General features: G+C 57.4%; 210 protein-coding genes and 2 pseudogenes (2 of these 212 running past the window's edge). 104 read left to right on the forward strand and 108 right to left on the reverse strand.

Features of this window, described 5'->3' with window-relative positions; translation table 11 throughout:
• A protein-coding gene (rhtA, locus tag CFBP5473_RS16820; RefSeq protein ID WP_037170901.1) for a TonB-dependent siderophore receptor RhtA crosses the window boundary here: on the reverse strand, positions 1–1,411 show its 5' portion. 821 nt of this gene lie to the left of the window's left edge; the window shows 1,411 of its 2,232 coding nt (coding positions 1–1,411); the start codon lies at positions 1,409–1,411; its stop codon lies beyond the left edge, outside the window.
• Positions 1,412–1,478: 67 nt separating this feature from the next.
• Between rhtA and rhrA the strand changes: the two genes are divergently transcribed.
• Entirely contained in the window at positions 1,479–2,513 is a 1,035-nt protein-coding gene (rhrA, locus tag CFBP5473_RS16825; protein ID WP_272949274.1) for a rhizobactin biosynthesis transcriptional regulator RhrA, read from the forward strand.
• Between the two features lie 59 nt (positions 2,514–2,572).
• On the opposite strand, the gene CFBP5473_RS16830 is transcribed toward rhrA, so the two are convergent.
• The 11 genes from CFBP5473_RS16830 to CFBP5473_RS16880 form a co-directional block, all read right to left on the reverse strand.
• Positions 2,573–4,378 carry an IucA/IucC family protein gene (locus tag CFBP5473_RS16830; RefSeq protein ID WP_027675103.1) on the reverse strand — a complete coding sequence of 602 codons (1,806 nt, stop codon included), beginning with the start codon at positions 4,376–4,378 and terminating at the stop codon, positions 2,573–2,575.
• A complete protein-coding gene (gene rhbE / locus CFBP5473_RS16835; protein ID WP_027675102.1) occupies positions 4,362–5,720 on the reverse strand; it encodes a rhizobactin siderophore biosynthesis protein RhbE in 1,359 nt (452 codons plus the stop codon). The genes CFBP5473_RS16830 and rhbE overlap by 17 nt, the downstream gene beginning before the upstream one ends.
• Positions 5,721–5,722: 2 nt before the next feature.
• On the reverse strand, positions 5,723–6,313 hold the full coding sequence (gene rhbD / locus CFBP5473_RS16840) for a rhizobactin siderophore biosynthesis protein RhbD (RefSeq protein WP_027675101.1): 591 nt from the start codon (positions 6,311–6,313) through the stop codon (positions 5,723–5,725).
• The gene (locus CFBP5473_RS16845; RefSeq protein ID WP_027675100.1) at positions 6,306–8,060 is read right to left on the reverse strand and encodes an IucA/IucC family protein; all 1,755 of its coding nucleotides are present in this window, start codon (positions 8,058–8,060) and stop codon (positions 6,306–6,308) included. The genes rhbD and CFBP5473_RS16845 overlap by 8 nt, the downstream gene beginning before the upstream one ends.
• A complete protein-coding gene (locus CFBP5473_RS16850; RefSeq protein WP_027675099.1) occupies positions 8,047–9,528 on the reverse strand; it encodes a pyridoxal phosphate-dependent decarboxylase family protein in 1,482 nt (493 codons plus the stop codon). Before CFBP5473_RS16850 ends, CFBP5473_RS16845 begins: the two co-directional genes overlap by 14 nt.
• Positions 9,525–10,931: a diaminobutyrate--2-oxoglutarate transaminase gene (gene rhbA / locus CFBP5473_RS16855; RefSeq protein WP_272949275.1), complete on the reverse strand. Its 1,407-nt coding sequence runs from the start codon at positions 10,929–10,931 to the stop codon at positions 9,525–9,527. The genes CFBP5473_RS16850 and rhbA overlap by 4 nt, the downstream gene beginning before the upstream one ends.
• 6 nt (positions 10,932–10,937) lie before the next feature.
• Positions 10,938–12,191, reverse strand: a complete 1,254-nt coding sequence (locus tag CFBP5473_RS16860) for a RhtX/FptX family siderophore transporter (protein WP_084631613.1) — start codon at positions 12,189–12,191, stop codon at positions 10,938–10,940.
• Positions 12,192–12,423: 232 nt separating this feature from the next.
• Positions 12,424–13,743, reverse strand: a complete 1,320-nt coding sequence (locus CFBP5473_RS16865) for a solute carrier family 23 protein (protein WP_027675096.1) — start codon at positions 13,741–13,743, stop codon at positions 12,424–12,426.
• Between the two features lie 198 nt (positions 13,744–13,941).
• Positions 13,942–14,598 carry an HAD-IA family hydrolase gene (locus CFBP5473_RS16870; RefSeq protein ID WP_027675095.1) on the reverse strand — a complete coding sequence of 219 codons (657 nt, stop codon included), beginning with the start codon at positions 14,596–14,598 and terminating at the stop codon, positions 13,942–13,944.
• Positions 14,599–14,734: 136 nt separating this feature from the next.
• On the reverse strand, positions 14,735–16,141 hold the full coding sequence (locus tag CFBP5473_RS16875) for a sensor domain-containing diguanylate cyclase (protein WP_051441250.1): 1,407 nt from the start codon (positions 16,139–16,141) through the stop codon (positions 14,735–14,737).
• A 169-nt stretch (positions 16,142–16,310) separates the two neighbouring features.
• Complete coding sequence (locus CFBP5473_RS16880) at positions 16,311–18,401, reverse strand: carboxy terminal-processing peptidase (RefSeq protein WP_027675093.1); 2,091 nt, start codon at positions 18,399–18,401, stop codon at positions 16,311–16,313.
• Between the two features lie 229 nt (positions 18,402–18,630).
• Here CFBP5473_RS16880 and CFBP5473_RS16885 point away from each other — a divergent pair, with 229 nt between their 5' ends.
• Complete coding sequence (locus CFBP5473_RS16885) at positions 18,631–18,822, forward strand: hypothetical protein (RefSeq protein ID WP_027675092.1); 192 nt, start codon at positions 18,631–18,633, stop codon at positions 18,820–18,822.
• Here CFBP5473_RS16885 and CFBP5473_RS16890 read toward each other — a convergent pair whose 3' ends face one another.
• From CFBP5473_RS16890 to CFBP5473_RS16900, 3 genes are read right to left on the reverse strand one after another with little or no spacing between them, the layout of a single operon-like run.
• Positions 18,823–19,347 (reverse strand): flavin reductase family protein, encoded by a 525-nt coding sequence (locus CFBP5473_RS16890; RefSeq protein ID WP_037170899.1) that lies wholly within the window; start codon positions 19,345–19,347, stop codon positions 18,823–18,825. It abuts the gene before it with no gap.
• Positions 19,347–20,237, reverse strand: a complete 891-nt coding sequence (locus CFBP5473_RS16895; protein WP_027675090.1) for an aldo/keto reductase — start codon at positions 20,235–20,237, stop codon at positions 19,347–19,349. The genes CFBP5473_RS16890 and CFBP5473_RS16895 overlap by 1 nt, the downstream gene beginning before the upstream one ends.
• The gene (locus tag CFBP5473_RS16900) at positions 20,237–21,394 is read right to left on the reverse strand and encodes an LLM class flavin-dependent oxidoreductase (RefSeq protein WP_027675089.1); all 1,158 of its coding nucleotides are present in this window, start codon (positions 21,392–21,394) and stop codon (positions 20,237–20,239) included. The genes CFBP5473_RS16895 and CFBP5473_RS16900 overlap by 1 nt, the downstream gene beginning before the upstream one ends.
• A 103-nt stretch (positions 21,395–21,497) precedes the next feature.
• Here CFBP5473_RS16900 and CFBP5473_RS16905 point away from each other — a divergent pair, with 103 nt between their 5' ends.
• From CFBP5473_RS16905 to CFBP5473_RS16930, 6 genes are all read left to right on the forward strand, one after another.
• Positions 21,498–22,202, forward strand: coding sequence for a GntR family transcriptional regulator (locus CFBP5473_RS16905; RefSeq protein ID WP_027675088.1), 705 nt, complete (start codon positions 21,498–21,500; stop codon positions 22,200–22,202).
• Between the two features lie 188 nt (positions 22,203–22,390).
• Positions 22,391–23,467 carry an ABC transporter ATP-binding protein gene (locus CFBP5473_RS16910; protein WP_027675087.1) on the forward strand — a complete coding sequence of 359 codons (1,077 nt, stop codon included), beginning with the start codon at positions 22,391–22,393 and terminating at the stop codon, positions 23,465–23,467.
• 53 nt (positions 23,468–23,520) lie between these two features.
• On the forward strand, positions 23,521–24,747 hold the full coding sequence (locus CFBP5473_RS16915; RefSeq protein ID WP_027675086.1) for an ABC transporter substrate-binding protein: 1,227 nt from the start codon (positions 23,521–23,523) through the stop codon (positions 24,745–24,747).
• A 78-nt stretch (positions 24,748–24,825) separates the two neighbouring features.
• Positions 24,826–25,755 (forward strand): carbohydrate ABC transporter permease, encoded by a 930-nt coding sequence (locus tag CFBP5473_RS16920; RefSeq protein WP_027675085.1) that lies wholly within the window; start codon positions 24,826–24,828, stop codon positions 25,753–25,755.
• Positions 25,756–25,758: 3 nt separating this feature from the next.
• Complete coding sequence (locus CFBP5473_RS16925; protein ID WP_027675084.1) at positions 25,759–26,613, forward strand: carbohydrate ABC transporter permease; 855 nt, start codon at positions 25,759–25,761, stop codon at positions 26,611–26,613.
• Positions 26,614–26,641: 28 nt separating this feature from the next.
• Entirely contained in the window at positions 26,642–28,633 is a 1,992-nt protein-coding gene (locus CFBP5473_RS16930; protein WP_027675083.1) for an alpha-glucosidase, read from the forward strand.
• 386 nt (positions 28,634–29,019) lie between these two features.
• Here CFBP5473_RS16930 and CFBP5473_RS16935 read toward each other — a convergent pair whose 3' ends face one another.
• The 5 genes from CFBP5473_RS16935 to CFBP5473_RS16955 form a co-directional block, all read right to left on the reverse strand.
• Positions 29,020–29,745, reverse strand: a complete 726-nt coding sequence (locus CFBP5473_RS16935; protein ID WP_027675082.1) for an amino acid ABC transporter ATP-binding protein — start codon at positions 29,743–29,745, stop codon at positions 29,020–29,022.
• Positions 29,723–30,382 (reverse strand): amino acid ABC transporter permease, encoded by a 660-nt coding sequence (locus tag CFBP5473_RS16940; protein WP_027675081.1) that lies wholly within the window; start codon positions 30,380–30,382, stop codon positions 29,723–29,725. The genes CFBP5473_RS16935 and CFBP5473_RS16940 overlap by 23 nt, the downstream gene beginning before the upstream one ends.
• Positions 30,379–31,050: an amino acid ABC transporter permease gene (locus CFBP5473_RS16945; protein ID WP_027675080.1), complete on the reverse strand. Its 672-nt coding sequence runs from the start codon at positions 31,048–31,050 to the stop codon at positions 30,379–30,381. The genes CFBP5473_RS16940 and CFBP5473_RS16945 overlap by 4 nt, the downstream gene beginning before the upstream one ends.
• A 72-nt stretch (positions 31,051–31,122) precedes the next feature.
• On the reverse strand, positions 31,123–31,908 hold the full coding sequence (locus tag CFBP5473_RS16950) for a transporter substrate-binding domain-containing protein (RefSeq protein WP_027675079.1): 786 nt from the start codon (positions 31,906–31,908) through the stop codon (positions 31,123–31,125).
• A gap of 12 nt (positions 31,909–31,920) precedes the next feature.
• On the reverse strand, positions 31,921–32,622 hold the full coding sequence (locus CFBP5473_RS16955; RefSeq protein WP_027675078.1) for a GntR family transcriptional regulator: 702 nt from the start codon (positions 32,620–32,622) through the stop codon (positions 31,921–31,923).
• 251 nt (positions 32,623–32,873) lie between these two features.
• On the opposite strand from CFBP5473_RS16955, the gene CFBP5473_RS16960 reads away from it, so the two are divergent.
• A complete protein-coding gene (locus CFBP5473_RS16960; RefSeq protein WP_027675077.1) occupies positions 32,874–33,164 on the forward strand; it encodes a hypothetical protein in 291 nt (96 codons plus the stop codon).
• A 243-nt stretch (positions 33,165–33,407) separates the two neighbouring features.
• Here the strand turns inward: CFBP5473_RS16960 and CFBP5473_RS16970 are convergent, their stop codons facing one another.
• The gene (locus CFBP5473_RS16970; protein WP_084631607.1) at positions 33,408–33,557 is read right to left on the reverse strand and encodes a DUF1127 domain-containing protein; all 150 of its coding nucleotides are present in this window, start codon (positions 33,555–33,557) and stop codon (positions 33,408–33,410) included.
• A 274-nt stretch (positions 33,558–33,831) separates the two neighbouring features.
• Between CFBP5473_RS16970 and CFBP5473_RS16975 the strand changes: the two genes are divergently transcribed.
• The 10 genes from CFBP5473_RS16975 to CFBP5473_RS17020 all read left to right on the forward strand — a co-directional run bounded on the left by CFBP5473_RS16975 (position 33,832) and on the right by CFBP5473_RS17020 (position 43,344).
• On the forward strand, positions 33,832–34,236 hold the full coding sequence (locus CFBP5473_RS16975) for an RNase H family protein (protein ID WP_106389375.1): 405 nt from the start codon (positions 33,832–33,834) through the stop codon (positions 34,234–34,236).
• Between the two features lie 175 nt (positions 34,237–34,411).
• Positions 34,412–34,918, forward strand: coding sequence for an RNA polymerase sigma factor (locus CFBP5473_RS16980; protein WP_027675076.1), 507 nt, complete (start codon positions 34,412–34,414; stop codon positions 34,916–34,918).
• 80 nt (positions 34,919–34,998) lie between these two features.
• Entirely contained in the window at positions 34,999–35,949 is a 951-nt protein-coding gene (locus tag CFBP5473_RS16985; RefSeq protein ID WP_136954393.1) for a FecR family protein, read from the forward strand.
• Between the two features lie 31 nt (positions 35,950–35,980).
• The gene (locus tag CFBP5473_RS16990) at positions 35,981–38,425 is read left to right on the forward strand and encodes a TonB-dependent siderophore receptor (RefSeq protein WP_234881845.1); all 2,445 of its coding nucleotides are present in this window, start codon (positions 35,981–35,983) and stop codon (positions 38,423–38,425) included.
• Positions 38,425–39,651 (forward strand): MFS transporter, encoded by a 1,227-nt coding sequence (locus CFBP5473_RS16995; RefSeq protein ID WP_027675073.1) that lies wholly within the window; start codon positions 38,425–38,427, stop codon positions 39,649–39,651. The genes CFBP5473_RS16990 and CFBP5473_RS16995 overlap by 1 nt, the downstream gene beginning before the upstream one ends.
• Before the next feature lie 80 nt (positions 39,652–39,731).
• Positions 39,732–40,598 (forward strand): SDR family oxidoreductase, encoded by an 867-nt coding sequence (locus tag CFBP5473_RS17000; RefSeq protein WP_027675072.1) that lies wholly within the window; start codon positions 39,732–39,734, stop codon positions 40,596–40,598.
• A gap of 78 nt (positions 40,599–40,676) precedes the next feature.
• Positions 40,677–41,039 carry a hypothetical protein gene (locus CFBP5473_RS17005; protein WP_106389374.1) on the forward strand — a complete coding sequence of 121 codons (363 nt, stop codon included), beginning with the start codon at positions 40,677–40,679 and terminating at the stop codon, positions 41,037–41,039.
• 90 nt (positions 41,040–41,129) lie between these two features.
• Positions 41,130–41,585 carry a hypothetical protein gene (locus CFBP5473_RS17010; RefSeq protein WP_027675071.1) on the forward strand — a complete coding sequence of 152 codons (456 nt, stop codon included), beginning with the start codon at positions 41,130–41,132 and terminating at the stop codon, positions 41,583–41,585.
• A gap of 83 nt (positions 41,586–41,668) precedes the next feature.
• Positions 41,669–42,808: a ceramide glucosyltransferase gene (locus tag CFBP5473_RS17015; protein WP_027675070.1), complete on the forward strand. Its 1,140-nt coding sequence runs from the start codon at positions 41,669–41,671 to the stop codon at positions 42,806–42,808.
• Positions 42,809–42,924: 116 nt separating this feature from the next.
• Positions 42,925–43,344, forward strand: coding sequence for a DUF4174 domain-containing protein (locus CFBP5473_RS17020; protein ID WP_051441249.1), 420 nt, complete (start codon positions 42,925–42,927; stop codon positions 43,342–43,344).
• A 3-nt stretch (positions 43,345–43,347) separates the two neighbouring features.
• Here the strand turns inward: CFBP5473_RS17020 and CFBP5473_RS17025 are convergent, their stop codons facing one another.
• On the reverse strand, positions 43,348–43,599 hold the full coding sequence (locus CFBP5473_RS17025) for a hypothetical protein (protein ID WP_136954394.1): 252 nt from the start codon (positions 43,597–43,599) through the stop codon (positions 43,348–43,350).
• Positions 43,600–43,745: 146 nt separating this feature from the next.
• Between CFBP5473_RS17025 and CFBP5473_RS17030 the strand changes: the two genes are divergently transcribed.
• Positions 43,746–43,934 (forward strand): hypothetical protein, encoded by a 189-nt coding sequence (locus tag CFBP5473_RS17030; protein ID WP_027675067.1) that lies wholly within the window; start codon positions 43,746–43,748, stop codon positions 43,932–43,934.
• Positions 43,935–43,958: 24 nt separating this feature from the next.
• Here the strand turns inward: CFBP5473_RS17030 and CFBP5473_RS17035 are convergent, their stop codons facing one another.
• The gene (locus tag CFBP5473_RS17035) at positions 43,959–45,179 is read right to left on the reverse strand and encodes a glycosyltransferase family 4 protein (RefSeq protein WP_234881847.1); all 1,221 of its coding nucleotides are present in this window, start codon (positions 45,177–45,179) and stop codon (positions 43,959–43,961) included.
• A 77-nt stretch (positions 45,180–45,256) separates the two neighbouring features.
• Complete coding sequence (locus CFBP5473_RS17040; protein ID WP_051441248.1) at positions 45,257–46,411, reverse strand: acyltransferase family protein; 1,155 nt, start codon at positions 46,409–46,411, stop codon at positions 45,257–45,259.
• Positions 46,412–46,595: 184 nt separating this feature from the next.
• Between CFBP5473_RS17040 and CFBP5473_RS17045 the strand changes: the two genes are divergently transcribed.
• Positions 46,596–47,474 carry a class I SAM-dependent methyltransferase gene (locus tag CFBP5473_RS17045; RefSeq protein ID WP_027675065.1) on the forward strand — a complete coding sequence of 293 codons (879 nt, stop codon included), beginning with the start codon at positions 46,596–46,598 and terminating at the stop codon, positions 47,472–47,474.
• Positions 47,475–47,478: 4 nt separating this feature from the next.
• On the opposite strand, the gene CFBP5473_RS17050 is transcribed toward CFBP5473_RS17045, so the two are convergent.
• From CFBP5473_RS17050 to CFBP5473_RS17065, 4 genes are read right to left on the reverse strand one after another with little or no spacing between them, the layout of a single operon-like run.
• Positions 47,479–48,717: a glycosyltransferase family 4 protein gene (locus tag CFBP5473_RS17050; RefSeq protein WP_027675064.1), complete on the reverse strand. Its 1,239-nt coding sequence runs from the start codon at positions 48,715–48,717 to the stop codon at positions 47,479–47,481.
• Between the two features lie 9 nt (positions 48,718–48,726).
• The gene (locus CFBP5473_RS17055; RefSeq protein ID WP_051441247.1) at positions 48,727–49,497 is read right to left on the reverse strand and encodes a polysaccharide deacetylase family protein; all 771 of its coding nucleotides are present in this window, start codon (positions 49,495–49,497) and stop codon (positions 48,727–48,729) included.
• A complete protein-coding gene (locus CFBP5473_RS17060; protein WP_027675062.1) occupies positions 49,481–50,818 on the reverse strand; it encodes an O-antigen ligase family protein in 1,338 nt (445 codons plus the stop codon). Before CFBP5473_RS17060 ends, CFBP5473_RS17055 begins: the two co-directional genes overlap by 17 nt.
• Complete coding sequence (locus CFBP5473_RS17065) at positions 50,818–52,269, reverse strand: GumC family protein (RefSeq protein WP_051441246.1); 1,452 nt, start codon at positions 52,267–52,269, stop codon at positions 50,818–50,820. The genes CFBP5473_RS17060 and CFBP5473_RS17065 overlap by 1 nt, the downstream gene beginning before the upstream one ends.
• A 151-nt stretch (positions 52,270–52,420) precedes the next feature.
• Here CFBP5473_RS17065 and CFBP5473_RS17070 point away from each other — a divergent pair, with 151 nt between their 5' ends.
• Positions 52,421–53,710: a lipopolysaccharide biosynthesis protein gene (locus tag CFBP5473_RS17070; protein ID WP_157835797.1), complete on the forward strand. Its 1,290-nt coding sequence runs from the start codon at positions 52,421–52,423 to the stop codon at positions 53,708–53,710.
• On the forward strand, positions 53,707–54,792 hold the full coding sequence (locus CFBP5473_RS17075) for a hypothetical protein (protein ID WP_027675061.1): 1,086 nt from the start codon (positions 53,707–53,709) through the stop codon (positions 54,790–54,792). The genes CFBP5473_RS17070 and CFBP5473_RS17075 overlap by 4 nt, the downstream gene beginning before the upstream one ends.
• On the opposite strand, the gene CFBP5473_RS17080 is transcribed toward CFBP5473_RS17075, so the two are convergent.
• The 8 genes and pseudogenes from CFBP5473_RS17080 to CFBP5473_RS17115 form a co-directional block, all read right to left on the reverse strand.
• Complete coding sequence (locus tag CFBP5473_RS17080; RefSeq protein ID WP_037170897.1) at positions 54,786–56,951, reverse strand: glycoside hydrolase; 2,166 nt, start codon at positions 56,949–56,951, stop codon at positions 54,786–54,788. The genes CFBP5473_RS17075 and CFBP5473_RS17080 overlap by 7 nt on opposite strands.
• On the reverse strand, positions 56,951–57,943 hold the full coding sequence (locus tag CFBP5473_RS17085) for a glycosyltransferase family 2 protein (protein ID WP_027675059.1): 993 nt from the start codon (positions 57,941–57,943) through the stop codon (positions 56,951–56,953). Before CFBP5473_RS17085 ends, CFBP5473_RS17080 begins: the two co-directional genes overlap by 1 nt.
• A gap of 135 nt (positions 57,944–58,078) precedes the next feature.
• Positions 58,079–58,657, reverse strand: a complete 579-nt coding sequence (locus CFBP5473_RS17090) for a nucleotidyltransferase family protein (RefSeq protein ID WP_051441245.1) — start codon at positions 58,655–58,657, stop codon at positions 58,079–58,081.
• Complete coding sequence (locus CFBP5473_RS17095) at positions 58,647–59,564, reverse strand: XdhC family protein (protein ID WP_027675058.1); 918 nt, start codon at positions 59,562–59,564, stop codon at positions 58,647–58,649. Before CFBP5473_RS17095 ends, CFBP5473_RS17090 begins: the two co-directional genes overlap by 11 nt.
• 16 nt (positions 59,565–59,580) lie before the next feature.
• Entirely contained in the window at positions 59,581–61,785 is a 2,205-nt protein-coding gene (paoC, locus tag CFBP5473_RS17100) for an aldehyde oxidoreductase molybdenum-binding subunit PaoC (protein WP_027675057.1), read from the reverse strand.
• Positions 61,782–62,741 (reverse strand): FAD binding domain-containing protein, encoded by a 960-nt coding sequence (locus CFBP5473_RS17105; protein ID WP_027675056.1) that lies wholly within the window; start codon positions 62,739–62,741, stop codon positions 61,782–61,784. The genes paoC and CFBP5473_RS17105 overlap by 4 nt, the downstream gene beginning before the upstream one ends.
• A pseudogene (gene paoA / locus CFBP5473_RS17110) lies at positions 62,738–63,277 on the reverse strand (aldehyde dehydrogenase iron-sulfur subunit PaoA); the annotation flags it as partial. The pseudogene paoA and the gene CFBP5473_RS17105, both read right to left, overlap by 4 nt.
• A 124-nt stretch (positions 63,278–63,401) precedes the next feature.
• A complete protein-coding gene (locus CFBP5473_RS17115) occupies positions 63,402–64,073 on the reverse strand; it encodes a GntR family transcriptional regulator (protein ID WP_027675055.1) in 672 nt (223 codons plus the stop codon).
• 358 nt (positions 64,074–64,431) lie between these two features.
• Here CFBP5473_RS17115 and CFBP5473_RS17120 point away from each other — a divergent pair, with 358 nt between their 5' ends.
• From CFBP5473_RS17120 to CFBP5473_RS17145, 6 genes are all read left to right on the forward strand, one after another.
• A complete protein-coding gene (locus tag CFBP5473_RS17120; RefSeq protein WP_027675054.1) occupies positions 64,432–65,262 on the forward strand; it encodes a transporter substrate-binding domain-containing protein in 831 nt (276 codons plus the stop codon).
• Between the two features lie 101 nt (positions 65,263–65,363).
• A complete protein-coding gene (aroQ, locus tag CFBP5473_RS17125; protein WP_027675053.1) occupies positions 65,364–65,834 on the forward strand; it encodes a type II 3-dehydroquinate dehydratase in 471 nt (156 codons plus the stop codon).
• Positions 65,831–66,499, forward strand: a complete 669-nt coding sequence (locus CFBP5473_RS17130; RefSeq protein WP_027675052.1) for an amino acid ABC transporter permease — start codon at positions 65,831–65,833, stop codon at positions 66,497–66,499. Before aroQ ends, CFBP5473_RS17130 begins: the two co-directional genes overlap by 4 nt.
• A gap of 9 nt (positions 66,500–66,508) precedes the next feature.
• Complete coding sequence (locus CFBP5473_RS17135; protein WP_027675051.1) at positions 66,509–67,150, forward strand: amino acid ABC transporter permease; 642 nt, start codon at positions 66,509–66,511, stop codon at positions 67,148–67,150.
• 90 nt (positions 67,151–67,240) lie between these two features.
• Positions 67,241–67,969, forward strand: a complete 729-nt coding sequence (locus CFBP5473_RS17140) for an amino acid ABC transporter ATP-binding protein (RefSeq protein ID WP_169696906.1) — start codon at positions 67,241–67,243, stop codon at positions 67,967–67,969.
• Between the two features lie 37 nt (positions 67,970–68,006).
• Positions 68,007–68,837 (forward strand): shikimate dehydrogenase family protein, encoded by an 831-nt coding sequence (locus CFBP5473_RS17145; protein ID WP_027675049.1) that lies wholly within the window; start codon positions 68,007–68,009, stop codon positions 68,835–68,837.
• A 49-nt stretch (positions 68,838–68,886) separates the two neighbouring features.
• On the opposite strand, the gene CFBP5473_RS17150 is transcribed toward CFBP5473_RS17145, so the two are convergent.
• From CFBP5473_RS17150 to CFBP5473_RS17165, 4 genes are all read right to left on the reverse strand, one after another.
• On the reverse strand, positions 68,887–69,168 hold the full coding sequence (locus tag CFBP5473_RS17150; RefSeq protein ID WP_027675048.1) for a hypothetical protein: 282 nt from the start codon (positions 69,166–69,168) through the stop codon (positions 68,887–68,889).
• A gap of 155 nt (positions 69,169–69,323) precedes the next feature.
• Complete coding sequence (locus CFBP5473_RS17155) at positions 69,324–70,013, reverse strand: SDR family NAD(P)-dependent oxidoreductase (RefSeq protein WP_027675047.1); 690 nt, start codon at positions 70,011–70,013, stop codon at positions 69,324–69,326.
• Positions 70,014–70,037: 24 nt separating this feature from the next.
• Positions 70,038–71,588, reverse strand: coding sequence for a cryptochrome/photolyase family protein (locus CFBP5473_RS17160; RefSeq protein ID WP_027675046.1), 1,551 nt, complete (start codon positions 71,586–71,588; stop codon positions 70,038–70,040).
• Positions 71,589–71,665: 77 nt separating this feature from the next.
• Complete coding sequence (locus tag CFBP5473_RS17165; RefSeq protein ID WP_027675045.1) at positions 71,666–71,896, reverse strand: DUF378 domain-containing protein; 231 nt, start codon at positions 71,894–71,896, stop codon at positions 71,666–71,668.
• Between the two features lie 238 nt (positions 71,897–72,134).
• Between CFBP5473_RS17165 and CFBP5473_RS17170 the strand changes: the two genes are divergently transcribed.
• Together CFBP5473_RS17170 and CFBP5473_RS17175 are read left to right on the forward strand one after the other, a co-directional pair.
• Entirely contained in the window at positions 72,135–73,586 is a 1,452-nt protein-coding gene (locus tag CFBP5473_RS17170; protein ID WP_027675044.1) for an aldehyde dehydrogenase, read from the forward strand.
• A gap of 263 nt (positions 73,587–73,849) precedes the next feature.
• The gene (locus CFBP5473_RS17175) at positions 73,850–74,164 is read left to right on the forward strand and encodes a BA14K family protein (RefSeq protein WP_027675043.1); all 315 of its coding nucleotides are present in this window, start codon (positions 73,850–73,852) and stop codon (positions 74,162–74,164) included.
• Positions 74,165–74,224: 60 nt separating this feature from the next.
• Here CFBP5473_RS17175 and CFBP5473_RS17180 read toward each other — a convergent pair whose 3' ends face one another.
• Entirely contained in the window at positions 74,225–74,857 is a 633-nt protein-coding gene (locus CFBP5473_RS17180; RefSeq protein WP_234881849.1) for an outer membrane protein, read from the reverse strand.
• 299 nt (positions 74,858–75,156) lie between these two features.
• Here CFBP5473_RS17180 and CFBP5473_RS17185 point away from each other — a divergent pair, with 299 nt between their 5' ends.
• Positions 75,157–75,354 carry a hypothetical protein gene (locus CFBP5473_RS17185; protein ID WP_027675041.1) on the forward strand — a complete coding sequence of 66 codons (198 nt, stop codon included), beginning with the start codon at positions 75,157–75,159 and terminating at the stop codon, positions 75,352–75,354.
• A 68-nt stretch (positions 75,355–75,422) separates the two neighbouring features.
• Here CFBP5473_RS17185 and CFBP5473_RS17190 read toward each other — a convergent pair whose 3' ends face one another.
• On the reverse strand, positions 75,423–76,610 hold the full coding sequence (locus CFBP5473_RS17190; RefSeq protein WP_027675040.1) for a Gfo/Idh/MocA family protein: 1,188 nt from the start codon (positions 76,608–76,610) through the stop codon (positions 75,423–75,425).
• 23 nt (positions 76,611–76,633) lie between these two features.
• The gene (locus CFBP5473_RS17195; RefSeq protein WP_027675039.1) at positions 76,634–77,686 is read right to left on the reverse strand and encodes a sugar phosphate isomerase/epimerase family protein; all 1,053 of its coding nucleotides are present in this window, start codon (positions 77,684–77,686) and stop codon (positions 76,634–76,636) included.
• Between the two features lie 280 nt (positions 77,687–77,966).
• Here CFBP5473_RS17195 and CFBP5473_RS17200 point away from each other — a divergent pair, with 280 nt between their 5' ends.
• The 6 genes from CFBP5473_RS17200 (at position 77,967) to CFBP5473_RS17225 (ending at position 84,425) form a co-directional block, all read left to right on the forward strand.
• Positions 77,967–78,659 carry a superoxide dismutase gene (locus CFBP5473_RS17200; protein WP_027675038.1) on the forward strand — a complete coding sequence of 231 codons (693 nt, stop codon included), beginning with the start codon at positions 77,967–77,969 and terminating at the stop codon, positions 78,657–78,659.
• A 315-nt stretch (positions 78,660–78,974) separates the two neighbouring features.
• Entirely contained in the window at positions 78,975–80,576 is a 1,602-nt protein-coding gene (locus CFBP5473_RS17205; RefSeq protein WP_027675037.1) for an ABC transporter substrate-binding protein, read from the forward strand.
• A gap of 195 nt (positions 80,577–80,771) precedes the next feature.
• Positions 80,772–81,776, forward strand: coding sequence for an ABC transporter permease subunit (locus tag CFBP5473_RS17210; RefSeq protein ID WP_027675036.1), 1,005 nt, complete (start codon positions 80,772–80,774; stop codon positions 81,774–81,776).
• 15 nt (positions 81,777–81,791) lie between these two features.
• Positions 81,792–82,709, forward strand: coding sequence for an ABC transporter permease subunit (locus CFBP5473_RS17215; RefSeq protein ID WP_027675035.1), 918 nt, complete (start codon positions 81,792–81,794; stop codon positions 82,707–82,709).
• A gap of 1 nt (position 82,710) precedes the next feature.
• Positions 82,711–83,583, forward strand: a complete 873-nt coding sequence (locus CFBP5473_RS17220; protein ID WP_084631601.1) for an ABC transporter ATP-binding protein — start codon at positions 82,711–82,713, stop codon at positions 83,581–83,583.
• Positions 83,580–84,425: a dipeptide ABC transporter ATP-binding protein gene (locus CFBP5473_RS17225; RefSeq protein WP_027675034.1), complete on the forward strand. Its 846-nt coding sequence runs from the start codon at positions 83,580–83,582 to the stop codon at positions 84,423–84,425. Before CFBP5473_RS17220 ends, CFBP5473_RS17225 begins: the two co-directional genes overlap by 4 nt.
• Positions 84,426–84,557: 132 nt before the next feature.
• Here CFBP5473_RS17225 and CFBP5473_RS17230 read toward each other — a convergent pair whose 3' ends face one another.
• The 14 genes from CFBP5473_RS17230 to CFBP5473_RS17295 all read right to left on the reverse strand — a co-directional run bounded on the left by CFBP5473_RS17230 (position 84,558) and on the right by CFBP5473_RS17295 (position 99,245).
• Entirely contained in the window at positions 84,558–85,250 is a 693-nt protein-coding gene (locus CFBP5473_RS17230) for an SDR family NAD(P)-dependent oxidoreductase (RefSeq protein WP_027675033.1), read from the reverse strand.
• Positions 85,251–85,285: 35 nt separating this feature from the next.
• On the reverse strand, positions 85,286–86,224 hold the full coding sequence (locus CFBP5473_RS17235) for a LysR family transcriptional regulator (RefSeq protein ID WP_037170895.1): 939 nt from the start codon (positions 86,222–86,224) through the stop codon (positions 85,286–85,288).
• Positions 86,205–87,338, reverse strand: coding sequence for a PLP-dependent cysteine synthase family protein (locus CFBP5473_RS17240; RefSeq protein ID WP_051441243.1), 1,134 nt, complete (start codon positions 87,336–87,338; stop codon positions 86,205–86,207). Before CFBP5473_RS17240 ends, CFBP5473_RS17235 begins: the two co-directional genes overlap by 20 nt.
• 104 nt (positions 87,339–87,442) lie before the next feature.
• Positions 87,443–88,933 carry a carboxylesterase/lipase family protein gene (locus CFBP5473_RS17245; RefSeq protein ID WP_037170894.1) on the reverse strand — a complete coding sequence of 497 codons (1,491 nt, stop codon included), beginning with the start codon at positions 88,931–88,933 and terminating at the stop codon, positions 87,443–87,445.
• Positions 88,933–89,727, reverse strand: coding sequence for an ABC transporter permease (locus CFBP5473_RS17250; protein WP_027675031.1), 795 nt, complete (start codon positions 89,725–89,727; stop codon positions 88,933–88,935). The genes CFBP5473_RS17245 and CFBP5473_RS17250 overlap by 1 nt, the downstream gene beginning before the upstream one ends.
• A 7-nt stretch (positions 89,728–89,734) precedes the next feature.
• The gene (locus CFBP5473_RS17255) at positions 89,735–90,622 is read right to left on the reverse strand and encodes an ABC transporter permease (RefSeq protein WP_027675030.1); all 888 of its coding nucleotides are present in this window, start codon (positions 90,620–90,622) and stop codon (positions 89,735–89,737) included.
• Positions 90,622–91,683 carry an ABC transporter ATP-binding protein gene (locus CFBP5473_RS17260; RefSeq protein ID WP_027675029.1) on the reverse strand — a complete coding sequence of 354 codons (1,062 nt, stop codon included), beginning with the start codon at positions 91,681–91,683 and terminating at the stop codon, positions 90,622–90,624. Before CFBP5473_RS17260 ends, CFBP5473_RS17255 begins: the two co-directional genes overlap by 1 nt.
• Positions 91,684–91,704: 21 nt before the next feature.
• Positions 91,705–92,787 carry an ABC transporter substrate-binding protein gene (locus tag CFBP5473_RS17265; RefSeq protein WP_027675028.1) on the reverse strand — a complete coding sequence of 361 codons (1,083 nt, stop codon included), beginning with the start codon at positions 92,785–92,787 and terminating at the stop codon, positions 91,705–91,707.
• Between the two features lie 22 nt (positions 92,788–92,809).
• Positions 92,810–93,811: a dipeptidase gene (locus CFBP5473_RS17270; protein ID WP_027675027.1), complete on the reverse strand. Its 1,002-nt coding sequence runs from the start codon at positions 93,809–93,811 to the stop codon at positions 92,810–92,812.
• Positions 93,808–94,452 carry a 2-hydroxychromene-2-carboxylate isomerase gene (locus CFBP5473_RS17275; protein ID WP_027675026.1) on the reverse strand — a complete coding sequence of 215 codons (645 nt, stop codon included), beginning with the start codon at positions 94,450–94,452 and terminating at the stop codon, positions 93,808–93,810. The genes CFBP5473_RS17270 and CFBP5473_RS17275 overlap by 4 nt, the downstream gene beginning before the upstream one ends.
• Entirely contained in the window at positions 94,439–95,920 is a 1,482-nt protein-coding gene (locus tag CFBP5473_RS17280; RefSeq protein WP_027675025.1) for an NAD(P)-binding domain-containing protein, read from the reverse strand. Before CFBP5473_RS17280 ends, CFBP5473_RS17275 begins: the two co-directional genes overlap by 14 nt.
• A 225-nt stretch (positions 95,921–96,145) precedes the next feature.
• Entirely contained in the window at positions 96,146–96,898 is a 753-nt protein-coding gene (locus CFBP5473_RS17285; RefSeq protein WP_027675024.1) for an ABC transporter ATP-binding protein, read from the reverse strand.
• Positions 96,892–97,959, reverse strand: a complete 1,068-nt coding sequence (locus tag CFBP5473_RS17290; RefSeq protein WP_027675023.1) for a FecCD family ABC transporter permease — start codon at positions 97,957–97,959, stop codon at positions 96,892–96,894. The genes CFBP5473_RS17285 and CFBP5473_RS17290 overlap by 7 nt, the downstream gene beginning before the upstream one ends.
• 152 nt (positions 97,960–98,111) lie before the next feature.
• Entirely contained in the window at positions 98,112–99,245 is a 1,134-nt protein-coding gene (locus CFBP5473_RS17295; protein ID WP_027675022.1) for an ABC transporter substrate-binding protein, read from the reverse strand.
• A gap of 108 nt (positions 99,246–99,353) precedes the next feature.
• On the opposite strand from CFBP5473_RS17295, the gene CFBP5473_RS17300 reads away from it, so the two are divergent.
• Positions 99,354–100,163, forward strand: a complete 810-nt coding sequence (locus CFBP5473_RS17300) for a class I SAM-dependent methyltransferase (RefSeq protein ID WP_027675021.1) — start codon at positions 99,354–99,356, stop codon at positions 100,161–100,163.
• A gap of 114 nt (positions 100,164–100,277) precedes the next feature.
• Here the strand turns inward: CFBP5473_RS17300 and CFBP5473_RS17305 are convergent, their stop codons facing one another.
• Genes CFBP5473_RS17305 through CFBP5473_RS17330 form a run of 6 tightly spaced genes read right to left on the reverse strand, consistent with a single transcriptional unit; the run spans position 100,278 to position 106,586 of the window.
• Positions 100,278–101,354, reverse strand: coding sequence for an ABC transporter ATP-binding protein (locus CFBP5473_RS17305; RefSeq protein WP_027675020.1), 1,077 nt, complete (start codon positions 101,352–101,354; stop codon positions 100,278–100,280).
• A 21-nt stretch (positions 101,355–101,375) separates the two neighbouring features.
• The gene (locus tag CFBP5473_RS17310) at positions 101,376–102,443 is read right to left on the reverse strand and encodes a Gfo/Idh/MocA family protein (RefSeq protein ID WP_027675019.1); all 1,068 of its coding nucleotides are present in this window, start codon (positions 102,441–102,443) and stop codon (positions 101,376–101,378) included.
• Positions 102,436–103,449 (reverse strand): Gfo/Idh/MocA family protein, encoded by a 1,014-nt coding sequence (locus CFBP5473_RS17315; protein WP_027675018.1) that lies wholly within the window; start codon positions 103,447–103,449, stop codon positions 102,436–102,438. The genes CFBP5473_RS17310 and CFBP5473_RS17315 overlap by 8 nt, the downstream gene beginning before the upstream one ends.
• Before the next feature lie 19 nt (positions 103,450–103,468).
• Positions 103,469–104,344, reverse strand: coding sequence for a carbohydrate ABC transporter permease (locus CFBP5473_RS17320; protein WP_027675017.1), 876 nt, complete (start codon positions 104,342–104,344; stop codon positions 103,469–103,471).
• Positions 104,337–105,290: a carbohydrate ABC transporter permease gene (locus CFBP5473_RS17325; RefSeq protein ID WP_027675016.1), complete on the reverse strand. Its 954-nt coding sequence runs from the start codon at positions 105,288–105,290 to the stop codon at positions 104,337–104,339. Before CFBP5473_RS17325 ends, CFBP5473_RS17320 begins: the two co-directional genes overlap by 8 nt.
• 6 nt (positions 105,291–105,296) lie before the next feature.
• On the reverse strand, positions 105,297–106,586 hold the full coding sequence (locus CFBP5473_RS17330) for an ABC transporter substrate-binding protein (protein WP_027675015.1): 1,290 nt from the start codon (positions 106,584–106,586) through the stop codon (positions 105,297–105,299).
• A 120-nt stretch (positions 106,587–106,706) separates the two neighbouring features.
• Here CFBP5473_RS17330 and CFBP5473_RS17335 point away from each other — a divergent pair, with 120 nt between their 5' ends.
• From CFBP5473_RS17335 to CFBP5473_RS17355, 5 genes are all read left to right on the forward strand, one after another.
• A complete protein-coding gene (locus CFBP5473_RS17335) occupies positions 106,707–107,411 on the forward strand; it encodes a TetR/AcrR family transcriptional regulator (protein ID WP_027675014.1) in 705 nt (234 codons plus the stop codon).
• 248 nt (positions 107,412–107,659) lie between these two features.
• Complete coding sequence (locus CFBP5473_RS17340) at positions 107,660–108,802, forward strand: Gfo/Idh/MocA family protein (RefSeq protein ID WP_027675013.1); 1,143 nt, start codon at positions 107,660–107,662, stop codon at positions 108,800–108,802.
• An 11-nt stretch (positions 108,803–108,813) separates the two neighbouring features.
• Positions 108,814–109,977: a dihydrodipicolinate synthase family protein gene (locus tag CFBP5473_RS17345; protein WP_027675012.1), complete on the forward strand. Its 1,164-nt coding sequence runs from the start codon at positions 108,814–108,816 to the stop codon at positions 109,975–109,977.
• Between the two features lies 1 nt (position 109,978).
• The gene (locus tag CFBP5473_RS17350; protein ID WP_027675011.1) at positions 109,979–111,400 is read left to right on the forward strand and encodes an enolase C-terminal domain-like protein; all 1,422 of its coding nucleotides are present in this window, start codon (positions 109,979–109,981) and stop codon (positions 111,398–111,400) included.
• Positions 111,401–111,403: 3 nt separating this feature from the next.
• Positions 111,404–112,225 carry a sugar phosphate isomerase/epimerase family protein gene (locus tag CFBP5473_RS17355; protein ID WP_027675010.1) on the forward strand — a complete coding sequence of 274 codons (822 nt, stop codon included), beginning with the start codon at positions 111,404–111,406 and terminating at the stop codon, positions 112,223–112,225.
• On the opposite strand, the gene CFBP5473_RS17360 is transcribed toward CFBP5473_RS17355, so the two are convergent.
• Complete coding sequence (locus CFBP5473_RS17360; RefSeq protein ID WP_027675009.1) at positions 112,226–113,407, reverse strand: low temperature requirement protein A; 1,182 nt, start codon at positions 113,405–113,407, stop codon at positions 112,226–112,228.
• A 266-nt stretch (positions 113,408–113,673) separates the two neighbouring features.
• Between CFBP5473_RS17360 and CFBP5473_RS17365 the strand changes: the two genes are divergently transcribed.
• The 3 genes from CFBP5473_RS17365 to CFBP5473_RS17375 are packed head-to-tail and all read left to right on the forward strand — an operon-like array spanning position 113,674 to position 116,598.
• Positions 113,674–115,128, forward strand: coding sequence for a sensor histidine kinase (locus CFBP5473_RS17365; protein ID WP_027675008.1), 1,455 nt, complete (start codon positions 113,674–113,676; stop codon positions 115,126–115,128).
• Entirely contained in the window at positions 115,125–115,562 is a 438-nt protein-coding gene (locus CFBP5473_RS17370; protein ID WP_027675007.1) for a response regulator, read from the forward strand. The genes CFBP5473_RS17365 and CFBP5473_RS17370 overlap by 4 nt, the downstream gene beginning before the upstream one ends.
• Positions 115,563–115,569: 7 nt before the next feature.
• Entirely contained in the window at positions 115,570–116,598 is a 1,029-nt protein-coding gene (locus CFBP5473_RS17375) for a histidine kinase dimerization/phosphoacceptor domain -containing protein (protein WP_106389373.1), read from the forward strand.
• A gap of 25 nt (positions 116,599–116,623) precedes the next feature.
• Here the strand turns inward: CFBP5473_RS17375 and CFBP5473_RS17380 are convergent, their stop codons facing one another.
• The 3 genes from CFBP5473_RS17380 to CFBP5473_RS17390 form a co-directional block, all read right to left on the reverse strand.
• Positions 116,624–117,346 (reverse strand): L,D-transpeptidase, encoded by a 723-nt coding sequence (locus tag CFBP5473_RS17380; protein ID WP_413228985.1) that lies wholly within the window; start codon positions 117,344–117,346, stop codon positions 116,624–116,626.
• A gap of 22 nt (positions 117,347–117,368) precedes the next feature.
• Positions 117,369–118,373 carry a L,D-transpeptidase family protein gene (locus CFBP5473_RS17385; protein WP_234881879.1) on the reverse strand — a complete coding sequence of 335 codons (1,005 nt, stop codon included), beginning with the start codon at positions 118,371–118,373 and terminating at the stop codon, positions 117,369–117,371.
• A gap of 209 nt (positions 118,374–118,582) precedes the next feature.
• Complete coding sequence (locus CFBP5473_RS17390) at positions 118,583–119,362, reverse strand: SDR family oxidoreductase (RefSeq protein WP_027675003.1); 780 nt, start codon at positions 119,360–119,362, stop codon at positions 118,583–118,585.
• A 97-nt stretch (positions 119,363–119,459) separates the two neighbouring features.
• On the opposite strand from CFBP5473_RS17390, the gene CFBP5473_RS17395 reads away from it, so the two are divergent.
• The gene (locus CFBP5473_RS17395) at positions 119,460–120,005 is read left to right on the forward strand and encodes a DNA-3-methyladenine glycosylase (protein ID WP_027675002.1); all 546 of its coding nucleotides are present in this window, start codon (positions 119,460–119,462) and stop codon (positions 120,003–120,005) included.
• Positions 120,006–120,009: 4 nt separating this feature from the next.
• Here CFBP5473_RS17395 and CFBP5473_RS25100 read toward each other — a convergent pair whose 3' ends face one another.
• The 5 genes from CFBP5473_RS25100 to queC form a co-directional block, all read right to left on the reverse strand.
• Complete coding sequence (locus CFBP5473_RS25100) at positions 120,010–120,165, reverse strand: hypothetical protein (protein WP_169696897.1); 156 nt, start codon at positions 120,163–120,165, stop codon at positions 120,010–120,012.
• 167 nt (positions 120,166–120,332) lie between these two features.
• The gene (locus CFBP5473_RS17400; protein ID WP_027675001.1) at positions 120,333–120,527 is read right to left on the reverse strand and encodes a hypothetical protein; all 195 of its coding nucleotides are present in this window, start codon (positions 120,525–120,527) and stop codon (positions 120,333–120,335) included.
• Between the two features lie 152 nt (positions 120,528–120,679).
• On the reverse strand, positions 120,680–121,417 hold the full coding sequence (gene queE / locus CFBP5473_RS17405; RefSeq protein WP_027675000.1) for a 7-carboxy-7-deazaguanine synthase QueE: 738 nt from the start codon (positions 121,415–121,417) through the stop codon (positions 120,680–120,682).
• Entirely contained in the window at positions 121,414–121,782 is a 369-nt protein-coding gene (gene queD / locus CFBP5473_RS17410) for a 6-carboxytetrahydropterin synthase QueD (protein ID WP_027674999.1), read from the reverse strand. Before queD ends, queE begins: the two co-directional genes overlap by 4 nt.
• Positions 121,782–122,492 (reverse strand): 7-cyano-7-deazaguanine synthase QueC, encoded by a 711-nt coding sequence (queC, locus tag CFBP5473_RS17415; protein ID WP_027674998.1) that lies wholly within the window; start codon positions 122,490–122,492, stop codon positions 121,782–121,784. The genes queD and queC overlap by 1 nt, the downstream gene beginning before the upstream one ends.
• Before the next feature lie 311 nt (positions 122,493–122,803).
• On the opposite strand from queC, the gene CFBP5473_RS25105 reads away from it, so the two are divergent.
• Positions 122,804–122,950: a hypothetical protein gene (locus tag CFBP5473_RS25105; protein ID WP_169696898.1), complete on the forward strand. Its 147-nt coding sequence runs from the start codon at positions 122,804–122,806 to the stop codon at positions 122,948–122,950.
• A gap of 91 nt (positions 122,951–123,041) precedes the next feature.
• Here CFBP5473_RS25105 and CFBP5473_RS17420 read toward each other — a convergent pair whose 3' ends face one another.
• The 6 genes from CFBP5473_RS17420 to CFBP5473_RS17445 form a co-directional block, all read right to left on the reverse strand.
• On the reverse strand, positions 123,042–124,175 hold the full coding sequence (locus tag CFBP5473_RS17420; RefSeq protein WP_027674997.1) for a Gfo/Idh/MocA family protein: 1,134 nt from the start codon (positions 124,173–124,175) through the stop codon (positions 123,042–123,044).
• A 25-nt stretch (positions 124,176–124,200) separates the two neighbouring features.
• The gene (locus CFBP5473_RS17425; RefSeq protein ID WP_027674996.1) at positions 124,201–124,962 is read right to left on the reverse strand and encodes a sugar phosphate isomerase/epimerase family protein; all 762 of its coding nucleotides are present in this window, start codon (positions 124,960–124,962) and stop codon (positions 124,201–124,203) included.
• Between the two features lie 43 nt (positions 124,963–125,005).
• On the reverse strand, positions 125,006–126,094 hold the full coding sequence (locus tag CFBP5473_RS17430; protein ID WP_027674995.1) for an ABC transporter ATP-binding protein: 1,089 nt from the start codon (positions 126,092–126,094) through the stop codon (positions 125,006–125,008).
• A gap of 6 nt (positions 126,095–126,100) precedes the next feature.
• Positions 126,101–127,042: a carbohydrate ABC transporter permease gene (locus CFBP5473_RS17435; RefSeq protein WP_027674994.1), complete on the reverse strand. Its 942-nt coding sequence runs from the start codon at positions 127,040–127,042 to the stop codon at positions 126,101–126,103.
• Complete coding sequence (locus CFBP5473_RS17440) at positions 127,035–127,937, reverse strand: carbohydrate ABC transporter permease (RefSeq protein WP_027674993.1); 903 nt, start codon at positions 127,935–127,937, stop codon at positions 127,035–127,037. The genes CFBP5473_RS17435 and CFBP5473_RS17440 overlap by 8 nt, the downstream gene beginning before the upstream one ends.
• A gap of 129 nt (positions 127,938–128,066) precedes the next feature.
• A complete protein-coding gene (locus tag CFBP5473_RS17445; RefSeq protein WP_027674992.1) occupies positions 128,067–129,302 on the reverse strand; it encodes an ABC transporter substrate-binding protein in 1,236 nt (411 codons plus the stop codon).
• A 667-nt stretch (positions 129,303–129,969) separates the two neighbouring features.
• Here CFBP5473_RS17445 and CFBP5473_RS17450 point away from each other — a divergent pair.
• The 13 genes and pseudogenes from CFBP5473_RS17450 to CFBP5473_RS17510 all read left to right on the forward strand — a co-directional run bounded on the left by CFBP5473_RS17450 (position 129,970) and on the right by CFBP5473_RS17510 (position 145,489).
• Positions 129,970–131,103 (forward strand): HD domain-containing phosphohydrolase, encoded by a 1,134-nt coding sequence (locus CFBP5473_RS17450; protein WP_169696899.1) that lies wholly within the window; start codon positions 129,970–129,972, stop codon positions 131,101–131,103.
• Positions 131,100–131,414, forward strand: coding sequence for an STAS domain-containing protein (locus CFBP5473_RS17455; RefSeq protein WP_027674991.1), 315 nt, complete (start codon positions 131,100–131,102; stop codon positions 131,412–131,414). Before CFBP5473_RS17450 ends, CFBP5473_RS17455 begins: the two co-directional genes overlap by 4 nt.
• Positions 131,411–131,779 (forward strand): response regulator, encoded by a 369-nt coding sequence (locus tag CFBP5473_RS17460; protein ID WP_027674990.1) that lies wholly within the window; start codon positions 131,411–131,413, stop codon positions 131,777–131,779. Before CFBP5473_RS17455 ends, CFBP5473_RS17460 begins: the two co-directional genes overlap by 4 nt.
• Positions 131,776–133,761, forward strand: a complete 1,986-nt coding sequence (locus tag CFBP5473_RS17465; protein WP_027674989.1) for a chemotaxis protein CheA — start codon at positions 131,776–131,778, stop codon at positions 133,759–133,761. Before CFBP5473_RS17460 ends, CFBP5473_RS17465 begins: the two co-directional genes overlap by 4 nt.
• Positions 133,758–134,252, forward strand: coding sequence for a chemotaxis protein CheW (locus tag CFBP5473_RS17470; protein ID WP_027674988.1), 495 nt, complete (start codon positions 133,758–133,760; stop codon positions 134,250–134,252). Before CFBP5473_RS17465 ends, CFBP5473_RS17470 begins: the two co-directional genes overlap by 4 nt.
• Positions 134,253–134,303: 51 nt before the next feature.
• Entirely contained in the window at positions 134,304–136,121 is a 1,818-nt protein-coding gene (locus CFBP5473_RS17475; RefSeq protein WP_027674987.1) for a methyl-accepting chemotaxis protein, read from the forward strand.
• 83 nt (positions 136,122–136,204) lie between these two features.
• Positions 136,205–138,283, forward strand: coding sequence for a HAMP domain-containing methyl-accepting chemotaxis protein (locus CFBP5473_RS17480; RefSeq protein ID WP_051441241.1), 2,079 nt, complete (start codon positions 136,205–136,207; stop codon positions 138,281–138,283).
• A gap of 136 nt (positions 138,284–138,419) precedes the next feature.
• Positions 138,420–140,030 (forward strand): annotated as a pseudogene (locus tag CFBP5473_RS17485) (methyl-accepting chemotaxis protein); the annotation flags it as partial.
• A 397-nt stretch (positions 140,031–140,427) separates the two neighbouring features.
• A complete protein-coding gene (locus CFBP5473_RS17490; RefSeq protein WP_027674984.1) occupies positions 140,428–142,119 on the forward strand; it encodes a methyl-accepting chemotaxis protein in 1,692 nt (563 codons plus the stop codon).
• Between the two features lie 104 nt (positions 142,120–142,223).
• Positions 142,224–142,718 (forward strand): chemotaxis protein CheW, encoded by a 495-nt coding sequence (locus CFBP5473_RS17495; RefSeq protein WP_027674983.1) that lies wholly within the window; start codon positions 142,224–142,226, stop codon positions 142,716–142,718.
• Between the two features lie 14 nt (positions 142,719–142,732).
• Positions 142,733–143,581, forward strand: coding sequence for a CheR family methyltransferase (locus tag CFBP5473_RS17500; protein WP_027674982.1), 849 nt, complete (start codon positions 142,733–142,735; stop codon positions 143,579–143,581).
• 7 nt (positions 143,582–143,588) lie between these two features.
• Positions 143,589–144,677, forward strand: coding sequence for a protein-glutamate methylesterase/protein-glutamine glutaminase (locus CFBP5473_RS17505; protein WP_027674981.1), 1,089 nt, complete (start codon positions 143,589–143,591; stop codon positions 144,675–144,677).
• A gap of 119 nt (positions 144,678–144,796) precedes the next feature.
• Positions 144,797–145,489 carry a ParA family protein gene (locus CFBP5473_RS17510; RefSeq protein ID WP_027674980.1) on the forward strand — a complete coding sequence of 231 codons (693 nt, stop codon included), beginning with the start codon at positions 144,797–144,799 and terminating at the stop codon, positions 145,487–145,489.
• 16 nt (positions 145,490–145,505) lie between these two features.
• On the opposite strand, the gene CFBP5473_RS17515 is transcribed toward CFBP5473_RS17510, so the two are convergent.
• Entirely contained in the window at positions 145,506–146,936 is a 1,431-nt protein-coding gene (locus CFBP5473_RS17515) for a mannose-1-phosphate guanylyltransferase/mannose-6-phosphate isomerase (RefSeq protein WP_027674979.1), read from the reverse strand.
• A gap of 314 nt (positions 146,937–147,250) precedes the next feature.
• On the opposite strand from CFBP5473_RS17515, the gene CFBP5473_RS17520 reads away from it, so the two are divergent.
• The 3 genes from CFBP5473_RS17520 (at position 147,251) to CFBP5473_RS17530 (ending at position 152,693) form a co-directional block, all read left to right on the forward strand.
• Positions 147,251–149,539, forward strand: a complete 2,289-nt coding sequence (locus tag CFBP5473_RS17520) for an NADP-dependent malic enzyme (RefSeq protein ID WP_027674978.1) — start codon at positions 147,251–147,253, stop codon at positions 149,537–149,539.
• A 233-nt stretch (positions 149,540–149,772) separates the two neighbouring features.
• Complete coding sequence (locus CFBP5473_RS17525; RefSeq protein ID WP_157835796.1) at positions 149,773–151,356, forward strand: glycosyltransferase family 39 protein; 1,584 nt, start codon at positions 149,773–149,775, stop codon at positions 151,354–151,356.
• A 74-nt stretch (positions 151,357–151,430) separates the two neighbouring features.
• Positions 151,431–152,693 (forward strand): NAD(P)/FAD-dependent oxidoreductase, encoded by a 1,263-nt coding sequence (locus tag CFBP5473_RS17530; protein WP_027674977.1) that lies wholly within the window; start codon positions 151,431–151,433, stop codon positions 152,691–152,693.
• A gap of 51 nt (positions 152,694–152,744) precedes the next feature.
• Here CFBP5473_RS17530 and CFBP5473_RS17535 read toward each other — a convergent pair whose 3' ends face one another.
• The 3 genes from CFBP5473_RS17535 to CFBP5473_RS17545 form a co-directional block, all read right to left on the reverse strand.
• A complete protein-coding gene (locus CFBP5473_RS17535) occupies positions 152,745–153,692 on the reverse strand; it encodes a substrate-binding domain-containing protein (RefSeq protein ID WP_027674976.1) in 948 nt (315 codons plus the stop codon).
• Positions 153,693–153,859: 167 nt separating this feature from the next.
• Positions 153,860–154,873, reverse strand: coding sequence for an ABC transporter permease (locus tag CFBP5473_RS17540; protein ID WP_027674975.1), 1,014 nt, complete (start codon positions 154,871–154,873; stop codon positions 153,860–153,862).
• Positions 154,874–154,927: 54 nt separating this feature from the next.
• On the reverse strand, positions 154,928–156,454 hold the full coding sequence (locus CFBP5473_RS17545) for a sugar ABC transporter ATP-binding protein (RefSeq protein WP_027674974.1): 1,527 nt from the start codon (positions 156,452–156,454) through the stop codon (positions 154,928–154,930).
• Between the two features lie 155 nt (positions 156,455–156,609).
• Here CFBP5473_RS17545 and CFBP5473_RS17550 point away from each other — a divergent pair, with 155 nt between their 5' ends.
• Positions 156,610–157,635 carry a LacI family DNA-binding transcriptional regulator gene (locus CFBP5473_RS17550; RefSeq protein ID WP_027674973.1) on the forward strand — a complete coding sequence of 342 codons (1,026 nt, stop codon included), beginning with the start codon at positions 156,610–156,612 and terminating at the stop codon, positions 157,633–157,635.
• Positions 157,636–157,641: 6 nt separating this feature from the next.
• On the opposite strand, the gene CFBP5473_RS17555 is transcribed toward CFBP5473_RS17550, so the two are convergent.
• Complete coding sequence (locus tag CFBP5473_RS17555) at positions 157,642–157,911, reverse strand: DUF6074 family protein (RefSeq protein WP_027674972.1); 270 nt, start codon at positions 157,909–157,911, stop codon at positions 157,642–157,644.
• A 303-nt stretch (positions 157,912–158,214) separates the two neighbouring features.
• Between CFBP5473_RS17555 and CFBP5473_RS25605 the strand changes: the two genes are divergently transcribed.
• Complete coding sequence (locus tag CFBP5473_RS25605; RefSeq protein WP_272949276.1) at positions 158,215–158,556, forward strand: exopolysaccharide production repressor protein; 342 nt, start codon at positions 158,215–158,217, stop codon at positions 158,554–158,556.
• Between the two features lie 113 nt (positions 158,557–158,669).
• Positions 158,670–159,665, forward strand: coding sequence for a glycosyltransferase family 2 protein (locus CFBP5473_RS17565; protein WP_027674970.1), 996 nt, complete (start codon positions 158,670–158,672; stop codon positions 159,663–159,665).
• Between the two features lie 22 nt (positions 159,666–159,687).
• Here the strand turns inward: CFBP5473_RS17565 and CFBP5473_RS17570 are convergent, their stop codons facing one another.
• Together CFBP5473_RS17570 and CFBP5473_RS17575 are read right to left on the reverse strand one after the other, a co-directional pair.
• The gene (locus CFBP5473_RS17570) at positions 159,688–160,644 is read right to left on the reverse strand and encodes a polysaccharide pyruvyl transferase family protein (protein ID WP_027674969.1); all 957 of its coding nucleotides are present in this window, start codon (positions 160,642–160,644) and stop codon (positions 159,688–159,690) included.
• A gap of 36 nt (positions 160,645–160,680) precedes the next feature.
• Positions 160,681–161,646 carry a glycosyltransferase gene (locus tag CFBP5473_RS17575; RefSeq protein WP_027674968.1) on the reverse strand — a complete coding sequence of 322 codons (966 nt, stop codon included), beginning with the start codon at positions 161,644–161,646 and terminating at the stop codon, positions 160,681–160,683.
• Between the two features lie 120 nt (positions 161,647–161,766).
• On the opposite strand from CFBP5473_RS17575, the gene CFBP5473_RS17580 reads away from it, so the two are divergent.
• The 10 genes from CFBP5473_RS17580 (at position 161,767) to CFBP5473_RS17625 (ending at position 174,149) form a co-directional block, all read left to right on the forward strand.
• Positions 161,767–163,251, forward strand: a complete 1,485-nt coding sequence (locus CFBP5473_RS17580) for a lipopolysaccharide biosynthesis protein (protein WP_027674967.1) — start codon at positions 161,767–161,769, stop codon at positions 163,249–163,251.
• A gap of 362 nt (positions 163,252–163,613) precedes the next feature.
• Complete coding sequence (locus tag CFBP5473_RS17585) at positions 163,614–164,762, forward strand: acyltransferase family protein (RefSeq protein WP_106389372.1); 1,149 nt, start codon at positions 163,614–163,616, stop codon at positions 164,760–164,762.
• Positions 164,763–164,766: 4 nt separating this feature from the next.
• The gene (gene exoK / locus CFBP5473_RS17590) at positions 164,767–165,543 is read left to right on the forward strand and encodes an endo-1,3-1,4-beta-glycanase ExoK (protein ID WP_027674965.1); all 777 of its coding nucleotides are present in this window, start codon (positions 164,767–164,769) and stop codon (positions 165,541–165,543) included.
• A gap of 41 nt (positions 165,544–165,584) precedes the next feature.
• Complete coding sequence (locus CFBP5473_RS17595; protein ID WP_136954395.1) at positions 165,585–166,766, forward strand: glycosyltransferase family protein; 1,182 nt, start codon at positions 165,585–165,587, stop codon at positions 166,764–166,766.
• Between the two features lie 14 nt (positions 166,767–166,780).
• Positions 166,781–167,797 carry a glycosyltransferase family 2 protein gene (locus CFBP5473_RS17600; protein WP_136954396.1) on the forward strand — a complete coding sequence of 339 codons (1,017 nt, stop codon included), beginning with the start codon at positions 166,781–166,783 and terminating at the stop codon, positions 167,795–167,797.
• Positions 167,794–168,726, forward strand: coding sequence for a glycosyltransferase family 2 protein (locus CFBP5473_RS17605; protein ID WP_136954397.1), 933 nt, complete (start codon positions 167,794–167,796; stop codon positions 168,724–168,726). Before CFBP5473_RS17600 ends, CFBP5473_RS17605 begins: the two co-directional genes overlap by 4 nt.
• A complete protein-coding gene (locus tag CFBP5473_RS17610) occupies positions 168,723–169,718 on the forward strand; it encodes a glycosyltransferase family 2 protein (protein ID WP_136954398.1) in 996 nt (331 codons plus the stop codon). The genes CFBP5473_RS17605 and CFBP5473_RS17610 overlap by 4 nt, the downstream gene beginning before the upstream one ends.
• A gap of 45 nt (positions 169,719–169,763) precedes the next feature.
• Positions 169,764–170,669, forward strand: a complete 906-nt coding sequence (locus CFBP5473_RS17615; RefSeq protein WP_027674165.1) for a UTP--glucose-1-phosphate uridylyltransferase — start codon at positions 169,764–169,766, stop codon at positions 170,667–170,669.
• A gap of 76 nt (positions 170,670–170,745) precedes the next feature.
• On the forward strand, positions 170,746–173,094 hold the full coding sequence (locus CFBP5473_RS17620; protein WP_027674164.1) for a polysaccharide biosynthesis tyrosine autokinase: 2,349 nt from the start codon (positions 170,746–170,748) through the stop codon (positions 173,092–173,094).
• Positions 173,095–173,204: 110 nt separating this feature from the next.
• Positions 173,205–174,149 (forward strand): 2-hydroxyacid dehydrogenase, encoded by a 945-nt coding sequence (locus CFBP5473_RS17625; RefSeq protein WP_027674163.1) that lies wholly within the window; start codon positions 173,205–173,207, stop codon positions 174,147–174,149.
• Between the two features lie 440 nt (positions 174,150–174,589).
• Here the strand turns inward: CFBP5473_RS17625 and CFBP5473_RS17630 are convergent, their stop codons facing one another.
• Together CFBP5473_RS17630 and CFBP5473_RS17635 are read right to left on the reverse strand one after the other, a co-directional pair.
• Complete coding sequence (locus tag CFBP5473_RS17630) at positions 174,590–177,544, reverse strand: hybrid sensor histidine kinase/response regulator (RefSeq protein WP_027674162.1); 2,955 nt, start codon at positions 177,542–177,544, stop codon at positions 174,590–174,592.
• 136 nt (positions 177,545–177,680) lie between these two features.
• Positions 177,681–178,898: a TIGR03862 family flavoprotein gene (locus tag CFBP5473_RS17635; protein ID WP_027674161.1), complete on the reverse strand. Its 1,218-nt coding sequence runs from the start codon at positions 178,896–178,898 to the stop codon at positions 177,681–177,683.
• A gap of 77 nt (positions 178,899–178,975) precedes the next feature.
• On the opposite strand from CFBP5473_RS17635, the gene CFBP5473_RS17640 reads away from it, so the two are divergent.
• From CFBP5473_RS17640 to CFBP5473_RS17650, 3 genes are read left to right on the forward strand one after another with little or no spacing between them, the layout of a single operon-like run.
• Positions 178,976–179,563 (forward strand): IMPACT family protein, encoded by a 588-nt coding sequence (locus tag CFBP5473_RS17640; protein WP_027674160.1) that lies wholly within the window; start codon positions 178,976–178,978, stop codon positions 179,561–179,563.
• A 48-nt stretch (positions 179,564–179,611) separates the two neighbouring features.
• Positions 179,612–180,280 (forward strand): pseudouridine synthase, encoded by a 669-nt coding sequence (locus CFBP5473_RS17645; RefSeq protein WP_027674159.1) that lies wholly within the window; start codon positions 179,612–179,614, stop codon positions 180,278–180,280.
• Between the two features lie 7 nt (positions 180,281–180,287).
• Positions 180,288–180,917 (forward strand): class I SAM-dependent methyltransferase, encoded by a 630-nt coding sequence (locus CFBP5473_RS17650; protein ID WP_027674158.1) that lies wholly within the window; start codon positions 180,288–180,290, stop codon positions 180,915–180,917.
• Here the strand turns inward: CFBP5473_RS17650 and CFBP5473_RS17655 are convergent.
• Positions 180,914–181,099, reverse strand: coding sequence for a hypothetical protein (locus tag CFBP5473_RS17655; protein WP_027674157.1), 186 nt, complete (start codon positions 181,097–181,099; stop codon positions 180,914–180,916). The genes CFBP5473_RS17650 and CFBP5473_RS17655 overlap by 4 nt on opposite strands.
• A gap of 183 nt (positions 181,100–181,282) precedes the next feature.
• Here CFBP5473_RS17655 and CFBP5473_RS17660 point away from each other — a divergent pair, with 183 nt between their 5' ends.
• On the forward strand, positions 181,283–182,506 hold the full coding sequence (locus CFBP5473_RS17660; protein WP_027674156.1) for a PQQ-dependent sugar dehydrogenase: 1,224 nt from the start codon (positions 181,283–181,285) through the stop codon (positions 182,504–182,506).
• Between the two features lie 100 nt (positions 182,507–182,606).
• Entirely contained in the window at positions 182,607–183,623 is a 1,017-nt protein-coding gene (locus CFBP5473_RS17665) for a DNA topoisomerase IB (protein WP_027674155.1), read from the forward strand.
• Positions 183,624–183,625: 2 nt separating this feature from the next.
• Here CFBP5473_RS17665 and CFBP5473_RS17670 read toward each other — a convergent pair whose 3' ends face one another.
• A complete protein-coding gene (locus CFBP5473_RS17670; protein ID WP_027674154.1) occupies positions 183,626–184,222 on the reverse strand; it encodes a hypothetical protein in 597 nt (198 codons plus the stop codon).
• A 327-nt stretch (positions 184,223–184,549) separates the two neighbouring features.
• Here CFBP5473_RS17670 and CFBP5473_RS17675 point away from each other — a divergent pair, with 327 nt between their 5' ends.
• From CFBP5473_RS17675 to CFBP5473_RS17685, 3 genes are all read left to right on the forward strand, one after another.
• Positions 184,550–186,205 (forward strand): phosphoethanolamine transferase, encoded by a 1,656-nt coding sequence (locus CFBP5473_RS17675; RefSeq protein WP_051441165.1) that lies wholly within the window; start codon positions 184,550–184,552, stop codon positions 186,203–186,205.
• A 66-nt stretch (positions 186,206–186,271) separates the two neighbouring features.
• Positions 186,272–186,925 (forward strand): response regulator transcription factor, encoded by a 654-nt coding sequence (locus CFBP5473_RS17680; protein WP_027674152.1) that lies wholly within the window; start codon positions 186,272–186,274, stop codon positions 186,923–186,925.
• Positions 186,926–186,947: 22 nt separating this feature from the next.
• On the forward strand, positions 186,948–188,255 hold the full coding sequence (locus CFBP5473_RS17685; RefSeq protein WP_027674151.1) for a sensor histidine kinase: 1,308 nt from the start codon (positions 186,948–186,950) through the stop codon (positions 188,253–188,255).
• Between the two features lie 6 nt (positions 188,256–188,261).
• On the opposite strand, the gene CFBP5473_RS17690 is transcribed toward CFBP5473_RS17685, so the two are convergent.
• A complete protein-coding gene (locus tag CFBP5473_RS17690; protein ID WP_037170725.1) occupies positions 188,262–189,593 on the reverse strand; it encodes an MFS transporter in 1,332 nt (443 codons plus the stop codon).
• 210 nt (positions 189,594–189,803) lie between these two features.
• Between CFBP5473_RS17690 and CFBP5473_RS17695 the strand changes: the two genes are divergently transcribed.
• Positions 189,804–190,904, forward strand: a complete 1,101-nt coding sequence (locus tag CFBP5473_RS17695) for an RHE_PE00001 family protein (RefSeq protein ID WP_027674149.1) — start codon at positions 189,804–189,806, stop codon at positions 190,902–190,904.
• Between the two features lie 12 nt (positions 190,905–190,916).
• On the opposite strand, the gene CFBP5473_RS17700 is transcribed toward CFBP5473_RS17695, so the two are convergent.
• Positions 190,917–193,073: a methyl-accepting chemotaxis protein gene (locus CFBP5473_RS17700; RefSeq protein ID WP_234881853.1), complete on the reverse strand. Its 2,157-nt coding sequence runs from the start codon at positions 193,071–193,073 to the stop codon at positions 190,917–190,919.
• A 311-nt stretch (positions 193,074–193,384) separates the two neighbouring features.
• Between CFBP5473_RS17700 and CFBP5473_RS17705 the strand changes: the two genes are divergently transcribed.
• Positions 193,385–194,281, forward strand: coding sequence for a helix-turn-helix domain-containing protein (locus CFBP5473_RS17705; protein ID WP_027674147.1), 897 nt, complete (start codon positions 193,385–193,387; stop codon positions 194,279–194,281).
• A 38-nt stretch (positions 194,282–194,319) separates the two neighbouring features.
• On the opposite strand, the gene CFBP5473_RS17710 is transcribed toward CFBP5473_RS17705, so the two are convergent.
• Positions 194,320–196,476: a TonB-dependent siderophore receptor gene (locus tag CFBP5473_RS17710; protein WP_027674146.1), complete on the reverse strand. Its 2,157-nt coding sequence runs from the start codon at positions 196,474–196,476 to the stop codon at positions 194,320–194,322.
• Between the two features lie 310 nt (positions 196,477–196,786).
• On the opposite strand from CFBP5473_RS17710, the gene CFBP5473_RS17715 reads away from it, so the two are divergent.
• The 5 genes from CFBP5473_RS17715 (at position 196,787) to CFBP5473_RS17735 (ending at position 201,898) form a co-directional block, all read left to right on the forward strand.
• Complete coding sequence (locus CFBP5473_RS17715) at positions 196,787–197,788, forward strand: iron-siderophore ABC transporter substrate-binding protein (protein ID WP_027674145.1); 1,002 nt, start codon at positions 196,787–196,789, stop codon at positions 197,786–197,788.
• The gene (locus CFBP5473_RS17720; RefSeq protein WP_051441164.1) at positions 197,788–198,831 is read left to right on the forward strand and encodes a FecCD family ABC transporter permease; all 1,044 of its coding nucleotides are present in this window, start codon (positions 197,788–197,790) and stop codon (positions 198,829–198,831) included. Before CFBP5473_RS17715 ends, CFBP5473_RS17720 begins: the two co-directional genes overlap by 1 nt.
• Position 198,832: 1 nt before the next feature.
• Positions 198,833–199,870, forward strand: a complete 1,038-nt coding sequence (locus CFBP5473_RS17725) for a FecCD family ABC transporter permease (protein WP_027674143.1) — start codon at positions 198,833–198,835, stop codon at positions 199,868–199,870.
• Positions 199,867–200,670, forward strand: a complete 804-nt coding sequence (locus tag CFBP5473_RS17730) for an ABC transporter ATP-binding protein (protein ID WP_027674142.1) — start codon at positions 199,867–199,869, stop codon at positions 200,668–200,670. The genes CFBP5473_RS17725 and CFBP5473_RS17730 overlap by 4 nt, the downstream gene beginning before the upstream one ends.
• A gap of 391 nt (positions 200,671–201,061) precedes the next feature.
• Positions 201,062–201,898, forward strand: coding sequence for an alpha/beta fold hydrolase (locus tag CFBP5473_RS17735; protein ID WP_027674141.1), 837 nt, complete (start codon positions 201,062–201,064; stop codon positions 201,896–201,898).
• A gap of 71 nt (positions 201,899–201,969) precedes the next feature.
• Here the strand turns inward: CFBP5473_RS17735 and CFBP5473_RS17740 are convergent, their stop codons facing one another.
• The 5 genes from CFBP5473_RS17740 to minC form a co-directional block, all read right to left on the reverse strand.
• Positions 201,970–202,905: a dihydrodipicolinate synthase family protein gene (locus CFBP5473_RS17740; protein ID WP_027674140.1), complete on the reverse strand. Its 936-nt coding sequence runs from the start codon at positions 202,903–202,905 to the stop codon at positions 201,970–201,972.
• A 131-nt stretch (positions 202,906–203,036) separates the two neighbouring features.
• Positions 203,037–203,756 carry a GntR family transcriptional regulator gene (locus CFBP5473_RS17745; protein ID WP_027674139.1) on the reverse strand — a complete coding sequence of 240 codons (720 nt, stop codon included), beginning with the start codon at positions 203,754–203,756 and terminating at the stop codon, positions 203,037–203,039.
• 115 nt (positions 203,757–203,871) lie between these two features.
• A complete protein-coding gene (gene minE, locus CFBP5473_RS17750; protein WP_027674138.1) occupies positions 203,872–204,132 on the reverse strand; it encodes a cell division topological specificity factor MinE in 261 nt (86 codons plus the stop codon).
• Positions 204,129–204,941 (reverse strand): septum site-determining protein MinD, encoded by an 813-nt coding sequence (gene minD / locus CFBP5473_RS17755; RefSeq protein ID WP_027674137.1) that lies wholly within the window; start codon positions 204,939–204,941, stop codon positions 204,129–204,131. The genes minE and minD overlap by 4 nt, the downstream gene beginning before the upstream one ends.
• A gap of 30 nt (positions 204,942–204,971) precedes the next feature.
• The gene (minC, locus tag CFBP5473_RS17760; protein WP_027674136.1) at positions 204,972–205,706 is read right to left on the reverse strand and encodes a septum site-determining protein MinC; all 735 of its coding nucleotides are present in this window, start codon (positions 205,704–205,706) and stop codon (positions 204,972–204,974) included.
• 206 nt (positions 205,707–205,912) lie between these two features.
• Between minC and CFBP5473_RS17765 the strand changes: the two genes are divergently transcribed.
• Positions 205,913–206,761 (forward strand): TIGR02587 family membrane protein, encoded by an 849-nt coding sequence (locus CFBP5473_RS17765; protein ID WP_027674135.1) that lies wholly within the window; start codon positions 205,913–205,915, stop codon positions 206,759–206,761.
• 7 nt (positions 206,762–206,768) lie between these two features.
• A complete protein-coding gene (locus CFBP5473_RS17770; protein WP_027674134.1) occupies positions 206,769–207,179 on the forward strand; it encodes a TIGR02588 family protein in 411 nt (136 codons plus the stop codon).
• A 56-nt stretch (positions 207,180–207,235) separates the two neighbouring features.
• On the opposite strand, the gene CFBP5473_RS17775 is transcribed toward CFBP5473_RS17770, so the two are convergent.
• The 5 genes from CFBP5473_RS17775 to CFBP5473_RS17795 all read right to left on the reverse strand — a co-directional run bounded on the left by CFBP5473_RS17775 (position 207,236) and on the right by CFBP5473_RS17795 (position 213,441).
• Complete coding sequence (locus CFBP5473_RS17775) at positions 207,236–209,242, reverse strand: aldo/keto reductase (protein WP_027674133.1); 2,007 nt, start codon at positions 209,240–209,242, stop codon at positions 207,236–207,238.
• A 39-nt stretch (positions 209,243–209,281) separates the two neighbouring features.
• Positions 209,282–210,367 (reverse strand): ABC transporter ATP-binding protein, encoded by a 1,086-nt coding sequence (locus tag CFBP5473_RS17780; RefSeq protein ID WP_027674132.1) that lies wholly within the window; start codon positions 210,365–210,367, stop codon positions 209,282–209,284.
• A gap of 15 nt (positions 210,368–210,382) precedes the next feature.
• Entirely contained in the window at positions 210,383–211,219 is an 837-nt protein-coding gene (locus tag CFBP5473_RS17785; protein WP_027674131.1) for a carbohydrate ABC transporter permease, read from the reverse strand.
• The gene (locus CFBP5473_RS17790) at positions 211,216–212,076 is read right to left on the reverse strand and encodes a carbohydrate ABC transporter permease (protein WP_027674130.1); all 861 of its coding nucleotides are present in this window, start codon (positions 212,074–212,076) and stop codon (positions 211,216–211,218) included. The genes CFBP5473_RS17785 and CFBP5473_RS17790 overlap by 4 nt, the downstream gene beginning before the upstream one ends.
• 90 nt (positions 212,077–212,166) lie before the next feature.
• Positions 212,167–213,441, reverse strand: coding sequence for an ABC transporter substrate-binding protein (locus tag CFBP5473_RS17795; protein ID WP_027674129.1), 1,275 nt, complete (start codon positions 213,439–213,441; stop codon positions 212,167–212,169).
• Between the two features lie 86 nt (positions 213,442–213,527).
• On the opposite strand from CFBP5473_RS17795, the gene CFBP5473_RS17800 reads away from it, so the two are divergent.
• From CFBP5473_RS17800 to CFBP5473_RS17810, 3 genes are all read left to right on the forward strand, one after another.
• Positions 213,528–214,421 (forward strand): helix-turn-helix domain-containing protein, encoded by an 894-nt coding sequence (locus tag CFBP5473_RS17800; RefSeq protein ID WP_169696900.1) that lies wholly within the window; start codon positions 213,528–213,530, stop codon positions 214,419–214,421.
• Between the two features lie 224 nt (positions 214,422–214,645).
• A complete protein-coding gene (locus CFBP5473_RS17805) occupies positions 214,646–214,876 on the forward strand; it encodes a helix-turn-helix domain-containing protein (RefSeq protein ID WP_027674127.1) in 231 nt (76 codons plus the stop codon).
• A gap of 202 nt (positions 214,877–215,078) precedes the next feature.
• Positions 215,079–216,308: an adenylate/guanylate cyclase domain-containing protein gene (locus CFBP5473_RS17810; protein WP_037170723.1), complete on the forward strand. Its 1,230-nt coding sequence runs from the start codon at positions 215,079–215,081 to the stop codon at positions 216,306–216,308.
• 67 nt (positions 216,309–216,375) lie between these two features.
• Here the strand turns inward: CFBP5473_RS17810 and CFBP5473_RS17815 are convergent, their stop codons facing one another.
• Both CFBP5473_RS17815 and CFBP5473_RS17820 read right to left on the reverse strand, forming a co-directional pair.
• Positions 216,376–218,859, reverse strand: coding sequence for a beta-glucosidase (locus CFBP5473_RS17815; protein ID WP_413228983.1), 2,484 nt, complete (start codon positions 218,857–218,859; stop codon positions 216,376–216,378).
• 60 nt (positions 218,860–218,919) lie between these two features.
• Entirely contained in the window at positions 218,920–220,206 is a 1,287-nt protein-coding gene (locus tag CFBP5473_RS17820; RefSeq protein ID WP_027674125.1) for an MFS transporter, read from the reverse strand.
• Positions 220,207–220,388: 182 nt separating this feature from the next.
• Here CFBP5473_RS17820 and CFBP5473_RS17825 point away from each other — a divergent pair, with 182 nt between their 5' ends.
• The gene (locus CFBP5473_RS17825; RefSeq protein WP_027674124.1) at positions 220,389–221,033 is read left to right on the forward strand and encodes a TetR/AcrR family transcriptional regulator; all 645 of its coding nucleotides are present in this window, start codon (positions 220,389–220,391) and stop codon (positions 221,031–221,033) included.
• A gap of 1 nt (position 221,034) precedes the next feature.
• Positions 221,035–221,580 carry a recombination regulator RecX gene (recX, locus tag CFBP5473_RS17830; RefSeq protein ID WP_027674123.1) on the forward strand — a complete coding sequence of 182 codons (546 nt, stop codon included), beginning with the start codon at positions 221,035–221,037 and terminating at the stop codon, positions 221,578–221,580.
• 2 nt (positions 221,581–221,582) lie between these two features.
• Here recX and CFBP5473_RS17835 read toward each other — a convergent pair whose 3' ends face one another.
• From CFBP5473_RS17835 to cls, 4 genes are all read right to left on the reverse strand, one after another.
• Positions 221,583–221,969 (reverse strand): c-type cytochrome, encoded by a 387-nt coding sequence (locus CFBP5473_RS17835; RefSeq protein ID WP_027674122.1) that lies wholly within the window; start codon positions 221,967–221,969, stop codon positions 221,583–221,585.
• A gap of 101 nt (positions 221,970–222,070) precedes the next feature.
• The gene (locus tag CFBP5473_RS17840) at positions 222,071–222,604 is read right to left on the reverse strand and encodes a DUF992 domain-containing protein (RefSeq protein ID WP_027674121.1); all 534 of its coding nucleotides are present in this window, start codon (positions 222,602–222,604) and stop codon (positions 222,071–222,073) included.
• 213 nt (positions 222,605–222,817) lie between these two features.
• Positions 222,818–223,633: an endonuclease/exonuclease/phosphatase family protein gene (locus CFBP5473_RS17845; protein ID WP_051441163.1), complete on the reverse strand. Its 816-nt coding sequence runs from the start codon at positions 223,631–223,633 to the stop codon at positions 222,818–222,820.
• 51 nt (positions 223,634–223,684) lie between these two features.
• Positions 223,685–225,145 (reverse strand): cardiolipin synthase, encoded by a 1,461-nt coding sequence (gene cls, locus CFBP5473_RS17850; RefSeq protein ID WP_027674119.1) that lies wholly within the window; start codon positions 225,143–225,145, stop codon positions 223,685–223,687.
• 124 nt (positions 225,146–225,269) lie between these two features.
• On the opposite strand from cls, the gene CFBP5473_RS17855 reads away from it, so the two are divergent.
• From CFBP5473_RS17855 to CFBP5473_RS17870, 4 genes are all read left to right on the forward strand, one after another.
• The gene (locus CFBP5473_RS17855; protein WP_027674118.1) at positions 225,270–226,592 is read left to right on the forward strand and encodes a L,D-transpeptidase family protein; all 1,323 of its coding nucleotides are present in this window, start codon (positions 225,270–225,272) and stop codon (positions 226,590–226,592) included.
• On the forward strand, positions 226,589–226,822 hold the full coding sequence (locus tag CFBP5473_RS17860) for a sulfurtransferase TusA family protein (RefSeq protein WP_413228976.1): 234 nt from the start codon (positions 226,589–226,591) through the stop codon (positions 226,820–226,822). The genes CFBP5473_RS17855 and CFBP5473_RS17860 overlap by 4 nt, the downstream gene beginning before the upstream one ends.
• A 110-nt stretch (positions 226,823–226,932) precedes the next feature.
• Positions 226,933–227,751 carry an N-formylglutamate amidohydrolase gene (locus tag CFBP5473_RS17865; protein WP_037170722.1) on the forward strand — a complete coding sequence of 273 codons (819 nt, stop codon included), beginning with the start codon at positions 226,933–226,935 and terminating at the stop codon, positions 227,749–227,751.
• Positions 227,748–228,434, forward strand: partial view of a flavohemoglobin expression-modulating QEGLA motif protein gene (locus CFBP5473_RS17870; RefSeq protein ID WP_027674116.1) — the beginning only. 1,188 nt of this gene lie beyond the right edge of the window; only the first 687 of its 1,875 coding nucleotides appear in the window; it begins with the start codon at positions 227,748–227,750; its stop codon lies beyond the right edge, outside the window. Before CFBP5473_RS17865 ends, CFBP5473_RS17870 begins: the two co-directional genes overlap by 4 nt.

Below are 228,434 nucleotides of genomic sequence, written 5' to 3' on the forward strand. Positions count from 1 at the left end.
CAGCTGAAGTCAGCGTGCCATTCAAAATCGCGACCTGCTGCGCTGTCCCAACATAGTCAGACACCTCTGTATGAACAAACTGATATCGCAGCCCTCCGTTTAGCGTCAGCCTGTCTGTCGCCTCATAGGAAGCTTCGGCAAAACCGGCTACAGTCGTCACGTCAATGTCGGGGTATAGACCTGTTATACCAACCGTATCGAAATTCAGACCACCGGAAGACAGCGCTCGGCTGAAATCAAAAATATTCTGGTGAGAGGAGAACGAGTCGTGATCGGCATCGATACCGTAGGTAATTTTGAGCGCGTCGGTCGGCTCTGCAACCAAAGCTGCTTTGAAGGTATAGTAATTCGTGTCCTGAGAACTCGCCCAGAAATATGTCGAAGCAGGGAAAGGATTAAATTGAATCTCCTCACGACGCACGGCTGCCTGGATGAGCAGTTCCTGATTCAAGAAGTCCTCGTCCTTATACGCGATGTCGAACATCGCGCGCTGGGTTCTAGGATTGAAATCCGAGCTGTATCCACTCCGCGGCTCCAGCAAGCTCGGATTTCCAAGCCCAGCAAGGTTTACACCATAGAACAGTCCATAGTCTGGATTCTGCTTGCTGTCATATAATTGGGCCGAAACCTCAAGACGACGAGTATCGTCGATTTGAAAACCGACCGATCCCATGACATCCAACCTCTTATTGAATGCATTGGAAGACTGCACGATGTCCGGCATGACCATCTCGCCACTACCATCATAGAGCGCACCGCTGCGATTACCTGCTATGGAAAGACGGGCGTCCCAATTCTCCGCATTATAGGTCACTGCAGCTTTCGCATTGCGGTCAAAATCCTGGCTGCCGGAAAATCCGCTTTCGGCTCCTACAGTGACCTCGCTGTGCATGCCAAGCTCAGCGTCCTTACCTTTTTTAGTGATGATATTGATGATACCGCCTGTCGCATTACCGCCGTAAATGGCGGTCGCACCGGAAAGAACTTCGACCCGAGCGATATTGAAGGGATCGATTGAATCGAACTGGCGGCTCAGTCCGCGGGCAGAGTTCATGGATATGCCATCAATCAGCACCAGTGCTGTTCTTCCGCGCAGGTTCTGGCCGTAAGAGGTTCTTGCACCGACGCTAACAGGATCGAAGCTTGGAATGGTATCTCCCAAAATCTGCTGCAGGGATTTCCCGGCGCTTGCCTGCTGCTGAATTTCTTCCGCTTCAACGACATAGATCGTCTTGGCAGTATCGGAAATCTGCTGCGGAGAGCGTCCACCCGTCACGACAATGGTCTCCAGCACTGTGGAACCATTTTCAGACGGTGCGTTCTGCGCGGTATCCTGCGCTCTTGCATCGTTCACGCCCATTGCGACGGCGAGAGCCAAAAAGCTGACGCCGAAATTCCACCTGCCGTTCATATTGCCCCCAGAAGCATGAAAATATCCGCAGCCGTCCCGCCGCGCTAAATAGAAGACTATTTTCATCATGTTTTATGAGGTATGGAATGGTGGGGCTTGGATGGGAACGAACCCGACTTGGATAAACGCGAACCTCAACAGAAAAGGTATTCGTTTCATGGAAGTGATACGCCCGTTGAAATTCGGAGCCCTTTCGCAACCGGATGCAGAAAGCAGGCTGGTCTGCAGAACAATCCTGTTCGACATGCTGGGTGAAGCGACAATTGCGGTTGAAGAGGGCGATCTTTCGGGTGTTACCGGACTTTTGTGGAAACACGTCGATATGTCGCTCGCTACGCTCTATCTGCCGAAAGCGCCTTTACGCCTGACCGCAAGAGGCGTGGAAACGCCGGATGTGGTAATATTGCGCGCGACCGATGGCCCAATGGTCATACATCACCGCCAACGCGTCTTCGAACTCAAGCCTCGCGAGGTCATCCTGCTTCCTGCCGATACATTCTCGGAAATAAGCATGCCGAGTGGAGGACGGCTGGATTTTGCCCACCTCCCTCACCCGGCAATTTCGCGATTGAAAAGATCGATAGACAGTGTGCTGCTTCAGATTTTTCCTGAGGACTGCCTGCCGTTGCAACTTCTGACGAATTATGCGGGCTATCTTTTACGTCAAGAACATCAGGACAAGCAGCACGCAAGCATGATGGTCGATCACTTTTACGGTCTGATCCCGGTGTTGGCACAGCACGTCACGCAGACCGTGCCGGCTGGGTTACCCTTGAACCGGATGGAGTCCATTAAAGCTCTGATCGAGAACAGCCTCGCCGATAGCAGTTTTTCCATCGCTGACGTGGCGAAGGCCGAAGGCGTTACTCCTCGAGCGATTCAGAAACTCTTCAGCCGGTCGGGAACAACGTTTTCCCGATATGTCCTGGACCGGCGGCTGGTTCTTGCAAAGAGCCTGATACTCGCCAGTACAATGACTAAACCCATAAGCCAGATAGTTTATAGTGTAGGCTTCAACGATCTTTCCTATTTCAATCGCACGTTCCGTAGTCGCTACGGTATTCGTCCGACGGATTTGCGCCGGATGACTGCGCAAAATTAGGCCAGTTACATCGATGCCGTGGAGCATTCTCCACGGCATCGATATCAAAAAATCACCCTTCAGGCTGCGCTTTGCTTCCTATTGAAGTGAACCAGAGGGTTGTCGACCGTACCTTGGAAATCCGGAACCGGGCGTTCGTCATCATCAGCATAACCGTGAGTAAACAGCCGCACCCGGTTCAGGCAAAGTCGTGGGTACTCGTCACCGAATAGATCGAAGGTGGTGAAACGATCTGTCATATCAGGGAATTTGGCCTGATAGCGCTGGACGGCTTCTGTTGCCAGCTTCCAGAATACGTCCTCCGAAAGGCCTGATCGCTTGTTGAGAAGAACCGACATGTAACGGAAAACGCAGATGAACAATGTCGTCTGGATGAAGTGGATCAGGAAATCCGGTGGAAGGCGCAAGAGAACGTCCTGGACTTCTTTCGGAAGACTGTCGGTTTCTGGGAAATTCAGATCGCAGACGATCACGTCATCGATAAAGTCGCGTAAAGCGAGACGCTCCGGCATGCCGTTTTTCAAGATAAGCGTAGCGTTTTGTCCATGTGCAGAAAAGGCAAGCCCGTGCCGTGCAAGCAGGTGGTAAACGGGCGGAATGACCACGTCGAAGAACCGCGCCATCCAGTTTTCGACACTGACGCCAGCCTTCTCCGTCAAGGCTTGAACGACCGGTTTCCCATCGCTGCCGTAATGCATGAATGCGGCCAATGGCAGGCCGATTTCATCCTGCGTGAGATGTCCGGCAAGGCTATCCCGCCAGAGGCACCCCAGCATTTCGTTGAACTGATAGGGCGCACCGGCAACCTTCGAAAATTGTGGGTGTGCATAATGCATGCCTGCACGCTCTCCCAACAAAACGAGGCCGCAATCCTTGGAGAGAAACTGATCCCGCTCCAGAAGCTTATCCAGCCAAGTTGTGAAGGGTGCGGCGGTAAGCGCCCTTTTGCCGGGAATGCCGCGGTAGACAGCCGTATTGAGGATTGTCATGCACAGCTTCAGTGTGGACTTCTCCGGTTGGCTGACATTCGACATCGTCCGCACTGATTGCTGAGGCAGATAATGATCCTCACCCTCACCTAGAAAGATGATGTTTCCGGACGCAATATCGCCAGCAAAATGGGTGATGATCATATGATCCCATTGCCAGGGATGAACGGGCATCATGTGATGACTGTCCTGAGAAGCTCCTGCCTTCTCCAGCTTGGAAACGAATAATGCGTACTGGTCTTTTCCAAGGGCCTCGGTAGCAAGACTTTCGTTCGTTAGTCCTTCCTCAGAAACAAAAGAAGCACGGTCCCGGCTTACGGCGATCCAGACGATTTTGGTGGCTGCGCGATTTTCGGGAGTGAAAGCCAGATAATCAGAATATCCAAGCCCAATCCGTCCCTTGCTCACCGTTACCCAAGGATGGCCAGTCGTCTCGCCTTCCATGCGGATGTCATCGAGTTCAGCAAGCTCGGCCCCGGTCTTGGTCGCTCTCGCAGCGATGTGGGCATCTGCGACGAGAGTGTTGCCGAGTTCGCGGATGAAGTGCGCGACGGTCATCGGCTTTACACCGATCTCCGGTAATATTTCTGCGCAGAATGCAAGCGGATCATGAACGGGGCTGCTGATACCTTCCGCGTGCTTGACTATGCTGCCGGGTTCGACCGAAAGATTATCGAAAACGTATCGCCTCGCCTTGAAGCTATAGGATGCATCAGCAAACTCGATACGATAATGTCCCTGTGTTTCCTGCTTTACCGGAAAAACGCGCTCATAAGCGAACTCTTCGATAACCTTTGCTAGCAGACGACGAGATGTTTCCTTCCAGAGAGCCGGATCGAAGGCGGGCTGAAAAAGTGTTTCAGATGGCACGCGCATAGATATCTCCTGTCAGTTTTGCAGATGAGTCGCTTGGAACACCGAAATTCTGGAACGCAGACGGCGAATTGACCCGATAATGTTGTCGTCCAAGTAGTTGGTTGATGATGGATGCGTTGCGATAAGCGCCCAAGCCGAGATCTGGCGCCCCCACACCATGCTGGAATGTTTCGGCGTTTTGGACAAAGACGGCTCCATCGCCACCATCGCAGCGACGGGCGCGGAAATCGCCTTCAACGATGAGGTCGCCCTTTTCACAGGTTTCAAGAACCTGGCCCTTCAGGCTCTCGATCCATTCCGGCCAGGCATGACGATAGCCGGTAGCAGCGACAATCGCGTCTGCCTCGACGAGGCTTTCTTCACCGGAAAGATTATGGCGCAGAGCAACCTTGAAGCTGCCACCAAAGCCGGCAGCTTTGACGTCCTTGACTTCGCAATTTGGTGACAACGAGAGACCGGGGTCTCTACCGCCAATTGAGCGTTCGTATAGAAGATCGTAAATATCCGCGATGGTTGAGAAGCTGATGCCCTTATAGAGAAGGCCCTGATCAGCGACCGTCTGGCGGCGCGTGGAACGTGGCAGCTTGTGAAACTCACGCATGTAGTCTGGGGTGAAATACTCGAGCCCGAGCTTCGAATACTCCATGGGAAAAAATCCTGCGGACCTAGTGATCCAGCGAATGGAGGCGCCAGCGGCAACTTTTTCCGGTGTCAATTCGCTGAACAAGGCTAGCACGCATTCTGCAGCGCTTTGACCCGAGCCGACAACCGTCACACGCCGCGCCTTCATAAGCTCCGCCTTGCGCTTGGCAAATTCGGCGGAGTGATAGATTGATCCATTGCTTTGCAAGGCAGTCCATTTCGGCAAGTAGGGCGATGTTCCTATGCCAACGACGATGTTTTTGCTGCGATAAATGCGAGAGGCGCCCGCAGACGAGCGGCTTTCGGTGATAAATGCTTCGTCACTACGATCAAAACGTACATCCACGACGCTTTCACCAAAGCGGCAGGACGACAACTGCTGGGACGCCCAGCGGCAATAATCATCGTATTCCTGACGAGGAATAAGAAAGTTTTCGTAGAAGTAGAATTTGTAAAGCCTGTCGTGTGCAGCCAGATAATTGAGAAAACTCAATTTGTTGGTCGGGTCTGCCATGGAAACGAGATCCGCAAGAAATGGCACCTGCAAGGTCGTTCCGGGTAAAATCAATCCCTCATGCCAACGGAAACCAGGCTTACGCTCCAGAAAGGTTGCACACACCTCAGGATGAGAAGAAAGAAGGGATGCGAGCCCCAGATTGAATGGCCCGATGCCGATGCCGGCAAGGTCGAGTGTGGTCATGGTCACAATCCAAATTGTTCGATGAAGCGCTGTCGGTGGCAGAACATGAGCTTTGCCCGCTTATCCGGTAGATCGATCTCACCCTGCTCTTCGAAAGCGCAGACAGGTGCATATCGAAGCAGCCGTTTCGCCTCGACGCTCGGCTCCCCAACCACCTTTTCAGTGGCGAGATCGTCGAGAAAAAGGAAACGTGTGAAAGCGCGGATCACTGCAGGAGCAATACCTCGTCCAAAAAACGAAGGCTCGCCCACTAGCATGTGCCAGCCACGATCCTTGTCCGCCGCAGAGTAATGCCGACCGAGTATATCGTCCTTCGCCCAATAAGCTTCCCAATAACTCATCGGCGTTCCATCGATAAAACCGATATACGGATCCTGATGCGGGTCTGTAAGATTCGTATCGATATATGCGGCAATGTGCTCTTTCGGCTTAGCCATCTTCCATTGCGGGACGACATGAGGCTCATTCATCCATCGCCACAGAAGATCGAGATCGCTCTCCTTCTCAAGCAGCCGGAAGCTGATCGTTTTGCCGATATCCGGGTCATATCTGGAATAAGCAAAACGAGCGTGGGTCAGGAGTTGATCAGCCATGTGCCCGCGCCTGCACCTGTTGAAACAGAGGGTTGTCGATTTCCAGATAGACGGACTGCGTTTCGAGTGGCCCAACCAGCTCGTCCATCTGCGCCAGCCGTGTTCTCAAGTTCGCCTTGCACTGCAACGTCGGCGCCAGCGTTTTTCCGACAAGCACGGATTGCCCACCTTCCCTCGCATCTAGGCTGATCAAGGCATCGCGCAAGATCGAGATCAACGTTTCTTCACTAACAAAACCCTCTCGGCCGAGAGCGCCGATCATGCCCAGAGTGGAGTTGATGAACGCGTAGTAAAGAACCCGCTCATCGACGGCTTCCTCACCGAAAACGGATTCGCTTCGCTCGCCGATCCCAGGAATGGCTGCATGTAGGGCGGCGTGAGCCCGTTCATGATGAAAGAAGCCCTGATTATCGCGGTAGAAAGCAGAGACCGGATAACCATCCTCGATCTCCAGCAACACGTTTTGCTGGTGCGCCTCTGTTGCGATGCCATGCCGCAGATAAAGCGCGAATACGGGTTTCACGAAAACTTCGAGAAACCGCTCAAACCAGTCGATTGCCACAGCACCGACGTCCCTGTTTTCAATACGCGCGTGTTTACGAATTAACGCTCCAACCCGGCTACCTCGCTCCGGCAGATGCTCGCAGAGAGCAGCCAACAAGGTCACGTTTCGATTGAAATGCGCGCCATGAAACGGATTTTCGCGCATCGAAACTGAAAGCCCGTCGATGACGTCGCCATTTGGTGCAACGCCGATATAGGCCGGGTCGGGCATCAGGTTGAATCCTGGATAATCCTTCGTCAGTTCCTGCCCCAGTTTATTGCTTCGGAAGCGATACATGTCGTCGCCGCGCAGAAGTTCCCGAGCCAAATTGATCCGCACCGAGTTGGTGATACCAATACCGAGTGAAAGCTTCAGCATGAAGGGTGCATCGGAGCGATAAAGCGTGCGCACCGAAGACGTTGGAAACCAGGGAGCACCCGCCTCACCGCAATCCACTATTTTGCCAGAGGCAACAAGCGACGCGACTTCTACGCCTTTGAGCATCGCGTCTGCCTGCCATGGGTGAACAGGAAGGAAGGCAAAGTCGCCGTTTGGCAGATTGGCGCGCAAGGCCGACAGTGCTTCACCTTCTACTGCCTCCAACCAATCTTCGGACGAGGGTGACCCTTCGGAATGCCCAGAGTGATAGATATCTCTCGCCACCGCGAACCAACGCAACCGGAAGCTCGCTGCGAATTCGGGAGAATAGCGTCGCCCCTCTTCTTCGGTCATTCCCTCACGGCTTTTTGGGCAAGGGTGGATACCATGTCCCGCGATCAAACCCTGTTCGGCCGCGATGAAGGACACATGATCATCGATGAGTGCCTCCAGATCGCTCTCGCGGTTCGCCAGAGCGGCTTCGATCAGCAAGCAACTGGAATGCGCCCGCTTTAGAAGATCTTCGCGGCCTTCATCTGAGCTATTGGCCTCAATTCTTTCAATGATGACACTGATGGCATCTTCGGCACTGACGGTGTTGGTTCCGCTATCATCGTTCAACACGACAGGTTCGGCAAAAAGATTGTGCCCTGTGATCGACCGATAGACGACCGGCACCTTCAAGCTACCGCCGTTGTTTGGGAAGTTCAGCGTCAGTTTTTGTTTCGCTGCCTCCTGGCTCCATACGCTACGATCCGCATATTCGCGAACCACGCAGTTCAGAAGGGAGCGGAGGGCGAGTGTTGCAGCCTTATGTGCGTGCATGATCGTTCTCCATTTCGCGCGCCATGTCTTGAACCGCGTCCAAAACACGGCCAATGACTTCGGGGGTTGAATTCGGGTTGAGAAGTGTGAGCTTGAAATGAACTCTGCCGTTGAGGACGGTCGTCGCTAGTGCGGCAATTCCTTTACGGAAGAGTTCTGCGCGTACCCGCAATGTAATTTCGTCTGAACGCTTCTCCCCTTGCGGCGAGAGATATCTGAACAGGACGGTGGAGAGTGAGGGTTCTGCCGCCAACTTCAAATTCGCTCGAACACGAATATCCGCAGCAGCCGCGACAGTATTATCCAGCGTCCTGCAGATCAGTGCGTCCAGATTATCCGCCCCAACGGACCGAAACGTCATCAAGACCTTGAGGGCATCGGCTCGTCTCGTCGTCTGCATGGACGACTCCACGAAATTTGGAACATCGCCAAAAATCGACACCTCCGGGTTCAGATAATCCGCCTTCATTGCCAAAGGCGAAAAGTCAGCGGCGTTGCGGACCAGAAGCACTCCGCAGCTGATTGGCTGAAACAGCATCTTGTGGAAATCGAGCGTGATTGAGTCCGCCCGTTCTATTCCCGCCAGGCGCTGTCTGTGCCGGGAAAATAGCAGGCCTCCGCCATAGGCAGCGTCTACGTGGAGCCATATTCCATATGAGGCTGCAAGATCGGCAATTTCCTGCAAAGGATCCGTCGCGCCGAGATCTGTCGTGCCCGCCGTTGCAGCAATGACGAATGGCGATCGGCCTTGCGCGAGTGCGGATTCTATCGCATTTTTCAACGCTGCTTGGGACATTCGTCCATCAGCGTCAGTAGAGACAGTGACCACTGCGTCCTCTGGAAAACCAAGAATAGAGGCGCTTTTCCGGATACTGAAGTGCGACTGTTCCGACGTAAAGATGACCACTTTTCGGTCCGCCGGAGCTCCTTGCCGCTCAGCCGCCAGATAAAGAGCCGTCATATTGGACTGGCTGCCGCCGCTGGTAAAACTGCCGCCTGCGCTCTCGGGCAAGCCTGCAAAATCCGTCAGCCAGGAGAGCACCCTCTCCTCCACAAGCGTTGCGAAAGGCGACTGATCCCAGGAATCCAGAGACTGGTTTGTCGCAGAAAGCAGAACTTCCGCCGCCAAGGCCGGAATTGCAACAGGGCAATGAAGATGCGCCACTGTCGCGGGATTGCCTACGTTCAGTGCATGGCGAACGGCGAGAAAACCAACCTCATCAAAAGCCGACAACGTGCCGGTTCCATTGTCTGGAAGCACATCCATGCCGTTGAGCAGTGCTCGCATCTGCTCTACATCCGCGCCGTGGTGGATGCTGTCTTTGGATGTGTTATCCGAAATCAACGCAACCGCTGCTGCCATCGCTTGACGGTAGGATGCCTGAGCGTCAGCATCAGGTCCAAGGATGAAGGAAGACATATTCGACGCCGCAGGCGTTTCCCTGGTGTTCAATAGCGTCACATTCATGCCGCGTGGCGTCCCAGGCGCAGAAAGGCGTCCGACAGAATATTCGACGCGTCATCGATCTCGGCGTCGGAAATGATCAATGGCGGCAATAACCGCAGGACACCGCCCCCTCGGCCGCCCGTCTCCAAAATCAGGCCTGCCCGAAACGCGTCAGCCTGTAGCATTTTCGCGATGTGTCCACCAAAAGGCGGATGACCTGAGCCCTCTGGCTTACCCATTGGATCGACAACTTCGATGCCGAGCATGAGGCCTTCGCCACGTATTTCGCCGATATAGCGCGTGTGGTTTTGAATGCGTTCAAGGTTTGCACGCAGCCTGCGCCCTGCTATAGCCGTGCGCTCCACGAGACCATCACGTTTGATGATCTCTAACGTCTTCGAACCTGCGGCCATGGCAAGCTGATTGCCGCGAAACGTCCCGGCATGGGCGCCCGGCTTCCAGACATCCAAATTGTCACGGTAAATCATGACTGCCATAGGCAGACCACCGCCGATCGCCTTTGAAAGAACAATGATATCTGGAGATATACCGGCCTTCTGGAACGCGTAAAAAGTTCCTGTCCGACCCACGCCACTCTGCACTTCATCCAGAATGAGAGGGATACCAAGCTCACTTGTAACGGCGCGGATTTTACGCAGCCATTCCACGGGGGCCGGAATGACACCGCCCTCGCCCTGAACAGCTTCGAGTATGACTGCCGCAGGGAGATTGACGCCGCCTTCGGGATCGCGAAATGCTTTTTCGAAATAATCCGCCGCTAGTGTGGCGGTCTCTTCGCCGCCGCGTCCGAATGGGCAGCGGAACGAATAGGGATAAGGAAAGAAGTGCGTGCCTGGCACAAGTTGGCCAACATCAGCCTTCGGCCCCAATGATCCCATCAGAGACAGGGAGCCTTGCGACATCCCGTGATAAGCGCCACGAAAAGCAATGACATCGGTTCGCCCGGTCGCAGTCTTGGCAAGCTTGATTGCAGCTTCTACTGCGTCCGTTCCACTGGGAGAGCAGAACTGGATTTTGGCGACATCGCGCAAGTCTGCTGGCAACGTCTCGTAAATATCGGAGACGAACTTATCCTTCACAGGCGTTACGAGATCCAGTGTATGCAAAGGCAGACCGGATGTAAGCACGTTTTGCAGGCTGTCGATCACCTCAGGATGGTTATGTCCAAGTGCGAGGGTTCCGGCACCAGCAAGGCAATCCAGATAGGTCCTGCCTTCGACATCCGTTACCGTGCAGCCCGATGCTGATTTCAATGCCAGAGGGAAGCGTCGAGGATAGCTGCGCGCATTGGACTCGCGGCGCGCCTGCCGCTTGAGATAATAATCATTGTCGCACCGTGGGAACGTGTCCATGAGATCAACTCCAGTGGAATTATTCTTGGAATTCGCGTTCGTATCAGGCACCTGCCGCTATACAGGTGCCCTCGAACAGTGCTCGATCCTTCGGAGAAACCAAATGGATAGCGCCGCTCCGGCCAGAGAGATTATGGTTGCGATGGAGAAAAGTGCGGAATAGCCAAGCTTGTCTGCAACGAAGCCTGCAACTGAAGCGCCGATCATGTAGACAATCAGCTCTGCACAGGTGAGGATCGTGAAATCCGTTCCGGGCTGGTCGCTCGATGACGACTTCATGAAGAATGAGTAGATTGCCACCAACTCCATGTATCGGATCAGGGTTTGGAACGCCGAGGCAGACATGGCGACCCAGATGCCTGGCCAAACGCCGAACGCGTTGAGAGAGAAGGCAAGAAAGCAGACGCTTCTAAGTCCTCCCAGAAGAATGAGCGTTGCGGTCAGGCCGACCTTGCGGATGATGAACGCGGCTATGATGACACCGATCAAGCCCGCCGTCGCTGCGGCGCCTCCGGAAAGATAGCCGATCCAGTCGGTAGGGACCTTGTTGTCCACCAGATAGGTGCCTTCCATGCCGCGCACCAGACCTTCACTTGCACGATAGGTCAAAGCAAAGCCAAGGACGAGCCAGGCTTGAGGCATTCTGAAGAACCCTGACAGGCTCGCGCGCTTTCGCGTGCCTCCAACCACATTGGTTTCCGGGCCCATATAGAATGCTGCGATCACCGGCAAAAGCGAGAGTGCGGCGACGAGCAGAATCATCGTCTGCCAGCCTACGTAGTGGAAAACGACCAATGCTGCGGTTCCACCGATGATCACGCCAAGCGCAACGGCGCCAGCCTGCACAGCATTGCCCATGGAACGTGTTCTGTCCGTCAGATGTCGAACTGCGTAGCCGTCGGTCGCTATATCCTGAACCGAGGAGACAATCGTTATGCACAGGCAGATCGCGAATAAAGTTGTGGCATCGCCTGGCCCGATCAACGCCAGCGACGCAATACCGAAGCTGACAAGAAATTGTGTCGGTATGATCCAACCACGCCTATGCCCGAGCCTAGGCGCTGGAGACCAGCGATCCACCAGCGGCGCGACGAGAAACTTAAGAATGAGCGGCAGCATTAAAAGTGAGAAGAGGCCGATCGCAGTCCTGGAGGCCCCGCTTTCGCGCATGATAGGCGGTAAAGCGACCAGAAGCAGATAGGTTGGAATGCCTTGCGCCAGATAAAGACCGCCCAGGACGGAATAGAGCCTACGAGCTGAAGCAGATGTAGCAGACAATGCAGTCGATTGTGTATCGCTCGCGCTCAGCATTTCCGGCACCCACCTGTCAGGATTGTAATTTTCGGGTCGCGTTTGCGACCTCACCAAAAGACGACTTTTAAACTCATATATTCAGTCGTCAGCGGCGACGCTTGGTCAAGTGCGAACCTAGATAGGAAAATTGCGAACGCCGGTTTCAGTCCACGTGTAGGGAAGAAGCAAATTTGAAAATGCAAAAAGGGCACCGTTAAGTGCCCTCTCATGCTTACAATCTGGCCGAAGGTCAGCCAGCGCTTCTCTTCCCCAACCCCAATAGATGATAGAAAACGATTGCCCCGATGGTTGCTGTTCCGATGCCATCAAGGGTGAAGCCGCCGACTTCGAGTTTGAAGTTTCCGGCGCCCAGAACGAGAGCGATGCCGACGGTGATCAGGTTGCGCGGATCTGAAAAATCCACCTTGTTCTCTACCCAGATGCGGCCAGCGGTGGCGGCGATGAGGCCGAAGACGACGATGGAGAGGCCGCCGATGACGGGGCCGGGGATCGTCTGGATCAGCGCTCCGAATTTAGGCGAGAAGCCGAGTAGGATGGCGACAGCAGCGGCAACGACGAAGACCAGCGTGGAGAAGATGCGGGTAATGGCCATGACGCCCATGTTTTCCGCATAAGTGGTCATGCCCGTTCCGCCGAAGGCACCGGAAATCATCGTGGCGAGACCATCGCCAATGAAGGCGCGGCCGAGATACGGATCGAGCGAACGACCGGTCATCGCGCCGATGGCTTTGATGTGGCCGAGGTTTTCCGCGACCAGAATGACGACCACGGGCGCGATGAGGGCAACCGACGATGCGGAGAAGACCGGCGCAGTGAACTTGGGCAGGCCGAACCAGGCGGCGGCGGACACGCTTGAGAAATCAACCGCCGCACCCATACCCATGCCGTTTGCGAGCAAGAGATAGACCAGATAGGCAATTGCACCGCCGATGAGGATAGGCAGGCGGCGCACCATTCCCGGCGCGTAAACGGCCACAGCGCCGACGGATATTACCGTCAGCAAAGCAATCCATCGCGATAGCTGGCTGCCATCCGGATTATTAGGCCCAGTGCCGGAAGCGCTGGCGATTGCCACCGGCGCAAGAACAAGACCGATGGCTGCAACGATTGCACCCGTCAAAACCGGCGGCATCAGGCGTTCGATCCAGCGATGACCGGCAAACATGACGATGCAGCCGACAAGCGCGTAAAGAGCACCGGCGGCGATGATGCCACCGAGCGCGAGACCGATATTGGGGCTGGTAGCACCTGCCGCCGCACCCGTCGCAACCAGAACCGGGCCGATGAAGGCGAAGGAGGAGCCGAGATAGCTGGGAACGCGCCCGCCGACAGCGATGAAGAAAATCAGCGTGGAGATGCCGGAAAACAGGATCGATACATTGGGGTCGAAACCCATGATGATGGGCGCAAGCACGGTTGAACCGAACATTGCCACCACATGCTGAAAACCGAGAACGACCGTTTGCCCGGTAGGCAGGCGCTCATCGGGCATGATCTGCCCATGCGTTTTCAGTTTCCAGCGTGGAAAATAGCTTCTTGCATCGCTCATCGTGATCTCCGTCCCCACGATCCGGCTGGCGCGAACCGAAATGGTCCCACCGATAAGTCGCGCATGCCAGACAGGATTTCTTGTTGTCGAAACGGCTGATACTCGACTCATCAGCCCCTATCATTTTCGATAACGCGAATGTTAGAGCCTGTCATTCACCCGCCGTGAGTTTCCCACAGAGCTTTGCAAGCGCGCAAATTATTGCGCTACCTTACTGCCGATGACGAGCCTGTCGCCCTCGATCCGGACGGAAAGCGCGCGGTAATCGCCAACACTTGCGCGGCCCTGAAGCGTTGCACCTCCCGTGTGGCTGATGACAAGAACGGAAGCGCCCGCAGCTTCGCCCGCGCGAATGCCAGCATCGGCATCCTCAAAGACCAGACAATTGGCGGGATCGACCGAAAGAAGGCGAGCACCAGCCAGAAACGGATCGGGCAGCGGCTTGCCGCCTTTCACATCTTCCGCAGCAATGATGATCGGCGGGACGGAAATCCCCGCTGCCTGCATGCGCCTTATGGCGAGCTCCCGAGGAGCGGAGGTGACGACCGTCCATTTGTGGGCAGGGAGTGTTTTCAGAAACTCCGGCGCGCCCGGAATTGCCACCACGCCATCAAGATCATCAAGTTCGCGCTGCTTGATCTGCTCGGCGCCTTTTTCGATGTCGATGCCGAAGGCTGTCAAATCTGCAATCGTGTCTTCCACGCGCCTGCCGTGATAAGGCGGCGTCGGAATGCCGTTTTCTTTTGCCCACCCACCCCAGACGCGCTCGGAAGCAGCGCTGGAATCAAGGATCGTGCCATCCATGTCGAAAAGGAAAGCATCGAAAGAGCGGGTTTTAAGCGGGTCCAGTGACAAAAGTCTTCCTTTCGGCAGTTCATTTCCGCCGGAGCAAATCGACTCGGCGTGGCAATTCTTTGCCACGGTGGTCAACGACTGGCGGTTTTAAGTCAAGCCGCCTGTTCGAAACAACGGACTTCGCGCGCGATTTGTCTCAGGCCGTGCGGCGTAGTGGTTCTGCGGGGGTTGGCGTTTCAGTGGGCGCAACGCGGCTTGCATTCTTTGCCTGATAGAGCGCTTCGTCGGCGCGCCTGAAGGCGATGGTCGAATCCGTTTCGCTTGGAAGAACTTCGCTGACACCGAAGGATGCGCCCACGCTTACAACAGCGTTGCCAATGCGATAAGGACGGGAAAGATGCGTTACTAGCTTGCGGCAGCACGCTTCCGCGGCCTGTCTGGAGATGAGCGGCATCAATATGGCGAACTCATCGCCGCCAAGCCGGAATACCACATCCTGCTCGGAGCAGCTTGAGAGGAGCCGGTTTGCCACCTGCTTCAACAACTCGTCGCCATCGGCATGGCCGTAACGGTCGTTGATGGCTTTGAAGCCGTCGAGATCGAGGCAGGCGACGGTCACACCGCCCTCCCGGGTCATGCGGGCAAATTCGGTTGCGACAAGAGAACGATTGGCAAGGCCGGTAAGAAAATCATGAGAAGCAGCATGGCGCATGCGTTTTTCTGCCTCAACGAGGGCGGCCAAAGCCCGGCGGGAGATGCCCACTGCGAATATCGCGCCCGCGATGAAGACGACGGCCAGCGCTGCGGCCAACGGAAGCGATTGGCGCAGCAAATCCCGCGCAGGCGTATTCGGACGCCAGGACAGGCTCTGGGACTTGCCATTTTCACCGACAGCGATTTCGACGCTCGCGCGGTCAGGTCTCACATTGCTCGTGGGACCAACCACGGCATCATCGAGAAGGAAGCGATTTCCGAGGAATTCCTGAAGACTTCCGGCAATCGGGACCGCGGTGATGAGAATGGGGGCGCGTTTTCCTTTGAGTTTCGCAGTGCCAAAGTCAGGCTGAAAAAGGCTTGCCGTCAACAAAACGGCATCATCCCCAATGACCTCGATCTTGCTGAATGCCAACGGGTCGGGAATGCCCGGCTTCTTTACCCTGTCCTCCGATGCACGCACCAGACCGAACAGTGAATGCGCCTCCTGCACAATCTCTGCGGCGCCTCTTTTAAAGAAAGGGCGTTTAGCCACCTCATCTGAGATTTTAGAATAGATCAGCAGATCTTCGCCATCGATAATCGCCGCAAAGCGCGTGCGCGATGTTCCGATCAGCGAACTGCCCATGTTCCGGTCGACCCACTCATAGTCGAAATTATTTTCGACTTTGGAGATGGCTTCATCCCAAACGGTCCAGGATGTGAGCGCGAATTCAACGTCTGAAATCCAGACGGAGATGTTGCGCTTGACCAGCGTTTCCTGACGCTCGCGTACCCCGGCATCGAGTTTTTCCACGCCGAAATAGGGAATGGCGGCCAGCCCTACCAGCAGGATTGCTATCAGCACTGCCGCAGGCCCGACCAGCCTTAAATGGGTAAAGCGCACCATCTTGGTATGTTCCGATTGTCTTGTTCGGAGCTTTCTACCGTAACGGAAGTTTCAACCGGGTTACTGTCGGAACAAATCGAACCAACCGGTTAATATTTCGATGATGAAGACAGGGAGACGACGGGGACGAAAAAAAGGCCGGGATGCGTTTCCCGGCCTTTTTGTTCAGTTATTGCGCGGCAGAGGCGCCTTTGGTCAAGTCCATGACGTCCGCGACGATTGCCGCGGATTCCGTTTGAAGAACATCTTTTACGTTCTTGCGCGCGTTCTCGATTGCCAGATTGGCGCTAAGGCTGCGCTCATTGGCCTGAAGGCCGTCATCCTGTGATTGCAGAATCCCGCTTCCATCGTCCTGACGAGCTTTCAAACGCGCGGTCAGTGCCGCCATTTCCTTGCGACGCTCGGCCTCGTTGAGAGAGATCGTCTTCTTTTCCCGCTCGGTTTTCAGCTCTGCCACATCTTCTACGAAGCGCTGGAAATCCTTGTCGTTCTTCACGCGCTCTTCATGGCGCTTTTCAAGCTGCGGCACTTCTGCAGCAACATCACCAAGCTTCTTGTAGCGCGCGGGCTTGATCTTCGTCCAAGGCAGGGCGTTATCATAGCTGGATTCACCCAGCGTCTTGGGGTCCGAGATGCCCGGCAAAGCGAGGTCCGGTGTCACGCCCTTCAACTGGGTGGTGCCGCCATCGACGCGGAAGAACTGCGCGATGGTGAGCTTCAGCTGGCCAAGTTCCGGCTTCTGGTTGCCCGCAACCCGGTCAAGATCGACCACCGTCTGCACGGTGCCCTTGCCGAAGCTGGGCTCGCCAACAATGACGCCGCGCCCATAATCCTGAATTGCCGCAGCAAAAATCTCGGAAGCCGAGGCCGAACCGCGATTGATCAGAACGCCGAGAGGGCCGTCCCAAACGGGTGCGGAAATGTCGTCATTTTCGACTTCAACCTTACCGGCCGCGTTACGCTGCTGAACGACCGGGCCCTTGCCGATGAAGAGGCCCGTCAGGTCGATGGCTTCGCTCAACGAGCCACCGCCATTGTCGCGGAGATCGATCAGGACACCATCGACCTTCTCGTCTTTCAACTCGCCCAGAAGTTTTTCCACATCGCGGCTGGCGCTTCGGTAATCCTTGTCGCCTTTGCGGCGAGCGTCGAAATCCTCATAGAAGGTCGGAAGCGTAATGACGCCGATCTTGGACGTGGCATCGCCGTTCTTGACCGATAGGACAGACTTCTTGGCCGCCTGCTTTTCAAGGCTCACCTTGTCACGCACGAGGTCTATGATGCGGTGACCGCCGGTACCACCAGCGTCTGCCGGAAGAATATCGAGGCGGACAACGGAGCCCTCCTCGCCGCGAATCATCTGGACGACTTCATCCAGCCGCGTACCAACGACTTCCTTGATGGGGCCTTCCTTGCCCTGCCCCACGCCGATGATGCGGTCTCCGACCACCAGCTTGCCGGAAAGCTGGGCCGGGCCGCCGGCAACGAGCTCGCGGATCGTCGTATAGCCGTCGCGCTCCTGCAGAACGGCACCAATACCGACCAGAGAAAGCTTCATCGAAATATCGAATTCGGCAGACGTCTGCGCGCTGAAGTAATCCGTATGCGGATCGACAGCCGTGGTGAATGCGGCCATGAACGACTGGAAAACGTCGTCGCTCTTATAGGTGTAAACGCGGTCGAGAATGTTCTTGTAACGCTTGTCCAGCGTATCGCGAATTTTCGCGTCGTCCTGATCGGCAAGCTTCAATCGCAGCCAGTCGCTCTTAACGCGCTTGCGCCACAGTTCGTTGGCCTGTTCTTCTGTTTGCGCCCATGGAGCGTCTTCCCGCGAGATCGGGTAGTCTTCCTTCGCGGTAAAATCGAAGCCGTTTTTCAAGAGCGCGCGAGCATAGGTCATGCGCTCAACGACGCGTCTCGTATAGGTGTTGAACATCGAGAACGGAATTTCGATGTCCTTGTCGAGAATCTGATTGTCGATCTTCTTGCTGTCGATGGCAAAGCCATCGATGTCCGATTGCATGAACAGCATGCGGTCCGGGTCCATCGACTTGATGAACTTGTTCATGATCTTCACGGAAAGCGCATCATCCAGCGGGATCGGCTTGTAGGCGTAGCGTTCCAGAAACTGTGCGCTGAGATTTGCAGCCTGCTCCTGGCTTGCGGATGGCGCAAGCACTGGCGGCGGGGTCGGTTCCTGCGCCTGCGCAGACGCTGCCGATATGAGAACCAGGCCAAAGAAAAGGTGCTTCAAGCGCATCCGAAGATCTTCCTCATTATTCAATCAATGCGTCTTACTCTATCTTGAAGAGAAATTGCGATATTTTAAAAGCCGCGCGCGATTTATTGATCGACTTTCTGAACAACCATCGCATAACGCAGGTTGCCGCCAATCGATCCACACCACGAGCGCGGATTTTGCCTCCGCCTGTGATCCTGAACAGCATTGTGATAGTATATTGAGCATTGAACGATGCGGAGGAAACGGCATGTACCTTGATCTGCAAGGCTATTACCGGCGGCAACCCGAACCGCCACGCAAGCCGCAATATCGGCAGCTTTCCAGACGCGAGCAGAAGGTTTTGATCTGGGTCTTGGGCTTGAATCTTTTTCTGGCCCTGATCGCGCCAATCGGTGGCGCGACCGTGATCAGCGGCCTGTTATCGCTGTTGCATCACTGATCAGGCGCTTACGGTAAAGCGCCCGAACGCGCCGCGCGCGAAGCATAGGGGCTCGCCTTCGCGATGCGCGGCGCGGATGACGCGACCGATGATGATCGAATGATCACCAGCATCGTGAACGGAAGATTGCGCGCATTCGAAGCGGCTAAGAGTGCCCGGAATGATCGGAACGCCTTCCGAATTCGGCTCCCAATCCAGCTCATCGAAACCGCGTCCACCTCGTGTGAAGCGAGAGCAAAGTGCATCCTGCTCCGCATCCAGAACGTGGATGGCGAAATTCGTGGCCCCGACAAAAAAGTCGTGGCGCGTAGACGTCTTGGCCGGAGACCAGAGGACGAGCGGTGGGTCGAGCGAAACGGAGGAGAAGCTGTTGACCGTCATGCCAAGCGGGCCGCTCGGTGTATCGGCGGTCACCACCGTTACGCCCGTTGGAAAGTTGCCGAGCGCGTTGCGAAAGCTGCGCGCCGTCGTCGCGTCAGGCACGAAACGATGTTCATTATGCGTGTTCAAACTGCTCAGGGACATCAGGGTACCTCACGACCGTTTGCAAGCGTGTAAAGCTCAAACCATGTCTGGCGATCCATCTTGACCTCATTGGCCTTGGAGATGGTGGCGATGCGGGCCAGATTATTCGTACCCATGACCGGCAGGATTTTTGCCGGATGGGCGAGAAGCCATGCGACGGCAACCGCTGCCGTATCGACATTGTTTTCCCGGGCGATACGTTCCAGCGCATCGGCCAGCGGACCTTCTTTGCCCATCAGCGAGCCGCCACCGAGCGGAGACCAGGCCATGATCGGCAGATCACGCTCCTGCAAATATGCCAGATCGCCATTGGTGAAGGGCGATGTTTCCGCAAGGCTGATTTCGATCTGATTCGTAACCAGCTCTTCCGTCATGTTGGATTGCAGCAGCGAGAAATCCCACGGGCGGAAATTCGAAACGCCGACGCTTTTCACCTTGCCCGATGTCACAAGCGCATCCAGCGCTTCACCGGTCTCTTCCGGGTCCAGCATAGGGTCCGGGCGATGGATCAACAGAAGATCGATGCGATCCGTGTTCATGTCGCGAAGCGAGGCTTCTACGGATTCGTTGATGTGCTTTGCAGACGTGTCGTAATGTTTTACGCGGGCAGCAGAGTGGCGGCCAGCGGGCGCAACGATGCCGCACTTGGTCACGATCTCTATTTTGTCACGCAGCGATGGCGCTTCACGAAGGCCGCCGCCGAGAATGGCTTCTGCGGTGTAGCCACCATAAATATCGGCCTGATCCATGGTCGTGATGCCCTGCTCAAGGCACGCCTCGATCTTTGCCTGCACATGGCGCGGCGAGGTGTCGGCATCGTCACCGATGCGCCACATGCCGTAAACGATGCGGCTGAAGGAAAGACCGGAAGTGATATCGATGCGTTGCATTAGTGGCGCTCTCCATTGCCAAGAGGTGTTGCAGGTGTTTCTGCCGGAACGCGACCTCGCGCATGCGGAAGCGAGCAGGTCTTCATTTGCGGCAGCACCTTTTTGCCGAAATGTTCGGCCTCATCAAGATGCGGATAGCCGGAGAAGATGAAGGCGCGTATGCCCATCTTCTGGTATTCTTCCAGCTTGCTCAAAACCTGATCGGTGGAGCCGACGAGCGCCGCACCGCAGCCGGAACGGGCACGGCCAACACCGGTCCATAGATGCGGCTCGGTATAACCGAACTGATCCGCCTGCTCGCGCGCCTTGGCCTGATGCGCAACGCCGAGCGAAATGCTGTCATGGGCGCGGGCGCGGATCTGGCGGCCATACTCGTCATCCAGTTTCGAGACGAGGTGTTCGGCATATTCATGCGCTTCCGCTTCCGTATCGCGGACGATCATATGAACGCGCAGACCGTAATCCAGCGTGCGGCCATGGGCCTCGGCGCGAGCATGCACGGCGCGCATGCGCTCTGCCAACTGCTCCTTCACTTCCGGCCACATCAGGTAAACGTCGCACTGCGCGCCGCAGAGTTCCAGCGCATCAGGCGAATAACCGCCGAAATAAAGCAGCGGGCCGCCATTCTGCTGGTAAGGCCGTGCCGGTTCAGTCGAGACGTTCTTGAACTGGTAGATTTCACCTTCATGGTTGATTTCATCGCGAGTCCAGGCCTGACGAAGAATCTCGACCACCTCGTGGCTGCGCTTGTAGCGATAGGCGCTATCGGCCACCTCGCCCGGAAAATCCGAACTGATGACGTTCAGCGTAAGACGGCCCTTAAGCATATGATCGAGCGTCGCGACGGTACGCGCCAGCATGATCGGCTGCATTTCTCCGCAACGAATGGCGGCCAGAAAATTGATGTCTTGCGTAATCGGCGCGCAACCCGCAACGAAGCTCAACGTGTCCTGCCCAACCTGATAGGAAGATGGGCACAATATATTGCGAAACTTGAGTTCTTCCGCTTTTCTGACGATGGAGGAGCAATGATCCCAGCTGGAGCGCAGGCGGCCATCCGGCACGCCCAAAAACTCGTAGTCATCGGAGCAAAGAGCCGAAAACCAGGACACCTCGGCAGCATCGAGGTCAGCTGAGGTTACGGGCACAACGGTCATAAAAATCCTCCCAAAACGTCCAATGCCTATTTCAATATCATCCACCTTGATGTAAATCAATGATGTATCAATTTTTTATGCCGGGGGAGTAAAGGCGTTGAAAATGAAGAGTTCCAGGGGAAGCCTGCCCATGTATCTCCAGATTGCGGAGACCTTGGTGCGCGATATTGCGGCGGGCACGCTGATCGACGGAGAGAAGCTGCCGCCGGAACGGGATATGGCCAGAGACTTGGGCATCGCCGTGGGAACGCTGCGCAAGACCCTTGCCGAACTGGAAAGCCGCGGCCTGCTCGAGCGCATTCAGGGCTCGGGCAACTACATCCGCGCGGTCAACGATCCGCAGAGCGTCTACGCCATGTTCCGGCTGGAGCTGATAGAGGGCGGCGGTCTGCCGACGGCGGAGATTCTAAGCGTGAGCCGCGAGGTGAAAGACAGAGGCTTGCCGACATTCGGCACGTCATCGGAAGGCCACCGCATTCGCAGATTGCGCAGAATCGGCGGCAAGATTGCAGCAATCGAGGAAATCTGGCTCGACGGCTCGTATGTCGATTCCATCGCGCCGGAAGACCTCTCCGAGTCGCTTTATCTTTATTATCGCACGCGGCTGAACCTTTGGATTGCCAAAGCGGAGGACTATATCGATCTCGGTCGCGTGCCGGATTGGGCGCCCTCCTTCTTCCGTCCTGCGCGCGGCGATCTGCTGCCCCATGTGCTGCGCATCAGCCACTCGCATGAGGGTGACAAGGCGGAGGTTTCCCACACATGGTACGACCATACCATAGCGCGATATGTCAGCAGGCTTCGCTAATATGGCGACTATAAAGACCGATACGTCTAATATCGGCAGCAGCCTTGGAAATTATGACGTGAATTCAAAGAAAAAGCGGACGAAAAAACGCCGCAGGAATAAAATTGATACACTATTGATTTCTTTTTTTTCGTGGTTATGATTTTTGTCAAGGAACTCGTCGGTAATGACGAGCTTGGGAGGAATGGATGGCTTCTGTAAGCCTGCGTAAACTGGAAAAGAGCTACGGCGCATTGCGCATCGTGAAGGGCATCGATCTCGAAATCGCAGATGGCGAGTTCGTAGTGTTCGTTGGCCCTTCCGGCTGTGGCAAGTCCACCACGCTCCGCATGGTGGCGGGACTTGAGAGCATCACCGGCGGCGAAATCCGCATCGGCAACACCGTGGTCAACACCCTGCCCCCGCGTGGCCGGGATATCGCCATGGTCTTCCAGGATTACGCGCTTTATCCGCACAAGACCGTTCGCGAAAACATGGGTTTCAGCCTCAAAGTTCGCGGCGTTGCGCAGAACGAGGCAAACCAGCGGATCAATGAAGCTGCCGAGATGCTCGGCATCGGCCACCTTCTCGAGCGCCGCCCCGGACAGCTTTCCGGTGGCCAGCGCCAGCGCGTGGCCATGGGCCGCGCCATCGTGCGCAGACCGCAGGTCTTTCTTTTCGATGAGCCCTTGTCCAACCTCGATGCCAAGCTTCGCGGGCAGGTCCGCACCGAAATCAAGCGCCTGCACCAGCAGATCGGCACGACGATCATCTACGTCACCCACGATCAGGTGGAAGCGATGACGCTTGCGGATCGCATCGTCATTCTCAAGAATGGCGAGATCGAGCAGGTTGGCACGCCGGATGAGGTTTACAACAAGCCGCAAAGCGTGTTCGTCGGCGGCTTCGTCGGTTCACCTGCCATGAACTTTGCGCGTGGGCGCATGTCTGGCGGCAAAATAGTTTTCGGCAATGGCGACAGCCTTGCGTCAGACGTTCTTCGACTCGGCAAGTCCGGCGCGCTCGATGGGCGCGAAATGCTTGTCGGCATCCGCCCAGAGCATTTCGGCGATGTGGTGGATGACGCCGCAGTCGTATCGGCTAAGGTTCAGGTCGTGGAGCCGCTGGGCTCCGATACGCTGGTGCACTTCAACATCGGCGGCGATATGCTGACGGCACGTATGGCGCCGGATGCGAGACCAACGGTAGGCGAAACGATCCGCATCGGCGTCGATCCATCGCGCATTCATCTGTTCGATGCGGAAAGCCAGCGCGTCATCAATTAATAGCAGTTCGCGAAAAAGCACTGCAAACTTTAGGGTTCAATGGGAGGATGGAAATGAAATTCAAAATTATGACGGGCGCCCTGCTCGCGCTCAGCCTGACGACATCGCTGGCATCTGCCGCCGATCTGAAGGTGTATATCTCCAGCCAGCATCAGCCGCAGGTCTGGCGTCAGGTGCTGGACAAGTTCGAGGCAGCAAATCCCGGCACCAAGGTCGCCATCGAGACCGGCGGCAACACGTCGGAAGCGCAGGCGCAATATCTCAATACCATCATGTCCGCGAAGGATCCGTCTCTCGACGTCCTCATTCTCGACGTCATCCGCCCGGCACAATTTGCCGCCGCTGGCTGGACCGTACCTTTCGAAGGCAAGGACATGTCCTCCTATCTCCCGGCCTATGCCGAGGCCAACACGGTCGACGGTAAGGTCGTTGCGCTGCCAGCCTTTGCCGACTCCATGTTCCTTTATTACCGCAAGGACCTGCTGGACAAATACGGCATCGCCCCGCCAAAAACCTGGGATGAGCTGACCGCTGCGGCAAAGAAGATCACCGAAGGCGAGAAAAATCCGGACCTTCAGGGCCTGTCCTTCCAAGGCAAAGCAATCGAAGGCGCGGTCTGCACCTTCCTCCTGCCATATTGGAGCCAGGGCAAGAACCTTGTCGAAAACGGCAAGCTGACCTTCGACAAGACGGCTGCCGTCAACTCGCTCAAGCTCTGGAAGAGCTTCGTCGATCAGGGCGTGGCCAAGAAGAACATTGCCGAAGTTGCAACGGATGACACCCGCAAGGAATTCCAGGCCGGTAACGTCGTCTTCGCGGTCAACTGGTCCTATGCATGGGCGCAGTCTCAGGGCAAGGAATCGGCTGTCGTCGGCAAGGTCGGCGTTGCCCGCCTGCCCGCCGTTGCCGGTGGCGAACAGGCAACCTGCCTCGGTGGCTGGGAATGGGGCGTTTCCGCCTATTCCAACCATAAGGATGAATCGAAGAAGCTGGTCGAATATCTCTCCAGTCAGGATACATCCAAGTTCATGGCCACCAACGGCTCGCTGCTGCCAACCTATCCGGCTGCCTATAAGGACGAAGCCGTATTGAAGGCAGCACCGTGGTTTGCCGATGCGCTGCAGGTTGTCGAAACCGCAAAGCCGCGCCCGGTAACGCCGCGCTATAACGAGGTCAGCGAAGTGATCCGCACCACGGTCAATGCCGTGCTTGCAGGTGTTACGACACCGGAAGACGGCGCAGCGCAAATCGAAACGCGTCTGAAGCGGATCATCCGCTAATTTACAAGGGAGTGCCGTGGTCGGACCCGGCACTCCAACCCTCCTCAATTCGAAATTCCTTTGGGAGATGCGACGGTGATGACCTCGTCTCTGCACGCCACGCACGGTGCGGAAAAACCTGCCCCGCGCTGGACGAACTGGCTCGATCTCGGAGACCGGGCGCTGGCCGTGCTGCTGCTGGCTCCCGCAGGCATTCTGCTGGCGCTCATTATCGTCTATCCCGTGCTGAAACTCGGCTATACCAGCCTTTTCAGCCTGTCTCTGACTTCTGGTCTGCCCGCAGAATTCGTCGGCCTCGATAATTACCGCCTGATGCTTGAGGACCCGGTATTCTGGGAAACCACCTGGAATACGGTGCTGATAACGCTGATCACCGTTCCCGGTGCGCTTTTGATGGGCCTCGCTCTGGCGCTGCTCGCCAACCTGCCCTTCCGCACGCAATGGCCAGTGCGTCTTTCGCTCCTCATTCCCTGGGCGCTGCCGCTTTCCTTCGCGGGCCTTATCTTCGCGTGGTTTTTCCATTCGGAATATGGTGTCGTCAACGACGTGCTCAACCGCTTCGGTTTCGAAGGCATCATCTGGTTCAACTCGCCGCACTGGGCATTCGCTGCCATCTGCCTGACGATCATCTGGAAGACGTCATCTTTCATGGCGCTGATCATCCTCGCCGGTCTCCAGACCATTCCGCGCTCGCTTTACGAGGCAGCCGACGTGGATGGCGCGGGCAGAATTCGCCAGTTCTTCGAAATCACCCTGCCTCTGCTGAAGCCCGCAATCGTGGTGGCGCTGATCTTCAGAACCATTACCGCGCTCCAGACCTTCGATATTCCCTATATGATGACCGGCGGTGGCCCCGGCACCTCCACTGCAACGCTTGCCATGTATATCCACCAGAACACCGTGTCCTTCCTCGATCTCGGTTACGGATCGGCGCTGGCAGTGGTTATGTTTGCGCTTTCCATGGTCGTGACCGTCATCTATCTGCGCGCCATCAGAACGAAGGATTAAGCCATGAGCACCGTCACCTCTCCCGGCCTTTCCTCCATGCTCTCCGGTCGCCCGCTTCGCCTCTTCGCAGCCGCCGCACTTCTGATCAACGGCATGTTCCCAGCGCTTTGGATTTTGTTCACCTCGCTGAAAAACGAGGCCGAACTGACGGCGAAGCCGATTACATGGCTGCCGCACGCCCCGACACTGGCAAACTACATGCAGGCCTTTTCGGATCAGCCGCTGCATATCTTCCTGTTCAACAGTTTCATGGTGGCGCTGCTTTCCACCTGCCTGACGCTGTTCGTCTCGGTTCTGGCAGCCTATGCGCTGGCGCGGCTGAACCTGCGTTATCGCGGCCTCATCCTTTCCGCCATCATCGCCGTCTCCACCTTTCCGCTGGTCACGCTGCTGGTGCCGCTGTTTGAAATAATGCGCACGCTGAACCTGTTGAACACGTGGATTGCGCTGGTTCTGCCCTACACGGTTCTATCGCTGCCGGTCTGCACGCTGATGCTGGTGTCCTTCTTCGAAGGTATTCCGCGCGATCTGGAAAACGCCGCGATGATCGATGGCTGCACGCGTATCGGTGCACTGTTCAAGATCGTCGTTCCGCTCTGCGCACCGGGCGTATTCACTGCTGGCATTCTGGCTTTCGTCAATGCTTGGGATGAATTCCTGCTGGCACTGTCCTTCAACTCCAATCCTTCGCTGCGCACGCTGCCGGTCGGCATCCAGCTTTATCAGGGTGAGTTCGCCTTCCCATGGCCGGTCATTTCCGCAGCACTCGTCGTCGGCATCGTACCGGTCGCGATCCTGATCGTGATTTTCCAGGAGCGCGTGGTATCCGGCCTGACTGCTGGCGGCATCAAGGGCTAAGAACCCTCCATCATCGAGAGACTTTGTCATGCATTTCCAAAAGACAGCCGACGGCTTTGAACTGGCCATCAACGGAACCACCGTCCTTCGCCATTCAGCCGGGAGCACTTGCATCTTCGTCGGCAAAGGCGAAGAGCGCATGGACATGTATCGCGGCAATTTCGATATCGAGGATTACGTCGTGGAGCGTCTGGCACTCCGCCACGCGGAAGTCGAAGGCGACAGCGTCACGCTTTCTGATGCGCAAGGCCAGCAGCCAAGGCTTCGCCTGAGCATCAGCGACAACAGCGTCAAGGTCGATGCGCTCGATCCCTCCGTCAATCGCTTCTGGCTTCGCATGGTGGCCGAAAAGGACGAATGCGTTTGGGGCGGCGGCGAGCAGATGTCCTATTTCAACATGCGCGGACGCAAGTTCCCGCTCTGGACATCGGAACCCGGCGTCGGTCGCGACAAGACGACTGAACTCACCTTCAAAGCCGATGTGTCCAGCAAGGCGGGCGGTGATTACTACCATACCAATTACCCGCAGCCGACCTACGTTTCGTCGCGCCACTACGCTTTGCACGTTGAAACCACGGCTTATTCCGTCTTCGATTTCCGTCGTGATGGCTTCCACGAAATCGAGGTCTGGGCCGTCCCCGACCGTCTGGAATTCTTCGCAGCAGACACATTCACAGCACTTGTCGGCCAACTCTCGCTGCGCTTCGGTCGCCAGCCGGAACTGCCGGAATGGGTCTATAACGGCGCAATCATTGGCTTGAAGGATGGCGAGCAGTCCTTTGCACGGCTGGAGAAAATCCGTGCCGCGGGCGTCAAGGTTTCCGGCCTCTGGTGCGAGGATTGGGTCGGCTTGCGCCACACCACATTCGGCGCGCGCCTTTTCTGGGACTGGAAGGCGAATGAAGAGCGCTACCCTGCACTTCGCCAAAAGATTGCCGAACTTGCCGATAACGACATCCGCTTTCTTGGCTATGTGAACCCCTATCTCTGCATCGACGGCTCCTTTTTCCCGGAAGCGGAAGCCAAAGGCTATTTCGCCAAAAACGACACGGGCGAAACCGCGCTTGTCGACTTCGGTGAGTTCGATTGCGGCGTGGTGGATTTCACCAACCCCGAAGCTATGGACTGGTTTGCGGAAACCATCATCGGTCAAAATATGCTGGACTTCGGCCTCTCCGGCTGGATGGCGGATTTCGGCGAATATCTCCCTATCGACATTCATCTTGCCAACGGCGTGGATGCCAAGCTGATGCACAACGCCTGGCCCACCATCTGGGCGGAGGTCAATGCAAAGGCGGTCGCAAGCCGCGGTAAGACGGGCGAAACGCTGTTCTTCATGCGCGCAGGCTTCAGCGGTGTTCAGGCCCATTGCCCGCTTCTATGGGGCGGAGACCAGTCGGTGGATTTCACCCGTCACGATGGCCTTGTCACGGTCATGTCCGGTGCGCTGTCTTCCGGCCTGCTTGGAAACGCCTATCACCACTCGGATATTGGCGGCTACACCAGCCTCTTCGGCAATGTCCGCACCGCAGAGCTTCTGATGCGCTGGGCCGAGATGGGCGCCTTCACCCCCGTCATGCGCACCCATGAAGGCAACCGCCCGCGAGACAATCTGCAGATCGATCAGGACGAAACCGTGCTCGCACACTTCGCCCGCATGACCGCCATTTACGTTCACCTTGCCCCTTACCTCAAGGCTTTGTCTACGGAAGCGACCCAAACCGGCCTCCCCGTGCAACGCCCCCTCTTCCTGCACCACGAGGGAGACCGCCAGACCTACGAGATTCAGGACGCCTATCTCTATGGCACCGAACTTCTGGTCGCGCCTATATGGCAGGCAGGGCAAAGCGAGCGCACCGTCTATCTCCCGCAGAGTACAGAATGGGTACATATTTGGAGCGGCTCGGTGCATGAAGGCGGTCAGGAAGTGACGATAGCTGCACCTTTAGGCCAACCGCCTGTGTTCTATCGCAAGGACGCCAAAAACGCCGAGCTTTTTGCCGGCATTCGAAATATTTGATCTACAGTTCTGGAAGAGGCGTTTGACCTCCACCGAACTATGAAGAGCGGCACTCCTACTTCCGTCATCCCGGACTTGATCCGGGATCCAGCCAGACCAAGTCCTTGGTCTGAAAGACTTTTTCGACACGCAGACGCGCGTCTGCTGGACCCCGCATCAAGTGCGGGGTGACGGGTGGGGGAGCTGTTTTCGCCCCAAGCACCTACTCAGTTTAAACCGGACAGCGGTGGGTCAAGCCCGAGGATGACGGCAGTGGGTATTTTTTTACCATATTGTCCCAATTGCCAGTGACAGGAGCACGGCACACAGTTACCCGGACAACCGTGGCCTTAAGCCGGGGTATAGCCGACGCGCATCCGCGTGGTGAACAGGTCCCCTCAGCCCAATCAATGCACCCCAAGAAACTGCCGCAACTCCGGCGTCTGCGGATTTGCAAACACGCTTTCCGGCGGGCCGATCTCATGCACGCGTCCTTCATGCATGAAGACGACGCGGGAGCAGACGTCGCGCGCGAACTTCATCTCGTGAGTCACCATGAGAAGTGTCATGCCTTCTGCCGCCAGTTCACGCACAACCGCCAGAACTTCGGACACCAGTTCGGGGTCGAGTGCTGAGGTGATCTCGTCGCAGAGAAGCGCAATCGGCTGCATCGCAAGGGCACGCGCAATCGCCACGCGCTGTTGCTGTCCGCCGGAAAGCTCGTCCGGATAGGCATCGAACTTATGCGCCAGCCCGACGCGCTCCAGCATCTTGCGCGCCATGGCTTCGGCTTGTGATTTCGGCGTTTTCTTGACCACCGTCTGAGACACCATGACGTTGCCACCCACGGTGAGATGCGGGAACAGATTGAACTGCTGGAAGATCATGCCGACTTTCAGGCGCAACGCCTTCAGGTGAAGGTCGTCATCCAGCAATTGCGCGCCTGCCACGGAAATGCTGCCCTGAGAAATCGTCTCCAGCCCGTTGATGCATCGAAGTAGCGTCGATTTGCCGGAACCGCTCTTGCCGATGATGGCGATGACTTCACCCGGCTCGACATCGAGATTAATGCCTTTCAGCACTTCATTGGTGCCGTAGCTCTTCCGAACTTCAGTGATTTCGATGAGCGACATTAAGCTTCCTTTCGAGAATTTGGCTGCTTTTCGACAGAGGCCAGCACAGCGCGAAATATATCAGCGCGACGAGGCCATAGACGAGAAATGGTTGGAAAGTTGCGTTGGTGACGACGGTTCCGGCTTTCGACAATTCGACAAAGCCGATGATGGAAGTGACTGCCGTGCCCTTGATGACCTGAACGGAAAATCCCACGGTAGGTGGAACGGCAATTCGCATGGCCTGCGGGAGGATGATGTGGCGCATCTGCTGAAAGCGGCCCATGCCGAGGCTGGAGGATGCCTCCCACTGACCTTTCGCCACCGCATCCACGCATCCGCGCCAGATTTCCACGAGAAACGCCGCCGCCCAGAGGATCAGCGTCGCGCCCGCTGCAAACCAGGCTGGCACGTCGATGCCGAACAAACCAAGGCCGAAAAATACGATGAACAGCTGCATCAGAAGCGGCGTGCCCTGAAAAAGCTCCACATAGTATTTGACCAGCACCCGCAGCGATTTCTTTTTTGAAATACGCATGAAGAGAAGGCCGAGCGCAATCAGCGCGCCGCCGGTAAACGACACCAGCGACAAAAGCACTGTCCAGCGCGCGGCCAGCAGCAGGTTTCTCAGAATATCCCAGGTGGTGAATTCGATCATCGGGCCGTTCTCCTTGGGAAGATGGCATTGCCGATTTGCGTCAACACGAAGCGCAAAAGCACCGCAAGAACCAGATAGATTACGGTCGAGACCATATAGGCCTCAAAGGCGCGGAAGGTGCGGGACTGGATGTAGTTGGCGGCGAAGGTCAGATCTTCGGCTGCAATTTGCGACACCACGGAAGAACCCAGCATCACGATGACGACCTGCGACGACAAGGCAGGCCAGATGCGCTGAAGCGAGGGCACCAGCACCACGTGACAAAAGGTCTCGAAGCGTGTCATGGCAAGACTGGCTCCCGCCTCGAACTGTCCTTTGGGCGTTGCCTGAATTCCGGCGCGAATGATCTCGCAGCTATAGGCACCGAGATTGATGATCATCGCCAGATTGGCCGCGGTCAGCTCCGACATTTGCAGCCCAAGCGAGGGCAGTCCGAAAAAGATGAAAAAAAGCTGGATCAGAAACGGCGTGTTGCGGATCATCTCGACATAGGTCGCCACAATCGGCTTCAGCCATTTTGGCCCCAGCGCACGCACCCATGCGCAGGCAATGCCCAGCGCAATGCCAAGCACGCCACCAATGGCGATGAGCTGGACCGTGATCGCCACGCCTTTGGCGATCTGGGGATAATATTCGGCAAGCCAACCGAATTCGAAAGTATAGTTCAAGGCTGGTCACTCCTGAGGAGGGGTTGCGCCCCGCTCATTACGCGGGACGCTCGCGCATCATGATGCGCAGTCTCAAAGGTCCTTCGGAAGATCGGTCTTCAGCCACTTGGTGGCGATGGCGTTCAGCGAACCATCCGCCTTCGCGGCGGCGATGATGCCATTCACCTTTTCCAGCAGGGCTGGCTCATCTTTGTTGAGACCGATGTAGCAGGGTGAGTTCTTGATGAGGAACTTCATTTCCGGGCGCTTCGGCGGATTACGCTCGAGAATGGCGGCGGCAACGACGTTGCCCGTGGCGACCGCCTGAACCTGACCGGAAAGGAAAGCGGAGATCGTTCCGTTATTGTCCTCATACCGCTTGATGGTGGCATCGCTAGGGGCGATCTTCGTCAACTCCAGATCTTCCACAGCACCGCGCGTGACACCCACAGTCTTGCCGGAAAGATCCTCAACCTTGGCGACTGCCAGATCGGCAGGAGCGAAGACGCCGTTGAAGAAAGGCGCATAAGCGGTGGTGAAATCGATGACCTTTTCACGATCCGGGTTCTTGCCGAGGCTGGAAATCACCAGATCGACCTTGTGCGTTTGCAGATACGGGACGCGGTTGGCGCTCGTCACCGGCACCAGCTCCACCTTTACGCCCATCTTCTCGCCGATCAGTTTGGCGACGTCGATGTCGTAACCCTGTGGCGTCATGTCGGCGCTGACGCTACCAAAGGGCGGGAAATCCTGCGGCACGGCAACGCGCAGCGTGCCGCGGCTGGCAATATCCGAAAGCGCATCGGCAAATGATGGCGCAGAAAGGCCGATGCTGGCTGAGAGCGTGGCAATGGCGAGAAACAAACGTCTGTTCAACATGTCATTTTCCTTTTAGGTGACAGGAGCTGCGGGGAGAGAAAGGGAGCTGCGCAGGTCTGCGAGCGGATCGAGCCTGCGCGAGAGATCGAGGCCGGTTTCAACCTCATCGAGATGCTGGATGGCGTATTCGGCAGCACCGGAAAAATCGCCTTCGCACATCGCCTCATAAATGCGGCAATGGCCCTCATGCGATTGCGCCGCATGGAAATCCGATTGGTAGAGCATGGAAATCAGGACCGTGCGTGCCGTAAGGTCACGTAGCATCTCAACGATGATGTCGTTTCCGGCAATTTCCGCGATACGAATATGGAAATCGCCCATCAGCACCGTCAGGCGCTGCCGATTGCCCTCTGCCATCGCGCTTTTCTCCTGCGCGAGATGACCGTCAAGTATCCGGCGCCCCTCGGCGCTCAGCACAGTCATGTTTCGCAGAAGTCCGAATTCAATGACACGCCGTGCCGAATAGACCTTCATCGCATCTTCGGCGGAAGGGTGGATCACATACCAGCCGCGCCTAGGCTTGACGGTGACGATGCCCCGGCTTTGCAGCCGCATCATCGCTTCGCGGATCAGCGTGCGCGATACACCGAAAAGCGACGCAAGTTCGCTTTCTCCCAGTCGCGCGCCCGGCTTTATCCGCGCGGATAAAATCCCCGAGATAACCGAAGCTTCGATAGAATGATGAGTGGTGTCTTGTCCCGTGCTGTCTTGCATACAAGCAAGAAATGCAACGAGCGTGCCAATTGAAATTTCGTAATGAAAATAGAGTGCCGGCGCCTCTTTCGATTAAAATTTAATCATCCATCGAAACAAGCTGCGCGTTGCGCTCCAAAAATGCGCTCTGAAGTTCTCCGGGCCATCTCGGCGTTACGGTAAATTATGTACCACTCATCCTTGGGTTACTCCGGCCTTGCCTCGCCAGCATGCAGCACGTAGACAGGCTTCGTAACTTGCAGGAGTAAAACATGTCTAAAATCAAAAGCTTGGGTGCCGCAGTCATTGTGGGCGTTGCAGTGGGCGCAGCATTTATGATGCTCGACAAATCTCGCGGCGCGGAATGGGTCGTTTCGCCCCAGCAGATTGAGCAGGCGAAGGCAGAAGGCAAAGTCGGTTACGAGTCGTCCCCCGGCACCGTAACGGTTCTGCCGATCCGCAGCGAAACAGCCGATGTGCTACCGTTCAAATGGACGATGTATGGGCTGGTTGCCGGTGTCGTGACCTTCGTCACGCTGCGCAGGAAAGAAAAGAAGGCCTAAAAACGAAAAAGCCTGCCGCGGGAGGAGGTGCGGCAGGCTTTTCGAAAAGAACCGAACAGCAGCTGGGAGGAGGAGTGCTGCTGTTCCACCAAATGCCCTTTGGGAGGAGGATAAGGACATTTGAAACTCGAAGCTCTGCGGGAGGAGGTGCATCGCTTCGATGGTTAGAAGTTAACTTGGTTTACTCGCACAATAAATACGCTTTATCGCAGGAGAGGCATGCAAATTCGCATACCTTGGAAATTAGAGGCCAGCGACCGATGCGCGGGCAACGCTGCGGATATCGGCGCGGTTGATGCCGAGGTCCTGCAATTCGCGTGTGCTCATGCGGCCGAGTTCGTTGACGGTCTGACGATACTTGCGCCAGTTGTTCAAAGAGCGTGCTACGTTCATGATGATCCCCTTTCGTGAGGTCCTTGACGCCAGCAACCAGTTCTTAGTTCCAACGTCGTTTCGATGATTGGAATATAGTCTTTCCGGGACTTTACGATAAGTCACAGCTTATCAAGTCCGCCATGCGGCAGATGCATGGGTCTGGACAAATGCTGCGCATTTCTGCCAAGAAGAGCCTTAAGACCTTCAAACTGAGCGATATATTGAACACTCCATCCCTTCAGCTTTATGTCGACGGCTCCTTCGATCCTGCCCTTAAACGCGGGGATGGGGATTGGTGGTCCTGAGGGACAATGTAGAAATCGCATCTCTTTCAGGTGGCGCAAACATATTCGATAACAGCGCCATGGAACTGGAAGCCCTTCTTGCGGGCATGTTCTGGCTAGAGCAAAACGCTCCGACCGAGGCTGCAATCATCTGGTCCGACGCGGTTTATGCGGTGAGGGGCTGCAACGAATGGCGACATATGTGGAAATCCAACGGCTGGAAGCGCCGCACTGCAAATGGTCAAGGCCGCAGCCGCGCTATTCCAAACGCTGAGCTATGGAAGAAAATCGACCTCCATCTCACGCAAAACCCGCTGACGATCGTATCATGGTGCAAGGGCCATGCTGGGCATGGCTGGAACGAGAAGGCGGACGCGTTGGCGCAACAGGGCAGGCTTTCACTGCGTACCTGACGTGCAATTTCGCAACAGAGTGGTTCTAAACGCCCAATCAACGGTTGATCATTGCATATCGCGTTCCGTAGACCTTGAGCTTTCCAAAAACATGATGCTATTAGTCATGTTATTAACGTGACCCTGGGCCCGCGTGCCGAAGGTTACGACAGAGCGATTTAGACCAGGTCGATTGATGAGTAGAGCCTTATTACAGCTTCTCGATACGCAGGAAGAAAGCCGCTTGATGCGCTTCTTCAGGCGTCAGCTACGAGATCGCGAAGATGCGGCAGATGCATTGCAGGAAACGGCATTGCGCGCCTTGCAGGTATCTCCTTTCACCGCAATCGAAAACCCCCAGGCTTACCTTTTCCAGATCGCAAAATCCGTCGCTCGCCTGTCCATTATCCGGCAATCGCGCGAGAGGCCCCTTCTTGTGCCGCTTGAAGATGGGCTGGGCGTCGCCTGCGACGGCCCCTCACAGGAGCAGATCGTTGCCGGTCGCCAGCAACTCGCGGCAATGGCGCGTGAAATCGAAGCCCTGCCGAAGCGATGCCAGCAGGTTTTTGTCCTAAGCCGTCTGCATGGGTTACCGAATGGCGAGATCGCGGTGAAGCTTGGCATATCCCGCAACATGGTGGAAAAGCACATTATCAAGGCACTGCTTCACTGCCGCGCAGCGCGTGCGAAAATAAATTCCTGATACGACGTCAGGCGCTCGTTTCTTTTGCACTCATTATATATGGATGCAACTGAACAGAAGACGAAGACGGCGCCCTGCCCATGCACGAACCTGCGAACGACCTGAATGACGACGGCCTCGCCGAAGAGGCTGCGCTTTGGGTTGCACGAATGCAGTCCGCTGACGCCACGCAGGCAGACCAGCGCGACTTCGAGGATTGGCTGAACGCTAGCGCCGCGCACGGCCAAGCCTATGAGGAGATGCAAAGTCTCTGGGGTTCAATGCGTGGCATCGATCTTGAACTCCCAAAGCAACGCAAGCGCATTTCCGGCAAGGCAGCGACTGCAACACTCGCTTTACTCTGTCTCATCGGCCTATCATTGTTTTTCGCACGACAGAGCGGCGTTGTCGAACGCCTTCAGGCAGACTACTATACCTCCGTCGGCGAAACCAAAGTCGTGACACTGGATGACGGAACACAGATCAGCCTCAACACGGACTCGGCTGTTCAGACCCGTTACACGCCCAGTGAACGAAGGGTCGTTCTGCTGCGCGGCGAGGCCTTCTTCGATGTCGCAAAGAACCCCCAGCGGCCATTCATCGTCGAGAGCGGAACGCTCACCGCTCAGGCGCTCGGCACGCATTATGCCGTTCGCTCGGCAAGCAACCTGCTTGCGCAGGAAGAGCAGGTTGAAGAAGGTGAAGTGCGGGTTGACGCTGCAGGCGAAACGACGAGGCTCGTTGCTGGAGATGCGGTGACGCTGGATGATGGCGGCAAATTTATCCGCACAAAACAAGATGTGGCCAACAATACGGCCTGGCGGGACGGAAAGCTTGTCTTTTCCGGCCAGTCGCTGGGAGAAGTCCTCAAGGTTCTGGAGCGATACCGTCACGGACGTATCGTCGTTCTTGATGATCGAGCGGCAAAGTTAAGCGTTTCCGGCATTTTCGATCTCAGGCAGACCGATCAGGCGCTTCATATTCTCGAGACCAATCTTCCGGTCACCGTCACCCACATGTCGAGCCTGATGGTTTTCGTTCGGTCCCGATAATTTTTTTCTCAAACCACGTCAGGATGCCGGGGTGTCCCTCACTCTAGGTAAAGCAGACGCGCTGCGTATTGGGCAGCGTCTTGCTGATCAGGCGTGGAAAGGGAATGAAATGGCATTTGGGAAGCGGGCGGGAAGAAGAACATGGCTGACGACGACAGCCATCTTGAGCATGACCTTGGCAACCGCAGCAGGAACGCAGACCGTGCTGGCGCAAGGTGCAGCGGTCTCTTCTTCAACGGTTAATCTGTCGATACCCGCTGGCCCTCTGGAAAGTGCGCTTCTGACGCTCGGTCGTCAGGCGAACCTCAAAATGCTCTACCCATCCTCCATCACGACTGGCAAAACGACCGCGGGCGTTCGCGGCACAGTCGGCGTGTCCTCCGCCGTCACCCAGCTCCTCGCGGGTTCAGGCCTGAGCTTCACCATAAGCGGCAACAACACGGTCCGCATATTCGACCCCAACGCAAACGGCTCCCAGGCGGCTGCCGCGAGCGATGGCTCGACCGTGCTGGAAACGATCGTCGTTCAGGGAAGCGGCTCCGACGGCGTACCGGGCGTGGTGCAGACGGACGGCTATGTTGCCAAATCCGGACGCACGGCAACGAAGACCGACACGCCGGTAGCCGAGACTGCCCAGTCCGTTTCGGTGGTCAGCCGTAAACAGCTGGATGACCGGCAGCCACAGAATTTGAAGGAGGCGATTGATTACACGCCAAGCGTTCGTACTGGTGAATTCGGTACCGAGCCGCGTTTCGACGTGTTCAAACTGCGAGGCATCGAGCTGAGTTACACCGGCGTATTCCGTGACGGTCTGCGTCAGATCAGCAGCCCTAATGGTCTGTTTCGACTGGAGCCTTACGGCATCGAGGCTCTGACAATTCTAAGAGGCCCAGCAGCATCGATCTACGGTGCGAGCAGTGCAGGCGGAATAGTCGATATCATTTCGAAGCGCCCTACAGAAGAACAGATTCGCGAGGTGGAGCTGCAATATGGTTCTTACGGGAGAACCCAAGCCGCGTTCGATCTATCCGGTCCTGTGACAGAAGACGGGTCGGTTCTTTACCGCCTCACGGGCATTGGCAGAGACGCAAGAAATGAGATTGCCGCGATCAAGGACGACCGCGTCATGATCGCCCCCGCAGTCACATGGAAACCAGACGAGGGCACCAAATTCACCGTACTCGGTGAATACATGGACTCAACGACGGGCGGCACCTGGGGTTACGTCCAGAAGCCGGGCGGCGGTGCCACCGGAACTTATGTTGGGGATGCAGATTTCAACGACTTCAAGCAAAAACAATGGCGAATTGGTTATGAGCTTGAACACGAGCTTACCGATAATCTGACATTGCACCACAAGCTGCGTTACTCAAAGCTGTGGACCCATGAGGAATGGGTTGCCGATCCCTATCTCGGCATAGTTTACGAAGACAATAAGGGGCTTTCTTCAGATACCTATCTGGAAGGTGACTTCCAAACTGGCACTGCTCAGCACAAACTTATTGCTGGTGTAGATTACAGTTTCATGGAGTACGAAACCCGAGAGGGATATGGCTCGACGCCGTTTACTCAAATTCCAGACGTGACTTCGATTAAAAGCCAGAAGCAAAACTCCGTCGGTGTCTACATTCAAGACCAAATCGAAATGGATGCCTGGCGTATTGGTCTAGGCCTTCGCCACGACTGGCATGACAGCAAGTACGATGTGAATGGAGATGCTGGCTCAAGACGTGACAGCGTTACGACTGGTCGCGCGTCAGTTGGTTATGTGACCCCGTGGAACATCATGCCGTACATAAGTTACGGAACATCATATGTAGCTAATACCGGCGTTATTATAGACGGCACCACACGGCAAGCGGATCCTACCCGCGGCAAACAATATGAGATAGGTATAAAGTACGATCTTCCTGATCAAAACATGCTCCTCTCTGCCGCGTATTTCGATATCGAGCAGAAGAACGCGTCTTTATATGACACGACCGCCGCCCCCGCTGTTTTGCGTCAGCTCGATTTACATACGCGCGGTATCGAACTTGAGGCGACAGCATCGCTACAAAACGGACTCAGCCTGGTAGCAGGGTACTCCTACAACGACGTAGAAATCACCAAGCAAAGTCCCACTACACTTGGAAATCAGTTGGGCTCGACGCCGTATCACATGTTCTCGCTATGGGCTGATTATGAGATACAAAGCGGACCGCTAGAAGGTCTCGGGCTTGGTGCTGGCATAAGGTATGTTGGCTCAAGCTTCGGCGATGATGCTCACACGCCCGTATACGACAATAAGGCGCGTACCTTCGTGGATGCCAGCCTGCGCTACGACCTTGGTAAGTTAAACGCCGCAATGGAAGGTGTAAAACTACAAGTCAACGCCACCAATCTGCTGGATGAAGTCAATCAAGTCTGCTCGAAAGGCTATTGCCTTTACGACGAAGGCCGCAAGGTCGTTGCCAGCGTCAAGTATCGGTTCTGATGCTGGATCGTCAAAGCTCATCTGAAAGACCGTCGCCAGTCTCCGTTTTTCTGGCTGTCGGCGGTCTTTATGTCGGACAAAGCGTAATCGGTGGATTGACCTTTCTCGGGCTTCCAGCGGTGTTGAGAACCGCTGGTTTGCCGCTGGATCAGATCGGGCTTCTTTATCTTGTCGTGCTGCCGTGGGCGCTGAAGTTTATTTGGTCACCCTATGTCGAGCGGTATCGTTTGCCGCCTATAGGGAAGAGTCGGACACGCCACATCATTGCAATCGGAATAACGATCTGTGCGCTTGGCCTGCTTGTGCTTGCACACACCGGCCCTTCTCCCGTCAGCACCGCAATTGCAGTCCTTTTCATTATCGCCGTCATCACGGCCACGGTTGATATTGCTTGCGATGGCTTTGCAGTGGAAACGCTGGCCGAAAAGCATCACGGCTGGGCGAATGCCGCTCAGGTGGGTGGCTCCTATCTGGGCTCTGCTATAGGTGCTGGCCTGTTTCTGGTTCTCGTGGATCACTACGGCTGGAAGAGCGCGACGATCGCTATGGCGGCTCTCATTATCCTGTTGGCGTTGCCCTTCATTTTCGGCCCGGCATCCAAAACGAGAGCTGAGAGCAGAGAACAGCGCCCTTCTATTCTGCATGCACTCAAACGGCCTGAAGTCAGGCGCGGCTTGATGATAGCGGCTGTCTATGTCGCTGCCCAGAAATGGGGCTTGGCCATGCTCGGACCGTTTCTGATCGATTACGAGTTCGATCTCGCAACAATCGGCGCCTTGAACGGCGTTGGCAGCATGATTGTCGGCTTCGGTGGCGCGCTTCTCGGCGGCTTTCTGGTGCGGAACTTCGGTTCATCGCGCGTATTAATTCTATCGATCATTGTGCAAACTTTACTGCTTTGCGCCTTCGCAGCGTTCAGCCTTTATCGAGGAACCGAGCACTGGATTGTTATGACCGTCGCTATCGTCAGTTCGTCGGGCGTGATGTCCATTGGTTTCGTCGCCCTTTACGCCTGCTTCATGGGCTGGTCGGATCCTCGACAAGCGGGGGTGGATTTCACCTTGTTCCAATGCATGGATGGGATAGTCAGCATGGCGGGAGGCTTAGGTGCGGGCGCGATAGCCGAGCGCTTCGGATATGTCGCCGCCTTCACAATTGCGGCCATTGTTTCCCTGATTGCGGCTCCGCTGATCCTTGTTCTCCTCAGGCAGCCGCAGAACCCGTAGACTAAGAGACACTTCAAGAAAGTTGGAACTGCCCTGCACAAAATATGTTTGGCTCCTATCAACAACATTGGAGCACTGACATGACCGCTGACGTTCACCGCCCGGCACCGCCCTATTCTGACCAGCAGCAGACGCCGCCCGGCTCGACCAATCAGATGCAGCCGGTGCCGGATCATGGGGAGAAATCCTATAAAGGTAGCGGCCTGCTGGAAGGTAAGGTTGCGCTTATCACCGGCGCGGATTCCGGCATCGGCAGGGCTGTGGCCATTGCTTTCGCGCGTGAAGGGGCCGATCTCGTCATTTCCTATCTGAACGAAGAGGAAGATGCCCGCGATACCGTGAAATGGGTTGAGGAGGCTGGCCGCAGGGTTGTGGCAATTCCAGGCGACATCAAATCGGAAGAGCATTGCAAGTCGCTGATCCAACGCACTGTCGATGAATTCGGCAAGATCGATATTCTCGTCAACAATGCCGCCTTCCAGCGGACATATGCGGATATTGGCGATATCGAGGCCGCAGAATGGGACGAGACATTCCGCACCAATATCTACGCACCGTTCTTCCTTTCGAAAGCCGCCGTTCCACATCTGAAGCCCGGAAGCTCCATCATCAACACGGCCTCCATCCAGTCCAAGCAGCCATCCCCGCAGCTTCTGGCCTATGCCTCCACCAAGGGTGCCATCCTCAACTTCACCGCCGGTTTGGCGGGCATGGTTGCGGAAAAGGGCATCCGGGTGAATGCCGTAGCACCCGGACCGATCTGGACACCGCTCATCCCCTCCACGATGCCTGCAGAAAAGACGCAGAAATTCGGTGAGCAGACGCTGATTGGCCGCGCCGGGCAGCCCGCCGAACTTGCCGGAGCCTATGTGCTTCTGGCATCCGAGCGCGGCAGCTACATCACCGGTGCCGTCATCCCTGTGACCGGCGGCGAAGTCATGATCTGATATCATCCTCTTTCGAAGACCTTTTGGAACCGCCCGGCCATCTGGCGGTTCGATTGTGTCGAGACGCAGGAGTTCCATATGTCGTATTCGTCACAATCTGAAATTCCCTCCACCAACAGTGTTGAAGTGCTGAACGTGTACCGGCTGGTGCCGATAGCCGAGGAAAATGATCCGCGTTGGGTAAAGGATGCGCCTCAAGGCGTCGTCCTCGTCGCCGCAAGAACCGCCGGTGATGCTCGCATCGTGGCCTCGGAAAGCCAGCCCGATTTCCCCTCCGCCAATGCCCTGCCTGCGGAAGATGTGACGACGCGCTTTGCCAGCGCCTTTCGCGACGATAAACTCTATACGGTTATCGAAGTCGAAACTGGCCGTACCGATCTCACCCGGGGCGTGATCTCGCTGCAGACATCGCCGGAACCTATCAAGCCTCAGGCGGTCTGACCGCGCCATCAAACTTATCGCAGGCCAGAAGGAACCTCACCAGCGCGTGAGATGTTGAAATGGCAGTCATTGAACATGGGAGCAGATGCTATGTCCGATCCAAATTCCCCAGCCGTCGCCTCGCTTCATGAAGAGCAGGCCCGTCAGCGTTCCGGTGAAAGCAACCTTCAGGAAGGGCTGGAGGAAACCTTTCCGGCCTCAGATCCGGTGTCCCACACCAGCACCACCACGGCCACAAGTTCGGGTGCCGCCGACGCAGCGGAAGATGAAACCGAAACGCCCAAGGTCGATGAGGCATTGGCGGCGGTGAAGGCGCGCTATGACCAGTCGTCTTCGGATTTTGCTACGGATGAATTGCGAGCATTGAGCGCTGAACTAGATCTTATCGCGGAATCTGCGCAAGGCATGGCCAGCGCATCGGGCCGCATCGCCAGGAGCGAAGTTCATTCCCTAAGGCGTACCATTGTCCGGCAGGTCCGAAAGAACCCGGTACAGTCGCTAGGTCTGGCAGCACTTGTTGGTTATGTCTGGGGCATGATGCGCTGACATGCAGCTGTCATGTAGGCGTTATAATTGCTTTATCGACATGAAGTCGAAGCGATGAGTCGTAAGCGCGGAGCTGGTTACGCATGGAAACTGCCCTTGCCATTTGTGCGCTTGCTCTCATATTCACGCATATGCTGAGCATTGCGCTTGCGGCTTTCCGGGTGAAAACCAGCTCCCCTGCAAGTACAGTGTCAGCGCACGACACTCCGGTTTCCATCGTCATCCCCCTGCGCGGCATCGAGAACTTTACACCGCTGACGGTTTCCCGTGCCTTCCAGCTGGATTGGCCGGATTATGAGTTGATCTTCTGCGTTGCCGATGGCAACGATCCCGTTATTGCCGAGGTCAAATCCAAGATCGCCGCTTACCCACAGATCAGGGCGCGCATATTGATTGGTGATGACCGGATAAGCGCCAATCCCAAGCTTAACAATTGCGTCAAAGGCTGGCGCGCCGCCACGAGCGATTGGGTCATTCTGGCCGACTCCAACGTGTTGATGCCGGGCGACTATATTTCGACATTGATGTCAGCCTGGCGGCGCGATAGCGGCCTCGTCTGCTCCCCGCCCATCGGCTCGCGCCCTGCGGATATCTGGGCAGAGCTGGAATGCACCTTCCTCAATACCTTTCAGGGCCGCTATCAATATGCCTCGGAAGCAACCGGCAACGGTTTTGCTCAGGGTAAAACCATGCTCTGGAACAAGCCCTTGCTCAACTCGCTCGGCGGCATAGAGGCTCTCGGCGCTGAAATTGCGGAGGATGCTGCCGCAACGAAACTCGTGCGTGGTAGCGGACGCAAGGTCCATCTCGTCTCATCTCCATTCGAGCAGCCGCTTGGCACCCGCACTTTCGCGGAAATATGGGCGCGTCAGGCACGCTGGGCGCGCCTCCGCCGCGTTACCTTCCCGCAATTCTTCGCCCCGGAAATTCTGGTCGGCGCTCTTCCGCCTCTGCTCTTTGCAATGGCCGCTACTCTGGCCGCAGATGCCGAATTCAAGACAGTGGCTGGCGTTGCACTTGGCGTCACCGCCATCATGTATCTACCTGAGCTCGCCCTTGCGAAACTAAAAGGTTGGCACCTTTCCTGGCGCAGCCTGCCTGCCATGATGCTGCGCGACGGGTTGTTGCCGCTCATCTGGGCCAAAAGCTGGCTCGGCTCCTCCGTCTCCTGGCGCGGCAATATGATGACAGTCGGAACGCAGGAAAGTACGCTCAGCAGCTAGAATGTTTCCTTGTTAAGTGGAAACGCTCTAAGAGCCTCACCCACGCAGATGTGAAGCGTGGAAGTAAACCAATATCTCTCCCGGATGTTTTATCAGCGCAACGCAGGATGCCTGAGATGAAACACCTGATTATTGCAGCAGCACTGATGCTGCTCGCACCAACGCCGGGGGTGAGCATGGAAAGCCTTTCGCAATTCGAATGGAAGAACCGCGTCCTTGTTGTTTTCGGCGACAGTGGCGACCCGAAAATCCGCAGCCAGCTAGAAGCCATATCGACCCAAAAAGCAGAGCTGGCAGATCGTGATATGGTAGTGCTCCATGTCGATGGCGGTGATGTCAGAGCCTTTTTCGGGGAGGCTGGCAAGCTTAACGCTCGCGAAATTGTCGCGGAAGCGAGTGCGCCCGGAGATCGGTTCGAAGCAATCTTGGTCGGCAAGGATGGTGGGATAAAGCTGCGCAGTGAAGACGTGGTTTCGGCGGTGGAGCTGTTCGATCTGGTGGACAGAATGCCGATGCGGCAATCGGAACAGCGCTGACTGTCAGCTATGGGTCGTCTTATACTGGGCGATGAGCTTCTCCAGCTCCTCGCCCTCGATAAGAACATCGTGACCGCCACGATGGACATGCAGTTCTACATGGGTCGGGGCGGAACGATCATTCCGAATGAAGGCGATTGCGTCTTCCAACGTATCGAACATTTCCCGATGCGAAACATCGAACCGCTTCCACAACACCGCTGTCGTGTGGCTGGCTCCAAACCGCATTAGTGCCTCGTTGGCATCGAAAACCACTCACGCGCTCCTCAACTTTACGTTTTGAAAGCAACGCTTCAGGCTCGCAATCGTTCAAAAAGAATGCGGCGTCATGAAATGCGCCCATTTTGCTTGCGCACTGCGCAAAGCGTAAATGTTCCAGAAGGACGACCAAGGGGTATGAGATGAAAAACGATCCATCGGCACGATTCGAAATCCGCGCAAACAACGAAGACGCCTTCTGGTCCGTTTACGAGACCGATAGTGGCGATGTCGTGCGGGTAAGCGACGAGAAGCTCGATGCGTTGAAGATGGATGAGGCCGAGGATGTGGTCAGCCTGCTCAACACGGGTTTTGTGGTAGATCAAGCATAAAGCCACCGTGCATATTTCGGGCCGCTAACTGTAGCGACCCCGCCTCCGGCGTGCGACGGAGAGATAAATCTCTGCCGTCTTCAGGCCAATTGACCGCCAGTTATATTTAGACATGATCCGGTTTCCGCTCTGGCGCGCTTGCCGCAGACCATTGGCGTTTTCCATCTTGCTGTGCAGCGAGGCCGAAAGTTCCTCGATATTCCCCAGCGGGAAGTAGGAACCCTCATCCAGCCCAAGCGCAAGATTTGCCTCTATATCGCTGGCCAGCACCGGCAGCCCGTAAGCCATCGCTTCTAGCAGCGCAATCGGCATGCCTTCATGGCTTGAAGGAAGAACGAACAGTCCGGCATTGGCAAACAGGCTGGCAAGACGGCGGCCCTGCTGCGGCCCGGTCAGCACCACCTGCGCGTTGGCTTTGGCCCGTTCGTGAAGATCGTCGGCATAGGTGCTATCCGCATCTCCACCGCCCACAAGCACGAGCTTGGTGTTGCCAAGACCTGCGCGCGAAAACGCCTCGATAAGGTCTGTCTGCCGCTTTTCCGCAACGAGACGCGCCACCAGCAGAACATAACGGCCTTTCGTCAGGCCGAATTCGTTCAGCACGTCATCATCGAGGCTCTTCGTATCGACCTTCACGCCGTTGGGAATGAAATGCACCGTCTTGCTGAAATCATCCTGCATACGGTCGGCGATGTGCTTGGCAATGGCGATGCGCGCATGGGAAAACCGCATTCCCGCCCATTCCCCCAGCCGCAAAATCCGTTTTTCAACCGAACCCCACTTCTCGCGGTCATAGTCGTAACCGTGATGGGTAACGACCACTTTCAACCGCAGAACCCGCGCCAGCGGAGCAACGAGCGATGGGCCGACCGCGTGGATATGAACGATATCCGGATGTAGAAAGCGCGCCTTCACCAGCGCCAGCGCGGTATGAAGAATTGCCTCGAGACGAGTGTTACGCGGCGCCCACAGCGGATGGACGGTTATGCCGCGCCACACGTAAGGCTCTTTCTCCGCAACATAATTTCTGCGTGCAAAAACATGGACATCGGCGCCAAGATCGACCAGATTGGACACCAGCTGTTCCACATGTTTTTCAACTCCGCCCTGCACATCTGGTATGCCGCGCAGACCGATCATGCAAACACGAAGCGAGCGCAGACTGGGCGTCTCGGCAACAGGTCTATCATAGCTTTCTTCTACATCTGTCGATGGCAGAAGTTCTTCCGTTCGATAGTCATCCATCTCGCGCTCCCAAGGTACATTCGTACATTAGAATATAATAAATTAAAACAGCGTGAAGGCTAGTGGGTTTCGAGCCCCTAGATGGTTGCCTTCGATTCAGATTTAATATTCTGTTTAATAAACTTATACCCGAGGTTGATCATTGGCTTCTCCAAACACTCATAGACGAAGAGTGAGAGTGCCAGCGTCAGCAGCAGGCAAACGAGCGCAATCGGCCCGTCGGTCCATTCACCGGTCAGCGGAAACATCTCGAATATGACGAGCGCCGCGATACCGTGGAACAGATAGATCGAGTAACTGAGCGCCCCGAGCCATGACAGAAACGGTATTTGAGGCTTTCCCGTTTTCACCGAAAACAGGAACACGCAGAGTGCTGCCACGTAGCTGATCAGGATCGGCGTCGTGCCCACGAGGAAGAAACCGTCCTGCCGCGACAGCGAAAACGTGCCGATGCTGAGCAGCACCACTGCCTGCACCAGAAGCACGAGAAGCGCTCCAGCCGTCGCGCCCGCCAGCCGGTCAACCAGCGCCATGCGCAACAGAAGGCCCAGATACAGAAACGATACGTGCAGACTAATATATTGTATCGGCGCGGAAATTCCGGCGAAGCGCAGAAAGATCGGACCGGCTGTCGCCACTGCGAGCAGAATAGCAAAAGCCGTGATGACCGCCGGTCGGTACAGTGCACCGAAGGCAAAGAGACCTGCGGAGAGCAGGTAGAACACGATCTCTATGGTCAGCGTCCAGTAAGCACCGGACATCCAGGGCTGCCCGAAAACAGATGGCAGCATCGTCATATTGGCAATAACGGTTTTGCCGCCCAAGGGCTGGCCGTGAATGAAGGCGAAGAAGGCCAGACACAGGAGAGCCAGCCACATTGCCGGGTAAAGACGAAAGAAACGCGAGATCGCAAACCGTCGCAACGGGTTTACACCGCGAATGCTGAATGGCACCACGAAGCCGCTGATGAGAAAGAACAATACAACGCCGAAGCGTCCAGCATCGAAATATGTTACGCTGGTTGAAGCGAGCTGATAGGAAACTCCCTCATGGTTCGTACCCTCCCGCAGGATATCGCCGAAGAAGTGCTGAACCACGACTGCAAGCGCCGCAATGGCGCGCAACGCATCGATGTTTTCATATCGCTGCTTGGGCTTGGGCAGAACTTTTGGAGCCTCCGTTTCTGAAACAGAGACTGCGGACGACCGTTCCATCACGTCGCCTGTCTGCATCGAAAGCGCCCCTCACCGACTGCCTGAACCACACGATCAAGTGGTACAATAGATCTAGCTACTGTAGTTTATTCTAAAATAACAAATTTCCTCTTACGATTGCAAGATGGTAGGCTCGCTTTTTACGCAGACTGCTCGGGCTAAATTCCGGCCACACATTTGGCTGTCATATCGTGGGAAACAAATGCCAGTTGCTCTTCGAAACCTGCTCTTCAAAATCACCGGCGCATTCATTCTCTTGGCCGTCTGGGCCAAACACCGGCTGACGGGTTACCGCAAGCCGAACACGGTCTCGGAAGATGATCGCAATGCCCGCATCGGCTATGTTCATGATGTCGTGCAATCATGGCTGCGCTTTATGCCGCCGGATGTTTCGGTCAGCGGGCGGTCGGTTCTTGAACTCGGCCCCGGCTCGTCGCTCGCAACAGGCTCGCTTCTACTCGCCCACGGCGCGGCCTCTTACACGGCGGTTGATGCCTTCCGGTTGGCGGGAGAAGAGACCGCGGATTTCCGACACGATGCTGTCCGTCGCTTCGACGGCGCTTTGCTGGAAGAGGATGTTCGCGCTGCAGAAGCAGTCATGAACGGCAGCTCTGATGCATTTCGTTACCACGTCGATCCGGCCTTCGATATCCCTGCCCTATGCGGCGATCAGACGTTCGACCTCATTCTCAGCTGCGCCGCCTTCGAACATTTCGACGCCATCGAGACCACCATTGACGGCCTGACGAAAGTTGCCAGAAGCGGCTGCGTCAGCCTGCACATCGTCGATCTCCAGACCCACACCAATGCCATTCGCGAGCGCGATCCGAACAATATTTACCGCTTCTCGCCCGGCTTCTATTCACTCCTCGCTTTCCCCGGCCAACCGAACCGCAAACGCCCTATCGATTACGTGAAGGCATTCGAGAAAAATGGCTGGAGGGATATTCAGGTGATCGCGGCTAAATCCATACCGCCGGAGAATAGAAAGCTGCTGACCTCCGGGCTTGCTGCGCGGTTCGACATGCCGGAGATGGAGATGCACATTCTCGATCTTGTGATCATCAGCCGCTATCCCTAAGCGCTTAAGCGACTTTCACGCCTAGCTCGCGGTACAGCTTCATCGTGCGCTCCAGAAAGGCCTTCTGCGAAAATTCCTTCTGCACCCAGTATCGCCCGCGCTGCCCCATCTCGCGCCGCTGGTTTCGCGAAAGCTGGTCCATGGCGGTCAGCGCGCGTGCCAGATCGTCCGGGTCACCCGGCGCGGCAATCAGGCCGGTTTCCCCATGCTGGATCAATTCCGGTATGCCGCCAATATTGGTGCCGATAACCGGACGCCCAAGGGAATAGGCTTCCAAAAGGCTGACGGGCGCGTTCTCATACCATTCTGAAGGCAAAACGAGCGCCTTCGCACCCGCAATCATCTGATGCAGCGGGGAACCGGTCAGATAGCCGAGGAACTCCACATCCGCGCCCTCCCTCTCAGCCAGCGCACGCAAGGCGGCATCATCGGGGCCTGTTCCGGCAATGCGAAGCCGGAGCTTTGCCCGCGCGGCAGCTTCAATCAGCGTGGCGACGCCCTTTTCCGGCGCAAGACGGCCAGCGAAGAGAAAATAGTCGCCTTCCTCCGCAGTCACCGGGTTTTCGCTAATGGCCTGCTCTACGAAATTGGGAATGTGAACCAGCTTCTCACGCGGCCAGCCCCATTCCACCAGTTTCTGCTCATAGAAACGGCTTGGTACGACAAGCTTGTCGATGTAGTTGCGGTACAGCCCAAGCGCCCGGTGCACAGCCGTCTCCACCATAACGAGACCACTGAGCGCCACGGATTCCTTCATGCAGCGGTGCAGCAGAACATTGTAGATGCGCCCGCCTTTGCACCTCTCGCACAGGCCATCCGGCGCCAGCATCTTGTAGGAGGGACAGGCGAGTTTAAGATCATGCACCGTCATTACGGTCGGAATTCCCTTCTGCTTCAGCAGCGGAAAGATTGACGGCGAGATGTGGTGATAAACATTGTGGGCATGGGCCACATCGGGCCTCGCCGCATCGATGAGCCGCGTCAGGCTGGCCTTTGCCTTGCGCGAATAGATGACCTCGATGGCGTGCTGGATCTTCTGACCAATCCCACCCTGACGCCCAAACTCTATTTCCGGCACGAAGTAGGATGACCAGTCCGTTGCTAGGTTGTTTGGATGCTGCATGGAAAACGGCACCGCCTGCCACCCGGCACGCTCGAACATATCCATCTGATCGAGAAAAATGGCCTCCGCACCGCCACGCCGATAATAGTAGTTGTTGATTGCAAGCAGCGTTCCAGCCATCACGCGCTCCTATCGCTCGATCTGATCGAGAGCATCCCGCACCGGCAGCACAAGACAGCCCTTGGAAACCGCGTAATGAACCAGCGTCGCAAAGGTGGATGGCGTGCAGCCATAGGGCGTCGGCGTCTCGCTGATATCATGAGTGAAGAAAACCAGCCAACCGGGCTCTGCCACCACTGCATCGATCTGGTTGACCAGCGCCAGTGCATCGCTTTCCGGCTGGCGAATTTCCATGCCCCAGAGATAGGACCGGTTCACCTCGCCGCGATTGATCCGGTCGCCGCCGCCACGCGCGGTGTCGTATCGCTCGGCAAAGAGACGCCGGTGCCGCAGCGAGCCCTGATTATAGGGATAGGCAAAATTCCGCCGCCCCGCCCCTGCCTTAAAACCATCCAGCAGTTCGTCGTTCTGTTCCAGATCGTCGCGAAGCTCTTCGCTGGAAAGCGAATGTACGGCCTTATGCGCAAAGGTATGGCAACCGATTTCGTGACCGGCCTCGGCAAGCTGCTTGCAGCCCTGCGCCGAAATCAAGGTCCGGTCCGGCTCGATCCTGCCTAGCAAATCCCCGGCGATATAGAAGGTGCCTCTAACACCGTTTTCCTCGAGTATCCTTGCCCCCGCCGTCAGCGCGGTGTCGGGCACATCGTCAAAGGTGAAGGAAACGACGGGCCGGGTGCAGGCAACGTTCAGCGTGGCAGCGGGAAAAGCCCTCACCGCCCGCTCCGCCACCCGCTCGCGCAGATGCCTGAACTTGCCCTCGACACTAGACAGCAACGGCATGCTTACCCTCCCAACCCGGCGATGGCTCGTTGACGAGGTTCATTCGCGATTGCATTTCCAGCCCGAAAATCGAGACGAGGAAGAAGAAGAAAATCGGGCTGCCGCTTTGAAAGAAAATGACTTCCAAGCACCCTGCATAAAGCACGTAGAGCCAAACCCGCATGAACAGCCGTGTCAGCGCAGGACTGTTGGCAGGCGCCGAATCCAGCCGACCGATGGCGCGTAGAGGCACGAAAATGACGAGCGCGATGGACAGGAGAAAGCCCGGCAGTCCGGTCGTCAGAAACGCATCGACATAGGCATTGTGCCCATTGAACGCCTTAACCGCCCACGTCTCCAGCCCGGCAGAACTCTGGGTAATATCGGCGGTCTGCCAAAATCCCTGAAAGCCATAACCAAGGATCGGAGATTCGGCGATGGCATCGAAAGCCACCTTCCAGATATCGGTTCTGTTGGTGAAAGTGGGGTCCACGCCGAGCGACGCCACGACATCGCGAAACTCCTTGGAGAGCGAAGCACCGAGCGCGAGAAGATTGAACGCGGCAATCCCGCCCACCGCAATGGGCCACCGGGTCCAGCGAAATTTCTCGAATATCCATTGCAGAATAAGGATCATCGGCAACATGGCGGTGGAGGATTTACCGCCGGTATGGATCAGGAAGAAAACCGACAGCGCGATGACCGCAATCCCGCTTTTCTTCCAACCGACACTATGGAAATAAAGCCCGAAAAACGCCGACATCAGCATCACGGCGGCGGCAAGGTTCTTGTGTGAATATTGCCCGCGCCAGAAACCCGCATTCATCGGCTCCACCAATTCATTGGCCTGGTGGATGGCGAGTGTCGGTAAAAACATCACGCCGAAATAGGCAAAGCCCAGCGTTATCGCCGTGCCATAAACCATCAGCCGCGAAAACTGCTCCTCGGATCGCGGCAGAAGCAGAAACATCCCAGCATTGGCGCAGGTCAAAAACGCGAGGATCAGACGTTTTATCGCATCCATCGGATAGTTGGACAGCGCTGAGGAAATGAAGAACCAGGTAAAGAGCGCGATCACCAATATTCGCGGCTGACAGATTTGCGCCCTTAGCGGATGCGTCAGCGCCGCATAAATCGTCAACAACGTCAGGCACAGAAAAATAAGCTGGTTCAGCAGGTTGGAACCACCCGTCGCGTCCGAACCGCTCGCCTCCACCTTCACCAGATCGACATAAGGATTGGTGGTAATCCAGAAGAACAGGAACAACCCCATGAAGATCAGCACCCTGATCTTGCCATGGTGGCCATTATCCTCTTCTCTCGATAACCGCTCCGTCTGCATCAGATGATCCGTTCGAAACGCCAGTTGTTTGCGCGAAGCACGATGATGATGCGGGTCGCGATCACCATGACGATGCCCAGAAGAAGCCCGCCGATCACCCCGCCGATTGCCAGCATGGCAGTGGAAGGCGGCCAGCTGCGCTTTTCCGGCGGCACCGGCTCCGTCACGATCCTGAGGTTAGAAACGCTGATCTGCTGCTGCTCGGTCGTTTCACCCACGCGCTTGAGGAAGGTGTCGTAAAGCGCGGCCTTCGCCTCGCTGTTGCGCTGAAGTTCCTGCAATTGCACCTGCGCGGCATCGTCGGTGGAAACACGTCCACGCGCTGCCTCCAGCTGCTGGCGAACCGAATCCATCGTAGCCTGCGCCTGATCCATCTCGATCTTCACCGCTGCCAGAGATCGCTCCGTTTCCCGAGCAAGTGCCGTGCGCAGTGTGGCAAGCTGTGCCTGAGCGCTCATCAGCTTCGGGTAGCGCGATCCATAGGTCAGCGCCAGATCGTCATATTGCTGTTTCGTCTGGATATATTGCGACCTGAGCGCCGCCAGCATCGGGGAATCGAGCGTGTCGGAAGGCGCCATCACCGTATCGGATGCGGGCTGGCTCAGCCTGTTGTAGCGCGCTTTCGCCTCCGCCAGCTTGGTGGAAGCTTCATTCATCAGCGTGTTAAGTTGCGAAAGGCTCTGGACATTGACGGAGCCGGAGCCACCAAGATCGAGAAGATTATTCCTTTGCCGGAACTGCAGAACGGCATTCGCCGCTTCCGTCGCCTGAAGTCGTAATTCCTCCAGCCGCCCGGCCAGTGCCTGGCTGGCATTGCGGGCAAGGTCGGTCTGCGTTGCCTCAAGCTCTTCGCGGAAAGCCCGTGCAAGCGTGGAAACCACGCTTACGGATTTCTGCGGGTCGCGGGTCCAGAGGCTGATATTGACGAGATAGGTGCCGCCTTCGCGGGCAACGGTAATGCGCTGCGCAAGCGTCCGCATCGCGTTCACGGTGCCATCATCCTCTGCCGGTCGCGGCGTCGTGGGCTTCAGCCAGCTTAGCAGGCCGCCCTCCTCGCTCTCCACGGCAGCGTTGAATTCCGGAAGTTGCTGCAAATTCTCCCGCTCCACCGTGCGCCGCAACACGTTGCCGGATTTGATCAGGAGCAGCTTGCTGGAAATATCCAGAATCTGTGCGTCGCTCTGAATATTCGGCGTCGTCAACTCGTTCGGCACCACCTGTCCCGTGGGCGGCGGCAGCAGCACGTCGAGGGTCGAGGTGTAACGCGGCTTCACCGCAACGCCGAAGGCCACACCCAAAGCACCACCAAGAAGTGCAAATAAAACAACGAACGGAATGCCACGGCGCAGCCAGATCACCAGTTTTTCAGGCGTAATGATCGCGCTTGAAGGCGTCGAAACCTCTGGATCAACTGCGGCGCGTGGCGCGGAACGCTCAAATCTCCGCTCCATCCGCTTCTCAGTTGGGTACTCGTACATAAGCGACGGACCTCTATGTCAATCAAAACGAAACATTTTCACTATATACGATTTTACTAAATCACATAGACCGCTGAGAAATGGTTTACAGCAACGATCTTTTTGCGGCATGGAGATGAATTATATGACGAAGGACGCAAAAAAGAACAAGTCAGGGTTGCTCGGCATGCTGCTGTCCTACAGCGCGTCCTCGGCCAGCCTGTTGATTGCCAATGCGGCACAGCTCATAACCTTTGCCATATTGGCCCGTTCCTTCGGCGCAGAAGAATTTGGCCGCTATGTTTCCTTCATCGCCATCACCAGCATTGCCGTCCACCTTTGCGGGCTTGGCGCATCGGAATGCCTTGTGCGCCGCGTGCCGCAGGATCCGGCCTGCTTCCCTCGCATCTTCGGCCATAACCTCATTCTCACCTTTGTCAGTGGCGCGGTTCTGGTGACACTGGGAACCGTGGTCCTGCCGGAATTCATCAGCTTCGGTGAGGCGACAGGCCAGAGTGTCTGGGTTACATTCCAGCTGCTCTTGACCAATGTCGTCCTCGTTCGCCTGATCATGCTGAGCGAAAGCATTTTCCTCGCCCATTCCAGATATGGCGCGGCCAATGCTTCGGTCGTCGGCTTCGCCTTCATCCGCACCATCGCGGCGGCGCTCGCCTGTTTCGTATTCCATGTCGGCACCGTGGAGGCCTGGGCCACATGGCAGCTTGCCGCGCATCTCCTCATCCTCGTGCTTTATGCCGTCTTCGCCTTTCGCATCGGCCGCCCGAAATATGCGGTGGATAGAGATGAGATCCGGCTCGGGCTGCTCTTCGCCACGCCCTTCATTTTCCGCGCAGTGCGCCAGAATGTGGACCTTCTGGTGCTGGGTTTCGTGGCAGGTGCGGAAGTGGTCGGCAGTTATGGCGTTGCCCGGCGGATCACGGATAGCAGCTATATGGCAATCGATGCGCTGAACCGCCTCGTCTATCCGCGTCTCGCGGTCGCCAGCATGCAGGGCATCCACCACGCCTTCCGCCTGACGATCCGTATTCTTGGCGTAGCACTTGCGCTTGGCCTCGTGGCGGCAATCGTCATTTTCGCTTCCGCCTCCTTCATGCCGTTGATCTTCGGGCCGGAATATGTGTCGCTGCCGCATTTCCTCAAGATCATGGCTTGGCTGATCGTTCTCATCGCCGTCTGGTCCATCGCGGTCGATCTGCTTGGCGCCGCTGGCCGCCATTCTTCGCGCGCCTGGGTTCTCAACCTGTCCAACGGCATCGGCGCGCTGTTGATCGGCGTGGCCGCATGGGCGTGGCCGCCCTACGGCATCTTCATCGCAGCCTACATCATAGAATTCAGCATCGTTGTGGCGGCGTGGCTCGTCGTTCGTACCCATGTCACCCGTTCTTTGAGGAAAAGCCTGGAGGTTCAACAATGACGGCAGAGCAGACGAAACTGAGGCCAGCGGCCCCATCGGATATTCCGCAGATCCGCGAAATGTTCATCTCCGTTTTCCGGCCTCACTCCAGCCCGGATAAGGACGATCTGGACGCCAGCCTGTCTCAGATGCTGTTCAGCCATCCCAACTATACCGGCGAAAATGGCAGCATGGTTTCAGCGGATGACAATGGCACCGTCAAAAGCGCCATGACCATCGTTCCCCTCAGCTATCGTGTGGGTGAAGATATGGTCACGGGGCGAATGGCCTGCACCTTCATGGCAACCGATGATGCCAGCCCCCGCAGCATCGCAGCTTTGATCTTCCAGTTGCGCCCACGCGGCACCGAACTCATCTTTTCAGATAGCGCCGCCCCCGTCAGCCTCTCTCATCTCAGAGCCATCGGCGCCGTCGAATTGCCGGTTCAAGGCCTGCGCTGGTACAAGCTGTTCCGGCCCCTGCCAGCGACAGCAGGCTATGTGCGGCGCAGGCTTTTTGCCCGGGCGCCACGCTTCATCAAGCCCGGAAAACTTCCCGAATACGCACTGGCCGCAGGCGCGAAAACACCCGCAGGCTACAGCGTTTTCGAGGCAACGACCGAATCCTTTGCCGAAAATGCCAACCGCTTTCTCTCCCGCTATGTCGTAGCCCCGGTCTATACGCCAGCCAATGTGGAATGGGCCATTGCCGCATCGGACAGGCCGGGCGGGCGCAGCAAGCTTGGCCTTGCACAGGTGCATAATGAAAACGGGGAGATTTGCGGGGTTTTTTCCTTCGCTGGCGTGCTCGGCAGCGAAGCGCAGATCCTCGATCTTCTTTATGCGGATGGCGAGCTTGATAATGTTCTCGATGCCACGCTGGCAGCGCTTGATGCCTCCGGCTTTGCCTTTGCCTCAGCGCCCTTGAGGCCGGAAACCATCCCCTCCCTCACCCGCTATAACCACATCTGGTATCGTCACATTACCGGCGTTGCCGGAGCATCTCGCTCACCAGGGTTCAAGGACGCGATGAGAAGCGGGCAGGCCTATATTGGCGGTATAGCAGGCGAAAGCTGGAGCCGTCTGGTGCGCGATTTTTACTGAGCCGCATCACGCTCGACAAGAAAATACGTCGTCGGCCCGTCAGGCGTGTCATTCGTCAGCCGGATCGCATCGCGTCCACGCGCGGTGGTCACTGGTGAATGAACGTGCCCATCCAGCCCCACAGGCGAAATTCTGAAATTACCTTCGTCTTCAAAGCGCAGGCCAATTTCCATGCGCCGCACCATCACCGGCAAATCACCGAAATCCTCGATCACCCGCTGATCATTATCGCGAAATCTCATGCCGGAATTGTGCGCGTCGGAGGCCAAGATCAGAAGCTGCCTCTTGCTCTCAGCCAACGGCAATCCGTCGAGCGAAGACAGGCCAAAAAGGCCGCGCCCATCTGCGGATTGAAGACTGACCGCCCCAAGCTGGATATCCGCGTCGATGCGTTCAAACGCCACCGCCTGCGTCAGAGGCGATCTCAGCGCCAGCATTTTCTTCGGCGCATCCAGTTCCAGTTCACCACTCTGGCTGACGACCTCACCACGATCCAGATCAGCCGGACTCGCCGGGTCAAGCTGCCCCGTCTCCTTCAGCTTCGCCAAAACGGCCATGGCCGACTGCCCCTCGCGCACGGGCGCGACGCTTACCGTATCTGCATCTGCCTCTTGCGAAGCCTGAAGCCCAATCTTTCCAACCAGACCAAGCCGCGTCAGCAGTTCCGGCTCCATATCGTTGATCCCATCAGGCAAACCCGCCTGCCCATCGACGAGAAGCGGAATTTCCAGCGAAGCGGCCCTGGCATCCCCGCGGCGAAAGATGAGAGCGGCCAGAGTCTCCCCCGCCCGCGCCACCGGGTCGAGCGCAATCGCGTAAGGAAGCATCTGCTTCTTATGCGGAAAATCCTCACCATAGGACAGGATGATTGGACCGTGCGCATGGCGGCACAGCACATCCCAATCCTGAAGTGCGGCAAAGGCGGGTGCTGCAAGCCCCGCCTCGTATCGATAGGGGCTCCAGAACAAGTGATCATATTCCGTAATGAAGAAAGGGCGCTCCAGCCACCGAGCGGCACCGATGGTGCGCAGATAAAGCAGCCCGTCTTCCAGCGAGCTCTTGCCCTGAATGCTGGTGCCCGGCGCGTAAGAATCCACCCAATCCTGATAGGTATTCATCGCCACGGCGTGCTGAATGCTGCGGGTGATCCCCGTCTGGATCGTCGGCCAGTTATTGTAGGGCAGCACGATGCCCATGAAACCCAGATCTCGCAGCGCCGCTGTAAAGCGCCCGGTTGCGCGTTGCTCCACATCGATGAAAAAGGATTGCAGATCGCGCATCCGCTCGCTGCGCTCGTATCGGTTGGTCGGCAGCGCTATGGAACGATCATCCAGATTGCCCTCCTTCGCCCACCAGCCCCATTTTTCGGTCAGCGCCGCATCGGAACCGTATTTCTTCGCCAGCCAATCGTTGAAAAGCGGCTTGAGGCGCGGCGAGAACGTGGCTCCCCGCACGCCCTCCTGCATCATGGAATCGAATTCCAGCCCATTCTCGTTGAAGGACACGATGGCAACCAGCGCCGGATCGCGTATCGGCGCAATGCCCGTATAGGGATTGACCTTCGCCAAAAACAGCTGCTGAAATTTCAGCCAGTGGCTGAACTCCGCGTCATCGATCTGCGCACCAAGCTTCAGTTCGCCCTTCACCTCCCAGCGATCCTCGTACCCGCCATAGGCCCCGCGCGAAGAACTCAGCCCGTCGACAATCCAGTAAATGCCGTTCCGCTTCAGCGCAGCCATCAGATAATGAACGCGGTCGAGAACCTCCGGATTGAAATCGAAGTCCTCCGCCCGCCCTACCATGAGCGCCGCATCCACATAGTGAAAACGGGCAATGTTGTAGCCGTGCATTTTCAGCTGTGCTGCATAACGATCCGCCGTCTCATGATCCGGGAACCCGCCAGAGGCGGGGCTCCAGGCCAGAGATGCGCAAAGAAAGCGCTGCGCACTTCCATTAACCGGCGCAAGCTTCCCCTTTCCATTGATTGCTATGCGTTGCGCCTCATCAATGGGCTGGTTTGGAAGAATTTGTGAAAAATCGAGCGGGCTTCCCGGCTGCACTTCCAGCGATTGCTCCCGCACCGCAAGCCACTCTTCCGCTGTGGCTGGTTGCCAGAAGGCGACAATGGCAAGAAGGCAGGAGGCGAAAGCTATTCTCATCAGCTTTTCAGCAGCTTGCTCTCGATCCAGTCATCCGGCTTCTTGCGCGACGAGAAGAAACCAAGCGGTAGCGCCGCCGCATGGAAGCACCACGCGACAACCGCATAGAGGCCCAGCGAAAGGCTCTTCTGCTTTACGCTCATCAGCAAAACCGGCACCAGAAGCAAGATCAGCAAAGCCGCAAAGCCGAGCGGATTGAAGAACCCGTAGATGAAGCAAAGCAAAAGAACCGCCCACCAGACATAGACGCCGACCCATAGCCGAACCTCTGGAAGCTCATCGGTCAAGGCCTTCATCCGCTGCTGCTCGGACCCCGCCCGCAAAAGCTCGCCCACGCCGCGCAGATATTTTGAAGACCAGCGCCGAGTCAGAAGCAGGTAGGAATTGATGCTGTGGCCGAAGTGGTCGACAAAGCGGCGGTCCATCCGAAACAGCGTCCAGCCTCGCATGCGAAGCCGCTGACCAAGGTCGAATTCCTCGTAGCCATGCAGGTTGCGGTCGGAAAAATACCCCGCTTCTTCGATTGCCGCCCGTCGGTAGAGACCGCCGCCATTCAGGCGGTCAAGCACGCCATGCCGGTTCTCCGGCGCGTTCCGCTGCACGCGCCTCGTGAACTCCAAATTGTCGAGATTGACCTCGTTCACATGCCCGCTCACACCCGCGACACGCGGATTTTTCTCCAGATAATCCAGCGCTGCGGGTAAGAATTCCGGATCGAGCAGCATGTCCCCATCCATCAGGCAGATGAATTCACCCTTGCTGTACTGAAACCCCAGTTGCGGCCCGATGCCGCAACTGGCTTTGGCCGGGGCCTCGATCTGCGCAACGAGAACGGGGTATCGTGAGGCGATCTCGACCGTCCTGTCACGCGATCCGCTATCGGCAACAATGATCTCCCCCTCGATCCCCGAAAGGGCGGCGATAACGCTTTCGATGGCAGCGCCGATGCGCTTTTCCTCGTTAAGCGTTTTGAGAATGACCGATATCTTCAAATCCGCATCCGCAATCTGACAGAGATGACATCAAGGATACACGTTCCAGCACGAACGTATATACATATTTGCTTAAATGCTTAACGCATGACGCGTTATTTAAGCAATTGCGCCACCGGCTTGCAACCTCGCCGTTCAGTCCGAAGACAGCGATTTCAGGTCTTCGACAGTATCGATATCGCGCAAAAGACTGCTGTCGCAATCCACAAACACGGCATCCTTCAACAGGCCCCGCGCGCCACCCTCACCCGTCTTCGGCAAGCTCCGCAACAAATGGGTAGCAAACACCGCCGGAGGACCGCGATAGTCACCTGACCGGGATGCGACCGCAGCACTTTCCGCTTCTCCTGCTTTCGCGAGCAAAGCAGCAATGATGCCACTTTCGATCAACGGCATATCCGCCAAACATATCATCGCGCGCGGCAGGTCTCCCGCAGCCTCTGAACCGAGATGGAGTGAGGACAGCATGCCCTGCGCCCGCTCTTCATTCTCCACCAACTCGAAACCATGCTCGGCAAACAGACCGCTCCATCGCGGCCTGCCGTGATGCACCAGAACCTTCTTGCCCCAATTGAACGGCGCGACCGCCGCAAGAACATGATGCGCGACCGGCTTGCCCTTATAGTCCGCCCCAAGCTTGTCACCCCCGGCAAAGCGGCTTCCCAGCCCTGCTCCGAGCACAATCAAAGCGACCTGAGACGCATCAGCCTCCATGCTTTTCCAGCCTTGCTGCGGAAATATCGGCGAGCACGGATATCGCCAGAGAAACGGAATCCCGTGTCGGCCCGAAAATACCGATTGGCGCGCGAATGCGGTCCGAAAGTTCAGGCGCGACACCGTGCTCCCGAAGCCGGTCAACGCGCCGTCTGTGCGTGCGCGTACTTCCCAGAGCCCCAATATAAAAAGCTTTTGTGCGGAGCGCCGCTTCAAGCACCCGCTCCTCGGCATCGATGTCATGGTGCAGCAGCACGACCGCCGTAAAGGCATCGACAACCCCGTTCAGCGCCGCCTCTGCCCGCAAATCCACCACATCATAGCCCGCAGATTCTGCCAGCCGCGCCAGCGCTTCCGCTTCACCGGCCTGCCCGGAAAAAGCAAGCCGCGTTCGGGGACGATAGACGATTGTCAAAGTCCCTTCGGTATGTGCGACTCGGGCCGGAACGTTCCGTGCCACTCGAAGTTCGCCTGCTTCGATGTCATATTCCAGCCCGGTAACCTCACGCTTTTCCAGCTTTTCCAGAACGTGAAACAGCACACCTGCATCACGCAGAAGATGGATGGCGATGGTAATACCACCGCCGCAAGGCAGCACGATATCGAAGAATGGCGACCCGTCTCCATAGGTTACGATCTGGTCGCGCCCTTCCTCGATTGCCTTCACCGCCTCCGAAGCAAGCGCAGCCTCTACGCATCCGCCGGAAACATAGCCACAAAATCGCCCGTCTGCGGCAACTGCAACATGGGCGCCGAGTGAACGGGCGCCACCGCCTCGAATATCGATGAGCGTACACAGAGCGACGCCACCCCGTGTGGCCTCCTCCGCGGCAAAGCGGAGGATTTTAGCGGGATCGTCGGTCGTGCTGATGCGCTCGGGGACGATGTCGACGGTTTGCAGCTGCATGCCAGTCATCCTCCCATCAAGCGACTGCTGGCAGGCCCGCAATCAGCTTGTCCAACGTCATCGGATAATGCCTGATGCGAACGCCGCTGGCATTATAAATTGCATTGGCGATTGCTGCCGAAACACCGCAGAGGCCAAGCTCGCCAACACCCTTCGCTTTCATCGGCGATGCATATGGATCCGCCTCATCCATGAAGATAACCTCCTGATGAGGGATATCCGCATGCACCGGCACTTCATAACCCGCCAGATCGTGATTGACGAAGAAGCCGCGACGCGTATCCACCGCCAGTTCTTCCGAAAGCGCACCACCGGCACCCATCGTCATCGCACCGATAACCTGGCTGCGCGCCGTGATAGGGTTCAGAATACGCCCTGCGGCACAAACGGCCAGCATCCTGCGAATGCGGGTCTCGCCGGTAAACGCATCAACCCCGACCTCCACGAAGTGCGCGCCGAATGTGGATTGCTGTTTCTCTTCCGAGAGATCGCCCCATTCCATCGTGTCTTCAGCGGAAAGACCCTCGGCACCCGCTGCCTCCGCAAGTTCGACCGAGCGGCCGCCCGAGCGAACCTGACCATCTTCGAACACCACGTCATGTGAGTTCAGGCCAAGCTTTGTGGTGATTGCTTCGCGCAGCTTCGTACAGGCGGCGTAAACGCCTGAGGTGGAACAATTGGCACCGAACTGGCCGCCCGAACCGGCAGAAACCGGAAAGCTGGAATCGCCGAGCTTAACCACCACCTTGTCAACTGGAAGCCCCAGCATTTCTGCAGCGGTCTGCGCAATGATCGTATAGCTGCCTGTACCGATATCGGTCATATCGGTTTCGACGGTCAGAACGCCCTGATTATCCAGCTTCACCCGTGCACCCGAAGGAACGAGAAGATTGTTTCTGAAGGCAGCAGCCACGCCCAGCCCGATCAGCCATTTGCCCTCGCGCCGCGCTGTCGGAGCCTTCCGCTCTGCCCAGCCGAAACGGTCTGCGCCAAGCTTCAGACAGCCAACCAGATCGCGCTGGGTAAATGGTCGCTTCGGATTTTCCGGGTCTACCTGCGTATCGTTGATGATGCGGAATTCCACCGGATCGATGCCGACCTTTTCGGCCATCTCATCTATTGCGATTTCCAGCGCCATCAGGCCCGGCGCTTCGCCGGGCGCGCGCATCGCATTTCCTTCGGGCAGGTCCAGCACCGCAAGCCGCGTCGCCGTCATGCGGTTCTCACCCGCATAAAGCAGCCGCGTCTGCATCACAGCCGTTTCCGGGTTGCCATCCGGCAAATCGCCGGACCAGCCTTCATGGCCAATCGCTGTGATCTTACCATCGCGCCCGGCACCGATGCGAATACGCTGGATCGTGGCTGGACGATGCGTCGTATTGTTCATCATCAAAGGTCGCGGCAAAGCCACCTTCACCGCACGACCGACTGCCTTCGCACCGAGCGCTGCCAACACCGCATCCACCCGCAGAAACAGCTTTCCACCAAAACCGCCGCCAATATAGGGTGACTTCAAATGAACCTTTTCCTTGTCTACGCCAAGCGTCTTCGCAAGGTCTGAACGCCACCAGTCGATCATCTGGCTCGATGTCCAGACGGTGACTTCGTCATCTTTCCATAGCGCAATCGAAGCGTGAGGCTCCATCATCGCATGGGATTGATCGGGCGTCGTATAATTAGCGTCGAACTGAACTTCGGCAGCGGCAAAAGCGCTTTCAAAGTTCCCTACCGCCGTATCGGGCTCGGCACCACCAGCGTCTTCAGGCTTTTCGGCCTTGTGCTTGACGGCCTCAAGCGAGAACGCGCCGTCCTCCTCCACATATTCCGCCTTCACCAATCCAGCAGCAGCGCGCGCCTGCTCGAAGGTCTCGGCAATAACGACCGCGATTGCCTGATGATAATGCTGAATCTTATCGCCGCCAAAGAGCGTCGCCGTGTTGTAATCGCCCTTTTCACCTACTTTCGCCGAAAGCGTCGTCACCACACCGAGAACGCCCGGAGCCTGCTCCGCAGCGCTGGTGTCTATCGAGGTTACACGCCCTTTCGCGATTGGGGAAACGACCGGATAACCATAAGCGTATTGAATATTCGGATCATGCCATTCATAGGCATAACGCGCCTGTCCGGAGGTCTTCAACTCGCCGTCGATGCGGTGGACCGGCTGGCCGACGACCTTGAGCCTGTCGATGGGGTTGGTTGTGGCTGGCTGATCGAATTTCATGCGCTCAACTCCCTTGCATCTTCAACCGCGGAGGCAAGAATGCGCTCGACGAGATCGATCTTGTAACGGTTTTGCTCCGTTGGCCGTGCGCCGGTCAGTGCCGCCGCGGAAGCCCTCTTCGCCCCCTCGGCAAGCGCCGCATCGGCCTCTTCCACTCGCCAAGGCTTATGAGCGATACCGCCAATCGCAAAGCGCCCGCTGCCATCGGGCTGGATGATAGTTGCGACAGAAACCAGCGCAAAGGCATAGGATGCGCGGTCTCGCACCTTCCGATAGGCCTGTTCGCCACCGACCGGCGGCGGCAGGATAACGGCAGTGATGAACTCACCGGGTTCCAGCGATGTTTCGATATGCGGCGTCTCGCCCGGCAGGCGATGGAAGTCGGCAATCGGGATAGACCGCTTCTCACCGCTTCCATTCACCGTTTCCACGACAGCATCCAGCGCTCGCAACGCCACAGCCATATCGCCGGGATAGGTAGCGATGCATTCATCGCTGGAACCGATCACTGCGTGCTGACGGGAAAACCCGCCAATGGCGGAGCAGCCGCTGCCCGGTTGGCGCTTGTTGCACGGCTGGTTCACGTCATAAAAATAGGGACAGCGCGTCCGCTGCAGCAGATTGCCCGCTGTTGTCGCGCGGTTACGCAATTGGCCGGACGCACCTGCGAGGATTGCGCGGGAGAGAACTCCATAATCCCGCCGCACGGTCTCATTCGCCGCCAGATCGGTGTTGCGCACCAGCGCCCCAATCCTCAAGCCACCCTCTTCGGTCGCCTCCACGGCGTCGAGACCAAGCCCGTTGACGTCGATCAGGTGATTGGGCGTCTCGATTTCGAGCTTCATCAGATCGAGGAGATTGGTGCCGCCCGCAATGAACTTGGCATTTTTATTGGAAATCGCGGCGCGCGCGGCCTCTTCCACGGAAGCTGCTTTCTCGTAAGTAAAGGCTCTCATAGACGCGCTCCCGTCACTTCGGAAATCGCATCCATGATGTTGGAATACGCCCCGCACCGACAGATATTCCCGCTCATCCGTTCGCGCACTTCCTTTGGCGAAAGTGCGACTTCCGCCGTCAAATCGTCGGTGGCGTGGCTGGGGATATTAGCCTTGATTTCTTCCAGCACTGCCACGGAGGAACAAATTTGTCCCGGCGTACAATATCCGCACTGGAACCCGTCATGCTTTATGAAAGCAGCCTGCATCGGGTGAAGATTTCCCGGCTGGCCAAGGCCCTCAATCGTGGTGACCTCGTCGCCATCATGCATCAGGGCCAGCGAAAGACAGGAATTGATCCGTCGCCCGTTGACGATAACCGTGCAGGCACCGCATTGCCCATGGTCGCAGCCCTTTTTTGTGCCCGTCAGATGCATATGCTCGCGCAGCGCATCCAGCAGCGTCGTTCTGTTATCGATATCCAGTTCACGGATGTCTCCGTTCACCTTCAATGAGACCGTAGCTTGGTGTGACATATCATCTCCCGCAGGCATCGCTTATCCTCCCGCAACTGAATTTGCAGAAAGGCTCATGCCGATAAACCGAAGAGTGTATGTCTTGTTCCCGCAAATAATCACCGGAAAAGCAGAAGAAATCCAGACCAAATGACTCCAGATTTGGTCAGGCCTTGAGCTTGCCCTGCGCCAAGGCATGCTCCACGCCGCCCTGAATATGGTCCGTCAGAATGGCCTTCGCCGTCTTGAAATCCCGTTTCAGCGCCGTGTCCAGCAGTTGCTGATGTTCCCGAGACGCCACATCGCCGCGATAGGATAGCGCCACCATCTGGTAGCGCAGATACTTATCGAAAACCGCCGCATGCGTCTCCATCAAAAGCCGGGAGCCGCAGGCGGAAATCAGCGCCTGATGGAACTCCCAGTCATAACGCTTCCAGTCTTCCGTCCGGCTGATATCGCCGGTGGACATGATGCGTTCCATGCTGGAAAGCTTGTAATGCGCCGAGACGAGCCCCGCTTCCCACTCCATGTCGCCATTGGTGAAGGATTGTTCGAGCGCATGCGTCTCAAGCAGCAAGCGCAGCGCCGCCACTTCCCTCAGATCGGAAATGGAAACCGGAGCCACCTCAAACCCCCGCTGCCCTTCCGCCGTCACCAGCCCGTCTGACGCAAGGCGGCTCAGAATTTCGCGCAAGGTGCTCACGCTGGTGCCATAAGCGTTCTTGAGACTCTCCAACTTCAGCTTCTGCCCCGGCGCCAGCCGACCGAAGATGATATCCGCCCTTATGCGGCGATAACCGACCTCGGCAACGGTTTCTGGTGGAACTTCGTGAAGCATGGCACGCTCTCAATCATTAGGCGGATCGCATGACATTATGCATATCAGCGGAGATTAAGAAATACATGCCAAGTCACATATGATCGGAAAAATGTCGGATATTTTATTTCGCTAATAATACCCTTGGTGACGAGCGCGCATGAAATCGAAAATTCCTATATATTACAATATCATAATAACTTATTGCCACCTGGCATTGTCGCGTCAGCACGTTGAAATGAGCTAAAATAAAGAGCATTTGAAATCAAAATCATCATAGATTTTTAAAAAACTATGTTGATCAGATAGGGAATCTCTGACAATGATCAAGTGTGGTCGGAGGAGGCTGACTGCACAGCTGAGTTCAGGAGGAGGAACCATGTTCAAGAAAACCATCGCACGCCGTACCTTGATGATGGCTGGCGCTGCGCTTATCGCAGCTGCAAGCTTCGGTCAGCAGGCTTCGGCTGTCACCCCAGATGAAATCAAGGCGCGCGGCAAGCTCATCGTCGGCATTCAGGGCGATAACCCGCCGTGGGGCTTCGTTACCAGCGCTGGCAAGCAGGATGGTCTCGATGCCGATATCGCCACGCTTTTTGCCAAGGAACTTGGCGTCGAAGTCGAATTCGTACCGCTTGAAGTCAACAACCGCATTCCTGCGCTGACCACCGGTCGCGTGGATGTTCTCTTCGCCACCATGGCCATGCTGCCGGATCGCGCAAAGGCCGTCCAGTTCAGCAAGCCCTATGTCGCAAACGCTATCGTCCTGATCGGCCCGAAGAAGGCCGAAATCAAGACCAATGCCGATATGGCCAAGTTCTCCGTCGGCGTGGCGAAGGGTGCGGCACAGGATACGCAGGTCACCAAGAACGCGCCGGAAGGCACCACCATTCGCCGTTACGATGGCGATGCGGCCAGCGTTCAGGCTCTCGCCTCCGGCCAGGTCGATACGCTTGGCGGCAACATTTTCTACATGGACCGCGTCGAAAAGGCTCGCCCCGGCGAGTTCGAAAACAAGCTTGAATTCCAGAAGCTCTATAACGGCGCCTGCACGCGTCTGGGCGAAAAGGAAATCAATGCGGCCCTCAACCAGTTCATCGACAAGATCAAGACCAATGGCGAGCTGAAAAAGGTCTACGACAAGTGGATGAAGGTGCCGGTTCCGGAATTCCCGGAAAAGCTGGAAGGCATCAACTTCACCGCGGGATAAGCGGGGCACTTCAGAACCTGTAGGCGCAGGCGGCATCGCAACGATTGCCGCCAACGCCACCCCTTTGCCTTCGAATTGACAGCCCTTGCGAAAGTGTGACGATGAGCAATCTGATTTACGTGCTCAATGGCCCCAACCTCAATCTTCTCGGCCAGCGCGAACCGTCCATCTACGGCTCCACCACGCTGGAGGAAATCAAGGGCAGATGTATCGCCGAGGCAGCGAAACTGGGCTTCGATGTTGATTTTCGCCAGACGAATTTCGAGGGTGAACTTGTTGAAAGCGTTCATGACGCCCGCAACAAGGCCTGCGGCATCGTCATCAATCCCGCGGCCTATACCTTCACCTCAATCGCTCTTCTCGATGCGCTGAAAACCTTCGATCCGCCGAAAATAGAGCTGCACATTTCCAATGTGCATGCCCGCGAAAGCATCTATCACAATTCGCTGGTCTCGCGCGTCGCGACATCGATCATGATCGGGCTTGGTGCGGATGGATATGAGCTGGCCATCCAGGCCATGGCCCGGCTTTCCGCACGCTATCAGGCTTCAACCGCGAAGGTGACGGCATGAATTATCAACTGGATTTCACCCCCGTCATAGATGGCCTACCCAGCCTGCTGATGGCCTGTCTCGGCACATTTCTGCTCGCCATTTCCGGCATGTTGCTCGCCGTGGTCATCGGCATCGGCGGCGTCATCCTGCGTGATTCACCCTTCAAGCCGTTTCGCTGGCTGGTCATCGCCTTCGTGGAATTGATCCGTAACACGCCGTTTCTGGTGCAGATCTTCTTCATCTATTTCGCCCTGCCGCTCGCAGGCCTTCGCCTCGATCCGACGCCCACGGCCATCATCGCGCTCGGCATCAATGGCGGCGCTTACGCCATCGAAATCATCCGTGGCGGCGTCCAGTCCATTTCCAAGGGGCAGATCGAAGCGGGTCTTGCGCTTGGGCTGCACAAGGCGCAGGTCTTCCGCTTCATCATTCTGAAACCGGCCCTGCGCGCCATCTATCCGTCGCTCACCAGCCAGTTCGTGCTGCTCACGCTCACCACCAGCATTGCATCGGCAATCTCGGCCTATGAGCTGACCTCGGTGTCGCAGCTGATTGAATCGGAAAGCTTCAGAAGCTTCGAAGTCTATTTCACCGTCACGCTTTTCTATCTCGTGATTTCCTGGGTCATGATGCGCATCTTCGGGTTCTTCTCGGCGCACTACTTCAACTATCCGGTCAAGTAGGAGGCTACCATGGGTCGCGATGAATTCGTTTTTCTACTGATCGGTCTGAAATGGACAGTCGTTCTCTCTGCAGTCGGCTTTGTCTGCGGCTGCCTTGCCGGGCTTTGCATTGCGCTTTTGCGCACCTGCGGAAACCGCGCGGTAGAGCGCATCACGGCGGGCTATATCGCCGTCTTTCAGGGCACGCCGCTCCTCATGCAGCTCTTCGTGGTCTATTACGGCCTAGCCCTGATTGGCCTCAGGCTCGATGCATGGGTCGCCGTTGCCATCGGCCTCACGCTGCATGCCAGCGCCTATCTCGGCGAAATCTGGCGCGGTTCAATCGAGGCTGTGCCGCGTGGGCAGACGGAAGCCGCCATGGCGCTCAGCATCAAATACGCCTCGCGCATGAAGGATATCGTGCTGCCTCAGGCATTGCGTATCTCGCTTCCCGCCACCATTGGCTTTCTCGTACAGCTTATCAAGGGCACGTCCCTCGCGGCCATCGTCGGCTTTACCGAGCTGACCCGCGCCGGAAACATCATCTCGAACCAGACCTTCCAGCCGCTTCTCGTCTTCGGCATCGTCGGCGCGCTTTATTTCGTCATGTGCTGCCCGCTCACCATCATCGGCGCGCGCATCGAGCGACGCTTCGCGATGTCGGCCCGGTAGTCTGGAATTCAACCATCGATGCCCCTCAGCATACCTGATTTTACGGAGTGGACAATGATCAACGGCCAGCCTTCCCCGTCAGCCGAACCCATGATCAAGATGCAGGACGTTGCCAAATGGTATGGCTCGTTCCAGGCATTGCACGATATCAATATGTCGGTAACGCAGGGCGAACGCATAGTTCTATGCGGCCCCTCCGGCAGCGGCAAATCCACGCTGATCCGCTGCATCAACCATCTGGAAGCCTACCAGAAGGGCGAAATCCGCGTCGGCGGCATCCTGCTTGGCCATCAGGCCAAGGCCATCGATGCCATCCGCCGCGAAGTCGGCATGGTGTTCCAGCAGTTCAATCTCTTCCCGCACCTCACCGTACTGCAAAACTGCATGCTCGCGCCCATGCGCGTCCTTGGTTTAAGCAAGGCGGAAGCACAGGAACGCGCCCGCCAGCTTCTGGATCGCGTAAAGATTCTGGAGCAGGCGGATAAATATCCCGCCCAGCTTTCCGGCGGCCAGCAGCAGCGTGTGGCCATTGCCAGAGCGCTCTGCATGCGTCCCAAAATCATGCTTTTCGACGAGCCGACCTCTGCGCTCGATCCGGAAATGGTCAAGGAAGTGCTCGACACCATGATCAGCCTTGCCGAAGAAGGCATGACGATGATCTGCGTCACCCATGAAATGGGCTTCGCCCGCCAAGTCGCCAATCGCGTCATCTTCATGGCCAGCGGCGCAATCGTGGAAGAGTCTCACCCATCCGAATTCTTCACCAATCCCAAGCACGAACGCACCCGAAAATTCCTCGGTGAAATTCTCAGGCACTAGAGCTGTTGAATTGGCGCATCGCTGAAAGACCTTTGCCATGATTTCAGGCACCACCAAACTCATCGCGCATATCGGTTACCCCACCGAAACCTTCAAAGCACCGCTGATCTACAATCCCTATTTCGAAAAGATCGGTGTCGATGCCGTCGTGGTGCCGATGGGCTGCAAGCCGGAAGATTTTCCAGAATTCCTGAAGCTCACCTTCCGCCTTTCGAATATTCACGGCGCGCTCATCACCATGCCTCACAAGGTCACGACAATGGGCCTGCTGGATGAGCTTTCCACCAGCGCCAAAATTGCAGGCTCCTGCAATGCCGTGCGCCTTTCAGAAGACGGACGCCTGATCGGCGATATGTTCGATGGGGAAGGTTTCGTGCGCGGCGTCATCCGCAAGGGGCGCGAGGTTAAAGGCGCCAAGGTTCTCGTCGTCGGTTCCGGCGGCGTCGGCTCGGCCATCGCCGCCTCGTTCGCCAAGTCAGGCGTTCAGGAACTTGCGATTTACGATGCGAATACCGTCAGCATGGAAGGCCTTATGGGCCGGCTGCGGCTGCACTATCCAAACACCGTCATCTCGGCGGGCTCACCAAATCCATCGGGCTTCGACATCGTGGTCAATGCCACGCCACTCGGCATGAAACCGGGCGATCCGCTGCCCATCGATGTATCGAAACTAGCCCCAGAAACCTTCGCAGGCGAAGTGGTGATGAAACAGGAAATCACGCCATTTCTGGAAGCCGCCCGCGCAAAAGGCTGCCAGTACCAGATCGGCACCGATATGCTGTTCGAGCAAATCCCCGCCTATCTGGAATTCTTCGGCTTTCCCACGACAAGCGTCGAAGAAATCCGCGCCGTCGCGCGGCTGAAGTAGAAATTGCCGCGCGTATTTTAAAATAATAAATGCAAGGACTTGAAGTTAGCTAATGCAGAAGCCTGTCCCGCTCCGGGCGCTCCATATAAAGGTGCAGCAGGCTAAGCGCATGGCGCAACATGAGCTCGACCGGCTTCAGATCGCTGGAGGAAAGATCGTCGCTCCCACCTTCCAGCATCGCCGCCATGGCCTTGAAATTCTGCATCAACTGAACTTCGCCCTCATTGGAAGCATGCTCCGCCGCATCCGCCAGCGCCTGCGTCACGGTATCCATCATGGCGAGCCTTTCGCCCATGTCCATTTCTGGAAGAGATTTGGCAGTCGTTTCCATAGTCCACCTCCGCACGCACCCATCCAGACCGCCCTTGGGCAGCGATCAGCCAATGCGCATTTGTTTGCTTGATTGTTGCCCAAAACATAAGAACGCCAACCGGAACAAACAAGTCACGGCAGGAATGAGGCTGGCGCATGGCGGGTTCAACCACGCTACCACTCCACCCTCTCGCCATCATAAGCGAAGAACTCTCCGGTCTGTCCCGGCTGCAGGCCGTCCAGCACATCAAGCATCATTCGCGCGCTCGTCTCCGGCTGCAATCGCTCCCGGCCAGCGGAATAATCTTCAGTCAAACCCGTCGCGACAGTGCCGGGATGCAGGGCGGCGACAACCGATTGGGGATGAGTGCGCGCGAGTTCGATTGCGGCAGTGCGGGTGATCTGGTTCAGGGCGGCTTTGGAGGAGCGGTAGGAAATCCACCCGCCGAGGTGGTTGTCGCCGATGGAGCCGACGCGGGCGGAAAGAAAGGCGGTCAGGCTGCGTTCTTTCCGCGCAAGTTTGGGCGCGAAATGCTTGAGTAAAAGTGCGGGGCCGAGAGCATTCAATGCAAACTGCCGCATCATCGCATCCGGCAAAAGCTGCCTCAGCGCCTTCTCCGGTCCCACGCCATCGATGGTCAAGGCGCCGGTGGCGCAGAACAGCAGATGATACTCGCCATCCACCCCAGCGGCGGCAGCCGCCACGCTTTCTTCATTGGTCACATCGAGGCCGGTGCCGGAGCGGGAAAGGCCGGTCACTTCGCTGCATCGCGTGTCCTCTTGGAGCGCCTTCACGATTGCCGAGCCAATCCCTCCGCTGGCACCGATCACCAGGGCGCGAAAGCCATCGGGCAGGGATGTCATCGTCATTTGCCAATCTCCCTTTGCTTACACAGCCTCGCCGTCATCGAGTTTATTCAGAAAACCCCGCGCTGCGTTCTTATAGGCCTGCCGCTGCTCGTCCTTCATCCTCTGCCATGTGGCATAAGGCTGAGCGAGCCGCCGGTTGCCGGATAGTTTCTTTCGATTTCGGTCGAGAAAATCCCAGTAGAGCGCATTAAAGGGGCAAGCTCCCTCCTCCGTCTTCTTGCGTACGTCATATTGGCAGTTTTCACAGTAATCGGACATGCGGGAGATATAGGCGCCGCTCGCCGCATAGGGCTTGGAGCCGAGCAGCCCGCCATCGGCAAACTGGCTCATGCCGATCACGTTCGGCAGCTCCACCCACTCGAACGCGTCCGCATAAACCTCCAGATACCATTCATGCACGCCGCGCGGATCGAGCCCTGCCAGAAGCGAGAAATTTCCCGTTATCATCAGCCGTTGAATGTGGTGGGCGTAAGCGTTGTCGATGGTTTCCCCGATCACTGTCGAAAGACAGTTCATCTTTGTTTTGCCGTCCCAGAAGAAGGATGGCAGCGGACGGTGGGTTTCGAAGAAATTGCGTTCGCCATATTCCGGCATGAAGTGCCAGTAAACGCCGCGCACATATTCCCGCCAGCCGATGATCTGGCGAATGAAGCCTTCCACCGCATTGATCGGCGCATCGCCTTCCAGATAAGCACGCTCCGCCCTGCGGCAGATATCGAGCGGATCCAGAAGGCCGAGATTGATATAGAACGACAGAAGCGAATGGTTGAGAAACGGATCGCCTGACAGCATCGCATCCTGCGTATCACCGAAGCCCGGTAGAAACTGCTCGATGAAACTATCGGCAGCATGTTCGGCATCCTTGCGTGTCACGGCAAAGCAGAACCCCTTGGCCTCGCCCATATGCTCGGTGAAACGCTTATCGATCAGCGCCATCACCTCAACCGTCGTTGCGTCAGGTGTGAACCGCATGTGGGAGGGACGAAAAAGATCGGGCTTGGCAGGCTTGCGGTTTTCGCTATCGAAGTTCCAGCGCCCGCCGGCAGGTTTTTCACCCTCCATCAGAATCCCCGTCTTTCGCCGCATCTCGCGGTAGAAGAACTCCATGGTCAGTTCACGCCTGCCCTCGGCCCACTCACGAAATTCATCGCGGGAACAGATGAAACGCTTGTCCGCCCTTATTTCCACTGGAACGCCGACAGCCTTCTCCCAACCGGACATCGCCTCCAGAACGCGGTATTCCCCCGGCTCGGTCACGATGATGTGCTGTGGCTTTGTCTCAGACACCGCGCGTCCCAACTCCTTGGAAAAGCTGCCGCTATTGTCGGCATCGTCCAGTTTCACGTAGCGAACGGTAAAACCCTTTTCGCGAAGCTCCTCGGCAAAATGGCGCATGGCGGAGAGGATGAGGACGATCTTCTTTCGGTGGTGGCGCACATAGGTCGTCTCCTCCGCCACCTCGCACATCAAAATGATGTCCTGCGCAGGGTCTGCGCCCTCAAGGCTGCTTATGGTGTGCGAAAGCTGGTCGCCCAGAATGAAGATGAGGTTTCGGCAATGTGAGGTCATCGCCGCAGAACGATGAGGTGCCGCCTCCCGTTCCAGCCGGGAGACGGCGAAGATCGATTTCTTTATGAGCTGTCAGATCAACGGCGCGACGCTTCCGCAGCCGTCTCACCCACAGACATTGCGCGGGCAAATGGCATCAACTGATAAAGCGCGGAGAGGCCGACGAGGATATAAACGATCTTGGCGAGCGTCGCCTGCTGGCCGCCGAAAAGCGCCGCGACAAGATCGAAATCAGCGATGCCGACAAGCAGCCAATTGATGCCGCCGACGATGATGAGAAAGAGGGTGATGAGGTTTAACACGCGCATGGAATTCTCCTGATTGGGCTTGTGATGGGACCTGCCGAACCGGCCATGCACTTCGTTGTTCCGATCAAATGAACACATGGGCGTGATACGTCGTGAGATGAGAAAATCCTTTGCGCAGAACATCTTGCGCAGATGGTTCGGATCGATAGTGTGTGCGCAGGGGGAACCGCAACAGGAGGCAGGCTGCGGTTTTTTCAACACTCGTAATGACACATTTTCACGCGGAGGAGATTTGAGAATGCAATCGATAGAGCTTTTTATCGGCGGAGATCAGCGCGCCGCATCGGGCGGCAAGCGCTTTGAGCGCAAGAACCCGATCAGCGGCGAAACCGCAACGAGCGCCGCCGCCGCTTCGGTAGATGACGCACGCGCTGCGGCAGATGCGGCAGCAGCGGCCTTTGCGGAATGGTCGAAAACCACGCCGGGTCAGCGCCGCCAGTTGCTTCTGGCTGCGGCGGAAGCTCTGCATGAGGCTGCGCCCGCAATCGTTACCGCAATGAAGGAAGAAATCGGTTCTACCGATGCATGGGCTGGCTTCAACGTGCATCTGGCGCGCGATATGCTGATCGAGGCGGCAAGTCTGACGACACAGATCAAAGGCGAGATCATACCCTCCAACCGCCCCGGTACAACAGCTATGGCGCTGCGCAAGCCGGCAGGCGTCGTCCTGTCCATGGCGCCGTGGAATGCGCCCGTCATTCTCGGCGTCCGGTCGCTTGCCACCCCGCTTGCCTGCGGCAATACGGTGGTGATGAAGACGTCCGAGCTTTGCCCGCGCACCCATGCTCTGGTGGTAGAGGCCATTGCCTCGGCAGGTTTTCCAAAGGGCGTGCTGAACGCCATTTCCAACGCGCCGGAAGATGCGGCAGCGGTGGTGGAAGCCCTGATTGCCCACCCCGCCGTCAAGCGAGTCAACTTCACCGGCTCCACCCGCGTCGGCAAGGTGATTGCGGAAACATCAGGACGTTATCTCAAACCCGCCCTTCTGGAACTTGGCGGCAAGGCGCCCTTCATCGTACTGGATGATGCGGATATCGAAGCCGCCGTGGCCGCTGCTGCCTTCGGCGCCTTCATGAATCAGGGTCAGATCTGCATGTCCACGGAACGGATCATCGTCGTGGACGCCATCGCAGACCAGTTCGTGGAAGCTTTTGCGCGCAAAGTCGATACATTGAAGGCGGGCAATCCCAGCGAAGGCAAAGCGCCTCTCGGCTCGCTCGTCAGCGCAGAAGCCGCGTCGCGCATCAAGACGCTGGTAGAAGACGCGGTTGCCAATGGCGCGAAACTGGTGGCAGGCGGCGGCGGTTCGCAAACCCTGCTGGATGCCACCGCCGTCGATCACGTCACGCCGCAAATGCGGCTTTACACCGAGGAAAGTTTCGGCCCGGTCGTCTCGATCATCCGCACCCGCGATACGGATGACGCGATCAGGATCGCCAACGAAACCGAATTCGGCCTCTCCGCTGCGGTGTTCGGCAAAGATCAGGCGCGCGCGATGGCCGTGGCGGAACGGATTGAAAGTGGCATCTGCCACATCAACGGCCCAACCGTGCATGATGAGGCCCAGATGCCCTTCGGCGGTGTGAAGGCATCCGGCTATGGCAGATTCGGCGGCACCGCCGGTATCGCAGAATTTACCGAACTTCGCTGGGTCACGGTACAAAATGGACCGCTACATTATCCGATCTGAATATCGATAAAAAACACTGAACGAAGCCACGATTCAAGAGCCGCTTGAGAAGGACGGGCGGCTCTTTTCTTTTGAATTCATAAGGAAATTACTGAAACAATACTTAGGCCGGATAAGAGCTTTGGTTCAAGCGAGCGCCTTCGAATCAACAGCTGAGACACCCTTCATCACAGACACGTTTGTTTTGACACTTCGTTAACGCGGGAACCAAAATCGGTTCACCCACGTTGCTTTTCCGAACCTACGGAAGAGGAAGTGCAAAAATGTCAAGTATGGGAAACGGAAAATCCGTACTTTTTTTGGCGGCAGCTTTGTCTTTTGCGGCAGCTACGCCGTCCTTCGCCCTCAGCGTCATCAACCCCGCCTATGCTGGCCAGGCAGGCGCTGACGAAGCGTCCAACACATCGGTTTCCGCTTTCAGCAACGGCGGGGCAACCACAGGCACCGGAAGCATTGTTCTGACGGCGGATGAAATCCAGCATATTCGCTGGTGCGCGGAGCGCTACACGTCCTACCACGCATCTGACAACACCTATGCGAGCCCTGCCGGTGCCCGCGTAGAATGCCGGTCGAAGTGAGCGGGCGCAAAGCACCCGCTCACTGATGCGTGTCGATAGCGGCCAAGGGCAGCAATCGAATTAGAAGTGGTAGTTCAGACCGCCCTTGACGACATTGTCGCTGATATCGGTGTGGTGTGTATTGCCGTTAGAGAATGTGCGAACATCATCCGTCGCAACATAGTTATACTCTACGCGACCGGAAATCTGCTGGTTAAAGCGGTGCTCCACACCGGCACCAACCAGATAACCTTCCTTCATACCATCTGGACCAACAACGCCGGAGCCGTCACGCAGGCTCGTAACGGTCAGACCAGCCGTGCCGTAAACCAGCGTATCGTCCAGCTTCATGCCTGCCTTGGCCTTTGCGGCCACGCGCCAGCGCTCACGCAGGTTGCCATCGGGAACGCCAACCTTGGTATCGCCCAGATGCGAAGCTTCCAGTTCGCCGCCGACGACGACGGAGCCCATATCGTAATTGTAGCCGCCTTGAACGCCGAGCGCGAGGCCCTTGCCGTCACGGAACGGGTTTGCATGCGGCATGGCCGCGCCGACGTGTCCACCTGCATAGGCACCCGTCCAGGACGAGCTTGGCGCTTCGCTATAGGAAGGAGGCGCTTCATAGCTGCCGCTCAGGTCTGCAGCAAAAACCGGGGTTACCGCCATGGATGCCAGTGCGGCAACAACGAGCATTTTGAAATTCTTGGACATCATCTACTCCGTACCAAAGTCCACCCGCTCACGAATGACCGGGATTGCGCATTCAAGGCAACCAGATGCGTTACCCGTCTGATTGCCGTTATGGTCAACATAAGCGCCAAGATATGGCAAAAAAGGAAACTTGGTTAGAATTTAGCTAAAACTTTAACGGCATGGATAACAAAGAGTTAACGCCAAAAATTACCGCCTCGCAGCCGGATGCAAGCGCATCGATACGCTCTGGCGCCATGTCATTGGAACCTTAAGCCTGCCGACCTTGTTTACTAAGTGAACGCTAATCAAGGAGGCACACCATGCCAAACCGTGATCCACTGGACGACACGAATATCGAAAGCCCGCGCGGCCCGACATCCACGCCCGGCATCCCGGATAGGGTACAGGAAAAGCCGCCAGTTCCGCCGGTAAAGGATCCCGGCGATAGCAAAAATCCGAACGATCCGACGCTTAATCCGGCCTTGTTGCCAATCGGCGATCCCGCCGGAGCAGCATAAGGGTTAAAATGTAAATTCCAAAAAGCCGCCGCGCGAGCCGATCGCACGGTGGCTTTTCTATTGCATGATTAAAGCTTCATCCAGTTGCCATTATCTTTTGAAGAACGGATACACGCTTCCACAAACGCAACGCCCTTCACGCCATCATCCACCGTTGGATAGATGACGGCCTTGTCGAGTTCGCTGCCATTGCGCCGCGCATCGATGGCGTTGGCCGCTTCGGTATAGATCGTGGCAAAGGCTTCGAGATAGCCTTCGGGATGGCCGGAGGGGATGCGCGTCACACGCGCAGCCGCATCACCTGCACCCGCGCCGCCGCGGGTGATCAGCTGCTTCGGTTCGCCAAGCTTGGTGAACCACAGATAGTTCGGGTCCGCCTGCGTCCACTCGATCCCGGCCTTGGTGCCGTAAACGCGCACCTTCAGCCCGTTTTCATGCCCAACCGCAACCTGGCTGCACCACAAGAGACCCTTCGCCGCTTGGGCGGAGCCCTTTGCCTTGAAGCGCAACATCACATGGGCATTGTCATCAAGACGACGCCCTTCCACGAAGGTATGCACATCAGCCGCAAGCTCGTCCGCCTCAAGCCCGGAGATGAAGCAGCCGAGATTATAGGCATGCGTGCCGATATCGCCCGTGGAACCGCCCGCGCCGGACTGAGCCGGATCGGTGCGCCACACAGCCTGCTTCGCACCCGTCTGCTCTATTGGCTCTGCCAGCCAGTCCTGCGGATATTCCATCTGCACCAGACGAATGTCACCCAGAACACCGGACTCCACCAGTTCGCGCGCATGGCGCACCATGGGGTAGCCGGTGTAATTATGCGTCAGTACAAATAGAGCATCCGCCTTGTCGGCAACGTCCTTCAGCTTTTTGGCATCTTCCAGATTGGAGGTCAGCGGCTTGTCGCAGATGACATGGATGCCACGTTCCAGAAAGGCTTTCGCCGCCGGGTAGTGGACATGGTTCGGCGTTACGATTGCAACGGCATCGATACCGTCTTCGCGCGCCGCTTCCTTTTCCGCCATTTCCTCGAACGAGCCATAGCAGCGGTCTTCATCGAGGCCCAGTTCCAGGCCGGATGCCCTGGATTTTTCCGGTGTGGAAGACAACGCACCCGCCACCAGTTCGAACCGGTTATCCAGCCGCGCCGCCATGCGGTGAACGCCGCCAATAAACGCACCGCTGCCGCCGCCAACCATGCCCAGGCGAATGCGCTTAGCTGCCTTGTCGGTCGTCTTTCCTTCAATTGCCATGTTATCTCCTCGGTATTACCTGCTTAAAGGCCAAGCATGCGGCGATTGGCAGCATCGTCCGTTCCGCTCGAAGCGAAATCGTCGAAGGCCTTTTCCGTCACGCGAATAATGTGCGCCTTGACGAATTCGGAGCCTTCGGCTGCGCCATCTTCCGGGTGCTTCAGGGCGCATTCCCACTCAACCACTGCCCAGCCTTCGAAATCATTGGCCGCCATCTTGGAGAATACGGCACCGAAATCCACCTGCCCGTCGCCAAGCGAACGGAAGCGTCCGGCACGGTTTACCCAGCCCTGATAACCGCCATATACGCCTTGGCGTCCTGTCGGGTTGAACTCGGCATCCTTGACGTGGAACATCTTGATCCGGTCTTTGTAGATGTCGATATTATCGAGGTAATCCAGGCACTGCAGCACGTAGTGCGAAGGGTCGTAGAGCATGTTGGCGCGCTTATGGTTCTTTACCCGCTCCAGGAACATCTCGAAGGTCACGCCGTCATGCAGGTCTTCGCCGGGGTGAATCTCGTAGCAGATGTCCACACCCTGCTCATCGGCGAAATCAAGGATCGGCGTCCAGCGTCGCGCCAACTCATCGAATGCCGTTTCCACCAGACCGGCGGGGCGCTGCGGCCATGGGTAGATAAAGGGCCATGCCAGCGCGCCGGAGAAAGTGGCGTGGGCATTGATGCCGAGATTACGCGATGCCTTCAGCGCAAGCTTCACCTGCTCGACAGCCCATTCCTGGCGGGCCTTGGGATTGCCACGCACTTCGGGAGCCGCAAAGCCATCGAAGGCTTCGTCATAAGCGGGATGCACGGCCACCAACTGGCCTTGCAGATGGGTTGAAAGTTCGGTGACTTCGACGCCGTTCTGGCGCGCAACGCCCGCAAACTCGTCGCAATAATCCTTGGATTCGGCAGCCTTTTTCAGGTCGATCAGCTGGCCCGCCCATGTGGGCACCTGCACGCCGAGGTAGCCTTTTTCAGCGGCCCATTTGGTGATCCCGTCCCAGCTATTGAAAGGTGCCGCGTCGCCCGCAAACTGACCCAGAAACAAACCGGGACCTTTGATCGTCTTCATATGTCTCTTCCTCCTGTATCGATACAGTTGATCGGATCCAGCCTCCACCGGTCAACGGCGAGTAAGCTAACCACTCCTGAATTTCGTGCAACCCTCAATGACGCTCGCAACATTATTAATTGCGAAGATAGCTGCCCAAGCACCCTGAAGCGGGTCATCTCTTTCCCGTCGCCGCGATAACAACTTCGGGAGCAGACGCCTGATCGCGGGGAAGGAAGAAACTTTTGCGGCCCGGAAGGGTTAGCCGGTTTCACCCCGTGACGATCAGGAGCCCTGACCCATGATAATGACCAGACGCGCAGTCCTAGCCGCCGGTGCCGCTTCCGCAGCCGCAACGCTTCTTTCCACGCCGTCCATTGGCCGGGCCGCGGCCCCTTTCAGCCAACCCGCTCTGCCCTTCAAGGAAGATGCGCTTGCCCCGCACATCTCCGCCAAAACCGTCGGCCTGCATTATGGCAAGCACCACAAGGCCTATTTCGATAAGCTCAACACCCTGTCCAAGGGCACGCCCTATGCTGACATGGAACTGGAACAGATCGTCACCGCATCCTACGGCAAGGAAGCGGACAAGAAGATTTTCAATAACGCCGCACAGGCCTGGAACCATGTCGTTTATTGGGATCAGTTCGTTCCCGGTGGCCCGAAGAGGCCAGAGGGCAAGGCAGCGGAAGAAATCAACGCGGCCTTCGGCGATTATACCAAGTTCATCGAAAAGGCCGTCGCCACATCGGATGAAGTTTTCGGTACGGGCTGGGTCTGGCTGACACGAGACGATGCGGGCAAGATTGCTCTCGTCGGTTATGAGGACGGCAACAACCCCGTCGCCGTCGGTCGCCCGGCTTTCCTCGGCATCGATATCTGGGAGCACGCCTATTATGTCGATTACGAGAACCGCAAGCCGGAACACATCAGGGCCGTTCTGGAAAACCTCGTGAACTGGCGTGTGGTCGGAGACAAGATTTCCGCCGCCTGACGTCGCCGTCGTAGCGCTCCAAAACCGGGCAAGCGCAACCAAAGTTTTAGCGCCTCGTCATGTGACGGGGCGTTCTTCGTATTACAAAAGTAAAGATGAATAGAACGAATTGTCCGACTTATTAGATCGGACAATCATAACATTCTAAAGACAACGCCTAAAATAGTATCAAATCGCATAAAGTTGATTATTTGATCAAAAATCATATGAATCGCTTCAGATGCCCGCTTGAGTATGTAAAGACTTTCTTATAACCACGTTTCATCGGCATTCGCGGGATAAGCGGGCCGGTTACAAAAAATTGGGAGCTCACTTATGAGATACAAACTTGGCCTCATCGCCGCGGCGCTGCTTTCGGCAACATGCTTTGCGCCTGCTGCCGCAAGCGCAAAAACCTTCGTTTATTGCTCTGAAGGTTCGCCGGAAGGTTTCGATCCGGGCCTTTACACCGCCGGCACCACCTTCGACGCTGCTGCGCACACCGTTTACAACCGCCTGCTGGAATTCGAAAAGGGCACCACCAAGCCCATTCCGGGTCTCGCCGAAAGCTGGGAAGTTTCTCAGGACGGCACGGTTTACACCTTCAAGCTGCGCAAGGGTGTAAAGTTCCAGACCACAGAGTTCTTCACGCCGACCCGCGAACTGAACGCCGATGACGTTGTTTTCTCCATCGAGCGCCAGATCAAGACCGACAATCCATGGCACCAGTATGTTCCGGGCACGTCCTGGGAATATGCAGCGGGCATGGGCTTCCCTGAACTGATCAAGTCCGTCGAAAAGGTCGATGACATGACGGTCAAGTTCACGCTGAACCGCCCGGAAGCTCCTTTCCTCGCCAACCTCGCAATGCCTTTCGCTTCGATCATGTCGAAGGAATACACCGACAAGCTCGCCGCTGAAGGCAAGCAGGCTCAGCTGAACCAGATGCCGGTCGGCACCGGTCCGTTCGCCTTCGTCGGTTACCAGCAGGATGCCGTCATCCGCTACAAGGCCAACAAGGACTATTGGGGTGGCGCACCGAAGATCGACGATCTCGTCTTCGCAATCACTACCGACGCTGCCGTTCGTTACCAGAAGCTCAAGGCTGGCGAATGCCACCTGATGCCTTACCCGAACGCAGCTGACGTTCAGTCCATGAAGTCCGACTCCAACCTCAAGGTTCTGGAGCAGGAAGGTCTCAACGTCGCTTACCTCGCCTACAACACCACGCAGGCTCCGTTCGACAAGGTCGAAGTCCGCAAGGCGCTGAACAAGGCCATCAACAAGAAGGCCATCATCGACGCAGTGTTCCAGGGCATGGCAACGCCTGCCAAGAACCCGCTGCCGCCGACCATGTGGTCTTACAACGACAAGATCGAAGACGATACCTACGATCTCGAAGCCGCCAAGAAGATGCTTGCAGATGCAGGCGTGAAGGACCTTTCCATGAAGGTCTGGGCAATGCCGGTTTCGCGTCCATACATGCTCAACGCCCGCCGCGCTGCTGAAATCATCCAGGATGACTTCGCAAAGATCGGCGTGAAGGTTGAAATCGTATCCTACGAGTGGGCCGAATATCTCGACCGCTCCAAGGCGAAGGACCGTGACGGCGCCGTCTTCCTAGGCTGGACCGGCGATAATGGCGATCCGGACAACTTCCTCGACACCCTGCTCGGCTGCGAAGCCGTCGGCGGCAACAACCGTGCGCAGTGGTGCAACAAGGAATTCAATGATCTGGTGAAGAAGGCCAAGGTCACGACCGACCAGGCCGAGCGCACCAAGCTCTACGAAGAAGCTCAGGTTGTCTTCAAGAAGCAGGCTCCTTGGGCCACCATCGACCACTCCCTCTCCATCGTTCCGATGCGCAAGGAAGTGACCGGCTTCGTTCAGAGCCCGCTGGGTGACTTCACGTTCGAAAACGTGGACATCACCGAGTAATAGTCCGACGAATAAAAAGATGCCGCGTGCCTTGTCTCAAGGCGCGCGGCACTTTCGTTCTGAAGCATGCATTCTCCACCTTAGCGCGTCGTCACCCTCGAACGCACACGGCCCGCTAGAACAACAAGAAGCAGACCGAAAAGGTCGCTACTGCCAGCGCATAGGTTCCTCGAAGGAACAGATCGAAGGTTTTTCATGATTGGCTTTCTTGTGCGGCGCATTGCCGTGCTTATCCCGACATTCATCGGGGTTTCCATTATCGCGTTCCTGTTCATCCGGCTTCTGCCGGGAGATCCGGTCGCGCTTCTTTCAGGCGAACGCGTCATGTCGCCAGAGCGCCATGCGCAGATCAGCGCCGCGCTCGGCATGGACCGTCCGCTGGTCATCCAGTATTTCGATTACCTGAAGGGCGTGCTGAGCGGCGATTTCGGCACCTCCATCGTGTCGAAGACCCCCATTCTCAAGCAGTTCATGGCACTATTCCCGGCAACGGTCGAACTGTCCTTCTGCGCGATCATTCTTGCCGTCTTCATCGGCATTCCCGCAGGCGTCATCGCCGCCATCAAGCGCGGATCGATCTTCGATCAGGGCCTGATGGGTGTCGCGCTCGTCGGCTATTCCATGCCGATCTTCTGGTGGGGCCTGCTGCTGATCATCCTGTTTTCCGGCATCCTGCAATGGACGCCGGTTTCGGGCCGCATTTCGCTGATGTTCTTCTTCCCGCCAGTCACCGGCTTCATGCTGATCGACTCGCTGCTATCGGGCCAGAAGGGCGCTTTCTCGTCCGCGCTCAGCCATCTGGCGCTGCCCTCCATCGTGCTGGCCACCATTCCGCTCGCCGTCATTGCGCGCCAGACGCGCTCGGCCATGCTGGAAGTGCTGTCGGAAGATTACGTCCGCACCGCCCGCGCCAAAGGCCTCTCACCTTTCAGAGTGATCGGCATCCACGCGCTGCGCAACGCCATGATCCCGGTCATCACCACCATCGGCCTTCAGGTCGGCGTCATGCTGGCCGGTGCCATCCTCACCGAAACGATCTTCTCCTGGCCGGGCATCGGCAAGTGGATGGTCGATTCCGTCTTCCGTCGCGATTACCCGGTCATTCAGGGTGGTCTGTTGTTGATTGCGGGCATCATCATGGTCGTCAACCTCATCGTTGACCTCCTGTATGGCCTGATCAATCCGCGCATCCGGCACTAAAGGGAGACCCGTTTCATGGCCGATACCGCCATTACCAAAACCGCCGCTCCGGTTTCCTCTTCCGCCATGCGCAAGCAGATGCTGAAGGAATTCTGGTTCTATTTCTCCGAAAACAAGGGCGCCGTCATCGGCCTCTATGTCTTCATCGCACTGGTCATCGTCGCGGTCTTCGCGTCTTTCATCGCCCCGCATTCGCCGTTCCAGCAATATCGTGACGCAGTTCTTCTGCCTCCGGCTTGGATACAGGGCGGAAATATGACGCACATTCTGGGCACGGACCCGGTTGGCCGCGATATCCTCTCGCGCCTGATTTATGGTGCGCAATATTCGCTGTTCATCGGCGTCTTCGTCACCACCCTGTCGCTCACGACAGGCGTCGTCATCGGCGTTATCGCGGGCTATTACCGTGGCTGGCTCGATACGGCGATCATGCGTCTGATGGACATCATCCTCGCCTTCCCGTCGCTGCTTCTGGCGCTCGTTCTCGTCGCCATTCTGGGCCCCGGCCTCACCAACGGCATGATCGCGATTGCGCTGGTTCTCCAGCCGCATTTTGTGCGCCTCACCCGCGCTGCCGTTATGGCGGAGAAGACGAAGGATTACGTGACAGCCTCGCGCCTGGCCGGCGCCGGTCCGCTGCGCCTGATGTTCCGCACCATCCTGCCGAACTGCACCGCACCGCTCATCGTGCAGGCCACGCTGTCCTTCTCCAACGCCATTCTCGATGCGGCGGCGCTGGGCTTCCTCGGCATGGGCGCGCAGCCGCCCGCTCCCGAATGGGGCACCATGCTTGCCGAAGCGCGCGAATTCATTCTGCGCGCATGGTGGGTCGTTACATTCCCCGGTCTTGCCATCCTCATCACCGTTCTCGCCATCAACCTGATGGGCGACGGTCTGCGTGATGCGCTCGACCCGAAACTGAAGAGGTCCTGATATGGCACTTCTGCAAATCGATAATCTCACCGTCGAATTCGAAACCGCAAACGGCTGGTTCCGCGCCGTTGATGGCGTGTCGCTCTCGGTCGATCCGGGTGAAGTTCTCGCCATCGTCGGCGAATCTGGCTCCGGCAAGTCCGTTTCCATGCTGGCCGTTATGGGCCTGCTGCCATGGACGGCTAAGATAACAGCCGACCGTATGCTGTTTCAGGGCAAGGACATCCAGAAGCTCAGCGCGGCAGAGCGCCGCAAGCTGATCGGCAAGGATGTCGCCATGATCTTTCAGGAGCCGATTGCAAGCCTCAACCCTTGCTTCACCGTCGGCTTCCAGATCGAGGAAGTCCTGCGCATCCACATGGGTCTCGATAAAAAGGCCCGCCGCGCCCGCGCCATCGAGCTGTTCAAGCTCGTCGGCCTGCCAGACCCCGAAGAGCGCCTGAAGCACTTCCCGCACCAGATGTCTGGTGGCCAGTGCCAGCGCGTCATGATCGCGATTGCCATTGCCTGCAATCCGAAGCTCCTGATTGCCGACGAGCCGACCACCGCGCTAGACGTGACGATCCAGAAGCAAATCCTCGATCTCATCATGCGCCTTCAGGCCGAAAACGGCATGGGCCTCATCATGATCACCCATGACATGGGCGTGGTTGCGGAAACGGCGGACCGTGTCGTGGTGCAGTACAAGGGGCGCAAGATGGAGGAGGCCGACGTGCTGACCCTCTTCGAAAACCCCAAGAGCAACTATACGAAGGCGCTTCTGGCAGCGCTGCCGGAAAACGCGACGGGTGATCGCCTGACCACCGTTTCGCAGTTCTTCGACGGTACGCCAACCCCTGCCTTGGGCGCCGCGCCTACGGGAGAAACGGCATGACCGACAACAAAACCATGCTCGAAATCCGCAACATGAAGCGGGATTATCACATCCCCGGCGGGTTCATGAAGAAGAGCAAGACGGTTCACGCCGTCAAGGGCGTGTCCTTCAAGCTCGAAACCGGCAAGACGCTGGCCATCGTTGGCGAAAGCGGCTGCGGCAAGTCCACCCTTGCCCGCATGCTCACTTTCATTGATGAGCCGACCTCCGGCGAACTCTTCATCGATGGAGAGAAGATGGACACACGCCCCGGCCACCTGACGCCGGAAATGCGCCAGAAGGTGCAGATCGTGTTCCAGAACCCATACGGCTCGCTCAACCCGCGCCAGAAGATCGGCGATGTGCTGGGTGAATCGCTTCTCATCAACACCAAAATGTCCGCCGCCGAACGCCGTGAAAAGGCAACCGACATGCTGGTGCGCGTCGGCCTCGGCCCGGAACATTATAACCGCTACCCACACATGTTCTCAGGCGGCCAGCGCCAGCGTATCGCCATTGCGCGCGCGCTGATGCTGAACCCCAAGCTGCTGGTGCTGGACGAGCCTGTCTCCGCACTCGACCTTTCGGTGCAGGCGCAGGTGCTGAACCTGCTTGCAGACCTTCAGGACGAATTCGGCCTCACCTACGTCTTCATCAGCCACGACCTCTCGGTCGTCAAATACATCGCCGATGAAGTCATGGTGATGTATTTCGGCGAAGCGGTGGAATACGGCACCCGAGAGGAAGTCTTCTCCAACCCGCAGCACAGCTACACCCGCACCCTCTTCGCCGCGACCCCCAAAGCCGACGTGGAATCCATCCGCGCCCGCATGGCCGCCAAGGCGATGGCGAAAGTTGGTTGATAAGACCAAGCCCCGGAGCGATCCGGGGCTTTTTTCTTGAATGCTTAAGCAGAAAAAGGACGGCTTATTCCTCTAAGCCGCCCCTCGCCCAGGCAACCCACTCTTTGTGCGTCCATGCAACGACGCGCGCCTCTAAAGCGAAGCCCCGCCGCAAACCAAAATCTCCTGTCCGGTTATCGAAGCCGCGTCGTCCGAAAGCAGAAATGCCGCCAGTGCCGCCACTTCCTGTGGTTTCACCAATCGTCCGATAGGCGGCATCTTGGGTGCGACATTGCTGCGTTTCGGGTCTTTCAGCATTGGCGTGTCGGTCGCGCCGGGCGAAACGACGTTGACGGTCACGCCACGCGGGGCAAGTTCTATTGCGCAGGAGCGGGCGAGGCCGACCATGGCTGCCTTGCTGGCGGCATATTGCGCGCGGGATGCGGAACCGCGTGCAGTTCGGCTTCCAATGAGGACGATCCTTCCACCATCTTTCAGACGCGGGACGAGCCTGTCGATCAACTGCGTCGATGCCTCCACATGCAGCCGCCACATGGCTTGGCCGTCATCCAGATCAAGCGAACCGACAGAGCCGACACGCAAAATTCCTGCCGCATGAACCAGCGCATCCAGCGTGCCGATGCTGCCTAACGCCTCTTCCAGTGCGGCGCGGTCCGAGAGGTCTACGGCAATGAAGGAGAACCGGGCGTGGCTGATCTCCGGCCTGGACCGGCTCATGCCGATCACATTCCAGCCAGCATCCAGCAATTTGAGAGCGGTTTCCGCTCCAATCCCGGAGCTTGCGCCCGTCACCAGCGCAAATTTCTCTTCGTTTCTCTCCGTCATGCACCTCACTCCCTATGCCATGCGTCGTGTCGTCATTAGTAGATGGTCGGCAAACCCTCATGCTTCTTGAACTGCGGCAGTTCGAAAGCCCTGTGCTCGATAGCGTCGATCAGCTTCTGCACTGTGGTTGGCAGTGGCAGGCCCGTTGCGGTGATCACGCCCCAATAGAAAGGAATGTGGAAGTCCAGCGGCAGCACGGTCAGGCCATCGATTGGCAGCCCGACCATCGTTGTGGATTCGACCACAGCAACACCAAGGCCGTTTCGCGCCAGCGAAAGCGAAACATAGGTCGCGTTGCTGTCGATAACGCCAGCAGGCGCAACACCGCGATCCTTCAATGCCTTATCGATGCGCATCCGCAGGCGGTACGGATTGGCCGAGGCGAGAAGCCGACGGTCTGACAGGTCCGAAGCCTTGATAATGTCCTTCTGCGCAAGTGGATCGCCCGATGCAACCACCGCCACGCACGGAACTTCGCCGATCCAATGCACATCCACACCGGGATTGTCGAGCGGCAGGCTGGCGATGCCGACATCCGCCGTGCGCGCAACAACGGCCTGAACCACGTTTTCTGATGCCGTACTTTGCAAATGCACATGCTGTGGAAAGGTATCGGCAGGAAGATCGCGCAGCGCCAGCGGCACCACGCTTGCCGCAAGTGCAGGAATTGCAGCAAGCTCGATTGCACCGGCCTGCGTCTGCTCGATTTCCCGCGCCTTTTCGCTGATCGTGCGCAAGCCGCCGAGAAACAGTTCTGCCTGCGCAAAGAACGTCACGCCTTTTTCGGTCGGCGCTATGCGCGGGCCGTTGCGGTGCAGCACCGCAAAGCCGAGTTCCTGTTCCAGTTCCTGAATAAGCCTTGTTACGACGGGCTGGGATTTGCCAAGCGCCTTGGCCGCCCCCGTCATGCTACCGATGGACATGACGGCCACGAAGGCCTCCAGTTGGCGTGTATCAAGGTAATCCGGTGGCATCGAAACTCCTGAAGTCGCCGCTGTCGATGAATGTCTCCACCATCGTCTTATACGGTCTTATATCGATCCCGTTTTTAGAGAGCCATTCCGGATTATAATAGGTAGCCGCATAGCGATCTCCGCTGTCGCAGATGAGAGACACCAGCGAGCCCTCCCGGCCTTCTTTCAGCATTGCCGCCGCAATCCAGCACAGGCCGAAGAAGTTGGTGCCCGTGGAGCCGCCGACACGGCGGAACAGCCGCTCCGAAAGCACATGCATGGCGGCAATGGAGGCGGCATCCGGTATCTTGATCATGTGATCGATCACGCCCGGAATGAAAGACGGTTCCACCCGTGGGCGACCGACGCCTTCGATGCGAGAGGGCGTCGGGCAGGTCACGTTCCGGTCGCCTGACATGTAGGAGGCGTAGAAGGCGGAATGCTCCACATCCACCACGCAGAGCCGCGTGGAAAGATTGCGATAGCGAATGTAGCGGCCAATCGTTGCGGATGTGCCGCCGGTTCCGGCATTCATCACCACCCATTCCGGTTCCGGGTGCTCCTCGCTCTTCATCTGGTCGAAGATGGATTCGGCAATATTGTTGTTGCCGCGCCAGTCGGTGGCCCGCTCAGCATATGTGAACTGGTCGAGATAATGGCCGTCCGCCTCCGCAGCCAGCCGCTCCGCCACCGTGTACACTTCGGCAGGGCTATCGACGAAATGGCAGCGCCCGCCAAAGCGCTCGATGGCCTCCACCTTCTGCTTGCTGGTGGAATGCGGCATGACGGCTATGAATGGCAGATCGAGAAGATGCGCGAAATAGGCTTCGCTGACGGCGGTGGAGCCGGATGAGGCTTCTACCAGCGTCGTTCCCTGCCGGATTTTGCCGTTGCAGATGCCATAGAGGAACAGCGAGCGCGCAAGGCGGTGCTTGAGGCTGCCTGTCGGATGCGTGGATTCATCCTTCAGGTAGATCGATATGCCGCGCAGCCCCTTGAACACCGGCTTTACCAGATGCGTGTCGGCAGATCGCCGCCCATCGCCCTGAAGAATGCCGATGGCGCGGCGCGCCCATTCCCGGTCTTCGCAGGCGGGCAGCGGTGTGATTGGTGGCGTGGATAGGCACTCATGCATGATGCTCGACCCCCGTTATTTCGGCAGGCCTTAATCCAATTGCGCACCTATTTCGAATTTGCGCATAATTGCCATTTTCCATAAAAATATGCTCCACGAAGAACCTATCTTGGAACTTTGTTCCACAGATTTGTCCTATCGTAGAAAACGTCATTTGCAAAGTGGGTACCTTCTTCACTCAGGCGAAGAACGACCGGATTTTCCGCTTCGAACCTGCTCCACTCGCCCGCCGGTGTCATTGGCGGATCGTCGCGAATGAAGGATGTCCAGACATTATGGACCATCTTCGCATAGTCCGGATCGGCAGGTCGCTGCCGCTCCGGCAAGTGGCTTAAATCCATTCCTTGTCGATACCAGACGTGGCCGACTTCCGCGCCGTGGGGCGCACCCAGTTCGTCCGCCTCCAGTTCTCCGAAGAGATATTTATAGACCGGCTGGTGGCGGGCGTGCAGCGCGGCGAAACGGGTGGTTGGATTCTGGAAAACGAGATCGCCAGCGACCGCGCGCCAGATGCCGATGGGCGTGTGGTCTGGCAGCGCCTGACGGTAGCGATCCACGATTTCTGAACCGCTAAGTCCCAGCGGTCGGACCCGTTCATGCAGCAGGCGGGCCGCGTCCTCGAAGCTCATATCTTTCGGCTGTGCAGTCGCATGCGTTACATATTCTCCTGTCGTGCAGCCGATCATCATCGGCACCTGCGCAACCGCACCCTTTGCGGCCAGATTTTCCGGGTGATCAGGCAGGGAGGTACCATCGATGACCGGTACGAAGGGCACGCCGAGCATCGATGGGGAGCCGTCCCGCTCGAAATCATGCTGCTCATAGGATTCGTTGCAGAGATCGCGCTGCGCGATCAGCAGAGTTTCAAGCGACAGGTCGATCAGTTCCGAAGTCGTAACCTGCAAGCGTTCGAGCAGACGGTGCGTCAGCTTGCGGGCATCATCCGAGGTTGAAAGTCCGGTGCTGGCACCGCTCTGCGGCATCGCCTTGGCAAAAAGGCCTTTTGCCTGCGGCATCGCCATCACTGCTGCAATCGAAAATCCGCCTGCGGAGCGCCCGGCAAAGGTAACGCGGTTCGGGTCACCACCGAATGCGGCAATATTGTCCCGCACCCATTCCAGTGCGGCTATCTGGTCCAGCAAGCCCCGGTTATCCGGGAAGCCATCGAGATGCAGAAAGCCCAGCGCTCCGAGGCGGTAATTGACGGTCACTTCCACGATGCCGCTTGCCGCGAATGCACCACTTTGCAGCACAGGCTCGTTGGCCGAACCAACTGCGTAACCACCGCCATGAATCCAGACCAGAACTGGCGCCTTGCCTTGCAAGGAAGGTGTGCGGATGTTGACTGTGAGAAAGTCCGTTCCAAACTCCAGATTGGAGGCGGCGGCTCTTCCCACCGGTCCATAGGTCGGGATTTGCGGGCAGACAGGGCTTAATTCCCGTGCCGGGCGAATGCCTTTCCATGATGCGACGGGCTGCGGAGCCATAAACCGCCGCTCGGGAATGATCGGCGCGGCATAGGGCACGCCGAGAAAGGCGAGGCATCCATTTTCTTCAAAGCCGACCACCCGTCCAGCGCTGGTTTCCACAATCATCAGAATGCCCTGCGCAGGCCGATGAGCTTTTCGACCAGAACGACCACAACGATGGAGATCAGAATGAGGATAACCGAAAGTGCCGCGATCTGCGGATCGGTGGAATATTCCAGATAATGATAGATTTCCGTCGGCAGCGTCGAGGATTTGACCGAGACGATGAAGAGCGAAATCGTCGCCTCATCGAAGGAAATCAGGAAGGCGATGACTGCGCCCGCAATCAAGCCGGGCCGCACAAGAGGCAGTGTAATGCGCCAGAACACCATTGCGGGCGAAGCGCCATGCACCAAAGCCGCTTCCTCCACACGCGTATCCACCGCCATCAGGCTCATGGTAATGGTACGCACCGTGTAAGGAATGGTGATTCCGAGGTGCGCCAGAACGATGCCGGGGTAACTATCCAGCAGCCCAAGCGGCGCGATGACCAGCATGATGCCCACGGCCAGAACGATGTGCGGAACCAGAAAAGGCGCGAGGATCAGGAAGTTGACGGCGTCCTTGCCGCGGAATTTGTAGCGGACCAGCGAAAAAGACAGCAACATACCCGACACCACCGCCGCAAAGCCGACGATAAGGCCGATGAACAGGCTGCGCCAGAATGCCGAAATGAACTTGGCGTTTGCGAACACCTTGGCATAGGAGCCGAAGGAAAAGCTTTCCGGCGGGAAGGCAAGATATTGCCGTGTGTCGAAGGAGATGATGAACACGACGATGATCGGCGCCAGCAGGAAAAGATAGAGCAGTACGATCAGCGTTTTCCAGGCGATTTGACCGAGTAGATTTCTGTTCTGCATGGCCGCCTCACGCCTCCAGAGAGCGCAGGGCGCGCTGGTAGATGACGATGATGCTGCTGAACAGAAGCAGAAGCAAAACGGAAAGTGCCGCTGCCAGCGGCCAGTTCAGCGTTACAGTAGCCTCGTTGAATACCTCCGTGCCCAGCACGAACACGCGTCCACCGCCCATCAGGCGCGGCGTTACGAAGGCGGAGATCGCCAGCACGAAGACCAGCAGCGCCGCCGTCAATACGCCGGGCAGGCTGAGGGGCAGAATGATGCGCGTAAAGACCTTGAGGCGGTTTGCGCCCAGCATGGCGGCAGCCTCTTCAAGCTGCGCATTCAGCCGCCCGAAACCGCTGAGCATAGCAAGAATGGCGTAAGGCATCAGAATTTCGACGAGCGCGACGGTCGCGCCGAAGCTGTTATTCGTCAGCCGGATGACGCTATCGGTGATCGATAGCGATTGAAGCGTGCTGTTGATCACGCCCTTGTCGCCCAGAATGACCATCCAGCCATAGGTGCGAACAACGGATGATGTCAGCAGCGGCGCAACGGCAAGTGCCGTCAGAACGCCACGCCATCTGCTCTGTGTGCGCACGAGAAACAGCGCAATCGGATAGGAGAGGATGACGGAAAAGATCGCCACGTTGAAGCCAAGAACGAGCGTGTTCCAGGCGACGCGCCAGTAGAACGGATCGAAGATGACGGTGCTGTAGGAAGTCAGCGTCCAGTCACCGCCGCTGAACGCACCGATGGTGGAAGAGGCAAACGAAGCGCGAAACAGCCAGATCAGCGGCAGTACGAAAGTCACGACAAGTGCCGCAAGCCCCGGCAAAAGCAACAGCAGCAACACGCTGCGCGGTGCGCCGGATGTCTGACTGCCAGCATGCGCCGGTGCGGTAGCCGCGCCCATCAGGCCGCTCCCACGACGGTTACGTCTTGTGGGGAAACGGCGAGCGCGATCTCATCGCCCTTTTGTGGAAGGGCACCGGCATGGGTCGGCAGGTCCGCCCGCAAAAGCTTTTCCCCGCAGCGAACGCTCAGGCTCAAAAGCTGGCCGCGATAAACGATGTGCTCGACAATGCCCTTGAAATTATTGGTGCTATCGGATTGCTCCGCTACCCGCAGGCGGTGCGGGCGTATCATCAGCTTCACCCGGCTGCCCACCGGCACATCGCCAATGAAGCGCAATGTCTGGAGGTCCTCCACCATGGCAAGCCCGGTCTCCACCACCTTGCCCTCGAAGAAGGTGCCCGCGCCGATGAAGGATGCGACGAATTCCGTCTGCGGACGGTCGAATATCTCGCGCGGCGTGCCGATCTGCTCCAGCCGCCCGGCAGACATCACCGCCAGACGGTCGGCCATGGAAAGCGCTTCGTCCTGATCATGCGTCACAAAGATTGCCGTGACGCCGGTGCGTGCCTGAATTTCGCGGATTTCATCGCGCATTTCGTCGCGCAATTTCGCATCGAGATTGGAGAGCGGCTCATCCAGCAAAAGCAGCTTCGGCTCGATCACCAGTGAGCGCGCAATGGCGGCGCGCTGTTGCTGCCCGCCAGAAAGCTGCGCCACCTTGCGGTCGCCAAGCCCTGTTAGCTTGACCAGATCGAGCGCCCTGTTGACGCGCTCTTCCCGCTCCGCGCGGCCAATCTTGCGCATCTCCAGCCCGAAGGAGATGTTCTGCGCCACTGTCATATGCGGAAACAGGGCATAGGCCTGAAAGACCATGCCCATGTTGCGCTTATAGACCGGAACGGACGATACATCGCGCCCGTCCACTGTGATTGTACCCGATGTCGGATCGATCAGGCCTGCGATCATGCGCAGGATCGTGGTCTTGCCGCAGCCGGAAGGCCCCAGCAGCGCCAGCATCTCGCCGCGTGGAAGCGAGAAGCTGACATGATCCACAGAGGGTTTCTGGGCACCCGGATAGGTCTTTACCAGATTGTCGATGATGACGTGATGGTCGGCCATGGGTGCCCGGAACTCCTGCGATCAGTTGAGAGCGATGACTTCGCGGTTGATACGCTGGATCCAGTTGGAATATTTCTCCGCCACGAAATTCCAGTCGAGCGACATTTGCGCAGCCTGCGCTTCCTTGGAGCCATAAATGCGTGCCGCAACGGCATCCGGCAGGCTGACCTTGGTGTTGACCGGGCCGTAGAAGCTCTTCTCGGCAAAGGTCGACTGGGCTTCGGCGCTCAGCGCATAATTGACGAAAAGCTGCGCTGCTTCCGCATTCTTGGAGCCCTCCACAAGACCGATCGTGTTGGTCTGGCCGATGGAACCTTCCTTCGGTGCCGCAACGCCAATCTTGCCGCCCTGCGTATCGTGCAGATATTGCGCACGACCGTTCCAGCAGATGGAAAGATCCACTTCGCCGCTCTGTACCACGGCGTAGCAATCCGGTGCCGGTTCCCAGGTGGAGACATTCGGCGCGATTTCCTTCAGCTTCTCGATTGCCGGATCGACGGTCTGCTTATAATCCGCGCCCTGCAACTTATCGAGAATCGGCAGAAGAATGACGCCACGCGTATCACCGAGTTTCGCTGCGATCTTGCCCTTGTATTTCGGGTCGGTCAGATCGTTCCAGCTGGTCGGCGGTTCCTTCACTGCATCGGTGTTGTAGAGAATGGCAAGATTGTCCTGCGAAAACGCAATCGCCTTGTCGCCCTCGATGCGCGCCCAATCCGGCGCCTGCGCAACATTCGGCACCTTGGCCGGATCTAGCTTGGTAAAGATGCCTTCCTTGCCCGCCTTGATACCGACGGAAACGTCGATCAGGGCAACGTCGACCTTCGGGTCCGCGCGCTGAAGCGTTAGAAGTGCCAGCGTTTCCGCCGAGTTCTTGCTCTGCTGATAATTCACCTCGATGCCCGGATATTTCTCCTTGAAGGCGCTGATGATGAATTTCTGGTAGTTATCAGCAAACACGCCGGAGAAGCCGACGATGTTGACGGTACCCTTGGTGGACGCATCCTGCGCGGATGCGGTGCCGATCATGGCGGCGAAAACTGCGGCCAGCGTTCCTGCACGGAGGAACGTCTTGGAAATTCTCTTTTGCATCTCAGTCATCATTTCCTCTCTCCGTTTTTGCTTTTCAGGTCGTTGGCGTCCAGGCCGCATCCAGCACGCGCAGCCAGTTCTTGCCCAGCAGTTTCTGCACCAATTCTTCACTCCAGCCGCGCGCCAGCATGCGAGCGGTCAGGTTCGGCATGTCGGTCATCCGCTCTATGCCCTTCGGCTTGTTGATCTTGACGTTGCCGAATTCCGTCAGCTTGCGGGCCGTGCCCTTGTCCTTGTTGGCCCAAAGCAGCCATGGGCCGGGGCGGGGGCGATCCAGCGAGAAATCGGTGCCGATGCCGACATGGTCTTCACCGACGAGATCAATGATATAGGCCATCGCATCAAGATAATCCTCGACAGTCGCATCATTGCCTGCGGCGAGACCCGGCGCGAACAGGCTGACGCCGATGAGGCCGCCTTTTTCCGCGCAGGCCGTAAACAGCTCATCCGGCTTGTTGCGCTTCACATCCCGAAGCGCGCGCGGCAGGATGTGGGAAATACAGACCGGCGATTTGGAGTGCGCAATGACATCGGCAGACGTCTTGTCGCCCACATGGCTGAGATCGCAGAGAACGCCGACGCGGTTCATCTCGGCCAGCACTTCCTTGCCGAAGCCCGTCAACCCGCTATCCACTTCTTCCAGATATCCGGCGCCGGAATAGTTCTGCGTGTTGTAGGTCAGCTGCATGATGCCGACGCCGAGATCCTTGAAAATCTCGACGTAATCCAGCTTGTCTTCCAGCGGAGAGGTGTTTTGCCAGCCGATGATGATGCCGGTCTTGCCTTCCGCCTTGGCGGCGTGAATGTCTGCCACACTGCGCACCGGGCGCAAAATGTCATCGTTTTCACGCAGAAAACGCTTCCATTCGGAAACATAGGCAATGCCTTCGCGGAAGTTTTCCCACAGCAGCGAAGACACGTTGACTGCAGTCAGTCCGCCAGCGCGCATTTCTTCGAAAATCTCGCGGCTCCACTGGCAGGTCTGCAAACCGTCAACGATAATCGCATCTTCGTGCAGTTTCTGAGCATCGCTCATGCGGCAGTCTCCTTCATGCTCTCGCATTTTTCCTTGGCTGCTTTCAGCGCCCGGCCCACGAAATCCAGTCGGTCCTGACCCCAGAAAAGCTCCTTACCAATGACGTAAGTCGGGGTTCCGAAGATGCCTCGCCCTTCCGCTTCTGCAAGGTTGCCATGCCACTCTTCGATGATATTAGCGGGTTGGTCTTCAACGACAAGTTTTGCCGCCGCGTCTCCCACAGTAATCTTGGCGATTTCCTTGAGTGTGTCGATATCGGCGATATCGCGGTTCTCCGCCCACAGCGCCCGCTGAACCGCAAAGGAAAAAGCGGGCGCATCGTAACCCGCCTTTTGAAGGGCGATCACCGCTTGCGCGGCCAGTTCAATCGTTCGGCATGGGTAAAATGTCGGCTTGAGGTTCAGCGGAATTCCCAGATATTCCCGCCAGCGGCGCAACTCCACCTCATGATAGGCCTGCCTCGCATCGGGGCGTTGGCGAAGCGGAATGCCGCCATTTGCCTCGATGATCCTGATGGGTCGCAGCTTCAGCGATACGCCGTTTTCCTGCGCAATGGCAGCCGCCCTTCGCGCTCCGAAATAGGCCCATGGAGAGGAGATGCCATAGAAGATTTGCAGTGTGAGATTGTCAGCCTTTGGCACGGCTTGCCTCCTCGAAAGCGTCTGCGTCGCTCCACTCGTCGCCAAACAATTCCGGCGTATCGAAGTTCATGAAGCGATCAAGGTGATAGGCGCGGTCTTCCACGAACAGCGACCGGGCGATGCCCGTTGTAAGGCGCACCGCACCATCGCTGATAGAGGGAATGCCGCTGGTAATTTTCCCGTGCGTCGGTACCGCCGGATAGGCAAAACAGTGGATGTGCGAGATGACGCTTTTCGTTGCCTCGTCCAGATCGGGCTTCGCCCTAAACTCGAAACCCGGTCCGAGATAGGGCATAGAGCCCATGGCCGCATGCTGCCACTCCGGCGGCGGCGTGTAGGCATCTCGCCACAGCAAAATCTTGTCGGCGATGTCGGCAAATTCCGGTCGCTTATGGAAATCGACGGAGAAGCCGGTCGTGAAGATCACCAGGTCCGTAAGATATCGACCTTTCGGCGTGACCACTTCAACCGCATCGCCCGTAACGGCCAGATCATTGATCGGGCTACCGAGATGGAAGAATGCGTTGGGGTGTCTGGATACGCGCAGCACACTGTGGCGCGGTGGCGGTATCTGCGCCCGCTCCCCGGCCACCATGTAGACCCACTTGTCCTCATCCGGCAGGCCGAGATAGCCCTGCGTCATGCCCTGGCTGCCGACGCCGGTAAATTTGTCGATGCGGGGAATATCGGCCCGCCGCACGAAAATATCGACGCGCGCAGCACCCGCTTCCAGCGCCGCCGCTGCATTGTCCATGGCAGACGCTCCAGCGCCTACGACCGAAACTCGCTTGCCTTTCAGCGCTGCCATATCGATGGCATCTGCGCCGTGGCGGATGAATTTTTGCGGTGCGCGCGCTGCGACATCCGGCATGGTCGGCGCGCCGAGGCCATCGAGACCCGTCGCCAGCACGACCCTGCGCGCCAGTATTGTGTCGGCCTTTCCGCCGGAGCGGAGCGAGAGAGACAGCAATCCATCGTCGCGAAGATTGATCTGTTCAAGCGCCGTATCGTTCACCACATTCAGCGCCAGCACCTTTCGGTACCAGACCAGATACTCCATCCACATTGTGCGTGGTATCAAGCCCATCTCGGAATAGGCCTGCGCGCCGTGCTGAGCCTCGAACCACGCCCGGAATGTCAACGAAGGAATGCCCAGCGCCGGGCCAGCCGCTTCCTTGCGGGTGCGCAGCGTTTCCATGCGGGCAAAGGTTACCCATGGTCCTTCCAGACCAGCAGGGGCGCGGTCAAACGCACGGGCGTTTTCGATGCCGACTTTTTTCAGGGCAGCCAGCGTCACCAAGCCACAGAGGCCAGCGCCGATCACGGCAACATCGAGAACAGGCTGGCCATCCTTTTCCAGCGCAGGTGTCCACGTCTTCACAGGCTGGTTCAGCCAAAGAAGGTCGAGCCGGAGACGATCCTCCAGCTCCCGGAGTGAGTGCGGACGCTGCGCATCAAGGTTTTCCACCTTGAACCCTCATTATTCTAATTTTGAATTATCAGCATCGTATGATGGCGATTTAGGAATGTAAATAAATCTCGCCGAAAAAATAGGACAGCAAAATATTTGCGCAATTTGTGGTCAGATTAGATAATTATACCTCGGTTATGTGGTGGCGAAAATCGCCTCATGAATTTCTGTGAGCATTATGCCGCAAAACTAAAAAGGCGGCTGGTGAGCCGCCTTTGATCTTCAAGCTGTCCCGTCCACAAGGACGAAGGGCTGTCCTCGCGAACAGGTCTCTATTCGGGCATCCACCCGGTAGATATCGCGCAGCATGTCGGGCGTGATCACATCCCCGGTCGCGCCGCTGACGGCCATCTCCCCACCGGCAATGACGATTGTGTTTTCGCAGTAGCGCAGAGCATGGTTCAGGTCGTGCAGAGCGATCAGAACGATCATGCCTTCGCGGCGTGCAAGGGCGGAGATGAAGTCCAGCACTTCAACCTGTCGGTGGAGATCGAGCGCCGATGTCGGTTCGTCCATCAGCAGAACTTCCGGCTTGCGCACCAGCGCCTGCGCCAGCGAGACAAGCTGGCGCTGACCGCCCGATAGCTCACCAAGGCCGCGAAAGGCCAGATTGTCGATGTTCAACGCCTTCAAAATCGCATCGATATCGGCAAGCTCATCGTCATGAACTTTCCAGCCGCTGCCCTGTTTGGCAGAGAGCAGGATCGATTCATAGACCGTCAGCACAGCATTCGCGCCCGTATCCTGCGGCATATAGCAGATGGTTTTCGGGCCTTGTTCCGTTTGCGACAGCGTCACCACGCCGGGGCCGGAAATCAGCCCCGCGATGCGCTTGAACAGGGTGGATTTGCCAGCGGCGTTTGGGCCGATGACGGCGGTTACGCTTCCGGCTTGCAGCATATCCATGCTGACATTGGAAAGGACGGTTGTGCGGCCATATTTCGCGCCGACATCCTGAAGAGCCAAGGCTACCATGCGCGTCTCCTGTTGGAAAAGATCAGCACGAAGAAGAACGGAACGCCGACCAGTGCCGTGATGACGCCGATAGGCAGAACGGCACCGGGGATCAGCATCTTGCTGACGACGGACGTGACGGACAGCAGAAGCGCGCCGCAGATGATCGAGCCGGGCAGAAAGAAACGCTGGTCTTCGCCCACCACCATGCGCGCAATATGCGGGCCGACGAGACCGACGAAGCCGATGGTGCCGACGAAGGACACCGGAATTGCGGCCAGCAGGCTTACCGTCAGCATCGTCTGAAGGCGCAGGCGACGTACATTGACACCCATGCTGGCGGCCTTGTCATCGCCAAGGCGAAGCGCGGTCAGAGCCCATGCATTCTTCATGAAAAGCGGAACAGTCAGAACGAGTATGGCTGCCGTTATATAGACCTTTGCCCAGGTGGCCTTGGTCAGGCTTCCCATGGTCCAGAACACCACGGCGGCAAGCGCCTGTTCGGATGCAAGATATTCGAGAAGCGAAAGTGCGGCATTGAAGGTGAAGACCAGTGCGATGCCGAGCAGAACGATCGTCTCGACCGACACGGCGCGCATCGTGGAGGCGTAATGGATGAAGAGCGCCGCCAGCATTGCCATCAGGAAGGCGTTGATCGGCACCATATATTCGACCGCACCCGGAAAAATGGCAATGCCACCGACCAAGGCCAGCGCCGCACCGAAGCTTGCCGCGGCAGAAATGCCCAGCGTAAAAGGGCTGGCAAGCGGGTTGGAAAGGATGGTCTGCATCTGCGCGCCTGCCACCGAAAGCGAAGCACCGACCGTGACGGCCATCAGCGCAATCGGCATGCGGATATCCCAGATGACCACGCGCAGCTGATTGGCGACGGCTGCGGGATCGAAGATCGCGCTGATCACTTCGGAAAGCGTATAACGCGCCGGGCCAAGCGCCATGTCCGTGGCAACGCTGATGCAGAGCGCCAGCACCAGCCCGATCAGGATCATGATACGGCGGCCTGCAAGGGCGCGGTACTGATGCCCCGCTGTCGTCTCGACCTGTGTTTCCGCTAAGGATACCATTTGGTTTCGAACCTTTTTTTGATTGCTACGCAATATCGGCTTCTCGCTGACGGATAGGAACCATCGGCTCATTCGCCGATCCTCAATGCGTTTGGCGAAGCCGCGATCACGGCTCCGCCTCTTGTTTTCACAGCGCTTTCAGGCCGCTCTTCTTACTTGTCGTCCTTCAGGGAGACGAAGTAGCCGGGCTTGTAATCCAGAGGCAGGAAGCGGGCGTGCAGTTCCTTGAAGGTTGCTTCAGGATCGAGATCCTTGAAGAGATCAGGATGCAGCCACTTGGCAATTTCCTGAATGGCGACGAACTGGTACGGGTTGTTGTAGAACTGGTGCCAGATGGCATGGACGTTGCCATCCTGAACAGCCTTGACGCCGGTGAAGGCGGGGCGCTTCGTTAGGTCTTCCAGCTTGCGGCGTGCTTCCTTCAGGTCCGCGCCATAGCCAACGCCGACCCACTTGCCGCCGGGAACGTAAGCGTCCCACTTGCCGCCCGTAATGATGATCTGATCCGGGTTGGAGGCGATGACCTGCTCAGGATTGACGGTGCCGAAAGTGCCCGGAATGATATCCTTCGCCATGTTGATGCCACCGGCGATCTCGACCATCTTGCCGAAGTTCTCATTGCCGAAGGACATGCAGCAATCGTCGGAGTAGCCGCCTGCACGCTCAACGAACACGACCGGCTTCTTCGGATTTTCCTTGGCGAGAACGTCCGTTACGCGCTTGATGCTGTCGGAGCGGAACTTGATGAAGTCTTCCGCGACGGTTTCCTTGCCCATCAGCTTGCCCATCAGGCGCATGCTCGGCTCGGTGTTTTCCATCGGCTTTTCACGGAAGTCGACATAGACCAGCGGAATGCCGACCTTGCCCAGCTTTTCGATGTAACCGGCTTCTTCGGTCGCGGTCCTGGCATCGATGTTCATCAGAATGACATCGGGCTTCAGGGCAACGGCCTGTTCGATATCGAATGTGCCGTCCTTCATGCCGCCGAAGGTCGGCAGCTTGGCGATATCCGGGTACTTCGCCAGATAGGCCTGATAGGATTCAGGGTCTGCCTTCGGCAGATCATCGCGCCAGCCGACGACGTGCTCGAACGGATTGCTCTTGTCCAGCGCGGCCAGAAAATAGATCTGGCGGCCTTCGCCCAGAATGACGTGCTTCACAGGCACGTTGACCTCGACATCACGTCCCGTGACGTCTTTGACCGTAACTTTTTCTGCAAAAGCAGGCCAAACGGTGGATACCAGAAGGCCCATTGCAAGAACGGCGGATTTGCCTGTAATGCGCATTGAAATAGTTCTCCAACAAAACTTCGGGCGCTTTAAGATTTTATGATTGCGTTCGTCAAGTTTTATCTTTTAGAGACATTCTCAACTACAGTTGCGAGGTTGGTCGGCATGGAAAGTGCAAATAGTTTTGGAAGCAACTTCGGGCTGAAAGACGAGATCAAGGCCTATTGGTCTGCCCGCGCGGCAACCTTTGATCTTTCGCCCGGCCACGAAATCTTCTCGGAGGAGGAGCGCGCCGCCTGGCACCGGCTGGTGCTGAAGCATCTGGGCAAGGGCGAGGGTAGACAGGCGCTCGATCTTGCAAGCGGCACCGGCGTCGTGTCTCACCTGATGGACGACCTCGGCTTCCGCGTGACCGGTCTCGACTGGGCCGAACCGATGCTGGAACGCGCCAAGGCCAAGGCAAAAAGCCGCAACCGCACTATCACGTTCCGCATGGGCGACGCGGAAAACACCATGGAGCCGGATGACACCTATGACGCGGTGATCAACCGCCATCTGGTCTGGACTTTGGTCGATCCGAAAGCCGCTTTCATAGAGTGGCAGCGCGTTCTCAAACCAGGCGGCAGGCTACTGATCGTCGACGGCGACTTCGTCAATGTCAGCTTCACCGAAAAGCTGTTGAAGGACCTTGCCAACTGGCTGCAGAAACGCGGCCTATTGAAGGCCGATCCGCTGCATGCGCCTGCCGAAATGATGGCAACGCATAACAGCATCCTCTCCCGCGTCTATTTCTCAAACGGCGCCCGCGCCGATGCCGTGGCGGCACTTCTGCGCGAAGTCGGCTTCGAAGACGTCACCATCGATACCGATCTGCGCGAGGTTCACAAAAGCCAGGCAAAAAACTGGAATTTCCTCAAGGCAGCAGCGCGGGGGATACAGCACCGTTACGCGATCTGTGCGCGCAAGGCTGGGTGAGATACCACTCGCCTCTCTTGCCGAGCGGTGTGCTCTATTCCTACGCTGAGTTTGCTTAGCATAGGCGTGATGAAGCTTGCTCTAAATTTGAATTGCTGCCTGTATCCGCCCCCCTCAAACCCGCCGTCCATCCTCCCCGAATACATGGGCATTGGCGAGATCGAACGCGAGTGGGACTGTTTCGCCGATGCGTAGCGGCTTTTGCCCTTCGAGCAGCACCGTCACAGGCTGACCATCGCTGGTGCTAGTATAGATGACGGTTGAGCCGCCGAGGTGTTCGACCAGTTGGATGGTGCCTTCGCCGAGGTTGGCGGATTGGGACTGGGGTTGAATGTGTTCCGGGCGGATGCCGAAGGTGAGTTTTTCACCGCTCTTCGCATCCAGCGGACGGTCTAGGACGATCTGGCGTCCGGCGACGTCTATCGTTCGGCGGGAACTGTCCGAGGCTGAGAGGCTGGCCTGAAGGAAGTTCATCTTGGGTGAGCCGATGAAACCCGCCACGAACTGGTTGGCGGGGTTGTTGTAGAGATCGAGCGGGCGCCCCACCTGCATGATGCGACCGTCTCTCAAGACGACGATCTTGTCGGCCATGGTCATGGCTTCCACCTGATCGTGAGTGACATAGATCATCGTGCTGCCCAGCGTCTGATGCAGCTTGGCGATTTCGACGCGCATCTGCACGCGCAACTCGGCGTCGAGGTTCGACAGGGGCTCATCGAACAGGAAGATTTTCGGTTCGCGGACGATTGCGCGACCGATGGCCACGCGCTGGCGCTGACCGCCCGAAAGGGCTTTCGGCTTGCGTTGCAAAAGCGGGCCGATCTGCAGGATATCCGCCGCCTTTTGAACGCGCTCTTCGATTTCCGGTTTCTTGTAACCGGCGGTTTCCAGACCGAAAGCGAGGTTCTTGTAGACGCTCATATGCGGGTAGAGCGCGTAGGACTGGAACACCATGGCGATGCCGCGCTTGGAGGCGGCGGTATCGTTGACGCGCGTGCCATCGATCCTGAGCTCACCGCCGGAGATTTCTTCCAGACCCGCAATCATCCGCAAAAGCGTGGATTTACCGCAGCCGGAAGGGCCGACGAAGACCGTGAATTCGCCGGGTTCGATCTGTAAATCGATGCCGTGAATGACCGGCAGGGCTCCATAGCGCTTGACGATATTTTCCAGGGTAATGCTGCTTGCCATGCTGTTCCTCCCGTCCCGCGCTTAAGGCCGCCAGGTCATGTATTTTGGATGACCCTTCGTAATGGGAAGGGCAACATCCGAATTCGTATCGTTGGAATGGTAGATCGCTGCCAGCAATTCCAAAGAGCGGTGCGCATCCGCACTGGTCACGGGCGGCTTCTCGCCTTTTTCCAGCGCGTGGTAGAAGGCTTCCATCTGCCCGTTGAAGCGACGGCCAATCGGCGGCATGTCCTTTAGAAGTTCATCGATCTGCCTGCCGATCTCTTCATTGGCGGGAAGAATGCGCCACGGACCATCACCCGGCGAATAGGCTGAATGATTGCTCTCGAAGGTGACGTTTTCGAAGGCCAGATGCAGCCTGCTGATCTCCTCCTGCGCGCCGAGCGTAGCCGTTGCGGAAACCACCGCGCCGCTTTTCAGCAACAGGCTGGCAGAGACGCAATCTTCCACTTCGATGGCGTTCACCCGCGTCGTCGCACGGGCAAAAACGCGGTCGGTAGGGCCCATCAGATAGTTCAGCATATCGTGCAGGTGAATGGCGTGCGTCATGAGAACGCCGCCCAGTTCCGTTGCCCAGCGTCCTCGCCATGGGTTGTCGTAGTAATCCGCGCCGCGCTTCCAGAAGGTTTCGGCAGTGCCTGCGTAGGGCTTCCCGGCAATGCCGCTTTCGATGATGCGGCGCGCGCGCTCCACGCCATCGCCGTAACGATACTGGAAAATGGGCATCAGCACGCCCTTGGCGGATTTCTCCGCTTCCATCACCTCGTCCACTTCGGCGAGCGAACCGGTGAGTGGTTTTTCGCAGACGACGTGTTTGCCTGCGGCCAGTGCCTGAAGAATGAGCTTGGTGTGAATGGCAGGCGGGGTGCAGATATCGATGATGTCGATATCCTCCATCGCCATCAGCTCATCCGACGACGTGATACGCCCTTTGATGCCGAACTCATCCGCAACGGCGTTCAGACGCTCTTCATTGAGATCGCAGAGAACCGCGACCTCGAACTTGTCGCCATGCGGCACATAGCCCTCTTCGAGATGGGACTTGCCGATGCCGCAACCGATGATGCCAACCCTGTAACGCTTAGCCATTTTGCTTGCTCTCTGCCAGTTTCTGCGCGTTCAACGCCAGTTCCATTGCCGCAAAGCACCGCGCCTGCGGCATGGCCGTTTCGGTGCGGTTGCGAATATCGTCCAGCAACTGCGGGCCGTAGGGCAGCGCCACGCTCGAGCAATCGATATGCTGCATGCCCTTTTTATCGGTGAGGAAAAGGTGCTCGCCGCCCGGTCGCCCGGCAACATCGACATATTTGCGGAGTTCTATCGTGCCTTCCGTGCCCGTGATGAACAGGCGTCCGTCGCCCCATGTCGGCAGGCCATCCGGCGTGAACCAGTCCACGCGAATGTAACCATCGGCGTCCTTTGTCGATAGGTTGATGTCGCCGCTATCCTGCAGGCCGGGCCATTGGGGATGGGCGCGATTGGCGACGGTGGCCGAACGGACCGTTGCTTCTTGTGCGCCGGTGAAGAACAGAAACTGTTCGCATTGATGAGAAGCGATATCGGTGAGGATGCCGCCGAAGCGCTCGCGCTTGAAGAACCAGTCAGCGCGTGTGGACGCACGCAGGCGGTGCGGGCCGAGACCCACGGTGGAGACGACCTTGCCAATCGCGCCAGCGGCGACGAGCTCTCCCGCCTTGACGGTGGAGCGGGTTTCGAAATGCTCCGAATACATGATCGAATAGATACGACCGGTTTCAGCCTGAACCTTTTTGACTTCGGCGAGCTGCTCAAGGGTAATCATGCCCGGCTTGTCGGTCATGACATCCTTTCCGGCACGCATCGCCTCGATGGCGATGGCGGAGCGGTCTCCGGGTATTGCAGCCGTGACGATGAGATCGATGCTGTCGTCTTCCAGAAAGCGGCGCTTGTCATCCACACGCGGGGCGGAGGAGAATTTTTCGCCATAGGCTTTGGATAGATCGTCCTCCACCGCGTAGAAGCCGGCGAATTCCGCACCTGCATTCAGTAGGCAGTTGGTTTGACCGTAAATATGGTCGTGATTGATACCGATAGTCGCAAATCGAATGGGTTTCATATCATGTGCCTTGGGCGGTTCAGCGTTTCATGCCGGTGGTGGCGATGCCTTCGATGAGAAGACGCTGGAAGAAGAGGAAGAACAGGAAGACCGGCACCAGCGAGAGGTTGGACATGGCAAATAGCGAGGTCCAATCGGAACTGCCGGTGGAGTCCACGAAGGAACGAAGGCCTAGCTGCACCGTGTAGGTGTTGATGTCGTTCAGGTAGATCAGCGGACCGAAGAAATCGTCCCATGTCCAGATGAATGAGAAGATGGCAGCCGTTGCCAGAACCGGCATGGAAAGCGGCAGCATGATCTTCCAGTAGATGCGGAACGGGCTGCACCCATCCATCACCGCCGCCTCATCGAGTTCACGCGGAATACCGCGGAAGAACTGCACCATGAGGAAGATGAAGAAGGCGTCGGTCGCGAGATATTTCGGCACGATCAGCGGCAGCGAGGTGTTCACCCAGCCCATTTCCAGAAACAGGATATATTGCGGGATGAGCACGACGTGATAGGGCAGCATCAACGTGCCGAGCATCAGCGCGAACCAGAAGTTTCGCCCGCCGAACCGAAGCCGGGCAAAGGCAAAGGCCGCAAGCGAACAGCCGACCACGTTGCCGATGGTTGCCAGAATGGCGATGAAGAAGGAATTCCAGAAGAATTTGCCGAACGAGACCTGAAGTCCGGTCCAGCCGCGAACATAGCCGCCGAAATCGAAGGCAGACGGGATGAGCGAGGATGAGCCGAAAAGCTCATCCTGCGGGCGGAACGAGCCCGAGATCATCCAGAGGATAGGATACATCATCGCAAAGGATGCGGCGATGAGGACAGTGTGCAGCGCGATGGATTTCCATAGAGGGCGCTGGACCTCCTGTCCCGGACGGGGAGCGGTAACGGCGTCAGTCATCGTAATGCACCCAATAACGCGCGCTCAGGAACGAGAAGGCCGTGAAGATCGAGATGATGATAACGAGAATCCAGGCCAGAGCGGATGCGTACCCCATGCGGAAGAAACCGAAGGCTTCCTGATAAAGATAGAGCGTGTAGAACAGCGTCGAATTGATCGGGCCGCCGGAGCCTTCGGAGATGATGAAGGCAGGCGTGAAAGCCTTGAAGGCATCGATGGTCTGGATCACCGCATTGAAGAAGATGACCGGTGTCAAAAGCGGCAGTGTGATGCGGAAGAACTGACGCATCTTGCCCGCGCCGTCCATTTCGGCGGCTTCATACATATCCTGAGGGATTTGGCGCAGGCCCGCGAGGAAGATGATCATGGGCGAACCGAACTGCCAGACGGACAGGATGACCAGCGTATAGATCGAGTAATCCGGGTTCGATATCCAGCTTGGGCCTTCGAAGCCGAAGAGCTGCCACAGGAGCATGTTGACGAGGCCATCTGAGGCGAAAAGCTGGCGCCACAACACGGCGATGGCAACGCTCGATCCGAGCAGCGACGGCAGGTAGAAGACGGCGCGGTAAAGCGTCAGGCCCTTCATGCCGCGATTGAACATCATGGCCACCATCAGCGCGAAGATGAGCTTCAGCGGCACGGACAGCAGCACATAGGTAAAGGTGACCTGCATGGCCGCCGCGAATTTCGGATCAGCCGTGGCGATGCGCACATAATTGGACGCACCGACCCAGTCGGGGGATTGAATGAGATCGTAATTGGTAAAGGAGAGATAGAGCGAGGCGAGCGCCGGGCCGAGTGTCAGGCCGAAAAAGCCGATCAGCCACGGGAGCAGAAATACGTAGGCGTGGAAGTTCCGGTCGAAAACCCGGCGCAGCACGCCCTGTTTGGGGAGAGCCGCATCGCGGCTCTCTTCTGCAAGAGTATCGGAGCGGAAAGCCATAGGCTTTTACTTCCGCTTGAGGACTGTTTGAGCTTCGGTGACGAGACGTTCACCGCCCTGCTCCGGCTTGATGCGACCGAAGGCCACTTCTTCCGCCGTGCGCTTCAGCACGAAGGCAAACTCACCGGCGCCCGGAGGCGGGGCAGGCGGCAGAGGACCGACGCCCGGCGTGACCTCGGCAATATATTCCACCATGGCCTTGCTGACATCGTTCAGCTTCGGGCTTAGCTGGTTACGCATGGATTCCGAGGCCGGAACGCCGCGTTCAACACCTAGAATATCCACACCCTCGGGCACGGCGACGAGGAAGTTGATGAAATCCACCGCTGCAGCCACATTGGCGCTGCCACCGGAGACGCTCATCAACATGGATGGCTTCAGGTAATGGCCGGATGGTGAGTCCTTCGATATCTTTGGATAGGAGGTAATCGCCAGCTTGGCCTTGTTGACCGCCTGATAGCCCACGAACTGGTTGGAGTGGGCAAAAGCGGTTGCGGCCTTGCCAGTCGTCAGTGCGTTGCTTTCGATGTTGAGCTGGTCGAGTGCCTGAATATCGGCTGGAACGCAGGCCTTCGCCTCACGCATATCGTGCCACATGGTGAACCAGTCGGTCGCATCCTTGGCCGTGTAACCCAAGGCACCGTCTTCGCTGAAGAGAGCCTTGTTCTGCTGGCGCAGCCAGTTTTCGAAGCTTGGCTCCACACCACTGGCATCAGCCGTGGCGTAGTAACCGGGCTTGGATTTGTTCTTGCCGAATTCGGTCGCGTTCTTGGCGAACTCTTCCCAGGTCTGGCCAGCGGCTGGAGCCTTGGCGCCGGTCTTTTCCCAGGCGGCGGCATCGTAGAAGACGGCACTCGAATTCACGCCGAGATTGATGCCGTAGAGCTTGCCGTCGACGCGACCGGAATCGATGTTCGGCGCACCGAAATCATCGATCTTCAGCGACTTGCCCAGATATTCATCGAGAGGGGCGAGCGCGCCGCGTCGCGCATATTCGAAGATATAGCGATAATCCATCTGGATCAGATCCGGCGCGTTGCGCCCGGCGACCTGCGTTGCAAGGCGTGGCCAGTAATCCGACCAACCGGCAAACTCGCCAGCAATATCGATATCCGGCTTGACCTGCTTATAAGCGGCAAGCGCCTTGTTGGTGCGGTCAGCACGCTCCTGAGAGCCCCACCACAGCAGGCGAAGCCGTGCTGCCTGAGCGAATGCGGAGCCTCCCCCCAATGTAGCGAGTGAAAAAGCGGCCAGACCCGCGGTGAGCACAGCACGCCTTTGAAGCATCACGGACATTGGCAACTCCTCCCTAATTGAATGCCAAATTGATGATGGTGGTAAACGACACTTGCCGTTTTATAACTAATTGGTTACATGGGATCATTGATCGCCACCATTGTCAAGCGGCCTTTAGCGATGAACGATACAAGCAAGAACGAGACTGTGGACACAGGCGCGGCGGCAGAAGAAAAGCCGACGACGACACGCAAGCGAAGCTCTGTCCAGTCACGAAATCCGGAGCGCACCCGTGCCGCAATCCTTGAGGCTGCGCGCCGCGAGGTGGCGGCCAAGGGGCTGGCCGGTGCGCGTATCGACGTGGTGGCCCGTCGCGCCGGCACCAACAAGCGGATGATCTATCACTACTTCGGAGACAAGGACGCGCTCTATCTGGCCGTGCTGGAAGATGCCTATCGCCATATCAGAAACGCGGAACACAGGCTGGACCTTGCCCGCAAACAGCCCGTGGAAGGCCTGCGGGAACTGGCGCTGTTTACTTGGCACTATTTCCTCGATCACCCGGAATTTCTGAGCATTCTGGCGACCGAAAACCTCAATCAAGCCAGATATTTGCGGCAATCTCAATCGATACCGGAAATGCACTCGAACTTCATCTCGGAACTGGAAGGCGTGCTTCGACGCGGCGAAACGACGGGGGATTTTCGTGCGGACCTCGATGCGGTGGATGTCTATCTGACGATCGCGTCGCTTGGATTTTTCTATCTCTCCAACCGCTACACGCTCTCCACCATCTTCCAGCGGGATCTTGCGGCACCGGCTGAACTTGAGCGCTGGGGCCAGCACATCGTCAACACGGTGATTGCTGCACTGCGGCCACTTTAAGCACCCCGTTCCTATTTCATCAACAAGAACAAGCATTCGAGCATTCGCAAGTGCGAAAGCAATCGACGTCGCGCGCCGAAGGCTTTCGCTCGGTACGAGATAAGCGAAAAATTCCCCATGCTTTTCTGGCTCAAAATCTCCTTGACAGAATTGCGATTTCGCGACCACAAATAACCAAACGGTTACAAATGACCGACGGACATGAAGAGCGCCTGCACGGGAGATAGGCGCTATTGGGAGGATTTTTCATGAAACGTATTGGCGTCATCATGCATGGCATCACTGGCCGCATGGGATATAACCAGCACCTCGTGCGCTCCGTTCTGGCCATCCGCGATCAGGGCGGCGTGACGCTGAAAAGCGGTGAAAAGGTCATGCTCGACCCGATTCTGGTCGGCCGCAACGGCGAAAAAATCGAGGCGATTGCGAAGAAGCACAATGTTTCGCGCTGGACGACGGATATCGACGCAGCGCTTGCCAACCCCGAGGACACGCTTTTCTTCGATGCGGGCACAACGCAGATGCGCGGCAGCCTGCTGACCAAAGCGATCAAGGCCGGAAAGAACGTTTATTGCGAAAAGCCGATTGCCGACACGATGGAGGAGGCGATTGCGGTGGCGAAGCTGGCGGAGAGCGCTGGCATCAAGCACGGCGTGGTGCAGGACAAGCTGTTTCTTCCGGGCCTGAGAAAGCTGGCGATGCTGCGCGACAGCGGCTTTTTCGGTAAAATCCTCTCCGTGCGCGGCGAGTTTGGCTATTGGGTTTTCGAGGGAGACTGGCAGCCTGCGCAGCGGCCTTCCTGGAACTACCGGCACAAAGACGGCGGCGGCATTATTCTCGATATGCTGTGCCACTGGCGTTATGTGCTCGACAATCTGTTCGGGGAGGTGAAATCTGTCAGCTGCCTCGGTGCCACGCATATTCCGCAGCGCTTCGATGAGCAGGGCAATGCCTATGTGGCCGATGCCGACGACGCGGCCTATGCCACCTTCGAGCTTGAAGGCGGTGTGATTGCGCATATCAACTCGTCCTGGGCAGTGCGTGTGCGCCGCGACGATCTGGTGACGTTCCAAGTGGATGGTACCCATGGCTCCGCGGTTGCGGGCCTGACGAAATGCTATACCCAGCACCGCACCAACACACCTAAGCCTGTCTGGAACCCGGACCAGCCGCAGACAATCGACTTCTATAAGACTTGGCAGGAAGTGCCGGACAACGTCGTTTACGACAACGGCTTCAAGGCGCAGTGGGAAATGTTCGTGCGCCATCTGGTCGATAACGACCCATGGCCTTACGGCCTGATGGAAGGCGTAAAGGGCGTTCAGTTGGCAGAGCTCGGCATCCAGTCCTGGAAGGAGCGCCGCTGGCTCGACGTTCCAGCCATTGCCTGAGGAGAGCGGAAATGACCGAACTCAAGCTACCCAAAGATGATCGCTCGATTGAACTCTACAAGCTGACGGGAAACCCGATTGCACTTGAAAAGCGGAGCGCGTCCGACTTCAACCGCGTGGCATTTGCCGCAGCGCATGTGGTGGCCGATCCCTTTGCGGATAACGACCCATGGCTGACACCGGCTATCGACTGGGATGGCACACTGCGCTTCCGCCACCGTCTCTGGGATCTGGGGCTTGGCGTTGCCGAGGCGATGGACACTGCCCAGCGCGGCATGGGTCTGGCGTGGCCGCAGGCGCAGGAGTTGATCTCCCGCTCACTGAAAGAGGCCGCGACACGCACGGATGCTCTGATCGCCTGCGGCGTAGGAACGGACCACCTGACCGGCACCGGCTACAGCCTCGACCAGATTGTGGACGCCTACCACGAACAGCTGGATTTCGTGCAGGGAGAAGGCGGCAGGGTGATTTTGATGGCAAGCCGCGCGCTTGCTGCCAGCGCACGCTCCCCCGACGATTATCTGGAAACCTATGCCCGCGTGCTGGCACGCGCCAATGACAAGGTCATTATCCACTGGCTCGGGGAAATGTTCGATCCGGCGCTGGAAGGCTATTGGGGTTCTGGCGACCACATGGCTGCAATGGAGACCTGCCTTGAGATGATCATGGCCAATGCCGGAAAGATCGACGGCATCAAGATTTCGCTGCTTTCCAAGGAAAAGGAAATCGTGATGCGCCGCCGTCTGCCAGTAGGCGTGCGGATGTACACGGGCGACGACTTCAATTATGCGGAACTGATTGCCGGAGACGATGAAGGGCATTCGGATGCGCTGCTCGGCATTTTCGATGCCATAGCGCCTGCCGCCTCCAAGGCGCTTGCCAGCTTGAAGAACGGTGCGGATAACGAGTTTTTCGATATTCTGGAGCCGACGGTGGCGCTCTCCCGCCACATCTTCAAGGCCCCTACCCGCTTTTACAAAACGGGGGTCGTGTTTCTGGCATATCTCAACGGATTGCAGGACCATTTTACCATGATAGGTGGGCAGGAAAGCACGCGCTCCACAATGCATCTTTCTGAACTGTTCCGCCTGGCGGACAAGGCCAATGTGCTGGCAGACCCGGACGATGCTGCACGCAGGATGAAGGAAATACTGGCCGTGCGGGGTGTCCATTGAGATGGCGCACCCTCCCGTTCTGAAAGTAGCGGACGCCGCCATTCATGAGCGGCGGCTTTCCATGCGCATGCCATTCCGCTTCGGTGCGGCAACGGTGACGGAGGCTGCGCAAATCTTTCTCGCCCTCACCGTGGAAGATGTCGATGGGCGGATAGCAACCGGCTATGCGGCGGAACTGATGGTGCCGAAATGGTTCGACAAAAATCCAAGCCTCAGCAATGCGGATAATGAAGAACAGTTGCGCCGCTCCGTTCATATGGCGGTGGACCTTGCTAAAAAAGCAGATGCCGCAACGGCCTTTGCCATTCACGCGCAGCTGGAACCGCAGCAGCATAGCTGCGCGGCGGCGGAAGGGCTGAATGGCCTCATCGCCTCCTTCGGGCTGGCTTTGGTGGATCGGGCAATTCTGGACGGGCTTTGCAGGCTGAACGATATTTCGGTGGCAGATGCCATCCGGCAAAATCTGTCTGCCATCGATAGTTCTACCACGCCGGATCTCGATGGTTTCGATATTCCGGCATTTTTAAGTGGTCTCAGGCCGCGCGACCAAATCCATCTTCGTCATACGGTTGGTTACGTCGATCCGCTGATGCCTGAGGATATTGCCGGGCCACGTAAAAATGATGGCCTGCCCGAATGCCTTCAGGAGGAAATCGACACTTATGGCATCCGCTATTTCAAACTGAAGGTTTCCGGCAGGCCGCAGGAAGATACGGAACGGCTGAAGGCGATTGCTGCGGTGCTTGAACAACTGCCTGAATATCAGGTTACGCTGGACGGCAACGAGCAGTTCGAGAATGAAGCGGCGGTGATCGATCTCATGGATCGCATCGAGAACGAGCCTGCGCTTCAACGCCTTCGAAGCTCGCTATTGTTCGTGGAGCAACCCATTGCGCGTGCCGTGGCGCTCTCACAGCCGGTGACAGACCTTGCAAAACGGGTGGCGCTTGAAATCGATGAATCCGACGGAACGCCGGAGGCCTTTCTCGAAGCCAAACGGCAGGGTTATCTCGGCGTCTCTTCGAAATCATGCAAGGGCTTCTATCGCTCTTTGCTGAACCGGGCGCGGGTGGAGAAGTGGAACGCCGAAACAGGCCGCGGCTATTTCATGTCTGCAGAGGATTTGACGACGCAGGCAGGCATTGCCGTCCAGCAGGATCTGGCCCTGGCGGTTCTGCTCGGGCTCGAGCACATAGAGCGCAACGGACATCATTATGTCGACGGAATGCAGGGTGCTTCGCGGGTGGAAAATGCCGTCTGGCTTGAAGCGCATCGTGACGTCTATCGGGATTCGGCAGGCCGTGCGCGCCTCAAGATAAAGGATGGCACGCTGTGCTTGGCGTCGGTCATCGGAGCAATCGGTCTCGGTGTCGCCGAGGAGGCGGCGCGGGCAACGTTTCAGACATTGAAGCAGGGAGGATGAAGAATGAGCCTTGAAGGTCTCTCGATCAATTTCGCTACCATCAAGCAGGGTGGCTCTTTCGGCGTGATGGTGGATGCCTGCCTGAAGCAGGGCATCACCACCATCTCCCCCTGGCGCGAACATGTGCAGGGCGTGGGTCTTGAAGAGGCGGCGCGCATTGTTTCGGAAAACGGCATCCGCTTAAGCGGCCACTGCCGCGGCGGTTTCTTTCCGGCCATAGATGAAGATGGCAGACGCAAGGCCATAGACGACAATAAGCGTGCCGTGGACGAAGCGGCTGCAATGAATGCCAACTGCCTCGTTCTCGTGGTGGGTGGCCTGCCCAAAGGCTCCAAGGATATTCGCGGTGCGCGGCAGATGGTGGAAGACGGCATGGCCGAGCTTCTGCCTTACGCGAAAGCCGCAGGCGTGCCGCTGGCCATCGAGCCTCTGCATCCCTTTTACGCGGCGGATCGCGCCTGCTTCAATACGCTGAAGCAATCACTCGATCTTTGCGACAGGCTGGGCGAAGGCACCGGTGTTGCAATCGATGTCTACCATGTCTGGTGGGACCCAGAAGTGGAAGAGCAGGTTGCCCGCGCCGGGCGCAACAACCAGATTCTTGCGCACCACATTTGCGACTGGCTGGTGCCGACCACCGACCCGCTGAACGACCGGGGCATGATGGGAGACGGCGTTATCGACCTCAAGGGTTTCCGCAGTATGATCGAAAAGGCCGGATTCTTCGGGCCGCAGGAGGTGGAAATCTTCTCTTATAACTGGAACGCCAAACCGATTGACGAGGTGCTGACGACCGTTGTCGAGCGTTATCGCACCGTCTGCTGATCACGCCACCGCTGGCGCGTGCTTCCTGAGTGCCACATATTCCCAAAGGGCGACCAGAAACAGGATGGACGCGCTGGCGATCTGGAGTGCGTAAAGCGGCACGGCGGGGATCAAAAGAAGTGCTGCAAGAACGGCAATGCCAACGAAGTGCGACACTGGCCGCACATGGGAGGCCGCGACCTTCACGCCGATATTCCCGGCCAGAAAGAGGATCGGTCCGCCGATAATGGCAAGCGTTTCCCGCAGGGTGGAATGCTCATAGCTATGCGAAAGGCTGAAATCCTCTCCGACTGCCGTCAGGATGATGCCCGCGATGATTGGCAGATGGCCGTAATTGAACAGGTTCTGCGCGATGCGTTCCGGTTCCGCCGTCTCCTCTGCCTTTTCGGAAACCTGCTCCTGCCCGTGATGGAAATAAATCCACCACATGAATACGGTGCTGGAAAAGGCGGAGCAGAAGACAACGAAGGTCAGGCTGGAATTCATATATTCCGTCGCCGTCTTGCCCGTCGTCAGGATGGTTTCGCCAAGGCAGATGATGACGAAGAGCGCGCATCGTTCGGCCAGATGTTCGCCTGAAAGAAGAAGCTGCTCGTCCTCATGCGCCTTGAGGCCCGGAACGGCGTAACGCGCCAGCGGGCCGATATATTCGATGGCTATTGCGACCATCCACAAGGCAATACGAAGCATAAGGTCGTCTGTCAGGCCTCCGGAAATCCAGAAGGCGCTGGAGGCCAGCAGCCACACCGTGATGCGGCCAAAGGTCTGGGAATTGCCGTGATCGACACCCTTGAAGACATAGAGCCCGAACAGCGAGCGCGTGAGCTGCATGACGGTGTAGATGGACGCAAAAATAAGCCCCTGATCCGAAAACGCCTTTGGCAATGCAATTGCCAAAAGCACGCCGCCGAACATCAGCGCGAAGAGGAGCATCCGCACCGGACCCTTGTCCGTGTTCAGGAGGTTCGTCAGCCAGGTCGTGTGAACCCAGAGCCACCAGAGCGCAAGGATGAGGATGGCGGCTTCGAGCAGCGCCGTTGCGCCGAAATCCTTCGACAGCGTCTGCGACAGCTGGATCATGGCAAAGACAAAGACGAGATCGAAGAAAAGCTCGGGAAAAGTCGCCTTGGTCGACTCCTCGTCCTCAGACCGAATCCAGCCGCTCTGTGCAGTGTCTGTCATTTGCGTCCCTGAATGAATGCTGGCGCGCAGAACCACAACATTTCATTCCCCGAATGATGGCTCAGCGCAGCAACAACAGTCCATCGGGAAAATTTGTTCCAGACGAGGGCGGTTCTCCACCGGACTTTGGTCGGAAATCGTACATTGCTTGTGGAAACTATTCGGAAACTTGCATAAACACACTCATATACCTAGTTACCGTACGCTTGTGATTGCCGGGGAAGTCATTGGTCAATTTGTCTCCATTCGTGCGCCGCACGCTCGTCATGCTCGCTTTGGGTGTTGCGCTCCTCATCGGAATGGTCGGCGCATCGCTGTGGCTCGTGCAGTCCAATGACCGCTATTCGCAGGAAACAGCTGAGCTGCGCCGGGTGCGCGCTTCCATTCTGGATGTTCTGACGACCATGCAGGATGCTGAAACGGGTCAGCGCGGATACCTGCTGACGCGTCGCGAGGAATATCTTGCGCCCTATCGCGATGCTTTGCAGAACCTTGCCGAAAAACGTGCGCGTCTAGTCGAGCGTATCGGCAACCGGCCCGCCTACATGTCCAGCCTGCCGCGTTTGCAAACGGCGCTGGATGCCAAGCTGGAAGAAATCGGCCGCACCCTCGATCTCGTCAATGCGGGACAGGCGGATGCGGCAATCGACATCGTGCGAGCCGACACCGGCCTCATGTATATGCGCGACATCCGCGAAACGCTCGATTACTACCAAGACATGACGGATGACCGCCTGCGGGTGATCGTATCCGAACAGTTGAGCGCGGCGAGCAATCTGCGCTGGGTGACGATTGGCGGCGCCATCGCTATTATCGCAGTGGTCGGCGGCGCGCTGACGCTGATTGCAAAATATGTCCGCGAACTGATGAGCTCGCGCGAGGAAGTGGCGGCACTGAACCAGGGACTGGAAGAGCGCGTCAATGAGCGCACCCGCGATCTGATCCGCGCCAATCAGGAAATCCAGCGCTTTGCCTATATCGTGACTCACGATCTGCGCGCGCCACTGGTCAACATCATGGGCTTCCTTTCGGAATTCGAAGCTTCGCTGAAACCAATCGAGGCCTATGTGCTGGCCGATGGTGCCAAGCTCTCCGATACGGAAATCAAGGATGCCCGCCTTGCCGTGGAAGAGGATTTGCCGGAGGCAATCGGCTTCATCCGGTCTTCCACCCGCAAGATGGACCAGTTGATCAACGCAATCCTGAAGATTTCCCGCGACGGACGCCGCAAGCTGCAGGCGGAAAAGGTGGACCTGAAGGAGCTTCTGGCCAATGCCGGCGCCAGCGTTCAGCATCAGGTGACCGCCGTCGATGGCGAGATCAATGTCGATGTGCAGCCCTTCACCGTCATCAGTGACCGCATTTCACTCGACCAGATTCTCGGCAACCTCTTCGACAACGCCGTCAAATACCAGATGCCAGGCCGTCCCTTGCAGATTTCGGCCCGAATCCTGCCGCAGGGTCGCGGCATCGTGCGGGTGGATATAAGCGATAATGGTCGCGGCATTGCGGATGACGATCTTGAGCGGATTTTCGAACTGTTCCGCCGCGCGGGCGATCAGGATCAGCCCGGCGAGGGAATTGGCCTTGCTCATGTGCGTTCGCTAATAAGAAATTTAGGTGGAGACATTACGGTCGCCTCGGAACTTGGCAAGGGAAGTACCTTCCAGCTGACTTTGCCGACGGACCTCCGAAAAATCACACGAGGTAACGACATATGAAAACGACAGGCCAGGAAGTCACGATCGTCATGATCGAAGATGACGAAGGGCATGCGCGCCTTATCGAAAAGAATGTGCGCCGCGCAGGCGTCAACAACGACATCGTGCCATTCACCCTTGGCAACAAGGCGCTGGATTACATTCTCGGCCCCAGCCGCGATGGCATGGTGAGCAAGGATCGCTACCTTCTGATCCTGCTGGACCTCAACCTGCCGGATATGTCCGGCATCAAGATCCTTGAACAGATCAAGAGCAACGAGCACACGAAGCGCTTGCCTGTCGTCGTTCTGACCACGACGGACGACGAGTCCGAAATACAAAAATGTTACGATCTCGGCGCAAACGTGTATATCACGAAGCCAGTTGATTACGAGGGATTCGCAACTGCTATCAGAAACCTCGGCCTCTTCTTCTCAGTGATACAGGTTCCATGAAGGCGTGATGGCGTTGCAGGTACTTTATGTCGATGACGACCCTACTCTCGCGAAGCTTGCTACGCGGGTGCTGGGTCGGCACGACGTTCAGGTAGAGCATGCGCCATCTGTTGCCCTTGGTCTGGAAAAGTTCAATGCCGGTCGCTTCGATGCGGTCGTGCTGGACCATTATTTCCAGAACGGCACCGGCCTTCAGTTTCTGAACGCGATAGGCGATCACAGCCGCGAAATTCCCGTTCTTTACGTGACGGGTGCGAGCGAAGCGCAGATCGCCATCGATGCGCTGAAAGCGGGTGCTGCGGATTACGTGATCAAGACGGTTGCCGACGATTTCTTTCCGCTATTGCTGACATCCATCCAGCAGGCCTGCGCGAACTTCCAGCTGCGCAAGGAAAAGGAAGAGACGGAGCGGCTTCTGGTTCAGGCCAAGGAACGGGCCGAGCTGATGGCGAAGGAGATGAACCACCGCATCGCCAACAGTCTCTCGCTTGTTTCCGCGATGATCCGCATGCAGATGAACGCTGCCTCGACGGAAGAGGCGCGCACGGCGCTGATGGAAACGCAGAGCCGCATTTCAGCAATCGCAGGGGTTCACCGCAGCCTTTACACTGCCGACAATATGGGCGTGGTGGACCTCGACCATTATCTCTCGTCCATCATCAACGAACTGGCGAAATCCGTTCCGGACAGCGATAAAATCCGCATCAAGACCGATATGGAAACCATCAAGGCAGCGCCCGATCAGGCGGTGGCGCTTGGTGTTATCGTCACTGAGCTTACGACAAACGCGCTTAAATATGCCTATCCTGGCACGACCGGCGATATTCGCATTGCGCTGAGACGACAGGACGACAAAATTCAGCTGACTGTCGAAGATGATGGCGTCGGCATGCAGGCGGGCGCGAAGCCGAAGGGAACAGGTCTCGGCACCAAGCTGATCTCGGCTATGGCCCAGAGCCTGAAGGCGACCATCGAACAGGGCGCACTCAAGCCACATTCCGGCACGCGGATTTGCGTGGAGTGGGAAGCGCTGTAAGACGCTCCCTCACCTTTTCATCACATCAATAAGCGCCGGGCAGTCCGGCAACCACCGGCGCTGCCGCCGGAGGTGCAAGCGACGTCACGACGATAGGCGTTCCATCCGGTACGCGGTTGTAGAGATCGACGATATCCTGATTCATCAGGCGCACGCAGCCGGATGAAACCGATTTGCCGATGGTCCACCACTCCGGCGAACCGTGAAGACGATAGATCGTGTCCTGACCATCCTTGAAGATATAGAGCGCGCGTGCGCCAAGCGGGTTCATGAGCCCGGGAGCCATGCCGCCATTGGCGGAGCTGTAGGGTTGAAGTTCCGGCTGGCGCGCGATCATCTCATCGGGCGGTGTCCAGCGCGGCCACTGGCGCTTGTACTGAATGACGCCCCTGCCCGACCATTCGAAGCCCTGACGACCGAGACCGACGCCATAACGCATGGCCTGATTATTCTCATAGGTGAGATAGAGGAAGTGGTTCGCGGTATCCACGACGATTGTGCCGGGGCGCTCACCGGTGGGATTGTCCACCATCTGGCGATAGAAGCGGCGGTCGATCTTCTCATAGGGAATGGCGGGTAGCGGGAACTGCTCGTCCGGCTTCGGACCGTAGACTTCCGCATAATAAGGATCGAATTTGGGGCGCACTTCCACTGTTTCACGCGGCGTGGTGGTGCAGCCGCCAAGGGCCGTCAGCGCCAATCCGCCGGTGCCCAGCAGAAAGCTCCGGCGCGTGGTTTCATTCTTAATCAATCCAGATCCTCATCAACTCTTATCGTCCAGCCGAAAACGGGTCGGCAAGCGCCGCATCCGGGCGGCTTATCGGGTATTTCGTGCCGGATACCTTTCCGGCCATGTCTTTCGCGCCGCTGCTTTTCAAAAGTGCACGGAAGCTGGGGTGCATTCCGCCATCGACATAAGCACTGAGCGCGCTTGAAGTTCCTTCCGCCATCGCGACATCAAGCTTTTGTTTTTCCGCCGTGAGGCGGGCTGCCACCGCCGGGTCCGGCTGGCTCATGGCTGGCGGGCAGGCCGCAAGCGGATCCGCCGGCTCTCCGCCGGAAAACTCGGTATTGAAGACGTAACGGCGTCCGCAAACCGAAACCTTTGGCTGACGCTTCGTGATCTCGAAGTAATCGTAGCCATCCTTCAACGTGCGCCAGAAGGCGAAATTCGGATCGTCCTTATGCGCGGCCATGTTCTTTGCCGTCATGCGGAAGGGATAGGCCTGAACCTGAAAGCGATCCTGCCCGCCCTTCAGGGCGCGCTCGACAATCGCATAAATCTCTCCGACCTGCTGGTCGGTCATGGCGTAACAGCCGGAGGAAGAACAGGCGCCATGCACCATCAGCGCCTCGCCCGTATAGCCAAGCGCCGATTCAAGCCGGTTCGGATAGCCGAGATTGAAGGACACGTAATATTGCGAATTGGGGTTCAGCATGCCGGAAGAGACATGGTAGAAGCCCTCCGGTGCCTGACGGTCGCCGCTCTTCGTCTTCGGTCCGAGCTTACCGGACCAGCGGCACATGGGATATGCCTTTAACAGCGCGTAGTTGCCGGTCTTGTCTACCTTCCAGACTTCGAGCTCGCTCTCCTGCTTGAAAATTCTCACCAGAACAGGGCTTTCCGGCTTCATGCCCTTGGAGGACATGGCGGCGATGGCCTTGGAGGAAAGCTTCGGCGGCTCCTTGGAAGCGCTATCGAAACCCATGGACGTACAGGCGGCAAGCGACGCGCACAGCGCGACAATCGCCGCTGCCTTCGATGATGACATCATAATGTTTCGAAGCTTCGTGAATGCGAAACCCGAAAGAAGTGAATTGCTCATGGAACGTCTTTGCCCGTCTCTCTACGCGGTGTCGTAAATAAAGAAGGTGACCGCATAACGGCAATCACCCAACTGGACAAAGAGTCGTGAATTTACGTTACGAGTTCGTTAATCATACGAACACAAGGAAGTGAGTTTTGCGCACGAAGCCTCTGGCCTCATCGCAAAAGCCCCTGCCCGCCATCGATCCAGACCGGTGAACCGGTGATGTGACGAGACTTATCGCTGGCCAGAAACACGATGAGATCAGCCACCTCGTCGGCACGCCCTGCCTTGCCGCCGGTGATCGGGATATCCCCTTCCGGCCACTCCACCGGCACCTCTGTCTCATCCGCATCCCGAATGTGCGTGTTGTCATCGATGGAGGTTTCGATAGCGCCGGGGCACACGGCATTGACGCGAATATTGTGCTGTCCGAGTTCCAGCGCCAATTGCTGGGCCATGGCAAGCTGCCCGGCTTTCGTTACCGAATAGGCCGTGGCGCCCGGTGAGGTGAAGGTTCGCGTGCCATTGATGGAGGACACGATGATGATCGATCCGCCACCGGCATTTTTCATATGAGGCACTGTTTTGTTGATGGTGAGATAGGTGCCGCGCAGATTGACGTTGATGGTCTTATCCCACTCTTCGGTCTTCAAATCATCGATAGGAGCCCAGACCCCGTTTATCCCGGCATTCGCAACCACCGTATCGAGACGACCGAAGGTCTTGATCAGCGTTTCCACGGCCTTCGCCATCTCGTTTTCTTCGGATACGTCTGCGACCAGAGTTATGGCTTTACCGCCCTTATCACGTATCTCTTCGACAAGCTTCTCGATCTCATCCGGCGTGTGGCTGAGCGCACCGACGGCATAGCCTTCAGCCGCGAGCGCCAGCGCGGATGCTCTGCCGATGCCCGAGCCTGCTCCCGTAACCAGCGCGACTTTTTCAGGCTTCATCCGGTCGTCTCCTATTTGAGTGTCTGGGAAATCCATGTCCGTAAACCGCTCAGAAAACGGGTTGTTCCCCGCGCGTCAGCGGGTAAAACTCTCTCGCATGGATCAATCCTTTTTCGCCCGAGATGCCGTGACCGTCGCCGAAGAACTGATCGGCATGGAGTTTCGTTTTCACAATACCGGTGGCATCATTGTCGAGACTGAAGCCTACAGGCCTGACGACCCGGCTTCGCACAGCTTCAATGGGCCGACACAGCGCAATCGCGTAATGTTCGGGCCTCCTGCCCATCTATATGTCTACCGCTCCTACGGCATCCACTGGTGCGCAAATCTGGTCTGCACATCCGGCTCTGCGGTGCTGATCCGCGCGCTGGAGCCCACGACCGGGCTGGATTTGATGAAAGTTAGAAGAGGGACGGATGTACTTCGATCGCTCTGCTCCGGGCCTGGCAAGCTTTGTCAGGCACTGGGTATTACCGGGGAAGCAGACGGGATTTCGCTTTTGGAAGCGCCGATCTTGTTGCGGCGTGCGGCAAGAGAAGCGGCTATAGTGGCGGGGCCGAGGATCGGCATCAGCAAGGCAATGGATTTGCCCTGGCGTTTCGGCCTGAAGGGCTCACCTTTTTTGAGCAAGCCTTTCAAATAACAGATCAGAAAACTTTCGGAGGTTCGTCGTTTTCGTCCGGGTTGGGTTCCGGCACTTCATCAGGGAGCCTATCGGGCTCCGGCTCTTTGACCGGTGGGAATTCCGGGTCTGGCGGAATGGGTGGCTGGTTTGGGGTCGGCTCTGTAGGGATGATACTCATGGGATTTTCGCCTTCCAAGCTTGTGCGGGCAGCCGATCTTCGAGATCGTCGTCCGGTCCACTAGGTTCGCCGGATCGATCCATTCATCTGGATCAGGCTGCCCGCCATCCTAGGCATGTGAAATCAACGCCCTCAGCGCGGAGATGGTTGCCTTCAATCGCTCAAATTCAGGCAAAGCCGAGCGAGCTGCGCGCAACTTCGCGTTGATCACCATAATCACGCGTATGGGAGTCATGGCCATATTCGCGAGCGGCGTTGCGGGTGAGCTGCATTTCGGGAACCTGAAGCAAGGCATCGGCGTAAGTGCCGGTTTCCTCGTCCTGATCAATGATGGCCTGAGTCGTTTTCAAGAAATCGAACATGGCTTCCTCCCATTCGAAATATCTAACGCATCAGATGACGCTACGTTCCCTCCTCATAGCCTCAAACCCGACGTGTCATAACACAATCTTATAACACGTTATTTTTACAAATCGTTATGATGAACAGGAAGATTTGGCCCTTGCGCAAAAGATCAGACGCCGCGGCGGTTTCCCCATAGCAGAACATGCAGCTGGGGCAGCACGCGCGCCTCGAACCACCGCTCGGACGCCACCTTTTCCACCAGCCACAACATGCGGTCCATGATGCCATCGACATCCACCGTCGCGTCGTCATCATCCGGTGGCGGAGGGGTATGGTTGCCGGGTTGGAGATACACCGGAAGCTGTGGGAAGCGTTGTGCCGCTTCCCTGACATAAGCAAAATCCGCGTCATCAAAGACGACAACCTTGAGAGCGATTTTTGGCCGGTCGCCAGCCGCGGCAAGACAGTTTTCGAACGCCTGCCAGTCCGTTTCCATTCCGCTGGAGGGCGGTTTGGGACTGAGAACGAGATAATCCAGATCGGCGAACCAATCCTTCGATACGCTGCCCTGCGTTTCCAGCGCGAAGGTGTAACCCTCCGCATGCCCTCTCTGGATGAGCGGGCCGAGCGGCTGGATTGCGGGGTTGCCGCCTGAAAGCGAAACGGTGATCGGCTTGCCGCCGGAGAGCTCCGTTACCTCCGCCCAGATTTCATCCACGGATGAAGGCTTCCAGTCCTCGCGATAATCGCTATCCACCGCATGGAGCGTATCGCACCAGGAACAGCGATAATCGCAGCCGCCGGTGCGCACGAAAACGGTCGGCAGACCGATCAGCAGGCCCTCGCCCTGGATGGTAGGTCCGAAGATTTCGCTGATGCGGATCGGCGCTTCTTTCGCAGCACTCATGGCTGCACTGCCGGGCGGTATTCGGCCCATGTCTTGGCGGTTTCGCTGACACGGACGGCGCTGGTTTCCGGCAGGCGTTCCTTGCACCAGTCGTAGAAATGCTTGGCCAGACGCTCTGCCGTGACCATGTCATGCCCCAGGACGTCGTTCAGGTGACGATGATCGAAACTATCGTCTATGTAGCGCTTGAGGGGTGCAAGCTCATGGTAATCGCGAACGAAACCATGTTCGTTCAGCTCCTCACCTGCCAGCTCCACTTCGACAATGTAATTATGCCCGTGCAGCCGTGCGCATTGATGATCCGCAGGTAAATCTTTCAGCTGATGCGAAGCGGAAAAGTGAAATTCCTTGGTGATGCGAAACATCAGCGCACCTCCTGCGCCGCATAGGCGCTGGTGGCGGCCACCCAGAAATCCGGGTCTTCATAGTCGGTCGGATCATTGACGCCCGCCAGATGAAATGCTTCCCGGCGTTCAACGCAGGTGCCGCAGCGACCGCAATGGCGAATGCCGCCCTTGTAGCAAGACCATGTTTCACCAAATGGCGTGGAATGCCGCGCGCCATCCGTCACGATAGCGGCCTTGGTGACGGTGACATAGGGCGCGTAGAGCTTGACGTTTGCGTAACCTTCAAGCGCATGCGCCTGCATGGTGTTGAAGGCATCGATGAAGCCAGGGCGGCAGTCGGGGTAGATGAAGTGATCACCGCCATGCACGGCAATCGCCACCGCATCCGCCTGCTGTGCAGCGGCAAGACCGAAGGCGATGGTGAGCATGATGGCATTGCGGTTCGGCACGACGGTCGAACGCATCGTCTCCTCCGCATAATGGCCATCCGGCACGTCAACATCATCGGTCAAGGCCGAGCCAGTGAGATGGGCACCAATGGTGCGGATATCGATGATGTGATGCGGTACGCCGAGACGCGTGGCGCATGCGGCGGCAAAATCCAGTTCCTTCTTATGGCGCTGGCCGTAATCGAAGGAAAGCAGGGCGAGCAGCTCGTGTTCCGCAGCAATTCTGTGCGCAAGCGAAACGGAGTCCAATCCGCCGGAGCAGATGACGATGGTTTTCATAGTTTGGGATCCCTTGTTTTGACCGGGTGGGCTGCGACCGGATTTGGCGCTTCTAAAGCAAAGAGCACCACTTGTGAAGCGATTATGCTTGGCGTGGAGATGCCACGAAATTTCCTTATCCCAGCAACAAGACGAAACAATCGGGACATAGGCGGGCAAAGAGCCTGAATTATTCTCACCTCACGATATTTGAGAGGATGAAGACATGAACGCCAGCGATCTGATGACGATCGGCACCGCCTTGCTGATGGCAATTGCCGGGAGCCTCTATTTCACGCTGATGATCCGCGGGCTTGTCGGAGCACGCGTTCGTGACTAGCACGACGGCCTCTCGCCGCCATTTGATCGTTGTGCTGTTTCTGACGGCACTGGGAATTGCGGTTGCGGTGGTTGGTACCGCCCCGCTTGTTTTCCTGATCTGGATGCTAAGAGGCATGCCGCACTGGTTGAGTTTTTAGGTTTGCAACGGCTGGATCGCCGCCCGATCCCATGCCTGTTGTAATAAAGCCCGGCACGCTGAGCGCGCCGGGCTTTTTACTGACAAAACGATTATCGCAGAAGCGACTGCGCTTCTTCGACACCGAGCGCTGCTGGCTGGGTGCAGGTGGTGGAAAGTTCGATAAAGCGGCCTTCCTCACCCGATTTCAGGATCGCAGTCATGACATCGATACCGTGGAGCGAACGATCCAGCGAGCAACGCGCATCGCGGCCTTCGATCAGGGCCATGGCCATGTCTGCCAGACCCGCCGTGCGATAATTGGCGCGCGGGCCGTTCGGGCTTTCTTGATTGGCGATGCCGAAGGGATGGTTCCAGTCCTCCAGCGGCTGGATATCCTTGTTGCGACCACTGGCTTCGACCACACCGCCGAAGAAGTTCGGGTCCGGCACGTAGAGTGAACCCTCGGTGCCGTAGAGTTCCATATTGGCATGGCGGTGAGACCAGACGTCCCAGCTTGCAGAAAGCGTGATTGTCGCGCCGTTCACGAATTCCAGCAACGCATGGATGTTGGTGGGCGTTTCCACCGGAATGGTCTGACCGTTGAGCGGCTGGCTTGTCACCGTGCGCGTCGGGTTCGCCATCGTCGTCAAGGCACCCACACGCTTTACCGGACCGATGAGGTTGATGAGGTTGGCGATATAATAGGGGCCGAGATCGAGGATCGGGCCGCCGCCCTTCAGGAAGAAGAAGCCGGGATTGGGGTGCCACATCTCCATGCCGGGGCTCATGACGTGGCATGTGCCGGATGTGATGCGACCGACTGCGCCATCATCGATATATTTACGGGCAAGCTGATGCGCGCCACCCAGAAACGTATCCGGCGCGCAGCCGACGGCGAGATTTTTAGCCGTGGCGATACGGCGCAACTCCTCGCCTTCCTCAAGGCTCAAGACCAGAGGCTTTTCCGAATAGACATGCTTTCCGGCCTCGAGAATTGCTTTCGAAACCTCGAAATGCGCTGCCGGAATGGTGAGGTTGACGACGACGTCGATCTCGTCATTTGCCAGCAGTTCCTCGATGGACTGCGCTTTTACACCGAATTCCTCGGCACGCAATTCTGCGGCACTTCGGTTCAGGTCCGCGCAGGCGAGAACTTTCAACCCTTTGAATAAAGGCGAAAGCGCGAAATAGGTGGTTGAAATATTGCCGCATCCAATGATGCCGACGCCAAGTTCCTTGGCCATGATATGTGACTCCGAATGGTCTCTATTAATATGCGTTGAAGGAAGCGATGGAGCGTGTGATCAGCCGGTCCGCATCGTTCGGATTATCGTGCTCGACCACGTAATACTTGACTGCCGTATTCTTGAGCGCCGCAACGAGGCCCTTCCAGTCGACGGTGCCGTGGCCGACATCAGCCCAGCCATCCTCATCCTTGTTCTCGCCCGCAGGCGCGATGTCCTTGACATGGACGGCGGTGATGCGCTTGCCATAGCTTTCGATCCAGGCGAGAGGATCGGCATTGCCGCGGATGATCCAGGCAATATCGGCTTCCCATTCCAGATCGGGACCGCCTGCGAGGATCTGCTCCTGCGGAGTGGAGCCGTCATCCAGCGTGGCGAATTCGAAATCGTGATTGTGCCAGCCGAAGGAAATTCCGGCATCGCGATAAGGCTTTCCTGCTTCCTGAAGCCGCTTGCCGAATGCGAACCAGCCAGCAGCATCGCCGGGGCGCTGATCCGGCAGAAGATAGGGGCAATAGATCGCCTGAATGCCAAGTGTTTTGGCGATCCGCAGCGCCTGCTCCTTATCGTTTTCCAGCATGTCGAGACCGAAATGGCCTGTCGGCATGGTAAGGCCGTTGGCATCGAGATCGGCGCGCAGTCCTTTCAAGGCTGCCTCATCCATGGTGCCGTAAATGCCGCCGAAGCCTTCCACATGGGCGTAGCCCGCTGCGGCCAGCTTCTTCAGAACATCGGAAAGCGGCGGAAAATTGCGCGCGCTGTAAAGTTGAAAGCCAAGTTTCGTCATATGTCTCTCCTGACATTGGGACTATCTGGTGGGAGTGGAAAGGTCAGATGCGGTCTTCCGTTTCCGCATCGAAAAGGGATGCCATGGTCATATCGAAAGCGAGCTTGACCTTGGTGCCGGGCGCAAACCGACGGTGGCCACCGACACGAACGGACAGCGTATGTCCGGCATGTTTCAGCCAGATCAGATTGTCCGCGCCCATGGGCTCTTCGATATCAACCACAGCCTCGTGCACTTCACCGCCGGTAATATCCGCATCGACGCGAACATGCTCCGGGCGAACGCCGAGAACGGCGCGTTTGCCGGGCGTGAGCGGTGATGAGGACTCGTAACCATCCAGCGTGAAGCTGACGCCATTGGTGACGAAAACCGTCTTGCCATCCTTCTGCGCAAGTTCGCCGCGCAGGAAATTCATGGATGGCGAGCCGATGAAGCCGGCGACGAAAAGGTTTCGTGGCTTGTTGTAAATCGAGACCGGATCGTCCAGCTGCTGGATCACACCGCTTTTCATGATGGCGATACGATCCGCCAGCGTCAGCGCTTCGATCTGGTCATGTGTAACGTAAATCATCGTGTTCTTCAGCGACTGGTGCAGACGCTTGATTTCCACGCGCAGTTCAGACCGCAGCTTGGCATCGAGGTTGGACAGCGGTTCATCGAAGAGGAACACGTCCACATCGCGCACCAGTGCACGCCCGATGGCGACGCGCTGGCGCTGACCACCGGAAAGCTCCGCTGGCTTGCGCTTCAGAAGCGGCTCGATCTGCAGGATGCCAGCCGCGCGTTTGACGCGGCGGTCGATCTCGTCCTTCGGAATTTTCGCCACCTGAAGGCCGAAGGACAGGTTCTTTTCGACCGTCATCTGCGGATAGAGCGCATAGGACTGGAACACCATGCCGATGCCGCGATCCTTGGGCTCTTCCCAGGTCACGTTACGGTCCTTGATGAAAATCTGCCCGTCCGTGGGTTCCAGCAGGCCTGCGATACAATTGAGGAGCGTGGATTTACCGCAACCGGAAGAACCGAGAAGAACCAGAAACTCGCCGTCGTAAATATCGAGATTGAGGTTGGACAGCACGTTGACCGCGCCGAATGACAGAGACAAATCGCGAATGGAAACGCTTTTATTCATGGAAATTTACCCTTTGACTGCACCGGCGGCGATGCCACGGACAAAAAGTCGACCTGAAACGAAGTAAACCAACAGAGGAACCGCACCCGTCAGAAGCGTTGCAGCCATGTTGACGTTGTATTCCTTCACGCCCTGAACCGAGTTGACGATGTTGTTGAGCTGAACCGTCATCGGATAATATTCCGGCCTTGTGAACACGACGCCGAAGAGGAAGTCGTTCCAGATACCGGTGACCTGAAGGATCATCGCCACGACGAAGATGGGCAGCGACATGGGCAACATGATGCGGAAGTAAATCTGCCAGAAATTCGCTCCATCGATGCGCGCGGCCTTGAAGAGTTCTTCCGGCAGGCCTGCAAAGTAGTTGCGGAACAGCAGCGTCAGGATCGGCATGCCGAAAATGGTATGCACGATGACAAGGCCGGTGAGCGTGCCATAGACGCCCAGTTCACGCAGAACGATAACGATCGGATAGATCATCACCTGATAGGGAATGAAGGCGCCGATGATCAGGATCGAGAAGAAGAATTCCGAGCCCTTGAACTTCCAGTTGGCGAGCGCGTAACCGCTGACCGAGGCAATCAGGATCGACACGATTGTCGATGGCACCATGATGCGAACGGAATTCCAGAAGCCGCGCGACAGACCATCGCAGTTCAGACCCGTGCAGGCATTGGCCCATGCCTTGACCCAGGGCTCGAAGGTGATTTCCACCGGCGGCGCGAAGATGTTGCCGAGACGGATTTCCGGCATGCCCTTCAATGATGTGACGACCATCACGTAGAGCGGCAGCAGATAGTAAAGCGCTGCGACTATGAGCGTGCCGTAGAGAATGATGTTTCGACGCGACAGCGTCTTGCGCGGTTTGCGCCCGCGAGGGCCGCTCAGCTGATCGGAAACGGCATCCGCGCCAGCGGCAACGGTATTGAGAGTGCTGATATTAGCCACGCTTGCGCCCTCCGAATTCGAGGTAAGCCCATGGAATGATGATGATGGCGACGGTGAGAAGCATCATGGTGGAAGCCGCGAAGCCCTGCCCCAGATTCTGTGCCTGGAACATATAGTCATAAACGTATTTCGCAGGCACTTCCGAGGCGATGCCCGGACCGCCGCTGGTCTGCGCCACCACGAGATCGTAAACCTTGACGATGCCGCTGGCGATGATGACGAGAGTGGTGATGAAGACCGGACGCATCATGGGAATGACGATCAGAAGATAGGTCTTCCACATGGGAATACCGTCCACCCGCGCAGCTTTCCAGATATCCTCATCGATGCCACGCAAGCCTGCGAGCATGAGGCACATGACGAGGCCCGTGCCCTGCCAGAGCGCCGCAATGAGAATGCCGTAAATCACGATCTGCGAATTGTAGAGCGGATCGAAGGTGAAGCTTTCCCAGCCCATGGAGCGCACGACGGATTGAATGCCGAATTCCGGATTGAGCAGCCACTGCCAGACAAGGCCGGTGACGATGAAAGAAAGCGCAAAGGGATAAAGGAAGATCGTGCGGAAGGTGTTTTCGAACCGGATCTTCTGGTCCATCAATGCCGCAAGCACGAAGCCGATGACGAGGCTGAAGATAAGCGACAGCACGCCGTAAATGGCGAGGTTCTGGATAGAGACGATCCATCGCGGGGCCGCCCAAAGGCGTTCATATTGCTCGAAACCAATGAAGGTCGCCCGCGGAAGCAGCTTGGAATTGGTGAAAGAATAAACGACCGTCCAGATCGTGCCCCCTAAAAAGATGACCATTGCGGTCAGTATCAAAGGAATAGATGCAATCTTGGAATTGAGATTGCGAAATAACTGGTTTGGACGCCCGGAATGGCTTTTTGCCGCCATTTGACACTCCTATCAATCGTTGCCGGATGCGCCGAAAACATCGACTACATCGTTACAGGTGCAATTAAAGCACCATATTCGGTGAGAGACCGGCAGGTTTTCGGCCTGCCGGTTTCGCTCGATTGATCCTCAGTCGGCGGAGGAGATAATGCCCGCGAAGCGTTTCTGCGCATCAGCAGCCGTCATGGACGAACTCGCGAAGAATTCAGCCATCAGGTCTTCCTTCTGCTTCTGCGTATCGGCAGAAATCAACTGGTCGGTGCTGGTGAGCGCGTTGCCCTTGGAAAGAATGGCAAGACCCTTCTTCATGCAATCGTTTGCCGAATTGAGGTCCACGTCGCCACGGATAGGCAGCGACCCTTTCTTGAGGTTGAAGGCAACCTGCGTTTTTGGATCGACGATGGTTTCAGCCAGAACCTCCTGCGCCTTGGACTTTGCTTCGTCCTTGAGCAGCGGGAAGTAGAAGGCGTCGCCGCCGGTCGTCAGATATTCATTGAGGCCAAGGCCCGGAAGGCAGGAATAATCCGTCCCGGCTTTTTGACCGGCCAGCTGGAACTCGCCCTGTGCCCAGTCACCCATGACCTGGCCGCCAGCCTTGCCGGTAATGACCATGTTGGTTGCCTGGTTCCAGTCCTGTACGTTGGAGCCCTTGGCAAGCTTGCGCGCCTCATCGGCGGCAGCGAAAATCTTCGCCATCTCCGGGCCCGCCGCCACTTCGGCGTCCTTATCCTTGTAAACCTTCTCGTAGAGGTCCTTGCCGCCGAGCGACAGGGTCAGCGTATCGAAAAGACCGTTTGCCTGCCACGCCTGACCACCGAGCGCCAGCGGCTGGATGCCCGCTTTCTGCAATGCAGGACCTGCGGCGATGAATTCATTCCAGTTCTTCGGAACCTCCACGCCAGCCTTTTTGAAGGCTTCATTGGAAAGCCACAGCCACTGCCAGGAGTGGATGTTGACCGGCGCGCAGTAAATCTTGCCATCGATAGTGCAGCTGTCGAGCAGGCTTGCCGGCTTGATCACTTCCTTCCATTTGCCCTTTTCGGCAACGTCGGAAAGGTCACGCATCAGGCCGGATTGCACCAGTTCTTCAGCCTGACGGCCATGGTTGAACTGTGTGGCACCCATAGGGTCGCCGCCGGTGATGCGACTGATCATGATAGGGCGCGCCGTGCCGCCGGAACCGGCAATGGCTCCATCCACCCATTTATTACCGGTTGCATCAAAAGCCTTGGCAAGTTCAGCCACCGCAGCGGCTTCGCCACCCGATGTCCACCAATGCGTTACTTCAAGATCCGTCGCTCCGGCAATGCCCGCCGGCAGTATAACACTTGCCGCCAAGGCGGTCAGGATAGAACGAATGCGCATGAGTCTCCTCCCTCACTGAAACGTTGCCGTAAAACCGTATGCGAATCATATTCGTTGTGCAACAGGGCAAAGGGTAAATTTTACGTTTTTATAATATTGTTATAAATCAATAGTTTGACAGGCGCTTTAGCGTTATTTGTCGCTGCAGTGTCGATTTGGCTCCGCATCGCGCTGGCCAACCGAACTCAGGCCCGATGATTCAATCAGACAACAATACAACTTTGTACGCATTGCAACCATAGAGAAGTAAAGACACAATCGCCACACGCGAATTTATGAATAAATAGCTGAACATGAAAGTCTAATTCGCTTTCAAACTACCTTCTCATAAACATGTCGTGATGAGGGAAGTGCATTTTCGGCGTGAGACATCAATATTCTACGCGGATATCACTTACAACTTCGCCCAATTTGAGCCTCACTGCTTAAAAAGTGTAACTTCTCGTACTCCTAATTTACACCACCTTAACCATTCGGATATTTAATCGGCGAAGACAAAACCGCCCCTACCGCGCACTTCCTGTGCGCTCAGGTTGCCAACAATGTCGCTCTGGGCGCATGACGCATGCCCACCATCTCAAAAATGTTTAGCCATTGAGAACACCTGCTTCGGATCACCCCGAAGACGGTGATGCTGTTTCATATTTTTAAATTGCCTGGAGCCAACGTGAAAGTAGTCCTTGTAGACGATAGCAAGTCGGCACTTTTTGCGCTTGAAACTTCGTTGAACGACCTCACGGGCGTCACCCTCATTTCATTCCTCCTGCCTGAGGAAGCAATCGCCTATTGCCTTAGTCATCCCGTGGATCTGGTTTTCACGGATTATGTGATGCCGGGCCAAACAGGTATCGATCTCATAAAAACGCTCAAGCAGTCTCCCGATTATGCTCATGTGCCCATGGTCATGGTAACCGCGGAGCAGGACCGCGGCATCCTCATCGGCGCAATCGAGGCGGGTGCGACGGAGTTCATCGCCAAGCCCTTCGATAAGGTGGAATTGCAGGCGCGCGCGCTCAATCTTCTACAGCTTCGCCGCGCGCATCGCGAACTTTCCCGCCAGACGACGATACTCGAGGACGAGGTTGCGCGCGCCACGCAGGAATTGGCGGCGCGGGAAGAAGAGATGATCTGGCGGCTTGCCCGCGCAATCGAATTCCGCGATGGCGCAACCGGCGACCATATTTCCCGCGTGGCGCAGATCAGCCAGTTCATCGCCGAAGATCTCGGTCTCGATAAGGAAACATGCCGGATGATCTATCTGGCAGCACCCCTTCACGATGTCGGCAAAATCGGAATTTCCGACAGCATTCTCCTGAAACCCGGTCGCCTCACACCAGAAGAGATCGAGGAAATGCGGATGCATGTCGAATTCGGGGTGCAGATCCTGGGTAACGGCACATCGCGGCTTTTGAAGATTGCCGAGGCAATTGCCGCCGGGCATCATGAAAAGTGGGACGGCACCGGTTATCCGAAGCGCATCGGGGGAGACGCCATTCCTCTGGTGGCCCGTATCGTGGCCATTGCCGATGTCTTCGAGGCATTGTGCACCGAGCGGCCATACAAGAAGGCCTGGCCGATGGACAAGGCCCGCGCCCACATTGTGGAGCAGAGCGGGCAGCATTTCGATCCGGCCTGCGTGGCGGCATTCGAGCGGCAGTGGCCGCGCATCGAGGCTCTGCTGACCTCGAAAGATGCGGCGCCGACTGCCTCTCCGTCTCTCGTTGCAACCACCGAGGATTACGCCTCCCTCACCTCCCCCGAGCGGCAAAAACAACCCGAAAAACTTCAGGAAAGCCGATGACACCCGAAACCATCACACTTCCCGCCGCCTTGTCGATCCGGGGCATCAGCGCAATCCATGAGAGCCTTGTTTCCGCCTTTGCGGATCACACCGCCATCGTCCTCGATATTCCCGAGGATGCGACCGTCGATTTGAGCTTCATCCAGCTCGTCGAGTCTTCCAGACGCCATGCCCGTGAACAGGGCAAATTCATCACTTTGAAAAAGCCAGCAACGCCGGGCGTGGTGGAAACGCTGCAACGCGGCGGCTTTCTGGCGAACATGGACGAGGCCTCCCGCCTCTTCTGGCTGCATGGAAAGGAAATTCAATGAGCGCCAACATTCTCACCGTGGACGATTCCGCAAGCATCCGCATGACCACCAAAATCGCCCTGACCAACGCTGGCTATCAGGTGACGGAAGCGGTTGACGGCGCGGACGGTCTGACAAAGGCGAAGGCGGGCTCGTTCGACCTCATCGTTACCGACCTGAACATGCCCAACATGAACGGCCTCGAAATGATCGAGGCGCTTCGCCAGTCGCCCGCCCATACCGGCGTTCCGATCATCTTCCTGACGACGGAATCCGATGCCGACATGAAGGCGCGCGCGAAAGCCGCGGGCGCCACAGGTTGGGTTACCAAGCCATTCGACCCGGAAAACCTGGTGAAGATCGCAAGAAAGGTTCTGGGTAGATGACCATACTGGACCCCATTCAGGTTTTCAGAACAGAGGCCGCAGAGCTTTTCGAGCAGATCGAAAGCGGCCTGCTGGATCTTCTGCATGATCTCTCCAACCAGAGTCAGATCGACGCCGTATTTCGCGGCCTGCATACCCTAAAGGGGTCCGGCGCGATGTTCGGTTTCGAGGCGCTTGCCGCCTTTACCCACCATTGCGAAACCGCATTCGACCGCGTGCGCAAGGGCGAAGTGCCAGCCACCAGCGAACTCGTCGCTGCCGTGCTCGAGGCGCAGGACCATATGCGCCGCCTGGTCGAAAACCCGGCTGCGGCCTTCCCGGAAACGGGCGACCGCCTGCTCGCAAAGTTGCAGGCGGCTGTTGGCGAGGGAGCGGCACCCGCTGCCGTTGCGCAGCAGGCTGCGCCCGCAAAGCCAGTGCAGACCAAAGGCACCGCTACCTGGCAGATCAAGTTCAGCCTGCCGGAAAACGCCATGGCCAACGGCACCAACCCTCTCGGCCTGCTCGATGAACTGGCCGAACTCGGCGATTGCGAGATCGTCGCCAATACTGGCGCCATTCCGCCGCTCAGCGAATTCGATCCGAAGCAGCTTTATATTTCCTGGGTCGTGACGCTAACCACCGAACAGCCACGCTCCGCCATCGATGACGTCTTCATTTTCGTGATGGACGACATGGAGCTGGAAGTGACGAAAATCGAGGAAGAGGTTTCTTCCGAAGAGATCGTTCCGCTTCCCTCCCCAGTCGAAGAGGCGGCCAAAGCCAATCCTGCTGCCGCGCAGGCAAACGAAGGAAAGCAGGGCAAAGCTGCTGAAAACGTTCGCGTACCTGCCGAGCGTCTGGACGAGTTGATGGACCGCGTTGGCGAACTCGTCATCGCCCAGTCCCGCCTTTCGCAGCTTGCCAATACCAGCGTGGACATTCAGCTGCGCGCCGTGTCCGAAGATGTGGAGCGTCTTTCGGGCGAATTGCGCGATACGATGATGGTTCTGCGCATGGTGCCGATTGCGCAGCTGTTCAGCCGCTTCCGCCGCCTGACCCACGACCTTGCACGCGAAACCGGCAAGCAGATCGAGCTGGTGACCGAGGGCGAAAGCACCGAGGTCGATAAGGCCGTTATCGAGCGTCTTGCCGATCCTTTGGTTCACCTCGTGCGCAACTCCTGCGACCACGGACTGGAAACACCGGAAGAGCGTATTGCCGCTGGCAAGAACCCGACGGGCCGCGTCACGCTCGTTGCCCGCCAGACCGGCGGTGACGTGACGATCATGATCCGTGACGATGGTCGCGGTATCGACCGTCAGCGCGTGCGGGCAAAGGCAGAATCCTCCGGTCTCATCGCGCCCGGCGCAACGCTGTCGGATCAGGAACTTCTGCAGATGATCTTCGAGCCCGGCTTCTCCACCGCCGCTGCGGTTACGAACCTTTCCGGGCGTGGCGTGGGCATGGATGTGGTCAAGAAGACCATCGAAACGCTTCGCGGCACGATCAACATCACCAGCAATCCCGGCGCCGGTTCCGATATATCGCTCGCCATTCCGCTCACGCTCGCCATCATCGACGGTCTTCTCGTGCGTGTCGGCAATGGCTGCTACGTCATTCCGCTGTCTGCGGTGGAAGAATGCCTTGAGCTTTCGCCGGAAGACGATCTCAAATCGCGCGGTCGCTCCTTCATCTCGCTGCGCGAAAGCCTCGTGCCGTTCATTCGCCTGCGCGAACTGTTCAACAGCGGCACCAAGCCGGATCAGTTCCAGAAGGTGGTGGTCATCTCCACCGGCTCCGAGCGCGTCGGCCTCGTGGTGGACCAGATCATCGGCGACCACCAGACGGTTATCAAGGCCATGTCCAAGCTGCACCATGATGTGGCGACCTTCTCGGGCGCGACCATTCTGGGCGATGGCAGCGTGGCCCTTATTCTCGATGTCGCACATCTGGTGGCGGCAGGGCAGCAACAGGAGGCGCAGATGCGCATCGCCGGATGAACCAGCCGCTTTTGAAACAACCCGAAGACTTCTGGGCGGAACGCGAAGATCTGGAAGTTCTGACCTTTTCGATCGAAGGCGAAACCTTCGCAATCGAAGCCATTCAGGTGCAGGAAATTCTCGATCTTTTGCCGGAAACGGCAGTTCCCGGTGCCAAGGCATTCGTCTCGAGCGTCATCAACTTCCGCGGCAAGGTCATTCCGCTGGCAGACATTCGTCTCGCCTTCGGCATGCACGCAGCCGAAAAGACCATCGACAGCCGCATCATCGTCATCGAGCTTCCGCTGGAAGGCGAACGCACGCTGATCGGGCTGAGAACGGACAAGGTCTATGAAGTGACCACCTTCTCCAAATCCGCAAGCGAACCCCCACCAAGCGTGGGGATGCGCTGGAGGCCAGATTACATCAATTGCCTCATCAAACGCGGATCGCAGTTCGTGATCATGCCAAACCTGACCGCAATTTTTACTGCCCAACGCACTCCTCACTGATGATCAATACAACCGGTAACAATCTGACTAACCCCACGAAGGGACTGTGACATGCGGTTCACAATCAAAATGAAATTGGCCATCGCGTTCGGCTTTTTGATCGCGATGCTTGCTGGCACGGCGGGATACGGCATTTACAGCCTTGGCGTTGCGAAAGACGCAATGGACCAGGTTGTCGAAGGTACCGTTGTACGCCTTGATAAGGTGCACCAGATCAACGCTCTTGCGCTGGTAACCGTGCGGTCTCAAAAGAACATCATCCTCGCCTCTTCACCAGAGGAAGTGCAGCAGCACAAAGCCACCGGGAACGAGAGCCGCCAGCAGTTGACGGCGCTCATCGATGACATGGCGCGTACCGCTCCGCCTGAAATGCAGAGCACATGGACCGCACTTCAGGCCTCCACAAAGAAGTTTGAAGACAGCGACGACCGTGTCCGCCAGCTCGTTTCAGAAGGCAATACGTCCGCAGCAGCAGCTTACTCTTCAGGCGAAGGCCGCGCTGCCGCAAACGAACTGACCCAGAAGCTCGATGAGACGGTGAAGTACAATCGCCAGCGTTTGGAAAATGCGAAACAGGCTGCGGCAGCAGAGTATGAAAGCACGAGAACACTGCTGATCACGGCCTCCATCATTGCCGTCGTCATCGCTGTCGTGACCGCGCTTTGGATCGCCATGGGCATCAGCTCCGGTCTGCGCAAGATCATGGTCGTTGCCGAGGCCGTTTCGGTTGGTGATCTCGAGCAGGACGTTGAAATCAAGACGAATGACGAAATCAAGGATCTTGTCGACCGTATCAACGTCATGACAGGCAACCTTCGCAACACCGCCAGCGTCGCAAACGAGATTGCCGACGGTAATCTGACCATCACGCCAAGACCGCTTTCCGACAAGGATACGCTTGGACTTTCTTTGGAGCGCATGGTTGAGCGTCTGCGCGGCGTGGTCTCCGATGCGCTTGCAGCAGCCGACAACGTATCCACCGGTAGCCAGGAACTCTCCTCCAGCTCTGAGCAGTTGTCTCAGGGTGCAACTGAGCAGGCATCCTCTGCCGAAGAAGCCTCCGCTTCGATGGAGCAGATGGCTGCCAACATCAAGCAGAACGCCGATAACGCCGCACAGACCGAAAAGATCGCACGCCAGTCTTCCAAGGATGCTGAAGCCAGTGGCGATGCCGTTGGTCGTGCCGTCTCCGCCATGCGCACCATTGCCGAGAAGATTTCCATCGTTCAGGAAATCGCTCGTCAGACCGACCTTCTCGCGCTGAACGCAGCCGTTGAGGCAGCGCGTGCTGGCGAACATGGCAAGGGATTTGCGGTCGTTGCTTCTGAAGTTCGCAAGCTGGCAGAACGCAGCCAGGCGGCGGCTGCGGAAATCTCCTCGCTTTCCGGTGAAACCGTGCAGGTTGCGACGGAAGCCGGTGAGATGCTGAACCGCTTGGTTCCCGACATCCGCAAGACGGCTGAACTGGTCGCCGAAATCTCCGCTGCCTGCCGCGAGCAGGATATCGGTGCAAGCCAGATCAACGAAGCGATCCAGCAGTTGGACAAGGTGACACAGCAGAACTCCGGCGCTTCCGAAGAAATGTCTGCAACGTCCGAAGAGCTGGCTGCACAGGCAGAAGAGCTTCAGGCCAGCATCGCCTTCTTCAAGGTGGAGCGCGGCAACTCGGCCCAGGCGCCTCGCGGCCATGCTCCGGCCCGGACCGCTGCCCCGGCACCTCGTCAGGCTGCACGCCCGGCAGCACCTGCCCGTGCCGCAGCGCAGGATCATTCGATCCGCGCCCAGCAGGCTCGTGCCAAGGGTTTTGCTCTGGACATGTCCATGGGCGGACCGGATGCGGATGACGCTGACTTTAGGGAAAGTGCTTAAGGCTTACGAACTCGGTTGGGCCCGCTCATCGCAGGCCCAGCCCCCTTGTTCAATAAAACCCTTTTGATGAGAGTTATTGGGAAATGACCAAAGCCAACTCACGCCCGATTTTCCGTTCGATCGGCTCCAAAATCCTTGCGATCCAGATCACTTCCGGTCTGTGCATCGCAGCCGCGGTTGGCGGTGCAGGATATTACGGCATGAGCAGCATGACTGCCTCAATGGCATCGATCTACGATGACCGCGTCCTGCCGCTGCAGCAGCTGAACGTTGTCGCGGATGCATACGCGATCAACGTTGTCGACACCACACAGAAGCTTCGCACCGGCGCTCTCAGTTTTGACGATGCGCTGAAGAATGTTGACGACGCGATGGCTGCGGTGAAGGAGAAGTGGTCGGCTTACCTGTCCACACAGCTTACGGCAGATGAGGCCAAGATCGTTGAGCGGGTCAAAGAGGACATGAAAGCCTCCAATCAGGCCGCATCGGAATTGAGGAAAATTCTGGTCGGCAAGGATATGCAGGCACTGGACCGCTTTGCGACCAATAATCTCTATCAGGCGATAGATCCCACAACAGAGGGCATCTCCGAACTCTCCGACTATCAGTTGACGCAGGCGGCGCAGCTGAAACAGGACGGTCTGGACCTGTTCAACAGGCTGACCCAGATCATGATCGGCATCAGCATTGCCATCACTCTGCTTGCAATCGCAATCGTTGTCCTGATCACGAGAGCGATCAAACGCAACATCGTCGCTGCGGTGGAACTGGCAAACGCGGTCGCCATCGGTGATCTCAGCCAGACTGCCCAAATCAAGTCTGCCGATGAAATACGCGATCTGGTGGACAGCATGAACACCATGACCAGCAATCTGCGCGCAACCGCGGATATTGCAGATACGATTGCGACGGGTAATCTTTCAGACGACGTGCAGCCATTGTCTGAAAAGGACAAGCTTGGCCACGCAATGCGCAACATGGTCACGAATCTGCGCGCAACGGCGTCGGTTGCCAATACCATCGCAGCAGGCGATCTCACCAAGGACGTCATACCGCTGTCGGAGAAGGACACATTGGGTCTTGCCATGTACAGCATGGTCGCCAACCTCAGAGAGACTTCCAACGTGGCCAACAAGATCGCCAATGGTGATTTGACCATCGTTCCGCAACCGCTTTCCGACCGGGATGTTCTGGGCTTGGCGCTGAAGTCCATGGTCGAACGTCTGCGCGGCGTCGTCAGCGACGCAATTTCTGCCGCCGACAACGTATCCACAGGTAGCCAGGAACTCTCGTCCAGCTCTGAGCAGCTGTCTCAGGGTGCGACCGAGCAGGCGTCTTCTGCCGAAGAAGCCTCCGCTTCGATGGAGCAGATGGCCGCCAACATCAAACAGAACGCCGATAACGCCGCACAGACCGAGAAGATTGCCCGCCAATCTTCCAAGGATGCCGAATCCAGCGGCGCAGCTGTTGGCCGCGCGGTTGCTGCCATGCGCACGATTGCCGAGAAGATTTCCATCGTTCAGGAAATCGCTCGTCAGACCGACCTTCTCGCGCTGAACGCGGCTGTCGAAGCAGCGCGTGCGGGCGAACACGGCAAGGGCTTCGCCGTCGTTGCTTCGGAAGTTCGCAAGCTGGCAGAACGCAGCCAGGCGGCTGCCGCGGAAATCTCTTCGCTTTCCGGTGAGACCGTACAGGTTGCGACGGAAGCCGGTGAGATGCTGAACCGCCTGGTTCCGGATATCCGCAAGACCGCTGAACTGGTCGCTGAAATCTCTGCCGCATGCCGCGAGCAGGATATTGGTGCAAGCCAGATCAACGAAGCGATTCAGCAGCTAGACAAGGTAACGCAGCAGAACTCCGGTGCGTCGGAAGAAATGTCTGCAACGTCCGAAGAACTCGCAGCACAGGCCGAAGAGCTTCAGGCCAGCATCGCCTTCTTCAAGGTGGAACGCGGCAATTCTGCTCAGGCGCCTCGCGGCCATGCTCCGGCCCGGACCGCTGCCCCGGCACCCCGTCAGGCTGCACGCCCGGCAGCACCTGCCCGTGCCGCAGCACAGGATCATTCGATCCGCGCCCAGCAGGCTCGTGCCAAGGGCTTTGCTCTGGACATGTCCATGGGCGGACCGGATGCGGATGACGCTGACTTTAGGGAAAGTGCTTAAGCGCCGCCTACACTGACACAACGCTACCACGGCAGGCGCTGCAGCCTGCCGCCCAAGCCTCCAGAGGCTTATACAGGTGCGCAAAGGCGATGATGAGCCCTGCCTCCACAATCTCGTCCAACTGAGAGAACTCATCATGCGCTTTACGATCAAACTGAAGCTGACACTTATTTTCTCACTGCTTGTACTGCTTATGGCTGCCTGCACGATTTTCGGCATTAACGGCCTGAGGCAGATTGCTGCTCTTCAGGACAGCATGATGACGGGCCCGATCCAGCAGGATGATGCCGCCAATGATCTGGCCAGTGCATTTGACGGCCTTGGCCTTGCAGAAAGCGACCTTCTTCTCTCCAACAGCCAGCAGCGCACGCAGAAGGCTTTGGAAACGATTGAAGCCGAACGCAAGAACTTCAATACGGCGCTTGCTGAAGGCCAGGCCAATGCGCCCGAGATTTTCAAGGGCAAGTGGGCTGAGATCAAGGATTTCTGGGCCGATTTCGTGCGGTTGCAGGACCGCGTTATTGACTACGTGAAATCCGGCCAGCGCGATCTCGCACTCGAGCTCAACCAGACCGACGGCACGGTGGCGAGTGAAAAACTGGATGGAATGACGGAAAGCCTTGCGGCTCTGACCGAAACGGCGATCAACCAGTCGGACGCTGAGAGCGATGCGGCCTACAACACCACCTTCGTCACTCTTGTCGTACTCGCTTCTATTGCTGGCATCATCTCTATCATCTCGGCAATCTGGATTTCCGTGTCGATCAATCGCGGTCTCCAGAAAGTTCGTCAGGCGGCAAATGCTGTTTCGATTGGCGATCTCGACCAGAAGATCGACGTGAAGACCAATGACGAGATCAAGGATCTTGTCGACACGATGAACCTGATGACGACCAATCTGCGCGCGACCGCAGACGTGGCGGGCACGATTGCAGATGGCGACCTTTCCAAGGATGTGAAGCCCCTGTCCGAGAAGGACGTTCTGGGTCTCGCCATGGTTCGTATGGTCGGCAACTTGAGAGAGACGGCAAGCGTTGCCGACAAGATTTCGAACGGCGACCTGACCATTACGCCAAAGCCGCTTTCGGACCGCGACACGCTCGGCCTCTCGCTCCAGTCGATGGTCGAACGCCTTCGCGGCGTAGTCTCCGATGCGCTTGCCGCCGCCGACAACGTATCCACGGGTAGCCAGGAACTGTCTTCCAGCTCCGAACAGCTGTCTCAGGGCGCAACTGAACAGGCATCCTCTGCCGAAGAAGCCTCCGCTTCCATGGAGCAGATGGCTGCCAACATCAAGCAGAACGCCGATAACGCGGCCCAGACCGAGAAGATTGCACGCCAGTCTTCCAAGGATGCTGAAGCCAGTGGCGATGCCGTCGGTCGTGCCGTATCCGCCATGCGCACCATTGCCGAAAAGATTTCCATCGTTCAGGAAATCGCTCGTCAGACCGACCTTCTCGCGCTGAACGCAGCCGTTGAGGCAGCGCGTGCTGGTGAACATGGCAAGGGCTTTGCGGTCGTTGCTTCTGAAGTGCGCAAGCTTGCAGAGCGCAGCCAGGCGGCTGCCGCGGAAATCTCTTCGCTTTCCGGTGAAACCGTACAGGTTGCTACGGAAGCAGGCGAGATGCTGAACCGTCTCGTGCCAGACATCCGCAAGACGGCTGAACTGGTCGCCGAAATCTCCTCCGCGTGCCGCGAGCAGGATATCGGTGCAAGCCAGATCAACGAAGCGATCCAGCAGCTGGACAAGGTAACGCAGCAGAACTCAGGTGCTTCGGAAGAAATGTCTGCAACCTCCGAAGAGCTGGCCGCACAGGCCGAAGAGCTTCAGGCCAGCATCGCCTTCTTCAAGGTGGAGCGCGCGAATGCGACGCAGGCTGGTCGCGGTCAGGCTCCTGCACGGACGGGTGCATATGCTCCGCGCCCGGCAGCAAAATCTGCGGCTCCGGCCCGTCGCTCTGCACAGGATCATTCACTCCAGGCACAGCAGGCGCGCGCCAAGGGCTTTGCCCTGGACATGTCCATGGGCGGACCGGACGACGACGACGCCGACTTCAGGGAGAGCGCGTAATTGAACCACCGCCTCGTCTTTTGGGGGGAAGACGAGGCGGAAATCTTTTGAGTCTCATTAAGGAAATATCACTATGCGTTTTACGATCAAACTTAAGCTTGCCATTGCGTTCGGCCTCATTATTGCAATGATGGGCGGCCTTTCCATTTACTCTATTTCAAGCGTCAACGACCTTAATAATGCCATCAGCCAGGTCATTGCTGGCCCGGCCGCCCGCCTCGAAGCGGCTCAGGAAGTCGGGCGCATCCAGCTGCGGATCACCCGTTCGCAGATGAATATGTCCACCGCGGATGACCTCGCATCGGCGGAACAATCCATGAAGAACAGCGACGAATATCGATCGCAGTTCCGCGACAAGGTGGAGTGGCTGATCAACGCCAGCACCGATGATGCGGGCCGCGCATTGTGGCGCGATGTTGCGACGCGTGCGGAGGCTCTCTTTTTGGTTGACGACGAGATCCGTCGTTTGATCCGGTCGGGCCAGTCCGCCGCCGCCCTTGGTAAAGCGAAAACGGAAGGACGCGATATCACCGACAAGATCGGCGAACTCATCGATGTTCGTGTCGAGGCAAACAAGGCACTGATGCGTCAGGCTGACAAGGACACGGACGACCTCTACTCCACCACCTGGACGATGATCACCAGCGTCTCGATTGTCGCCGTTCTTATCGCTGTTACTGCCGCACTTGTTATTGCGCTTGGTATCAATCGCGGACTTCAGAAGGCAACGCGAGCTGTTCGCAGCGTAGCGGATGGCGATCTGACCAGCACGAGCGAAATCACGACCCGTGACGAAATCGGCGTTCTTCTTCAACACGTCAACACCATGATCGAGCGTTTGCGCGGCGTTGTCTCCGACTCGCTTTCTGCCGCCGACAATGTTTCGACCGGCAGCCAGGAACTTTCGGCCAGCTCCGAGCAGGTTTCGCAGGGCGCGACTGAACAGGCATCCTCCACCGAAGAAGCATCCGCTTCCATGGAACAGATGGCTGCCAACATCAAGCAGAACGCAGAAAATGCAGCCCAGACCGAGAAGATCGCCCGCCAGTCCTCCAAGGATGCCGAAATCAGCGGTGAAGCTGTCGGTCGTGCAGTTGTTGCCATGCGCACCATTGCGGAGAAAATTTCCATCGTTCAGGAAATCGCTCGCCAGACCGATCTTCTGGCTCTCAACGCAGCCGTCGAGGCGGCACGTGCCGGTGAACATGGCAAGGGCTTTGCGGTCGTTGCTTCTGAAGTGCGCAAGCTTGCAGAGCGCAGCCAGTCTGCTGCGGCTGAAATCAGCTCCATGTCCAGCGAGACCGTCAAGGCGGCGGCAGATGCCGGCGATATGCTGAACCGTCTCGTTCCGGATATCCGCAAGACTGCCGAACTGGTTGCTGAAATCTCTGCCGCGTGCCGCGAGCAGGATATCGGTGCTAACCAGATCAATGAGGCAATTCAGCAGCTTGACCGCGTGACACAGCAGAACACCAGCGCATCGGAAGAAATGTCGGCAACCTCGGAAGAGCTTGCAGCGCAGGCTGAAGAACTTCAGGCCAGCATCGCCTTCTTCAAGGTGGATCGTGCGGGCAACCCGATCCGTCACGAGCGTCCGCAGAGTGCTCCAGCCCGCGTCTCAACGATATCTGCCTCGACGCACAAGGCGCGCAGCGGTTCTGACAACTCCATCGGCGGCCAGCAGGCACGTGCCAAGGGTTTCGCGCTGGATCTTTCCATGGGCGGCCCGGATGCGGAAGATCACGACTTCCGTCAATCCGCCTGATTACGACACATGGGCATGCGGGAACGGTCTCGCATGCTCGCACAATTGACCATCGAATTCCTCGGCAAAGCGAGAGCTGACCGGCGATTTGGGAGAAACTTGAAATGGCGAGCCCATCATCTAATACCCAGTATGTGACCTTCAGTCTTGGTGAGGAAATCTTCGCGGTTCCCGTCGATGTCGTGCGCGAAATCCTCGACCATGAAGAGGCGTTCAAGATTCCGCATGGGCCCGATTATCTGCTGGGCCTGCGCGATGTGCGCGGTCAGGGCGTACCGGTCATCGACCTGCGCCTGCGGCTTGGAATGACGAAGACGGTAAAGACGCCGCATACGCGCATTCTGGTTCTCGATATTCCCTTCGGCGAAAAGGTGCTGGCGCTCGGTCTCGTCGCCGACAAGGTGTTCGAAGTCACGCCGTTCCGCTGCGAGCAGATCGAAAGCGCACCGGATATCGGCATTCGCTGGAACTCCAGCTACATCGCGGGCGTCGTTCGGCGTGAAGGCGATTTCGTCGTGATCATCGATCTGGCCCAGCTGTTTTCCAGCGAAGTCAGCGAACTCGCCAAGGTCAATGGCGGCCCGATGCGTGCAGCCTGAAAGGAATTTGACAGTTGAGTACCGCTGTTAGCGTCAATTTCGACGATAGCCTGAGCACGCGCGATTTCCGCCAGCTTGCCAGCTTCATCTACAATTACTGCGGCATCAAGATGCCGGAAACAAAACGTTCCATGCTGGAAGGGCGGCTGCGCAAGCGGCTGCGCGCAACCGGCCACGCCACATTCGGCTCCTATTGCGATTATCTTTTCAGCGATGGCGGGCTTCAGGATGAGGCCATCTTCCTGATCGACGTGGTTACGACGAACAAGACCGATTTCTTCCGCGAGCCGAGCCATTTCGACTACATGGAAAAAACGGCCCTGCCTGCGCTGGCGAAACGAGGCATCAGCCGTGTTCGTGCCTGGAGTTCCGCCTGCTCGACGGGTGCCGAACCCTATACGATGGCGATGGTGATGTCCGAGGCTGCCGACAAGGGCGTCATCTCCGATTTCAACATTCTTGCGACCGACCTTTCGACGGAGGTTCTACAAAAGGCGCATAGCGGCATCTATCCGCGTGACCACGTTGACCCTGTGCCCACGGAGATGCGCCGCAAATATGTGATGCAGGCCAAGGACAAGCAGCGGGGCGATGTTCGCATCAACGCCAAGCTACGGTCGAAGATCGGCTTTGCCCGCATGAACCTGATGAACCAGAGCTATGATATCGGTGATCCCGTTCATATCCTCTTCTGCCGCAACGTGCTGATCTACTTCGACAAGAAGACGCAGACCCATGTTCTGACCGAACTGTGCAAATGCCTGGCACCCGGTGGATATCTGATGATCGGTCATTCGGAAACCGTGACCGGCATCAATCTTCCGATCAAGCAGGTTGCCAATACGGTTTTCATCAAGCAGTAGTATATTCATGATCAAGAAAATACGCGTCCTTATCGTCGATGATTCCGCCAGCGTCCGGCAGACGCTGACTGCTGTTTTAGAGGCAGATCCTGCCATCGAAGTTATTGGCGCGGCTTCTGATCCCTTCATGGCTGCGAAGAAGATTCAGGAAGACGTTCCCGACGTCATCACACTCGATGTGGAGATGCCGCGCATGGACGGCATCACCTTCCTGCGCAAGATCATGTCGCAGCATCCGATACCGGTCGTCATGTGCTCATCGCTGACCGAGGCAGGCTCCGAGACACTCATACAGGCGCTGGAGGCGGGTGCCGTGGACGTGATCCTCAAGCCGCGCATCGGCGCGGCGGATCACCTCGCCGAATCCGGCATGCGCATCTGCGAAGTGGTCAAGAGCGCTGCACAGGCGCGGGTCAAGAACGTCAAGGTATCGTCGCGCTCCGCTTCCACGCTCGGCGTTCAGACGAAATTGACGGCGGACGCCGTTCTCCCACCGCCTTCCGGCAAGGCGATGGCCCGAACGACGGAAATGGTTATCTGCGTGGGCGCCTCGACAGGCGGCACGGAAGCCCTTCGCGAGATGCTGGAGAAACTGCCCTCCAACGCTCCGGGCATTGTCATCGTTCAACACATGCCGGAGAAATTTACCGGCGCTTTCGCCCGTCGCCTGAACGGTATCTGCGATGTGGAGATCAAGGAAGCGGAGGATGGCGACCCCGTTCTGCGCGGCCATGTTCTGATTGCGCCCGGTGACAAGCACATGCTGCTGGAACGGCAGGGCGCGCGTTACCACGTTTCCATCCGAAATGGTCCGCTCGTTTCGCGGCACCGGCCATCCGTCGATGTCCTGTTTCGCTCTGCCGCACGGTCTGCAGGTGGAAATGCCATGGGCGTGATCATGACCGGCATGGGCGACGATGGCGCGCGCGGCATGCTGGAAATGCATCAGGCCGGAGCCTACACCATTGCCCAGGACGAGGCCTCTTCCATCGTGTTCGGCATGCCGAAGGAAGCCATTGCGCATGGGGGTGTGGACAAGGTTGTTTCGCTGGACCAGATCGCCCGCGAAATCATGGCGGAAGACCGCAGACGCTGATTTATCTGACCGCGTCTTCAACCCCTGTTAACCATATTGCTGAATGATCGAACCTGCACCATGAAGCAGGTGCTTTTCCATGCGCGATGATCGCCTCCCCTCTTTTGTTCGGGTTCATTATGGCTGTTATCACGTTTGCCAACACCAAGGGCGGTGCGGGAAAAACCACCGCGGTTCTGCTGCTTGCTTCCGAGCTTGCCCGACGCGGCCTGCGCATCTGCGTGATCGACACCGACCCGCAACGCTGGCTTTCCAAGTGGCGCGAGAATGCGGATTACCGCGTGAACCTGTCCGTGATCACCTATGTATCCGCATCGAGCCTGCAGCAACACGTGCTGGATAACCGCAAGAAATTCGATCATGTCATCATCGACCTTCCCGGCGCGCAATCTCCGCTGCTGGCAACCGCTGTCGGCCTGTCCAACCACGTGCTGATCCCGGTTCAAGGCAGCACGATGGATGCACAAGGCGGCGCACAGGTTCTGGAACTGCTTCGCTATCTCTACGACCGAGCCGAGATCAAGATTCCGCATTCGGTCGTCCTGTCGCGCGTCAATTCCATGGTGACGACGCGTGCCCTGCTGGCGGCAAAAGCGCTGCTGGCGAAGCGCGACGTCCACGTTCTCGACACGCCCATCATCGAGCGCGCCGCCTTCCGCGACATGTTCGAATTCAGCGGCTATCTGCATATGATGAACCAGTCGCAGGTCAGTAATCTGGATAAGGCGCTTCAAAACAGCATGGCCTTTGCCGATGAGGTCCTGAAGCTTTTGCCAAACCAGACGGCGGCGCGTTCATCCTCCGCCGCCTGAACCGGTCGCGCCTCGATCATTCTCGCTTGTAGTCATCCTGCAAGCGAATGATGTCGTCTTCACCGAAATAAGAGCCAGTCTGGATTTCGATCAGCTCCAGCGGAATCTTGCCGTCATTGGCGAGCCGGTGGGGCTTGCCGATCGGGATATAGATGGACTCGTTCTCCGTCACCAGCCGCGTATTATCGTCAATCGTCACCGTTGCCGTGCCGCGCACGATGATCCAGTGTTCCGAGCGGTGATAGTGCTGCTGCAACGAAATGCGGTGGCCGGGCTCGACCTTGAGATGGCTGACGCGATAACGCGGGCCTGAATCCGTCTGCTCGATGTGGCCCCATGGGCGATAGACCCGCTTGTGCTTTTCCGTTTTCAGCGAATGGTCGCTGTCCTTCAGCGTCTCTACCAGACCTTTGACGTCCTGAACCCTGTCCTTCGGAGTTACGAGCACGGCGTCTTTCGTAGCAACGACCACGAGATCTTTTGCACCGACGACGGTGGTCAGAATACTACTGGAATGGATGAGGCAGCCTTCGGAATCCAATAGCAGCCCCTGCCCCTCCACGGCATTCTGGTTGCCCTGCTTGTCCGCGATTTCCCAGATGGCATCCCAGCTGCCAATGTCCGACCAGCGGAAGTGGCCGCGCACGACGGCCATCCGCTTGGTATTTTCGATCACTGCATAGTCGATGGAATTTTTGGGCGACGCTTCGAAGCTTTCCTTGTGCAACCGCACGAAGCCAAGATCGCTTTCGTAATTTTCGACGGCAGCGGTAACGGCCTTCAGGATTTCCGGCGCATATTTTTCCAATTCGCCGATCATGATGTCCGAGCGGAACAGGAAGTTGCCCGAGTTCCAGAGATAGCCCTTTTCGACATAGCTGACGGCGCGCTCCTCATCCGGCTTTTCGACGAAGGCCTCGACGATGCAGAGATCCTCATTGCCGTTGATCGGCTCACCCGGATTGATATAGCCGTAAGAGGTGCGCGGCTCGGTGGGCGTCAAACCGAAGACTACGATATTGCCATCCTCAGCCGCTTCCGCGCCAAGCTTTACGGCGTCCGCAAATAGATCATTGTCCAGCACGACGTGGTCGGCAGCGAGGGCCAGCACGAGCGAGCCCTTCTCGCGGCGCTCTGCCAGCACTGCGGCGGCGGCCATGGCGGCTGCGCTATCGCGCCGCGCGGGCTCCAGAACAACAGTCGCTGGAATATCCACTTCTTCTGCTTGACGGCGAGCGAAAAAGCGGAAGTCCTCGTTGGTGATTACCAGCGGCTCCGCGTAGAGCGCCTTATCACCAACGCGTTTCAGCGTTTGCTGGTAGGTGGAAAGATCGCCCACCAGTGGCTGGAACTGCTTGGGCAGTTGATCTCGTGACACCGGCCAAAGTCTCGACCCCGCTCCACCTGCCAGAAGTACCGGGGTAATCTTTCGCACCTGCTCACTCACAACTCACCTCTATGTTTACCGCATCCATACGACGTCGAGCCGCAACAAAACACGCATGACGGCAAATGCCAAGCGCGCATTGCGACACGCAAACAAACGACCGCCAAGGATGACGGTTCCGAAATCTAGCCGCATTGCAGTGGATAACTCCGCTCACGGATGATCATTCTTAGGACACCTAATCGATTGAAGCGTTCGCTCTTGAAGAAGATCGAGCGAATTGTTGCAGTGAACAACATCGAACGCTTGGCAGCGCCAATAAAAATACAATAACAACGGCCTCCATTCGAATTGATTTTGAGAAGGCGGGGCGCATGTCTGACAAAACGAAAGTGGCAACCGGAAAGACTTCCGTGACCGATCAGGAAGCTCTGGACTTCCACTCGCAGGGCCGTCCGGGCAAGCTGGAAATTACGCCGACCAAGCCGATGGCGACCCAGCGCGATCTCTCGCTGGCTTATTCTCCGGGCGTTGCCGTTCCGGTAAAAGCCATCGCCGAAGATCCAGCCACCGCCTATGATTACACCACGCGCGGCAACATGGTTGCCGTCATTTCCAACGGTACGGCCATTCTCGGTCTCGGAAACCTTGGCGCGCTGGCTTCAAAGCCAGTCATGGAAGGCAAGTCCGTTCTGTTCAAGCGCTTCGCAGATGTCGATTCCATCGACCTTGAAGTGGACACGGAAAACGCAGACGAGTTCATCAACTGCGTGCGCTATCTCGGCCCGTCCTTCGGCGGCATCAATCTCGAAGATATCAAGGCGCCGGAATGCTTCATCATCGAAAGCCGCCTGCGCGAAATCATGGATATTCCGGTATTTCATGATGACCAGCACGGCACGGCCATCATCGCAGCCGCTGGCCTTATCAACGCCATCGAGTTGACCGGGCGCGATTTCAACACGACCAAGCTCGTCTGCAACGGCGCGGGTGCTGCCGCCATCGCCTGTATGGACCTGATCAAGGCCATGGGCTTCAACCCTGCCAACATCACGCTCTGCGACACCAAGGGCGTAATCTATCAGGGCCGCACCGAAGGCATGAACCAGTGGAAATCCGCCCACGCGGTAAAGACCGACAACCGCACATTGGCTGAGGCCATGAAGGGCGCGGATGTCGTGTTCGGCCTTTCGCAGAAGGGTGCATTTTCGGAAGAGATGATCCGGTCGATGGCTCCGAAGCCCATCATCTTTGCCATGGCGAACCCGGACCCGGAAATCACGCCGGAAGAAGTTGCGCGTATCCGTGACGATGCCATCATGGCGACCGGCCGTTCGGATTACCCGAACCAGGTGAACAACGTTCTCGGCTTCCCCTATATTTTCCGCGGCGCGCTGGATGTTCGTGCCAGCCAGATCAACGAAGAAATGAAGATTGCCGCCGCGCAGGCGCTTGCCGATCTTGCGCGTGAAGACGTGCCGGATGACGTTGCAGCCGCCTATCAGGGCAACCGCCCGCGCTTCGGGCCGCAATACATCATTCCCGTGCCGTTCGATCCGCGCCTCATCTCCGCCATTCCGGTGGCTGTTGCGAATGCGGCAATCGAAACCGGTGTCGCGCGCCGGGTGCTGCCTGATCTCGACGCCTATGCCCGCGAGCTTTCCGCCCGTCGCGACCCGATGGCGTCCACGACGCAGCGCCTTTACGAGCGCGTTCGCCGTTCGCCGAAGCGCGTCGTATTCGCCGAGGCCGAAGAAGAACAGGTCATGCGTGCGGCAATCTCGTTCACCGCGCAGGGTCTTGGCACCGCTATCCTTCTCGGTCGCGATGACATCATCAAGGCCAATGCCGAACGGGCCGGTATCGATCTCGACCGCCCGAACATCAAGATCACCAATGCCCGTCTTTCGGAGCGCGTCGATGTCTATATCGACTATCTCTACGCGCGCCTTCAGCGCCAGGGCTTCCTGTTGCGCGACGTTCAGCGCCTCGTTCACAACGACCGTAACCACTTCGCCTCCTGCATGGTAGCGCTTGGCGATGCGGATGCCATGGTGACGGGTACGACCCGCAATTACTCCACGGCACTGGAGGATGTGCGCCGCTGCATCAACGTCAAGCCGGGGCACCGCGTGATCGGCGTTTCGCTGGTCGTATCGCGCAATCGTACCGTTTTCGTGGCCGATACTGCCGTTCACGACATGCCTTCGGCGTCGGACCTGGCGGATATCGCGGAAGAAGCAGCGGGTCTGGCGCGCCGTTTCGGGTATGAGCCGCGCGTCGCGATGCTGGCCTATTCCACCTTCGGCCATCCACTGGGCGAGCGCTCCGACAAGGTGCGTGAAGCGGTGAAAATCCTCGACAGCCGCAACGTCAACTTCGAAGTCGATGGCGAAATGTCGGCGGATATCGCGCTCAATCATCAGAAGATGCAGAGCCAGTATCCGTTTGCGCGCCTTTCCGGCCCTGCAAACGTCCTCGTCATGCCCGCTATCCACTCCGCATCCATCTCCACGAAAATGTTGCAGGAGCTTGGTGGCGCAACGGTCATCGGTCCACTTCTCGTCGGTCTCGACAAGTCGGTGCAGATCACCTCCATGGGTGCGAAGGACAGTGACATCGTCAACATGGCAGCGATTGCGGCCTACAACGCCGGTCGCTGACATTTCAGGGTGCCCGCCCGTGCGGGCACCCTCTCCCGGACACGTCATCCACAGGAAGTTTCATCCGGCTCCCGCCCTGACACGTTTCAGCCACATAGTTGGAATTGCGTCTGCGCAGATTTACAGTTTTCCATAAGCTGTCTAAGCATGGCGCGCAGATTTGCATCGCGTCGTCGCTGAGACGGCATGCGGATGCTGTAGACCGTGCCGCATGACGAATGGCTGGATTCCCTATGACGATGTCGAAATGCCTGACCGAGAAAATGTCCGGCGATACTACCCGCTCCGTTTACAGGCGGCTGTCCGAATGCCTTCTGGGCAACCCGAACGCGGTCATCGCGCTGTTCGGCCTCTACTACATCATCCAGATATTCGTTCGGCTGGCGATGCCACCGGCACTGCGCATAGACGAAGCACAACAGGTGCTTTTCGCGCAATGGCTGGCGCTCGGTTACGATGCGCAGCCGCCGCTTTACAACTGGTATCAGCAGATCGTTTTCAGCCTCTTCGGCACATCGATGGCGACGATTGCCATTGCCAAGAATTTCATCCTGTTCCTGACCTTTGCGGTTTACATAAAGCTCGCCGATCTTGTGCTGAAGGACAAACGGTTCGTCCTGATCTCGGCACTCGCGCTGTTTCTCAGCCCGCAGGTATTCTGGCAGGCCCAGCGTGACCTGACCCACACCGCCATGCTGATGCTGACCTGCACATGGCTGATTTATCTGAGCGTTCGCCTGATCCAGAAGCCAACGACCTGGGGATATCTTCTGGCAGGCCTGGCCGTTGGCCTCGGCATGCTGTCGAAATACAACTTCGTGCTGATCCTGCCTGCCGTTCTGGCCGCCGTCTGGTTTCATCCCAACGGGCGCGAGCGCATTCTCGACCGCCGTTTCCTTTTGACGATTGCCGTCAGCCTCATCGTCTTCATTCCCCATGCGATCTGGCTTTTCGAGAACTTACAATTCGCCTCCGAAGTCACGCTGAAGCGCATGGCCGAGGCGGCGCCGGACAGCCGCATGATGCAGATCGTGATGGGGGTGCTGCGCGTTATCCTGGGCTCGCTTGTCATCATCGCCATTCCAGCCCTGATCCTTTTCGCATCGAGAGCCAAAAACAAAAGTGCTCCGATTGGGGAAGCGGCGGAGGCGCATTGGATGCGCTTCTTCCTGCACTACTTCCTCGCACTGGCCGCCTTGCTCCTGCTCGTTATCGTCACCACTACCATGACGGAGGTGCGCGATAGATGGCTGCTGCCGCTGGTAATGCCGTTTCCTATTCTGGCAGCCCTCTGGTTCCAGAATGGACGGCTGGATCAGGTAAAATTCGTGGCAAAAGTCCTCCCTGTCTGCCTCGGCATCATGGGCTTTTTGCCTATTGCGCTGATTTTGTCTGTGCCTGTTCAGGCTCTTGTTGGTGATAGTTCGAAGTCCAACCGCGACTGGCAAAGCCTGCGCCACCATCTTCATGATGAGAAAGGCATCTCCCCTTCGCTGATAGTGACACCTGATTGGCTGACGGGCGGGAATATCCGCTTCATATTCCCGGAAACAACCGTCGCAACTGTCATCTATGACGACTTCGATCCGTCGTTTCAGCCATCCTTCGACCACCCTATCCTCTTCGTTTCTTCAGGCGATGGTGACACGGACAAGATGACCGCGTGGCTGGAAGGCCAGATCGGTGTGAAGCTGAAGAACGTAACGGTAAATAGTTTCTCATCGCCCATGTACTATCCGATAGAAGGCAGGATGCAGAATTACACCTACAGCCTGATCACACCGGACAATTTCGAAGGCACGCCACGGCAGCCATAGTCGACAAACAATATGCAAAGATGTTAGGCAATCTCTGGCGCAGGTGTGCTGGTTTCGTCGTGGGTGGGTGAAGAATGGATAGAGGCGGCTCTTTCGGCAAATGCGAGGTGTTGGTCATCGGCACCGGCATCATAGGCGCCATGTCGGCGCTCTATCTCCAAAACGCTGGCAAAAGCGTAACGTTTCTGGAACGTGGTGATGTCGCACGCGGCGCGAGCGCTGGAAATGCAGGCATTCTGGCCTTTCCCGAAATCATTCCCATGGCAGCGCCCGGCATCATGAAGAGGGCCCCCAAGTGGCTGATGGATCCGCTCGGACCTCTCAGCGTGCCGCCAGCCTATGCGCATAAGATCGCAGCTTGGCTTTGGCGCTTCTGGAAAGCCAGTTCGCCACGCATGTACGAACACGGCCTCAGAGTTCAGACCCGGATGATGGCGCTTGCCTCTGCAGAAATGCAGCACGTTGCCGCCATGCCTGAACTTTCCCGTTTCGTCTCCAACACCGGCACGCTTGATCTCTACGACAGCAGAGCGAGCTTCGATGCCTCCAGCCCTCATTGGGAGGAAAAAGCCAAGGCGGGTTTTGACTTTTCGCGCATCGACAGAATGGAAATCGATGAGCTCCAGCCCGGGCTTGCACCGCAGTTCAAGCATGCGGTTTTCACGCCTGCAGGATTGCAGGTCAGCGATCCGCATGAGTTCACCAAAGCAATCGCGGAACTGGTCATCGCCAGAGGTGCGACGCTGCGCAAGGGCGAAGCTCTCAGGATCGAAACCGTCGGTGAGAGTACCATCGTCACTCTTACCAATGGTGACAAGATCGATGCGGACCGGGTTATCGTTGCGGGTGGCGCATGGTCGAAACCGCTTGCCGCGACGCTCGGCGATATCGTGCCGCTGGAGACCGAGCGCGGCTATAACACGACGCTGCCGGTTGGTGCATTCGATCTGAAAAGACAGATTTATTTCAACGACCACGCCTTCGTGGTGACGCCGCTTTCTTCCGGCGTGCGCGTCGGTGGCGCGGTGGAACTTGGCGGCTTGGACCTGCCCGCAAATTTCCGCCGCTCGGAAGCCATGTTGAAAAAGGCAAGCCAGTTCCTGCCAGGACTGAAAACGGAAGGCGGAAAGCAGTGGATGGGTTTCCGTCCCTCCCTGCCGGACAGCCTGCCCGTGATTGGCCGGTCGCGCGCGGCACGCTCGGTCATCTACGCCTTCGGCCATGGGCATCTGGGCCTCACCCAATCCGCAGCGACGGCACGTCTTGTCACGGAACTCGTCGGCGATCGGGAAACGTCCATCTCTACCGACCCATTCCGCGCCAACCGATTTTCCTGAAAAAAAAGGCCCGCTTGAAGGCGGGCCTCTCTTGCTCGGGTTTTTCGCAGATCAGAATGGCGAATCCGGGAAGTAGAAGTCCTTCGCGTTATCCTTCGTCACCAGCGTAGCGTCGAGAATATAGGTGCCACGAACCGGGACCTGATCGTAGAAGTTCGCTGCCGTCAACTCCATTGCGGTTGCCACCATGGATGGCGGATAGAGAACGTCGACCGGGATCATCTTGTCGCCATCCATGACCTTCTTGATCATGTCCTTCGAGCCTGCACCGGCAACGACATATTGAATGTCGGTGCGCTTGGCCTGTTCAATGGCCTGAAGAACGCCGACAGCCATGTCGTCATCCTGGCACCATACGACATCGATCTTCGGGTATTTCGTCAGGTAATCCTGCATGACCTTGAAGGCATCGTCGCGGTTCCAGTTGCCGAACTGGCGATCCAGAACCCTGACCTTGGAACCGGCAATGCCCTTGTCGAAACCATCCTGGCGCTGCTGGTCAATCGGGATCGGCAGGCCGCGAATGACGACGACCTGAGCATCGGGCGTCTTCTCGGCAATGTATTTGCCTGCGACTTCACCAAGCGCCGGGTTGTTACCGGCCACGTAAAGATCGCGAACGGTATCGTCATTGACGCTCGGTGCGCGGTCTACCAGCGCGACGAACTTGCCATTGCCCTTCACTTCCTTGATGGCGTTGACCAGCGGATCCGGATCGGATGGCAGGATGACGAGGGCGTCGATACCCTGCGTCTCGAGATCCTGTACGGCGTTGGCCTGCGTCGCGGCATCCGGCGATGTCTTGACGATGACGTTGAGGCCGGGATGCTCCTTCATCAACAGCTTGGCAACGCGTTCGGCATGGAACACCACGCCCGCGGTCCAGCCATGGTCGGCAGCGGGGATCGAAACGCCAATCGTCACTTTCTTGTCCTGCGCCTGCACTGCCCCCGCAAGTGCCACCAGCGCCACGGCCATTCCAAACAGTCTTTTCCGCATAAGTCTTCCTCCCAAAAGATAAGGTCTCTATTTACGAAGCCGGGAGACCTTTCGACCCGGTATTTCTTAGAGCGCCGTGCGTCCGGTGGGACGCACTAAGGACGCTCTAACATCTTCAGTATGCGCATCGTGCTTTGCGAAATCGATTCCGATTTCGCGCCGATGCGCTAGCGCTGGCGCATCAATGAGCGCTGCACCAGCATGGCGATGATGATGATCGCACCCTGAATGGCGCCAATCAGATATTCGCTGATGAAGTTCGACAGCAGCATGATATTGCCGACGAGTTCGAGGATGAAGGCGCCGCAGATGGTGCCCCAGACGCGCCCTGCCCCGCCCTTCAATGCCGTTCCGCCGACAACGACAGCGGTGATGGCCTGCAATTCCCACATCATGCCCGTTGTGGCCGATGTGGAGCCGAGGCGCGGCACGTACAAAAGAACGGCGATGGCAACGCACAGACCCTGAATGACGAAAGCGATGGTGCGGACACGGTTGACGGCAATGCCGGAATATTTGGCCACATCGCGGTTCGAGCCGACGGCGGTGACATGGCGACCGTAACGCGTGCGGTATAGAATGAAGGCAGCGACGCAGGTCACTGCGATGATGACGATGATGGGCACCGGCACGCCGAAGATCGTACCGAAATAGGCAGGGCGATACATGCTTTGTAGCTGGGGTTCGCGCAACGTTATGGCGCCGCCTTGCGAAAGCCATGTCGTCAGGCCGCGATAAACGCCCATCGTGCCAAGCGTCGCGATAAATGGCTCGATCTTTCCGACAGTCGTGATCAGGCCATTGGCGAGACCACAGAGAGAACCGGCAATGACGGTAAACACGATTGCCGTCACCAGCATCAGCGCCGGATCGGTTATCGTGCCGGAATTCATCAGCAGGATCATGAGACTGGCAACAAAGGCGACCATGGAGCCGACCGACAGATCCAGATCACCCGCCGAAATGACGAAGGTAGCACCTACCGCGATAATGGCGATGAAGGCGCTTCGGGTGGCAACGTTGGCGAGGTTGTTGATGCTGATGAAGTTCGGGTTCACCAGCGCGCCGACGATCAGCAGCAGCAGAAGGGCGACGAAAGGGGCGACCGCGCGCAGGTCCACATCGCGAAACGAGCGCGACCGCCGGTCACTTTTTTCCTTGCCGTCTTCACTTACACTCATACCCAAAACAGACCTCCCGTCCTGCCTTATCGCCTGCAACGATTCCCCTCGTGATCAGGCTGCTATTTTTGTTTTCAATCCGGCGGCGTAGCGCATGATTTCCTGCTCGTTGATCTCATCTCCCTCGAGCATCCCCACGATCCGCCCTTCGCGCATCACTGCAATGCGGGTGCAGAGGCCGATAACCTCCTGCATTTCCGAGGAAACGACGATGATGGAGTGCCCGTCGCGCGCAAGCGCCGAGATGAAATGATAGATCTGCTGCTTGGTGCCGACATCGATGCCGCGTGTGGGCTCATCGATAATGATGATCTTCGGCTCGGTTTCCATGACCTTTGCCAGAAGAAGCTTCTGCTGGTTACCGCCCGACATACGGCCAACCACGACATTGCCATCGCGCACGCGTATATCAAATCGGCGGCGGGCTTTTTCCAGCGCGCGGGCTTCGCTGCCGGAACTGAGATAGCCAAAACGGCCATGACGGTCGAGCGATTGAAGGGTTAGGTTAAGTCCCATTCCCGCTGTCAATAGAAGCCCTTTGGACTTCCTGTCCTTGGTCATATAGGCAAGGCCCGCATCGATGGATGCATGAAGATCATGCGAGGGAAGCGATGCGCCGTTGACATCCACCTCTCCGCCGTGCCGCGCCTTGAGGCCGACAATTGCCTCCATAAGCTCGGTGCGACCAGAGCCGATGAGGCCGGAAAAACCAAGAATTTCACCCTTGCGCAATTCAAAGCTGGCGTCGTTCACGTAACGGGTCGAAACATTCTTTACGCTAAGAACAACCTGCTCATCGACATTGGGCTCATGCTTTGCCGGATAGAGACTGGAAAGCTCACGCCCCACCATCAATTGCGCAATGGCTTCACCATCCAGCATGGCGGTGGGTGCAGTCTTGACCCAATGACCATCCCGCAGCACGGTCACGCGGTCGGTGAGTTCCATGACTTCATCGAGCTTATGCGAGACGAACACGAAGCTGGTGCCCTGGTCGCGCAGCTTGCGGACCTGCTTGAACAGATAATTGGTTTCTTCCCGAGAAAGAACGGCGGTCGGCTCATCCATGAAGACGATGCGCGCTTCACGACTGATCGCCTTTGCGATTTCAACCATCTGCTTTTCAGCAATGGAGAGGCTCGAAATCATCGCATTTTCATCGACGTGGCAATTCAGAAGATCGAGAATGCGGCGCGTTTCCGCGCGCATGAATTTACGATCCAGAATGCCGAAACGCGTCACTTCGCGCCCGAGGAAAATGCTTTCCGCAACAGTGAGATGTTCCGCCAGATTGAATTCCTGGTGGATGATAACGATTCCCAGAGCCTCCGCGGCGCCATTGGGCGGAAGCTTGATTGGCTTGCCGTCCAGCAGAATCTCACCGGAGCTTGGCTGCTCGAAGCCGGATAAAACCTTGACCAGCGTGGATTTTCCCGCGCCGTTTTCACCCATCAAAGCGTGGATTTCGCCAGCCTTCAGCTCGAAATTGACGCTGAACAGAACCTGCACACCATTGAATGATTTTGAAATGCGTCGAGCGCAAAGCACCGCGTCGCCATTATCGGCGGTCTCCATCCCCATTCCTCCATGCGGCTCCATCCGCATGCTTTATGTAAACCTTTACATCACCTATGTAAAGGTTTACATTCGCCATAATTACGCAGATGTGATCAATCCGTTTGACGCAACGGGCGGCGTGTGTAGTGTCCGGTCGCAGACAGACCCGAGGCTTACCTTTGTCCCATTCCTCCCCAGCCACCATTGAAGATGTTGCCCGAATAGCGGAGGTATCCATTGCCACCGTGTCGCGCGCCATCCACACGCCTGAAAAGGTGGCCAACTCCACGCGGCTGAAGGTCAATCAGGCCATTGCCGTCACGGGTTACACAACGAATGCGATGGCGCGCAGCTTGCGCCTTGGCCGATCCAACATGATTCTGGTGGTGGCGCCGGATATTGGCAACCCGAATTTTTCCAGCATTCTGATCGGACTGGAAAACGAGGCCCGTGCGCATGGTTATGGGATTTTGATCGGCCATACGCAGAACGACGCGCAGCGTGGCCTTGAATATCTGAAATTTCTCAATTCCAACCAGGCAGCGGGACTTATTCTCTTCACCGGCATCCTGCCTTTCGGGCATCAGGATATGACGGCACGGCTTCCCCCAAGTGTCGGGGTTTTCGAGCCCGTCTTCAACGGCGGCATTCCCTATGTGGGTGTGGATGACACGGTGGGCGCGCGGAAGATCGTGGATATGCTGATTGCCGAAGGCCATGAGCGCATCGCCTTCATAGGCGATTCCCGCGTTCGGCTTGCCTATACACGTAGGCGTGCGGGTTTCGAGGAAGGCATGAACGCTGCCGGGATCGGCACCTCATCCCGCATGATCCTTGAAGGTGATGGAACGTTGGAAAGCGGGCGTCTCGCGGTCGAACAACTGTTCATGCGCGACAAGCTGCCCACCGCTTTCATGTGCGTCAACGACCAAACTGCCGTTGGTGTGATGATCGGTCTTTCCGCGCGCGGATATGATGTGCCGAACGATTTTTCGGTGACGGGTTTTGACGACATTCCGCAGGCTGTCTTCATGTCACCGGCGCTGACGACCATTCGCCAGCCGCGCAGCGCAATCGGCAAACATGCCATGGCGCTTCTGCTCGAATTGCTGAATGGCGAGATGCCGAAACAATCGGAAATCCTTCTCACGCCCGATCTGGTCGTGAGAAACTCCGTTGGTGCGCCAAGCCGCCGACGGAGTTAAGAGATTTCAGTAGCTATCGCGACGGGCAGCTTCTTCCGTCTGAGAAGCGGCCCAGAGTTGCATCTGCACAGCGTTCTGGAACTCCATGACTTCGCGGCGCATGGCGCCGTCTTCGTAACCGAGATCGGTCAGATGGGCAGCGAGTGCGCGGCACTCATCCCGCCAGAAGCGGTCGGCTTCAGCACCGTGAAGCACTTCCAGCATTTGGACGCAACGGTTGATATCACGAACGCGATTTTTGGCAGGAAACGCAATTACTTCAGAACGCTTGGTCACACGCACACCTTGCTGCTTGGGAATCGGTTCCCCAGTTTTAAGGGCTGCATAGTTAACGAAGTCTGCAACCTGCTCGCATCCATGTCTCATCATCGGCTCATCCTCTGATCGCTTCACAACGCGAAGCTGTCAAAAACCATAAAAACTATAACTGTGCACCGAGCCAGCAGCCGGAAAAAACCGAAAATTCGCGTAAACTTTACCATTAAACATTACCGAAATTTCATTCCGCATAGGCTATTGAAAGTATAACTCGGTTGAAACGGTACTCGTTTCATAATATATTTGCTTGAAAAAGAACCAATGAAAAACGCCATTCCCTACGGGAGTAGACATCTAGCGGAGGACAGAGATATGCAAGCGCCACGCGTTTTCATCAGCATGATCTGTGCTTTGCTTGTGTTTGCTGTTGCAACATATTTTATCCACGGCTCCTTCTATACCGCCTTTATCCAGACGCTGATCTGTCTTGTGATTATTCAGGTCGGTTACTTCATCGGTGTGGTTTATCTTGTATCCCGCGAGAAGAAGCGGATGCGCAAGACATTGGAATTCCAAAAGGAAATGCCTGCGGCAAACGAGCCGTCGGTTGCCGAAAACATGTCTGCCGTAACCCGGCATCGCCCGAAGTTGACCGATATTTGAACGATTTACCGCGCGGCCAAATTTTTGCAGGTGCGAAATAAAATATCAGGTTCCACATCCCTGACATTTTCTGCCCCCACAAAACGTTCAGGCAACGAAGCAAGGGAGCAGGCATGACAAGCGGTTCGCAATCCATTTGCGTGATAATTGCTGCAAAGAACGCATCCGACACCATTGCGCAGGCTATATTTTCTGCGCTTGCTGAGCCGGAAGTTTCGGAAGTCGTGGTGATCGACGATGGATCGACCGACGCGACGGCGGCAGTTGCAACAGGATGCGACGACGGTTCGGGGCGATTGAAGGTCGAGCGTTTCGACGTTAATCGCGGACCATCCGCTGCACGCAATCACGCCATCGCCATCTCTTCAGCGCCGCTCATCAGTATTCTGGATGCGGACGACTTCTTTTTCAAAGGCCGCTTTGCAGCAATGCTGGAGCAGGATGACTGGGATCTGGTGGCCGATAACATCGCCTTCATCCAGCAAGGCTTCAAATCCGGCTCCACCATTGTTCCAGATAGCTTCGCCCCCGCCCACCATTTTCTGACCCTAACCGAATTCGTGGAAGGCAATATTTCCACGCGCGGTATCGAGAGAGGCGAGACCGGCTTCCTGAAACCCGTCATCCGGCGTGCCTTTCTGGAGCAGCATGGTCTTTCCTATGACGAAGCCCTGCGGCTTGGTGAAGATTACGAACTTTATGTTCGCGCTCTAGCCTGCGGTGCACGCTACAAGGTCATTCGCAATTGCGGTTATGGCGCCATTGTGCGCGGCGATTCCTTAAGCGGCAGGCACCGCACCGAAGACTTGCGACTGCTCTATGAAGCAGATCGCAAAATCCTTCGTGATTACTCTCTGGCTTCTCAGGAAAAGGCGGTTCTGCAAGCGCACGAACGGCATATCCGGGAGAAATTCGAACTCAGGGATTTTCTGGATGCCAAGGCAAAAGGCGGATTGGGTGGCGCGATGAGCCACGCACTGGCTCGTCTTGCGGCAGTTCCGGCGATTACGACGGGGATATGGTTCGACAAGACCGCGCGCTTCCGCAAGAAACCGAAGCCGGTTGCGGATATCCGGTATCTCCTGAAGGGAACACCGCTGTCGTCCTGAAACAACAGCGGCTTTCGCCTCGTCAGAAATAGTCCCGTTTCACGGTTTCAAGCACAGCCTGGAACCGTTCTTTTCGTTCTTCCAGCCGTCCATCAGGGCTCAATCGCGGCTCTGCGCGGCTCGCCTGCCAAAGAGCGAGAGAGGAAGGAGCGGCGAGAACCTGCTTCGCCAACTTGCGAAGCGACGGACCTTGCTGCTCTGCCCGTACTAAGACATCGCCATCTTCCTGCACATGGCTGTAAGGCTGAGAGACAACTTCGGCAGGTGGAGGCGGAGGGAAGCTCATGCCCCAGAACTTGGAGCCCTTCTTCGCGGCTTCGGCACGCGTCGAAACAGGAATGTAGCGCGGCTCATATTTCACGCCGACGCTTCCAGCCCAGTCGCTCCATTTGAAATTATTGATCGACGTCGACGTACTGACCGCCACCCAAGGCACGCGGAAAGCATCGGCCAGAATTGCACCATGCATCGATTCCGCAACGATGAATTCGGACTGTGCAATCTGCTTTATGACCGACTTCGCTTCACCTCGTGGGTCAAGATAGGTCAGTCCAGCGGGTTCACAGACATTTTCCCAAATCCCGAATTCCGCCGATTCCCAATGGGGGACGAAGGTTTTCTTATGGATTTTCCTGAGGCTCTGAAACTCCGGCATCTCCGTGACCATCACGGCCGGATCGACGATGCCCATTTCAGCGGGCAGGCCGAGCTTTGCCGCCGTCATCTCGCCGCGAACGCAACGAATGTCCCAAAGGTCCTTGTTGGACGTATCGGGCACCGCGCCGTAGCCATAGCCGCTGCCGATGATCAGCTTGCGCTGGCCGGGCGGAAAAAGCACATCGTTGAGCACGGTGCCGACGCCAACCAGCAGCACATCCGGGTGAACATCGCGCAGGCCGGGCAGCAGAAAGTCCCAGAGCCAGAGATTGAGGTCATCGCCGAAATTGCCGTGATGCGATTCCCAGTGATATGGTTTCATGGATTACTCCTGAAGAATAAGGGGATGCGACGACTGCTATTTCGGTCGCGCAAGCTTCCCTGCTCCGAGTTCTATCGCCGCGCGCAGAATGGCCGGATCGCGCACCATCCACTTGAACAGCAGCCCAAGTTCAGGAGCTCTTCTGCGCTTCAAGTTGCCAGCCTGACTCCACAAAGCCTGCTTGCGTGCCGTGTTCTTGTAAGACGCAATGGATTCTACATCCTGCGGGCGCGTGGAGAACCGATCCTGTAACGTGTCCAGCGCGACCCAGGTGTTGAACTGCTGACGCAGGAATTCCGGAGAGGTGTTATCGATGCTGTGAAATATGTTCACCCCCAGGCCGCGCGCAGCACCGGGATCGTTACACAGAAGCGTGCGCTTGGCAGCCAGCACGCAATCGCAGAAGAACAGAACGTCTTCGGCAGCCAATCTGAGAGCAGGGTCGAAGCGCACGGTTTCGATCAGCGGTCTGCCGATGACCATGCAGGAAAGATGCAGGAAGCTCCAGTTCTGAAGCATAATGCTGGCCAGATCCGGCAACTCGATGACGCGTGGTGATTCGGCCAGCCGAACCGAGCCGTCATTTTTTTCCAGCTCGGAAATAGCGAAGTGATAATAGAACTCATCACTTGCCTGCATCGAGGCCCAGTAGCATTCACCACCGAAGGTATCGAGGCTGTATTCGGCGTTCTTCAGATGATCCGGCGTCCAGATATCGTCCGAATCGAGAAAAGCGACATAGGAAGTTTCCGCTGGAACATTATCCAGCGCGGTGTTGCGAGCGCCGCCTGGTCCGGCATTGGGTTGCTTGACCACCTTGATGCGGTTTTGCTGCTCTGCGGAAAGCTCTGCCAGTTCATTTTCAATGGGATAAGGCGATTCGTCATCAACGATGACGAGATCGAAATCCTGACATGTCTGAGAGAAAACCGATGCCAATGCACGACCAAGAACGCCATGCTGTTTTTGGTAATATGGAATAACGACTGTAAATTTCGCCATTGTTTCGCCCCTTGTTCTGATCAAGAAGTGTCGGGCCCGCCGATTTGTGCGGCCCCGATGTGTGGCAATTCTCTCCCGCCAACGATGAATTCGCTGGCCTCCAAATTATAGGATGCACGTATGCCTCCAGCTCCGAGCGTCAAGACGATTACGGCCAATGTCGGCTGGAGCGTTCTCTCAAAGACAGGTACATTCGGGCTTAAATTTGTCACGGTACCAATTCTCGCACGATTACTGACGCCGGAAGAATTCGGCGTCGTTGCGGTCGGTCTCACCGTCGTTCAGTTCCTGACCATGATTGCAGGCGCGGGTTTGACCTCCGCACTGATCGTGGAAAAGGAAGAGGATATGGACACGATCCATACCGTCTTCTGGGCAAATCTTGCCATTTCCTGCACCATGGCGGCGATACTTTATTTCGGCGCCGAGTTCTTCGGCGGCCTGCTGGGCGCCGTCGAAAGCGCCTATCTGCTGCGTATCATGGCCTTCCTCATTCCGCTGCAATTGGCGGGCGATGTGGCCTATTCCCTTTTGGCAAGACGCATGAATTTCAGCAAGGACGCGATATGGAGCATGACGTCCGAGAGCGCTGCGGCAATCCTTGCCGTGGTCCTTGCCTTTGCCGGTTTCGGCGTCTGGGCGCTGATCATCCAGCTTTTTGCAGCGGCGCTCATTCGCCTCGTCGGCCTTTACGCCGTGTCGCGTTACAAGCCACGCCTCGTCATGAAGCCGAAGCGACTGATCCCGCTTCTCGGCTTCAGTTCCGGCCTGATGGGCTCGGAAATCGCCAATTTCGTTACCTTCCAGTCACCCATGGTCATCATTGCACGGTATCTCGGCCTTGCGGATGCGGGCGCCTACTCGGCCTCGAACCGGTTTGCCAGCATTCCGAATCAGGTCGTTCTATCTGCCGTCATGGGCGTGCTTTTCCCGGCCTTCAGCCGCATGATGGATGACAAGCAAAGACGGCGCGATGCGCTGATGTTCAGCACGCAGGTCCTGACCGTCATTCTGGCGCCGATGATGTTCGGCCTCTGGGCGGTTGCCGAACCGGCAATGCTGGTGATCTTTGGCCCCAACTGGGCCTATGCCTGGCCGGTGCTTGGACTGCTTGCTCTTTCCAAGGCAATTCTGACCCCTTGCAGCACCTTCATTCCCTATTTGAAGGGCGCGGGATATGGCCGCGTTCTTTTCTGGTCGGCCACGATTCGCGCCGTGTTAACGACCGCTGCGGTCTGGCTTGCCGCAATTTACGGAACGCTGATCGACGCCATGGTCTGGCTCTGCATCGTCAATGCCGCCACGCTGGTCGCCTATTCATGGGCGGTGTTCAAGGCAAGCGAGACGCCGTTTTTCTCAGGCCTTTACGTCAGCAGCCGCCCAATGATCACAGCTTTCATCATGGCGCTTGCGGTGCGGTATACACTGAGCCTGACGGAGGCCAGCCTTTCACATGCCTATATGCAGGTGCTGGTCGGCGCGGTTGCTGGCGGCGTCATTTACGGTGTGCTGGTATTGCTGACCGAGCGTGCCCTGTTGCGCAAAATCCTTGGGCTCGTGCGGGACCGAAGGGCGAAGAAGGCAATGGCACCTGAACCTGCCTGACCCAACCGCCTTATTTCCGCCTTAAATTCGCCCGGCTTGCGACATTGTTTCTGACAATTCCGTGACGCCGCCGGGCATTTATTTTGCACCGCAGCATGAACATCCACAGCCTTCGATTAAAAATCGATTGATCGTCAATTCTCTCGTTTTTAATAAAACGATTTAAAATCAGAGCCTTGTGAAAACGTAGACGTAACGTAAGGCGGGTTCCCAGACATTTACCCCTTACATCTTGAGAGACGATTTTTCTGCGTCGCCACATTTTACCCTAAACTAAAAACCAGACTTTTGGGCACGGGCTTCACGTTCGCTTTGTTTGAAACGCGGTGTAGGGGAGACACTGCCCAACCAGGGTAACTGATGTGACAGTTGATCAGAACCTATCTTCCCGTATCAATTTGATGCGCATAATCTTGATATCCGGCATTGTCTTCGTTCATGTGCCGCATAATCCCGAAACCAGCCCCTTTCTGGGTCTTTACGGTTTCTTCGACTGGCTTCGCGTCTTTCTGGGCGATGCGCTGTTTCGCATAGGCGTGCCCTGTTTGAGCGCAATTTCCGGTTACTTGCTGTTTCGCAAGGGCTTCGCTGCGTTCGATTACACGGCAACGATCAAGTCCAAGACGAAGACGGTTCTTCTGCCTTTCCTGCTTTGGAACGGCGCTCTTTTCCTTGCTGTGCTTTTGATTCAGCGCGTGGGCCTCGGCGTCGGTTACTTCCCCGACCTGTGGAACGCCAGCCCGCGCGAAATCATCAGCCATGGCGCGGCGGTTGAAGAGTTGCCGGTCAACGTACCGCTTTATTTCCTTCGTGATCTCTTCGTCTGCATTCTGCTGTCGCCCATCCTGGCGCTACTCGTGCGTCGTTTCGCGCTGCCGACACTCGCAGTGCTGCTGCTGGTGACTGCTATTCCCGATCTGACGCTGATGATCGTGCAGAAGAAATCGATCCTCTTCAGCTTCACGCTCGGCATTGCGCTGGCGCTCCATAAGGTCGATCTCAAGACGCTCGACCCATATGCGGGCAAGCTGACCGCGGCGACGCTGGTGGCTGCCGCAATGCTGGCGACGGGCCTCTATTTTACCGGCCCTGAATTCACCTTCGAGCTGAACCTGCTTCGCAATCTTCTCGCGGTATTCGGCGCAATCGGCTTCTGGGTTGCCTCTTCACTGCTGGTGAAGAGCAAGCTCGGTCAGCGCCTCGCTCAGACGGGTAGCCTCAGCTTCTGGATTTTCTGTGCCCATTACCCGCTTCTGGTCCTCATGTGGATGGTCTGGAACAAGGGCGGCCCGGACTTCTACCCCGCCTTCTACATTGGCGCGGTCCTGCTGACCTTCGCCATTCTGATTGTGACCAATGCACAGGTGCGCGCGAAGCTTCCCAGCCTTTACGCGGTGCTGACCGGAAGCCGCAGCGGCAAGCCGAAGCCCGTGCAGCATGTCACTTCGAAAGAGCCCGTGGCTGCACATCAGCCACCCGCAAATCCTGCCTACACGCAAAGACAGAGGTAATCCCATGACCAACGTCCAGCACCTTTTGGCCACAGCATTTGTGACCCTCAGCCTCGGCTCGACTGTGGCGGTTGCTCAGGAAGACAACGGCAAGTCGTTTATCGAGAACTTCGACAGTATGGACCGTTCGTTCTGGTATGTTTCCGATGGCTGGAACAATGGTCCGCATCAGAACTGCACGTGGTCGAAGAAGCTGGTGAAATTCGAGGGTGGGCAGTTGCAGCTGGGGTTTCAGGAAGGCCGAGCGGGGGACCGTAATTATTCCTGTGGGGAAATCCAGACCAAGGGGCGGTATCGTTATGGCACCTATGAGGCGCGGATCAAGACGGCAATCGGGTCCGGCCTGAACTCGGCTTTCTTCACCTATATCGGCCCGACCGACAAGAAGCCGCATGACGAGATCGACATGGAGGTTCTTGGCAAGAACAGCGGTCAGGTGCAGCTGAACCAGTATATTTCCGCCAAGGGCGGCAATGAGCAGCTGGTGGATGTGCCAGGCGGTGCAGACAAGGGGTTCAACGACTATGCCTTCGTCTGGGAGCCGCAGCGCCTGCGTTACTACGTCAACGGCAAGATGGTGCACGAGGTGACCGATCCATCGAAGATCCCGCAGACGCCGCAGAAGATTTTCTTCAGCCTGTGGGGCACGGATACGCTCAAAAGCTGGATGGGCAAGTTCGCCTATACCGGCCCGACGACGATGCAGGTGGACCGCCTGGCCTTTACCGCGCTGGGAGACAAGTGCCAGTTTCCGCAGTCGGTTGCCTGCGCCACCAACTGACGCACGCTACCTGATTGCCGCCCTCGATAACCGGACCGGATATGACCCATATTCTCTACCTCGCGCATGATCTTGCAGACCCCGCCATCCGGCGGCGCGTCATGACGCTGCAGGCGGGCGGTGCAACCGTCCTGCTTGCAGGGTTCAGGCGCGGCGAGAATGCGCTGGCGCAGGTGGATGGTCTGACGCCGGTCGTGCTTGGCGAAACGGCCGATGGCCGCTTTGCCCAGCGCATCGCTTCGGTCGTCAAATCCAGCTTTGGCCTTGCCGATAAGCTGAGGGGCGTTGCAAAGCCCGACATCATTCTGGCGCGCAATCTGGAAATGCTGGCGCTTGCCCGCCGGGCCAACGCGCTGTTCGGCGCCGATGTGCCGGTGGTCTATGAATGCCTCGACATTCACCGCCTGCTGCTGAATGACGGGCTGCCGGGAAAACTGCTGAACGCGGCACAGCGCTTCCTTGCCGCAAATGCGCGCCTGCTGATCACCAGTTCGCCTGCCTTCGTCGACAATTATTTTGCGCCGCGCTCGGGGCTTGATCTTCCCGTGCTGCTTCAGGAAAACAAGGTTCTGATGCTGGGCTCTGAAGCGACGCCTGAGCCTTTGCCGCGCGTGCCGGCTGCGGGAGAGCCGTGGAAGATCGGCTGGTTCGGTGCATTGCGCTGCCGCAAATCGCTGCAGATCCTGACGGATTTTGCCGAGCGGATGGACGGGCGTGTGGAAGTTGTCTTACGCGGACGCCCCGCCTATTCGGAGTTCGATGACTTCGACGGCATCGTCGCCAAAGCGCCGCATGTCACGTTCCACGGGCCGTACAGGAACCCCGAGGATCTCGCTTCGATCTATAATGAGGTGCAGTTCACCTGGGCGATAGACTTCTTCGAAGAGGGGCAGAACTCCAGCTGGCTGTTGCCGAACCGGCTGTATGAGGGCTGCCTTTATGGCACCCTGCCCATTGCCGTTTCCGGCACGCAAACCGCGCGCTTCCTGCAAAAGCGCGACATCGGCTTTGTTTTGCCGCAGGCCGATGCGGACACGCTTGCGACGCTGTTCACCGGTCTGGATGAGCGGATCTATACCGACGCCTTCGAAGAACTGTCTGCCGTCGACCGGCATCAATGGGTAACGGACCGGGATGATTGCGAGCAGCTCGTGCGCAGGCTTCAGGCGCTGTCTTCGCCTGACGGCCAACGCGCTGCCGATGCCGCGCTTTCCACGGTTTGAGCTGGGGACAAGAGATGAAACTACCGACCATTCCCGATATCAAGACGCTGATCGTCATCCCCTGCCTCAATGAGGCGAAGACGATCGACGATCTTCTCCTGAAATTCTCCAGCACGCTGAACGGCCCGGATGATCGCATCGTGGTGGCCGATGGTGGCAGTACGGATGGCACGCGCGATATCGTCGCCGACTTCTCGCGTCAGGACCCGCGGGTCATTCTTCTGGCCAATCCCAAGCGCATTCAAAGCGCGGGCATCAATCTTGCCATCGACGTGTTCGGCAAGGATTACGACTATCTGATCCGTATCGATGCGCATGGCGATTATCCGGATGATTACTGCTACCGGCTGTTACAGGATGCGGTCGAAACCGGCGCGGATTCGGTCGTCGTCGCCATGGATACGGTCGGGCACAGCACGTTCCAGAAGGCGACTGCGATTGCGCAGAATTCCAAGCTCGGCAATGGCGGTTCCAAGCACCGCGAGGGCGCCAAGGGCCATTGGATCGATCACGGCCATCATGCCTTGATGCGCATCGCCGCCTTTACCGAAGTTGGCGGCTATGATGAAGGCTTCAGCCATAATGAAGATGCCGAACTGGACCATCGTTTACGAAAAGCGGGCTTCCGTATCTGGATGACCGACAAGACGCGCATGACCTATTATCCGCGCGCAAGCGTTCGTCCGCTGTTTAAGCAATATCTGGCCTATGGCCGGGGGCGTGCCAAGAACCTGCTCAAGCACCGCACCCTGCCGAAAATCCGCCAGATGATCCCGCTGTCCGTCTTGCCCGTGGTCATTCTTGCGCTGTTGGGCTTCGTGCACTGGGTTGCGCTCGTGCCGCTGTGCCTCTGGATTGCCGCATGCTTAAGCTATGGCGTGTGGATGGCCATCGGCCAGAAGAACCCTTATGGCCCGCTTGCCGCGCTGTCTGCCATGATCATGCATCTGGCCTGGTCGACCGGCTTTTGGCTGGAACTCATCGGCTCCTTCGTCGCGCCCGCACCCTTTGCGAGAAAGGCAGTGTCATGACCTCCAATTCCGCCTCTGCGACAAAGGTCGATATCGGCATCTGCACCTATCGCCGCCCGGCGGTGGTTGCGACGCTGAAATCGCTGTTCGAACTGGACGTGCCGGAAGGCGTCTCCGTCCGGCTGATCGTTGCCGACAATGATGCCGAACCATCGGCAAAGGACAGTATCGACCGGCTGCGCGAGACCTCGCCATTTGCGATCAGCTACATCCACTGCCCGATGTCGAACATCTCGATTGCCCGCAATGCCTGCCTGTCTGCCTGTGAAGCGGATTATCTGGCGTTCATCGACGATGATGAAACGGCACCGCGCAACTGGCTCTCCGAGCTTTTAAAGACGGCAAGAGAGACCGATGCGGAAGCCGTGCTCGGCCCGGTCACGGCACTCTACAAGGACAATGTGCCCGGCTGGATGAAGAAGGGCGACTTCCACTCCACTTTCCCCGTTTGGGTCGATGGCGAGATCATCACCGGCTATACCTGCAACACGCTTTTGAAGATGGATGCTCCATCGATCAGCGGACGCCGCTTTGCCCTGTCGCTGGGCCAGAGCGGCGGTGAGGACACGCACTTCTTCACCCATATGCATGCGGATGGCGGACGCATTGCCTATGCGCAACATGCGATGCTGACCGAACCCGTGCCGGATACGCGCGCAAGCTTCCTATGGCTGGCAAAGCGCCGCTTCCGCTCCGGGCAGACGCATGGACGGCTGAAGGCGGAGCAGAAGACCGGACTGAAGCGCCTGCCGCTGATCGTCGCGACGGTAGCGAAGATCGTCTATAGCGCGGTCTTCACAGTTCTGACCGCTTTCGATCCGGTCCGCCGCACGCGCTCTGCCCTACGCACGGCGCTGCATGCAGGCGCGCTCAGCGGTATCTTCGGCGTGCGCGAAATCCGTCAATATGGAACGGTGGAGGCTGCATGAGCGCGCTGCACACGCAACCGGATGTCACCTTCATCATCGCGGCCTATAATTCTGCGGATACGATCGTTCCCGCCATCGAAAGTGCGCTGACGCAGCAGGGCGTGTCGCTTGAGGTCATCGTCGTGGACGATTGTTCCTCGGATGCGACGCGCGAGATCGTCGGTGCGCTTGCCGAAGGCGAACCGCGCGTCAAGCTCCTTGCACTTGCGCAAAATCTCGGGCCCGGCGGCGCGCGCAATGCAGGCATCGATGCAGCACGTGGACGCTGGATTGCGGTTCTCGATTCCGACGACGTGATCTATCAGGATCGCAGCGCCCGCATGATCTGGCGCGCCGAGCAAGCCATTGCGCAGATCGCGGTCGATAATCTGGACGTGGTCTATCTGGACGGACGCCCGAAGGACACGATGTTCTGCCAGAAATTCCTGACGCAGAAAGAGACCTTGACACTCGAAGAGTTCATCGGCTCGAACATCCTGTTCAAGTCCACCTTCAATTACGGCTACATGAAGCCGATGTTCCGGCGTGACTTCCTCAATGAAAACGGCCTCCGGTTCCGCCCCGATCTGCGGATCGGCGAGGATTACCTGCTGCTCGCTTCCGCTCTGGCCAAAGGCGGCCTCTGCGCCATCGAGCCGACGCCGGGCTATGTCTACAACATCCGCGAGGGCTCCATCTCGCGCGTTCTGGAACTGCGCCATGTCGATGCGATGATTGCGGCAGACCGCGATTTCCTCGCCGAGTTCACCCTTCTACCCGCCGCCATGGATGCCCAAAAGGCCCGCACCCGAAGCCTCATCGAAGCCCGCCACTTCCTCATCCTCGTCGACAGCATCAAACGCCGATCACCAACTGGCATAATCAATGTCGCACTCAAAAACCCACGCGCAATGCGACATCTCACTATGCCTATTGCGGTGAGGATCAAGAAACTAAGGGAGGCGATTTTTCCGTCTCAACTGCCCTCACAGGTGAAACGACAGACTTCGTGAATTTCAGTGCAGCTGGATTTCTGAATTTCAATCAAGGAGAATGCCATGGACCTAAATAATACTGTTCGAAAAGCTGTTATTCCTGTTGCCGGTAACGGAACGCGCTTCCTGCCCGCAACCAAGGCCATGCCGAAGGAAATGCTGACGATCGTTGATCGCCCCGTGGTGCAATACGCCGTGGATGAAGCGATGCAGGCCGGGATCGAGCACATCATCTTCGTCACGAGCCGCAACAAGACCGCTATCGAAGATTACTTCGACAGCGCACCGGAACTCGTGAACACACTGACAAAATCCGGCAAGACCGTTCAGGTTCTTCAGCTGGAAAAGATGCTGCCCGTTGCTGGCACCGTCAGCTACACCCGCCAGCAGGTGCCGCTCGGTCTTGGCCATGCCGTCTGGTGCGCGCGTGAACTGGTGGGCAAGGAGCCTTTCGCCCTGCTTCTGCCCGACATGGTTTCCTATGGCGCGCGCGGCTGCATTGCCGGTCTGATGGAACTTTACGATGAAGTGGGCGGAAACATTCTCGGTGTTGAGGAATGCCTGCCGGAAGAAACGTCTTCCTACGGCGTCGTCGGTGTCGGCAATCGCGTCAGCCATGGCTTTCAGGTGACTGAAATGGTGGAAAAGCCGGAACCTTCCAAGGCCCCGTCCAATTATTACCTGAATGGCCGCTATATTCTGCAGCCGGAAATCTTCGATATTCTTGCAAAGCAGGAGCGTGGCGCAGGCAATGAAATTCAATTGACCGACGGTATGAGGCGATTGGCTGAGACCCAACCCTTCCACGCTCAGAAATATACTGGCCGCACCTTCGACTGCGGCAGCAAGCAGGGTTTCATCGCAGCCAACGTCGCATTCGCATTGATGCGTTCCGACATGGAATCTCAGGTTCTGAGTTCCATCAAGGAACTGGTTCTGAACCATGAAAGCCGCGTAAAGGCGGCCTGAAACTAGAAACTGCGGGAGGCGGGAAGGCAGGAGAAGCTGCCTTCCCGCGCGCCGTTTAAAAATCACAAGGTGGTCCATGCACCAAAAGACCTTTAGATCGAATGCAAATTTCTCGGATTCCGGCAAGGATTCCGATACGTTCATCGACCTCGACCGCCTGTGGGCCGCCGTGGTGCGCCGCGCCAATGTCATCGGGGCATGCGTCATTGCAACCATGGTTCTGGCAGGACTTTATCTCGTCCTCGCCACCCCCGTTTACACCGCCATGACGCAGGTTCTTCTGGACGACAGCCTTTCCCGCTACGCGGAAGAGGAAAGCCCTATTCCTGCCGCTCAGGTTATCGACAACCGCATTGCCAGCGCGGTCGAAATCCTGAAATCAAAGGAAATGGCGCTGAACGTCGTGGACAAGGCGAAGCTTGACGAGAACGATACCATCGTCAACCCGCCCATGACGCCGATGGATCTGGTCAAGTCCTCGATCAAGGGCGTGGTCGATCTGCTGACGCCGAGTGCTCCTCCCGCCTCGGAAGAGGCGATCCGCAACGGCAAGCGCGAAAAGGCAGCCGCTGTCATCCAGCAGGCGCTGACAGTCGAGCGCGTTGGACGAAGCTCCGTTCTTGCGATTTCCATTCGCTCGACAGATCGGCAGCTCGCCACAAACATCGCCAAGACCTACGCGAATTCCTACCTCACCGAACAGCTGAACGCGAACTTCGAGGCATCAGAGCGCGCATCGGTCTGGCTTCAGGAACGGTTGACCGATCTCAATCAGCGCTCGCAGGCAGCCTCGCTTGCCGTTGAAAAGTACAAGTCCGAAAACAACATCGTGTCCTCCCGAGGCGAGTTGATGTCGGAAGGCCAGCTGGCGGATTTGAACGGTCAGCTCATCGCCGCGCAGGCCGATGCTGCGACCGCGCAGGCGCGTTATACGCAGTATAAGTCCATCATCGATCAGGGCCCGGACAACGCCGTCAACAACGCCGTCGTTTCTGCCCGCGACACGGATAACACCGTGATCCAGGACCTGCGCAAGCGCTATATCACGATCTCGGATCGCGAACGCGGTGTCGTGCAGCAGTTCGGAAACGATCATCCTCAGGCCGTTGCGCTGGAAAGCGAAAAGAAGGATGTGGCGCGCCAGATCTATCAGGAGCTTCAGCAGCTGACGGGCAGCTTCAAGAACGAGTTCGATGTAACGCAGTCGCGGGTGCAGTCACTGCGCGAAAACATCGACCGCGTTGCAGGCCGCAATTCCGAAGCCAACATGACGATGGTGAAGCTGCGTGAACTGGAACAGCAGGCCGCAGCCCTGAAGACGCTCTACGAATCCTATCTCGGCCGTTTCGAGGAGGCCTCACAGAAGCAGTCCTTCCCGATTGCCAAGGCTCGCATCATCTCCGAGGCCGGTCTTCCGACTTCGCCTTCCAGCCCGAAGAAGACCATGACCATGGCGCTTTCCGTCGTACTCGGCCTTATGCTGGGTGGAGGTCTCGCCGCCGTGCTGGAGTTCCGTGACCGTTACTTCCACACCGGCAACGATGTGCGTGACAATCTGCGCATGCGCTTCCTCGGCTACCTGCCCTTCATCGGGGAAAAAGGTGTCGAGAACGGAAAATCAGAGACCGGCGCTGCGACGCCCGATATACCCGACACGAATATCGAGGATAATGGTCAGGTCTCGTTCCAGAAGATGCTGCGGCTTGCGGTGGACAGTCCGCGCTCCAGCTTCACCGAGACGTTGCGCAATGTAAAACTTACGGCAGATGTCGTCGTGCAGGATCGCCAGTGCCGCGTTATCGGTGTAATTTCGTGCCTGCCGAATGAAGGCAAGTCCGTTGTTGCGCTGAACCTCGCGGGCCTGATCGCGACGACCGGCAAGCGCACGCTTGTCGTGGATGCCGACATTCGCAACCCGGGCCTCAGCCGCATGCTGACCACGCGCCAGTCCGCTGGTCTTGTGGAAGTGGTGCTGGATGAGGTTCCGTGGACCAAGGCCGTCAAGGTGGACAGCCGCACGAAGATGGGCATTCTGCCGGTTTCGACCAGCAACCAGTTCGCCCATTCCAGCGAACTGCTCGCCTCCTCCGGCATGCGCAAGTTCATGGATTCGGCGCGTGAGGCCTGCGATTACATCATCGTCGACCTTGCGCCGGTAGTGCCGGTCATCGATGCCAAGGCCTTTGCTTCGCAGGTGGATGGCTTCGTCTTCGTGACCGAATGGGGCAAGACGCCGATCCAGATGGTTCAGAACCTGATGAACCATGAGCCGGAAATTGCCCGAAAGACGCTCGGCATCGTGCTGAATAAGACCGATATGACGGAGCTTCAGCGCTACGCCGATCCGGGCGGTTCGGAACATTATCACGAGCAGTTCGGCGCTTACTATGGCGATGCGAAAAAGCCAGCGCCGGAAACGGTTTGAGTCGTTGAGATGCCCGCTTCGTGCGGGCATTTCTTTTGGTCGGCAGGGTAGATTTCAACACCATTTTCCGACTTGATACCGACTCAATCGATATCGCACAGGAGATGCTCATGCCCTCCCCCATCGCTTTCGTTTCCCGCTCGCCCGATGCCAATGAGGCGGAGTGGACCGATGTTCTTTCGGCTGCGATGCCTGACGAGACCATTATTTCCGTTCGGGCGATGACCGGTGAACAGCAGTCGGCAACGGAGATCGCCATCGTCGCCAATCCCGACCCGTCGGACATTGCAAAACTTGCCAATCTGAAATGGATTCACAGCCTGTGGGCAGGCGTGGAACGTCTTGTCGCGGAACTCGGTCCTGCCGCACCGCCCATCGTGCGGCTGACAGATCCCGAACTGACGCGCGTGATGGCGGAGGCCGTTCTTGCCTGGACCTATTACCTTCATCGGGACATGCCTGCCTACCGTGAGCAGCAGCAGAACAGGGTCTGGCAGGAACTGGACTATCGTCACCCCAAAGACGTCACCGTGGGCCTGATCGGCATCGGCACCCTTGGCACCGCATCCGCTACACGGCTGGTTCAGGCAGGTTTCAACGTGCTTGGCTGGAGCCGCTCCGCAAAAGCTCTCGACGGCGTGACCACCTTGTCTGGAGAGCAAGGGCTTGGTGAGCTTCTGTCGAAAAGCGACATCGTCGTCTGCCTCGTGCCGCTAACCGCCGAGACCCGTGGTCTGATCAACGCGTCCCGTCTTGCCACGATGAAGCGAGGCGCGTCGCTGATCAACTTCGCCCGCGGTGCTGTCGTGGTGGCCGATGATCTCATATCAGCACTGGATAGCGGACAGGTATCGCATGCCGTTCTGGATGTTTTCGAACGCGAGCCGCTGGACACTCAATCTCTGTTCTGGGCTCACCCGAAGGTTACGGTACTTCCCCATATTTCCGCGCCGACAAATCGAAAAACATCTGCCGCCATCGTTGCGGAGAATATCCTCAACTGGCGCAATGCAGGTGCGCTACCCAAGACGGTGGATATGGAGCGAGGGTACTGATGCATCGTTGTGTTTCGAGACATCTCCTCCTGCCGTCATCCTCGGGCTTGTCCCGCTGCGATCCGGTTTAAACTGGGTGGGTAATTTGGAACGAGAACGGCTCCCCTACCCGTCACCCCGCACTTGATGCGGGGTCCAGCAGACGTGCGTCTGCGCGTCGAAAGAGTCTTTCAGACCAAGGATTTGGTCTGGCTGGATCCCGGATCGAGTCCGGGATGACGGAAGTGGGGTTGCACCTCGCCACCCCGCAGCAAACGCCGTCAAAGCTTGTCCCAACCGGATTTGAAGAATGGAACTGCAATGCGTTCAAAACCTTGCCGCGCATCCGCACATTTAACCGGACAGCGGTGGGCTTGTCCGGGAATCTGCAAACCTATTGATTTTATTGACGTGAGAATTCCTCGGCACAAGGCCGAGGACGACGGTCGCGGTTACGCGACCTACTCAGCCCCACTCGTTGCCTGCTCGATGGCGAAGCGCACGTCGCTCTCGTTATAGGGCTTGCACAGCAGCACAGCGCCCGCCGGAGCGTTCTTTGGCAAGAAATTATCGCCCGTTGCGAACACCACACCGATTTCCGGCCTGCGTTGTTTGATAAGCACTGCTAGGTCCGCGCCGCTCATATCCGGCAAGCCCAGATCGGTCACCAGAACATCGACCTCTTCGCGGTCCAGCAGATCTATCGCCTGCGTGGCGTTGGCGGCTTCGACGACGGAGTGGCCGCCGTCGATCAGGATGTCGGTGGTGTTCATGCGAATGAGTTCATCATCCTCCACCAGCATCACCCGCACTGAATTCCGGCTTCGCATCTTCGAGATTGCGTCGCTGACGGAGCCGGTCTCGGACGTCCGGTCCCGACCGGATTCGGCACGCTGCTTCTGGTTGGCGATGACGTGGCGCAGGCGTCTGGCTAGCGCTTCACGCGTATAGGGCTTCGATAGAAGCTCTACGCCCGCATCCAGTTTGCCGCCGTGAACGATGGAATTTTCGGTGTAGCCGGAGGTGAAAAGGATGGCCAGATGCGGCAGCCTTTCCTTGGCGCGGCGGGCCATTTCGCTGCTCTTCAGCGGGCCTGGCATAACGACGTCGGTGAAAATCACATCGATCGGGATACCGCTTTCGGCCACCGTCAGACCGGCCTGCGCATCGCGCGCCGTTAGCACGCGATAGCCGAGATCGGACAGGATTTCGACAACGGTGCTGCGCACCTCATCATCATCTTCCACGACGAGAACGGTTTCGCTACCGCCGACGACCGGGCCACTATGGATGACGATTTCGCGATCTTCATCGGCCATGGAGCGTGGCAGGTAAATCTTGACCGTCGTGCCTTGGCCGAGTTCCGAGTAAATCTTGACGTGACCGCCGGATTGCTTGACGAAGCCATAAACCATGGACAGGCCAAGCCCCGTGCCCTTGCCTTCCGGTTTGGTGGAGAAGAAGGGCTCGAAAACACGGTCCAGAATTTCGGGCCGCATGCCGGAGCCGGTATCGGAGACCGCCAGCATCACATATTGCCCCGGCTCCACTTCCGCATGGGTGCGGGCGTAGTCCATATCCAGAGAAGCGTTGCCGACTTCAATCGTAAGCTTGCCGGAGCCTTCCATCGCATCGCGCGCATTGATGGCAAGGTTGAGCAGCGCATTTTCCACCTGTGTCGGGTCGGCATAGGTGTTCCACAGCCCGCCTGCGGTGATGACCTCGACCTCTACGGCCTCGCCGATCGAGCGCCGCAGAAGATCGTCCATGCCTGCCACGAACCGCCCGACATTGATGACGCGCGGCTCCAGCGCCTGGCGGCGACCGAATGCCAGAAGCTGGCTCGCAAGCTTGGCGCCACGGGTCACACCTGCCAGTGCATTGCCCACGCGGCGCTCTGCCCGCTCGTTACCTGCGACATCCTTGGAAAGAAGCTGAAGATTTCCGGCAATGACCTGAAGCAGGTTGTTGAAGTCATGCGCAACGCCGCCGGTCAGCTGGCCGATGGCTTCCATTTTCTGCGCCTGCTGCAAGGCAAGCTCCGTCTGGCGACGCTCGGCAATTTCCTTTTCGACACGCGCCTCAAGGCTTTCGTTCAGCTGGCGCAACTGCTCTTCGGCGCGGATTCTGTGCCGGATCTCACGTTCCAGATTGGCCGCATGTTCCTTGAGCGATGCTTCGGCAGTTCGCTGCTCGGTAATATCGGTATGGATGCCAACCCACTCGATGATGGAACCTGAAGCATCCAGAATGGGCACGGCACGGATCGCAAAGGTGCGGTAAACGCCATCGCGCCTGCGCACGCGGTGTTCCCAAACATAGGTCGCCTTTGCGGCAACGGCGCGGTTCCAGCTATCGATGGAGCCTTCGCGATCTGCGGGATGAACGGCCTCGGACCAGCCGAAACCCTGATATTGATCCTGCGATTGCCCGGTCAGATGCGACCAAGCGGGCTGTTCGCCCATCATCCGGCCATCCGGGCTGTTGGTCCACAACACGCCATGAACGGCTTCGACTGCCGCACGGAAGCGATTATTGCTGACGATGAGACCCTCTTCGGCCTGCTTCCGTTTTTCAATATCGATGATGAGAATATAGCTACCGTCGACCTCACCGCTGGCATCGCGGCGCGGAACATAACGAATTTCCGCCGCATGGACCGTGCCATCCGCACGTCTGATGCGCGTGTCGCTGACGACCTCTTCGCCCGCCATGGCCTTTTCGATGAAAGGCTGGCGCTCCTGATAAAATTCCTCGCCAACCACTTCGAGAACACGCCGTCCGAGAACATCCTCCGGCGCCATCCCGAACCATTCGAGATACCCCTGATTGGCAAACCGGTAGACGTAATCTCGGTCGATGAAACCAACGAGAATGGGCAGCGCTGCGGTCAGACGGCTCAGCTCTTCCCGGCTTGCGGCAAGAGCCTGAACGGTTTTGACCTTTTCCGTATTTTCCAGCACGGTGCAGAGTACGCCCTCCACCACGCCTTCATCATTATGGATCGGCGTGTAGAAGAGATCGAATATTACATCTTCCGGGGTGCCATTGCGGTGCAGAACCAAGGTCTGATCCCGGAAAGACTGAACTTCTCCACGAAAACCTGCCTCAAGTATCTTCTGGTTCCAGTCCCAGATTTCCGGCCAGATTCCGGGCACCGTATCGCCCAGTGCGCGAGGATGATAATTCCCGGCAATTTCGATATAGCCGTCATTATAGATCATCACATGATCCGGCCCCCACATGAGAACCTGCGGGATCGGAGAATTGACGACGGAATTGACCTTAAGACGCAGGATGGATGACCAGTTCGAAATCGGACCCAGCGAGGTCTTGGACCAGTCAAAAGCGCGAACGAGCGCGCCCGCCTCTCCACCGCCGATTGGCCAATTGGCAGAAACATCCATATCAGTCATGCGAATTCACCAAAAGAAAAAGACCCAGCCACAGGCATCGTGCCGTAAACCATAACAGAAACAGTACCATGCGGTCTATTCGAACGCACTTATCAAGCTTGTTTTCGCTGACTATGCAAGAGGCATAACAATTATGTCAGTGACCGTTACGGTTTAACCACGAAACGACACCTCGCGCGGCAGCTTTTCCGGTGGCGAAACAGGCCGTTAGCAGGTATCCGCCAGTTGGCGCTTCCCAGTCCAGCATCTCACCGCAGGCAAACGTGCCGGGCATGGCTTTCAGCATATAGTTGTCATCGATGCCATCCCACCTGACGCCACCTGCACTCGATATCGCTTCGCTGATCGGGCGCGGTGCAGTCACTGTCAACGGCATTGCCTTGATCAACTGAGCAAGAGCTTCCGGCGGCAACTCGGCAGCATTCGTGTGGCATTCGCGCAGCAGAGAGGCTTTTACCGGGGGCAGCCCTGCGGCCTTGCGCAGCCTGTTGGAGAAGCTGTCCTTGCGGGACGCGCGCGCCAAATCTTTGCTCAAGCGTTCAACCGAGCGCCCCGGCGCGAGATCGACCAACAGTTCCGTGGCCTCACCGCGATTTAAACTGTCTCTAAGCGCAGCAGAATGTGCATAGATCAGGCTACCTTCCACGCCCGTTCCGGTGATGACGAACTCCCCTTCGAAGCGTCCGGCGGCCGAACTCGTGCTGACGGATTTGACCGGCTCTCCGGCGAAACGCTCGCGAAAATGCTCGCTCCAACTCGCGTCGAACCCGCAATTTGCGGGCTGGAACGGCGTGGTATCAACCCCGACTTCCTCCAGCCTGGGCAGCCACTCACCCGTTGACCCAAGGCGTGGCCAGCTCGCGCCGCCAAGCGCCAGCACCGCGGCATCCGGCTTTACCGCAACCTCGCCATCTGGCGTTTCGAAAAGGAAGGCTCCGGCTTTCATGCCGGTCCAGCGATGCCTCACGCGGATCGTGACGCCATGCCCTTCCAAACGGCGCAGCCATGCACGAAGCAATGGAGAACCTTTCATCGCCTTGGGAAAAACGCGGCCAGAGGTGCCGACGAAGGTTTCCTGACCCAGATCGTCAGCCCAATCTCGCAGCATTTGAGGCGTAAAGGCATCGAGCGCGGCCTTCAGCCTTGCTTCCGCAGCGCCGAAACGGCTGGTGAAGAGAGCATATTCCTCGCCATGCGTGATGTTGAGGCCCGACTTGCCTGCCATCAGAAACTTGCGCGCAACTGTGGGCATCGCCTCATAGACCGTGACATTGCAGCCTGCCGCAGAGAGCTTTTCCGCAGCCATCAACCCTGCGGGGCCGCCACCGATGATCGCTACCTGTTTCATGCCCATGCCAGATGCCGTTCCTTCACGCTTTGCACACTCTTAATCCGATTTGCGTCCACCCGTATATGCGCTATTGAGGCAGCATGTTCACGCTGACCAGAACCGAAACCTACGAGCAGGACGCCAAGAAAAGCCGGTTTATCGCTTTCGCCGGGCCTGTGGCAAATGAAGAGGCTGCAAAGCGCTTCATTGCCGAGCATTCGGATGGTGCAGCGAACCACAATTGCTGGGCATGGCGTGTGGGCCAGAATTACCGTTTCAGCGATGACGGAGAGCCATCCGGCACAGCGGGAAAGCCGATCCTGCAGGCCATCGACGGTAACGAACTGGACGGCGTTGCCGTTGTGGTTACCCGCTGGTTCGGCGGCATTCTTCTTGGCAGCGGCGGGCTGATCCGGGCCTATGGCGGAACCGCTGCGGTTTGCCTGAAGACTGCCGAGAAAACTGCGATCATTCCAATGTACCAGACCAGCATCGAATGCGGTTTTTCCGATCTGGCACTGGTAAAGGCGCGGCTGCTATCCATTAACAACCTCTCGCTGGATGGCGGGAGCTTCGGCGCATCAGGCGCGGAACTGACCCTTTCCATTCCGGTCGAAGCGGTTGCCCAAGCTGCTCAGATGCTTCGCGATATCACCAGCGGACGCGTTCAACTAACCCTGCCGGAGTGAACTTACACGCTACTGGCGGGCTGCGGAAAACATGCTATGAGGCTTCACATGTCTTCCGAACTGTCGAACCCGATCTACCATCCGCCACTGGAGCCCTATATCTCGATTGTGCACCGGGATGAGGACCTGCTTGTGCTGGACAAGCCAAGCGGCTTGCTATCGGTTCCGGGCCGCGACCCTGCCCTTTTCGACAGCCTTCTGACGCGTGTGCAGAAAAAATTCCCAAAGGCCTTGATGATCAACCGGCTGGACAAGGATACATCGGGCATCGTGCTCATGTCTCTCAACCGCAAGGCCCATGCGGCAATCGCCTCGCAATTCGAGAACCGGACGACGGAGAAGACCTATTGCGCCATCGTATGGGGCAATGTGGAGGGCGGGAGTGGAGAGATCGACCTGCCGCTTGCCATCGATCCGGAAAACAAGCCGCGCCACCGGGTAGACCATGAGAATGGCCGCGCCTCGCAGACGGAATGGCATGTGCTGGAGCGCCTGCCACTTCCCGCAACGAGACTGAGACTTCACCCTTTGACGGGTCGGACACACCAGCTGCGCGTCCACCTCAAAGCCATAGGACATCCCATTCTCGGCGATGAATTTTACGCGCATGATGCAGCGTTGAAGGCGGCTGACCGGCTTTTGCTGCATGCGGAAGAGGTTCGCTTCAAGCACCCCGATGGCCGCGACGTCGCCTATCGCGTTCCCGCACCTTTCTGAGAGAGCCATGGCAAAGAAGGAACCGACGGAAAGTTACGTGGTGGACTTCGTAGGCGGAGCAGTCGGCCACCGTCTGCGCTCGGGTGAAGGGCGCGGACAGGCGCTGCCGAAAGCCGCAGGCTTCAGCAAAGGCCGCACACCGAAGATCGTGGACGCAACGGCAGGTCTAGGCCGCGACGCGTTCCTTCTGGCCTCTCTGGGGGCAGAAGTGATGTTGATAGAGCGCTCGCCCGAGATGCATGCGCATCTCCTTGACGGCATTGAGCGGGCGAGAGCAGCGGGTGGAGTTTACGAAAACATCGCCTCGCGCATGACACTGCTGCATGGCGATTCAAGGGAACTTTTAAAAACGCTGGATCCTGAGGTGGTGATCGTGGACCCGATGCACCCGCCACGTCAAAACACTGCTCTTGTGAAGAAAGAAATGAGAGTTCTGAGAGACGTCGTCGGATCGGATCCGGATCAGAGAGAGTTGATGGAAGTCGCCTTGGAATGCGCCCGCAAGCGGGTCGTTCTCAAATGGCCGCTACGGGCCGCGGCGATGGCCGGTATCCAAAAACCCTCTCATCAGATTCTAGGCAAGAACACACGCTACGACGTATTCATGATATTCGGTAACGAGAGCGAACCCGATTAACGAAACACCGGTTTGCGCTGCGCATTCATCAGCAACTCGTGACGAGATGCGAAATCCCCAAACAGCTTGCGCAGACGTCGCTCTTCTGTCTCATCGAGACGGTAACGACGACAAAATTCCACGACGCTGAGTATCGGCTTGATTTCTGTCGCTTCAAGCTCGTGGCTATCTATAATTTGCATGAGACCCTCCATAACCGGCATCATCAAACGCCGGAGGAGCGAATACGTTCCCAACTAAATTAGGGGGATGAGAATTAATACCCATCCGCACACGCTCCCATCAAGTTTTCTTGAGAGGGGTAGTTGCAACTAAATAAGTGCCCAAATGTTCCCGGTCCGCTCATTTATTTGGAAGGGAGATCCATGCCGCGCGCTCGACATTTGCTCACCACGACAGTTCTTTCCGCCTTTCTGGCGATACCTTCTCTCGCCTGCGCTCAGGGCGCCGGTCCGGTTGAAACCAACCCGCCGCACGGTCAAAACCAGAAGCCAGCTTTCGAAGGCCAGACAAGGGCCCCTCAACCGGAAAAAATGCCGTCTCTCCAGAAAACGGTGGTAGCCGACGATCTTCCGCATCTGTGGTCCATGGCTCTTCTGCCGGATGGTCGAATGCTGGTGGCTGCCAAGGAAGGCGCGATGCATATCGTGCATGAGGGCAAGGCCGGGCCTGCACTTGAAGGTGTGCCGGATGTGGCATCTGCCGGTCAGGGCGGCCTTCTGGACATTGCCCTGGCACCCGATTTCGAAACATCCGGCATGATCTATTTTTCTTTTTCCGAGCCGCGTGATGGTGGCAACGGAACATCTGTCGCATCAGCCAAGCTCGTAGAGAGCGAAGGCAAGGCCGTGCTGGAAGACACGAAGGTCATCTTCCGCCAGATGCCGACATATGATGGCGATAAACACTTCGGTTCGCGTCTGGCTTTCGGCCTGAACAATGAACTCTACGTCACGGTGGGTGAACGCTCAGACCGTGAGCCACGGGTCCAGGCACAGGATCTATCGAGCGGCCTCGGCAAGGTTTTCCGCATCGATACCGAAGGCAAAGCCATCGAAGGTAATCCCTTCATTGGCCGCGAGAACGCGCAGCCCGAGATCTGGAGCTACGGCCACCGCAACATCCAGTCTGCTGCAATCGATGGCGAGGGTCGTTTCTGGACCGTAGAACACGGCCCAAAGGGTGGCGATGAGCTGAACCTGCCGAAAGCTGGCCTCAACTACGGTTGGCCGGTCATCACCTACGGCATCGAATATAGCGGCAGCAAGGTGGGCGAAGGTCAGACGGCACAGGAAGGCATGGAGCAACCCGTCTATTACTGGGACCCCGTCGTCGGCCCCTCCGGCATGGTCTATTACAATTCCGACACCATACCGGAATGGAAGGGCTCCTTCCTGATCGGCGGACTGGTCAGTCAGGGTCTCGTCGTTCTCAAGGTAGAAGGCGACAAGGTCATCTCCGAAGGACGCCTACCGCTTGAAGCCCGCATCCGCGACGTGCAGCTGGGCAAAGACGGCTCCGTCTACGCCGTCACCGAGGAACGCGGCGGCGGCAAATCCCAGATCATCCGTCTGGCTCCGGAAGCCTGATAAAAATTAAAGGGAGCGGGCATGTCCCGCTCCTTTTTCCGGGAACGGACGCCTTTCCAGACAGTTATTCGGTACGTCACGCAAACAGTATCGAATAGCCATGAACCAGCACCCCGCTCAACTGCTTCGGAAAATTGGATTGACCTATGTCAGCGACCAGGAGCCCGGTATTGCCCGGGAGCGTCGTGGCAAGGGGTTCAGTTATCGCTTGCCGGATGGCACGCTGCTTGCGGACACGATTGAAATCAAGCGCATCAAGACACTCGCCATTCCCCCCGCCTATCAAAAGGTATGGATCTGCATCAATGCGGCTGGCCATTTGCAGGCCACAGGTTTCGATGCGCGGGGGCGAAAGCAATATCGGTATCATCAGGATTGGCACGCCTATCGCGGCGAGACGAAGTTCTTTCAGTTGAAGACGTTTGGGGAGGCTCTGCCTGCCATTCGCCGCCGTGCGATTTCCGATATCGAGAAACAGGTCAACAGCCAGAACCGGACGCTTGCGGCGCTGGTTCTTCTGCTCGATGCGGCTTATTTACGTGTTGGAAACAAGACCTATCTCGAGAGCAATGGCACCTATGGCGCAACGACACTGCTCAAGCGCCATGTTTCCTTGGGTGAATCCATAGAGCTTCGCTTCGTTGCCAAGGGCGGGCAGAAGGTGCGCAGAAGCCTGCGGCATCCGCGGTTGCAGAAGATACTGGAGGAGATCGCGGATCTTCCCGGAAAGCAGCTTTTCGTCTGGCAGGATGAGAACCACATGGTTCATCCCATCGATTCCAGCGCGCTGAACAGCTATCTCTCGGAAACTGCAGGCGAAGGGATTTCCGCAAAGACATTCCGAACCTGGGGCGGGACGCTGGCAGCCTTCAGCCATGCGGTGGAGCGTTTCACCAAGGACAGCACACCGACGATCAAAAGCATGTGCGAGGCGGCGGCGGAAGAACTGTCAAACACTCCAGCCATCTGCCGCAAGAGCTATGTGCATCCTTCCGTTCTCGATCTCGCCACAGAACCTGCTTCGATAAAGCGTCTTGAAAAGGTGCTCGAAGCACCGCTGAAGACGACATCGGGATTGCGTGCGGACGAGCGCAGGCTAATTGCCTATCTGCCTTGAGGTTAGCGTTGTGCCGTCACCATCTTGGCGGGCACGATGATCTCATATGTGCATTCGAATGCAGGGCGGGCTACGCGGTAGGTATCCGATTCATCCGACGGCACCTGAACGATTGCGTCCCCCGGAAGTGCGACCATCATCTCGCCCCAAGGTGCCTTGAAGTTGAAGGCGCCCCATTCATCCGGCACGATGAAATAATCCATCTCGGCACTTTTCGGCTTGAACGCCCGGTAGCCCGATCTGTCCGAATCCGACAGCGGCTCCCCATAGCGCTGCGGAAAGTTCTTGGCTTTTACCAGAATTTCCTCATTGCCGGTTTCCTCGCAGCGGTTACGCACCACCCAGTCACCCTCTTCGGCGGGCTTGGAGCGGGTTTCCACACCCTGGCCCTTGATGAAGGTGATGACGATTTCGCCCGGCATGGCGGGACGCGCATCCACCTCCCGCGTTTTCTTGGCCTTGCCGACCAGATCGCCCTTTTTGGCAACACCCATGAGCGCGATCTGATCACGCGCGGGAAACTCCTCGATTGCCTGCGCGGTAACAGGCAGGAGAAGAGACACGCATAGCAAAGTCTTTGCCAGGGTGAGCACAGTCATCTGTAATTCCATCTCGTTGAGCGGTGATCGGGCTTATGAAGTGACCCGACTGAAAAGGCAGACGCCGGTGCAGGCTTGGCCACAGCCCACACTCACGCAGAAGTGAGATTACAGATATCGGCACGAAGGAAAACCACGCATTTTTAATGGTAGATTTTAACCGTTTGCAAACACTCGCCTTCTGGCGGTTGTAATTAGCGGGCTACCGAACGTTCAGCTTGGTGTCAGAAACCCTCTCCAAAGGAAGATCTTTAGCCGGAAAAACAAACCGATTCACGATCGGCTTGCCGCCGGCGATGCCTCATTCGGCACAGGGGAGTAAGTATTTTGGCGCTTCTAGCAACAAATTTCGACCGCGGTTTCATCCGGCGCCCGGAAATCGGCAGCGTGACACTCAGCATCATCACCGCGCTTTATCTGCTGTTTTTCACGAATCATACGTTCTGGTCGAAAGTCCACACGCATCTGGCAGCCTATCCGGTAGCCATTTTCGCGCTTTACATCGCCATGATCGCGCTGTTTTCGGCACTGCTGATCATCCTCTCCGCAAAATATGTGATGAAGCCGATTTTCATGGCGCTTATCGCGATTTCCGCCCTGTGCTCATGGTTCATGGATCGCTTCGGCGCCGTTATCGACAGCGACATGGTTCGCAATGCCTTCGAAACGACGACCGGCGAGGCGAACAACCTCATCACTTTTGCATTCATCATGCATCTCGTGATCTATGCGCTGGGCCCGATCTTGCTGCTGGCCTTCGTCCGCATCCAGCATCGGGGCATCCTCGGAAAGCTGTTCTGGAATACGGTCAGCGTTCTGGCCTGCCTCGTCGTCGTGGGTGGCATCGGCGCGGTCAATTCCAAGACCTTCACGACGGCGATCCGTCAGCACCGCGATATCATCAAAAGCCTCAATCCGATCACTCCCATATCCTCGACCATTCACTACCTACGCATGGCGGATAAGGAAGCGCAGTTGACCGTGACCCCTACAGGCCTCGATGCGAAGGTGATGCCAGCACTGGCAGGTGTTACCAAGCCGAGAATCACAGTCATCGTGACCGGCGAAACGGCGCGCGCAGCCAACTTCTCCCTGAACGGCTACGGGCGCGAGACGAATCCTGAACTGAAAAAACGGGACATCATCTATTTCCCCAGTACGGTAAGCTGCGGCACCTCCACAGCCATCTCCGTCCCCTGCATGTTCTCCCGCTTCACGCGCTCGGAATATACCCACAGCAAGGCTCTCGCCAATGAGAACCTCATGGACGTGCTGACCCATGCGGGTGTGGACGCCAAGTGGCTGGACAATGATACGGGCAGCAAGGGTGTCGCGGACAGAATTCCATATTTCGATCTCAACGCCACCCATGACGCGGCATTCTGCCCGACCGGCGAATGCAGCGACGACATATTCCTCGACCGGTTGGACAACTGGCTGGATCAGGTCAACAAGGACAGCGTGATCGTCATTCACCAGCTTGGCAGCCACGGCCCGTCCTATTTCCTGCGCTATGGCGACCAGTTCAGAAAGTTCACGCCGGATTGCCGCACCTCGGAGCTTGGAAACTGCAAGGACTCGGAAATCGTCAATTCCTACGACAATACGATCCTCTATACGGACCACTTCCTCTCTACCATCATCGACAAGCTGAAGGCGCGGTCCGGCAAGCTTGCGACCGGCATGATCTATGCATCCGACCACGGCGAATCCCTAGGCGAAAACGGTCTCTACCTGCACGGCGCGCCATACCTTCTGGCACCTGCGGAGCAGACCCACGTTCCCTTCCTCGTTTGGGTGGATGATGATTTCTCCAAGTCCATGGGTCTTGATAAATCCTGCATGGTCAATGAGGCCAAGGCCGGAGGCCGCTCGCATGACAATTTCTTCCACAGCATCCTCGGCATGATGAACATCTCGACATCGGTCTACGATCCGTCTCTCGATGTATTCAGTGCATGCACGCAGAAGCGCACCTCCTGATTGGAGGTGCCTTGACGGCAGACCGCGCAAGACGATACGCATTTCCCAATTGGGAGTGAGGTGAGCTTGCGGGTTCTGCTTGTTGAAGATGATCAGGTGCTGGGAGAAGCGCTGCGGGACCACGTAGCCGCGGCCCGGCATGCGGTGGACTGGTTCCAGACGCTGAACGACGCCATGGCCGCGACGGAAACCGTGAGCTACGGGCTGATCTTGCTGGATCTGCGCCTGCCAGATGGTGAGGGCCTGACCCTGCTGCGCGCGCTGCGCGGCCTGAACGATCCCACGCCCGTCATCATTCTGACGGCCCATGATCAGGTCTCCGACAGAATTGAAGGATTGAATGCCGGTGCGGACGATTATCTCGTCAAGCCGTTCAACCTCGGCGAACTGACTGCAAGAATGCTTGCCGTTTCCCGTCGCTATGAGGGGCGCTCTATGCCTGTCGTGAAGCTGCCGGGCATCGAGATCAATCAGGTGGCGCGAAACATCGTCGTTGACGGCAAGTCGCTCACATTGAGCGCGCGGGAATGGGCCGTGCTGGAAAAGCTGGTCGAGCGCCCCGGCGCAATCGTCTCGAAGGCGCAGCTTCACGAAACGCTTTATGAATTCGGGGCGGAGATAGAGAGCAACACGGTTGAGGTCTATATCAGCCGCTTGCGTAAGAAGATCGGATCGGACCGCGTCGAAACCGTGCGAGGACTTGGCTATACGATACGTTGATTTCACCCGCTGGAACAACAGCATGACGCGCAAGATGGTGATTGCGCTGGTCAGTGTTCTATCCGTGTCCTGGCTGGTCGCTTCCGGCCTCGGCGTCATGGTCATGCAGGATGAATTCGCCGAAATCTTCGATAGCGGCGTGCAGGAAACCGCCGAACGCCTGCTACCGCTCATTGCCGCAGATTTTCGCGAGCAGAGCCCGGAGGCACAACGCCGCCTCACCCAACCCTCTACCGGCGAGGAATACCTGACCTATCAGGTGCGCGACCGGGAAGGCGAAGTGGTCCTGCGCTCGCATGATGGCGCCATCGAACCATTCGACGTGCCTTTGACGCCCGGCTTCGCCGATACGGATACGCAACGCATCTACACCGTCGTAACGCCTGAGGGCGATCTCTACCTTCAGGTCGCGGATGCCTTTGCCAACCGTCGCGAGGCGATTGTCGAGGCGGCGAATGCGCTCATTCTTCCCGTGCTCGTGCTTATACCAGCCAGCATCATCGCGGTCATTCTGGTCATTCGGCGAACGCTGACGCCTATTCAGGAATTGCGAGACGACATCGGGCGCAAGGATGGCGGCAATCTCGCGCCTGTCGGCACCGAGCAGTTACCGACGGAACTGCATCCCATTGCCCGCTCCGTCAATCTTCTGCTCGAACGATTGCGGTCCGCGCTGGAGTCCGAACGATCCTTTGCCTCCAACAGCGCGCATGAATTGCGCACACCGATTGCCGGAGCGCTTGCGCAGGCGCAGCGTCTGAAAGCGGATATTCCCGCCGAATTTGCGTCCCGGGTCGATCAGATCGAACTATCGCTTTCCAACCTTGCGCAGCTTTCAGAGAAACTGCTGCAAATGTCCCGCGCGGAAGCGGGCATCGGCATAGCGGAAACCACGATCGATCTCGTGCCAGTAATTGAACTCGTCGTGGAAGATATGAGCCGAACCGAGATCGGAGCGGGGCGAATCCATCTTCACCTGCCCATCGATGGCACATTGAAGGGCATGATCAACCCGGATGCCTTCGGCATCGCTCTGCGAAATCTGCTGGAAAACGCGCTCGTTCACAGCCCGGAAGACAGTGAAGTCGATATCCATGTGGAGGCGAATAAGGGAATTCGCGTGGTGAACGGCGGAACGCCGGTCGAGCAGAGCCTGCTGCCACGCCTGACGACCCGCTTCACGCGGGGACCGACCCAAGCATCCGGTTCGGGCCTGGGTCTCGCCATCGTCAAAAATCTGGTGGAAAGGATGAACGGGACGCTCACCCTTTCCTCACCTGCACCGGGCCGAAGCGACGGTTTCGAAGCGCGCATCGACCTGCCGAAATGATCGACCTCAATCCTCGTGGATGTGGCTGTGGTCTCGCGTATCGCGCATCTTCACATAGACGATGAGCGAGAGTGCAATCATCAGCGTCACGTACCAGAAGAACCAGCTTTCGTGGCCGATCTGTTTGAACTTCAGCGCCACGAATTCCGCTGTTCCGCCGAAAATCGTATTAGCCAGCGCATAGGGCAGCGCCACACCAAGCGCGCGGATATGGGCGGGGAACATTTCCGCCTTCACCACGGCGTTGATGGAGGTGTAACCCGTCACGATCAACAGTCCGGCCAGCACCAGCGCGAAGGCCGCATAGGGATCGGTCGTCGTGGAAAGCGTGCTGAAGATGATGTAGGTGAACAGCGTTCCGAGAATGCCGAACCCCACCATCAGCGGCTTGCGCCCCACCCGGTCGGACAGCGCACCTGCAAGCGGCTGGCACAGCATGAACACGAAGAGCGCCGCCGTGGTGATTTCCGTAGCCGCTTCCTTGCTGAAGCCTGACGTGTTGACGAGGAACTTCTGCAAATAGGTGGTGTAGGCGTAGAAGGCCAAGGTGCCGCCGGAGGTCAGCGCCATCACCATGAAGGCTTCGCGGGGATAATGCTTGAACAGCGCCCAACCGCCGGATTTCGGCTTATCGGCAGCACCTGTTTTCGCGTTCTCGAAGGACTGCGTTTCCACCAGACCACGGCGAATATAAAAGACCGCGATGGCAAGAATGCCGCCGATGAAGAACGGAATACGCCAGCCCCACGCGCTCAGCTGCTCCGGTGTCAGCGCACGTTGAAGAACAAGGAGCACGGCAAGTGCCAGCAACTGGCCTGAGATCAGCGTGACATATTGGAAGCTGGAAAAGAAGCCACGGCGGCTTTTGCCTGCCATTTCCGAAAGATAGGTAGCACTCGCTCCATACTCACCGCCAACGCTGATGCCCTGCAAGAGGCGCGCGAGAACGAGAATGGCCGGTGCGGCGATGCCGATGCTTTCATGACCGGGCGTGATCGCAATCATCAGCGAGCCGAGGCACATGAGCGTAACCGAAAGCGTCAAGCCAGCCTTTCGCCCTTTGCGGTCTGCGTAAGTGCCCATGACCCAGGCGCCGATGGGGCGCATGAGAAAGCCCACGGCAAACACCGCTGCAGCGCTGAGCAGCTCAGCCGTCTGATTTCCGGAAGGGAAGAAAATAGGCGCGAAATAAAGGGTGAATGCCGAATAGACATACCAGTCATACCACTCTACCAGATTACCCGCTGAGCCGCCGATAATCGACTTCAATCGGGTTTTCTGATCCGGTGACGAACTGGAAACGGCTGGGTTTTGAACAATATTCAATTGCAACTCCATTCAATTCTGGCGGAAAACAGATCGCAATTTCACAAGCTTCCGCTTGCCAGTGGCTATATACCCGCATGGACGCACAGGGCAAGATAGTTTGTACTACTTACTAATTTAGTGCTTCTCTTGCTTTCCCTTGCCCCTCTTCTTCACGAAAAAGCTTTTGAAACAGAACCTGCATCATTGCTTTCACTGCACCGGTTCTCCTAAAAGAATCCAATGACCTATGAGTTCACCACTCTTCCAACATCCAGGCTCGTACTTGCGCTGACGCGAGCGGGCGAGGCCTTGGCGCGTCTGGACGAAAGAATTGCCCGCTCGCCCATCAGGAACGGCTTTCTGGAGCGGCAGGATTTCGGCGATGCGGTGTCCTCTCTTTGGGTCGATGGTGAGTTGGTTCACATGGAAGATCTGGTGCTTCACGATGCCAGAATGGACATAAGATCACCCACCAATGAAATCGTGAATGCGCATCGTATTTTGCGCTCAAGACGGTTGATCTACAACAACTTTCCGCAATGGCCCTTCACCGATCAGGGCCTGAACCTGCTGCGGGGCAAGGGTTGGGTTCAGGAACCGGACGAAACCTCCACAGTGGCAGAGTTAAATCCCGAACATGAGCAGGATGCGGAAGAGGATACGGGCGACGATGCTCTGTCCGACGAACTGGCCGAGATGGATGCACTGCTCGCGCGCAGCAGCGCGACACTGGATAATGTTATTCACAACGCCAGAGCGAAATCACCTGCGAACGATCTTCTATTGCACGAGCCTGAGATTGATGAGGATGCGGTTTTGCGCCAATGGCGCGATCTTGTCGATTCCTGCAAAGATCATCCGCCGCTGCTCCAGGCCGCCATTATTCTGGATGCCTGGGGTGAAATGCAGGTTCTGGAGCGAAGCCCGTGGCTTGGGCGGCAACTGGCTGCGGCCCTGCTGCGCGGCAACGGTTTCACGCATCTGCCTGCCCTGAACATCGGAATAAGGACGATACCGCGAGAACGACGCAGGTCGCGCCAGCAGGGGGAGCGGCTCTGCGCTATCCTCGATGGAATTTACGAAGCCGCACTGCTTGGCATGAAAGAACATGACCGGCTTCTGAACGGCAAAAGCCGCATGGAGCGCCGCCTCGTCGGGCGTCGCTCCAACTCGCGGCTGCCGGATCTTATCGAGCTGGTGCTGGCGAAACCCGTCGTCTCCACCTCTATGATCGTGAAGGCGTTGGGCACGACCCCACAGGGCGCGGTGGGACTGGCCAACCAGCTTGAGCTTCGGGAAATGACCGGGCGCGGACGTTTCCGCGCCTGGGGTATTCTCTAGTAACTCGCTGCCTCAGCTGGCCATCGCGTATCGACCATACGGATCCTGATTACGCGTATTCTCCGCACCAACCCTGAAGCGACCGATCATTGCGGCGAGGTTTTCCGTTTCCTGCGACAGGCTTTGAGCGGCGGCTGTGGTTTCTTCCACCATGGCGGCATTCTGCTGGGTAACCTTGTCCATCTGGTCTGCGGCGGAAGAGACTTCCCGCAGGCTGACGGCCTGCTCCCGCGCATTGGCGGCAATCTGGTTGACGGTCTGGCTCATGCCCAGCACCTGCTCGACGATCTTTCCGAGAGACGAACCTGTTTCCTCGACCAGTTGCACACCGGCCTCGACCTGGGTGGACGACATGGAAATCAATTCCTTGATTTCCTTTGCCGCCTGCGCGGAGCGCTGCGCCAGTTCGCGCACTTCCTGCGCAACGACGGCAAAGCCCTTGCCGGCCTCGCCAGCACGCGCTGCTTCCACGCCTGCATTCAGCGCCAGCAGATTGGTCTGGAAGGCGATTTCATCGATGACGCTGATGATATTGCCGATCTTGCTGGAAGAGCCCTGAATTTCCGTCATGGCCGCAATGGCGCGCGCCACGACTTCACCACCCTTTTCTGCATCGCCACGTGCAACATTCACAGTTTTCTGCGCATTAGACGCACCATCTGCCGTGTCGTTGACGCCACGGGTAACCTCACCCAGAGCCGCCACGGTTTCTTCCAGCGAAGCGGCCTGCTGCTCGGTGCGGCGCGCGAGGTCATTCGACGCGGTGGAAATTTCGCCAAGACCGGAGCGGATCGTATAAACCGCATGTACGACATTGCTGATCGTTTCCTCGAGTGCGGAAACCGAAACGTTGAAGTTCTGCCGGATGGCATCGAATTCAGGCGCGACGCGCTCGTTCATGCGAACCGTCAAATCGCCAGCGGCCAGAACATTGAAACGGCTCTGGACGAGCTCCACGAAGTGGCGCAGATCTTCGGCCTTGGCGCTATCGAGATCGCTCTGGCGCTTCCGGTCGGTTTCAATCTGCTGCTGAAGCTCTTCCTGCTCGGACTGCATCTCTTCGCCACGGGCAAGGGCAAACCGGAATTTTTCAAGCGCGGCGGTAAGGCTGCCAAGCTCGTCCTTCTTGCCCGTCTGGGCAATCTGGTCTTTGTAATTGCCATCCGCCATCTTGCGCACGGCGCCCAGAACCGCCGTCAGCGGTTTCTTGATCAGCATCTGGCTTGCCAGAAGAATGACGCCGAGTGTAACGGCAAGGATCAACACGCCGCCGATGAGCGTGTTATAGACCTGCTGCCACACAGGCGCGGAAAAGACTGCCGGTGGAACATCGAGCACCGTTGCCCATGTCGTGTTCATGCCAGACGCGGTGAACGGATAGATCAGACGCACCGATCCATCCGGCAGGCCGGTAATGACGCGCATCTTGCCATCGGTCAGCGATTGCTTGACGTCGTTGGCTCCGACATCGGCATAATCCTTCATCAGATTATCCTTGTTCGGATGCGTCAGCCACTTGCCGTTGCTGGCCAGCAGCATGACGCTGCCGCCTTCGAACGGCTTCATCTGCGCAAGGCTTGCGGTGAGATCGTCAAGCTTGATATCGACACCGGCCATGCCAACAACGTTGCCGTCGATCTTCACCGGCACCGATACCGAGGTGACGAGCTTTTTCATGTTGGTGAGGTATGGGGAGGTGATGATGGCTTTGCCGCTTTTCAGCACGCCGCTGTAATATTCATCCTCCGGCTTGATGGTCCAGGTGGAAAACTCCATCTGGCCGTTATCGCCCTTCGTCCAGTAAGGCGTGAAAATGCCTTCCTTGTTCAGTCCATCGGTGCCAAGTGTGGGCTTGGGGCTCTTGCCATCGATCAGCTCGCACATCCACGCGCCGAAGACGTTTGGATATTGCGGCGCGACGGATTTGATCATGGCAATGATATCCGCGCGATTGCGAGAGCCATCGCCAATGATACCTGTGACCGTGGCAGCAAGCGTTGCGCCTGCCGATGTCGCTTCGGAAATGTCCGTCGCGACATGCTGGCTGACGACTGCCGCTTTTTCAGAGGCAAGCGCCATCACATCCCGCTCCGTCGCGGATTTGACGTTGACCACGTTAAGCGCCGTGTAAGCGATGATGATACCCGTAATGGCGGTCCCCGTCGCCAAGATGAGTTTCCCCGAGACGGTACTGAAAAGCTGTTTCATTTGCCCACCCTTAATATTGGGCGATATAATCGGTTAAAATTATAAATATTCTCCAAACGAAACGCTCGACAAGTCACCCCGCAACTTTGACGGCAATATCTATTTATTATGCTACCGCAAGCTAAGAGCCATTAGATTTTGGGAACGCCAAAGTGGCTTGACAATAACATGATAAAATAATTCATAATAAATTACATTTGTCCTCAGTGCGGACTTCCGAGGTGGTCGAGCTCTTTGGCTTAGACGCGCTCTTATAACCAAGCGATTTCGAGATGAGCTACCTCCATTCCATGACAGCCTATACCGAGGGTATCCGTGCCCTTCAGCCAGCGCGCTGGCTGGGTCTGGATGGCATGATGAATGTGTTCTGGGATGCCGAAGGTGAAACGGGCGCGACCGGTTATTACCTCTCCCCCGATCCGCGCATCGTCATCTTCTTCAACAATGTCGCCCCGCATATCGAAATGTCCAATCGGGATAGCGGCAGGGACGAGTATTTCAGGCCCATGACCCGGGCCGTCTATGTTCCGGCGGGCGTGCCGCTCTGGACCCGCTTTACCTCCCCACACCGCTTCTCGCATCTGGATGTTCATCTGCATCGAGACCGCGTACTGAAATTCCTCACACCCTCCTTGGGATCGTCCATGGCGCAGACGGCTTTGCGCTCGCCGGTGGAATTGCAGGATGTGGGCGCGGTGAACACATTGGCAGGTCTTCTCGTCAGCGAAGTTTCGGCCCCATCCAGACACCCGCTCTTCGCGGAAAGCCTCGTCGGCAGCATCATCTCCGGCCTGCTGGATATTCACGATGATGGCGGCGATCAACCTGCGGGCCGCATCACGCAGGCCCAGATGAACAGACTGGTCTCCACCGTCAATTCCCGCGGGGATTTCAGGATGACCGTGGGCGAGATGGCGGAAACGGTCGGCCTTTCCGAAAGCTGGTTTGCCAATGTCTTCAAGCAGACAACGGGCAAAACCCCCATACAATGGCTGCTGCAACGACGCATCGAACTGGTGCAGAAGCTGCTCGTGGAAAGCAACCTCCCCGTCGCCGCAATCGCCGCCCAACTCGGCTTTTCAGATCAGGCCCACCTGACAAAAACCTTCCGCCAGATAACCGGCGAAACGCCGGCCGCATGGCGGAAGATGCAGCTCAACCGAATGTAAGGCCGCCCGATGCTGCTCGGCACCGGGCGGGAGATGACTCACCAAGTCTGGCGGAGTGTCGCGTAGATTGCGCGACCGGGATTGTAGTAGTAAGCCCCGCCATCATCATTCGCGATGTGCTTCTCGTCAAAGATGTTGCTGGCGTTCAACTGAAACGTCGTGTTCTCCTTGATCGCGTAGGTAAACGCGGCATCGAATACGACAGCACCGTCCGATTTGCGTGTGTTGGCGTTGTCGAAGTAGTAGGAGCCCACATACCGCGCACCCAAGCCAAACGTCATATCGCCTCGCTTGCCCTCGCCTTCCCAGGTGTATGTGCCCCAGATGGACGCCATATGTTCGGGGACTTGGGCAAAGCTGTTACCGGCAAGGCCATTAGAGTTGCCCGGTTCTTTGATCTCCGAGTTGATATACGAATAAGCAGCGATCAGATTGACGTTGTCGTAGACTTCGAGCTTTGCCTCTAAATCAAGACCACGATGTCTCACACTTTCTACGGTGCTTTCGAGATAAACAGGGGCTTCACGCGTCGTTATGTTTTCAAGCGTCAAATCGTAGATCGAGGCAGTGATCAAGCCCGGAAAAGCATCCGGCTTATATTTGACGCCAGCCTCATACTGCTTACCGGTGGTCGGTTCTACACCTGTACTTGGGGGCGCGACTGATTCAGCATAGCTGGTGTACACGGCAAGCTCTTCGGTGAGTTTGTAGCTCAGGCCGAACCGCTTGCTAAACTCACTATAATCGCCACTTTTCGTCGTGCTGTTCAGTCGGTTGGTCTCATCGAGATTGAGCCAATCGTTCCGAAGTCCGACACTCGCCGTCAGCTTGTCGAACAAAACAAAGTCCTGCTGGAGATAAATCGCCTTGGTCGTCTGATCTTGAACTTTGCTTTCGGTAACAGGAATGGTCCCGGGAACGCCCGTGAATATTGGATTTTGCCAATCAATGCCAGGTGCCGTTCCGCCCCATACGGGACGATAAAGACCATAGCTAATGGAAGTGGCATCTACTTTTTTGAAATCCGAGCCTGCCAACGTCCGGCTTTCGACGTTGTCAAATTCGGTTTCGTAAAGAAAATGAGCATCTATAACGAACTGCTTGTCCGCACTGTCACCTCCGAAGAAGTTACGATCAACGACGGTATCCGACGTATCGCTGGCACCTAGCTCGTCATAAATATAGGCATAACCGAACTTGTTCTTTGAATTGCTGTACCGTGCGTTGGAGTTGAACTTCAATCCGCCGCCGAAATCATGATCGAACATGACACTAAACGTGTTTCTATTTGTCTCATCGAAGTTATAGCCAGGCTCGCCGAAGAACTTTTCCCTATCAAAATCCGTAAATCTCGGATGACCACCGCCACTGGGTGTCCCATCCTTGTCTAAATGGTCGAAAATAAATGACAGGCTTGTCGCGTCCGTTGGACGCCAAGTCATGCCGCCCATGATGAAATTTTCGTCGTTCTGTGAGTAATCATATTCAGCATCGGAACGCTGGAACTTCCCCGTCAAGCGGTAAGAGAGGGTGTTGTCTTCTGTGACGTTGTCTCCAAAATCAAAACCAGCTTCTTTGTGGGCAAATGACCCTGTCGTTCCATAGATTTCACCAAAACGCTCACTTTTTGGTCTCTTTGAAACATAATTAACGGCACCACCGGGGTCGGATACGCCAAAGCCGGTCGAATTCGCGCCTTTCAAAACTTCAATGCGCTCAAAGGAATAAGGCTCTTCGAGAACCCCACCCCAGCTTCGACCGATGGCTAAACCATCACGGTACATAAATGGGCTGAATCCACGTATTTTTACATAGTCGTAACGATCGTCAGAACCATAAAAGTCGGTCACTACGCCTGCAGTATATTGTACCACCTCCTCAATGCTGCTTGCAGCACGCTCCTTGACTTCCTTGGAGGTGATAACCGACACTGACGCAGGCGTCGTCAAAATTTCACCGGGCATCTTTCCGACAGCAGTAGACTGTGTGGCAACAATCGACCTCTCATCATCGTCCCCACCGCTACCCTGCACGGTGATTGCCTCCAGAACAGTCGAACCTCCAGCACCCTGCGCCTCTTGCGCACTCACATGGAAAGGCGCAAAGGCAACAAGTGCCGTGCAGCCGAGAAGGATCGCGTCGCGGTAGCCGCGATGTCTGTTTTTGCGCTGTTCCCCGATAGTCATCATAGTCATTCCACGATCCAGAAGCGTTTGACTGCCCGAGCCGGACTTGCGGGTCCATGCGGCAGTTAGTGAGGCGATGGCGCTGTTTTTTTGAAGCGGATAAGGATCGTTTCCCCTCTCCCGCCCGACTTCGAAAGCACAGCGCAACTGGCAGGGCTATAACTTGAGAAAAGTAATCCGGTATTGTACTTTTCCATCGTTTTGTACAAAACCACGGAAACTTCTAGGGCTTTGCAGCACGCGTGCCACATGTGGGTTGACGCGGAAGAGTGAAGCTGAGACTGACAGTCCACTTTAAACCGTTCAAGAGGGTTGCGAAATGTTGCGCCTGTTCCGGGTTACCTTGTGGTCCGTCTTCACCTGCCTGCTGGCCTTCGCCTTCAGTGCGCATGCGCAGGATCAGGCCTATCCGATCACCATCAAGCACGCCTTCGGCACGACGACGATTGAGAAGAAGCCGCAACGGGTAGCGACCGTGGCCTGGGCAAACCATGAAGTTCCGCTTGCGCTGGGCGTTGTGCCCGTCGGCATGGCAGCGGCGAATTTTGGCGATGATGATGGTGACGGGCTTCTGCCATGGGTGGCGGAGAAGCTGAAAGAGCTGGGCGGAGAAAAGCCGGTGCTGTTCGATGAGGGCGACGGAATCGATTTCGAGGCAGTTGCTGCCACCGAACCGGATGTCATTCTCGCCTCCTATTCCGGGCTCAGCCAGGCGGATTACGATACATTGAGCCAGATCGCGCCTGTCGTTGCCTATCCCGAATCCCCTTGGGCAACGGACTGGCGCGATATGATCCGCCTCAATAGCGCGGGCATCGGCATGGCCTCGGAGGGCGACGCCTTGATCACGACGATCGAAGGCGAAATGGCTGAGGCCGTTGCCGCGCACCCGGAATTGAAGGGCAAGACGGCCATGTTCGTCACCCATCTGGATACGACCAATCTCAGCATCGTCAATTTCTATACGGCCAACGATACGCGCGTGAAATTCTTCGCGGACCTCGGACTGAAATCGCCAAAGAGCGTGGTCGAGGCCACCAAGCCGGGGCAGTTCGCTGCTGCGGTCAGTGCCGAACGCGTGGATGCCTTCGATGACGTCGACATCGTCGTGACCTATGGTGGCGAACAGTTGCTGGAGGCCGTGAAAGCCGATCCACTGCTCTCCAGAATGCCCGCCGTCCGGCACAATGCCATCGTCATGCTCGGCAGAAACCCGGTCGGGACAGCTGCGAACCCAACGCCGCTCTCCATCTCATGGGTGCTGAAAGACTATGTGGCGCTGCTGGCTGAAGCCGCCGGGAAGTCCAGCGGAAAACCCTGATGGCCGCAGGCAGCATGACAGAAAGCGATACTCCAACCTATGCCGGGCGTTCGAACAATGTCCGGCTGCTCTGGCTTTTTGCGCTTACCGGCGCCTTTTGCGTTTTCTGCATTCTCTCCATCGCCGTTGGCACGCGTGATGTGGGGTGGAGCGACATTGCTGCAGCACTGACCGGACAGGCAGAAACGATAGCGCAGGCTGCCGTTACGGTTCGCATTCCGCGCACGATCCTCGCCGCTCTCGCCGGGGCCGCGCTTGGTCTGGCGGGCGCGATCATGCAGGGTGTCACGCGCAATCCCTTGGCCGACCCGGGCATTCTCGGCGTCAACATGGGCGCATCGCTTGCTGTCGTCATCGGCATCGTATGGTTCGGCATAGCGTCTGCCAGCGCCTATATCTGGGTCGCGATTTTCGGCGCGGGCGTCACCGCCGTCTTTGTCTATACCATAGGGTCACTCGGGCGCGGCGGGGCCACGCCGTTAAAGCTTGCGCTTTCAGGGGCCGCCACCTCCGTCGCGTTTTCCTCGCTGGTCATCGCCGTTGTGTTGCCGCGCAGCGATATTGCCGGTGGCATTCGCTCCTGGCAGATCGGCGGCGTCGGCGGCGCCACTTTCGACCGGCTCTATTACGTTCTCCCCTTTCTCGCAGTCGGTTTCGCCATAAGCCTGCTCTCGGCGCGGAAGCTGAATTCGCTGGCTCTGGGCGATGAACTTGCCGCAGGTCTGGGAGAACGGGTCGCCATCGCGCGTGGCTTTGCCTCTCTCGGCGCGATAACACTGTGCGGCGCAACGACTGCGATCTGCGGGCCAATCGGCTTCGTGGGCCTCGTCGTACCGCATCTTTGCCGCCTGCTTGTCGGCGTGGATCACCGTTGGCTTTTGCCGTTCTCGGCACTCAGCGGTGCCTGCCTTCTGCTGGCGGCGGATGTGTTCGGGCGCATCATCGCGCGCCCTGCCGAACTCGATGTCGGCATCGTCACCGCGCTGATCGGCGCGCCATTCTTCATCTGGATCGTCAGACGCCAGCGGGTACGTGAGTTGTAATATGCTGCTGGAACCCACCGTCCGAACCATCGTCACAAACCGCAATGCGCGCGCCCGCAGACACCGCGCAGTCGTCCTCACCCTCTGCGCCATCGTCACTATCCTTTTTGCAATCACACTCTCGGTCGGGCAGAACATAACGCCGCCGGGCGATGTGCTGCGTGTTTTGATGGGAGAACAGGTTGCGGGAGCGTCCTTCACCGTTGGCCAGCTTCGCCTTCCGCGCGCGGTTCTTTCCGTGCTTGCAGGCTTGAGCTTCGGGCTTGGCGGCGTGGCGTTCCAGATCATGCTGCGCAATCCTTTGGCCAGCCCGGATATTATCGGCATCAGCTCCGGTGCCAGTGCGGCTGCCGTTTTCGCCATCGTCGTGCTGTCCATGAAGGGGCCAATTGTTTCGGTCTTTGCTGTAACGGCAGGCCTCGGTATTGCGCTTCTGGTTTATGGCCTGTCCTTCAAGAACGGCGTGGCGGGCACCCGCCTCATTCTCGTGGGCATAGGCGTCTCGGCCATGCTGGAAAGCGTCATCGCCTATATCCTCTCCGCAGCCCCGGCATGGACGTTGCAGGAGGCGATGCGGTGGCTGACGGGCAGTGTCAATGGCGCACAGCTGAGCCAGTCGGCTCCACTATTTGCCGGGCTCGCCATCTTCGGCTCGCTTCTGCTTGCCAAGAAACGTGATCTCGATGCCTTGAGACTGGGAGACGACACGGCGGCAGCGCTCGGCATTCGCGTCTCGGCAACCCGCATCATCGTCATCATTTCCGCGGTTGGCATGATTGCCTTCGCAACCGCAGTTACAGGGCCGATAGCCTTCGTCGCCTTCCTCTCCGGCCCCATTGCAGCGCGTATCGTCGGCAATAGCGGTTCGTTGCTCATCCCGTCTGCACTTGTTGGCGCCATTCTGGTTCTGGCGGGCGATTATGCGGGCCAGTTCCTGCTGCCCAGCCGTTATCCGGTTGGCGTCATCACCGGCGCGTTGGGCGCACCTTACCTGATCTATCTTATCGTGCGCGTTAACCGCTCAGGAGGCTCACTATGACCGTCCACTCCCTGACTGCGGAAAATCTTTCTGCCGGATACGGCGATACGCTGATTTTCAGCGATCTCGATCTTGCCGTTCCGCCTGGCAAGATCACGGTCATCGTCGGTGCCAATGCCTGTGGCAAATCCACCCTGCTCAGGGCCATGTCTCGGCTTCTCGCACCGAAATCCGGCCATGTTCTGCTTGATGGAAAATCCATACACAAGACGCCGCCGAAGGAGCTTGCCCGCACGCTCGGCCTGCTTCCGCAATCACCCATTGCACCGGAGGGCATCGCCGTTGCGGATCTCGTCAGCCGCGGCAGGCACCCGCATCAGGGCATGTTCTCCCGCTGGACGAAGCAGGATGACGAGGCCGTTGCCACAGCACTCCTTGCCACGAAGACGGATGGGCTTTCCGAGCGCCCGGTGGACGAACTTTCCGGCGGGCAGCGACAGCGCGTGTGGATTGCCATGGCACTGGCCCAGCAGACGGACGTGCTTCTGCTGGACGAGCCGACGACGTTTCTGGATATCAACCATCAGGTCGAGGTTCTCGATCTGCTGACCGATCTCAACCACACACGCGCAACAACAATCGTCATGGTGCTGCATGATCTTAATCTTGCAGCGCGTTATGCGGATTATCTCGTGGCCATGGCAGACGGAAAAATTCTGGTTCGGGGTGCCCCTGAAGATGTGCTGACAGCGGCCAATGTGAAGCAAATCTTCGGCCTCGAAAGCCGCATCATCGCCGACCCCACCTCAGGCCGCCCCATCATGCTGCCCATTGGCCGCCATCGTGTGAGCGCTGTGTAGGTTTCAGACTGCTCAAAAGCTGTCCTTCAGTCACCTAAGTTTCACACAGAAACATTAGCAATTGCAAAGATGCATGGTGGTTGCTTATGCTCCGCCACGTCCGCAACGGTCGCCGCATTGCGCGGTAGACTATTGCGCATATCGCAATACATTCGAAATTATTATTGCAATTCCGCCCTGCCGAAGTCCAGTCCAATATCACTCCATCAGACAACGAAACGCGACACGGAACGGTCGCTTACTGAAGGAGCAGACCATGACAGACCTTCTTACCCTAAGCCGCCGTTGCGCTCTGCTTGCCGGAGCAACAATGGCAGCAGCCGCAGCTTTTCCAACCCGCACGACCTTCGCAGCAACTTCCACAAATATGTCAGCACAAGGAGAAACCAACATGGGCTATGTAACAACCAAGGACGGCGTTGAAATCTTCTACAAGGACTGGGGTCCGAAGGACGCACAGCCCATCGTTTTCCATCACGGCTGGCCGCTGTCTTCCGACGATTGGGATGCGCAGATGCTGTTCTTCGTCTCCAAGGGCTATCGCGTCGTAGCGCATGACCGCCGCGGTCACGGTCGCTCGGCCCAGGTTTCGGAAGGTCATGATATGGATCATTACGCTTCCGACGCCTTCGCCGTCGTCGAAGCACTGGACCTGAAAAATGCCGTCCACATCGGCCACTCCACCGGTGGCGGCGAAGTTGCCCGCTACGTGGCAAAGCATGGCGAACCTGCCGGTCGCGTTGCCAAGGCGGTTCTCGTTTCCGCCGTGCCGCCGATCATGGTCAAGACCGATGCCAACCCTGAAGGCCTGCCGATGGAAGTTTTCGATGGCTTCCGCTCCGCTCTCGCTGCCAACCGGGCGCAATTCTTCCGCGATGTTCCGACAGGCCCTTTCTATGGCTTCAACCGCGATGGCGCGACCGTGCATGAAGGCGTGATCCAGAACTGGTGGCGTCAGGGCATGATGGGCGGCGCAAAGGCCCATTACGATGGCATCAAGGCCTTCTCTGAAACCGACCAGACGGAAGACCTGAAGAATATCAGCGTCCCGACGCTCGTTCTGCACGGCGAAGACGACCAGATCGTTCCAATCGCAGACTCCGCTCACAAGTCGGTCAAGCTGTTGAAGAACGGCACGCTCAAGACCTATCCCGGCTTCTCGCATGGCATGCTGACGGTCAACGCCGATGTGCTGAATGCCGACTTGCTGGCCTTCATAAAGGGCTAAGCCGAACATACAAAAAAGCGATGCGGCTGGAGACAGCCGCATCGCTCGTTTTACTGTCCGACTTTTACCGCTTAAGCCGGGTAGCGAGACGCATACCAGTTGCGGAACAGGTCATATTGATTTTCCAGATGGCGGCGCTGGGACGCGCTGAGTTCATCCGTTTCGTTGAAGTGCAGCGTGTATTCCTGATCGCCATTCAACACCATCAGATACTTGTAGTGCAGAACGAGGTCCGGGCCTTCATCATAGGTCGAGAGCACCGTCAGTGCCTCTTCCAGTTCCCGTGCTTCCGCGCGGGCTGACGCATCGCCCTTTGCTGCCTTTTCGCACAGGGCTACGAGATGCAAAACTTCTTTCGGCAAGGCGTTGCCGATGCCGGTGATTGCACCGCCTGCACCGCAATTGACGAAGCCATGATAGACGCCCGTATCGACGCCGACCATCAGCGTCAGATCGTCATCGCCAGCCGTAATATTTTCCGCGGCGTAGGTCATATCCTGCTTGCCGCCGAATTCCTTGAAGCCGATCAGGTTGGCATAGCGGGAGCGGAGATCGAAGAACAGATCGGCGCGGGTGGCAAAGCCATAATAAGGGCTGTTGTAGATAACCGCTGGCAAGCCGTTTGCCGCTTCCAGAATGGCGGAAAAATGCGCCTTTTGAGCTGAGACGGAAGACCCACGCGAAAGCACGCGCGGAATGACCATCAAACCCTTCGCGCCCACCTTTGCGGCGTGAGCCGCGTGGCTGACCGCAGACTTTGTGTTGATAGCGCCGGTGCCAACGATAACCGGAACGCCCGCTTCGGCCAGACGGCGAACGCCTTCCTGCCGCTGTTCATCCGTCAGCAGAGGCCAGTCGCCCATGGAACCGCAATAGACGACAGCCGACATTCCGGCAGCAATTAATTCCTTGCCCTTCTTAACGAGAGCATCGAAATCAGGCGTCCGGTCCGCCTTGCAGGGTGTCATGAGGGCCGGAATGCATCCAGTAAAAATCGTGCTTGCCATCGTTCCCAAATCCTTTCGCGGTATGCGATCCGCTTTTCATGAGATGAGCATTAGCACCGCGACATTAATTTGTCGACAAATAAAATACAAAGAATGACGACGTGCGCTTTTCGCTTGTTCGCTGCCCTCTTTTAAAGAACCAGACTTGAACTATGCCGTGCATCCGCAGTGATATAAGATCTAATCTGTGTCACGATCTGATCCGCATGGGCTCTGGCGATCTTGTCGGCTTTCTCGATATCCCGGCTAATAATGGTCTGGATCATCTCTTCATGCTCCCCGACATATTGCTTGGGCAGCACATCGTTGAAGGACGAATAGTAGAGCCGCAGAATACGCCGTCCCTCATCGAGAAGTCGGGTGAAGAGTTCCACATAGTGCCGGTTGCCACCGGCCTGGGCGATGGCCACATGGAAATCGCGGTTGGTCGCGATCATCGCCAGCGCATCGCGCTTTTCAACGGCGTCTTCGAACTCGCGCTGGAGCGCGCGGATTTGGACGATATCCGCCTCCGTGTGCTTGGCGGCGGCAAGCCGTGTCGTGACGCGATACATCAGCGTCAGCGCATCGAAGAATTCCGGCAGACCCAGAAAATCGATTTGCGAAACGATTGTCGCACGGTTCGTCAGCGTCGTGATCAGCCCCTCCGCCGAAAGGCGCACCAGCGCCTCGCGAATGGGTGTGCGGGACAGGGAGAAACGTTCGGAAAGCTGCAACTCATCGATGGGGCTGCCGGGTTCAAGCTTCAGCTCGATGATTTCGTTGCGAAGCGTTTCATAGACGGTGGAGACGCCAAACCCTCTGCGATGGGTCTGCTTTTCCTTCTCGTCCGCTTTCTCCGCATTCGCCATGAAACCATCCTTCGCCACTGGCTGTAAGAAGCTATTCCATAACCAACCTGCAAGCGAAGTTCAAACGCTGCAAAGAAAAACGCCGGGACGATGCCCGGCGTTTCTCGTGACCCGATTATGCTGCGCGCAGCGAGGCGCTGAGCGGAATTTCGACATCGATTTCCAGCAGCGAAACATGTTCGTCGCTATCCATCTTCACATGCACCTTGTCGTTGTCGATCTGCACATGCTTTGCGATGGCGGCCAGAATTTCCTCGCGCAGAACCGCGACGAGATCCGATCCCATGTTGGTGCGCTCATGCGCAAGCAGAACCTGTAGCCGTTCGCGCGCGACCGGTGCGGACTTCTGTTTGCGGAAAAGGCTGAAGATGCTCATGCAGCCCTCCCGAAAATCTTGGCGAAGATGCCGCGCTTTTCGCCGGGTACGGCAACAGGAATGTCTTCGCCGCACAGACGGCGTGCCGCATCGAAATACGCCATGGCCGGAGCAGACTTGGCATCCGCAAGCGTTACCGGCGCACCGACGTTGGAGGCGCGCAGCACATCCATGCTTTCGGGAATGATGCCGATCAGCGGAATGGACAGGATTTCCAGAACGTCATCCACCTTCAGCATGTCACCGCGTTCAGCCCGTGCGCTGTCGTAACGGGTCAGCAGCAGGTGCTTTTCCATGCGCTCGCCGCGCTCTGCCTTCAAAGTCTTGGAATCGAGCAGGCCGATGATGCGATCGGAATCGCGCACCGAAGAGACTTCCGGGTTGGTGACGACAACGGCCACATCCGCATGGCGCATGGCAAGCGTTGCGCCGCGCTCGATGCCGGCGGGGCTATCGCAAATGACCCAGTCGAAATGCTTCTTGAGTTCGCCGATGACCCACTCCACACCTTCCGGCGTGAGGTTGTCCTTGTCGCGGGTCTGCGAAGCGGGAAGCAGGAAAAGTGTGTCGAGACGCTTGTCGCGGATCAGCGCCTGCGTCAGCTTGGCATCGCCCTGAATGACGTTGACCAGATCGTAAACGACGCGGCGTTCCGCACCCATGACCAGATCGAGGTTACGCAGGCCGACATCGAAATCCACGACGACGACTTTTTCTTTTCTCTGCGCCAGCGCTGCGCCAAGGGCCGCAGTGGACGTCGTCTTGCCAACGCCTCCCTTGCCGGAGGTAACGACAACTACCTTCCCCATCCTGATCTCCTGTTTCCTGCCGCTTATGGCTTAACTAAGTTTGTCCGCTTTGATCGTATCGTTTTCCAGCCATAGCTGGACGGCCTGCCCCCGAAGCTTCGGGTCGATATCTTCCGCGACCTTGTAAACACCGTCGATGGCGAGAAGCTCTGCTTCCAGCTTCTTGCAAAAGATGCGCGCCGAAGCATTTCCGAGCGAACCGGCCATGGCACGGCCACGCAGCGCGCCGTAAATATGGATTGATCCACCTGCAATCACTTCCGCACCGGAGGCGACCGAACCGACAATCGTCACATCGCCTTCCGGAAAGATGATCGACTGGCCGGAACGAACCGGCTCGCTGATCATCAGCGACTGAACGACGCTCCTGATTTCCGTTACAGGTGCCGCAACCTGCTCCTCAGGTGCTTCGACCTGCGTGAGCGTAACAGGCTCCACCTCGACATCCGAAGCTGCTTTGCCGCCTTTCAGCGCAGGTGGCATTCCCGTTTCGATCATGGAGGGGCGTGCGCCCTCAATGCCCATGATCGCGACATTTCGGCTGTAAAGCTCGGCCAGAAGGGCCTTCAGCCCCGCCTTGTCCAGCTTCAGATCCGCCACATCCAGCACCACCGGACGTGACAGAAAGAACCCGGCAGACCGCGCTGCCAGATCGTCCAGTCGCTCCAGCCAGACATCCAGCGGCGACTCGGGGGAGAGAACGACCGCCAGAAAAGAGCGGCCTTTGATACGGATCGAGCGGGAATCTGTTAGCACTTTGGTCATCTAGGTAAACAATTCGTTGATACAGAGGTACTGGTGATTTGGTTAACAAATGGTTAACGCGGGCAGTCGCAGGAGCTCAAAATTAACTTCGTGACACCCCTTGACGGAGCATCAACCTGAGTCGTTTTGGAGCATGAAAGCCGCCTCGCTGGGCAGCTGGAACCGGCGCATTCCCTCGCAGTTATACGCATGATCGGGGGAGGAAGATGGCAGGAAGCGCAAGCAAATATTCTTCGAAGCAAAGTGAGTTTCTGATTGGGCTTGCGCGTGGCGTCGGGGGTGCCCTTCTCTTTGCGCTGCCCATGTTCATGACGATGGAGATGTGGTTCCTGGGCTTCTACATCTCTCGCGAAAAGCTGCTGCTGCTTTGCGTGCTGAACTTGCCCCTGCTGTTGATTCTGGCCAAGCGCGTCGGTTTCGAAAAGACCTCCTCCTGGAGGGAGGCGGCCCGCGATGCGATTACGGCTTACGGACTGGCCATCGTCGTCAGTGTCGCGATCCTCGCGCTGTTCGGCATCATCAACGACCAGATTACAATGAGCACAGTAGTCGCCAAGGTGGCAATTCAGGCCGTTCCCTCCAGCATCGGCGCGCTGTTGGGCCGCAGCCAGCTGGGAATGCATTCTGAAGATGAGGATGAAAGCGAAGAGCCGGAAACGGAGACAGGCTATTTCTACGAGCTCTTCATGATGATGGTCGGCGCACTGTTTCTGGGTCTAAACGTTGCCCCGACCGAGGAGATGATCCTGATCGGTTACAAGATCACGCCCTATCATACATTGCTGCTCGTTCTCTTGTCCCTCGGCCTCATGCACGGCTTCGTTTATGCGCTTCATTTCAAGGGCAGCCACGCCGAGCCGGAGGATAGCGTCTGGTGGCACACATTCATTCGCTTCACGGTGCCGGGATATGTCCTCGCCTTGGGTATCAGCGCCTATTGCCTTTGGACTTTCGAGCGGCTTACCGGCACGTCCGCGTCGCAGATGATCGCTGCCATCGTCATTCTCGGCTTTCCCGCCGCCATCGGCGCGGCTTCCGCACGCCTCGTCCTATGAGCAGATCATGACCAAATCCTCCCCAGACGGCCACATCGAAACATCATCGCCCCACTGGATCGAGTCGGTCACGGGCATCCTGTCCGTATTGCTCGTCTCAGGCCTTCTTGGCTGGATCGCATGGGATATCTACCGCTATGAGGATGATGTCGCCGACTTCGAGCTCTTAGTAATCTCCGTACAGCGCTCCTCAAACAGCTTCCGTGTGAACTTCGATATTCACAACACGACCCAATCGACCGCGGCAAAGGTGCATGTCGTCGGTAAATTGCAGTCAACGAGCGGCGAAGCCGAGACCGCCGATGTCACCTTCGATTATGTGGCATCGGAATCGCACGATAATGGCACGCTGTTTTTCACCCGCGACCCGGCGCAAGGAAATCTCACACTGAATGTCGTCGGCTTCACGGAGCCTTGAGATATGGGATAGATCATCAGCCGCAGAAATCGCGGCTGATGATCAAACGTCAATCACTACGCCTCAAGCCAGCGCAGCTGTTCGGGCGTCAAGGTAATGTCGAGTGCGGAAAGGCTGTCTTCCAGCTCCGCAATCGTGCGAGGGCCGATCAACGGGATGACCGGGAACGGTTGGGCGATCACATAGGCAAGCGCAATGTGGATCGGGTGGCGGCCAAGTTCTTTTGCAAGCTCGATTGCCCGGTCACGACGCTCGAAATTGCGTTCGGAATACCAGACGCGAACGATCTCCTCATCGTCGCGCTTGTCGCGGCCTGCCCTGTCGGTGAAGAAACCGCGGCCCTGGCTGGACCAGGCGAAGTTGGGGATTTGCCGTTCCTTGGCCCATTCCTTCCACGGCTCGTCCGAGGCCGCCACGCATCCGGCCCAGATCGGGTCCAGCATCTCGGCCAGCGAGAAATTGTTGGATAGGGCAGCAGGTGCCGCCTTGCCATTTTTCTGAGCGTAGGCGATTGCCTCATCCATGCGCTGACGCGTCCAGTTCGAGCCGCCGAAAATGCCGCGAATGCGCCCGCGCTTTACCTCGGCATCCATGGCATCCACGAACTCGCCCACCGGCACATCCACATTGTCCCGGTGCATGAAGTAGACATCGACGTAATCCGTCTTCAGCCGGTTAAGCGACTGATCCAGTTGCTTGGCAATCATGTCCGGATAGCAGAGCGGAGAATGCGCTCCTTTGCCGATCAATACGATTTCTTCGCGCGGCACATTGCGGCTGGTGTGCCAATCACCAAAAATTGCCTCCGTCTTGCCGCCGCCATAGACGAAGGCCGTATCGAACAGATTGCCGCCTGCTTCATAGAATGTATCGAGCGTCAGAGATGCGGAGGCGAAGTTCGGGAAGAACTCGAAACCGAGCGCAACCACGGAGGCCGGCTTGGAAAGGCCGGGGATCTGCCGCTTCGGCACGGCGTTGCCGGGCGTTACCTCGCCGCCCGCAATGTTGAGCAGCCGCTTGGTGGCGGTTTCCACGCCGTATTCGAGACCGACTGAGGCACGCCATTGATCCATGACCCGCAGATTGCCAAGCGTGTCTGCCCAGCTCATGCCGGGATAGGCAAACTCCTGCGCGCCATTGCGAATGGCCTCTCCCGCCGCATCCACTTCGAAGGAATAGAGCCAGCGATCCTCGGCAACCTCGATTGTCTGCCGTTCTTCCTTGCCCTTGAAGACCTCGATCTTGCCGACGCCGCCTTTGTGGCCTGCGGCAAACCAGAAATCCTGCACTTCGATCCGGCCTTCTGAGCCGATGATGCGCAACACATTGTCCTGATTGGCCATGATGGAGCAGGAGACTTCCGCGATGATCTCATTGGGGAATTTCAGCACCGCGGAGGCCCACTCATCCACGCCGGATTGGCCGAGATGCGCGACACCGGCCACCTTGCTCGGTTCCAGAAATGGCTGGCCTGCAACTGCCCCGGCAATGAGGCGGGCCATCGAAACCGGATAGCCGCCGACATCGAGAATGCCGCCGCCTGCGCTGTCATTGGCAAACAGGCGATGATCTGCGCGGAAGCTGCCCATGTTGAAACCGAAGCTGGAACGGATGATCCGCACCTCTCCGATAGTTCCGCTCTTGACCAGTTCCACGATTTTCGCCGTCTGCGGATGCAGGCGGTACATATAGGCCTCTCCGGCAAACACGCCTGCCTTCTTAGCCTCATGGAAGATCGCATCGGCATCGTAAGCTGAAAGCGCAATCGGCTTTTCCACCAGCACATGTTTGCCAGCGCGGATTGCCTTGATGGCCCATTCCGCGTGCCCCGTGTGCGGCGTGGCGATATAGACCGCATCGATTTCAGAATCTGATAGCAGGGCGTCATAACCGTGAACGATCCTTGCGCCGGGAAAGCCTTCGCTCAGGCCCGAACGTTCCGGGTTTCGTGTCGCGATGGCCACGAGCTTTCCCGTGGTGGAATGGGCAACACCTTCGGCAAAGGTCTTGGCAATTGTGCCGGGTCCGATGATGCCCCAGCGGACAGGTTGATGGTCGGGCATGATATTCCTCATTTGCTTTTCAAGTCTTGGGGAGTTGTTTCAGCGCAGGCGTTTGCCATCGCTATCGAAGAGAAAGGCCTTGTTCGCCGGAACAGAAACCGTCAGCCGGTCAAGCTTGCCGACATGCCGAGATTCCGGCCGCTCGACGATCAGCGGCAGATCACTTGCCAGATGCGCGTAGACATAGCTCGTATTGCCCAGATGCTCGGCCACATCGACCTCGACCGTAAGATCGGCTGCACCATTGCCCGCATCCGTGAAATGCTCCGGGCGAATGCCGAGCGTGACGCTTGAGCCTTGGCCCGGACGGGCGCTGATCGGCAGCGTCAGTGAAAAGGATGGCGCATGGTCGAGTGTCACGGTGACGCCTTCCGCGCCCTCGCTCATAACCTTACCCGGCAGAAAGTTCATCTTGGGAGAGCCGACGAACCCGGCGACGAAGCGGTTTTCAGGGTCATCATAGAGATCGAGCGGCGCACCGACCTGCTCGATATTGCCTGCTCTCAGCACCACGATCTTGTCCGCCAGCGTCATCGCCTCGGTCTGATCGTGCGTTACATAGATCATCGTCGTGCCCAGCTGCTTGTGCAGCTTGGAAATCTCCACGCGCATTTGCACGCGCAATTCCGCATCGAGGTTGGAGAGCGGCTCATCGAACAGGAAGACTTGCGGCTCACGCACGATGGCGCGACCGATGGCGACGCGCTGCCTCTGCCCGCCGGAAAGCTGCTTTGGCCTGCGCTTCATCAACTCGTTGATCTGCAGGATTTCCGCAGCGCGCCGCACCCGGCCTTCCGTATCGGCCTTCGGGTTTCCATTCATCCTGAGGCCAAAGGACAGATTGTCCTCGACTGTCATATGCGGGTAGAGCGCATAGGACTGAAACACCATGGCGATGCCCCGGTCAGCGGGCTCCGCATCGTTGACCACGTTGCCGCCGATGCTGATTTCTCCGCCGGAGATGTCCTCAAGCCCCGCGATCATTCTTAAAAGCGTGGACTTGCCGCAGCCCGAAGGGCCGACGAAAACGACGAATTCGCCGTCCTTGATCTCCAGATCCGCGCGGTGGATGACCTCCAGCGCACCGTAATTTTTGACGACGTTTTTGAGTGAAAGTCCCGCCATGCGGCTCCTCCCGGATTACTTGACGGCACCGGCAGAAATGCCGGCGATGAAGTGGCGCTGCAAGAGCACAAAGACGACGAGAATGGGCGCGGTGAGCAGCATGGCGCCCGCCATGATCCCGCCCCAGGAAACCTTGGTCAGCCCGATCAGCGTGCCCAGCGCCACCGGCGCCGTCATCATTCCCGGTCGGGAATTGATCAGCAGCGGCCAGAGGTAGTTGTTCCATGAAGCGAGGAAGAGAATGATCGATAGCGCCGCCATGGTGGGACGCGCGAGCGGCAGCGCGATGCGCAGGAATATCTGCCACTCCTTCACCCCTTCCACCCGCGCGGCATCGAAAAGCTCACCCGGCATCATGGAAAAGGACTGCCGCATGAAGAGCACACCGAGCGAGTTGAACAGCGGCGGCACGATGAGCGCGACCCATGTGTTGGCAAGCTTGAACTCGCGCGCCACCATGATGAATTGCGGAATAACCACCACGGCATAAGGCAGCGTGATCGTCCCTAAAATGATGGCAACAACGAGCGAGCGCCCGGCGAAGCGATAGCGTGCCAAGGCCCATCCGGCCATAGAGGTCAGCATGACGGAGAGAAAGGTGTAGATCACCGCCACCGTAATCGAGATGAACATTGCCCTCAGGAAATCCGTATCCGCCTGAAGATTGCGGAAGTTTTCCAGAAAATGTGTGGAGGGAATGAGCTCGATATTGGGGCTGAAAATGCCGTTATCCGGCATGGTGGAAAACACGAACATCATCCAGAGCGGAAACAACCAGATCAGGGCCAGCGGCGTCAGCGCCGCGTGCAGCGCGATCTTCTGCCAGAGAAGCGATCTCGATTTCGATTTCATTTCTGCTCCCTCCCGAACCAAAGATTGAACAGCGATATGAAGATTGCGAGCGCCGCGATCGTATAGGCGATGGCAGAGGCGTAACCGAAGTTGAGCGCGGTGAAGCCCTGTCGATACAGGAAGATGCCCAGCGTTTCCGTGCCTCCGCCCGGCCCGCCCCTGTTGGTGATGAGGAAGGGTTCGGTGAAGAGCTGCATGGTGCCGATGACCGAGAGCACGAGGCAAAAGATGATGATGGGCTTGAGCAGCGGCAGCGTGATGTGGAAGAACTGCTGGCGCTTGCTGACGCGATCCAGCCGCGCCGCCTCATAAACATCGCCCGGAATGGATTGCAGCCCGGCCAGAATGATGATGGCGTTATAGCCCGCCCAACGCCATGTGACCGCGATGATGATCAGCGCCATGGCTGCTGTTGCATTGTCGAACCACGAGATCGGCGGCAGGCCGATATTGATGAGTATCTTATTGATGACGCCGAAATCCGCGCTGAACATCAGGCGAAAGACGGCGGCGTAAGCCACCTCTCCCACCACGACGGGTGCGAAGAAAGCAAAGCGGTAAAGCGGACGGGCTTTCAACAATGGCGAGTTGAGAAGAACCGCCATCAGGGTCGCAAGCGCAATCATCACCGGAACCTGGATAACCAGAATGATCAGCGTGTTGTAGAGCGCGTTGTAAAATGCCGGATCGCCGATCAGACGGCCCCAATTCATCGACGGGGCGAGGCGCCACGGATTGACGCGCGTATTCTGGAAGGACAGGAGAAACGAATTGATGATCGGCCACAGCCAGAACGTGGTGAAGATCAAAAGATAGGGCGCAAGAAACGCATAGGCGACCCTGGTCCTCAGCGGCATCTCAACCTCCCGAAGCATGATGATGGAATTTTGCCGAGCGGCCCGGGCGCCCCGTGCAAGGGGCGCCCGGCTCTGGTTCAGCCTGGGAGATTATTGTGCGGTCGTCAGACCCGTTGCCGCTTCAATCTGCTTTGCAGCATCATCGAGTGCCGTCTTGGCATCGGGATAGCCACCTGCCAGATATTTGGTCTGCGTTGCGCGATAGATGCCTTCCGCGTCCGATTGGAACGCCGTGCCTCGGCTGGGGACGATTTTAGGCAGCGTTGCCAGAATATCAGCCCAAACCGCCTGACCGCCCCAATATTTCTGAGGCTCTTTCACGAAAGGATCATTGACCGCCGAAAGAAGTGACGGAACGAGACCGAAGGATTTCAGCATCGTCACCTGCCCCTCATTCGACAGCAAAGCGTAATCGATGAATTTCCAGGCGGCTTCCTTGTTTTCGGAAACGGAACTGATGGCGAGCGAAGAACCGCCGAGATTTGCCGCGTGCGGGCCATCCGCCGTCAGGCTCGGCATTGGATAGACGCCCCATTTGCCGGAAAGATCGGGCGAATTGGAACGGATGGAGCCTTCATACCAGCCGCCATACATCTGGCTGGCAACCTTGCCTGCCGTGTTGGCCTGAATCTTCTCATCCCAGATTGCCGCCGTGATGATACCGGCGTCCTTCATTTGCTTCAGCTTTTCCAAGGTCGCAACGCAAGGAGGCTGGTTGATGGTGATGTTCTGGCCATCTGTCGAAAAGTAACCGCAGCCCTGTTCATTGGCCATCATGCGGAACCATTCGCTATCGCCGTTGAAGTCAGCCTGCGTCATCACGGTGCCGGGATTTGCCTCCATCACCTTCTTGCCTGTGGCGATGAAATCATCCCATGTCTTGATGGTCGCCGGATCGACACCAGCCTTCTCATAGAAATCGCGACGGTAGAACACTGCGACGGGACCAGAATCCCACGGCACAGCGTAGGCAGCGCCATCTACTTCCAGTTCGGTGCGCTTGAATTCAGGGAAGAGTGCCTGTTTTTCAGGCGTATAACCCAACGCCGTTACATCCGCGAAGCAATCAGGAAAGCGACTCCAGAAGACTTCCGCTTCGAAGTTTTCGACTGTCACGATGTCCGGCAGCCCTTCTCCACCAGCAGCACAGGATGCAAGTGCCTTATCGTAGACCTGGTTGTTCCCGAGGTCCTGAACCTCGATTTTGATATCCGGATACCTTTTGTTGAAGCCTTCGGCAGCAGCGCGCAGCGACGATGCAGCGACGTCCCAGCTCCAGATTCTAACTGTGGTAGACTGCGCAGAAGCAGGCGCGGCTGCAAGCAGGGCAAGCGACACCGCAGCGCCTGTGATTTTAAAGCACATTGAAAACCTCCCTTTTTCAATTGCCGTTCTTAAGCGAACATGCACAGATTAGCCGTGTGACGAAATCTGTCTCGTAAAAAGGGAACGTGAAATTGTCGAAAAGTAAGATCGCCGAAAGAGCTTTCTACCAGCCGGGCGCAAGCAGCATCGAAGGCTGGCCGACGACCCTGCAATTCTTTTACGCCCACCCTTCCATCATGCTCATGCCGCACTGGCACGCGCAGGTGGAGGTGAATTACGTCATGTCAGGCAGTGTTCACTATCGTATGGGCGACCATACTTTTCGCATGAAGGCCGGGCAGATGTGCCTCTTCTGGGGTGGCCAGCCGCACCAGATGGACGAGTCTTCCGACGATTCTTTTTACGCCGGTGCGCATCTGCCGCTCTTCCATTTCTTCCGCATGCGTCTTCCCTCCGCCGTCTCGGCCATGCTGATGGGCGGGGCGACCATGGTGACCGACATCACCGGCAAGGCGGATGAGGAAAATTTTGCGCGGTGGCGGCGCTATTTCAAATCAGGCGATTCCACGAAAGCGGAAAACGCCGTGGAAGAACTGATGCTGCGGGTGGAGCGCATGTTCATGGAGCCCTATAGCGTCGTTTCATCAGCGCCATCCGCACAGTCTGCAAACATTCAGGAAAGCGCGGCCACCGGTGCCGTCGTGAAGATGTGTGACTATATCGCGGCGAATTATCTGGAGGATATAGACGCGACCGACATTGCGCGCGCAGCGAATCTGCACCCCAAATATGCGATGAACGTCTTTCGCAAATCGACGGGCATGACGCTCATCAAATATCTGACGCTTCTGCGCCTCTCTCGCGCGCAGGCCATGCTGATAAGCGGAAAAGACAATATTCTAAGCATCGCCATGGAAAGCGGCTTCGGTTCCGTCAGCGCTTTCAACAAGGCTTTCCGACAGATCGCAGGCATGCCGCCTTCCGGCTTCAGGCGCGGCTCAAGCGGCTTTTTTCAATGAGTTACGGCGGTGGAACCGCCAGCCTATCAAAGCCGTTCTTGTGGCTGAAAAGACCGCTGCAGAATCCTTACCAATAATTAACTGTTGCGTACCGGGCAAACATGGCTATTTTCCGTGCTGCGCTGCAACATGCATCTCTCCACTGTAGCGCGGTCGCATTCTTTTCCGGCGACGGCTCCCGCCGCCGGCATATTCAGTGTCCATATTCCTAGGGAGATTCTTAAATGACGATATCCGTCTCCAAGCCTTCCACCGGCAGCAAAACAAGCGCTCCGTTCGCAGGCAAAATTCTTAACGCACGCAATGCCGCCGGCTACACGGTCGACCAGCTTGCACTGACCTGCGGACTGACTTCGCAGGAAATCACCGCTCTGGAAACCGGAGCAGACAGCGATCCGATGCGCATCAAGCGCGTTGCCACCGCTTTGCAGATTCCTCTGCCGACTCTGATGTAATCTTTGTAAACCGTCTTGACCGGCGGCATTTGCGGCAGAATTGAGTTCCCGCATTTGCCCCGGCCACCCCTCATTTCTTCTAGTCATATCGCCTCTTCACATTTCGGTTATCGCGCACCACATGGGGCTCAGCACCTGAAATGCAGGAAATAGCGCTGCCCGCTCGATCAAGCCCGGCAGCAATCACCACGAGGCGAGCGCGATGGCTCTGACGAACGAAATGGGTCTCTCCCGACATGAGGCTGAGACCGCTGGCCTCTGGCCGCCCCACCGCAGCGATGTCTTGAGTTGGCTGGTAACCGAAACCAGCGATAACCGCTTCATCGACGTTATCTTTATCGAACTGTGCGAGAGACTGCGAAGCCAGGGCATGTCGCTTGCACGCGCATCACTTCACTTTCTTGTCGAACACCCGCAGTGGCGAGGTGCACGTATTCTCTGGCGACCGGGGCAAGAGGAAGCTGAATTCTCCACCTATGCTTATGGCTCCGAGACAACTGCCGGATATCTGGGCAGCCCGATCCATGACATTCATCTGGGAGCAGCCGAAGTAAGAAGAAAGCTCGACGGGCCACTCGCCGCAAAGCTCGATCATGAACTATACGAAGAGTTGAGAGCCGAAGGCTTCACGGATTACGTTGCATGGCCTCTTCAACACACATTCGGAAAACGTCATGTCGTGGCTTTTTCCAGCGACAGGCCGGGCGGTTTTTCGACCTCCGAGATCGAAACGCTTCAAAGTCTTGTCCCGGCAATCTCTCTGGTATCGGAGATTCGATTGAAAAATCGCATGGCGCGGACGCTTCTGGAAACCTATGTCGGACCTCACGCCAGCCAGGAAATTCTCGATGGCGCCACCCGCCGCGGCAGCGGCACCACGGTTGGCGCTGCAATCCTGATTTGCGATCTGCGCGATTTTACCCGCATTTCCGACATGTGGCCGCGTGACGACGTGATCGAACTGCTGAACGGCTATTTCGACGCCATGTCCGAGCCGATCGAGAAACACGGCGGCGAGATTCTGAAATTCATGGGAGACGGGCTGCTTGCGATCTTTCCGCTCAGTAACAAGAATGCCGGTTCGGGCTTGATCGCCGCCATCCGCGAAGCACAGGTGGGGCTGGAGCAACTGAACCAGAGCAATATCCAGAAGGGTCACGAGCCGCTTGGATATGGCATCGGCGTTCATGTCGGCGATGTCATGTACGGCAATATCGGCTCAAAGACGCGGCTGGATTTCACCGTCATCGGCCCTGCGGTCAACATCGCCTCAAGGCTGGAAAGCCTGACCAAACTCGTGGGCAAACCCGTTCTGCTTTCGGAAGATTTCGTCAGTAAGCTTTGCAGCAGAGATGAGTTCGAGAGCCTTGGGGCCCAGCAACTGCGCGGCCTGGAGCAGCCGATCAACGTCTACTCGCTTCGTCCACTATGAAGACACCGGCGGCACGAAATGCCGCCGGGATCTTTTTTTAAACTGGAAATGCGCGGATGTTTCCGTCTCAGATCGAGCGATCCGAAACGGGGCCAAGCCACTCCTTCGGATTGCTGATGACGACGCGGCTTCTGATATCGCCAGCATTGGCGGCAATCAGAATTTCGTATTCACCCGCTTCCGCCCGGAAGGACTGCGCATCGATATCGAAGTAGCTCAGATCGCGCGGCTTGATCGTCAGCGTTGCCGTGCCGGTCTCGCCGGGTTCCAGCTCCAGCTTTGCGAAGGCTCGCAACTCCTTTTCGGGCCGTGCGACGGTCGATGAGGCGGCCTTGACATAGAGCTGCACGACATCCGATCCGCAACGTGCGCCCGTATTAGTCAGATCGACCGTCACGGCGATGCCTTCCGGCAGCATCTCGCGGGAAGATAGCGTCGGTTCGCTCCATGTGAAGCTGGTATAGCTGAGGCCAAAACCGAAGGGGAAGAGCGGCGCAATCTTGGCTGTGTCATGGTGACGATATCCGACGAACACGCCTTCGCTATAGCGAACATGGCCGTCGACGCCAGGATAGGTGAGCTTGTCATCCGTGATCGCGGAATTGTCTTCAAGCCGCTGCAGGAAGGTCTGCGGCAGACGACCGCCCGGCTCCGCATCGCCGAAAAGCACATCGGCAACGGAATTGCCGAGTTCCTGCCCCGGATACCATATCTGAAGAACCGCGCGAACTTTGCCAAGCCACGGCATCTCAACCGGTCCACCTGTTTGCAGCACAACCACCGTATTCGGATTGACCGCCGCAACCGCCTCGATCAATTCCTCCTGCCGTCCCGGCAGACGCAGGTCTGGAAGGTCGAGACCTTCCGTATCCCACTGCCCATCCCTGCCGACGAACAGCAGCGCGACATCGGAAGACTTGGCCGCATTGACCGCCTCTTCGATGGCCGCTTCGCCAAGCGGCTTCTGCACGCCAAAACGGATCGCCGTCAGGTGAATGCCATCCGCCGTGGCGGCGGGAGAGACATATTCGACCACGACCTCATAGGAACGACCCGCCTCCAGCGAGATGGAGGCGCGCTGCTCGTCATTGGCAGTGCCGAAATAATTCTCGCCCTTCTGCCAGCCGTCATAGCCGTTGACCAGAATTTGACCGTCGACAAACAGCCTGGCCAGACCGGCATTGGTCATGCCGAAAACATGATCGCCGCTTTCTTCGGGTTTGAAGGAGGCAGTGATGCGCGCTGAAAAGTCGGCAGCGTCCAGTTCTGCCGAAGGCAGATCGAACCAGAAGAACTCTCCCTTATCCGCCTTTTCGACGTGGATGGGCTGGCCTTCCAGCGACCGTCCCTTGAAATATTCAACGGTCATGTCCGACGCAAAGACGTCGATCAGGCGATTATTGCTGCAGCCGACAGCATGGCGAACACTGTTGGCGTTCGATAGCGCCGTTCGGATACCCTCCAGCGGGCTAACGGTGTAATGCGCCGCGATCTGCGCGCTTCCGCCACCCATGACACGGGCCTGTGCCGCGTTCGGCCCGATGACCGCGATGCTTTCCAGCGATGTCTTCGCCAGCGGCAGAACGCCGTCATTCTTCAAGAGAACCGAGCCTTCTGCGCCGATCTTTCGGATCAGTTCACGATCCTCCGGCGTGTCGAGCGAGCTTTCGGTCAGGTCCGGCTCCGTCGCAAAAGCGCCGACCCGTTCCAGAAGCGTGAGGATTCGGCGCGCGGCCTCGCGAACCGTCTCGGCTTTCACCTTGCCGTCCTTCACCGCCTGTACCAGCTTCTCGCCACGATCACGCGTGGGCCCCGGCATTTCGAGATCGAGCCCCGCACTCACCGTTTCCACTGTGGAATGAGAACCGAACCAGTCCGACATGACGATGCCATCGAAGCCCCATTGCTCGCGCAACACCTGCGTCAAAAGCCAGGGATGCTCACTTGTATAGGTGCCGTTCAGCCGGTTGTAAGACGACATGACGGCCATGACGCTTGCGTCCTTCACCGCTCTTTCGAAGGGTGGAAGATAGATTTCGCGCAGCGACCGCTCATCCACGTCGGATGACATCGTCTGCCGCTCGATCTCCGATTCATTGCCCGCGAAATGCTTGATCGTCGCCGCCACGCCCTTGCTCTGAACGCCTTGAATATAGGCGACGGCAAGTTCCGCCGTCAGCAACGGGTCTTCGGAATAGCATTCGAAATTTCTGCCGTTCAAACCCGAACGATGAATATTGACGGTGGGTGCCAGAAGGACGGATGCGCCCTTGCTCTTTGCCTGCGCCGCGAGTGAAACGCCCATGCGCTTCACCAGTTCGGGGTTCCAGCTGGCTCCCAGAGAAATCGCGACGGGATAGCATGTGGCTTTCACCCCTGCGACCAGCGAGCCCGCGCCACGGGCGCCATTCGGCCCATCCGTTACCTTGATCTTCGGAACACCGAGACGTTCGACGGGAACCGTGGTCCAGAAATCGGCACCGGCCAGAAGTGACACCTGCTCCTCAAGCGTCATGTCGTTCAGGATACGCTCAATCATGATAACTCCGATTGTTTTGTCTTCAATGCGGGGCAGACAACGAAAGTGCCTGCCCGCTATTCAGCTTCGCCTTCAGCGAACGCCGCGAACCGGCGCGATTGCGATTGCGCCGAGGAATGCGCTCAATGCCGCAGCGGCATAGAGCACACCGTAATTCTGCCCGCCCATATTGCCGATGCCGAGAAGCAGCGGCGCGACGGCAGGTGCGATGGATTGCGGCACGGCATTGGCAATGTTGAGCACGCCGAGATTCTTGGCCGCATGGGTTTCACGATCCGGCAGAACATCCACCACCAGCGCCTGATCGACAGCCATGTAAACGCCGAAGCCGACCGAGGCGACGGCAATGCCGCAATAGAACAGGTTCAGATCGGTGGCGAAGACGATGATGAGAATGCCAAGCGCATAGGTGGCGGCAGCCAGCAGCACGAAAACCTTGCGACGCCCGGACACATCAGACAGGAAGCCGGAAAGGAAAGACGAGCCGACAACACCGATCGTCGTGATCAAGGTGGACATGAACATGATGTCGCCGATGGATGTTTCCGGCACTTTCAGGTGGTCCATCAGGTAATAGACCTGATAGGACGTCAGCACCGCGAAGCCGAAGAAGACCAGAAAGCGGCTTAGCCACGCATAACCGAAATCCGGATGCTTTGCGGGGTTCACCCAGAAGCTTCCCAACAGTTCCCGCATCAGCGGCGCTTCCGGTTCGGCGGTTGGCCCCTCCAACATGCGATCCTTGATGGTGAATGCAAAGACCAGCACCGCGACCAGACCGATGATGGCCGGAATGAGGAACATGGCATTGCTCACCGTTCCCGTCAGCGAAAGAATCGCGCTGCCGATCAAGAGCGCGACGTAGACCGACATGCCTGCAAGCGCAGATACCAGTCCACGCTGCCGCTCCGGCACCTGATCCGGCACGGTTGCCACGAGTGCGGCCAGCATGGCGTTATAGGCAATCTGGATGACGCACCAGGCAAGACCGATCATGACCAGACTGCTGGAATACGCCATTGCGATTTGAGCGACCGTGCCGACGAGTGCGCCGCCGACAAGCCAAGGCTTGCGGCGCCCGAAGCTCGATCTTGTGCGATCCGACAACAGGCCGAAAACCGGGTTTGCAATCAGCGCACACAGCGCGCCGAAGCCAAGGATGGCCCCGAGGCTCGCGCCTTTGCCGACGGGATCGAGCGCCTTGACCCGAACCGCCAGCGTCATGGCAACGGGCGTCATGACGGCGGTGTAAAAGCCGAGATTTGCGATGGCATAAGTGATAATGAAAGGAAGACCGGCGGGCGTTTCGATATTCGTATCGTCAGTGCCGGCGAGAGAATTGCTCTCGGCAATGGTCATCTGGCGTTCTCCAACTTCATGTCGAACTGCGGCTTATGGATAAACCGCTGTTAAACCTATTGGTTACTAGGTATTGTCTTCAAGTCAAGCGATCCGCTCACTCTTTAGCGCCACCTAAAGGATGACAATCGCTGAGATATCGGGTTAGAAGACATAGATGAACGTAGCATCAATGGAACCTCATGCCGCAAAGCAAAAAGACACCGAACAGCGACGATAAGCCAATCCGACGCCGCAAATCGCCAAAGGGGGAGTTGCGCCGGGAAGAAATTCTGGATGCCGCCATGCGCCACTTTGCTCATGACGGTTATCAGAGTTCATCCTTCGCCGCGATTGCAGAAGAAGTCGGCCTCACGCTGCCCGGTCTCTTGCATTATTTCCCGACGAAGGTGGATCTGCTTCTGGCGATCCTGAACCGCAGGGATATCGAAAACACACCATCGCTGACGAAGGACGGAGAGGGCTGGCGCCATTTCCTCCATGGTTTAGTGGCAGTCACACAGCGCAACCAGACCATCCCAGGCGTCGTGCGCACCTTCGCCGTCCTCAACGCAGAAAGCCTGACGAGAAACCATCCAGCCGAGGGCTGGTTCGGCGAGCGCGTCGAACTTGTTCGCTCCGCCGTCAAAAGCGTGCTGGAAGCGGGCGTCAAGGCTGGCGAGTTGAAGCCGGATCTGAACTGCGCAAATATCGCCGCCGAAGTGATTGCGATGATGGACGGCCTGCAAATGCTCTGGCTCAGGAACCCTGACGAATTCGACATGGTCGCGATCTTCGCCGATTATATCGAGCGCCTCATCGTATCGATAGAAGCGCCTTCCGCCTGATATGGAAGACAAGACGGTAGAGACGGCGCCGACGAGCCGCATGCTGACATGGGCGCGAAACTCCACCATCTACCGGCTGGAAAGGCGGATGATGACGGAGCGTCAGCTGTTCGACGCGATTTCCCGCAAGGCGAAAGAAAAATTCGAGGACATCTCGCCAGAGCAGATCAGGGCCCTGGCCGAATCCGCTGTGAAATTCGCCTATGAGATCAAGGCGCTCGATGACACGGCTTTTGCGGAGATCACGACGCGCTCCGCCATTCGCAGCGGAAAATCGAAGCGGGCCATTGCCCAGAAGCTCAACCAGAAAGGTGTGAGCAAGGACATTGCCGAACACGCTCTTCAGGAAAGCGACGATCTTTATGCGGCAGTCGTGCTTGCCCGCAAGAGACGATTTGGCCCCTTCCGGCGTGACGAAGCGGTGGATGAAAAGCGATCAAACAAGGAAATTTCAGCATTCGCAAGAGGCGGATACAGTTTCGATATCGCGGCGAAAGTCTATGCGATGAGCCTTGAGGATGCCGAAGACATTCTCGGATCGAGATAGGCTCAAGGCAAAGGCTTTGTCTTCAGATAGGCAATGATATCATCGATCTCTGTTTCGCTCCAAAGGCCGAAAAACCGCATGGATGTGCCCGGCACTTTCTTCTTGGGGCTGGACAGGAACTGCTTCAACGCTTCCTCATCCCATACCAGCCCGCCCGCTCCCGCATCTTTCATGGCCTGTGAATAATTCGGGTAATCTGGGACCGAACCTGCGGGCCGCCCGACAACGCCCATCAGATGCGGGCCCAGACGCGTGCGCGGATTATCGATATTGTGGCAGGCGGAGCATTTCGAAAATCCCTGCTCCCCGCGCGCCGGATCGCCATCGGCCATTGCTGCCGCTGCGGACAGCGCGAGCGCGGCAGGCGCCGCAAACAAGATCATCTTCATCACCATATTGCGCCCCAAAGCAAAACACCCTTTCCGCTATTTTAGCGAAAAGGGTGCTGTTTTTAATGCGGCATTTTGGCTTTCCGCAAATGCTGCGACGATCAGCCGTTGATCGGCGTCAGCGTAACGGAGGTACCGGTTGCAGCGAGGTTCAGACCGACCTGTCCGGTAACGCTGACGGTCTGAAGCTGGATGGAACCGGAGGTGCCGCCAACGAGAACGTTTGCACCAACGCCGAGACCAAGCGTGGCTTCAGCCGTTGCACCCTGATAGAGGCCGCCCAGCGAACCGCGGTGGTAGCCAGCCGTTGGAGCAAATACTGCCCAGACCAGCTTGCCCTGCGTGGTGAAGCCGAGGTCCACGCCCATCTTGCGGATTGCGCCGCTATAGTGGTCGGTGCGGCGTGCGCCCATGGTGGACTGGAACGTGCAATCGAGTTCCTTGGCGGAGCCGATAACATAGCCAACGCCGCCACCAACTTCGCAGGTCAGGTAGCCGATCTTGACGCCGTTGCGGTCGTCATCAGGCGCCTGATAGGTTTCCTGATAAGTCGCCATATCGGCAGCGATTGCGCTCGCTGTGCCACCGAGGCCAAGCGTCATTGCGGCGAAGGTTGCGGCAAAAGCCTTTTTCATCTGTTTTTCTCCTGTTTTAATTATTACCCGCAGCAGCCCAGATGCCCTTTTCGGATATTCAATTGCGCACCACTAACGTTTGTTCCAAAGAAATGATCCCGAATGGAAAGATGACCGAGGAATCTCGACGTCACAGCAGGCGTTGCTAGAGGGTTAGAAATCGATTTGGGCGGGATAAGGGCGTGACGGCCCGGTATGCTGACACCTGCTGCCTCAAACCGGGGCCAGCAATGCATCCGTTCTGATGCATGCCTTGAGAGGCAGATGGTCGGAAGCCACGCGCGCCAGTGCACTGTCATGCGCCTCCACCTTCTCGATCAACCCCTCGCGGTTGGAGATGATGCGATCCAGCGCCAGAACCGGAAGGCCGGATGGAAAACTCGGCACCGCCGGAGGCAGGGTGCCGAAAGCATCGCGGAAAGTATTGAGTGACGAACCGTTACCGAGACGCCATTCATTGAGGTCTCCCATCAAAACCGTCGGCTGCTCGTCGCGTGTGTTCAAAAGTTCGATCAGGGCTTTCGCCTGCTGAGCTCTCGAGTGGCGAAGCAGACCGAAATGTGCGGCGATGACACGAAGCGTCCCTGCCTCTTTGAGCTCAAGCTCCGCTACCAGCGCACCGCGCGGTTCCAGCCCCGGGAGTTTGACGGCATGAACATCACGCACCGCGCCTTCGCGAAACAGCACCACATTGCCGTGCCAGCCATGCGCCTTCGCGCCAGCCGCCACCGGCACGGGGGTAAGCCCGCACTCCCGCTCCAGCCGACCGAGATCGAGAAGGCCGGTTCTTTCACCGAAACGGCTATCGGCCTCCTGAAGGGCCATCACGTCCGCGCCGATTTCCTGAATCACCTTGGTAATGCGATCCGGATCGAATTTTCCGTCCCGGCCAACGCATTTGTGCACGTTGTAGGAGGCGACGATGGGCAGCGACTTGTCGTTCGCCACCTCCACCAGCGCCTGCCTGTTCTTGCGGTTGCGCAGCGACGACATGAAGACGGCGGGAAGACTTTCTTTCTTGCTTCGCATCGGTGTCCTGTTCGGCTCCCATCGATGTTTTTTTTCCAACTGACCCGGATGTCAAAGATATGGCGAGGCCAGCCACAAAACGCGTTCCGTGAAACGCACGAGAAACGGTCTGGCTCTCAATTCATCCAGCTTTACGGGTGTCGCATTTTCCATGGCCACGGCGATGCGTTCGGATACGGAATTTGCAAAACCCTCATCCAGAACTTCCAGATCCACCTCAAAGTTCAATCGAAGTGAACGCGGATCGAGATTGGACGAGCCGACATAGGACCAGCGGTCATCGATGACCAGCAATTTCGAGTGGTTGAACGGCCCCGTGGCCCGCCAGATGCGGCAGTAACTTCGTAGGATCTGATCGAACTGCGCCGTCATTGCCCGGTCCACCAGCATCAGATTGTTGGTGGCTGGAACGATGATGTCGACACTGACACCGCGCCGCGCTGCGGTCGTCAAGGCCGAGATCAATTCCCGGTCGGGAAGGAAATAGGGGGACATGATACGGATGGACGAGCGCGCGATGGAGAAAGCGCCCATCAGCATCTTGTGGCTGGTCTCTATGCTGTTATCCGGCCCGGAGGCAACCGCCCGCATCAGCATTGGCGAGCCCGGAGTTCCGTCCGGAATGGTAATATCCCAAACCGGACCGTCCAGCCGCTCAGCCGTTGCAAAGCGCCAGTCTTCCGCCGCAACAGTGAAGAGATCGGCAACCACCGGCCCCTGCACCCTGAAATGCGTATCGTGCGACTGCCGGTCGCCGTTGAATTCACGGGTGAAGCCTTCGCGAATATTCATGCCGCCGGAGAAAGCGATCTTGCCATCGACAACGAGAATCTTGCGGTGGGTTCTAAGGTTTGCATATGGCAATCTAAGTCCCATGATGACGTTGCCGTTGAAGACCGCAGCCGGTATCTCCTCATGCCTCAGGCTGGAAAGAATGCTCGGCACCGAATACCGCGCGCCGACGGCATCCACGAGGACGCGGACCTCGACACCCCGCTCCTTCGCCCGCGAAAGCGCTTCGACAAAGCGCAGGCCTATGCCGTCATGGTCGAAAATGTAGGTTTCAAGAATGATCGACCTGCGCGCATTGTCGATGGCATCGAGCATTGCCGCATAGGCTTCATCGCCATCGGAGAGCGTCTGGATAACGTTTCCGGTGGTCAGCGCCGTGCGGGTCACCCTGTCGCCCACCGTTTTCATGGCCACGAACCGGCGGCCGAAACGCTCGACGACCGTGGTGCTGTCGGCATCGAAACGTGCGACGCGATCCATGATCGTACCGTGCATCAAAGAGCGCTGTTGCCCGAGCGAACTGCGCCTGATCCGGTTGATCCCGGCAATGGCATAAAGCACCGCGCCGATGATGGGCGAGAGAACGATGACGCCCACCCAGCCAAGCGCCGAACGCACTTCCTGTTTCGTCATCGTGGCATGAACGGCAGCGATGGTGCCCATGACGATGGACAGCAATGCAAGGACGTGCGGCCAATAGGCATCGATAAGTTCAATCATATTTGGAATATAGAGCCCCTGACCCCTGCCGCAACCGCTTGAACCGTAACCGAAAAACAATCTACTTGTAATAAATTTCAAATTATCTTACGACCAACACCATCCTGCAAATCGGTACAACGCCATGCGTTTGAGACAAATTGCTCTTCTTGCCTGCACGGGTTTGATGCTCGCGGGCTGCAACGAAACGCTCGAAACTGTCGAGCGCGACGTGTCTCACGTCAAGAACAAGGTCGATTATCCGCTGTCTCCGTCCATTCTGGCCGAGATGGACAAGAAGAACATGGATCGCAATGCGCCGATCATGATTCGCATCTTGAAGGAAGAAGGCAAGCTGGAAGTCTGGAAGGCGAAGCGCGACAATCGCTTCGAAGTCATCGCTTCCTACGATATCTGCGCCTGGTCCGGTAAACTCGGACCGAAGGTGAAAGAGGGTGACAGGCAGGCGCCGGAAGGGTTCTACAACCTTTCTCCCGGCCACATGAACCCCTATTCGAATTATTATCTCTCGATCAATACCGGCTTTCCCAACCGCTACGATCAGGCAAACGGTCGCAACGGCACCAACCTGATGATCCACGGTGCGTGCTCGTCATCCGGTTGCTACTCGATGACCGACGCGCAGATGCTGGAAATTTATGGCTTCGCGCGTGACGCCTTCAAAGGCGGGCAGAAGGCGATCCAGCTTCAAGCGCTGCCCTTCCGCATGACGGCGGAAAACATGGCGCGCCACCATAAGAGCGAGAATTACGAATTCTGGAAGATGCTGAAGGTCGGTTACGATAACTTCGAAATCACCAAGCGCCCGCCGGAAGTGAATTTCTGCGAGAAGAAATACGTCTTCAACCAGCAGACGGAAAGCGGCCAGTTCAGCGCTGCTGCTGCGTGCCCCTCCATGAGCACACCGCCCGCACTCGTCGGCGCGCTTTCCAGCTACAACAAGACTTATGACGTTGCCTATGAAAAGGCGATGAAGAAGTTCGATGGCATGGTCTGGTATGACCCCAGCGAAGCCGAACGAAAGGTTCTGGTTGCGGACAAGCGCAAGGGCCGCGAGCCTGCCTATGCACCAACCGGCTCTGCGCTGAAGGCGGGCAAGCTGATGAAGGAAACCGAATTTGCCGCGCTGATGGAAAAGAAGGCGGCAAAGGGTCTCTCGGCACCGGCAGCCACAGCCATCGCATCCGCTTCGTCATCGGCACCCACATCGATCTCTGCGACATCTGCACGGTCAGCCGCCGCACCTCAGCCAGCGCCAGTGGCGCATCCGGCTTCCATCATGGTCGCCTCCGCTGCTCCGACAGCGGCAGCAGGTCAGGCGCCACAGGCAAATGCTGGCGCGCAGGGCATTCCGGTCCCGGCGGTCAATCCACTCGCCTTCACCGCCCCGGCAACGGACGAACAGGCTGCAAAGAAGCCTTTCTGGAAGTTCTGGGCCAAGGAGTGACGGTGGCGGATACCGAGATTTACGATCTGAGGGGGCTTAAATGCCCCCTTCCCGTTTTACGAACTCGAAAAAAGCTGTCCGCCATGCGCGCTGGCGAAGAGCTGCTCGTTAAAACCACCGATCCGCTGGCCGTGATCGACCTCACCCATATGTGCCGTGAAGACGGCCATACCCTCCTCGAAACCACCAAGACACCGGACGGCCACAGCTTTCACATCCGCAAGGGTTAAGCACGGCCACGCCGGGCGGCGCGCCGTAGCAGAATACCACCATCCATCGAACAAGCCCGGGAACAAAGTTTCCGCCTTTCGTGTTTCCCTCGCGAAATTGAGAGGGCAGGATGAAGGGAAACAACGCGTTAGCTGAGATTGGTGAGCGGCAGATATGGTCCGCATCGTTCGGAGATTCCCCGGTCGTCGGCACGGCCATTCATGATGGCCATATGGTGCGCAACGATCTCATCGGCCTCATGGCGCTCTCCGAGCAGGAAAGGCTCTATGAGGAAGACCCCTTTACCGCCCAGATGATCGGCAGCCTCACCAATCGCATCATCGGCCACCGCTCACGTTTCGAGCTCGACCTCAACCGCGCGCGTGATGCCGCGATCTATCTGGAGCCAGAGCAATCCTGGGGTTTGAAAGTCTGGCACACCCGGCCCGACGACGCGGCGCTAGAGGTTTCGTTGCGAACCCACGACGATTACTACGCCATGCTCCAGACCTACCTTGGCTGCATCGAGCAGCGTCATGGCCGTTTCGTGGTTCTGGATATTCACAGCTACAATCACCGTCGCAATGGCGCTGATGCCGAACCGACGCCGCAGGCGGATGCTCCCGACATCAATATCGGCACCAGTTCGATGGATCGTGAGCGTTGGGCGCCTATCGTGGATGCCGTCATCGACCATTTCGCATCTGCCACAATCGCTGGCCGCCATCTGAACGTGCGTGAGAATATCGCCTTTCAGGGCCGTGGAGAGCAGACGTGGTTCATACACCAGCACTTTCCCGAAACCGGCTGCGCCATTGCAATCGAATTCAAGAAGTTCTTCATGGATGAGTGGACCGGGGAGGTCTTTCCGTCGGTAGTGGAGGATATTCGCAAGACGATCAGCGAACTCGAACCTGTTCTGGAAGATCTTCTGAGGGCGGGACGATGAGCAAAGTTCACGCCATCAAGCCCACGCCCAATGCGGGACTTGATCCATCGCTTCTCTCAGCGCTTGCGGAAGGGAAAGCGATCCGAAAGGATATCGGCGCGGACGGCAGGCTTCACATCGACAGGCCACTGCCGTTTCTATGTCTGCACCTGACGTCGGGCACGAAGAATCTTGCGGCACGCGATATCGCGGCAGCTCATGCGTCTTATCTGATCGCAGCGAACATGACGGAGGCGATGCCCATCATCGAAGCCGTCGGCAATGAGATGAAGAAGCGTTTCGGCGCCTTTATCCTGCTCGACATCGGTGAACTGGAACACGACATCCTCCTTGCCGACGACTCGCCGTTTCTGCCGCATTACGAGGTAGCCGTTTCCGCGACCCCGGAGCCTGAAACGCAAAACGCCAAGCGCGTTTTTATCAAAACCGTCTGCGATGCGGATATTCGTTTTCGCACCCCGCGCATCACCAGGCCTGAGCCGGTGGGCGATCCCATTATTCGCTTTCAGGAAGCGGGTCTATCGTTCCCGTGCATCAGCGTCCGCTTCGCGCCGATCTATCGCCAACCCGAATCCGGTGCAGATTATCCCGGCCTTCGCGAAACGATGATTGCCGATCTGTTCGATGCCGGATTGCGGGCTTTCGCGGCCTTTTCCAATGAAATGGACACGCTGAAGGTAACG

This window comes from Agrobacterium larrymoorei (assembly GCF_005145045.1).
Taxonomy (GTDB): domain Bacteria; phylum Pseudomonadota; class Alphaproteobacteria; order Rhizobiales; family Rhizobiaceae; genus Agrobacterium; species Agrobacterium larrymoorei.

What these genes read in the sequence shown, in the direction of transcription:
- rhrA (WP_272949274.1), top strand. Translation starts at nt 1,479, where the DNA reads ATGTTTTATGAGGTATGGAATGGTGGGGCTTGGATGGGAACGAACCCG.
- CFBP5473_RS16830 (WP_027675103.1), bottom strand. Translation starts at nt 4,378, where the DNA reads ATGCGCGTGCCATCTGAAACACTTTTTCAGCCCGCCTTCGATCCGGCT.
- rhbE (WP_027675102.1), bottom strand. Translation starts at nt 5,720, where the DNA reads ATGACCACACTCGACCTTGCCGGCATCGGCATCGGGCCATTCAATCTG.
- rhbD (WP_027675101.1), bottom strand. Translation starts at nt 6,313, where the DNA reads ATGGCTGATCAACTCCTGACCCACGCTCGTTTTGCTTATTCCAGATAT.
- CFBP5473_RS16845 (WP_027675100.1), bottom strand. Translation starts at nt 8,060, where the DNA reads ATGCACGCACATAAGGCTGCAACACTCGCCCTCCGCTCCCTTCTGAAC.
- CFBP5473_RS16850 (WP_027675099.1), bottom strand. Translation starts at nt 9,528, where the DNA reads ATGAATGTGACGCTATTGAACACCAGGGAAACGCCTGCGGCGTCGAAT.
- CFBP5473_RS16860 (WP_084631613.1), bottom strand. Translation starts at nt 12,191, where the DNA reads ATGCTGAGCGCGAGCGATACACAATCGACTGCATTGTCTGCTACATCT.
- CFBP5473_RS16865 (WP_027675096.1), bottom strand. Translation starts at nt 13,743, where the DNA reads ATGAGCGATGCAAGAAGCTATTTTCCACGCTGGAAACTGAAAACGCAT.
- CFBP5473_RS16875 (WP_051441250.1), bottom strand. Translation starts at nt 16,141, where the DNA reads ATGGTGCGCTTTACCCATTTAAGGCTGGTCGGGCCTGCGGCAGTGCTG.
- CFBP5473_RS16880 (WP_027675093.1), bottom strand. Translation starts at nt 18,401, where the DNA reads ATGCGCTTGAAGCACCTTTTCTTTGGCCTGGTTCTCATATCGGCAGCG.
- CFBP5473_RS16885 (WP_027675092.1), top strand. Translation starts at nt 18,631, where the DNA reads ATGTACCTTGATCTGCAAGGCTATTACCGGCGGCAACCCGAACCGCCA.
- CFBP5473_RS16890 (WP_037170899.1), bottom strand. Translation starts at nt 19,347, where the DNA reads ATGTCCCTGAGCAGTTTGAACACGCATAATGAACATCGTTTCGTGCCT.
- CFBP5473_RS16895 (WP_027675090.1), bottom strand. Translation starts at nt 20,237, where the DNA reads ATGCAACGCATCGATATCACTTCCGGTCTTTCCTTCAGCCGCATCGTT.
- CFBP5473_RS16900 (WP_027675089.1), bottom strand. Translation starts at nt 21,394, where the DNA reads ATGACCGTTGTGCCCGTAACCTCAGCTGACCTCGATGCTGCCGAGGTG.
- CFBP5473_RS16905 (WP_027675088.1), top strand. Translation starts at nt 21,498, where the DNA reads ATGAAGAGTTCCAGGGGAAGCCTGCCCATGTATCTCCAGATTGCGGAG.
- CFBP5473_RS16910 (WP_027675087.1), top strand. Translation starts at nt 22,391, where the DNA reads ATGGCTTCTGTAAGCCTGCGTAAACTGGAAAAGAGCTACGGCGCATTG.
- CFBP5473_RS16915 (WP_027675086.1), top strand. Translation starts at nt 23,521, where the DNA reads ATGAAATTCAAAATTATGACGGGCGCCCTGCTCGCGCTCAGCCTGACG.
- CFBP5473_RS16920 (WP_027675085.1), top strand. Translation starts at nt 24,826, where the DNA reads ATGACCTCGTCTCTGCACGCCACGCACGGTGCGGAAAAACCTGCCCCG.
- CFBP5473_RS16925 (WP_027675084.1), top strand. Translation starts at nt 25,759, where the DNA reads ATGAGCACCGTCACCTCTCCCGGCCTTTCCTCCATGCTCTCCGGTCGC.
- CFBP5473_RS16930 (WP_027675083.1), top strand. Translation starts at nt 26,642, where the DNA reads ATGCATTTCCAAAAGACAGCCGACGGCTTTGAACTGGCCATCAACGGA.
- CFBP5473_RS16935 (WP_027675082.1), bottom strand. Translation starts at nt 29,745, where the DNA reads ATGTCGCTCATCGAAATCACTGAAGTTCGGAAGAGCTACGGCACCAAT.
- CFBP5473_RS16940 (WP_027675081.1), bottom strand. Translation starts at nt 30,382, where the DNA reads ATGATCGAATTCACCACCTGGGATATTCTGAGAAACCTGCTGCTGGCC.
- CFBP5473_RS16950 (WP_027675079.1), bottom strand. Translation starts at nt 31,908, where the DNA reads ATGTTGAACAGACGTTTGTTTCTCGCCATTGCCACGCTCTCAGCCAGC.
- CFBP5473_RS16955 (WP_027675078.1), bottom strand. Translation starts at nt 32,622, where the DNA reads ATGCAAGACAGCACGGGACAAGACACCACTCATCATTCTATCGAAGCT.
- CFBP5473_RS16960 (WP_027675077.1), top strand. Translation starts at nt 32,874, where the DNA reads ATGTCTAAAATCAAAAGCTTGGGTGCCGCAGTCATTGTGGGCGTTGCA.
- CFBP5473_RS16970 (WP_084631607.1), bottom strand. Translation starts at nt 33,557, where the DNA reads ATGAACGTAGCACGCTCTTTGAACAACTGGCGCAAGTATCGTCAGACC.
- CFBP5473_RS16980 (WP_027675076.1), top strand. Translation starts at nt 34,412, where the DNA reads ATGAGTAGAGCCTTATTACAGCTTCTCGATACGCAGGAAGAAAGCCGC.
- CFBP5473_RS16985 (WP_136954393.1), top strand. Translation starts at nt 34,999, where the DNA reads ATGCACGAACCTGCGAACGACCTGAATGACGACGGCCTCGCCGAAGAG.
- CFBP5473_RS16995 (WP_027675073.1), top strand. Translation starts at nt 38,425, where the DNA reads ATGCTGGATCGTCAAAGCTCATCTGAAAGACCGTCGCCAGTCTCCGTT.
- CFBP5473_RS17000 (WP_027675072.1), top strand. Translation starts at nt 39,732, where the DNA reads ATGACCGCTGACGTTCACCGCCCGGCACCGCCCTATTCTGACCAGCAG.
- CFBP5473_RS17005 (WP_106389374.1), top strand. Translation starts at nt 40,677, where the DNA reads ATGTCGTATTCGTCACAATCTGAAATTCCCTCCACCAACAGTGTTGAA.
- CFBP5473_RS17010 (WP_027675071.1), top strand. Translation starts at nt 41,130, where the DNA reads ATGTCCGATCCAAATTCCCCAGCCGTCGCCTCGCTTCATGAAGAGCAG.
- CFBP5473_RS17015 (WP_027675070.1), top strand. Translation starts at nt 41,669, where the DNA reads ATGGAAACTGCCCTTGCCATTTGTGCGCTTGCTCTCATATTCACGCAT.
- CFBP5473_RS17020 (WP_051441249.1), top strand. Translation starts at nt 42,925, where the DNA reads ATGAAACACCTGATTATTGCAGCAGCACTGATGCTGCTCGCACCAACG.
- CFBP5473_RS17030 (WP_027675067.1), top strand. Translation starts at nt 43,746, where the DNA reads ATGAAAAACGATCCATCGGCACGATTCGAAATCCGCGCAAACAACGAA.
- CFBP5473_RS17035 (WP_234881847.1), bottom strand. Translation starts at nt 45,179, where the DNA reads ATGGATGACTATCGAACGGAAGAACTTCTGCCATCGACAGATGTAGAA.
- CFBP5473_RS17040 (WP_051441248.1), bottom strand. Translation starts at nt 46,411, where the DNA reads ATGCAGACAGGCGACGTGATGGAACGGTCGTCCGCAGTCTCTGTTTCA.
- CFBP5473_RS17045 (WP_027675065.1), top strand. Translation starts at nt 46,596, where the DNA reads ATGCCAGTTGCTCTTCGAAACCTGCTCTTCAAAATCACCGGCGCATTC.
- CFBP5473_RS17050 (WP_027675064.1), bottom strand. Translation starts at nt 48,717, where the DNA reads ATGGCTGGAACGCTGCTTGCAATCAACAACTACTATTATCGGCGTGGC.
- CFBP5473_RS17055 (WP_051441247.1), bottom strand. Translation starts at nt 49,497, where the DNA reads ATGCCGTTGCTGTCTAGTGTCGAGGGCAAGTTCAGGCATCTGCGCGAG.
- CFBP5473_RS17060 (WP_027675062.1), bottom strand. Translation starts at nt 50,818, where the DNA reads ATGCAGACGGAGCGGTTATCGAGAGAAGAGGATAATGGCCACCATGGC.
- CFBP5473_RS17065 (WP_051441246.1), bottom strand. Translation starts at nt 52,269, where the DNA reads ATGGAGCGGAGATTTGAGCGTTCCGCGCCACGCGCCGCAGTTGATCCA.
- CFBP5473_RS17070 (WP_157835797.1), top strand. Translation starts at nt 52,421, where the DNA reads ATGACGAAGGACGCAAAAAAGAACAAGTCAGGGTTGCTCGGCATGCTG.
- CFBP5473_RS17075 (WP_027675061.1), top strand. Translation starts at nt 53,707, where the DNA reads ATGACGGCAGAGCAGACGAAACTGAGGCCAGCGGCCCCATCGGATATT.
- CFBP5473_RS17080 (WP_037170897.1), bottom strand. Translation starts at nt 56,951, where the DNA reads ATGAGAATAGCTTTCGCCTCCTGCCTTCTTGCCATTGTCGCCTTCTGG.
- CFBP5473_RS17090 (WP_051441245.1), bottom strand. Translation starts at nt 58,657, where the DNA reads ATGGAGGCTGATGCGTCTCAGGTCGCTTTGATTGTGCTCGGAGCAGGG.
- CFBP5473_RS17095 (WP_027675058.1), bottom strand. Translation starts at nt 59,564, where the DNA reads ATGCAGCTGCAAACCGTCGACATCGTCCCCGAGCGCATCAGCACGACC.
- paoC (WP_027675057.1), bottom strand. Translation starts at nt 61,785, where the DNA reads ATGAAATTCGATCAGCCAGCCACAACCAACCCCATCGACAGGCTCAAG.
- CFBP5473_RS17105 (WP_027675056.1), bottom strand. Translation starts at nt 62,741, where the DNA reads ATGAGAGCCTTTACTTACGAGAAAGCAGCTTCCGTGGAAGAGGCCGCG.
- CFBP5473_RS17115 (WP_027675055.1), bottom strand. Translation starts at nt 64,073, where the DNA reads ATGCTTCACGAAGTTCCACCAGAAACCGTTGCCGAGGTCGGTTATCGC.
- CFBP5473_RS17120 (WP_027675054.1), top strand. Translation starts at nt 64,432, where the DNA reads ATGTTCAAGAAAACCATCGCACGCCGTACCTTGATGATGGCTGGCGCT.
- aroQ (WP_027675053.1), top strand. Translation starts at nt 65,364, where the DNA reads ATGAGCAATCTGATTTACGTGCTCAATGGCCCCAACCTCAATCTTCTC.
- CFBP5473_RS17130 (WP_027675052.1), top strand. Translation starts at nt 65,831, where the DNA reads ATGAATTATCAACTGGATTTCACCCCCGTCATAGATGGCCTACCCAGC.
- CFBP5473_RS17135 (WP_027675051.1), top strand. Translation starts at nt 66,509, where the DNA reads ATGGGTCGCGATGAATTCGTTTTTCTACTGATCGGTCTGAAATGGACA.
- CFBP5473_RS17140 (WP_169696906.1), top strand. Translation starts at nt 67,241, where the DNA reads ATGATCAAGATGCAGGACGTTGCCAAATGGTATGGCTCGTTCCAGGCA.
- CFBP5473_RS17145 (WP_027675049.1), top strand. Translation starts at nt 68,007, where the DNA reads ATGATTTCAGGCACCACCAAACTCATCGCGCATATCGGTTACCCCACC.
- CFBP5473_RS17150 (WP_027675048.1), bottom strand. Translation starts at nt 69,168, where the DNA reads ATGGAAACGACTGCCAAATCTCTTCCAGAAATGGACATGGGCGAAAGG.
- CFBP5473_RS17155 (WP_027675047.1), bottom strand. Translation starts at nt 70,013, where the DNA reads ATGACATCCCTGCCCGATGGCTTTCGCGCCCTGGTGATCGGTGCCAGC.
- CFBP5473_RS17160 (WP_027675046.1), bottom strand. Translation starts at nt 71,588, where the DNA reads ATGACCTCACATTGCCGAAACCTCATCTTCATTCTGGGCGACCAGCTT.
- CFBP5473_RS17165 (WP_027675045.1), bottom strand. Translation starts at nt 71,896, where the DNA reads ATGCGCGTGTTAAACCTCATCACCCTCTTTCTCATCATCGTCGGCGGC.
- CFBP5473_RS17170 (WP_027675044.1), top strand. Translation starts at nt 72,135, where the DNA reads ATGCAATCGATAGAGCTTTTTATCGGCGGAGATCAGCGCGCCGCATCG.
- CFBP5473_RS17175 (WP_027675043.1), top strand. Translation starts at nt 73,850, where the DNA reads ATGTCAAGTATGGGAAACGGAAAATCCGTACTTTTTTTGGCGGCAGCT.
- CFBP5473_RS17180 (WP_234881849.1), bottom strand. Translation starts at nt 74,857, where the DNA reads ATGATGTCCAAGAATTTCAAAATGCTCGTTGTTGCCGCACTGGCATCC.
- CFBP5473_RS17185 (WP_027675041.1), top strand. Translation starts at nt 75,157, where the DNA reads ATGCCAAACCGTGATCCACTGGACGACACGAATATCGAAAGCCCGCGC.
- CFBP5473_RS17190 (WP_027675040.1), bottom strand. Translation starts at nt 76,610, where the DNA reads ATGGCAATTGAAGGAAAGACGACCGACAAGGCAGCTAAGCGCATTCGC.
- CFBP5473_RS17195 (WP_027675039.1), bottom strand. Translation starts at nt 77,686, where the DNA reads ATGAAGACGATCAAAGGTCCCGGTTTGTTTCTGGGTCAGTTTGCGGGC.
- CFBP5473_RS17200 (WP_027675038.1), top strand. Translation starts at nt 77,967, where the DNA reads ATGATAATGACCAGACGCGCAGTCCTAGCCGCCGGTGCCGCTTCCGCA.
- CFBP5473_RS17205 (WP_027675037.1), top strand. Translation starts at nt 78,975, where the DNA reads ATGAGATACAAACTTGGCCTCATCGCCGCGGCGCTGCTTTCGGCAACA.
- CFBP5473_RS17210 (WP_027675036.1), top strand. Translation starts at nt 80,772, where the DNA reads ATGATTGGCTTTCTTGTGCGGCGCATTGCCGTGCTTATCCCGACATTC.
- CFBP5473_RS17215 (WP_027675035.1), top strand. Translation starts at nt 81,792, where the DNA reads ATGGCCGATACCGCCATTACCAAAACCGCCGCTCCGGTTTCCTCTTCC.
- CFBP5473_RS17220 (WP_084631601.1), top strand. Translation starts at nt 82,711, where the DNA reads ATGGCACTTCTGCAAATCGATAATCTCACCGTCGAATTCGAAACCGCA.
- CFBP5473_RS17225 (WP_027675034.1), top strand. Translation starts at nt 83,580, where the DNA reads ATGACCGACAACAAAACCATGCTCGAAATCCGCAACATGAAGCGGGAT.
- CFBP5473_RS17230 (WP_027675033.1), bottom strand. Translation starts at nt 85,250, where the DNA reads ATGACGGAGAGAAACGAAGAGAAATTTGCGCTGGTGACGGGCGCAAGC.
- CFBP5473_RS17235 (WP_037170895.1), bottom strand. Translation starts at nt 86,224, where the DNA reads ATGCCACCGGATTACCTTGATACACGCCAACTGGAGGCCTTCGTGGCC.
- CFBP5473_RS17240 (WP_051441243.1), bottom strand. Translation starts at nt 87,338, where the DNA reads ATGCATGAGTGCCTATCCACGCCACCAATCACACCGCTGCCCGCCTGC.
- CFBP5473_RS17245 (WP_037170894.1), bottom strand. Translation starts at nt 88,933, where the DNA reads ATGATTGTGGAAACCAGCGCTGGACGGGTGGTCGGCTTTGAAGAAAAT.
- CFBP5473_RS17250 (WP_027675031.1), bottom strand. Translation starts at nt 89,727, where the DNA reads ATGCAGAACAGAAATCTACTCGGTCAAATCGCCTGGAAAACGCTGATC.
- CFBP5473_RS17255 (WP_027675030.1), bottom strand. Translation starts at nt 90,622, where the DNA reads ATGGGCGCGGCTACCGCACCGGCGCATGCTGGCAGTCAGACATCCGGC.
- CFBP5473_RS17260 (WP_027675029.1), bottom strand. Translation starts at nt 91,683, where the DNA reads ATGGCCGACCATCACGTCATCATCGACAATCTGGTAAAGACCTATCCG.
- CFBP5473_RS17265 (WP_027675028.1), bottom strand. Translation starts at nt 92,787, where the DNA reads ATGATGACTGAGATGCAAAAGAGAATTTCCAAGACGTTCCTCCGTGCA.
- CFBP5473_RS17270 (WP_027675027.1), bottom strand. Translation starts at nt 93,811, where the DNA reads ATGAGCGATGCTCAGAAACTGCACGAAGATGCGATTATCGTTGACGGT.
- CFBP5473_RS17285 (WP_027675024.1), bottom strand. Translation starts at nt 96,898, where the DNA reads ATGGTAGCCTTGGCTCTTCAGGATGTCGGCGCGAAATATGGCCGCACA.
- CFBP5473_RS17290 (WP_027675023.1), bottom strand. Translation starts at nt 97,959, where the DNA reads ATGGTATCCTTAGCGGAAACACAGGTCGAGACGACAGCGGGGCATCAG.
- CFBP5473_RS17295 (WP_027675022.1), bottom strand. Translation starts at nt 99,245, where the DNA reads ATGCGCATTACAGGCAAATCCGCCGTTCTTGCAATGGGCCTTCTGGTA.
- CFBP5473_RS17300 (WP_027675021.1), top strand. Translation starts at nt 99,354, where the DNA reads ATGGAAAGTGCAAATAGTTTTGGAAGCAACTTCGGGCTGAAAGACGAG.
- CFBP5473_RS17305 (WP_027675020.1), bottom strand. Translation starts at nt 101,354, where the DNA reads ATGGCAAGCAGCATTACCCTGGAAAATATCGTCAAGCGCTATGGAGCC.
- CFBP5473_RS17310 (WP_027675019.1), bottom strand. Translation starts at nt 102,443, where the DNA reads ATGGCTAAGCGTTACAGGGTTGGCATCATCGGTTGCGGCATCGGCAAG.
- CFBP5473_RS17315 (WP_027675018.1), bottom strand. Translation starts at nt 103,449, where the DNA reads ATGAAACCCATTCGATTTGCGACTATCGGTATCAATCACGACCATATT.
- CFBP5473_RS17320 (WP_027675017.1), bottom strand. Translation starts at nt 104,344, where the DNA reads ATGACTGACGCCGTTACCGCTCCCCGTCCGGGACAGGAGGTCCAGCGC.
- CFBP5473_RS17325 (WP_027675016.1), bottom strand. Translation starts at nt 105,290, where the DNA reads ATGGCTTTCCGCTCCGATACTCTTGCAGAAGAGAGCCGCGATGCGGCT.
- CFBP5473_RS17330 (WP_027675015.1), bottom strand. Translation starts at nt 106,586, where the DNA reads ATGTCCGTGATGCTTCAAAGGCGTGCTGTGCTCACCGCGGGTCTGGCC.
- CFBP5473_RS17335 (WP_027675014.1), top strand. Translation starts at nt 106,707, where the DNA reads ATGAACGATACAAGCAAGAACGAGACTGTGGACACAGGCGCGGCGGCA.
- CFBP5473_RS17340 (WP_027675013.1), top strand. Translation starts at nt 107,660, where the DNA reads ATGAAACGTATTGGCGTCATCATGCATGGCATCACTGGCCGCATGGGA.
- CFBP5473_RS17345 (WP_027675012.1), top strand. Translation starts at nt 108,814, where the DNA reads ATGACCGAACTCAAGCTACCCAAAGATGATCGCTCGATTGAACTCTAC.
- CFBP5473_RS17350 (WP_027675011.1), top strand. Translation starts at nt 109,979, where the DNA reads ATGGCGCACCCTCCCGTTCTGAAAGTAGCGGACGCCGCCATTCATGAG.
- CFBP5473_RS17355 (WP_027675010.1), top strand. Translation starts at nt 111,404, where the DNA reads ATGAGCCTTGAAGGTCTCTCGATCAATTTCGCTACCATCAAGCAGGGT.
- CFBP5473_RS17360 (WP_027675009.1), bottom strand. Translation starts at nt 113,407, where the DNA reads ATGACAGACACTGCACAGAGCGGCTGGATTCGGTCTGAGGACGAGGAG.
- CFBP5473_RS17365 (WP_027675008.1), top strand. Translation starts at nt 113,674, where the DNA reads ATGCTCGCTTTGGGTGTTGCGCTCCTCATCGGAATGGTCGGCGCATCG.
- CFBP5473_RS17370 (WP_027675007.1), top strand. Translation starts at nt 115,125, where the DNA reads ATGAAAACGACAGGCCAGGAAGTCACGATCGTCATGATCGAAGATGAC.
- CFBP5473_RS17375 (WP_106389373.1), top strand. Translation starts at nt 115,570, where the DNA reads ATGGCGTTGCAGGTACTTTATGTCGATGACGACCCTACTCTCGCGAAG.
- CFBP5473_RS17385 (WP_234881879.1), bottom strand. Translation starts at nt 118,373, where the DNA reads ATGATGTCATCATCGAAGGCAGCGGCGATTGTCGCGCTGTGCGCGTCG.
- CFBP5473_RS17390 (WP_027675003.1), bottom strand. Translation starts at nt 119,362, where the DNA reads ATGAAGCCTGAAAAAGTCGCGCTGGTTACGGGAGCAGGCTCGGGCATC.
- CFBP5473_RS17395 (WP_027675002.1), top strand. Translation starts at nt 119,460, where the DNA reads ATGGATCAATCCTTTTTCGCCCGAGATGCCGTGACCGTCGCCGAAGAA.
- CFBP5473_RS25100 (WP_169696897.1), bottom strand. Translation starts at nt 120,165, where the DNA reads ATGAGTATCATCCCTACAGAGCCGACCCCAAACCAGCCACCCATTCCG.
- CFBP5473_RS17400 (WP_027675001.1), bottom strand. Translation starts at nt 120,527, where the DNA reads ATGTTCGATTTCTTGAAAACGACTCAGGCCATCATTGATCAGGACGAG.
- queE (WP_027675000.1), bottom strand. Translation starts at nt 121,417, where the DNA reads ATGAGTGCTGCGAAAGAAGCGCCGATCCGCATCAGCGAAATCTTCGGA.
- queD (WP_027674999.1), bottom strand. Translation starts at nt 121,782, where the DNA reads ATGTTTCGCATCACCAAGGAATTTCACTTTTCCGCTTCGCATCAGCTG.
- queC (WP_027674998.1), bottom strand. Translation starts at nt 122,492, where the DNA reads ATGAAAACCATCGTCATCTGCTCCGGCGGATTGGACTCCGTTTCGCTT.
- CFBP5473_RS17420 (WP_027674997.1), bottom strand. Translation starts at nt 124,175, where the DNA reads ATGGCCAAGGAACTTGGCGTCGGCATCATTGGATGCGGCAATATTTCA.
- CFBP5473_RS17425 (WP_027674996.1), bottom strand. Translation starts at nt 124,962, where the DNA reads ATGACGAAACTTGGCTTTCAACTTTACAGCGCGCGCAATTTTCCGCCG.
- CFBP5473_RS17430 (WP_027674995.1), bottom strand. Translation starts at nt 126,094, where the DNA reads ATGAATAAAAGCGTTTCCATTCGCGATTTGTCTCTGTCATTCGGCGCG.
- CFBP5473_RS17440 (WP_027674993.1), bottom strand. Translation starts at nt 127,937, where the DNA reads ATGGCGGCAAAAAGCCATTCCGGGCGTCCAAACCAGTTATTTCGCAAT.
- CFBP5473_RS17445 (WP_027674992.1), bottom strand. Translation starts at nt 129,302, where the DNA reads ATGCGCATTCGTTCTATCCTGACCGCCTTGGCGGCAAGTGTTATACTG.
- CFBP5473_RS17455 (WP_027674991.1), top strand. Translation starts at nt 131,100, where the DNA reads ATGACACCCGAAACCATCACACTTCCCGCCGCCTTGTCGATCCGGGGC.
- CFBP5473_RS17460 (WP_027674990.1), top strand. Translation starts at nt 131,411, where the DNA reads ATGAGCGCCAACATTCTCACCGTGGACGATTCCGCAAGCATCCGCATG.
- CFBP5473_RS17465 (WP_027674989.1), top strand. Translation starts at nt 131,776, where the DNA reads ATGACCATACTGGACCCCATTCAGGTTTTCAGAACAGAGGCCGCAGAG.
- CFBP5473_RS17470 (WP_027674988.1), top strand. Translation starts at nt 133,758, where the DNA reads ATGAACCAGCCGCTTTTGAAACAACCCGAAGACTTCTGGGCGGAACGC.
- CFBP5473_RS17475 (WP_027674987.1), top strand. Translation starts at nt 134,304, where the DNA reads ATGCGGTTCACAATCAAAATGAAATTGGCCATCGCGTTCGGCTTTTTG.
- CFBP5473_RS17480 (WP_051441241.1), top strand. Translation starts at nt 136,205, where the DNA reads ATGACCAAAGCCAACTCACGCCCGATTTTCCGTTCGATCGGCTCCAAA.
- CFBP5473_RS17490 (WP_027674984.1), top strand. Translation starts at nt 140,428, where the DNA reads ATGCGTTTTACGATCAAACTTAAGCTTGCCATTGCGTTCGGCCTCATT.
- CFBP5473_RS17495 (WP_027674983.1), top strand. Translation starts at nt 142,224, where the DNA reads ATGGCGAGCCCATCATCTAATACCCAGTATGTGACCTTCAGTCTTGGT.
- CFBP5473_RS17505 (WP_027674981.1), top strand. Translation starts at nt 143,589, where the DNA reads ATGATCAAGAAAATACGCGTCCTTATCGTCGATGATTCCGCCAGCGTC.
- CFBP5473_RS17510 (WP_027674980.1), top strand. Translation starts at nt 144,797, where the DNA reads ATGGCTGTTATCACGTTTGCCAACACCAAGGGCGGTGCGGGAAAAACC.
- CFBP5473_RS17520 (WP_027674978.1), top strand. Translation starts at nt 147,251, where the DNA reads ATGTCTGACAAAACGAAAGTGGCAACCGGAAAGACTTCCGTGACCGAT.
- CFBP5473_RS17525 (WP_157835796.1), top strand. Translation starts at nt 149,773, where the DNA reads ATGACGATGTCGAAATGCCTGACCGAGAAAATGTCCGGCGATACTACC.
- CFBP5473_RS17530 (WP_027674977.1), top strand. Translation starts at nt 151,431, where the DNA reads ATGGATAGAGGCGGCTCTTTCGGCAAATGCGAGGTGTTGGTCATCGGC.
- CFBP5473_RS17535 (WP_027674976.1), bottom strand. Translation starts at nt 153,692, where the DNA reads ATGCGGAAAAGACTGTTTGGAATGGCCGTGGCGCTGGTGGCACTTGCG.
- CFBP5473_RS17540 (WP_027674975.1), bottom strand. Translation starts at nt 154,873, where the DNA reads ATGAGTGTAAGTGAAGACGGCAAGGAAAAAAGTGACCGGCGGTCGCGC.
- CFBP5473_RS17545 (WP_027674974.1), bottom strand. Translation starts at nt 156,454, where the DNA reads ATGGGGATGGAGACCGCCGATAATGGCGACGCGGTGCTTTGCGCTCGA.
- CFBP5473_RS25605 (WP_272949276.1), top strand. Translation starts at nt 158,215, where the DNA reads ATGAAAAACGCCATTCCCTACGGGAGTAGACATCTAGCGGAGGACAGA.
- CFBP5473_RS17565 (WP_027674970.1), top strand. Translation starts at nt 158,670, where the DNA reads ATGACAAGCGGTTCGCAATCCATTTGCGTGATAATTGCTGCAAAGAAC.
- CFBP5473_RS17570 (WP_027674969.1), bottom strand. Translation starts at nt 160,644, where the DNA reads ATGAAACCATATCACTGGGAATCGCATCACGGCAATTTCGGCGATGAC.
- CFBP5473_RS17575 (WP_027674968.1), bottom strand. Translation starts at nt 161,646, where the DNA reads ATGGCGAAATTTACAGTCGTTATTCCATATTACCAAAAACAGCATGGC.
- CFBP5473_RS17580 (WP_027674967.1), top strand. Translation starts at nt 161,767, where the DNA reads ATGCCTCCAGCTCCGAGCGTCAAGACGATTACGGCCAATGTCGGCTGG.
- exoK (WP_027674965.1), top strand. Translation starts at nt 164,767, where the DNA reads ATGACCAACGTCCAGCACCTTTTGGCCACAGCATTTGTGACCCTCAGC.
- CFBP5473_RS17595 (WP_136954395.1), top strand. Translation starts at nt 165,585, where the DNA reads ATGACCCATATTCTCTACCTCGCGCATGATCTTGCAGACCCCGCCATC.
- CFBP5473_RS17600 (WP_136954396.1), top strand. Translation starts at nt 166,781, where the DNA reads ATGAAACTACCGACCATTCCCGATATCAAGACGCTGATCGTCATCCCC.
- CFBP5473_RS17605 (WP_136954397.1), top strand. Translation starts at nt 167,794, where the DNA reads ATGACCTCCAATTCCGCCTCTGCGACAAAGGTCGATATCGGCATCTGC.
- CFBP5473_RS17610 (WP_136954398.1), top strand. Translation starts at nt 168,723, where the DNA reads ATGAGCGCGCTGCACACGCAACCGGATGTCACCTTCATCATCGCGGCC.
- CFBP5473_RS17615 (WP_027674165.1), top strand. Translation starts at nt 169,764, where the DNA reads ATGGACCTAAATAATACTGTTCGAAAAGCTGTTATTCCTGTTGCCGGT.
- CFBP5473_RS17620 (WP_027674164.1), top strand. Translation starts at nt 170,746, where the DNA reads ATGCACCAAAAGACCTTTAGATCGAATGCAAATTTCTCGGATTCCGGC.
- CFBP5473_RS17625 (WP_027674163.1), top strand. Translation starts at nt 173,205, where the DNA reads ATGCCCTCCCCCATCGCTTTCGTTTCCCGCTCGCCCGATGCCAATGAG.
- CFBP5473_RS17630 (WP_027674162.1), bottom strand. Translation starts at nt 177,544, where the DNA reads ATGACTGATATGGATGTTTCTGCCAATTGGCCAATCGGCGGTGGAGAG.
- CFBP5473_RS17635 (WP_027674161.1), bottom strand. Translation starts at nt 178,898, where the DNA reads ATGGGCATGAAACAGGTAGCGATCATCGGTGGCGGCCCCGCAGGGTTG.
- CFBP5473_RS17640 (WP_027674160.1), top strand. Translation starts at nt 178,976, where the DNA reads ATGTTCACGCTGACCAGAACCGAAACCTACGAGCAGGACGCCAAGAAA.
- CFBP5473_RS17645 (WP_027674159.1), top strand. Translation starts at nt 179,612, where the DNA reads ATGTCTTCCGAACTGTCGAACCCGATCTACCATCCGCCACTGGAGCCC.
- CFBP5473_RS17650 (WP_027674158.1), top strand. Translation starts at nt 180,288, where the DNA reads ATGGCAAAGAAGGAACCGACGGAAAGTTACGTGGTGGACTTCGTAGGC.
- CFBP5473_RS17655 (WP_027674157.1), bottom strand. Translation starts at nt 181,099, where the DNA reads ATGCAAATTATAGATAGCCACGAGCTTGAAGCGACAGAAATCAAGCCG.
- CFBP5473_RS17660 (WP_027674156.1), top strand. Translation starts at nt 181,283, where the DNA reads ATGCCGCGCGCTCGACATTTGCTCACCACGACAGTTCTTTCCGCCTTT.
- CFBP5473_RS17665 (WP_027674155.1), top strand. Translation starts at nt 182,607, where the DNA reads ATGAACCAGCACCCCGCTCAACTGCTTCGGAAAATTGGATTGACCTAT.
- CFBP5473_RS17670 (WP_027674154.1), bottom strand. Translation starts at nt 184,222, where the DNA reads ATGACTGTGCTCACCCTGGCAAAGACTTTGCTATGCGTGTCTCTTCTC.
- CFBP5473_RS17685 (WP_027674151.1), top strand. Translation starts at nt 186,948, where the DNA reads ATGACGCGCAAGATGGTGATTGCGCTGGTCAGTGTTCTATCCGTGTCC.
- CFBP5473_RS17690 (WP_037170725.1), bottom strand. Translation starts at nt 189,593, where the DNA reads ATGGAGTTGCAATTGAATATTGTTCAAAACCCAGCCGTTTCCAGTTCG.
- CFBP5473_RS17695 (WP_027674149.1), top strand. Translation starts at nt 189,804, where the DNA reads ATGACCTATGAGTTCACCACTCTTCCAACATCCAGGCTCGTACTTGCG.
- CFBP5473_RS17705 (WP_027674147.1), top strand. Translation starts at nt 193,385, where the DNA reads ATGAGCTACCTCCATTCCATGACAGCCTATACCGAGGGTATCCGTGCC.
- CFBP5473_RS17710 (WP_027674146.1), bottom strand. Translation starts at nt 196,476, where the DNA reads ATGACTATGATGACTATCGGGGAACAGCGCAAAAACAGACATCGCGGC.
- CFBP5473_RS17715 (WP_027674145.1), top strand. Translation starts at nt 196,787, where the DNA reads ATGTTGCGCCTGTTCCGGGTTACCTTGTGGTCCGTCTTCACCTGCCTG.
- CFBP5473_RS17720 (WP_051441164.1), top strand. Translation starts at nt 197,788, where the DNA reads ATGGCCGCAGGCAGCATGACAGAAAGCGATACTCCAACCTATGCCGGG.
- CFBP5473_RS17725 (WP_027674143.1), top strand. Translation starts at nt 198,833, where the DNA reads ATGCTGCTGGAACCCACCGTCCGAACCATCGTCACAAACCGCAATGCG.
- CFBP5473_RS17730 (WP_027674142.1), top strand. Translation starts at nt 199,867, where the DNA reads ATGACCGTCCACTCCCTGACTGCGGAAAATCTTTCTGCCGGATACGGC.
- CFBP5473_RS17735 (WP_027674141.1), top strand. Translation starts at nt 201,062, where the DNA reads ATGGGCTATGTAACAACCAAGGACGGCGTTGAAATCTTCTACAAGGAC.
- CFBP5473_RS17740 (WP_027674140.1), bottom strand. Translation starts at nt 202,905, where the DNA reads ATGGCAAGCACGATTTTTACTGGATGCATTCCGGCCCTCATGACACCC.
- CFBP5473_RS17745 (WP_027674139.1), bottom strand. Translation starts at nt 203,756, where the DNA reads ATGGCGAATGCGGAGAAAGCGGACGAGAAGGAAAAGCAGACCCATCGC.
- minE (WP_027674138.1), bottom strand. Translation starts at nt 204,132, where the DNA reads ATGAGCATCTTCAGCCTTTTCCGCAAACAGAAGTCCGCACCGGTCGCG.
- minD (WP_027674137.1), bottom strand. Translation starts at nt 204,941, where the DNA reads ATGGGGAAGGTAGTTGTCGTTACCTCCGGCAAGGGAGGCGTTGGCAAG.
- minC (WP_027674136.1), bottom strand. Translation starts at nt 205,706, where the DNA reads ATGACCAAAGTGCTAACAGATTCCCGCTCGATCCGTATCAAAGGCCGC.
- CFBP5473_RS17765 (WP_027674135.1), top strand. Translation starts at nt 205,913, where the DNA reads ATGGCAGGAAGCGCAAGCAAATATTCTTCGAAGCAAAGTGAGTTTCTG.
- CFBP5473_RS17770 (WP_027674134.1), top strand. Translation starts at nt 206,769, where the DNA reads ATGACCAAATCCTCCCCAGACGGCCACATCGAAACATCATCGCCCCAC.
- CFBP5473_RS17775 (WP_027674133.1), bottom strand. Translation starts at nt 209,242, where the DNA reads ATGCCCGACCATCAACCTGTCCGCTGGGGCATCATCGGACCCGGCACA.
- CFBP5473_RS17780 (WP_027674132.1), bottom strand. Translation starts at nt 210,367, where the DNA reads ATGGCGGGACTTTCACTCAAAAACGTCGTCAAAAATTACGGTGCGCTG.
- CFBP5473_RS17785 (WP_027674131.1), bottom strand. Translation starts at nt 211,219, where the DNA reads ATGAAATCGAAATCGAGATCGCTTCTCTGGCAGAAGATCGCGCTGCAC.
- CFBP5473_RS17790 (WP_027674130.1), bottom strand. Translation starts at nt 212,076, where the DNA reads ATGCCGCTGAGGACCAGGGTCGCCTATGCGTTTCTTGCGCCCTATCTT.
- CFBP5473_RS17795 (WP_027674129.1), bottom strand. Translation starts at nt 213,441, where the DNA reads ATGTGCTTTAAAATCACAGGCGCTGCGGTGTCGCTTGCCCTGCTTGCA.
- CFBP5473_RS17805 (WP_027674127.1), top strand. Translation starts at nt 214,646, where the DNA reads ATGACGATATCCGTCTCCAAGCCTTCCACCGGCAGCAAAACAAGCGCT.
- CFBP5473_RS17810 (WP_037170723.1), top strand. Translation starts at nt 215,079, where the DNA reads ATGGCTCTGACGAACGAAATGGGTCTCTCCCGACATGAGGCTGAGACC.
- CFBP5473_RS17820 (WP_027674125.1), bottom strand. Translation starts at nt 220,206, where the DNA reads ATGACCATTGCCGAGAGCAATTCTCTCGCCGGCACTGACGATACGAAT.
- CFBP5473_RS17825 (WP_027674124.1), top strand. Translation starts at nt 220,389, where the DNA reads ATGCCGCAAAGCAAAAAGACACCGAACAGCGACGATAAGCCAATCCGA.
- recX (WP_027674123.1), top strand. Translation starts at nt 221,035, where the DNA reads ATGGAAGACAAGACGGTAGAGACGGCGCCGACGAGCCGCATGCTGACA.
- CFBP5473_RS17835 (WP_027674122.1), bottom strand. Translation starts at nt 221,969, where the DNA reads ATGAAGATGATCTTGTTTGCGGCGCCTGCCGCGCTCGCGCTGTCCGCA.
- CFBP5473_RS17840 (WP_027674121.1), bottom strand. Translation starts at nt 222,604, where the DNA reads ATGAAAAAGGCTTTTGCCGCAACCTTCGCCGCAATGACGCTTGGCCTC.
- CFBP5473_RS17845 (WP_051441163.1), bottom strand. Translation starts at nt 223,633, where the DNA reads ATGCGAAGCAAGAAAGAAAGTCTTCCCGCCGTCTTCATGTCGTCGCTG.
- cls (WP_027674119.1), bottom strand. Translation starts at nt 225,145, where the DNA reads ATGATTGAACTTATCGATGCCTATTGGCCGCACGTCCTTGCATTGCTG.
- CFBP5473_RS17855 (WP_027674118.1), top strand. Translation starts at nt 225,270, where the DNA reads ATGCGTTTGAGACAAATTGCTCTTCTTGCCTGCACGGGTTTGATGCTC.
- CFBP5473_RS17865 (WP_037170722.1), top strand. Translation starts at nt 226,933, where the DNA reads ATGAAGGGAAACAACGCGTTAGCTGAGATTGGTGAGCGGCAGATATGG.